Source organism: uncultured Ruegeria sp. (assembly GCF_947500045.1).
GTDB lineage: Bacteria > Pseudomonadota > Alphaproteobacteria > Rhodobacterales > Rhodobacteraceae > Ruegeria.
This window is the reverse complement of record NZ_CANMQQ010000002.1, coordinates 113,807-338,772: the sequence shown is the minus strand read 5'-3', so window position 1 is coordinate 338,772 and position 224,966 is coordinate 113,807. Positions and strand designations below refer to the sequence as shown.

General features: G+C 56.8%; 242 protein-coding genes and 5 tRNA genes (1 of these 247 cut by a window edge). 91 read left to right on the top strand and 156 right to left on the bottom strand.

What is annotated here, in order from left to right; genetic code table 11:
* The first annotated feature begins 160 nt into the window (after window positions 1-160).
* The gene (gene prpE / locus Q1B46_RS05200; RefSeq protein WP_299945489.1) at window positions 161-2,050 is read left to right on the top strand and encodes a propionate-CoA ligase PrpE; all 1,890 of its coding nucleotides are present in this window, start codon (window positions 161-163) and stop codon (window positions 2,048-2,050) included.
* Between the two features lie 179 nt (window positions 2,051-2,229).
* Window positions 2,230-3,669 (top strand): amidase family protein, encoded by a 1,440-nt coding sequence (locus Q1B46_RS05195; RefSeq protein ID WP_299945486.1) that lies wholly within the window; start codon window positions 2,230-2,232, stop codon window positions 3,667-3,669.
* Between the two features lie 270 nt (window positions 3,670-3,939).
* Here the strand turns inward: Q1B46_RS05195 and Q1B46_RS05190 are convergent, their stop codons facing one another.
* Window positions 3,940-4,701 carry an NAD kinase gene (locus tag Q1B46_RS05190; protein ID WP_299945483.1) on the bottom strand — a complete coding sequence of 254 codons (762 nt, stop codon included), beginning with the start codon at window positions 4,699-4,701 and terminating at the stop codon, window positions 3,940-3,942.
* Between the two features lie 168 nt (window positions 4,702-4,869).
* Between Q1B46_RS05190 and glyA the strand changes: the two genes are divergently transcribed.
* Window positions 4,870-6,165: a serine hydroxymethyltransferase gene (glyA, locus tag Q1B46_RS05185; RefSeq protein WP_299945480.1), complete on the top strand. Its 1,296-nt coding sequence runs from the start codon at window positions 4,870-4,872 to the stop codon at window positions 6,163-6,165.
* A gap of 68 nt (window positions 6,166-6,233) precedes the next feature.
* Here glyA and Q1B46_RS05180 read toward each other — a convergent pair whose 3' ends face one another.
* The gene (locus tag Q1B46_RS05180; protein WP_299945477.1) at window positions 6,234-6,608 is read right to left on the bottom strand and encodes a hypothetical protein; all 375 of its coding nucleotides are present in this window, start codon (window positions 6,606-6,608) and stop codon (window positions 6,234-6,236) included.
* Window positions 6,609-6,655: 47 nt separating this feature from the next.
* On the opposite strand from Q1B46_RS05180, the gene Q1B46_RS05175 reads away from it, so the two are divergent.
* On the top strand, window positions 6,656-7,456 hold the full coding sequence (locus Q1B46_RS05175) for an alpha/beta fold hydrolase (protein WP_299945474.1): 801 nt from the start codon (window positions 6,656-6,658) through the stop codon (window positions 7,454-7,456).
* Between the two features lie 9 nt (window positions 7,457-7,465).
* Here the strand turns inward: Q1B46_RS05175 and Q1B46_RS05170 are convergent, their stop codons facing one another.
* From Q1B46_RS05170 to Q1B46_RS05145, 6 genes are all read right to left on the bottom strand, one after another.
* Window positions 7,466-7,642 carry a hypothetical protein gene (locus Q1B46_RS05170; RefSeq protein ID WP_299945471.1) on the bottom strand — a complete coding sequence of 59 codons (177 nt, stop codon included), beginning with the start codon at window positions 7,640-7,642 and terminating at the stop codon, window positions 7,466-7,468.
* An 85-nt stretch (window positions 7,643-7,727) separates the two neighbouring features.
* Window positions 7,728-8,120, bottom strand: a complete 393-nt coding sequence (locus Q1B46_RS05165; protein WP_299945468.1) for a rhodanese-like domain-containing protein — start codon at window positions 8,118-8,120, stop codon at window positions 7,728-7,730.
* Between the two features lie 72 nt (window positions 8,121-8,192).
* Window positions 8,193-9,533, bottom strand: a complete 1,341-nt coding sequence (locus Q1B46_RS05160; protein ID WP_299945466.1) for an HlyD family type I secretion periplasmic adaptor subunit — start codon at window positions 9,531-9,533, stop codon at window positions 8,193-8,195.
* A gap of 3 nt (window positions 9,534-9,536) precedes the next feature.
* Window positions 9,537-11,822 carry a type I secretion system permease/ATPase gene (locus tag Q1B46_RS05155; RefSeq protein ID WP_299945463.1) on the bottom strand — a complete coding sequence of 762 codons (2,286 nt, stop codon included), beginning with the start codon at window positions 11,820-11,822 and terminating at the stop codon, window positions 9,537-9,539.
* A 36-nt stretch (window positions 11,823-11,858) separates the two neighbouring features.
* Window positions 11,859-13,805 (bottom strand): type I secretion protein, encoded by a 1,947-nt coding sequence (locus Q1B46_RS05150; RefSeq protein ID WP_299945430.1) that lies wholly within the window; start codon window positions 13,803-13,805, stop codon window positions 11,859-11,861.
* 129 nt (window positions 13,806-13,934) lie between these two features.
* Complete coding sequence (locus Q1B46_RS05145; RefSeq protein ID WP_299945427.1) at window positions 13,935-16,355, bottom strand: hypothetical protein; 2,421 nt, start codon at window positions 16,353-16,355, stop codon at window positions 13,935-13,937.
* Between the two features lie 632 nt (window positions 16,356-16,987).
* On the opposite strand from Q1B46_RS05145, the gene Q1B46_RS05140 reads away from it, so the two are divergent.
* The 5 genes from Q1B46_RS05140 (at window position 16,988) to Q1B46_RS05120 (ending at window position 20,996) form a co-directional block, all read left to right on the top strand.
* Window positions 16,988-17,749, top strand: coding sequence for a response regulator transcription factor (locus tag Q1B46_RS05140; RefSeq protein ID WP_299945424.1), 762 nt, complete (start codon window positions 16,988-16,990; stop codon window positions 17,747-17,749).
* Window positions 17,750-17,804: 55 nt separating this feature from the next.
* On the top strand, window positions 17,805-18,239 hold the full coding sequence (locus Q1B46_RS05135) for a hypothetical protein (RefSeq protein WP_299945421.1): 435 nt from the start codon (window positions 17,805-17,807) through the stop codon (window positions 18,237-18,239).
* A 167-nt stretch (window positions 18,240-18,406) separates the two neighbouring features.
* On the top strand, window positions 18,407-19,603 hold the full coding sequence (locus tag Q1B46_RS05130) for an integrase arm-type DNA-binding domain-containing protein (RefSeq protein ID WP_299945418.1): 1,197 nt from the start codon (window positions 18,407-18,409) through the stop codon (window positions 19,601-19,603).
* A 383-nt stretch (window positions 19,604-19,986) separates the two neighbouring features.
* Window positions 19,987-20,652: an SOS response-associated peptidase gene (locus Q1B46_RS05125; RefSeq protein WP_299945415.1), complete on the top strand. Its 666-nt coding sequence runs from the start codon at window positions 19,987-19,989 to the stop codon at window positions 20,650-20,652.
* Between the two features lie 5 nt (window positions 20,653-20,657).
* The gene (locus Q1B46_RS05120) at window positions 20,658-20,996 is read left to right on the top strand and encodes a hypothetical protein (RefSeq protein WP_299945412.1); all 339 of its coding nucleotides are present in this window, start codon (window positions 20,658-20,660) and stop codon (window positions 20,994-20,996) included.
* An 874-nt stretch (window positions 20,997-21,870) separates the two neighbouring features.
* Here Q1B46_RS05120 and Q1B46_RS05115 read toward each other — a convergent pair.
* The 44 genes from Q1B46_RS05115 to Q1B46_RS04900 all read right to left on the bottom strand — a co-directional run bounded on the left by Q1B46_RS05115 (window position 21,871) and on the right by Q1B46_RS04900 (window position 52,402).
* Complete coding sequence (locus Q1B46_RS05115; protein WP_299945409.1) at window positions 21,871-22,110, bottom strand: hypothetical protein; 240 nt, start codon at window positions 22,108-22,110, stop codon at window positions 21,871-21,873.
* 221 nt (window positions 22,111-22,331) lie between these two features.
* Complete coding sequence (locus tag Q1B46_RS05110; RefSeq protein ID WP_299945407.1) at window positions 22,332-22,652, bottom strand: hypothetical protein; 321 nt, start codon at window positions 22,650-22,652, stop codon at window positions 22,332-22,334.
* 7 nt (window positions 22,653-22,659) lie between these two features.
* Window positions 22,660-24,276, bottom strand: coding sequence for a glycine-rich domain-containing protein (locus tag Q1B46_RS05105; protein ID WP_299945404.1), 1,617 nt, complete (start codon window positions 24,274-24,276; stop codon window positions 22,660-22,662).
* A 64-nt stretch (window positions 24,277-24,340) separates the two neighbouring features.
* The gene (locus Q1B46_RS05100; RefSeq protein ID WP_299945401.1) at window positions 24,341-24,835 is read right to left on the bottom strand and encodes a hypothetical protein; all 495 of its coding nucleotides are present in this window, start codon (window positions 24,833-24,835) and stop codon (window positions 24,341-24,343) included.
* Between the two features lie 58 nt (window positions 24,836-24,893).
* Window positions 24,894-25,358 carry a hypothetical protein gene (locus Q1B46_RS05095; protein WP_299945398.1) on the bottom strand — a complete coding sequence of 155 codons (465 nt, stop codon included), beginning with the start codon at window positions 25,356-25,358 and terminating at the stop codon, window positions 24,894-24,896.
* A gap of 48 nt (window positions 25,359-25,406) precedes the next feature.
* Window positions 25,407-25,703: a hypothetical protein gene (locus Q1B46_RS05090; RefSeq protein ID WP_299945395.1), complete on the bottom strand. Its 297-nt coding sequence runs from the start codon at window positions 25,701-25,703 to the stop codon at window positions 25,407-25,409.
* Window positions 25,704-25,770: 67 nt separating this feature from the next.
* A complete protein-coding gene (locus tag Q1B46_RS05085; protein ID WP_299945392.1) occupies window positions 25,771-26,145 on the bottom strand; it encodes a hypothetical protein in 375 nt (124 codons plus the stop codon).
* A complete protein-coding gene (locus Q1B46_RS05080; RefSeq protein ID WP_299945389.1) occupies window positions 26,145-26,336 on the bottom strand; it encodes a hypothetical protein in 192 nt (63 codons plus the stop codon). The genes Q1B46_RS05085 and Q1B46_RS05080 overlap by 1 nt, the downstream gene beginning before the upstream one ends.
* Complete coding sequence (locus Q1B46_RS05075; protein ID WP_299945386.1) at window positions 26,329-26,874, bottom strand: lysozyme; 546 nt, start codon at window positions 26,872-26,874, stop codon at window positions 26,329-26,331. The genes Q1B46_RS05080 and Q1B46_RS05075 overlap by 8 nt, the downstream gene beginning before the upstream one ends.
* A 7-nt stretch (window positions 26,875-26,881) precedes the next feature.
* A complete protein-coding gene (locus tag Q1B46_RS05070) occupies window positions 26,882-27,433 on the bottom strand; it encodes a hypothetical protein (protein ID WP_299945383.1) in 552 nt (183 codons plus the stop codon).
* The gene (locus Q1B46_RS05065; protein WP_299663824.1) at window positions 27,430-27,642 is read right to left on the bottom strand and encodes a hypothetical protein; all 213 of its coding nucleotides are present in this window, start codon (window positions 27,640-27,642) and stop codon (window positions 27,430-27,432) included. The genes Q1B46_RS05070 and Q1B46_RS05065 overlap by 4 nt, the downstream gene beginning before the upstream one ends.
* Window positions 27,643-27,652: 10 nt before the next feature.
* Entirely contained in the window at window positions 27,653-28,006 is a 354-nt protein-coding gene (locus Q1B46_RS05060) for a thermonuclease family protein (protein WP_299945378.1), read from the bottom strand.
* Between the two features lie 8 nt (window positions 28,007-28,014).
* On the bottom strand, window positions 28,015-28,356 hold the full coding sequence (locus tag Q1B46_RS05055; protein ID WP_299945376.1) for a DUF1353 domain-containing protein: 342 nt from the start codon (window positions 28,354-28,356) through the stop codon (window positions 28,015-28,017).
* A gap of 4 nt (window positions 28,357-28,360) precedes the next feature.
* The gene (locus Q1B46_RS05050) at window positions 28,361-28,819 is read right to left on the bottom strand and encodes a hypothetical protein (protein WP_299945375.1); all 459 of its coding nucleotides are present in this window, start codon (window positions 28,817-28,819) and stop codon (window positions 28,361-28,363) included.
* Entirely contained in the window at window positions 28,819-29,766 is a 948-nt protein-coding gene (locus Q1B46_RS05045; RefSeq protein WP_299945372.1) for a hypothetical protein, read from the bottom strand. The genes Q1B46_RS05050 and Q1B46_RS05045 overlap by 1 nt, the downstream gene beginning before the upstream one ends.
* Window positions 29,766-32,351 carry a phage tail protein gene (locus Q1B46_RS05040; RefSeq protein WP_299945370.1) on the bottom strand — a complete coding sequence of 862 codons (2,586 nt, stop codon included), beginning with the start codon at window positions 32,349-32,351 and terminating at the stop codon, window positions 29,766-29,768. Before Q1B46_RS05040 ends, Q1B46_RS05045 begins: the two co-directional genes overlap by 1 nt.
* A 1-nt stretch (window position 32,352) precedes the next feature.
* Complete coding sequence (locus Q1B46_RS05035) at window positions 32,353-32,748, bottom strand: hypothetical protein (protein WP_299945368.1); 396 nt, start codon at window positions 32,746-32,748, stop codon at window positions 32,353-32,355.
* Window positions 32,745-33,302, bottom strand: a complete 558-nt coding sequence (locus Q1B46_RS05030; protein WP_299945366.1) for a hypothetical protein — start codon at window positions 33,300-33,302, stop codon at window positions 32,745-32,747. Before Q1B46_RS05030 ends, Q1B46_RS05035 begins: the two co-directional genes overlap by 4 nt.
* Complete coding sequence (locus tag Q1B46_RS05025; RefSeq protein WP_299945364.1) at window positions 33,299-33,886, bottom strand: hypothetical protein; 588 nt, start codon at window positions 33,884-33,886, stop codon at window positions 33,299-33,301. Before Q1B46_RS05025 ends, Q1B46_RS05030 begins: the two co-directional genes overlap by 4 nt.
* On the bottom strand, window positions 33,886-35,637 hold the full coding sequence (locus tag Q1B46_RS05020; RefSeq protein ID WP_299945362.1) for a hypothetical protein: 1,752 nt from the start codon (window positions 35,635-35,637) through the stop codon (window positions 33,886-33,888). Before Q1B46_RS05020 ends, Q1B46_RS05025 begins: the two co-directional genes overlap by 1 nt.
* A 342-nt stretch (window positions 35,638-35,979) precedes the next feature.
* A complete protein-coding gene (locus Q1B46_RS05015) occupies window positions 35,980-36,378 on the bottom strand; it encodes a hypothetical protein (protein ID WP_299945360.1) in 399 nt (132 codons plus the stop codon).
* The gene (locus Q1B46_RS05010; RefSeq protein WP_299945358.1) at window positions 36,378-36,839 is read right to left on the bottom strand and encodes a hypothetical protein; all 462 of its coding nucleotides are present in this window, start codon (window positions 36,837-36,839) and stop codon (window positions 36,378-36,380) included. The genes Q1B46_RS05015 and Q1B46_RS05010 overlap by 1 nt, the downstream gene beginning before the upstream one ends.
* Before the next feature lie 371 nt (window positions 36,840-37,210).
* Window positions 37,211-37,606, bottom strand: a complete 396-nt coding sequence (locus tag Q1B46_RS05005; protein ID WP_299945356.1) for a phage tail terminator-like protein — start codon at window positions 37,604-37,606, stop codon at window positions 37,211-37,213.
* A complete protein-coding gene (locus Q1B46_RS05000) occupies window positions 37,593-38,006 on the bottom strand; it encodes a hypothetical protein (RefSeq protein ID WP_299945354.1) in 414 nt (137 codons plus the stop codon). Before Q1B46_RS05000 ends, Q1B46_RS05005 begins: the two co-directional genes overlap by 14 nt.
* Window positions 37,999-38,343 carry a hypothetical protein gene (locus tag Q1B46_RS04995; protein WP_299945352.1) on the bottom strand — a complete coding sequence of 115 codons (345 nt, stop codon included), beginning with the start codon at window positions 38,341-38,343 and terminating at the stop codon, window positions 37,999-38,001. Before Q1B46_RS04995 ends, Q1B46_RS05000 begins: the two co-directional genes overlap by 8 nt.
* Before the next feature lie 10 nt (window positions 38,344-38,353).
* The gene (locus tag Q1B46_RS04990) at window positions 38,354-38,602 is read right to left on the bottom strand and encodes a hypothetical protein (RefSeq protein WP_299945350.1); all 249 of its coding nucleotides are present in this window, start codon (window positions 38,600-38,602) and stop codon (window positions 38,354-38,356) included.
* The gene (locus tag Q1B46_RS04985) at window positions 38,599-39,108 is read right to left on the bottom strand and encodes a DnaT-like ssDNA-binding protein (protein WP_299945347.1); all 510 of its coding nucleotides are present in this window, start codon (window positions 39,106-39,108) and stop codon (window positions 38,599-38,601) included. The genes Q1B46_RS04990 and Q1B46_RS04985 overlap by 4 nt, the downstream gene beginning before the upstream one ends.
* 1 nt (window position 39,109) lies before the next feature.
* Window positions 39,110-39,397, bottom strand: coding sequence for a hypothetical protein (locus tag Q1B46_RS04980; protein WP_299945344.1), 288 nt, complete (start codon window positions 39,395-39,397; stop codon window positions 39,110-39,112).
* Between the two features lie 61 nt (window positions 39,398-39,458).
* A complete protein-coding gene (locus Q1B46_RS04975) occupies window positions 39,459-40,427 on the bottom strand; it encodes a major capsid protein (protein ID WP_299945342.1) in 969 nt (322 codons plus the stop codon).
* Between the two features lie 36 nt (window positions 40,428-40,463).
* Window positions 40,464-41,156: a hypothetical protein gene (locus Q1B46_RS04970; RefSeq protein WP_299945339.1), complete on the bottom strand. Its 693-nt coding sequence runs from the start codon at window positions 41,154-41,156 to the stop codon at window positions 40,464-40,466.
* A gap of 42 nt (window positions 41,157-41,198) precedes the next feature.
* Entirely contained in the window at window positions 41,199-42,281 is a 1,083-nt protein-coding gene (locus Q1B46_RS04965) for a minor capsid protein (protein WP_299945336.1), read from the bottom strand.
* On the bottom strand, window positions 42,265-43,662 hold the full coding sequence (locus Q1B46_RS04960; RefSeq protein WP_299945333.1) for a DUF4055 domain-containing protein: 1,398 nt from the start codon (window positions 43,660-43,662) through the stop codon (window positions 42,265-42,267). Before Q1B46_RS04960 ends, Q1B46_RS04965 begins: the two co-directional genes overlap by 17 nt.
* A 2-nt stretch (window positions 43,663-43,664) precedes the next feature.
* Window positions 43,665-44,918: a phage terminase large subunit gene (locus Q1B46_RS04955; protein ID WP_299945330.1), complete on the bottom strand. Its 1,254-nt coding sequence runs from the start codon at window positions 44,916-44,918 to the stop codon at window positions 43,665-43,667.
* A complete protein-coding gene (locus Q1B46_RS04950; RefSeq protein ID WP_299945327.1) occupies window positions 44,896-45,222 on the bottom strand; it encodes a hypothetical protein in 327 nt (108 codons plus the stop codon). The genes Q1B46_RS04955 and Q1B46_RS04950 overlap by 23 nt, the downstream gene beginning before the upstream one ends.
* A gap of 199 nt (window positions 45,223-45,421) precedes the next feature.
* Window positions 45,422-46,033 (bottom strand): transcription termination/antitermination NusG family protein, encoded by a 612-nt coding sequence (locus tag Q1B46_RS04945; RefSeq protein WP_299945324.1) that lies wholly within the window; start codon window positions 46,031-46,033, stop codon window positions 45,422-45,424.
* A 15-nt stretch (window positions 46,034-46,048) separates the two neighbouring features.
* On the bottom strand, window positions 46,049-46,654 hold the full coding sequence (locus tag Q1B46_RS04940) for a hypothetical protein (protein WP_299945321.1): 606 nt from the start codon (window positions 46,652-46,654) through the stop codon (window positions 46,049-46,051).
* A complete protein-coding gene (locus tag Q1B46_RS04935) occupies window positions 46,644-46,979 on the bottom strand; it encodes a hypothetical protein (RefSeq protein WP_299945319.1) in 336 nt (111 codons plus the stop codon). Before Q1B46_RS04935 ends, Q1B46_RS04940 begins: the two co-directional genes overlap by 11 nt.
* Window positions 46,980-47,184: 205 nt before the next feature.
* A complete protein-coding gene (locus Q1B46_RS04930; protein WP_299945317.1) occupies window positions 47,185-49,650 on the bottom strand; it encodes a primase-helicase family protein in 2,466 nt (821 codons plus the stop codon).
* 119 nt (window positions 49,651-49,769) lie between these two features.
* Complete coding sequence (locus tag Q1B46_RS04925; RefSeq protein WP_299945314.1) at window positions 49,770-50,807, bottom strand: hypothetical protein; 1,038 nt, start codon at window positions 50,805-50,807, stop codon at window positions 49,770-49,772.
* On the bottom strand, window positions 50,804-51,253 hold the full coding sequence (locus Q1B46_RS04920; RefSeq protein ID WP_299945312.1) for a hypothetical protein: 450 nt from the start codon (window positions 51,251-51,253) through the stop codon (window positions 50,804-50,806). Before Q1B46_RS04920 ends, Q1B46_RS04925 begins: the two co-directional genes overlap by 4 nt.
* Window positions 51,253-51,456 carry a hypothetical protein gene (locus Q1B46_RS04915; RefSeq protein ID WP_299945310.1) on the bottom strand — a complete coding sequence of 68 codons (204 nt, stop codon included), beginning with the start codon at window positions 51,454-51,456 and terminating at the stop codon, window positions 51,253-51,255. The genes Q1B46_RS04920 and Q1B46_RS04915 overlap by 1 nt, the downstream gene beginning before the upstream one ends.
* 5 nt (window positions 51,457-51,461) lie before the next feature.
* Entirely contained in the window at window positions 51,462-51,623 is a 162-nt protein-coding gene (locus Q1B46_RS04910) for a hypothetical protein (protein ID WP_299945306.1), read from the bottom strand.
* On the bottom strand, window positions 51,620-52,063 hold the full coding sequence (locus Q1B46_RS04905) for a hypothetical protein (protein ID WP_299945302.1): 444 nt from the start codon (window positions 52,061-52,063) through the stop codon (window positions 51,620-51,622). Before Q1B46_RS04905 ends, Q1B46_RS04910 begins: the two co-directional genes overlap by 4 nt.
* Window positions 52,064-52,168: 105 nt before the next feature.
* On the bottom strand, window positions 52,169-52,402 hold the full coding sequence (locus Q1B46_RS04900) for a helix-turn-helix transcriptional regulator (protein ID WP_299945299.1): 234 nt from the start codon (window positions 52,400-52,402) through the stop codon (window positions 52,169-52,171).
* Here Q1B46_RS04900 and Q1B46_RS04895 point away from each other — a divergent pair.
* Window positions 52,401-52,832 (top strand): helix-turn-helix transcriptional regulator, encoded by a 432-nt coding sequence (locus tag Q1B46_RS04895; protein WP_299945297.1) that lies wholly within the window; start codon window positions 52,401-52,403, stop codon window positions 52,830-52,832. The genes Q1B46_RS04900 and Q1B46_RS04895 overlap by 2 nt on opposite strands.
* Before the next feature lie 301 nt (window positions 52,833-53,133).
* Here Q1B46_RS04895 and Q1B46_RS04890 read toward each other — a convergent pair whose 3' ends face one another.
* Window positions 53,134-53,799 carry an Arc family DNA-binding protein gene (locus tag Q1B46_RS04890; protein ID WP_299945295.1) on the bottom strand — a complete coding sequence of 222 codons (666 nt, stop codon included), beginning with the start codon at window positions 53,797-53,799 and terminating at the stop codon, window positions 53,134-53,136.
* Window positions 53,800-53,885: 86 nt separating this feature from the next.
* Here Q1B46_RS04890 and Q1B46_RS04885 point away from each other — a divergent pair, with 86 nt between their 5' ends.
* The 27 genes from Q1B46_RS04885 to Q1B46_RS04755 all read left to right on the top strand — a co-directional run bounded on the left by Q1B46_RS04885 (window position 53,886) and on the right by Q1B46_RS04755 (window position 71,613).
* Window positions 53,886-54,050 carry an Arc family DNA-binding protein gene (locus tag Q1B46_RS04885; protein ID WP_299945293.1) on the top strand — a complete coding sequence of 55 codons (165 nt, stop codon included), beginning with the start codon at window positions 53,886-53,888 and terminating at the stop codon, window positions 54,048-54,050.
* Window positions 54,051-54,118: 68 nt separating this feature from the next.
* A complete protein-coding gene (locus Q1B46_RS04880) occupies window positions 54,119-54,856 on the top strand; it encodes a phage antirepressor KilAC domain-containing protein (protein WP_299945290.1) in 738 nt (245 codons plus the stop codon).
* A complete protein-coding gene (locus tag Q1B46_RS04875) occupies window positions 54,853-55,149 on the top strand; it encodes a hypothetical protein (RefSeq protein ID WP_299945288.1) in 297 nt (98 codons plus the stop codon). Before Q1B46_RS04880 ends, Q1B46_RS04875 begins: the two co-directional genes overlap by 4 nt.
* A 183-nt stretch (window positions 55,150-55,332) precedes the next feature.
* Window positions 55,333-55,632, top strand: a complete 300-nt coding sequence (locus Q1B46_RS04870; protein ID WP_299945286.1) for a hypothetical protein — start codon at window positions 55,333-55,335, stop codon at window positions 55,630-55,632.
* A gap of 217 nt (window positions 55,633-55,849) precedes the next feature.
* Window positions 55,850-56,005, top strand: a complete 156-nt coding sequence (locus Q1B46_RS04865; RefSeq protein WP_299945284.1) for a hypothetical protein — start codon at window positions 55,850-55,852, stop codon at window positions 56,003-56,005.
* Window positions 56,002-56,748: a phosphoadenosine phosphosulfate reductase family protein gene (locus Q1B46_RS04860; RefSeq protein WP_299945282.1), complete on the top strand. Its 747-nt coding sequence runs from the start codon at window positions 56,002-56,004 to the stop codon at window positions 56,746-56,748. The genes Q1B46_RS04865 and Q1B46_RS04860 overlap by 4 nt, the downstream gene beginning before the upstream one ends.
* The gene (locus Q1B46_RS04855; protein ID WP_299945280.1) at window positions 56,745-57,062 is read left to right on the top strand and encodes a hypothetical protein; all 318 of its coding nucleotides are present in this window, start codon (window positions 56,745-56,747) and stop codon (window positions 57,060-57,062) included. Before Q1B46_RS04860 ends, Q1B46_RS04855 begins: the two co-directional genes overlap by 4 nt.
* The gene (locus Q1B46_RS04850) at window positions 57,059-57,283 is read left to right on the top strand and encodes a hypothetical protein (protein WP_299945278.1); all 225 of its coding nucleotides are present in this window, start codon (window positions 57,059-57,061) and stop codon (window positions 57,281-57,283) included. Before Q1B46_RS04855 ends, Q1B46_RS04850 begins: the two co-directional genes overlap by 4 nt.
* A gap of 130 nt (window positions 57,284-57,413) precedes the next feature.
* Window positions 57,414-57,836: a hypothetical protein gene (locus Q1B46_RS04845; protein WP_299945275.1), complete on the top strand. Its 423-nt coding sequence runs from the start codon at window positions 57,414-57,416 to the stop codon at window positions 57,834-57,836.
* Between the two features lie 14 nt (window positions 57,837-57,850).
* Window positions 57,851-58,159: a hypothetical protein gene (locus Q1B46_RS04840; RefSeq protein ID WP_299945272.1), complete on the top strand. Its 309-nt coding sequence runs from the start codon at window positions 57,851-57,853 to the stop codon at window positions 58,157-58,159.
* Window positions 58,152-58,286 carry a hypothetical protein gene (locus Q1B46_RS04835; protein ID WP_299945270.1) on the top strand — a complete coding sequence of 45 codons (135 nt, stop codon included), beginning with the start codon at window positions 58,152-58,154 and terminating at the stop codon, window positions 58,284-58,286. The genes Q1B46_RS04840 and Q1B46_RS04835 overlap by 8 nt, the downstream gene beginning before the upstream one ends.
* Window positions 58,287-58,672: 386 nt before the next feature.
* Entirely contained in the window at window positions 58,673-59,332 is a 660-nt protein-coding gene (locus Q1B46_RS04830; protein ID WP_299945268.1) for a helix-turn-helix transcriptional regulator, read from the top strand.
* A 197-nt stretch (window positions 59,333-59,529) separates the two neighbouring features.
* Window positions 59,530-59,895 (top strand): hypothetical protein, encoded by a 366-nt coding sequence (locus tag Q1B46_RS04825; protein ID WP_299945266.1) that lies wholly within the window; start codon window positions 59,530-59,532, stop codon window positions 59,893-59,895.
* 220 nt (window positions 59,896-60,115) lie between these two features.
* Window positions 60,116-60,559 carry a hypothetical protein gene (locus Q1B46_RS04820; protein ID WP_299945264.1) on the top strand — a complete coding sequence of 148 codons (444 nt, stop codon included), beginning with the start codon at window positions 60,116-60,118 and terminating at the stop codon, window positions 60,557-60,559.
* Window positions 60,560-60,760 (top strand): hypothetical protein, encoded by a 201-nt coding sequence (locus tag Q1B46_RS04815; protein WP_299945262.1) that lies wholly within the window; start codon window positions 60,560-60,562, stop codon window positions 60,758-60,760.
* A 40-nt stretch (window positions 60,761-60,800) separates the two neighbouring features.
* The gene (locus Q1B46_RS04810) at window positions 60,801-60,989 is read left to right on the top strand and encodes a helix-turn-helix domain-containing protein (protein ID WP_299945259.1); all 189 of its coding nucleotides are present in this window, start codon (window positions 60,801-60,803) and stop codon (window positions 60,987-60,989) included.
* A 261-nt stretch (window positions 60,990-61,250) separates the two neighbouring features.
* Window positions 61,251-62,414: a tyrosine-type recombinase/integrase gene (locus Q1B46_RS04805; RefSeq protein WP_299945257.1), complete on the top strand. Its 1,164-nt coding sequence runs from the start codon at window positions 61,251-61,253 to the stop codon at window positions 62,412-62,414.
* A 56-nt stretch (window positions 62,415-62,470) separates the two neighbouring features.
* Complete coding sequence (locus Q1B46_RS04800) at window positions 62,471-63,922, top strand: hypothetical protein (RefSeq protein WP_299945254.1); 1,452 nt, start codon at window positions 62,471-62,473, stop codon at window positions 63,920-63,922.
* Window positions 63,923-64,101: 179 nt separating this feature from the next.
* The gene (locus tag Q1B46_RS04795) at window positions 64,102-64,473 is read left to right on the top strand and encodes a hypothetical protein (protein ID WP_299945252.1); all 372 of its coding nucleotides are present in this window, start codon (window positions 64,102-64,104) and stop codon (window positions 64,471-64,473) included.
* Between the two features lie 79 nt (window positions 64,474-64,552).
* Window positions 64,553-65,179 carry a hypothetical protein gene (locus Q1B46_RS04790; protein WP_299945249.1) on the top strand — a complete coding sequence of 209 codons (627 nt, stop codon included), beginning with the start codon at window positions 64,553-64,555 and terminating at the stop codon, window positions 65,177-65,179.
* 9 nt (window positions 65,180-65,188) lie between these two features.
* Window positions 65,189-65,602, top strand: coding sequence for a hypothetical protein (locus Q1B46_RS04785; protein WP_299945246.1), 414 nt, complete (start codon window positions 65,189-65,191; stop codon window positions 65,600-65,602).
* A 335-nt stretch (window positions 65,603-65,937) separates the two neighbouring features.
* Complete coding sequence (locus tag Q1B46_RS04780) at window positions 65,938-66,189, top strand: helix-turn-helix domain-containing protein (RefSeq protein ID WP_299945244.1); 252 nt, start codon at window positions 65,938-65,940, stop codon at window positions 66,187-66,189.
* 251 nt (window positions 66,190-66,440) lie between these two features.
* The gene (locus Q1B46_RS04775) at window positions 66,441-68,801 is read left to right on the top strand and encodes a primase-helicase family protein (protein WP_299945241.1); all 2,361 of its coding nucleotides are present in this window, start codon (window positions 66,441-66,443) and stop codon (window positions 68,799-68,801) included.
* Window positions 68,802-69,357: 556 nt separating this feature from the next.
* Window positions 69,358-69,918 carry a hypothetical protein gene (locus tag Q1B46_RS04770; protein ID WP_299945238.1) on the top strand — a complete coding sequence of 187 codons (561 nt, stop codon included), beginning with the start codon at window positions 69,358-69,360 and terminating at the stop codon, window positions 69,916-69,918.
* Complete coding sequence (locus tag Q1B46_RS04765) at window positions 69,908-70,477, top strand: hypothetical protein (RefSeq protein WP_299945235.1); 570 nt, start codon at window positions 69,908-69,910, stop codon at window positions 70,475-70,477. The genes Q1B46_RS04770 and Q1B46_RS04765 overlap by 11 nt, the downstream gene beginning before the upstream one ends.
* An 88-nt stretch (window positions 70,478-70,565) precedes the next feature.
* Entirely contained in the window at window positions 70,566-71,069 is a 504-nt protein-coding gene (locus Q1B46_RS04760; protein WP_299945233.1) for a hypothetical protein, read from the top strand.
* A 109-nt stretch (window positions 71,070-71,178) separates the two neighbouring features.
* On the top strand, window positions 71,179-71,613 hold the full coding sequence (locus Q1B46_RS04755) for a hypothetical protein (protein WP_299668175.1): 435 nt from the start codon (window positions 71,179-71,181) through the stop codon (window positions 71,611-71,613).
* Window positions 71,614-71,738: 125 nt separating this feature from the next.
* Here the strand turns inward: Q1B46_RS04755 and Q1B46_RS04750 are convergent, their stop codons facing one another.
* A complete protein-coding gene (locus tag Q1B46_RS04750; RefSeq protein ID WP_299945231.1) occupies window positions 71,739-72,230 on the bottom strand; it encodes a hypothetical protein in 492 nt (163 codons plus the stop codon).
* Between the two features lie 74 nt (window positions 72,231-72,304).
* Here Q1B46_RS04750 and Q1B46_RS04745 point away from each other — a divergent pair, with 74 nt between their 5' ends.
* Together Q1B46_RS04745 and Q1B46_RS04740 are read left to right on the top strand one after the other, a co-directional pair.
* On the top strand, window positions 72,305-72,541 hold the full coding sequence (locus Q1B46_RS04745; protein WP_299668180.1) for a helix-turn-helix transcriptional regulator: 237 nt from the start codon (window positions 72,305-72,307) through the stop codon (window positions 72,539-72,541).
* Window positions 72,542-72,811: 270 nt separating this feature from the next.
* Window positions 72,812-73,996 carry a DNA cytosine methyltransferase gene (locus Q1B46_RS04740; RefSeq protein ID WP_299945228.1) on the top strand — a complete coding sequence of 395 codons (1,185 nt, stop codon included), beginning with the start codon at window positions 72,812-72,814 and terminating at the stop codon, window positions 73,994-73,996.
* Here Q1B46_RS04740 and Q1B46_RS04735 read toward each other — a convergent pair.
* The 4 genes from Q1B46_RS04735 to Q1B46_RS04720 all read right to left on the bottom strand — a co-directional run bounded on the left by Q1B46_RS04735 (window position 73,968) and on the right by Q1B46_RS04720 (window position 76,966).
* Complete coding sequence (locus Q1B46_RS04735) at window positions 73,968-74,972, bottom strand: Eco29kI family restriction endonuclease (protein ID WP_299668186.1); 1,005 nt, start codon at window positions 74,970-74,972, stop codon at window positions 73,968-73,970. The genes Q1B46_RS04740 and Q1B46_RS04735 overlap by 29 nt on opposite strands.
* An 89-nt stretch (window positions 74,973-75,061) precedes the next feature.
* The gene (locus tag Q1B46_RS04730) at window positions 75,062-76,117 is read right to left on the bottom strand and encodes a DUF262 domain-containing protein (protein WP_299668189.1); all 1,056 of its coding nucleotides are present in this window, start codon (window positions 76,115-76,117) and stop codon (window positions 75,062-75,064) included.
* Window positions 76,117-76,860, bottom strand: a complete 744-nt coding sequence (locus tag Q1B46_RS04725) for an FRG domain-containing protein (protein ID WP_299668192.1) — start codon at window positions 76,858-76,860, stop codon at window positions 76,117-76,119. The genes Q1B46_RS04730 and Q1B46_RS04725 overlap by 1 nt, the downstream gene beginning before the upstream one ends.
* Window positions 76,861-76,880: 20 nt before the next feature.
* Window positions 76,881-76,966, bottom strand: a tRNA-Leu gene (locus Q1B46_RS04720).
* A gap of 341 nt (window positions 76,967-77,307) precedes the next feature.
* On the opposite strand from Q1B46_RS04720, the gene Q1B46_RS04715 reads away from it, so the two are divergent.
* From Q1B46_RS04715 to Q1B46_RS04680, 8 genes are all read left to right on the top strand, one after another.
* On the top strand, window positions 77,308-78,351 hold the full coding sequence (locus Q1B46_RS04715; protein ID WP_299945225.1) for a pyridoxal-phosphate dependent enzyme: 1,044 nt from the start codon (window positions 77,308-77,310) through the stop codon (window positions 78,349-78,351).
* The gene (locus tag Q1B46_RS04710; RefSeq protein ID WP_299945223.1) at window positions 78,348-79,493 is read left to right on the top strand and encodes a Xaa-Pro peptidase family protein; all 1,146 of its coding nucleotides are present in this window, start codon (window positions 78,348-78,350) and stop codon (window positions 79,491-79,493) included. Before Q1B46_RS04715 ends, Q1B46_RS04710 begins: the two co-directional genes overlap by 4 nt.
* Window positions 79,490-80,203 carry an Asp/Glu racemase gene (locus Q1B46_RS04705; RefSeq protein WP_299945220.1) on the top strand — a complete coding sequence of 238 codons (714 nt, stop codon included), beginning with the start codon at window positions 79,490-79,492 and terminating at the stop codon, window positions 80,201-80,203. The genes Q1B46_RS04710 and Q1B46_RS04705 overlap by 4 nt, the downstream gene beginning before the upstream one ends.
* Window positions 80,204-80,335: 132 nt before the next feature.
* Entirely contained in the window at window positions 80,336-81,436 is a 1,101-nt protein-coding gene (locus tag Q1B46_RS04700; RefSeq protein ID WP_299668203.1) for an ABC transporter ATP-binding protein, read from the top strand.
* Window positions 81,437-81,538: 102 nt separating this feature from the next.
* Complete coding sequence (locus Q1B46_RS04695) at window positions 81,539-82,630, top strand: extracellular solute-binding protein (protein ID WP_299668205.1); 1,092 nt, start codon at window positions 81,539-81,541, stop codon at window positions 82,628-82,630.
* Window positions 82,631-82,700: 70 nt separating this feature from the next.
* Window positions 82,701-83,975 (top strand): ABC transporter permease, encoded by a 1,275-nt coding sequence (locus tag Q1B46_RS04690; protein ID WP_299668208.1) that lies wholly within the window; start codon window positions 82,701-82,703, stop codon window positions 83,973-83,975.
* A 5-nt stretch (window positions 83,976-83,980) separates the two neighbouring features.
* Window positions 83,981-85,192, top strand: a complete 1,212-nt coding sequence (locus Q1B46_RS04685) for an ABC transporter permease (RefSeq protein WP_299945216.1) — start codon at window positions 83,981-83,983, stop codon at window positions 85,190-85,192.
* Between the two features lie 161 nt (window positions 85,193-85,353).
* The gene (locus tag Q1B46_RS04680) at window positions 85,354-86,574 is read left to right on the top strand and encodes an aminopeptidase P family protein (protein ID WP_299945213.1); all 1,221 of its coding nucleotides are present in this window, start codon (window positions 85,354-85,356) and stop codon (window positions 86,572-86,574) included.
* 30 nt (window positions 86,575-86,604) lie between these two features.
* Here the strand turns inward: Q1B46_RS04680 and speB are convergent, their stop codons facing one another.
* Window positions 86,605-87,576, bottom strand: a complete 972-nt coding sequence (gene speB / locus Q1B46_RS04675; protein WP_299945211.1) for an agmatinase — start codon at window positions 87,574-87,576, stop codon at window positions 86,605-86,607.
* A 334-nt stretch (window positions 87,577-87,910) separates the two neighbouring features.
* On the opposite strand from speB, the gene Q1B46_RS04670 reads away from it, so the two are divergent.
* Complete coding sequence (locus Q1B46_RS04670; protein ID WP_299945208.1) at window positions 87,911-89,281, top strand: DUF3179 domain-containing protein; 1,371 nt, start codon at window positions 87,911-87,913, stop codon at window positions 89,279-89,281.
* On the opposite strand, the gene Q1B46_RS04665 is transcribed toward Q1B46_RS04670, so the two are convergent.
* The 18 genes from Q1B46_RS04665 to Q1B46_RS04580 all read right to left on the bottom strand — a co-directional run bounded on the left by Q1B46_RS04665 (window position 89,282) and on the right by Q1B46_RS04580 (window position 106,531).
* The gene (locus tag Q1B46_RS04665; protein ID WP_299945205.1) at window positions 89,282-90,967 is read right to left on the bottom strand and encodes a chloride channel protein; all 1,686 of its coding nucleotides are present in this window, start codon (window positions 90,965-90,967) and stop codon (window positions 89,282-89,284) included.
* Window positions 90,968-91,059: 92 nt separating this feature from the next.
* Window positions 91,060-92,709: a DNA repair protein RecN gene (gene recN, locus Q1B46_RS04660; protein ID WP_299945203.1), complete on the bottom strand. Its 1,650-nt coding sequence runs from the start codon at window positions 92,707-92,709 to the stop codon at window positions 91,060-91,062.
* Window positions 92,710-92,745: 36 nt separating this feature from the next.
* Window positions 92,746-93,606, bottom strand: coding sequence for an outer membrane protein assembly factor BamD (locus tag Q1B46_RS04655; RefSeq protein ID WP_299668228.1), 861 nt, complete (start codon window positions 93,604-93,606; stop codon window positions 92,746-92,748).
* Window positions 93,607-93,733: 127 nt separating this feature from the next.
* Window positions 93,734-94,654 carry a UDP-3-O-acyl-N-acetylglucosamine deacetylase gene (gene lpxC, locus Q1B46_RS04650; protein ID WP_299945201.1) on the bottom strand — a complete coding sequence of 307 codons (921 nt, stop codon included), beginning with the start codon at window positions 94,652-94,654 and terminating at the stop codon, window positions 93,734-93,736.
* 214 nt (window positions 94,655-94,868) lie between these two features.
* Window positions 94,869-96,473 carry a cell division protein FtsZ gene (ftsZ, locus tag Q1B46_RS04645; protein WP_299945198.1) on the bottom strand — a complete coding sequence of 535 codons (1,605 nt, stop codon included), beginning with the start codon at window positions 96,471-96,473 and terminating at the stop codon, window positions 94,869-94,871.
* Window positions 96,474-96,538: 65 nt separating this feature from the next.
* Window positions 96,539-96,829: a hypothetical protein gene (locus Q1B46_RS04640; protein ID WP_299945196.1), complete on the bottom strand. Its 291-nt coding sequence runs from the start codon at window positions 96,827-96,829 to the stop codon at window positions 96,539-96,541.
* Entirely contained in the window at window positions 96,822-97,241 is a 420-nt protein-coding gene (locus tag Q1B46_RS04635; RefSeq protein WP_299945194.1) for a hypothetical protein, read from the bottom strand. The genes Q1B46_RS04640 and Q1B46_RS04635 overlap by 8 nt, the downstream gene beginning before the upstream one ends.
* On the bottom strand, window positions 97,228-98,562 hold the full coding sequence (ftsA, locus tag Q1B46_RS04630; protein WP_010442579.1) for a cell division protein FtsA: 1,335 nt from the start codon (window positions 98,560-98,562) through the stop codon (window positions 97,228-97,230). Before ftsA ends, Q1B46_RS04635 begins: the two co-directional genes overlap by 14 nt.
* An 8-nt stretch (window positions 98,563-98,570) precedes the next feature.
* Window positions 98,571-99,575, bottom strand: a complete 1,005-nt coding sequence (locus tag Q1B46_RS04625) for a cell division protein FtsQ/DivIB (RefSeq protein ID WP_299945191.1) — start codon at window positions 99,573-99,575, stop codon at window positions 98,571-98,573.
* Complete coding sequence (locus Q1B46_RS04620) at window positions 99,563-100,480, bottom strand: D-alanine--D-alanine ligase (RefSeq protein WP_299945189.1); 918 nt, start codon at window positions 100,478-100,480, stop codon at window positions 99,563-99,565. Before Q1B46_RS04620 ends, Q1B46_RS04625 begins: the two co-directional genes overlap by 13 nt.
* Window positions 100,481-100,588: 108 nt before the next feature.
* Complete coding sequence (murB, locus tag Q1B46_RS04615) at window positions 100,589-101,515, bottom strand: UDP-N-acetylmuramate dehydrogenase (protein ID WP_299945187.1); 927 nt, start codon at window positions 101,513-101,515, stop codon at window positions 100,589-100,591.
* Window positions 101,512-101,805, bottom strand: a complete 294-nt coding sequence (locus Q1B46_RS04610; RefSeq protein WP_299945185.1) for a hypothetical protein — start codon at window positions 101,803-101,805, stop codon at window positions 101,512-101,514. The genes murB and Q1B46_RS04610 overlap by 4 nt, the downstream gene beginning before the upstream one ends.
* A gap of 22 nt (window positions 101,806-101,827) precedes the next feature.
* On the bottom strand, window positions 101,828-102,094 hold the full coding sequence (locus Q1B46_RS04605) for a DUF2484 family protein (protein WP_299945183.1): 267 nt from the start codon (window positions 102,092-102,094) through the stop codon (window positions 101,828-101,830).
* Window positions 102,091-102,339, bottom strand: a complete 249-nt coding sequence (locus tag Q1B46_RS04600; protein ID WP_299668258.1) for a DUF2484 family protein — start codon at window positions 102,337-102,339, stop codon at window positions 102,091-102,093. Before Q1B46_RS04600 ends, Q1B46_RS04605 begins: the two co-directional genes overlap by 4 nt.
* A 4-nt stretch (window positions 102,340-102,343) precedes the next feature.
* On the bottom strand, window positions 102,344-103,750 hold the full coding sequence (murC, locus tag Q1B46_RS04595; protein ID WP_299945180.1) for a UDP-N-acetylmuramate--L-alanine ligase: 1,407 nt from the start codon (window positions 103,748-103,750) through the stop codon (window positions 102,344-102,346).
* Window positions 103,747-104,844, bottom strand: coding sequence for a UDP-N-acetylglucosamine--N-acetylmuramyl-(pentapeptide) pyrophosphoryl-undecaprenol N-acetylglucosamine transferase (locus Q1B46_RS04590; RefSeq protein ID WP_299945177.1), 1,098 nt, complete (start codon window positions 104,842-104,844; stop codon window positions 103,747-103,749). Before Q1B46_RS04590 ends, murC begins: the two co-directional genes overlap by 4 nt.
* Window positions 104,844-106,007: a putative lipid II flippase FtsW gene (ftsW, locus tag Q1B46_RS04585; protein ID WP_299945174.1), complete on the bottom strand. Its 1,164-nt coding sequence runs from the start codon at window positions 106,005-106,007 to the stop codon at window positions 104,844-104,846. Before ftsW ends, Q1B46_RS04590 begins: the two co-directional genes overlap by 1 nt.
* Before the next feature lie 167 nt (window positions 106,008-106,174).
* Entirely contained in the window at window positions 106,175-106,531 is a 357-nt protein-coding gene (locus Q1B46_RS04580) for a cupin domain-containing protein (protein WP_299945173.1), read from the bottom strand.
* Between the two features lie 150 nt (window positions 106,532-106,681).
* On the opposite strand from Q1B46_RS04580, the gene Q1B46_RS04575 reads away from it, so the two are divergent.
* Complete coding sequence (locus Q1B46_RS04575) at window positions 106,682-107,860, top strand: NAD(P)/FAD-dependent oxidoreductase (protein ID WP_299945171.1); 1,179 nt, start codon at window positions 106,682-106,684, stop codon at window positions 107,858-107,860.
* Here Q1B46_RS04575 and Q1B46_RS04570 read toward each other — a convergent pair.
* From Q1B46_RS04570 to mraZ, 10 genes are all read right to left on the bottom strand, one after another.
* Window positions 107,857-108,231, bottom strand: a complete 375-nt coding sequence (locus Q1B46_RS04570; protein WP_299668274.1) for a glycine zipper family protein — start codon at window positions 108,229-108,231, stop codon at window positions 107,857-107,859. The genes Q1B46_RS04575 and Q1B46_RS04570 overlap by 4 nt on opposite strands.
* Before the next feature lie 112 nt (window positions 108,232-108,343).
* A complete protein-coding gene (gene murD, locus Q1B46_RS04565) occupies window positions 108,344-109,738 on the bottom strand; it encodes a UDP-N-acetylmuramoyl-L-alanine--D-glutamate ligase (RefSeq protein WP_299945168.1) in 1,395 nt (464 codons plus the stop codon).
* Between the two features lie 12 nt (window positions 109,739-109,750).
* Window positions 109,751-110,281, bottom strand: coding sequence for an AAA family ATPase (locus Q1B46_RS04560; RefSeq protein WP_299945166.1), 531 nt, complete (start codon window positions 110,279-110,281; stop codon window positions 109,751-109,753).
* Window positions 110,278-111,360, bottom strand: coding sequence for a phospho-N-acetylmuramoyl-pentapeptide-transferase (gene mraY, locus Q1B46_RS04555; protein WP_299668279.1), 1,083 nt, complete (start codon window positions 111,358-111,360; stop codon window positions 110,278-110,280). The genes Q1B46_RS04560 and mraY overlap by 4 nt, the downstream gene beginning before the upstream one ends.
* Window positions 111,361-111,396: 36 nt before the next feature.
* Window positions 111,397-112,791 (bottom strand): UDP-N-acetylmuramoyl-tripeptide--D-alanyl-D-alanine ligase, encoded by a 1,395-nt coding sequence (gene murF / locus Q1B46_RS04550; protein WP_299945163.1) that lies wholly within the window; start codon window positions 112,789-112,791, stop codon window positions 111,397-111,399.
* The gene (locus tag Q1B46_RS04545; RefSeq protein ID WP_299945161.1) at window positions 112,788-114,269 is read right to left on the bottom strand and encodes a UDP-N-acetylmuramoyl-L-alanyl-D-glutamate--2,6-diaminopimelate ligase; all 1,482 of its coding nucleotides are present in this window, start codon (window positions 114,267-114,269) and stop codon (window positions 112,788-112,790) included. The genes murF and Q1B46_RS04545 overlap by 4 nt, the downstream gene beginning before the upstream one ends.
* A gap of 22 nt (window positions 114,270-114,291) precedes the next feature.
* Complete coding sequence (locus tag Q1B46_RS04540) at window positions 114,292-116,079, bottom strand: penicillin-binding protein 2 (protein ID WP_299945158.1); 1,788 nt, start codon at window positions 116,077-116,079, stop codon at window positions 114,292-114,294.
* Window positions 116,076-116,444 carry a cell division protein FtsL gene (locus Q1B46_RS04535; RefSeq protein WP_299668290.1) on the bottom strand — a complete coding sequence of 123 codons (369 nt, stop codon included), beginning with the start codon at window positions 116,442-116,444 and terminating at the stop codon, window positions 116,076-116,078. Before Q1B46_RS04535 ends, Q1B46_RS04540 begins: the two co-directional genes overlap by 4 nt.
* Window positions 116,441-117,430 carry a 16S rRNA (cytosine(1402)-N(4))-methyltransferase RsmH gene (rsmH, locus tag Q1B46_RS04530; protein WP_299945771.1) on the bottom strand — a complete coding sequence of 330 codons (990 nt, stop codon included), beginning with the start codon at window positions 117,428-117,430 and terminating at the stop codon, window positions 116,441-116,443. The genes Q1B46_RS04535 and rsmH overlap by 4 nt, the downstream gene beginning before the upstream one ends.
* 4 nt (window positions 117,431-117,434) lie before the next feature.
* Complete coding sequence (mraZ, locus tag Q1B46_RS04525; protein ID WP_299945156.1) at window positions 117,435-117,938, bottom strand: division/cell wall cluster transcriptional repressor MraZ; 504 nt, start codon at window positions 117,936-117,938, stop codon at window positions 117,435-117,437.
* Between the two features lie 900 nt (window positions 117,939-118,838).
* On the opposite strand from mraZ, the gene Q1B46_RS04520 reads away from it, so the two are divergent.
* Both Q1B46_RS04520 and Q1B46_RS04515 read left to right on the top strand, forming a co-directional pair.
* A complete protein-coding gene (locus Q1B46_RS04520; RefSeq protein ID WP_299668298.1) occupies window positions 118,839-119,063 on the top strand; it encodes a DUF1127 domain-containing protein in 225 nt (74 codons plus the stop codon).
* 367 nt (window positions 119,064-119,430) lie between these two features.
* The gene (locus tag Q1B46_RS04515; RefSeq protein ID WP_299945154.1) at window positions 119,431-119,721 is read left to right on the top strand and encodes a DUF1330 domain-containing protein; all 291 of its coding nucleotides are present in this window, start codon (window positions 119,431-119,433) and stop codon (window positions 119,719-119,721) included.
* A 3-nt stretch (window positions 119,722-119,724) separates the two neighbouring features.
* On the opposite strand, the gene Q1B46_RS04510 is transcribed toward Q1B46_RS04515, so the two are convergent.
* Window positions 119,725-122,121: an ATP-dependent helicase gene (locus Q1B46_RS04510; protein WP_299945152.1), complete on the bottom strand. Its 2,397-nt coding sequence runs from the start codon at window positions 122,119-122,121 to the stop codon at window positions 119,725-119,727.
* Between the two features lie 167 nt (window positions 122,122-122,288).
* Between Q1B46_RS04510 and Q1B46_RS04505 the strand changes: the two genes are divergently transcribed.
* The 3 genes from Q1B46_RS04505 to Q1B46_RS04495 all read left to right on the top strand — a co-directional run bounded on the left by Q1B46_RS04505 (window position 122,289) and on the right by Q1B46_RS04495 (window position 128,294).
* Window positions 122,289-124,052 carry a diguanylate cyclase gene (locus tag Q1B46_RS04505; protein WP_299945149.1) on the top strand — a complete coding sequence of 588 codons (1,764 nt, stop codon included), beginning with the start codon at window positions 122,289-122,291 and terminating at the stop codon, window positions 124,050-124,052.
* 349 nt (window positions 124,053-124,401) lie between these two features.
* Window positions 124,402-127,839, top strand: a complete 3,438-nt coding sequence (locus tag Q1B46_RS04500) for a pyruvate carboxylase (RefSeq protein WP_299945146.1) — start codon at window positions 124,402-124,404, stop codon at window positions 127,837-127,839.
* Between the two features lie 71 nt (window positions 127,840-127,910).
* Entirely contained in the window at window positions 127,911-128,294 is a 384-nt protein-coding gene (locus Q1B46_RS04495; RefSeq protein ID WP_299945144.1) for an MAPEG family protein, read from the top strand.
* Window positions 128,295-128,302: 8 nt separating this feature from the next.
* On the opposite strand, the gene Q1B46_RS04490 is transcribed toward Q1B46_RS04495, so the two are convergent.
* The gene (locus Q1B46_RS04490; RefSeq protein ID WP_299945142.1) at window positions 128,303-128,455 is read right to left on the bottom strand and encodes a hypothetical protein; all 153 of its coding nucleotides are present in this window, start codon (window positions 128,453-128,455) and stop codon (window positions 128,303-128,305) included.
* A gap of 147 nt (window positions 128,456-128,602) precedes the next feature.
* On the opposite strand from Q1B46_RS04490, the gene Q1B46_RS04485 reads away from it, so the two are divergent.
* From Q1B46_RS04485 to Q1B46_RS04470, 4 genes are all read left to right on the top strand, one after another.
* Window positions 128,603-128,677, top strand: a tRNA-Gly gene (locus tag Q1B46_RS04485).
* A 33-nt stretch (window positions 128,678-128,710) separates the two neighbouring features.
* Window positions 128,711-128,785: transfer RNA gene (locus Q1B46_RS04480), tRNA-Gly, on the top strand.
* A 116-nt stretch (window positions 128,786-128,901) separates the two neighbouring features.
* On the top strand, window positions 128,902-130,149 hold the full coding sequence (locus Q1B46_RS04475) for a RidA family protein (RefSeq protein ID WP_299945140.1): 1,248 nt from the start codon (window positions 128,902-128,904) through the stop codon (window positions 130,147-130,149).
* A 2-nt stretch (window positions 130,150-130,151) separates the two neighbouring features.
* The gene (locus Q1B46_RS04470) at window positions 130,152-131,018 is read left to right on the top strand and encodes a GNAT family N-acetyltransferase (RefSeq protein ID WP_299945138.1); all 867 of its coding nucleotides are present in this window, start codon (window positions 130,152-130,154) and stop codon (window positions 131,016-131,018) included.
* Here the strand turns inward: Q1B46_RS04470 and Q1B46_RS04465 are convergent.
* Window positions 131,015-131,254 (bottom strand): Lrp/AsnC ligand binding domain-containing protein, encoded by a 240-nt coding sequence (locus tag Q1B46_RS04465; protein ID WP_299945135.1) that lies wholly within the window; start codon window positions 131,252-131,254, stop codon window positions 131,015-131,017. The two genes, Q1B46_RS04470 and Q1B46_RS04465, sit on opposite strands and share 4 nt — an antisense overlap.
* 154 nt (window positions 131,255-131,408) lie before the next feature.
* Here Q1B46_RS04465 and hisB point away from each other — a divergent pair, with 154 nt between their 5' ends.
* Window positions 131,409-131,996 carry an imidazoleglycerol-phosphate dehydratase HisB gene (gene hisB / locus Q1B46_RS04460; protein WP_299945133.1) on the top strand — a complete coding sequence of 196 codons (588 nt, stop codon included), beginning with the start codon at window positions 131,409-131,411 and terminating at the stop codon, window positions 131,994-131,996.
* Between the two features lie 88 nt (window positions 131,997-132,084).
* Entirely contained in the window at window positions 132,085-132,723 is a 639-nt protein-coding gene (gene hisH, locus Q1B46_RS04455; RefSeq protein ID WP_299945769.1) for an imidazole glycerol phosphate synthase subunit HisH, read from the top strand.
* 4 nt (window positions 132,724-132,727) lie between these two features.
* On the opposite strand, the gene Q1B46_RS04450 is transcribed toward hisH, so the two are convergent.
* The gene (locus Q1B46_RS04450; protein ID WP_299945130.1) at window positions 132,728-133,129 is read right to left on the bottom strand and encodes a DUF2147 domain-containing protein; all 402 of its coding nucleotides are present in this window, start codon (window positions 133,127-133,129) and stop codon (window positions 132,728-132,730) included.
* Window positions 133,130-133,263: 134 nt separating this feature from the next.
* Here Q1B46_RS04450 and hisA point away from each other — a divergent pair, with 134 nt between their 5' ends.
* Complete coding sequence (hisA, locus tag Q1B46_RS04445; protein ID WP_299945127.1) at window positions 133,264-133,983, top strand: 1-(5-phosphoribosyl)-5-[(5-phosphoribosylamino)methylideneamino]imidazole-4-carboxamide isomerase; 720 nt, start codon at window positions 133,264-133,266, stop codon at window positions 133,981-133,983.
* Between the two features lies 1 nt (window position 133,984).
* Here the strand turns inward: hisA and Q1B46_RS04440 are convergent, their stop codons facing one another.
* Window positions 133,985-134,377, bottom strand: coding sequence for a DUF302 domain-containing protein (locus Q1B46_RS04440; protein WP_299945767.1), 393 nt, complete (start codon window positions 134,375-134,377; stop codon window positions 133,985-133,987).
* Between the two features lie 174 nt (window positions 134,378-134,551).
* Here Q1B46_RS04440 and hisF point away from each other — a divergent pair, with 174 nt between their 5' ends.
* The 3 genes from hisF (at window position 134,552) to Q1B46_RS04425 (ending at window position 136,268) form a co-directional block, all read left to right on the top strand.
* Window positions 134,552-135,313, top strand: coding sequence for an imidazole glycerol phosphate synthase subunit HisF (gene hisF / locus Q1B46_RS04435; RefSeq protein ID WP_299945125.1), 762 nt, complete (start codon window positions 134,552-134,554; stop codon window positions 135,311-135,313).
* On the top strand, window positions 135,310-135,627 hold the full coding sequence (locus Q1B46_RS04430) for a phosphoribosyl-ATP diphosphatase (protein ID WP_299945122.1): 318 nt from the start codon (window positions 135,310-135,312) through the stop codon (window positions 135,625-135,627). Before hisF ends, Q1B46_RS04430 begins: the two co-directional genes overlap by 4 nt.
* Window positions 135,628-135,701: 74 nt before the next feature.
* A complete protein-coding gene (locus tag Q1B46_RS04425) occupies window positions 135,702-136,268 on the top strand; it encodes a hypothetical protein (protein ID WP_299945120.1) in 567 nt (188 codons plus the stop codon).
* 3 nt (window positions 136,269-136,271) lie between these two features.
* Here Q1B46_RS04425 and Q1B46_RS04420 read toward each other — a convergent pair whose 3' ends face one another.
* From Q1B46_RS04420 to rlmB, 3 genes are all read right to left on the bottom strand, one after another.
* Window positions 136,272-136,742 (bottom strand): CoA-binding protein, encoded by a 471-nt coding sequence (locus Q1B46_RS04420; protein ID WP_299945118.1) that lies wholly within the window; start codon window positions 136,740-136,742, stop codon window positions 136,272-136,274.
* Between the two features lie 201 nt (window positions 136,743-136,943).
* Window positions 136,944-137,315, bottom strand: coding sequence for a YHS domain-containing (seleno)protein (locus tag Q1B46_RS04415; protein WP_299945115.1), 372 nt, complete (start codon window positions 137,313-137,315; stop codon window positions 136,944-136,946).
* 464 nt (window positions 137,316-137,779) lie between these two features.
* Window positions 137,780-138,553 carry a 23S rRNA (guanosine(2251)-2'-O)-methyltransferase RlmB gene (gene rlmB, locus Q1B46_RS04405; protein ID WP_299945113.1) on the bottom strand — a complete coding sequence of 258 codons (774 nt, stop codon included), beginning with the start codon at window positions 138,551-138,553 and terminating at the stop codon, window positions 137,780-137,782.
* A 116-nt stretch (window positions 138,554-138,669) separates the two neighbouring features.
* Here rlmB and Q1B46_RS04400 point away from each other — a divergent pair.
* A tRNA-Tyr gene (locus Q1B46_RS04400) sits at window positions 138,670-138,753 on the top strand.
* Window positions 138,754-138,988: 235 nt separating this feature from the next.
* Entirely contained in the window at window positions 138,989-141,007 is a 2,019-nt protein-coding gene (locus Q1B46_RS04395; RefSeq protein ID WP_299945110.1) for a CocE/NonD family hydrolase, read from the top strand.
* Window positions 141,008-141,160: 153 nt separating this feature from the next.
* On the opposite strand, the gene Q1B46_RS04390 is transcribed toward Q1B46_RS04395, so the two are convergent.
* Window positions 141,161-141,250, bottom strand: a tRNA-Ser gene (locus Q1B46_RS04390).
* A 205-nt stretch (window positions 141,251-141,455) separates the two neighbouring features.
* Between Q1B46_RS04390 and Q1B46_RS04385 the strand changes: the two genes are divergently transcribed.
* From Q1B46_RS04385 to Q1B46_RS04350, 8 genes are all read left to right on the top strand, one after another.
* Window positions 141,456-142,760: an SPOR domain-containing protein gene (locus Q1B46_RS04385; protein WP_299945108.1), complete on the top strand. Its 1,305-nt coding sequence runs from the start codon at window positions 141,456-141,458 to the stop codon at window positions 142,758-142,760.
* Between the two features lie 15 nt (window positions 142,761-142,775).
* Window positions 142,776-143,945: a D-alanyl-D-alanine carboxypeptidase family protein gene (locus Q1B46_RS04380; RefSeq protein WP_299945106.1), complete on the top strand. Its 1,170-nt coding sequence runs from the start codon at window positions 142,776-142,778 to the stop codon at window positions 143,943-143,945.
* Window positions 143,942-144,568, top strand: a complete 627-nt coding sequence (gene tmk / locus Q1B46_RS04375) for a dTMP kinase (protein ID WP_299945103.1) — start codon at window positions 143,942-143,944, stop codon at window positions 144,566-144,568. The genes Q1B46_RS04380 and tmk overlap by 4 nt, the downstream gene beginning before the upstream one ends.
* A gap of 7 nt (window positions 144,569-144,575) precedes the next feature.
* The gene (locus tag Q1B46_RS04370) at window positions 144,576-145,697 is read left to right on the top strand and encodes a DNA polymerase III subunit delta' (protein WP_299945100.1); all 1,122 of its coding nucleotides are present in this window, start codon (window positions 144,576-144,578) and stop codon (window positions 145,695-145,697) included.
* On the top strand, window positions 145,694-146,500 hold the full coding sequence (locus Q1B46_RS04365; protein WP_299945097.1) for a TatD family hydrolase: 807 nt from the start codon (window positions 145,694-145,696) through the stop codon (window positions 146,498-146,500). The genes Q1B46_RS04370 and Q1B46_RS04365 overlap by 4 nt, the downstream gene beginning before the upstream one ends.
* Window positions 146,497-147,294, top strand: a complete 798-nt coding sequence (locus Q1B46_RS04360) for an MBL fold metallo-hydrolase (protein WP_299945094.1) — start codon at window positions 146,497-146,499, stop codon at window positions 147,292-147,294. Before Q1B46_RS04365 ends, Q1B46_RS04360 begins: the two co-directional genes overlap by 4 nt.
* A 44-nt stretch (window positions 147,295-147,338) precedes the next feature.
* Window positions 147,339-148,271: an AEC family transporter gene (locus Q1B46_RS04355; RefSeq protein WP_299945092.1), complete on the top strand. Its 933-nt coding sequence runs from the start codon at window positions 147,339-147,341 to the stop codon at window positions 148,269-148,271.
* Window positions 148,272-148,343: 72 nt separating this feature from the next.
* Complete coding sequence (locus Q1B46_RS04350) at window positions 148,344-149,060, top strand: CbiX/SirB N-terminal domain-containing protein (RefSeq protein WP_299945089.1); 717 nt, start codon at window positions 148,344-148,346, stop codon at window positions 149,058-149,060.
* Here the strand turns inward: Q1B46_RS04350 and Q1B46_RS04345 are convergent.
* The 4 genes from Q1B46_RS04345 to Q1B46_RS04330 all read right to left on the bottom strand — a co-directional run bounded on the left by Q1B46_RS04345 (window position 149,057) and on the right by Q1B46_RS04330 (window position 151,832).
* Window positions 149,057-150,055 (bottom strand): GGDEF domain-containing protein, encoded by a 999-nt coding sequence (locus Q1B46_RS04345; protein WP_299945087.1) that lies wholly within the window; start codon window positions 150,053-150,055, stop codon window positions 149,057-149,059. The genes Q1B46_RS04350 and Q1B46_RS04345 overlap by 4 nt on opposite strands.
* Window positions 150,052-150,639, bottom strand: a complete 588-nt coding sequence (locus Q1B46_RS04340) for a heme NO-binding domain-containing protein (protein ID WP_299945085.1) — start codon at window positions 150,637-150,639, stop codon at window positions 150,052-150,054. The genes Q1B46_RS04345 and Q1B46_RS04340 overlap by 4 nt, the downstream gene beginning before the upstream one ends.
* Before the next feature lie 196 nt (window positions 150,640-150,835).
* Window positions 150,836-151,528, bottom strand: coding sequence for an HAD family hydrolase (locus tag Q1B46_RS04335; protein WP_299945083.1), 693 nt, complete (start codon window positions 151,526-151,528; stop codon window positions 150,836-150,838).
* 19 nt (window positions 151,529-151,547) lie between these two features.
* Window positions 151,548-151,832, bottom strand: coding sequence for a DUF3572 domain-containing protein (locus Q1B46_RS04330; RefSeq protein WP_299945081.1), 285 nt, complete (start codon window positions 151,830-151,832; stop codon window positions 151,548-151,550).
* 89 nt (window positions 151,833-151,921) lie between these two features.
* On the opposite strand from Q1B46_RS04330, the gene Q1B46_RS04325 reads away from it, so the two are divergent.
* Window positions 151,922-153,322 (top strand): diguanylate cyclase, encoded by a 1,401-nt coding sequence (locus Q1B46_RS04325; protein ID WP_299945079.1) that lies wholly within the window; start codon window positions 151,922-151,924, stop codon window positions 153,320-153,322.
* Between the two features lie 4 nt (window positions 153,323-153,326).
* Here the strand turns inward: Q1B46_RS04325 and Q1B46_RS04320 are convergent, their stop codons facing one another.
* From Q1B46_RS04320 to Q1B46_RS04305, 4 genes are read right to left on the bottom strand one after another with little or no spacing between them, the layout of a single operon-like run.
* Entirely contained in the window at window positions 153,327-153,800 is a 474-nt protein-coding gene (locus Q1B46_RS04320; protein ID WP_299945077.1) for a periplasmic heavy metal sensor, read from the bottom strand.
* A complete protein-coding gene (locus Q1B46_RS04315; RefSeq protein ID WP_299945075.1) occupies window positions 153,797-154,141 on the bottom strand; it encodes a hypothetical protein in 345 nt (114 codons plus the stop codon). The genes Q1B46_RS04320 and Q1B46_RS04315 overlap by 4 nt, the downstream gene beginning before the upstream one ends.
* On the bottom strand, window positions 154,134-154,748 hold the full coding sequence (locus tag Q1B46_RS04310) for an RNA polymerase sigma factor (protein WP_299945072.1): 615 nt from the start codon (window positions 154,746-154,748) through the stop codon (window positions 154,134-154,136). Before Q1B46_RS04310 ends, Q1B46_RS04315 begins: the two co-directional genes overlap by 8 nt.
* Window positions 154,749-154,754: 6 nt before the next feature.
* A complete protein-coding gene (locus tag Q1B46_RS04305; RefSeq protein WP_299945069.1) occupies window positions 154,755-155,210 on the bottom strand; it encodes an EF-hand domain-containing protein in 456 nt (151 codons plus the stop codon).
* Between the two features lie 221 nt (window positions 155,211-155,431).
* Here Q1B46_RS04305 and Q1B46_RS04300 point away from each other — a divergent pair, with 221 nt between their 5' ends.
* The gene (locus Q1B46_RS04300) at window positions 155,432-155,830 is read left to right on the top strand and encodes a DUF983 domain-containing protein (RefSeq protein ID WP_299945067.1); all 399 of its coding nucleotides are present in this window, start codon (window positions 155,432-155,434) and stop codon (window positions 155,828-155,830) included.
* Window positions 155,827-156,528, top strand: a complete 702-nt coding sequence (locus tag Q1B46_RS04295; protein ID WP_299945064.1) for an NUDIX domain-containing protein — start codon at window positions 155,827-155,829, stop codon at window positions 156,526-156,528. Before Q1B46_RS04300 ends, Q1B46_RS04295 begins: the two co-directional genes overlap by 4 nt.
* On the opposite strand, the gene Q1B46_RS04290 is transcribed toward Q1B46_RS04295, so the two are convergent.
* From Q1B46_RS04290 to Q1B46_RS04135, 32 genes are all read right to left on the bottom strand, one after another.
* Window positions 156,525-158,192, bottom strand: a complete 1,668-nt coding sequence (locus tag Q1B46_RS04290) for a ribonuclease J (RefSeq protein WP_299945061.1) — start codon at window positions 158,190-158,192, stop codon at window positions 156,525-156,527. The genes Q1B46_RS04295 and Q1B46_RS04290 overlap by 4 nt on opposite strands.
* Complete coding sequence (locus Q1B46_RS04285; protein ID WP_299945058.1) at window positions 158,189-158,968, bottom strand: type III pantothenate kinase; 780 nt, start codon at window positions 158,966-158,968, stop codon at window positions 158,189-158,191. The genes Q1B46_RS04290 and Q1B46_RS04285 overlap by 4 nt, the downstream gene beginning before the upstream one ends.
* 11 nt (window positions 158,969-158,979) lie before the next feature.
* Window positions 158,980-159,729 (bottom strand): biotin--[acetyl-CoA-carboxylase] ligase, encoded by a 750-nt coding sequence (locus Q1B46_RS04280; RefSeq protein WP_299945055.1) that lies wholly within the window; start codon window positions 159,727-159,729, stop codon window positions 158,980-158,982.
* Window positions 159,730-159,782: 53 nt separating this feature from the next.
* On the bottom strand, window positions 159,783-161,225 hold the full coding sequence (nuoN, locus tag Q1B46_RS04275; RefSeq protein ID WP_299945053.1) for an NADH-quinone oxidoreductase subunit NuoN: 1,443 nt from the start codon (window positions 161,223-161,225) through the stop codon (window positions 159,783-159,785).
* Between the two features lie 15 nt (window positions 161,226-161,240).
* A complete protein-coding gene (locus Q1B46_RS04270) occupies window positions 161,241-162,785 on the bottom strand; it encodes an NADH-quinone oxidoreductase subunit M (RefSeq protein WP_299945050.1) in 1,545 nt (514 codons plus the stop codon).
* Window positions 162,785-164,908, bottom strand: a complete 2,124-nt coding sequence (nuoL, locus tag Q1B46_RS04265; RefSeq protein ID WP_299945047.1) for an NADH-quinone oxidoreductase subunit L — start codon at window positions 164,906-164,908, stop codon at window positions 162,785-162,787. The genes Q1B46_RS04270 and nuoL overlap by 1 nt, the downstream gene beginning before the upstream one ends.
* Before the next feature lie 6 nt (window positions 164,909-164,914).
* Entirely contained in the window at window positions 164,915-165,220 is a 306-nt protein-coding gene (gene nuoK / locus Q1B46_RS04260; protein ID WP_005984024.1) for an NADH-quinone oxidoreductase subunit NuoK, read from the bottom strand.
* A 123-nt stretch (window positions 165,221-165,343) separates the two neighbouring features.
* Window positions 165,344-165,946 (bottom strand): NADH-quinone oxidoreductase subunit J, encoded by a 603-nt coding sequence (locus tag Q1B46_RS04255; protein WP_299945045.1) that lies wholly within the window; start codon window positions 165,944-165,946, stop codon window positions 165,344-165,346.
* Window positions 165,943-166,353 (bottom strand): carboxymuconolactone decarboxylase family protein, encoded by a 411-nt coding sequence (locus Q1B46_RS04250; protein ID WP_299945043.1) that lies wholly within the window; start codon window positions 166,351-166,353, stop codon window positions 165,943-165,945. The genes Q1B46_RS04255 and Q1B46_RS04250 overlap by 4 nt, the downstream gene beginning before the upstream one ends.
* A complete protein-coding gene (nuoI, locus tag Q1B46_RS04245; protein WP_282154012.1) occupies window positions 166,350-166,844 on the bottom strand; it encodes an NADH-quinone oxidoreductase subunit NuoI in 495 nt (164 codons plus the stop codon). The genes Q1B46_RS04250 and nuoI overlap by 4 nt, the downstream gene beginning before the upstream one ends.
* A gap of 1 nt (window position 166,845) precedes the next feature.
* A complete protein-coding gene (gene nuoH, locus Q1B46_RS04240) occupies window positions 166,846-167,883 on the bottom strand; it encodes an NADH-quinone oxidoreductase subunit NuoH (RefSeq protein ID WP_299945040.1) in 1,038 nt (345 codons plus the stop codon).
* Window positions 167,876-168,091, bottom strand: coding sequence for a hypothetical protein (locus Q1B46_RS04235; protein ID WP_299945037.1), 216 nt, complete (start codon window positions 168,089-168,091; stop codon window positions 167,876-167,878). The genes nuoH and Q1B46_RS04235 overlap by 8 nt, the downstream gene beginning before the upstream one ends.
* Complete coding sequence (gene nuoG, locus Q1B46_RS04230) at window positions 168,088-170,109, bottom strand: NADH-quinone oxidoreductase subunit NuoG (RefSeq protein WP_299945035.1); 2,022 nt, start codon at window positions 170,107-170,109, stop codon at window positions 168,088-168,090. The genes Q1B46_RS04235 and nuoG overlap by 4 nt, the downstream gene beginning before the upstream one ends.
* Window positions 170,110-170,112: 3 nt before the next feature.
* Entirely contained in the window at window positions 170,113-170,517 is a 405-nt protein-coding gene (locus Q1B46_RS04225; RefSeq protein WP_299945032.1) for a DUF5333 domain-containing protein, read from the bottom strand.
* A 98-nt stretch (window positions 170,518-170,615) separates the two neighbouring features.
* On the bottom strand, window positions 170,616-170,975 hold the full coding sequence (locus tag Q1B46_RS04220) for a hypothetical protein (RefSeq protein WP_299945030.1): 360 nt from the start codon (window positions 170,973-170,975) through the stop codon (window positions 170,616-170,618).
* A gap of 145 nt (window positions 170,976-171,120) precedes the next feature.
* On the bottom strand, window positions 171,121-171,537 hold the full coding sequence (locus tag Q1B46_RS04215) for an MAPEG family protein (protein ID WP_299945027.1): 417 nt from the start codon (window positions 171,535-171,537) through the stop codon (window positions 171,121-171,123).
* 5 nt (window positions 171,538-171,542) lie between these two features.
* Window positions 171,543-172,841, bottom strand: coding sequence for an NADH-quinone oxidoreductase subunit NuoF (gene nuoF / locus Q1B46_RS04210; protein WP_299666000.1), 1,299 nt, complete (start codon window positions 172,839-172,841; stop codon window positions 171,543-171,545).
* A 7-nt stretch (window positions 172,842-172,848) separates the two neighbouring features.
* On the bottom strand, window positions 172,849-173,076 hold the full coding sequence (locus tag Q1B46_RS04205; RefSeq protein ID WP_299945024.1) for a DUF5337 domain-containing protein: 228 nt from the start codon (window positions 173,074-173,076) through the stop codon (window positions 172,849-172,851).
* Between the two features lie 30 nt (window positions 173,077-173,106).
* Window positions 173,107-174,207 (bottom strand): NADH-quinone oxidoreductase subunit NuoE, encoded by a 1,101-nt coding sequence (nuoE, locus tag Q1B46_RS04200; RefSeq protein WP_299945022.1) that lies wholly within the window; start codon window positions 174,205-174,207, stop codon window positions 173,107-173,109.
* The gene (locus Q1B46_RS04195; RefSeq protein ID WP_299945019.1) at window positions 174,207-175,430 is read right to left on the bottom strand and encodes an NADH-quinone oxidoreductase subunit D; all 1,224 of its coding nucleotides are present in this window, start codon (window positions 175,428-175,430) and stop codon (window positions 174,207-174,209) included. Before Q1B46_RS04195 ends, nuoE begins: the two co-directional genes overlap by 1 nt.
* Window positions 175,430-175,552: a hypothetical protein gene (locus tag Q1B46_RS04190; protein ID WP_257599041.1), complete on the bottom strand. Its 123-nt coding sequence runs from the start codon at window positions 175,550-175,552 to the stop codon at window positions 175,430-175,432. Before Q1B46_RS04190 ends, Q1B46_RS04195 begins: the two co-directional genes overlap by 1 nt.
* A gap of 1 nt (window position 175,553) precedes the next feature.
* Window positions 175,554-175,727, bottom strand: coding sequence for a hypothetical protein (locus Q1B46_RS04185; protein WP_176797642.1), 174 nt, complete (start codon window positions 175,725-175,727; stop codon window positions 175,554-175,556).
* On the bottom strand, window positions 175,727-176,332 hold the full coding sequence (locus tag Q1B46_RS04180; protein ID WP_299666021.1) for an NADH-quinone oxidoreductase subunit C: 606 nt from the start codon (window positions 176,330-176,332) through the stop codon (window positions 175,727-175,729). The genes Q1B46_RS04185 and Q1B46_RS04180 overlap by 1 nt, the downstream gene beginning before the upstream one ends.
* 11 nt (window positions 176,333-176,343) lie before the next feature.
* On the bottom strand, window positions 176,344-176,877 hold the full coding sequence (locus tag Q1B46_RS04175; protein WP_037307875.1) for an NADH-quinone oxidoreductase subunit B family protein: 534 nt from the start codon (window positions 176,875-176,877) through the stop codon (window positions 176,344-176,346).
* Window positions 176,868-177,233, bottom strand: a complete 366-nt coding sequence (locus Q1B46_RS04170) for an NADH-quinone oxidoreductase subunit A (RefSeq protein WP_120635912.1) — start codon at window positions 177,231-177,233, stop codon at window positions 176,868-176,870. Before Q1B46_RS04170 ends, Q1B46_RS04175 begins: the two co-directional genes overlap by 10 nt.
* Window positions 177,234-177,409: 176 nt before the next feature.
* Window positions 177,410-178,198 carry a crotonase/enoyl-CoA hydratase family protein gene (locus Q1B46_RS04165; RefSeq protein WP_299945010.1) on the bottom strand — a complete coding sequence of 263 codons (789 nt, stop codon included), beginning with the start codon at window positions 178,196-178,198 and terminating at the stop codon, window positions 177,410-177,412.
* A 3-nt stretch (window positions 178,199-178,201) separates the two neighbouring features.
* On the bottom strand, window positions 178,202-179,056 hold the full coding sequence (locus Q1B46_RS04160) for a hydroxymethylglutaryl-CoA lyase (RefSeq protein ID WP_299945007.1): 855 nt from the start codon (window positions 179,054-179,056) through the stop codon (window positions 178,202-178,204).
* A 79-nt stretch (window positions 179,057-179,135) separates the two neighbouring features.
* Window positions 179,136-181,064, bottom strand: coding sequence for an acetyl/propionyl/methylcrotonyl-CoA carboxylase subunit alpha (locus tag Q1B46_RS04155; protein ID WP_299945004.1), 1,929 nt, complete (start codon window positions 181,062-181,064; stop codon window positions 179,136-179,138).
* Between the two features lie 3 nt (window positions 181,065-181,067).
* Window positions 181,068-181,493, bottom strand: a complete 426-nt coding sequence (locus Q1B46_RS04150) for an ASCH domain-containing protein (RefSeq protein ID WP_299945002.1) — start codon at window positions 181,491-181,493, stop codon at window positions 181,068-181,070.
* A 1-nt stretch (window position 181,494) separates the two neighbouring features.
* Window positions 181,495-183,102, bottom strand: a complete 1,608-nt coding sequence (locus Q1B46_RS04145) for a carboxyl transferase domain-containing protein (RefSeq protein ID WP_299945000.1) — start codon at window positions 183,100-183,102, stop codon at window positions 181,495-181,497.
* Window positions 183,099-183,608, bottom strand: coding sequence for a hypothetical protein (locus Q1B46_RS04140; RefSeq protein ID WP_299944998.1), 510 nt, complete (start codon window positions 183,606-183,608; stop codon window positions 183,099-183,101). Before Q1B46_RS04140 ends, Q1B46_RS04145 begins: the two co-directional genes overlap by 4 nt.
* Window positions 183,605-185,146, bottom strand: a complete 1,542-nt coding sequence (locus Q1B46_RS04135) for an AMP-binding protein (protein WP_299944995.1) — start codon at window positions 185,144-185,146, stop codon at window positions 183,605-183,607. The genes Q1B46_RS04140 and Q1B46_RS04135 overlap by 4 nt, the downstream gene beginning before the upstream one ends.
* 136 nt (window positions 185,147-185,282) lie before the next feature.
* Between Q1B46_RS04135 and Q1B46_RS04130 the strand changes: the two genes are divergently transcribed.
* Window positions 185,283-185,888, top strand: coding sequence for an OmpW family outer membrane protein (locus tag Q1B46_RS04130; RefSeq protein ID WP_299945763.1), 606 nt, complete (start codon window positions 185,283-185,285; stop codon window positions 185,886-185,888).
* Between the two features lie 47 nt (window positions 185,889-185,935).
* On the opposite strand, the gene Q1B46_RS04125 is transcribed toward Q1B46_RS04130, so the two are convergent.
* The 4 genes from Q1B46_RS04125 to Q1B46_RS04110 form a co-directional block, all read right to left on the bottom strand.
* Window positions 185,936-187,099, bottom strand: a complete 1,164-nt coding sequence (locus Q1B46_RS04125) for an isovaleryl-CoA dehydrogenase (protein ID WP_299944993.1) — start codon at window positions 187,097-187,099, stop codon at window positions 185,936-185,938.
* Window positions 187,100-187,264: 165 nt separating this feature from the next.
* Window positions 187,265-188,455, bottom strand: coding sequence for an aminotransferase class I/II-fold pyridoxal phosphate-dependent enzyme (locus Q1B46_RS04120; protein ID WP_299944991.1), 1,191 nt, complete (start codon window positions 188,453-188,455; stop codon window positions 187,265-187,267).
* Window positions 188,456-188,494: 39 nt separating this feature from the next.
* Window positions 188,495-189,166, bottom strand: coding sequence for an HAD-IA family hydrolase (locus Q1B46_RS04115; protein ID WP_299944989.1), 672 nt, complete (start codon window positions 189,164-189,166; stop codon window positions 188,495-188,497).
* A 13-nt stretch (window positions 189,167-189,179) separates the two neighbouring features.
* The gene (locus Q1B46_RS04110) at window positions 189,180-189,359 is read right to left on the bottom strand and encodes a hypothetical protein (protein ID WP_299945780.1); all 180 of its coding nucleotides are present in this window, start codon (window positions 189,357-189,359) and stop codon (window positions 189,180-189,182) included.
* Between Q1B46_RS04110 and glmU the strand changes: the two genes are divergently transcribed.
* Genes glmU through Q1B46_RS04095 form a run of 3 tightly spaced genes read left to right on the top strand, consistent with a single transcriptional unit; the run spans window position 189,301 to window position 193,170 of the window.
* The gene (glmU, locus tag Q1B46_RS04105) at window positions 189,301-190,653 is read left to right on the top strand and encodes a bifunctional UDP-N-acetylglucosamine diphosphorylase/glucosamine-1-phosphate N-acetyltransferase GlmU (protein ID WP_299944987.1); all 1,353 of its coding nucleotides are present in this window, start codon (window positions 189,301-189,303) and stop codon (window positions 190,651-190,653) included. The genes Q1B46_RS04110 and glmU overlap by 59 nt on opposite strands.
* Window positions 190,654-190,656: 3 nt before the next feature.
* The gene (gene glmS / locus Q1B46_RS04100) at window positions 190,657-192,480 is read left to right on the top strand and encodes a glutamine--fructose-6-phosphate transaminase (isomerizing) (RefSeq protein ID WP_299944983.1); all 1,824 of its coding nucleotides are present in this window, start codon (window positions 190,657-190,659) and stop codon (window positions 192,478-192,480) included.
* Between the two features lie 6 nt (window positions 192,481-192,486).
* Window positions 192,487-193,170 carry a DNA alkylation repair protein gene (locus Q1B46_RS04095; protein ID WP_299944980.1) on the top strand — a complete coding sequence of 228 codons (684 nt, stop codon included), beginning with the start codon at window positions 192,487-192,489 and terminating at the stop codon, window positions 193,168-193,170.
* On the opposite strand, the gene Q1B46_RS04090 is transcribed toward Q1B46_RS04095, so the two are convergent.
* Window positions 193,158-193,574 (bottom strand): hypothetical protein, encoded by a 417-nt coding sequence (locus tag Q1B46_RS04090; RefSeq protein WP_299944977.1) that lies wholly within the window; start codon window positions 193,572-193,574, stop codon window positions 193,158-193,160. The two genes, Q1B46_RS04095 and Q1B46_RS04090, sit on opposite strands and share 13 nt — an antisense overlap.
* A gap of 91 nt (window positions 193,575-193,665) precedes the next feature.
* Between Q1B46_RS04090 and moaA the strand changes: the two genes are divergently transcribed.
* Entirely contained in the window at window positions 193,666-194,673 is a 1,008-nt protein-coding gene (gene moaA / locus Q1B46_RS04085) for a GTP 3',8-cyclase MoaA (protein ID WP_299945761.1), read from the top strand.
* Window position 194,674: 1 nt separating this feature from the next.
* Window positions 194,675-195,997 carry a 3-deoxy-D-manno-octulosonic acid transferase gene (locus Q1B46_RS04080; protein WP_299944974.1) on the top strand — a complete coding sequence of 441 codons (1,323 nt, stop codon included), beginning with the start codon at window positions 194,675-194,677 and terminating at the stop codon, window positions 195,995-195,997.
* A gap of 46 nt (window positions 195,998-196,043) precedes the next feature.
* Here the strand turns inward: Q1B46_RS04080 and Q1B46_RS04075 are convergent, their stop codons facing one another.
* The 5 genes from Q1B46_RS04075 to Q1B46_RS04055 are packed head-to-tail and all read right to left on the bottom strand — an operon-like array spanning window position 196,044 to window position 202,583.
* On the bottom strand, window positions 196,044-197,207 hold the full coding sequence (locus Q1B46_RS04075) for a M20 aminoacylase family protein (protein ID WP_299944971.1): 1,164 nt from the start codon (window positions 197,205-197,207) through the stop codon (window positions 196,044-196,046).
* 17 nt (window positions 197,208-197,224) lie between these two features.
* The gene (locus Q1B46_RS04070; RefSeq protein WP_299944968.1) at window positions 197,225-198,388 is read right to left on the bottom strand and encodes a M20 aminoacylase family protein; all 1,164 of its coding nucleotides are present in this window, start codon (window positions 198,386-198,388) and stop codon (window positions 197,225-197,227) included.
* A gap of 14 nt (window positions 198,389-198,402) precedes the next feature.
* Window positions 198,403-199,569: a M20 aminoacylase family protein gene (locus tag Q1B46_RS04065; RefSeq protein WP_299944965.1), complete on the bottom strand. Its 1,167-nt coding sequence runs from the start codon at window positions 199,567-199,569 to the stop codon at window positions 198,403-198,405.
* A gap of 21 nt (window positions 199,570-199,590) precedes the next feature.
* Window positions 199,591-200,757, bottom strand: a complete 1,167-nt coding sequence (gene argE, locus Q1B46_RS04060) for an acetylornithine deacetylase (RefSeq protein WP_299944962.1) — start codon at window positions 200,755-200,757, stop codon at window positions 199,591-199,593.
* Window positions 200,758-200,762: 5 nt separating this feature from the next.
* Window positions 200,763-202,583: an ABC transporter ATP-binding protein gene (locus Q1B46_RS04055; protein WP_299944960.1), complete on the bottom strand. Its 1,821-nt coding sequence runs from the start codon at window positions 202,581-202,583 to the stop codon at window positions 200,763-200,765.
* Between the two features lie 285 nt (window positions 202,584-202,868).
* On the opposite strand from Q1B46_RS04055, the gene Q1B46_RS04050 reads away from it, so the two are divergent.
* From Q1B46_RS04050 to Q1B46_RS04040, 3 genes are all read left to right on the top strand, one after another.
* Window positions 202,869-204,575, top strand: a complete 1,707-nt coding sequence (locus tag Q1B46_RS04050) for a peptide ABC transporter substrate-binding protein (RefSeq protein ID WP_299944957.1) — start codon at window positions 202,869-202,871, stop codon at window positions 204,573-204,575.
* Window positions 204,576-204,669: 94 nt separating this feature from the next.
* The gene (locus tag Q1B46_RS04045; RefSeq protein ID WP_299666083.1) at window positions 204,670-205,677 is read left to right on the top strand and encodes an ABC transporter permease; all 1,008 of its coding nucleotides are present in this window, start codon (window positions 204,670-204,672) and stop codon (window positions 205,675-205,677) included.
* Window positions 205,670-206,650: an ABC transporter permease gene (locus Q1B46_RS04040; RefSeq protein ID WP_299666086.1), complete on the top strand. Its 981-nt coding sequence runs from the start codon at window positions 205,670-205,672 to the stop codon at window positions 206,648-206,650. The genes Q1B46_RS04045 and Q1B46_RS04040 overlap by 8 nt, the downstream gene beginning before the upstream one ends.
* A gap of 6 nt (window positions 206,651-206,656) precedes the next feature.
* Here the strand turns inward: Q1B46_RS04040 and Q1B46_RS04035 are convergent, their stop codons facing one another.
* The 6 genes from Q1B46_RS04035 to Q1B46_RS04010 all read right to left on the bottom strand — a co-directional run bounded on the left by Q1B46_RS04035 (window position 206,657) and on the right by Q1B46_RS04010 (window position 213,386).
* Window positions 206,657-207,793: an MFS transporter gene (locus Q1B46_RS04035; protein WP_299944953.1), complete on the bottom strand. Its 1,137-nt coding sequence runs from the start codon at window positions 207,791-207,793 to the stop codon at window positions 206,657-206,659.
* A gap of 71 nt (window positions 207,794-207,864) precedes the next feature.
* Window positions 207,865-209,142, bottom strand: coding sequence for a DUF3422 family protein (locus Q1B46_RS04030; RefSeq protein WP_299944951.1), 1,278 nt, complete (start codon window positions 209,140-209,142; stop codon window positions 207,865-207,867).
* A gap of 106 nt (window positions 209,143-209,248) precedes the next feature.
* Entirely contained in the window at window positions 209,249-209,605 is a 357-nt protein-coding gene (locus Q1B46_RS04025; protein WP_299944948.1) for a VOC family protein, read from the bottom strand.
* Window positions 209,606-209,764: 159 nt separating this feature from the next.
* Entirely contained in the window at window positions 209,765-211,219 is a 1,455-nt protein-coding gene (locus tag Q1B46_RS04020; protein ID WP_299944945.1) for an NAD(P)(+) transhydrogenase (Re/Si-specific) subunit beta, read from the bottom strand.
* Between the two features lie 13 nt (window positions 211,220-211,232).
* Window positions 211,233-212,804: a Re/Si-specific NAD(P)(+) transhydrogenase subunit alpha gene (locus tag Q1B46_RS04015; RefSeq protein WP_299666098.1), complete on the bottom strand. Its 1,572-nt coding sequence runs from the start codon at window positions 212,802-212,804 to the stop codon at window positions 211,233-211,235.
* Between the two features lie 132 nt (window positions 212,805-212,936).
* Window positions 212,937-213,386, bottom strand: coding sequence for an isoprenylcysteine carboxylmethyltransferase family protein (locus tag Q1B46_RS04010; protein WP_299944942.1), 450 nt, complete (start codon window positions 213,384-213,386; stop codon window positions 212,937-212,939).
* A 220-nt stretch (window positions 213,387-213,606) separates the two neighbouring features.
* On the opposite strand from Q1B46_RS04010, the gene kynU reads away from it, so the two are divergent.
* Window positions 213,607-214,800 carry a kynureninase gene (kynU, locus tag Q1B46_RS04005; RefSeq protein WP_299944939.1) on the top strand — a complete coding sequence of 398 codons (1,194 nt, stop codon included), beginning with the start codon at window positions 213,607-213,609 and terminating at the stop codon, window positions 214,798-214,800.
* Here kynU and Q1B46_RS04000 read toward each other — a convergent pair.
* Window positions 214,793-215,371, bottom strand: coding sequence for a TetR/AcrR family transcriptional regulator (locus Q1B46_RS04000; RefSeq protein ID WP_299944937.1), 579 nt, complete (start codon window positions 215,369-215,371; stop codon window positions 214,793-214,795). The two genes, kynU and Q1B46_RS04000, sit on opposite strands and share 8 nt — an antisense overlap.
* Before the next feature lie 99 nt (window positions 215,372-215,470).
* On the opposite strand from Q1B46_RS04000, the gene Q1B46_RS03995 reads away from it, so the two are divergent.
* A complete protein-coding gene (locus Q1B46_RS03995) occupies window positions 215,471-215,935 on the top strand; it encodes a (2Fe-2S)-binding protein (protein WP_299944934.1) in 465 nt (154 codons plus the stop codon).
* 3 nt (window positions 215,936-215,938) lie between these two features.
* Entirely contained in the window at window positions 215,939-218,179 is a 2,241-nt protein-coding gene (locus Q1B46_RS03990) for a molybdopterin cofactor-binding domain-containing protein (protein WP_299944932.1), read from the top strand.
* A gap of 39 nt (window positions 218,180-218,218) precedes the next feature.
* Here the strand turns inward: Q1B46_RS03990 and Q1B46_RS03985 are convergent, their stop codons facing one another.
* The 3 genes from Q1B46_RS03985 to Q1B46_RS03975 form a co-directional block, all read right to left on the bottom strand.
* Window positions 218,219-218,998, bottom strand: a complete 780-nt coding sequence (locus tag Q1B46_RS03985) for a gamma-glutamyl-gamma-aminobutyrate hydrolase family protein (RefSeq protein ID WP_299666115.1) — start codon at window positions 218,996-218,998, stop codon at window positions 218,219-218,221.
* 148 nt (window positions 218,999-219,146) lie between these two features.
* The gene (locus Q1B46_RS03980) at window positions 219,147-219,572 is read right to left on the bottom strand and encodes a heme-binding protein (protein ID WP_299944929.1); all 426 of its coding nucleotides are present in this window, start codon (window positions 219,570-219,572) and stop codon (window positions 219,147-219,149) included.
* An 81-nt stretch (window positions 219,573-219,653) separates the two neighbouring features.
* Entirely contained in the window at window positions 219,654-221,789 is a 2,136-nt protein-coding gene (locus tag Q1B46_RS03975; RefSeq protein WP_299944927.1) for a malate synthase G, read from the bottom strand.
* A 206-nt stretch (window positions 221,790-221,995) separates the two neighbouring features.
* Between Q1B46_RS03975 and pepN the strand changes: the two genes are divergently transcribed.
* Window positions 221,996-224,548 carry an aminopeptidase N gene (gene pepN / locus Q1B46_RS03970; protein WP_299944925.1) on the top strand — a complete coding sequence of 851 codons (2,553 nt, stop codon included), beginning with the start codon at window positions 221,996-221,998 and terminating at the stop codon, window positions 224,546-224,548.
* A protein-coding gene (locus Q1B46_RS03965) for a hypothetical protein (protein WP_299944923.1) crosses the window boundary here: on the top strand, window positions 224,545-224,966 show its 5' portion. The gene runs 7 nt beyond the window's last position; only the first 422 of its 429 coding nucleotides appear in the window; the start codon lies at window positions 224,545-224,547; its stop codon lies beyond the right edge, outside the window. Before pepN ends, Q1B46_RS03965 begins: the two co-directional genes overlap by 4 nt.

Here is a 224,966-nt window from a genome sequence, read left to right as displayed (position 1 = left end):
TAAAGATCAGCTCCACCGATGAATTTGCAAAAATTTGCAAGCCATTTTGAAAGGTTTTGCAAAGATTTCGCGATAAACTGACGCGCCGTAATTCGCATCGCTTGCTCGAACTCCATACGATGCCTAACACATATTGCGAGAGATATGTGAGGAGGCCATCATGGCATATCAGGACGTCTACGAGAGCTGGAAGAACGACCCCGAAGCATTCTGGATGGAGGCCGCCAAAGGGATCGATTGGGTCAAGGCACCCAGCAAAGCGCTCTTTGACGACAATGCGCCTCTATACGAATGGTACCGCGATGCCAAGGTCAACACCTGCTGGAACGCAGTTGATCGGCATGTGGAAAACGGACGCGGTGAGCAGACCGCGATCATCTATGACAGCCCCATAACCCACACCAAACGCGAAATCTCATATGTCGAACTGCGCAACCGGGTCGCCAATCTGGCCGGCGCGCTTAGGGAGAAGGGCGTCGAAAAAGGGGACCGGGTCATCATCTATATGCCGATGATCCCCGAAGCGCTGGAGGCAATGCTGGCCTGTGCCCGGTTAGGTGCTGTGCATTCAGTTGTATTTGGCGGTTTTGCCAGCAATGAACTGGCGGTGCGGATCGATGACGCAAAACCCAAGGCGATTATCGCCGCCTCTTGCGGGATGGAGCCCGGTCGTGTTGTCCATTACAAGCCCTTGCTTGACGGGGCCATCGATCTTGCAAGCCACAAGCCCGAGTTTTGCGTGATCTTCCAACGCGAACAAGAGGTCGCACAACTGATCGAGGGGCGCGACGTCAACTGGCATGGTTTCCAGTATGGAACAAAGCCTGCCGAATGTGTGCCAGTCAGCGGCAATGATCCGGCCTATATCCTCTATACTTCCGGCACCACCGGTGCCCCTAAGGGCGTTGTGCGACCCACAGCAGGCCATTTGGTCGCGCTGAACTGGACGATGAAAAACATCTACAACGTCGATCCGGGCGATGTTTTCTGGGCCGCCTCGGATGTCGGTTGGGTCGTGGGACATTCCTATATCTGCTACGCTCCGTTGATCCACGGGAACACGACGATTGTGTTTGAGGGCAAGCCCGTTGGCACCCCCGATGCCGGAACCTTCTGGCGCGTAATTTCCGAGCACAAGGTCAAGAGCTTCTTCACTGCCCCGACTGCCATCCGTGCCGTGAAACGCGAAGACCCTAAGGCCGAGTTGATGGCAGAATACGACCTGTCCTGCCTGAAGGCGCTGTATCTTGCAGGTGAACGGGCCGACCCTGATACAATTGTCTGGGCTCAAGATGCACTGAACGTCCCGGTTATCGATCATTGGTGGCAAACCGAAACAGGCTGGACCATCGCTGGCAACCCGCTTGGGATCGAGGAATTGCCAGTGAAACTGGGATCTCCGGCAAAACCCATGCCGGGCTATGACGTTCAGATTCTGGATGAAGGTGGCCATCCGATGAAACCCGGTGAATTGGGGGCTATCGCAGTTAAACTTCCTTTGCCGCCGGGCACATTACCGACACTTTGGAATGCCGAATCTCGGTTCAAAAAATCGTATCTGGAACATTTCCCCGGTTATTACGAAACCGGCGATGCAGGCATGATTGATGAGGATGGATACCTTTACATCATGGCCCGCACCGATGATGTGATCAATGTCGCAGGTCATCGCTTGTCAACCGGCGGGATGGAAGAGGTGCTGGCCGCCCATCCCGATGTGGCAGAATGTGCCGTGATCGGCGTATCGGATCAGCTCAAAGGTCAGATGCCGGTTGGGTTCCTATGCCTGAATGCCGGTTCCGATTGCAGCCACGAGGATGTTGTGACGGATGTGGTCAAGATGGTCCGTGACAAGATCGGCCCTGTTGCTGCGTTTAAGAAGGCGGTTGTTGTGGATCGGCTACCCAAGACCCGTTCGGGCAAAATCCTGCGCGGGACGATGGTGTCGATTGCTGATGGCAAGGAATACAAAATGCCCGCCACGATCGATGATCCGATCATCTTGGACGAGATTACTCTGGCCCTGCAGAGCATCGGTTACGCGCAGTAATTTCAACGTACAAATCAAAGGCGCGCCTTACGGCGCCCTCGATTTGCGCTGACGCGCTGGTGCGAGGCTCTGCCTCTCGCTCCGAGGTATTTTTGGCCAGATGAAGGGCGGACCCATTTGCTGTGTCGGGGCTTGTCATTGGCCTTCCCTCGCCTCAGGTTGAAACAAGGAGGACGAGCATGGCAAATGGCGACATCTGGCGTCTTGGCGCAACAGAACTGGCCGCGTTGACACGCACAGGCGATCTGAGCGCGGAGGAGGTTATTCAAGACACTTTGGAGCGGATGCATCAGGTAAATCCCAACCTGAACGCGGTGGTGGAAGATCTGGGAGCAGACGCGTTAGAGCGCGCAAGTGCGCTTGATCAAGCGCGCCGTGATGGAGCGCCCATTGGCCCGCTGCACGGTGTTCCGGTGACGATCAAGGTTAACGTCGATCAGAAAGGGCATGCCACCACCAACGGGGTGACCGCCCTGAAGCACATGATCGCCCCTGACGATGCGCCGGTGGTTGCAAACCTTCAAAACGCTGGGGCCATCGTGATCGGGCGCACGAACACGCCCGAATTTTCGTTTCGCGCCGACACGGATAACCCGCTTTATGGGCGCACGCATAACCCGTGGGGCCGCCATATCTCGCCTGGTGGCTCGTCAGGAGGTGCGGGGGCTGCCGTTATGGCAGGCATTGGTGCGCTGGGTCATGGCAACGACATCGGCGGCAGCCTGCGTTTTCCGGCTGCAGCCAACGGTGCAGTTACGGTAAAACCTGGGCTCGGCCGCGTGCCAGCCTGGAACCCCAGCCAAAAGGTTGAGCGTGGAATGCTGGCGCAATCGATGTCTGTACAAGGGCTTATTTCGCGGACGGCGAAAGACCTGCACTTGTCGATGCCCTGCCTAATCGCGCCGGACCTACGTGACCCGTTCCACGTACCGATGCCGTGGCGTGGCGCAGAACCGGATGGTCCCATCAAGGTTGCTTTCACCAAAAATACGTTCGGCTATGCCTTGCACCCTGAAGTGAACAAAGCGCTTGATACTGCACGGGACGCGCTGATTGATGCGGGATACCACGTTGAAGAGATCGATCCACCGGATGTCTTTGAATGCGGACGCGTCGGTTACCGCGCGCTAATGGGTGAAGTACTAACCCTGATGAAGGGTGATATCGAAGCCGCCGGATCGCAAACAATCCGAGATATTTTCGAGATCTATTTTCAGGAATTCTCACCCATCGTCGGCGACGATCTGATCAGGGCGCTGGCGCAACGAAGCCAATATGCGCGCGAATGGTCGCTGTTCATGCAGGACTATCCGCTGGTCCTGTCCCCCTTCCTGCCGCAACCGTTCTTCAAACCCGATCGCGACACCGAAGGCGCGGAAGGCGTTCATGAGGTGTTGGGTTGTGCAGTGTATTCCTATGCAATGAATTTTCTGGGACTGCCAGCTGCCAGCATTCCCGCGCGCCTTGCCGAATTGCCCAATGGGCCGCAACCTATCAACATTCAGATCGCCGCCCGACGTTGGCGCGAAGACATGGCTGTGGACGCCGCTGCCGCTGTCGAGGAACGCGTTGGACAGATGGCACCGATTCTGTGGGATCGTATGGGAGTTTTGGCCTGAGATACCTGTTACTAAGCCTGACAAAAATAGACCCCGGGGTTTTGTGCCCGGGGTCCGCATACTAAAATATGCCCGGATTTCAGAAGACGAGCGTAGCACCACCCACACTCGCCAGCGCGTAAACTGCGCAATCAATCGAAAACACCGTTAAGTGGCCACTCACTTCCACTTTGGCGTGATCTCCGGGTAAGCTGAAGTTAACAAACCGTTATCTCAGCGCCTGTGAACTGGTTCACACAAGCGACAGGAATTTCGGAAAATCGCTCACATTTACGTGAACTGTTCTGAGATCAGTCGCTCTTCCAGCCCATGCCCAGGGTCAAACAATATACGGTGCTGGATTGTTGCTTCGGACCCAATTTCGACCCAGTCGATATCCGGGAATGAGATGGAATCGGCGGCAACGATGACTGGTCGTTTATCAGCTTCGATCACATCGAACCTGACCTTCGCCATTTTCGGCAGTAAGGCACCGCGCCACCGTCGCGGCCGAAACGCCGCGATGGGCGTCAGCGCCAGCACGTCAGCGCCAATGGGAACAATCGGTCCGTGAGCGGAATAGTTATAAGCCGTGGAACCTGCGGGGGTGGCGAGCAATGCGCCATCACACACCAGTTCGCCCATGCGGACCCGCCCATCCACGCTGATCCGAAGCCGTGCGGCTTGCGGCCCTGCACGCAGCAGCGAAACCTCGTTGATCGCCAGCGCGTTGTGCGTTTGGCCGGACCGGTCCATCGCCATCATTGCTAGCGGATTGACGACTTCTTCCTCGGCTTCTTCCAATCTCGCAATAAGATCGGTCTCAGCATAAGCGTTCATCAGAAAGCCGATGGTCCCGCGGTTCATTCCATATACGGGTGTATTCAGATGTTGGATGCCCTGCAGCGTTTGCAGCATGAATCCATCCCCACCCAAAGCTACGACAACATCTGCATCCCTTGGTGCCGCATTTCCATAACTTGCCACAAGCGTATCACGAGCGCTTTGCGCCACTTCGGCATCGCTGGCCAGAAAGGCGATTCTCTTGGTCATGATTTGTGGTTTCCAGTGCTGCACATTTGGTTCCGAAACAAACATACCTTTCCGCAATAGGCCAGAGTTGACGCCATAGCGGGCCAATTCGTCGCTTTACAGTCTTTCTTCGCGACGTGGTTTCCGATAGGAAATTCGCCAGATTTACCCCAGCCCTGCGGAGCCATTATGAACGCCAACCTTCGTGATACCGGATTCTTCACCCAGTACCTTGCGGATCGTGACCCCGAGCTTTTTGGCTCGATCACATCCGAACTGGGTCGCCAGCGCGACGAGATCGAGCTGATCGCGTCCGAGAACATCGTCTCTGCCGCCGTGATGGAGGCGCAGGGCTCGGTCATGACCAACAAATACGCCGAAGGTTACCCCGGCCGCCGCTACTATGGCGGGTGCCAATACGTGGACATCGCCGAGAACCTGGCCATCGACCGTGCCAAGCAGCTGTTCGGGTGCGGATTTGCCAACGTGCAACCGAACTCGGGCTCTCAGGCGAATCAGGGTGTTTTTCAGGCGCTGATCAAGCCCGGCGACACCATTTTGGGCATGAGCCTTGACGCCGGTGGCCACCTGACGCACGGGGCGGCCCCGAACCAGTCGGGCAAGTGGTTCAATGCGGTACATTACGGTGTTCGCAAGCAGGATAACCTGATCGATTATGACCAGATCGAAACACTTGCGAAAGAACATCAGCCCAAGCTGATCATCGCCGGTGGCTCGGCCATCCCGCGCGTCATTGATTTTGCCCGCATGCGCGAGATTGCTGACATGGTTGGCGCTTACCTACATGTTGACATGGCCCATATCGCGGGGTTGATCGCCGCAGGCGAACACCCCAGCCCCTTCCCGCATGCGCATGTGGTCACAACAACCACACACAAGACGTTGCGTGGCCCGCGTGGCGGCATGATCCTGACCAATGACGAGGCGATCGCCAAAAAAGTGAACTCGGCGATTTTCCCCGGCATTCAGGGCGGCCCGCTGATGCATGTGATCGCTGGTAAGGCGGTCGCCTTTGGCGAGGCGCTGCAACCCGCATTCAAAGATTACATCAAGCAGGTTGTGATCAACGCGCAGGCACTTTCAGATCAGTTGATCAAAGGCGGTCTGGATACCGTTACCCACGGCACCGACACCCATGTGGTTCTGGTCGACCTACGCCCCAAAGGGGTCAAAGGCAACGCGACCGAGAAAGCCTTGGGTCGCGCACATATCACCTGCAACAAGAACGGCGTTCCATTCGATCCAGAGAAACCGACCATCACCAGCGGTATTCGTCTGGGCTCACCCGCCGGCACTACGCGCGGCTTTGGCGAGACCGAGTTCCGCCAAATCGCGGATTGGATCATCGAGGTTGTCGACGGCCTGGCGGCCAATGGCGAGGATGGAAACGGCGCGGTCGAAGCCAAGGTCAAGGCCGAGGTCGCTGAACTCTGCGCGCGCTTTCCACTCTACCCAAATCTTTGATCTAAATCGGATCGTGAAACAGAAAACGGCGCCGCAAAGGCGCCGTTTTTCTTTGGGGCCAGATTGGGTCAGATAAAACCGCGCCACCGCAGGATAACAATCGATAGCGCCGCCAGCACGATCAGACCCAAGGCCAGCGAACCCAGAAAGCTCAGAAACCACCCCCAGCGCCGGTCGGCCAGATTGATTGCGTTCAGATGGCTCTGCACCTCGCCCGAGGCTTTTTCGAGCTTTGGCATGTCCAAAACCATCCGCAACTTGGGGTGCTCTGCCATCTTCTCGGCCTGCGCCAAGACCATGGCTTGTTTGTAGACCTTGCGCGGCAAACGCCGCTTTGCGCGCCGGACCGAATCGATCAGGGTCTTGTCTTTCACCCCAAGCTTTTTGCGCAGCAAAACTATGGTCTGTGCGATCCGAGTCTGGATATCGATTTCCTGCGTCATTTGGGCCTCCTGACGGATCAATTTACCCCCGCGCCACGCTGACGACAATGGGGCTGGTTGTTCTGCGCGGTGACGCGTATCACAAGAGCATGCTGAATACGATCATCCATGGCGACCCGACCGATCAACCGCCCCTGCTGATAGCGCATGGCCTTTATGGCTCGGCGCGCAATTGGGGCGTTATTGCGCGACGGTTGTCGGATGAGCGTCAGGTGATCGCAGTCGATATGCGCAATCACGCCTACAGCTTTTGGAACGACCAGCATGGCTATCCGCAATTGGCACAGGATCTGGCCGAAGTGATCGGCAATGTCGGTGAAATCGTGGATGTAGTCGGGCATTCGATGGGCGGAAAGGCCGCGATGACGCTGGCATTGGAACACGCGGATCTGGTGCGCAAGCTGGTGGTAGCCGACATCGCGCCCGTTCCCTACAACCACAGCCAGATCAAGTATATCGAAGCGATGCGCGCGGTTGATATGTCCCGCATTGAACGTCGTTCGGATGCGGAGGTTCAATTGGAAGATCAGGGTGTTGAAAAAGCTCTCCAGAGCTTTTTTACGCAGTCACTGGATGTTGAGAACAAGAAATGGCGCCTGAATCTGGACGTGCTGGCCAAGGAAATGCCCAAAATCATGGGCTTTCCCGAGGTTTCAAGCAGTTGCGACGGCCCGGCCCTGTTCTTGTCCGGCGCCGCTTCCGACTATGTTTTACCCGAACACCGGGATCGGATTCGCGCCCTGTTTCCAGCTGCACGATTCGCCAAAATCCCCAGCGCAGGTCATTGGCTGCACGCCGAGAAGCCGCGCGAGTTCGAAGCCGCGGTCAGAACATTCCTGAACGCCTGATCACGCGTCTTAGTAAAGACGCTTTGCCACCAGCCATGAAACCGGGACGGCAACCACCGCACCGGTGGCTGCGGCGTATATGATGGCCGCAGAACTGATCATCCCAGCAGCCAGAACCGCGATCACGGCACTGCCAGCGATGGCGGTCGCGATCAAAGAATAAAGCATGGCTGCAAGACGTATCATGGCCGGTCATCCTATTGGTTGGCTTCTGGCCAATACATTACAGCGATGGAATGTGTATGGCTTTGATTTGGGTCAGTTTGCGACGCTACATGCCGCTGTCCATCGGCCCCGTGGACTCTCCGCCGCCATCGACCCAATCCTTGAACCCGCCCAGATTGTAGACATGCTGATACCCCATATCCTTTAGCAATTTGCCAGCAAGCGCCGCCCTGCCGCCTGATGCACAATGCAGGATAATCACACGATCCTTGCGCAGCTCCGGATCATGAGACGGCAATTCCGGATCGGCCCGGAACTCCAGCATTCCGCGCGGGATATGATGCGAGCCCACGGCGCGGCCGGTACGTTCCAGTTCGGGCGCGTCGCGTAAATCCAAAAGCAACGCCCCCTGCCCCAGCAATTCCTTCGCTCTGCTGGCATTGATGCGCTCGACCACTGCGTTTGCAGCTTGCATCATGTCTTTTACCGTCAATGACATCTTCGCCTCTCCTGCGCGTGAAACTGCCGTAGGCTAACATGCAGGATTCTGAAGGTGTAGTCATTCAGGTGATCAATGTTCCCGGAAAGCACGCGACATACTGTCGACAATCGGCTTTGCGATATAGGCCGCAAATGTGCGTTCTTCGGTCTGAATCATGATCTCGGCAGGCATCCCGGGTGTAGGAATGAACCCCCGCACACGGCTCATCTCAACGGGGGTCAGGGAGATACGTGCCAAATACACCTCTTGTGGCATCCCGGCGGAATCTTCGACAACAGAATCCGCGGATACATAGAAAACCTCCCCCTCCAGAACCGGTGTCGTACGCTGATTAAGAGCCACCAGCCGTACAGTCGCAATCTGTCCGGTTATGACGCTATCAATCTCGGTGCGCGGGATCTGCGCTTCAATAATCAACGGCGCGTCAGCGGGCAGAATCTCTGCGATCTGTTCGCCAGTTTCGATCACCCCACCGGGCGTGTGATGGTGCAGCCGAACCACGGTTCCCGTAACCGGTGCCCGGACCACTGCGCGATCCAGAACACTGCGGGCCTGACGCGCCTTTTCGCGTACACTTTCCAGATCGGCCTCGATCACGCTCAGTTCGTCCAATGCGGCCTCGCGATACGCCGAACGCGTTCGCAGTATTTGTTCGTCATATTTCAGCAACATCTGATTGACCTCAGCCGTTTCGGCCCGCAGACGCGCCAACTGGCCTTCGGCTTCGGCCTGCACCCGCCGGATCGTGTTCAGATCACCTTTGCGCACAAGCCCTTTCTCAAACAGCGAAAGCTTGGTGTCATATTCTTCTTGCAATATGTCCGAGCGGCGCTCCATGCTGATCAACTGCGCCTCAAACCCCGAAGCGCGAATTTTCAGCGCTTCCATGTTGCGCTGAAGCAAAGCAATGTCGTTCAACAATGTCTTACGCGAAACATCGAAGCTTAGCTTCTGGTTGTCGAGGATCGTCATGACCTCAACGTCATCTGACGCCTCGACCAATGCTGATGAGAACGCAAGATTCTCCTGTTCGCTATGTTCAGCTAAAAGCCTCTCGGTCATAGCCTGAAGGCGAATTTTGCGGATGAACAGCTCGCGCTCATTGGCCTCGGCCGAGGTTTGGTCCAGTGTCATCATGATCTGGCCGGCCTGAACCGTTTCACCTTCCGACACCAGGATATTTTCGATAATCCCGCCTTCCAGGTGTTGTACGATCTTGTTGCGACCGGTTGCGACAAAGCTGCCTTGTGCGATAACCGCCGCCGCTAGTGGCGCGCGGAAAGACCAAATGCCGAAACCGCCGAAACACGCAATCAGCATGAAAAGCCCAATCACGATGAACTTAGTGATCGAGCGCGGAACCTCGGAATACCAAAGGACGCCGTCATCGGTACGAGCCACTTCGTTCATCGCTTAATCCCCCTTGCCCTGCAATTCGGGCGGTTGCTGGCGCGGCCCGTTGAGCTGTTCAAGCACCTGCTCGCGCTGCCCAAACAGCGCCACGCGCCCATCGGTCAGCAACATGATCTTGTCGACCACATTCAGCAGCGTCGGTTTTTGCGTGATCACAACCACGGTGATTTTGCTTTCCTTCGCCTGCTCAATCGCACGTGCCAGTGCCTTGTCGCCCGCCACATCGAGATTCGAGTTTGGCTCATCCAAAATAACCAGCCGCGGGTTTCCGAAGAAGGCGCGCGCCAGTGCGATACGCTGCTTTTGCCCGCCTGAAAGGGGTGAGCCATCTGCGGCCACCACGGTTTCATAACCCTGCGGCAGCGTTGCGATCATGTTGTGTACATCAGCCAGAACAGCAGCGTCGTGGATTTGTTCATCCGTCGCATCGGAGCGCATCCGACCAATGTTGTCCTTGATGGTGCCAGGGAACAGCTGCACGTCCTGCGGCAAATATCCGATGTTCTCGCCGAACTGGCGCGGATCCCAGTTGCGAATATCCATAAGATCCAGCCGGACACTACCCGAGGTCGGCAGGATCGAGCCGACAAGCGTTTTTCCCAATGTGGTTTTACCCGCGCCCGAGTTCCCGATGATCGCAAGCGTCTCACCCGGGTTCAACGCGAAGGTGATCCCGTTCAAAACGACCTGCTTTGTGCCACCGGGGACATACAACAGACGCTCCACATCCAACCGCCCTTCGGGTCGTGGCAGGCGCAGTTTTTCAAATTGCAGGGCTGAACTCGACAACAATGCCTTGATCCGTCCAAACGCACTACGCGTCAGCAGGAATGTATTCCAGCCTTCTATCGACCCTTCTATCGGCGCGAACGCGCGACCAGCGATGATTGAGGCTGCGATGACCATGCCGCCGGTGATCTCACCCTGCAGTGCCAGAAAGGCCCCCCACCCCAGAATGCCAATCTGTGTCAACAAACGTACAGCGCGCGAAATTGCGGCAAAAATCACATTGCGGTCCTGCGCTTTGACCTGCCAGGTCAGCGATTGCGCGGTGTCGCGGCCCCAGATGCGCACCGCCTCGGGGATCATCGCCAGAGCGTTGATGATCTGGCTGTTGCGCGACATCGAATCCAGATGCTGGTTCGCCAAGGATTGCGCCTGATTGGCCTTGGCAAACGGCTTGGCCGTCATCTTCTGATTGACTATCGCGATGACCATCAAGATCAGAGCGGTTGTGACGACGATCATCCCCAACTGCGGATGCACCAGAAAGATCATCAGAATGAACAGTGGTGCGAACGGAACGTCCAGAAATGAAATCAGCGTGCCCGAGACCAAAAATCCTCGCACCTGCTGCAGATCACCCAAGGTTTGATATTCACGCCCGTTACCATGCAGGGATGCATGCGCGGCTGCGCTCAGAACCGGGGCGCCGAGCCGGGCAGCAACTTCGACCGCGGTGCGCATCAGCATAAAACGGCGGACCGCGTCAAACGCGGATTGGAAAATGACCGCTCCGGCAACAATCGCGGTCAGCATGATCAACGTATCCAGCGACCGGCTGGTCAAAACCCGGTCACTGATCTGAAACAGGTAGATCGGTATCGCCAGGATCAGGACGTTGGTCGCACAAGTCAGCACCAGAACGAACGCCAGATTTCGCCAGATCGCACGCAGCGACGTGCGCAGTGTTTTCTGAAAATCTTCCGGTGGGGTGCGTTTGTGGAAAGTTTGGGGTGGCCCGTTACCGTCGCCGCCGCCCGTTGCCAGGCGCATCAACGGCTCGTTTGCCTTGGCCTCGATCGTGGTGCCCATGCGGTCTTTGCCGTCCGACGACACAGAGGGGGTCATGCGCGCAGTCGATTGATCGGCAGGTTCACGATCAGAAGCTTCAGCATCGGCCACCCCAACGTCGCCATCCACTGGATCCTTATCTTGACTGGATTGCGACGGTGCGCGCCGAAGGGGAGAGCCGGCGCACGATTGCGATGATGTATCTTGCTGCTCTGCCTGCTTGTACCCCGATCCATCTGCATGTGGCATCGGCTGAGACGCTTCTTTCGGCTCTCTCGAACTTGCGGCTGCCTTCGCTGCCTGCGTTCCTGGGCTGGACTCTGCCAACCGCATCTCAGAGGTCAGGCGCAGTCGGGCCGCTGAATTGCACGGGGTATTACTGCTCGGCTTTGCTGCGCCTTCACCGGATTTCGGGGTCAACGGGCCGCCGCCTCCGTGCCGATCTAACGGGCTTGCAAAACGGGTTCGGCGCGACGAAAAAACGATCGACATAAACTAACCTTCCGGTCACTCGTTAATCAGGAAAGATCAGGCCAGCATGGTCTGCAGGCCATCAGAGGAATTCGCCATTTCGTTCGGCGTGAGATCGTTTCCGCTCGGACCAATACCGTTTTCGTACCCGGGCATGCCCGCGTCTTCCATCAGCGCGGCAATCGCCTCGTTGGTCATCTCGGTGATTTCTTCGTTTGTTGGCATGTCGATCAGGCTCGCCTGATGCAACAGCAGGTCGGAAAAGACCCCGTCCTGCGCCATAACAACCGAATCCACACCTGCCTTGGTGATGTTGGCGGCGTTCAGCATCGCGTTGCTGCCTGCCAGAACTTCGGTCTCATCGGCATGTGGGCCATGCAAATGAACGTCATCCTGATCCGCGAGGATGGTCGATTGCTCAGTCACGTTGACCTGTATCAGAGATCCGTCAATCTTGAGGACGCGCATCTGTTCCATACCGGCGAACATTGGATCACTCATCAGCGCGTCTTCCAGCGCCGTCATGTCATCCTCACCCAAGGCCATTGCGTCGGCCATCGACGCTTGCATCGCCTGATGCGTGTCTTCGCCTTCGGTCAAAAGCGATACTTCATTCATGACCAGATTCTCATCCGATCCATCGATGAGGCCCGGCAAGCCGCCTGTCACCACATCGTCGTCCATCAAGACATGGGTCTGGATGAAGGCATCAACCGAAATCATATCGCCTTCGATCATGATCAGGTCATAATAGCTGCCAAGTTGCAGGATGTTTGTGACATCGATCAGTTCGTTGTCACCCAGCGCATACAGCGTGGTCGTCGCGTTGATCTCGGTATCGATATGATCGATATCCGTGGCGTCGATGCTCTGTTTGATAAAATTTGCTACGATCAGGTCGGTTGTAATCCAATCGACATGCACGAAAGCCGGCGCATCATCATCACTTGAACCCTGCTTCAGCCATGGGGCTGAATTGCCTTCGACTTCGATCGTCGAAGAATGCACCACATTGGTGCCCGACCCGCCATTCGTGCCTTTATCCATATCCGATACAACAGCGACCTGGCTGACCATGGTCAGTTCGATTGATTTACCACCAACCGCTATATAGGGCGCATCTACCCACGCCACCGTCGCGCTGACTTCGTTGATCGCAAGGTTGCCCCCAGCAATCACCGTGTGGCCATCGGCGAATTCGTCATCGTCGTCCTGATCCCACTCGGCGGGCATCGCATCGGGCGTTTCGTCTTCGTCCTCCTCGTCGGGCTGATGGTGTTGGGGCAGAAGGTCGTCCCAGACGGGCGCTTCGTCCACATGCTCACCATTGACGATCACGCCCATCGCGTCTTCACCGTGGAACTGATAAACAACCGCGCCTTCAACCTCGGCGTTGATCGGTGCCAACAATTCTTCGGCCAATGATTCCACATACTCGACAGACAGGTAATCCGAGATCGAGAATGAGGGTACGGCGAACGCATGCATTGAGGCTGCCACCTGCGCCGCGGCCTCGGTCTGCGCTATGAGTTGATCGACATCGCGGAATTCTCCTTCTCCGACGACATCGTTGTCGCGTAAGAAAATCTTCTGGAATGTATAGGTAACCGCCGAACCGATCAGTTCCGTCACGATCTCAAGTTTCTGTTCGATAACAAACGTCGCGGCGATACCTGCCGTCGCTTCAGGTAATGGTGGGCCGGATGAGACCGGTGGCGCAAGTGCGACAACCGTCTCGAACTCGGGTCCATCTGACAGCGGTGGAAGTTCAGGAGTGGCGGGGGGGGTGTCAAACCGATAGGGAAGCGGACCATATTTACCCGGATCCAACTCCAGATCTGACTTGATCCGGATCTTTGCGGGATTTTCCAGTTCGTCCAGCTCTGCCTTGCGACGCATGGCGGTGAACTCTTCGTACTGATCCCTCAGTCGGGCTTTTTCAATCGTAAGATCAAAAGTTCCAATAAAGTGTGCAATCTGTTCGGTAACACTATCGAATGACATTTCGATGATCCCTTACGCCCTTACCGGCCAGAAATTTCCGGTTCGGGATTTGCTGGGCCGAGGCCACAGAACGCGGCCCCGGCGATTTCATTGAACGGGGGCCGGTAATGCGGCCCCCGGGATTTGGCCTTAGACCTCGGTGTCGTCGCTCGAGTAAGTCGAGGTCATCGAACCGCCAACCATCGTCGTATCGACCGAGTTACCAAGCACGTTGGCACCCATGACGATCGACTGGTTGAAGGCAGATGTATCGACGACTGCGGCTGCAGATGCATAGGACTCACCGTTGACGATACCGTCGCCACCGTTGCTTGAGCCCCAGGTACCGGCGTTTCCGCCTGCACCACCAGCACCGGAATAGGCACCGGATGCTTCACCACCGGTGTTCATCGCACCCGTGGTATCACCACTTGTCGCAGTACCCATGACCGCGCCGCTGGTTCCGCCTGCTGCGGTTCCTGCGCCACCAGCACCACCTGCACCTGAATAAGCAGTGCCAGTTGCACTACCTGTACCGGTCGAGGTCGCGTCGTTGTCCGAGTTTGCTGCGCCGCCGTAACCGGCAATCGCTTCAGCCAGACTGTCGGCGGTTCCGTCGGTATCGGCTGTCGACCAGACCTGACCTTCACCGCCGTCACCGGCTGTGTTGGTCGCATCTGCCGAACCCGCTCCGCTACCGGCCGAGCTGGATGTCGGGGTGGTTGTACCACCGGCACCTGCTGTGCCATCAGCAGTTGCAGCACCGGAACCCGAACCCGTGGACATGCCATTGGTCGAGTTGCTTCCGCCATCTCCACCTGAACCGTCTGGGGTCTGGGTGTTGTTGGTTGTGCCGTCGATCTCACCCGGTGATTGGGTGATGTCGGGGCCACCGGCAGTCTGATCGCCAACACCTTGTGCATTCGCATCGGTGTCAACATAACCGCCGCCTGCGCCACCGGTTCCAGTACCGCCCGCGCCCGGGCCACCAGTACCCGTACCACCGGTACCTGTACCACCGGTACCTGTACCGCCAGTACCTGTACCACCAGTACCCGTACCACCAGTTCCAGCGCCGCCGGTACCACCGTCACCACCGGTTCCGTTCGAGTTTCCGGCTGCGGCTTCTTCTTCAGCGTCCGGCTCTTCTTCCTCTACCAATTTCAGGAACGGGAAGGCTTCTTCTATAGTGCCAGAGTTTCCACCGGTCCCGTCGCCACCGTTGGCATTACCGCCAGATCCAGATCCACCAGAACCGCTGCCGCCAGAACCGGAACCACCGGAACCGCTACCACCAGAGCCGGGTCCACCAGAACCGCTGCCACCAGAACCGGAACCACCAGATCCGCTACCGCCATCGGCATCATTGAAGCCGAGTGCGCCCGCACCTGCGAGACCCAGACCCAGGTTGCTACCTGCAGTCGCGCCGTTCGCCTGATTGCTACCAGAGCTGGCGTTGTCTGCAGAGCCACTGGTTTGCGCATTGCCGTCTCCGGCATTTGAGCCTTGTGCAGAAGCATCAGTACCGGCCAGGCCGAGACCCGCGCCTAATGCACCTGAAGCCTGATCGCCGCCGTTGGCGTTGCCACTCGCGCTCGAGCCTGACAGACCGAGACCAAGACCCAGACCAAACGATCCAGCTTCGCCACCTGCACCACCAGTACCCGTACCGCTTGCATTCGCGCTTCCGGAATTGTTCGCGCTGGATGTGCTACTGGCGTTTCCGCCGTTTCCGCCAGTGCTGGCACCGTCGGCATGCGCGCCTGACAGACCCAGCCCAAGGCTCGCATTGTGTGCACTGCCAGATGCTGCGCCATTCCCGCCTGTTGCGTTGGCGTCGGCGTTTCCTGAATGCCCGCCAAAGGCCAGTGCATTGCTACCATGGGTACCGCCTGATGCATTACCACCATAGCTCATGCCGCCCTGACCGGACGCGCCTCCGTCTGCTTCGGCGTCAATGCCTTCTTCCGCATGGGCAGAACCACCCGTGGCGTTGCCACTTTGGGTAAACGTACCACCGTTCGAAACACTGGCACCGTTCAGGGTGTCATTGTCGTTCAGTGTAGCGGCTTGGTTGTTGATCGATGAGAAATCATTGCCCGGACCATCAAGTGAGATATCCAGATTGATGTCATCGCCGGGGTCATAGTCCAGATCATCACCAGCAGTAATCACATCACGCGTCGATGCGTAATCTGAAACGTCAACGTCAACTTTATCGTCGTCACGCGGAATCCATTCACCGCCGCTAAAGTCGATATCTACAGTTGCGTTGTTGTTGTTGGTGTTGCTGTCGTTACCACCGTTGGATTGAGAGTTGCTGTCGTTACCACCATTGGTGTTGCTGTCATTACCACCATTGGTATTGCTATCGTTGCCACCATTGGTGTTGCTGTCATTGCCACCATTGGTGTTGCTGTCGTTGCCACCATTGGTATTGCTATCGTCACCCTGTTGCTGCTGTTGCTGCTGTTGGACGTTGATATCTTCGACCTCTGCAACCTCTTCTTCTACCTGAGGCTCATCTACGACAGGATCTTGGTCATCGATAACTTCTTGCACGTCAGTCATAGGAACATTTCTACGTACCATAATGAATTCCACTTTTACTGAAGCACCCGGCCGCCATTCATCTACAAAGCGGCTACTGGGGCGGTTGAAACAAATTTCGCGCACCAAGTGTCAAACTGGACACTCGCGCGGCAGTGATAGTCTTCTGTTTGGTTTGCCCCCCTTTCTCGGCTAAGCCGATTCCATGACCACGGGGATTTCGCCAAAATACGCGGACCGCAGGCACGTCAGGTTCAAGTAAACTTCGCAATTCGAAGCGCGTTCATGGTCGCAATGTTGAATGGGCATGCATAGCTGGCCGAAAGCATTGTTTTCGACAACTGTTTGTTAAAAAAAGCTTTTATCCAGAAATTCGCATTGAATTACGCCGAAATACGCAGGAAACATTCGTACTCAATCAAACGACATTATTAACGCAACTATTTCATCGGGTTACGTAGCCAGATGGGACGTCAAACCTGATCAATGGTTCTAGAACTGCGGCTTTGAAAATCGGCTTCCGGTTGCTGAAACTCGTACTTTCAGCTATGATAAGGCTCTATTTGAGATAAGATTTTGTGTTTCGCGCCGCCAAATTCTGTGCCCGATTTTTAGTTCCAGAAGGCAGCGTTAGTATTAGTGGGGGAAGATCAATGAATTTTTCATTGCAAGACGACGCCTGTGGTCATGCCGATTATCCCGAAGAGCTGTCGATCCTATTTATCGGCAAAGAACTGTTCTATTCGAACCAAACTCTGAGAAGTGTTCAAACCGAATTCGGCGTTCGTGCAGAGAGGCTCGACAGCCTCGATGATCTACCGGTCGGGTCCGAAAAACCAGGCTCGACCGAGCGCATAGTTGTCGTGGATCAGATGATGCTCGAGGACCTTCTGGCGCGGCCTTGCGATTATGCACGACTTGCCGAAAATGGCTGCTTGGCATTCGCATATCGCAAGAAAAGCCCCGCCCGGATTCTATTTGAACGCTGGGATCGCGTCCGTTTCGGTAACATCGGATATCTTCCAATGAACGTGGCCCCGGACGTGTGGCGCGCCATTTTACGTCTTCTGATGCATGAAGAACTGCACCTGCCCTGCTTTCTCGCCGATATCATGGCTGCAACGCCAAGCGCACCGGACGTACCTATCGAAAAACAGCCCGCAACCAGAACCCGCTCACCCGAAAAGCTATTGCAATACGCCAAGCTTACGCGCCGGGAAAAACAGGTTCTGCGCTTGGTTTCGCGGGGTAAAAGCAACAAGGCCATCGCATCCAAGTTGGGCATTACCGAGCATACGGTCAAATTGCACATGCACAACGTTGCGGGCAAAATCGGGGTGAGCAATCGGACCGAAGCCGCTCATTTCTATTTTGAGGTCGCGCCCAACGAAGCGCGTAGCGCGCCCGTTGGATGAGGCGTTCGAATCCCGGTTTGATCGGCTTATCCTGCTGGTGGGTCGGCTCAATTATATGTGGACGAACACCGAAAGCCTGTTGATTCACCTGATTGCCGGGCTGACCGGTGCCAACAAAGATGTGGCGGTCATTATCTTCCTGACCCTGAACACAACACGTGCCCGTATTGATCTGGTCGAGCGCCTCGCCAAGATGGAGGGTCGCGATCCCAAAATCCGCGACCCGATCCTTGAGCACACGCAGCGGTTGTCACGTCTGTCGTCCATCCGAAACAAGTACAACCACTGCATCTATTCCTTTGATCAGGAAAGCGGAAATCCGAAGACCATTCTAATGAGGATTGCGGATCGCAAGACCGACATCAAACTTGGTCGCGAAGACACGGTTGATGACAAGGCCATGAAGGAGATTGAGAACGTCGTCACCCAGCTTTCGGATGCGAACAAAGATATCTGGAAGCTGATTGCCCAGTTGGGGTTCCCGGCCTGAGGTAAATCTGGTGCGGGCGGTGGGAGCAAAACCACCGTACAGTGGCGTTGACCTACAGCCATAAAATCGCCCATCTTCCCAATAACCTATGAGTCGGCTGTCTAAGCGCGTCTAACCGAGAACAAGCGCAGCAACCGGAAAAGTGGGGGACCAATTGGGGGACTGGGATGAAAAATGCGCTGACGCAGGTCCAGATCAAGAATGCAGGCGACGGGAAATTGCAGGACGGTGGCGGTCTTATTCTTAGGAAGAAGAGCGAGTCTGGAAAGTGGATTTACCGCTACTCACACCTTGGGAAGCGGCGTGAAATGGGACTCGGAACCTGGCCGACTGTATCGTTATCGGAAGCACGAAAGACGCGAGACCAATGGGCAACGCTACTGGCAAGCGGCCAAGACCCAATCGAGACGAGGCGACAGCAGCAAGCCGAAGAAGTCGCGCAGCGGGATCAGGATGACCCGTCGTTCTCGGAATTGGTCAGCCTGGTATTCGAGGCCCGCAAAGAAAGCTTGAGGGGGCAAGGCACCCGAGGGAGATGGCGGAGTCCGCTCGATCTCTACGCCATTCCGTCATTTGGGAAGAAGGCAGGCTCAAAGGTCAGCAAGTGGGACGTTGTTGAATGCCTGCGCCCGATCTGGCGCGATAAGCACCCCACAGCAAAGAAGACCATCGAGCGGATTCGGATAGTCTTGCGCTCGGCAAAACTGATGGGGTTTCCAACTGATCCGGATGTTGTCGACGCTGCACAAGAGATGCTTGGCGTGGTGAAGCACGTAGCCCAGCCTATGCGCTCGGTTCCATGGCAGAAGATACCTGATCTCTACAAGCAGCTGGGAGACACGACCGCTGGGCGTTGCAACCAGTGGATTATTCTAACGCTTATCAGAATGGACGCAGCCAAACGCGCCTCGGTCGACGAGATCGAAGGCAATATCTGGACTGTCCCGAGCGACCACATCAAAGGCCAAGAAGGCAAGGTTTTGGACTTTCGCGTTCCCCTACCCGCTCAGGCACTCCAATTTGTTGAGGATGCTAAGACCCTCGAACAAAAATACCTGTTCCCAGGGCTTAATCCGAAAAAGCCAATTACCGACGCTGCAGTTGAGAAGTGCCTACGCGAAATGAAGGCGGGCGGAACGCCACACGGGTTTCGTGCCAGCTTTAGAACATGGGTGCAGGAAACTCAGGCTTGCTCGTGGGAAGTGTCTGAAACGATTCTAGGCCATACCATCGGTGGAAAGACGGAACGCGCCTACGCTCGATCAGACCTATTGGATTTGCGACTAGTGGCAATGCAGAAGTGGGCAGATTTTGTCACCGGATCTGCAAGTGTGGTTGTTCCATTACGCGGATCACAGGTTTAATCACCGAGCATAACCGTCTGCCAAGTCTGGATAATTCTCGCCGGACGACGAACAGGAATGCGCCCTATGTGCTCAGACCTCGGTGACCATACACGCACATCAATGAATTCTCGCCCATGTTTGTGGCACGGAAACGGGGCTTGGCTCACCGGCCAGTCGTGGCCAACGACCGAGACCAAATCAGACGCCAGGTAGTTCATACGCCGCTGGCAGAGGTTGCACCGAATCGTCACCACTTGGTTAATCTCGGCGGCGTCCCTCATTGTTCTGAGAGGCTTTCCTGGGTGTGGTCTGATCGGTGGATTCGCGGCTGGCATAATGAGAACATGTAGAGAACATTTCTCACTTGTCCAAATCGATTCTTGCCCCTAGCCTGACTCGTCATGTGCAATCTTTATTCAAATACGACCAGCCAGGAAGCGATGAGGCAACTATTTGGTGTCGCCCCGCATCGCGATCTATTGGGGAACTCGGAGCCCCTTCCCGCCATATTTCCAAAGCACTTAGCACCCGTTGTTCGTGTATCTGAGCACGGCGATCGTGAGATGGTCTCACTAAGCTGGGGCTTTCGTACAACCAAGAAGTCGAAGAAGACTGGCGCGGTCATCCAGCCTGGCGCCTGGAACAACGCCAGGGATGACAAGGTGAGATCAAGCGGGCTTTGGAAATGGAGTTTCGAGGAAAGACGCTGCCTGGTGCCCGCAAGCTCGTTCTGCGAGGCCAAGGGACGGAATCCCGCCACCTACCATTGGTTCGCACTCAAGGGCGATGAAAGCCGCCCACCCTTCGCATTTGCAGGTATGTGGCAGACATCGCGTTATGAGGGCAAAGAAGGGCCAGAGACGGCCGAGACCTATACGATCATCACCACAACAGCCAACGAGATCGTCAAGCCGATACATCCGCAAAGAATGCCGGTGATCTTACGGCCTGAGTCCTACGACCAGTGGATGAGTGGCAGCGCAAATGAGGCGTTCGATCTGCTGGAGCCGTTTGACGCTAACGAGATGCAGATCGTGCGATCCGGTGAAGGTGAAAAGTCTGACTGAACCAGATGGCGACGCGCAGAAAGTCCCCAAAGAAAACCGCAGACGAAAAGTTCTTTCCGATCCGAGTCCGCATCCAGGTGCCCGAAGAAGGCTACGGCCCGAAAATGGGTCTTATGTTTGCTTGGATGGATGAACACGCGGGCCGAGGGCGTTGGGGCTGGAATGCCGATATGGTTCTGTCGACCGCCCACAGGGACGCATCATCGCTCTATCTGATGGACGCTGAGCTAATCGCCCCGTTCCTAAGCACCTTTGGCCTGCAATTGGCTGAAGCAGATGCTGATCTATGCGGGGAAGGTTCGTTCAGGCTCACCGGATCCGTTGACCTGATTACTCCGGCTTGATGCTCACCTGTTATATTCAAGTGAGTTTGTGTACCAGATTCCCCGTTTCGTTATGGACAAGCGTCGCTTGAATTAGGTTCAGGTGCCAGGCTAGCAAGATTCAATGATTTCGCGTAATAGCTGAAAGCATTTGAACGCTCTTTTCCACTTTTGGGGTGAATTTTTGTGGAAATTTGCCAGTTGGTCGAAACCGGTCAAGTCAAAAGATTCCAAAAATGATTGAAAAGTTCGTTGTCCAACGGTGCCGACATACTGTATTTTGTGCGAGTGAGTACCCCGGAGCACAAGATCCTACTCAAACACCCCGGGGCAATTGAAACTAAAGAAAACAGCGATGCGACGCGGTCTCCCTACTCACGTTTCGCAAGATTAGAATGCTCATATTTGAGCAATCCGGTCAAGCCGCGTCGTGTCGCATACTGCCCTAGGAGGGCAATTGTTATGGCAATGCAGCTTAACTGGAAAACGTGCGGCGACAATCGGCACTGGTGCAATTTGCGAAAACTTAAGTTGGACAACAACAACGATATAGGTGTGTATATGATCTGGCACACAGGGGATCCGTCGCGGGTTGTTCGGGTTGGTCAAGGCAATATTGCCGAAAGGCTAACTGACCATAGAAACAACAACGAAATCTTAATTTATGGAGAATTGCTCGTGACTTGGGCGGTCGTACCAAGCAAATCTGATCGCGATGGAATTGAGCGTCACCTAGCTGACGAATGGAGGCCTTTGGTTGGGGATGCATTCCCAAACACTGTGCCGATCGTAGTAAACTCCCCGTTTGGATAAACGTGGACTGTCAGATCTAGATTTAGTTCGAGCGCCCATCCAATTCGGCGCTCGACACTTAAATCGCTTTAACCATCGTATCCTAGATGGGGTTCACTTCAGAAAAGTCGAAGTATACCTCGCCGAGCTTCTTTCCCTGCTTGCTCGTGATATCGTGAAATCCGTCTGTGTATTGATCAGCTTCAAGCCTGTCAGCGACCTCACGAAGCGCCTTGGCGGTCCATCCAGCAGCCACCTTATCGCTCGGTCCCTGAACCATAAGTTCCACATCACATTTGATGAGAGTGTCACCTTCTCCAACCCAATCAGGTTCATTTGCCATATCTCAAATCCATTTTTGTCTCACTGCAGCAATATGTTCCGATTCCCGCGCCGATCAAAACCCCAAAACACAAAAAAGCCCGCCAGCGCGAAGCTGACGGGCCGAGTATTCGATAGGGACTAACGCAAAACTCTCAACGAGCCCTGCCAATTTGGAAACTGACCTTAGTGGAGCCCTTTCTCTGTTTGGTGAAACGTGCCTGAGACCCCCGGCACCGGGTGTTAGTCGAGATCCGCTCCGACCTCGATCATAATGAAGCCCTCATTGGGGAAAGTCTCAATCTTGCTGTCTGCGTAAGTGACTTCAAACTCAGCCAGATACGTACCTGCAGTGTCTGTGTCCGCAGTAATCCAGCTGTATGTTAGAATGTTCTCTACGGTGTCTATGTCAGCCGACGCATCGACCTTCAGGACATCACCATTGATGTTCTTCACCTTGAATGATGCAGAAGCACCCACGAGAGTTTGACCATCAGCAAGTGACAGCTGGTAACGAATGGCCGGACTGGTATCGCCCTCTTTGATCAGAAATACGTCGCTCATATCTGCCTCAGATTAGTTTTCCGATGTTTCGTGGATTAAGAACTTGCCCCGAGTTGCGGCTTTCACTTGGAAAGGCCACGCGGCCGCGGCTGGCGTCAGCGCCAAGAATTGTAACCAATGGCGCAATACCCGTGCCAACCGCTGCACCTGCCAGTAGATCAACCGCAACAGCCGCAGATAATGCGGGAGCAAACCCTGTCAGTACGGCAGAACCCGTTGAGGGCTGCACAGTGACAGACACACCAGCCGATACATCAGGCGCAAAGCCTTCTCCGATCGCAGACCCTGTGCCGGGCTGTGTAGTCACTCCTGACGCACTGGATACCGCTGGTGCGAAGCCCAGACCAGTTACGTCGCCATTGCCTGGCGCAGTAGTCGAATTGGCTGAGACAGTGGGTGTTTGTCCCTGCCCTGTTGCGATCCCTGCGCCGGGCTGAGCGACCCAGCTTGATCCGGTCGCAACAATGGGCGCAAACCCATCGCCAGCCGCTAATCCCGCGCCTGGGGTCGCGCTGACTGATGCAGAAACAGTAGGTGCGCTGCCAAGGCCGGTTGCAGTTCCTGTCGCGGGTGCGGCCGTGCTATTCGACCCAGCCGAAACCCCGGGGGAATACCCCTGCCCTGTCGCGCTACCAGCCGCTGGAGAAGCTTCAGAGGCAGCAGACAGAGACGGATCGTATCCTTGGCCTGTTGCTGATCCAGCGGCTGGCGTAGAGTTCGTGTTTGCTGCAACAGATGGACTATTTGCAGAACCGGTCGCTGTGCCAGCAGATGGCGTTGCTGTTGAGCTAGCGGAAACTGCAGGAACATATCCTAAACCGGTTGCCTGTCCCGCGCTGGGTTCTGCAGTGGCATCCGTTCCACCCGCAGCGTCCTCAACGAAGATGATGACAGTACCGTTACCGCCGTCGCCGCCGGGGCCGTGGCTATTATCCGCGCCACCGCCACCACCGCCGCCTAGCCCGTCTGTGCCATCCTCTGCCGCTGCCGAGCTGTTGTTTTGACCAGCGCCGCCACCATCGGAAGCCGACCCGCCTGTGCCGTATCTGGATGCACCGCCACCGCCACCGCCATAGCCTACCGGTGATCCGGTAATTGACGAAGATGTTCCAGACCCGCCAGACCCGCCGCTGTTACCTGAATGGTCGCCTCCGTTCGCACCAGCGCCCGCGCCACCACCGCCTGCGCCACCAGAACCGTCGCCACCATCGTTGCCAGAGCCGGACGAAGTGCCCCCGGAGGCGCTTGCACCACCACCACCAGCGTTACCTGTGCCGTCTTGGCCCGCGTTATAGCTACCCAAGCCCGCGCCACCCTGCGCGCCGCCGTATGCGGTCGCAGCCGTTGACATGCCTGTAAGGTTGGTAATTGTCGTATTGCCGCCGACATTTGGAGTTACACCCCAATCAACCGCAGCAGCACCAGCGCCGACGCTACCTGAAACAGTGCCCGCAGGAGCTGTACCACTGCCTTCAAGGACTTCACCACCACCGCCGCCACCACCAGCGTCAAACCCATCGTCACCGCCAGCGCCTGCGCCTGCGACAAGCAGGTAATAGATAGTCCCGCCAGTGCTGAATGTGATCGAATAGGAACCAGACCACTCGTAGGTGGTGCCGGTCATACCACTGTAACTAACCCCGGTTGTTATTGTCGGGGAGCCGGTAGTACCGGAGACAACGGCCATGTTAGCCGCCTACGGCTTCGACAGCGTCAATAAGCTCCGTCAACTCCGGCAATGCGCGAATTGGCGCGGCAAGTTCGTCGGTCAAGTGGGCCCGTAGGATATGGCGAGTGTATTCTTTTCCTGGTGAGCCGACTTGCTTGAACTCATAAAGATCGGAAAAGGACAGCTTGTTCAGCTCCACCTCAAGCGCCGCATTAAACGCATCTGTTTTGGACTGGATGTTCGCAACACCGGCCTGCAGTTCGGCAACTGACTCAGGTCCACCAGAGAAATCAAGGATTTCTTCGTCTGCCTTTACCGGATCTTTGGCAACCTCAACGAAGACGTCGGTTATGGCTGCCTTTGCCGCACCCAATTTGTCATGGAGGCTCACGTTCAATCGTCGAAGGCTCAGGTGGCCACCCTGATCTTGAAGCGCCCGAAGCGTATCAGCCAACTCGCCAACCGCAACCGCAGCTACGTCATAGACTTTCGAAAACCGTGCAATTCGGGACATGGCAACCTCACATCATATTTGGGGGAATGGCTGCGCCGTCTCAGCGCAACCGAGAAGCTTAAGCCGCAACAGTAAGGCTCAGGCGATAGATGCCATCTGCATCAATAGTGACCGCCAGTGTGCCGTTTGTGGTGGATACGGTGCCGCCATCTTCGAGTTCAGAGCAGAAGCACGGAATATCAGTACCGGCCAAGGCGCCGTTGCTGTCTGCATCACGCACAATCACAGCGTAGGCGACACCTGAAAGCGTCGATGAAGCCCAGGACTGATCAGGACCATCAAACATGATGATCCGCGCAGCCGGGTTACTTGTAGAGATATCGATCGCTTGGCCGTTGGCAGTATAGCCCGTGCCACTGATCTCGTTTGCTGAAATATCGGACCATGCGTCGTCTGCTGCCTGGTCGGGTGTATATCCGGATCCAACCAGCACCATGCGGAAGGAATCTGCGGCAAAGTCAATGTTGCCATTCGCCATTTGCAGCGCGGCCTGATCGTACATGAAGAATGGATTTGCAGCCATTTTCTACTCCATAGATTTTAGGATGTACGCCGCACCCCGGCGCGTGGGTTAAAGAGGATTTCCGGGCAGGTTGATCGCCGGAATGGCCTCAAAGAAGTCGGTGCCCACGGCAACAATGCAGCTGATGCCGTTTGGCTGGGTTACTATGACGGTGTAGCTGTCAGTTTCGCGCGAGACGTAGACTTCCATGACGGATTGAACGCCGCGAGATTTCTGCAGGCCACCGAAGCGAAGTTCTTCAGAATAGCTGTTCTGCAACTTCTGAATGACGTGTTCGCGCTCCGCACAGTTGCTGGCCCATGCAAGCGAGGGGGTCATAGCAAGCAGGGCCACCAGGCGGATCATTGGATGGACAGTCCAGCAATAAGGCCGAGCGCGAACGCAAGGCAGACAGCGAACGAAAACCAGAAGGTCACTGCCGCCGCCCCCGAGACCAGACGGTTACACCGATGACGCCGAATATGCTGGCTACAATCAGCCCCGCCCATTCGTCCAAGGGTGGAGGCAACGCAGCAATCGACCAAGATTTGGGATCAGCGCAATCAGCGCACCAATGCACCGAGTAGAAGCACACAGCGGCGAACCAATAAGCCAGAGGTGCCGCAAACAGCAGCATCAGGACAAAGCCGCCCTTCTGCATCCAGTCTGCGCGAGTCCGATAATAGGTTTGGATCAGATCACCCTTGATCTTTTCCTTGTCGGTCTCGGATTTGAACTTCTGGTCGACCGTATCAAGAACACGATCCAGCGGACCTGAAGTCAGCCAAGACAGCAGGAATCGGAGCATCAGTATTGCCGCCCAGGTGCCGAGGTCGTGATCTGGCGCAGGATCAGAACGATTATCCCAATCCCTGTGATCGCGAGCCCCTGATATTCAGGGGGCACAATCGTTCCCACGACCTCAGAGCCGTAGGTTTCCAGAATGCCGACCAAGATGACCAGCAGCGCGAATAGACGTGTGCGATTTCCTTTAAGCATTTCTGCCTCCTTTGAACAAACCAAGAATTAGGTTGATAAGAGACCGGAGCAGCCATTCTGCGCCGTCCGCCTTTGGCACACGGAATGCGGGAACATCACGCAGGAACAACTCGGACTCCGCCTGCCTCCGCCGAACCAAACCGCGCAGGACCTTGCCACCCGCCTTGTTGAACCATTGCAGCGCCTGTGCTGAGCCCTCGTCGTCACCCTTGTTGAACCGCTTTAGGCAAGTCGATTTGCGAAACGCGCCGGGACCGATGTTGTAGGCTAATGACAGCATGGCCGCGTATTGGTTTTCATTCGGTTTCCGCTGAAAGCCCGGCAAGATTTGCTCGCCAAATTTGTCCAGCGCCGCCATCAGATATTGCGACGCCTGTTCCTCAGAAACTTCCATGCCCGGCGAAACCGTAACGCCAATTCCAGCGCGGCTGGTGGTGCCGTAGCCGATGGTCCAGACCCCAACGGGGTCGCGATAGGCTTTTGGCTCGAATCCCTCAAATCGCTTGATGAGGTCCAAGCCCGCGTCATTAATTCTCATGGATCACCTAGTTGTGCTGCAGCATCTCAAGACCACGTGACAGGCCCTCGACCTGGCTTTCGAGATCTTGCTGCTTCTGAATGACCTGTTCGGCTTCTTCCGGGCTGATCAGATTAATCGTAAATGGATTGCTGGTGCGGCAGACTGTCTTGTCTGGAATCAGACCCCAGAACAGATGCGTCGCCGTCCAGCAGGTTTCGGCGATGTATGTCCCCGGTTCGCGCGGCCAGCATCGATCATCGCCACCAGTCCACCAGACCAAATCAGCATCATCAGGAAAGCGTGAATCCGGGCTGTAAGTAAATGGCTCACTGGATGGATCACAGACAACAGCATTCCGCTCGATGTCCCGGATGACTACCTGATACTTCATGATGACTGGGCGGCTGATCTTGCGACTGAAGTCCACGCGAGGTGGGTTCTCGATCGAACTGTTGGATATTACAACCTGCCCCGGATCGTACCAGAACCAGCCAAGCGGGATAAGCGTCACCCCGACCCATGCGATGAAAATCAGGCTCAGGATATCTACAGACCAAACGAACCGGCGTTTTCTCATTTCCACAGCCCCTTGATTTGCGCGTAGGCTGCAAGTACCGCGGCTATCGCACCAGCAATCCAGAGTGTTGCCCGGCCGCCAAGTTTGCCCGCTCGAATAGCTGCCATGACATCATCCAATTGCTTTGCGCGGTTGTCTCTGCCTTCCATCGGTGGCTCAAAGAGCCAGTCATGGACCTTCGCAATCATCTTGTGTTCTTCGTCGGTCATGCCCTGCCCTTTAGTAATCCGCTGCTTTCGCCAGCCCGAGGTTGATCATTTCATCGTTGAGGCTGATTTCATCGCCTTCCGAACGGTAAATGTTGGCCAGCCAACGCCCGTATTTGCCTTTGCCCCGACCCGCCTTGAACGTCTGCATGATGATGTCTTTGCCGAGGATCTGTTCTTGCAGCCAATCGCGAGATACGAGGCCTTCCGGCCGCTCAGGGCCGCGCACCTCTGGGGCGTTGATGCCAAACAGCCTGACCTTCAGTTTCTCCATTGAGCTATGAAAGCCCTGATCAACGGTCACAGTGATTGTGTCCGCGTCATAGACGTCTGTCACATGCGCGCGGTAGATGTACGGGACTTTCATGATGTCTCCTATTTCCACCGCCAGACGATGACGGCCAGAACCATTGCAAGGCGCTTGATCCGGCTCACACCCTGTTGACGCAACGCATAGCCGAACGGTGCAGCCGCCCATAAGCGGGACAACTTCAATTCGTGCAGTGCGTAGTCATGCAGTGCCGAGGCTGGCAGAAACCTCTCATCGTGCGGATCAAACAACCAGCGCAGCGGGCGCGGCACCGACACGTCGAAAACAAACCCCTCGGGCACATCCATCTTGAATAAGGCCGTGCCTTGCTCGACGCGTAGATGGACCGGTTGCGCTGTGCAGTAGCGAATGCCTGTCAGATGCTCGAAGTGGTTTGAAGCGCCCATAGACTTAGGCGGTGATACCAAAAATAGCGTCGAGCCCGGCATCGTTGGTTGCAAATGCCGTCGCCAGTGCGGGCATCAGATCGCCGTTGCGCCGGATCTCTGGTCGGGCAAGAGCGTCCATCATGGCTGGACCTTGCCCCTCTGCTGGGAGCGCATCAATGATGCTCTGCACCTGTGCCGGAAGTGAGTTACCAGCTGCCCACTGTGCAGCCTCAGGCCAAGTCACATAACCAGCCTTTGCCGCAGCAGACGCAAAGTCATAACGGGAGAGGGATGCAATTGATCGAGCAGCCTCCAGATCTGGAACAGGCGCAACAAAGCTTCCATCACCTTGCTCAATCATCCCCGGTGCAACGCCGTCGTCTACCGCTTTCCATCCTGCCGCCTTTTGCGCGTCAGTCAGAGCCACCCCGGTAAGGTCAAGCTGCAATACGACGCTATCGACAATCAATGCTGAACCCATCAGTCAATCCACCCTTTTACAAAGCCAAAACGCTCAGGGTCGCCTGTTGTCGCCCCGAGCCCCTGCAGGCCACTGGAAGCGGCGTAGCATTCAATACGGTAGGTTTTTCCTGACTCCAGAAGACCCCAACCATGTGAAACATTCTCGACGTTGATACTCGCTGAGCGCGCCCAAATATTCATGCCCATCGCGTCTGCCTCGGCGACGGTTGCAGCATCCGTCACGCTGTACAGCGACGTTCTGGCTTGGTTTGAGTCATAAATCGGGAATGCCCACTCGATATAGCAATCCTCGGTGACAGTGAATTCACTGGATAACAGGGAGACTATGCCGGAAGAATCTCTGACCTCTGTATTGAGGACCAGAGTGTTCGTGCCGACGCTCAAGGAGCCGCCACCAACGCCGCTGGCCTGGCGGTTTTCGAGGATGAAGTCGGGTTTACGGCTCGTCGCTCGCGGGACCAATGTCAGGAATAGATTTGATCCGTCACTAAAGACGATACCCCATTCACCGTCTCTCAGCGTTTGTGTTGCAACACCGTTGATGGTCTCCGAACCATCAGGGTCTAAAGTGACCGTCCCACCATCTGCATACACGATGGTCGACCAATCAGAGCCAAGAGTTGCCGCCGATTGAAAGGCAAGTGTTAGGGATGCTGTACAGCGGCTTGCGGTAAACCGATCAGCCTCCGTGACCGTGTAGCCGCTTGTGCGCGTGGTAATCGTCGTTCCCGGGTTAACCTTGTTCCAGGCATTATTCGCAGAGTTCCGGCGCTTCATGACTGCTGGCGTTGAATTGGTGTCAAACCAAAACATCCCAGCATACGGCAAAGGCGGTTCAGTGTTCCCAGAATTGCTCGATGCCAAGGCAGCAAACATCGTATTTAATTGCGATAAAAGAAGAACACCGGTTCCATCATCGACAACGAAATCAGGGGATTGTGCCATCAAGCAACCTCATCTGCAGTGAGCCTGAGTCTCGAAACTACAGGCGTGAAAGTTGAATCTATCGAAGAAAGAATGGCGATGGCCTCAACGCCACGAGCGATTACGTCAGAGCGATCTACGCGACTCCACTCACTCCATGTCGGACTTCCCGCTGGATCATCCTCAGTGGTTCGCGCCTCGATGAAAACGTCGGTTTCCCCACCGCTGCCACTGGAAATCTGCTGCCAGGTTGAAACGAAACCCTGTCTTTCAGAAATTAAGTCCGTCAGAGATCCGGTAAGCGTATCGATGTCTGCGCTGAGCCGAACCGAACGAACCGACCCAAAATCCATGCCAGCCGCGAATTCGTAAGTTCCGCTCGTTTTATAACCACCTGCCGAAGAAACCCGCTCGATGTCGGATACTAAATCCCACTCGCTGACAATTCCGCTCCCTGCCAATTGGAGCGCGCTGCCAACAACGCCGCAATCTGTCTTGGTTCCGGTAAAACTGCTATCTTCAATCAGTGTTGTCAGGGCAGCAAATTCGACCGTCTCTGCATCAGCAGTGAGCACGCTTGAAACCGGCCCCAAATTACCTGAGGAATCTTGAGCACGAACCAGATACGTTCCCGCAAGCAAAGGCACTGCATCGCTGGTTTGACCGCCGCTCGTCTCGCTGTACGAACGGCTTGTTAGCCACGAAGGTGACGCTGCAGTGGAGTGCCTGATGAGGATTTGGCCTCCGATTTGAACGTCCAAGTCCGGATGCAAACCCCATGACAAGATAGCGGTTCCGCTCGCGCGTTGAATTCGCAATCCAGAAATCGCCGATGGCAGTTCCGACAATCCATAAATTGCTTGAATTGCCGTCGTGTAGTCAGAAGAAACACCAAGGTTTGAGATCGCCTTGACCCGCCACTGCCAATCTCCGGCCTGCCAGTCACGCGCATCAAAGAACGTCTGCGACGTGCGGCCGAGAACCTGCCAATTCACACCGTTGTCGCTGCTGGCCTCGACTTGATACTGCGCCACAAAAACTGATGACGCCGCTTCCCAAGCAACCGTGACTTGCGTCTTCAGGCCGCCGCTATTTCGGGTCTGGTATAGGCTTTCATCGATCGTGACGCCTGTTGGGGGCGGAATATCGGCTACGCTGGGCAGGCTCGTCTCTGGCGCTGCCTCGTAAATCTCAAACTCACTTGCCGTATGGTCATAAACGAGAGGTGAGGTTTCCTGCAGCACCAGCTCGGGAACAAGCGCGCCGTCCTGAATCGACAGTGTAACGCCCTGCACCTCGAACGGCTTTAACGCAAACCCAAACCGATCATATGTCAGGTTCACATTGCTGCCGACTGTTGCCTGCCACATGTTCAGTTTGCCGGGGACCGTAACCCGTTGCTGGCGCCGCTTACGCTCAAGGTGGATCTTGGCCAGACGCTGTGCTGCATTTCCTGAGTTGGTGAAGGGCAGTGAGATGTCGTCCCACTTTTCCTCACCTCCATCTTCCGCGAGATAAACAGACGATTGATAAGCCGGGAAGTCATCCGGTTGCCAGTTGCTGGCTGTCGAAATGAATTGACCGCGCACACCGTTGAAATTGTCTTGCTGTGAACGTCGAGTTTGCAACCTCAGATCACCAGCAAAATCGTCACTCGTGAAGGATAGCGTTGGTGTTCTGTATGCACCGGCGTAGATATGCCACTGACCGGCCTGCCACGCCGCCTGCCCTGCCATCGAGGTTAGCATTGCCTCAATGGCTGTCTTTGGCGCCTGATCGAGAGTAACGACGCCGTTGCAGCGATACCGCGCATCCGTGCTTCCGTCCGCCTCAATAACATTTTCATCACAGACATTGGCTGCGGCAATCAAAGCATCCGAATTGATACCATCCACCGCGCCGATCTCCGCACCCAGGCCGTAGGGGGAAAGCGACATGTAGTCAGCCAGGCAGAGCGCCGCGTTGTCGGTGTACCCCCGCAGCCCTGTTCTGGGATCAAGAATGTCGTTCTTACCGCCCACATTGGCGGTGATGTTCGGCAGGCCAGATGGGAAAGCTTCAGGGCTATACAGCAAGCGGAGCGCGATGTAGGCGCACCCGTATAGCCGGTGATCATCGCTCCAAAGTCCATTTGTGAAATTGCCAACCTGAGGCGCAACAGATTGGTTTTCGGTTCCGAGACGGCGATAACAAAACGCCCTGCCCTCCCAACGTCCGCGCGCCGTAGTGCTGCCAGAGTCAAAAGCGCGAACCCCGTCAAAGTAAACAGCGCCAATCCCCGAGACCTCATGCGAGGCAAGCACAATGATCACATGCAAGATGGCGTTCTCTTGACCGCCGCCATAAGTCGCATCAGTCGAATGCAAAAACACGATCGTGCCGCCTTTGCGCGACAAACCATAAACCAACTCTCGTGCCGCCACGGGTTGACGCGATGAGACCTGACGACCGCGCACCTGGTTGGATGAATAGTCCGGCTTGGGCATAAGAGCGCGTGACGCAGCAGACAGAAGCAGAGAGCCGCCAAGTTGAATAGCTGCAGCACCTACTCCGCCCGCGGCAATAGTGGTTCCGATCGCGCCGATGGCCAACCCTACTTGTGGCATCTTAAACCCTCCACACCTTCACGCATTCATTCACTGATACAGACGCCAAACCGGCTTCAGAAAGGCACATGGCCGATTGACCGACACACACGCCGAGCGCTTGCGTTTCATGCAAAACGATATCTCCACGCTGTGCGAGTAAGGGCGATTCAAGTGGTTCGCCGAGAAAATAACTGACCGCCCCGTCCATCTGGCTCGATCCGGTCTTGCGCCGCATTGCCAGCATTGATCCTCGGGCGGTGGTGTAGCCCTTGGGTAGCGGAAGCCTGACCCCGGTCAGCGTCTCGACTACGTCGGCCGCAAACGTCCCACAGTCATGCGTTCCCCACTCAAACGGCTTGTCTCTGGCCTCGCTGATCAGCCGATCAAGCCGCAGCGGCCAATCCTCCAGCCTCACTGCCCCCAACTTACTTCTTTGTCCTGCAGGGAGGTGACGAACTCAAAGCCTTTATCCGTTGGAAAAAACACCTTCTGGCTTTCATGCGTGTAGCGAAACTCGCGCGGAGTCTGCAGGTCGATCATTCGGTTTTTATAGCTGATGCTAATAACGCAGGTTTCGGCGCCGTCTACGATTTCCGGCACATCCAACCGACCGGCAAAGGATTCGACCGGATCTGCGATCACTTCTCCAACTTCATCCAGCAGACCGACATAGACCTTGCCTGGTAGTCCCTGCTGTACATCGCCAATCACGAGTGAGATCAAATCCACTGGAACTCCCGAAAGGCTGACGGTCATGCCTCTCGATACGATCTCCGAGGTTTCGACGATGTCACTGATACCGATCAAGTTGCCTGCACCCGTCCATGTCTGGCTGTTCCATTCGATGGTGCCTGCACCAGTCCACAGGTAAATGCTGCCGCTCGGGAATTCGGCCTCAAAGAACAAGTGCGGCCGCAGAACCTGCTCCTGCAGTTCAGCCTCTATGGCTGCTGTCAGATTGCGGGTCATATCGCCTCTCGCGCGGTGAAGCTGAAGCGATACATGTCACCAGCCTGTATATTGGCAGGCAGCGGGGAAGTCGCGCGAAGCAGAACCCTTGGATTGCTCACCTCAAGCGCCGCATCATCACCAGGTGATGACCGAAGTGCCGGCACAAATTCCAACGTGGCCGCGCCAGCAATCGGAACAACGTCTGCAGTAAGTTGATAAAATCTGGTCTCTTCATCGGAACCAAGCGAAAAGAAGTCGCCCGCCTTCAGTCCGGTTGCGCTCCATCCATCCGTGACAAGCGTGTTGCCCGACTGCCCCGCACCATCGACCAAAGGCGTGCCGTAGCTTTCGGTTTGGCGCAAAGATGGGTCATTGAACAGGAATGGATTGACCGGGCCACGCAGCTTGGCAAGGAACGCGGATAGTGACCGGCCCGCCTCGTCATGCTGAACCTTGATTGCGATGCTGTATTCCCACCAGGAGCCACCCCAGTCTTGAATCTGCTGAGATCCGGTAAACGGTGAAGTGACCGGCACAGCCGCCGCTGCAAGGGTTCGGCTTTCGATGCTTCGCACGATGTCGGTTGGAAGTGTGTCAGCCATCAGACTGGGAACCCATCTTGACGCGCTTGCCCAACAGCAGAAACACTCGCTCGCTGTATCTCAGGAAGCATAGAGCGAACCTTTCTCTCAACCTGCTCTGCGACACCCTCTTGTGCGCCGCGTGCGTCGATCGAGATCGTCACGCCACCACCCATGCTTTGACCTTTGGTGTGGTCCACGATCGTTTCATTGGGGTGCAGCATCCAAAGTTGACCACCCTTGCCATCGAGGCCGCCTGAGCGCGGTCCACTTCCGGTGAAGCCGCCACCGTCAGCACTTGGGATTCCAATTGCGCCTAATAGCGCTCCGGCAATACCGCCGTTACCAAAGCCCGCATTGGCCGACTGAAAAAGTAGTTGGGACATCTGATCGAGCAATCCGGCAAGAGCGCTTTTGGCAGAGTCCGAACCTTCTCCTATGCTCAGGAACATATCCGAAAAACTGTCGTTGAGCGTGTCCGTAGCGCTACTCAGGACATTCACACCCTCTTCCAGTGCACCGATGGCCCGATCCCGTACTTCAGTAGTGACAATCTCAGGAAACAACCGATGCAGTTCGTTGATGCGCTCTACTGAAATTGCGTATTCTTCAGCTTTTGTTCGAGTGCTGTCGAAAAGGCGCTCAGCCTCTCGAAGCCCTGCTGAAATACCAGATCGACCTCCGCCACGTTTGCGGGCCTTCGGGCGATTCATCTCGATGTGTTCGCCGCCCATTCCTGCCATTAAGGCATCAACAGACCCCGGAACGACATTGCCACGACCCCCGGTGATCGAGCCATCACCCCGCGCGAGGGAATCCAGCCGGTTTTGGGCGCTAATCGCGTCAAGTAGATTACCGCTCAGACGCTCGGCCTCGTCCGCCGCTACGCCGGTATTATCCGCTACATTTCCTGTCAGGGAAACGACGAGACTCAACCGCTGTTCAGTCTGCAGCAACAGCGAATAGTAGTCCCGCTGCTCATCTGTCATGTTGATGGTGTTACCGGCTGCGTCCAGTAATTGCTCTGAAAGCTCCCGCACAGCGTCAAGTTGCTCTTTCGGCCCGGTTGCGGTGCGCAATTCGTCTAGTGCGGCAGCAAATCTTTGTGCCGTTACTGCGCTTTGCTCGCCGGTATATTCGAACTCATCAAAGAACTTGATCAAATCTGCAAGCTCAGCCTGGAAGTACCCCCCAAACGAATTAGCTAGATTGTCCGTCGCCTCTCGGGCTGAGATAAGGATTTCAGCAAGTCTTAGTTGCTGCATCTTTTCGGCCAGTTGAATGCTTTCTGCGCTTACAACGCCGAACTGCTCCGCCAGATGTTTTGCGAGATCCGCGCCCTCAACTGCTGCGGCTTTATACGCCTCAAGACCGTCTGTCAGTTCGTCAAGCGATTCAGCTAGATCGTCAGCATCGCCACCAGCTTTCAGGAATGAGGAAGCGAGACCAAACAGAGCAGGTGTCGCAATACCTGCGGCAAGCCCCAGAGGCCCCAAGAACATCAGAATATCGGGTAGCTGAATTGCAAGGGCCTGCATAAAATTGCCGGTCGCCTGTGTTTGCTGTCCGACTTGGTTGAGCTGTAAGCCTATCTGTCGCCAATCTGTACGACCGCGCCGCGCCGCATCCCCCGCTATTTTGGTGGATTTGGTCAGCTTGCCGGTCTGCTGTTCTGTGCGCCGACCCGCCGATGCAAAACTGTCCAATTCGGCCTTGCCGTCTTGCAAATCGGTTGTATCAACCTGAATCGCGAGCGTTGCGACATCAACCATCATTATTCTCCATTGGGTTAATGCCGAATTCGTCTGTGCCGATCTTTCGGCCTTCCAAATACGCGGCTGACATCTGACGGATAGTTGCACACTCCCAGCGGCTTTCTATGGCACCTGTAAGCTGTGAATATGCGCTTATTTCGTTCCACGAGAGTTGCAAAAGACCAGCGGAAGAACTCTGAACCATCCCACATTCAATGAAGGCCTCTACCAAGTATTGGCTGGCCTCAATCTTGGGTAACTCGGGCGACGTCTTATTTACGGCTTCATAGATTTGCCACCGGGTCTGCTCTTTTCCTGGCAGTGCGGCGTGCCAAAATCCAAGCGTTTTCGCCCAAAGCCTTAGGTCATGTTCTGGGCGAAGTTCCGGCGGCGTAGCGAAAAAGGGGCAATTTGCTCCGCAATCCAACTGGAGCTTTCATCTGTCATCAGCTTAAGGGCGTTTTCTGGCGAGTATGGCAACGGCTTCCCATTGTATTCCATCTCGTCAGACCATCCGCAAATGGCGAGAACAACGCTGTTCTGCGCAGCCTCCTCTTTGGTCAAATCACCCTTTGCAACGCGCTCTTGCAGCGCTCGACTGCCCTCACGAACACTCTTTGCATCCGCTCCAAGAACACGGATCACAAATGGCGTTACCCCATCCTTGCAGAACAAATCCTCACCCGTAGAGGGGTGCTTTAGGTGAAGATCCGCGCCGACACCCGCAGCAGCAGACACATTGAACCGACTAAGATCCATCAGGATTCCTCTGTTCCGGTAAATCGATCGGAGTTGACGGCTAGACTGGCGCTATAGCCCTTAAAGCTGTTTGGTGTGGCTTCGCGGCGCATTACGGATTGAACGCGGCCATAGTAAAAATGCGCCTCAACACCGTCGCTGTCGACTTCTTGAAATGAGTAAACCGTGTTCGTCCCGGCAGCTGCGACAAGCGCAACCTGCCCAGCATCACCTTCGATGAATTTGATTGGCACAGACAGCACGCCACCATCTTTGGCGCCGTTGAAATGCTCGACCCGACCATCTTTTAATGTCGGCTCGGATACATCGGTGATTGTGTCGCCCCGTTCAGGGAGGCTGATCACACCCTCGATGTCTGTCCAGACAAGCGCGCCGTAGCCTGCTTGGTCTTCGGTTGCGGGACGTCCGGTTGCAATCTTAAGGCCGGTGCCCAATTCGACGTATGTATCACCTACAGCCATGATTTAGGCTCCTTCTGAAGGTCATGGCCTTGCCCAAGGGCCGGAATATGGGCTGTTGATTTTAAGTTGATTCATGCTCATCTAAAGAAAACAGGAGTTTTCATGATTAGAGTTTTGACATTATTGCTAGTTATTTCCGCCGCCCCCGCTTCAGCACTGGGTTGGGAAGAGTGTACGCTTCGGTTAGGCCCCGGCTTGGAACCAACTGAAGGGCAAGCTGTTGAATTTGTTACTCTCGCCGTTGATATAACGCGCTCCAAGAAGGGAGACGCCGAAGGTAAGGAAGAGGTTTCTAGCGCTCTAAACGAGTTCCGAAACAGTTATCAGAAGCTAGTTGGCGCCGTCGCTGACTACTGCGAAGGTCTGCGCCGTTAACGCGGCACATCCGCTTCGTATGAGACCCGGCCAATAACCTTATACCAACCGTCATCTGGATACGCCCGGAACGGATTGCGGCCTGTTATTGTCACGCGCCGCCCGGAATATGTCAGCACCCGACCGATCGGAAAGGCGTCGAATATCTCCTGACGCTTGACCTTCGCCGGAATAGCCCCGTTGCCCTCGGCGTAATACAGCGTGAACTGCATCAGGCCTGTTGTGTTGTTGGTGCTGTTCAAGTCCGCCGGCCGCTCTGCATTCGGGAAGATCTCAAGCTTCACATAAGGCGTTCCCGGTTCCGGATCATAGCCCACGTTTTCATGCGCAATCGGCAGCCCAAAGTCTTGAGTAATGAAATCGCTGATAAATGCCTGTTCAATCTCCAGCATCTGCGACCGCCTCCGCCAGTAATCGCCTTGCATCAGCGAGCGATGCGCCAACCATTGCGTCGGTCTCTTCCCATACCAGCACATAGGGGGTGTTGTTGCTCAGCCATGTGCTACTAAACGGCTCTATCTTTCCCGCCTCATCGGCTGGCAGCGCAAAACTGGTATTACGCTGGCCTTCGATGAACGTCTGAGCTGGCACATCGGTCGTAACCTGCCAGTTGCCGCGCATTGTGCCGCCCAGATAGTCTGGGTCTGGTCTCTTCCAAGTCGACGGGTCAGCAACCCTTGTGCGTCCCACAATCATGCCAAAAAGCTCTAACTTGAAGGCTCGATCGACATCCTGAAGCTTGTTGTCTGTCTTTTCGGCAAACGCCTGCAGCTGGGCACCAAAGCTAGCCACGAACCAAAGCCTTTGTCATGATGTGCGTGGAATTGTCAGGCTGAATGTGCTGCACGCGCTTGACTGCCCATTCTTCAGTTCCGTCGATTAGTTTCTCGCCCACATGCACCACTGCGCCAAACAGAAACATGCGATCACCGGTCTGAACCAGACTTTCAGGAAAGACCTTGTAATCGATACCCGTCTGCAGCGCCCTGACAGTGCGTGTCGCGCCATCTGCGGCCCCTGCCCCTGTCACGGGGTCTGACGCGGTGTCAGCGGCCCTGATTGTGGCGTCATAGCCGAATTCCAGTAGCATCTCATCGGCCACAGCCGCCATTTCGGAATAAAATGTCATGGGGGCCCCGCTATTCAGCCAGGATGCGCGCTTTCAGCTCTTCGAGGGCACCAACAAGGGCCATCTTCTGCTGACGTGTAAGCCCTGCATAGGCGTCTGAGTGGACCTGACCGCCATTGAGCAGTGAAACCACCGCCACGGCCGAGATCTCACCGCCGTATCGTTGCCCGAGCAATTCATCACAGATATCCCCGATTCTCTCCTGATCGGGGCGTTCAGCGCGGTCTCGCGCTAGTTCTATGACGGGACGGTCACTCACGCCCGCATAATAGGCACAGAACCGGCGCGTTGTCCAAGTTTTCCAGTGCTATAGGTCGAAACCAAGCGATCAACCGAAGGGTAGCTTGCTTGCGCAAAGCCCTCGGAATACTGCGTTTCCGTCTCGATCACGTCGACTTTCTTACGTTCAGATGTGATTGTGCGCCCATCAACCTTCGATACAGGATCATCGCCCTGTTGCAGAAGATAGGCCATTTCCATCTGCGCGGTTTTGATCGGCGCAGGTATTGCATCACTTGCAACCGGGAAGCCGTCAACATCCTGCGCGATATAGCGTGGCCACTGTAGCGCCTGAGTAGATGTCACACGACGCCCCAGCCACACATAAGCAGCATCGTTGATCATCGCTGCCCGACGCAAATGAGCTTCTTGCGTGGCATGCAAGGCCGGTAATTCCCAGCCCATGTTCGCCGCATAGGTCTGGTATTCCGCCAGCGTTGCATAGCTGTCAGATGCTGTGCCGCCTATAGTGGTGTCGAGCGCCATATCAATCGTCTACAAACATGACCTGCTTGAGCGCGGCCTTGAGTTCATCAACCTTACCCTTCAGGTTTTCGACGCCGTGACGCTTGAGCAATTCTTCAAGCTCGGCCTTTTTCAACCCGTCGATATCCTCGGGAGACTCAGGAATCTTGATTTCCTCTCCCTCAGATAGATCAATGATTTCAGCGCCCTCAGGCGCGAACCGGGCATCGATGATCTTGAAACCATCACCGCGCAGTGCCTTCTTCTGCTCGGTGGTGATCGGGTGCTTCACGTAAGCTAACTTAGGCATGATTTTCTCCATTGCTGAGTGATCTTGATAAAGGGGCCACCGAAGCAGCCCCTCAGAAAGATCACTGATCAGCGTCGGCCACAGCGATGACGCCAGCGGTCAGCTTGTCGAACTGAGCAACTTTGTCCCAGTTCGAGCCAGTTGCTAATTCAGCGTCAGAAGGCGATGCGCCGCCGTTGGTCTCATCCCAGGTGTAACCCTTGATCCCCAAACCAAAGCTGTAGTCAGCCTGAAACGTGGTCTCGATACGGGTTTGACCGTTGGTGGTCTCAACATTGGTGATGACGTCGGAGGCGTTCGAAACAGCCGCGGCGCCAGACACAAGGCCCAGAACCTTCGACTTGTTCGGCGAACCGGCCTCATAAAGCGCTGGCGCATCCGTCACGATCACGGCCTTGTTCAGAATGTCGATGATGTTGACATTGCCGGCCTGGAACAGCCGCGTGCCGTTGGTCAGATTATCCCCGATCAACTTGTGCGCAACAGTACCGGTCATGACATCCGCCACGATTCCACCCGACATATCGCCGAACAGCGCATGTCCGCTGTTGATGGCGCCATAGGTCATGCCAGCCGAGGCCGAAACATCGTTGGTCAGCGATGCCTGGTTTTCGATGGCAGCCACCAGAGCGGCAATCGTGACATTCAACTGATCCTGCAGAAGCAGCTCAGCAAACGCTGTCGATGCAGCAGCCACACCCTGTTGTGTCGGGCGCTGTAGCCATGTCATCTGCGAGGGCTCATAGCGAACCGGGCCAAAGCCGCCCGCGATCTTGACGCTAGAGCGCGTCAGTTCGGTCAAATCAGTCGCCGATGCGGATGCCTGAGCTGCATAACGGTCAACACGACGTTGCGCCGCAGCCAGAGACGCGAAAAACGATTCACGCATGAAATCGCCGGTCATACCTTCCGAGGAAAGTGTGATGGCGCCCGCCGAACCAGCATTGAACTTGTCAATCATCTGGGCCAGCGAAACGATGGTTGCAGGCATGATATAATCATTGAAAACCTGCATTTGAGAAAGCGACATAATTGCGCTCCTTTATGTCTCAGGCATCTGCCTGCGTTACGATTTCGGGAGGCTTGAGAAACCCGGCACTTTGGCCGCGATATCCCCTGCCAATCCATTCGATTTACCGGCCCCGCCGTTCGCATTGGGCGCTCCGCCCCCAGATGCCTTACTTGCCGCAATGAGAGGCTTTAGGGCCTCGTCATTGGATAATTCCGTTTTCAGATCCTCAAGGTTCGCCGCCGATGGCTGCCCCTGTGAATCGTTGACCCGAATAAGAGGGCCGTTATCCGTCATTTCAACACTCAGGCGATCGCGAACAATGCGCTCAAGCACCGATGCCGAACCCTGAACTGCCAACTCAGCAGCAACGTCCTTTGCCGCCGCTCCGACCGTCAGATTGTCCACCGTCTTACGCAATTCCGCGTTTTCCGCGTCCTTACCTTCAACGGCCTTGGTCAGCTTTTCACCCCATGACTTTTCGAGTGCTTCGACATCACCGGATTTCTTCGCGGCCTCTTCTTCTGCCTTGGCTTTTGCCTCGGCTTCCTCTTTGGCCTTGGCCTTCGCTGCCTTGCTTTCGCCCAGCAGCTCATCAACCTTGCCCTTCAAGCCCTTGGTTGCCTCATCGACCTGGGCAGCACTGTATTTCGCTACATCCAAAACAAATTTGCCGTCATCTTCCGCGTAAAACGCCTTTGTCGCCTCGTCCACGCCGTCAAGCGTGTCGAGAATTGCCTTGATAGCCATCTTTGAACCTCTGGTTTGATGGTGACCGGCTCTGCCAGTCCGTTAGATGCCCGCAGCCTCAAATGCCGCTGGCTCAAGTTCCCGCATCGCCTCAAGCGTTAGCGGTCGAAAATTCTTATCCAGTTGCAGCGCGCGGAACCGCTCAGGTGAAAGCCCACCACTGCGAAGAAGTTTGCCCCGCTCTGATCCGATCACACTGTCCTGAAACTCTGCTGGCTGCGTTTTCAGCCATTGGTAGTAGTCCTGATTTGCGGCCACTTGCTTGATGCCATCAGCTCCGCGTGCCGTCTGTTGGCCTTTCTTACCAAGGATCGACAGCCCGTCGCGAACCTGCGGCACCGTCACCGATCGGCATGCAATGTGCGCCGGTGGCCTCGGGCCCTCATCAACAGGGAAAACCTGACCATCCAGAGACCGGCAGATTGTGCTTGTGCGACCATCCAGAACGGCCGCCCACTCAACGCCCTTGATGATGTCCCGATTGCGATCCCATACCGCCTCTTTGGCCTGAACCGCGACGTGCTGCATGGAAGTGCGTACCAGCATCGCCATATCGCGCCGTGTGGCGTGAAACAGGCCGTCTCGGTAGTTGCGCGCCCTCGTACCTCTTAGGCGCCGTATGGCCTGCGTCAGGCTCTCCCCTTGAGCTGCTGAAAGCCTGATGGACCCTTCAACGCGGCGAAACGTCTTGTCCGACCATCCATCGAAGAACGATTGCAGTAACTGCCCCTGATCTATCCCTTGCACTGATAGGGGCTTGGCGAATGCCGCTGTGACCATCTGGGAAGGCGATGGCAGGGTGAAATCCACACCAAAGACCCGCTGTAATGTACGGGCTTCAAACCCGCCCTCGTATTCCGCCAGATCCGCCAACTGTTGGCGCCAAACAGCCTCATAGTTACCGAACCCCGTTTTCAGTGTATTGCGCACCGCCTTGAGCAGTCGATTCAGACGACGCCCTTTCAGGCTGTCCATATCTTCGACTTCTGCGATCTGGGCTACGATGTCGCGCTGCATTTCTCGCAGGAAGCTATCGAATTCGCCTTGTGCACCCGATTTTAGCCGCTCCAAGTGGACCTGATGCCGGGTTGCTATCTCGATCAGGATGTTAGGCGTCGACGGCATCAGTCACACCGCCGCTGCGCGCACCAACCTCTTCGCTGAACTCTTCACCGGTTTTCTCAGCATCAACCAGCTTGTCACGCTTCAGGATTGGCAGCATGTCCTCATCGCCAATCAGACCACGGTCATAGAGGCCCAGAATGTAGTTTCGCGCCGCGTCGTTAAGCTCTGGCTGCATGAACTCACGAGATAAGGAAACCTCAACATCGCCATCCGCGTTCATGTAGTTTGCCGCCCACTCGCAAGCCTGCTGATAGGCATCTTCGACGTTCACCGAGATCAAAGACAGGATTGAGTGTTGCACCTTGCGCTCACCCGCATCCTGCTGAGCCGTCTTGTTGGCGCTGCCTGGTTCAATGAACCGCGCACCGATGGTGGCCATATCGTCTTTCAGGCGGTCCAGCTCATCCCGGTTTGCGGTGTTTGGATCCGATTGGCCAAAGCCGAATTGCCCGCCCTCTGGCAAACACAGCATATTGCGAGAACCGACATAGATCCCCGCCTTTTGCCAAGTCTCCAACGTCGATTCATCAACGCCAGAGGCCCATGGCTGAACCTGTCCAGCAAACCACAAGCTTTCCCGGTGATCTGCACTTGTACGCCAATGATCGCGATTCAACTTTGCCAGCGAATACAACGGTGGCGTCGTGATGCGCTCTGAATTGTCCTCGGCACCCACAAATGAAAACGGGATAGTGTCCCAGCGCTCACCGTTGCCCTGCAAGGGCTCAGAGGCTTCAAACACCTCCCAACCCTTTCCCTGGGGCTTATGCCATTTGCGGTCCACGAACAGGCCGTCTTCAAGCGCCAATTCGCGAATAATGTCCTCAGTCTTGACCTCGTAATCATCGAACGTCTCGATGGTATCGGTGAACACCAGAAGTGAAAGCTTCACCTCGGCGCCGAATGCGGTATAGCCCCAATTGATGATGCGGCTAGCGTCGACAACATGGATTGTTGCGACAGACCGATTACTTTCCTGATCGGCTCGTGACGTATCACCCTCGGTTGCTGGATACGTCACAAACAGCCCTGATCTGGCGTTCTTAAGCACATTGGCCGTGGTGTTCTGCATCTGCTGATAAAGATCCAGCCCCTGCCCGTTTGCGTTCGTCAGCAAGTAATCCAGGGCGCCTGGCAGCGACACAGAGGGGTCATCCTCAAATGCAACTCCATTCAGGCCCTTAAGTGTGAACTCGGTTGCGCCGAGAAAGCTTGCTCGCTCCGCATATGCTTCATTTCGCGCCTTGTTCTCTGGTGATTTGTCGGTCGGGTTCAGCTCAACCAGATAGGCGGCAAGGTTGTCCTCTGCGGCCATGTCATTGACCAACTGCCATTTCGGCAGAGCAACGGTGTATTCGTCGCGGTGATAGTCAATCGCCATGCTTAAACCGCCGTTCTCAGCCCAGACACCAGCACAGGCTTTTTGATCGGCATCTCGAAGGCTGGCATGTATGTGCCTGCATCGTTGATGTGATCATGCCCGGTGGTTTTATCTGGTTCGCCGTTTTTGTCATAAGCCTGCTGCTCCAATGCCTCTGCAAAGGTCGGACAGGCCTTATCATTCACCCATAGGTCACGACGCTCAAACGCGCCGTTGGTCGCCAAGATGCGATCCTTGACCCTTGGGTTCGTGTTCTTCGCCTTAACTATGAATCCAGCCTGCTTCAGCAGCGCAATATCGGAAGTTGAGGCGTTGATTGTCTTGCGGCTGGTCCCGCTGGCATCCGGATAAACCGTTATGCGCCGCTCTGGCCAACGGCCTTTGATGGTTTCAATCACTCTGGGAGTATCAACCCCGCCCGTCAGCTCATCCACTGCATGCCAGCCCGTCGAGCGCTTCACGTAGACAACTGATGCCATGTTATTGACGTTGAAGTCCTGCCCAATGAAAAGCGGCTCGCCGTCGTGAATCGCCTCAGCCGATCTATTTCCGGGCCGGTCATAAGACCGATACACTGTGCCGCTCGTGAGGTTGACAAACTCGCCCATCAAATAGGCTTTGATCAATTCCTCTGGATAGTCCTCAAGCAGTGATGGAATGTAGTCTTCTGGCAGGAATTCAGCGTTTTCGTATGTGCTGGCCTGCACCATGGAGTAGTTAGACTTGGGCTCTCGCTTGAACGTGTCATAGACGAACCGAAAGCCCTCCGGTGTTGTGGTTACCCCTATGCCGTTGACGACACCGGGAATGACCAGTCGCATCCGAGCGATGATCTTACGCCACGCCTGCTGAGCCTTGTCTTTGGAAAGAATGTCGATTTCATCGACAAGAGCGCGTGCAATCTTGAAGCCGACAATGTTCGTCGGATCGTCCATCGACCGGCAAACTGTGGTCCCATAATAGATTTTGCCGCGGTAGAATTCGATTTCCTTGTCGCTGCTTTTGACCTTAGTTCGGAAGCCAAGCGAATAGGCTGCCTCATCCATTGTTGGCCAAAACGTATCTCTGATATCCCGGTATGTCGGCGCGAAATAGCCCTGAACTGTCCTTGGATTGGCGCCCGCGAACAATCCCTGATCCAAGCATCCAACGTAGGTCTTGCCCGATCCAAAACCGCCGACATAGGCGCGAAACTTTGTATCCAGATCATTCAGGAAAACACCCTGCGGCGCGCTAACCTCCAGATCGTGTGACACGAATATCCCCTACAGGGGCTTTGCTTGTGATGCTGATGCTGAGCGCGGGGGCTTCATCGTCATCTGGGGCATCAGCTAATCCGACCTTCCCGTAGGCACGATCCAAAATGCTATTCGCCGCGCTCACCCGCGCAGCAGCCGGAGCTATCGCGCTTTTCATTATGTCGACCAAGGTTGCCAGTGCGGCTTCAGTGTGCTGGCCTGCAAGCTCCGATATGGTCGCTTTCTTGGCCTTGCTGAGCTTATTCTTTGACCCTTTCGGGCGGCCTGCACCGGACCTGGCCCCGCCACGTCCGTTTGCCATACATTGATTTCCTTTGATTGTTCTATCAGCGCGACCCAGTCGTGATGAATGAGGAAATTCCGAACATACTTCGGGCTTGTGGATCGAGCGTATAACTCAACCCTCGCCTCGCAGGTCTTACGTTTCCCAGTGTCCTGCACAGGATACGGCCCGGTAGTCCAATTAGTGTTCGGACGCCTGCAAGCTACCAAACCTTGATTCACTCTGCAACCCTTCGCAGAATTCCAGATGTATCCTCACCCTTCATCGGGAAGTCGCTACTGACGAAGTGATAGAATACCTTGCCCAATTCGACCTTTGTCACATCGACAAAAAAACCGGCAAACGGCCCCTCTGTCAGCATGGCCCTGTCACCGACCTTGAAGTTGAGGCGCAATAGCCGCTCTTTCTCTGCTGCCTCGTGTGCTGCCTGGCGCTCCTGCTCGACCGCAGACGGCAAACCCATAATGGCGTTGACCTTGTCCTCTGATATCTCCAGCGGCAAATCACCGACACTGAACACACCGACAACAACCTTACGATCTTTCATTACGTCCCACTGAGGCGTGTATTTGAACTTGGCATAGATGATCCTGGGAATGATCGGAACCGTGTGAACATGCTTCTTGCCGCGAATGTGTCGGGTTTTGTCGATCGTTGGATATCTCACAACACAACCCGCGTTCTGCAGCTTGTGTCGCGTTTCCCGCTCTTTCTGCGGTCGAGTGATGAGCGCATACCATACGGGGTCGCAAGGTGTCCCAACGATCCCCCTTGCGGATTCGAAAGGCCACGGGTCACCGACTTGGAGTGGATTATATCGCTTAGTCACTGTCTGCCTCCGGGGTTAGATCGGAATTGGGTCGCCGCCCGCATCCCAGTCAACGGGTGGTTTTGACGGTTCATTGATTTTTGTGATTTGGGCGCCAGGGAAGAGATCCTTGACCTCACCAACGGGATGGCGACTGCAGTAGTGATGCAGCGCAAGCGCAACCTCCCGCATGCTGAAGAACCGCAGATCGGGACGACAGGCTTTTGACGTCTGCCATTCGGCGTCATCGCGCATCACGGCAAACCGGAAGGCTTCCATGGCGTCGTGCGGCATGAACTCATATTCCCAGAACTCTCCTGTGGCCGGTTGGTGCCCGGCTGCAGTTGCTTCGGCATCCATGACGCCAAGACCTTTGATGCAGTTCTGCACGCAGGCTGTAACAGCCGCCGGTTCGCTCTTGGCAATGGCCGCATTCAGGTCCGCGATCGCGTGACCGTATCTGGTGGACGTCTCTGGGCTGACCAGGGCGGGTAGCTGGTCGATGCCCCACTTGCGCTCCATTTCGATCGCCAGCCTATCGAACGGTGCCAGAGAATGGTCGCAGGCGATTTCTTCCTTGCGGGCGTCGGGGCTCAGCAGGCGATCGCCTTTGCGTTGGCGGCGTGGTCGTTTAGGAGGCATGCCCGTGTCTCCGATCAATCCAGTCACGCAGGTGTTGATCATCCTCGAAGAATTCCCAAGAGCCCTTTGGACGGCCCATCTGCCACTTCATTTCGGTGATATGGAAAATGGCCAATGTTGAGGGCATTCCGAATGCAGCCTCAAAAAACTGAATCAGGTAGTGTCCACCATCAAGTGCACCGACAATATGACCCTGATAATTCCAGATGCCTTCATTACCAAAGATCACAAAGCATCTGCCAACGAGAGGGTCAGTTGAGGTCGACTGAACCACTGAACCAATCTTTTCTATTTCCCCAGATATTTCTGTTTTCTTGTTTTCCATTTTTACACATCCTTTATTTTCAATCACTTAGCCTTTTTCACTATTTTGTGGTGATACCCCCCTTTCTATTGGTTCAATGGTTCAGTTTTAGAAGAAAGAATAGTAGAATCAGTAACTTGCGACTGAACCAATGTGTGAACCAATAGGTTTTGCATTGGTTCATTGGTGCCCCGACTGAACCGATGTTGAAATGCTATTGGTTCAGTCATGTTTCGATGCTCAATTCAGTTGCGGTTTGGTCTAGAATGTCTCTGATTTCAGCGTTGGATTTGCTGGCGATCCCTGCCCCTTTTCGGCGCCAGAGTTTGCGGTTTTTTGAGCGCCAATAGAGAACTCCGGGGATCTTCACCCAACCAGCCAGATCAAGTGCCGTCGCCAATCGGCGGGTGTTCATCTTGACACCACACGCGTCGATCATGGCGGCATTCAGACAGTCAGTTGCCAGAACATCCGGATGCACACCCATCCATCCCAACTCGATGGCTTGCTCGACGTCCTGGACATCAGCGGGCTTAGTGAGGTCAATCATCACCTTCTTGTGGCTGTTGGTCTGGGGTCCTGCGACACGATTGAAGCTGCTGATATCGTAGTCCAGCAGCCACGAGCGGATGACGCCTGGGTTGTGATCGATAGCATCATGCAGTGCCTGCCAGTAGGCGTCATCCAACTCACTGAGCATATGCTGGCGGTGCTCAAAACGGGTCTTGAAAACACCCCAACGACGATCGCCTTCATCCAGCGCAAGAGCGTCCATGTGATTGGTCAGAGCAAGGTAGTTTGTGACGTTGATGACCTGTTTGCCATCTTTGCCTTTACGCACCACTTCGACGGTGTCATTGGTGATCAGAGGTTTTAGCTTATTCATCGCATCATGGCGATTGTTGCCAAGAACCCGGATTTCTTCGAGTACTTTCACGCAGGCACCTTCTGCCCATGACGTGAAGTCCGAGAACATGGCCTCAGGGCTGACGGGGCTAACATTGCGGACGCCCATAGCGGCTGTAAGCATCTTGGCGATGGTGGTCTTGCCGTCGCCCTGCACTCCGACAATCACTGGCGCCCAGAGTATCTTCTTTCCGGGCTTTTGAACGTTGTGCGCCATCCACTGGCAGATGATGTTGGCATCGTTACCAAGGATGTTTTCAATGTGTGCTTTACAGACCTGCCAGGAGGGGTTTTCGCGCCATTCCTGCTCAGGCTTCGGCACTGATGCTGGCATGTACGAGTTGATGTATTTTATACCATCTACAAAGAACGAGCCCGGCTCCTGATCGGGTCGATACATGGTGCCGTAAACAACTTCCCCGCTTTCATATTCGATTAGCGTTTTGGACGGCTGGAATTTTTTGTAGACCGGATCACCGTCCTTATTGTTCCCGACCTGCACCTCTGGTGTGATCGGAAGCTTGGCCAGGTTGAAGGCCGACACACCCAGTATCTCGCCAGTGGTTGGGTTGTAGAATTCATTGTCGCCAGACAGAAAGGTCCAATCCGTTAAAGCCTCATCCTTGATAGCAGGAAGACTTGGCGGTTGTTCATTCGGAGCCTCAGGTGCGGCCGTAGGTAAGTTTAGCGTGCCGCTGAAGGGAACCACGTTTTGCGTCGGGTTTATGACTTTGCCATAGGCGCGTACAGCGGCTCTTTCATCGCCATCGTGCTCGTAGTGCTTAAAGAGGTCAAAGGCATCACCACAGCAACTGATTTCGCGCTGCATTCCGAGACCTGCGGCCATGTCGGATTCGGACAGGGAAACCCAGATTTTTCCTTCAAAGACCTTAGTGGCGTAGCTGCCGCTGGTCTGGTTGGGGCTACGCCAATGGCTGCTGCGCCCATCTCGGTCGTAACCGTAGCGTTCAAGCATTTCCTCGATTGAGTGGTTTTTGTTGAACTCGGATATGGGCTGCAATCCGTCTGAATCGGTTGCTATGGCCAACGTCTTTTCGCGTTTTTCGGCAGCTTCCTCTGCCGCCTTGACCACATCAGCACGGATTGCTTCGCGGCGTTGGATAATTGGGCTTGCCGCATCAAGGTTCAGCAGCACACCACGGTGTAGCTCGTGCTTGTAGAATGCCGGCGTCCCGTTTTCGTTGCGTTTTTCGGGTGGCACGTTCGGCAGGTAAATCAATTGGCCGGGCCGATTAAGCGCCTGATCGCATTGAATGCCCTGGTATCGCAAAAGCGCGAAAAGCGCGTCCTGCGTGTCCTTGTAGTCAACACCATCCAGAGCATCGGACAGAAACAGCAGGTAGCGCCATTTCTGATTGTCGGATGTGGCGCTGCTGGTGCTGTAGATAATGCGGGATACATCGGGGCCGATGACCGCATCTAATGCTGCCCCAACCTCGTCCAGGCTTTTGTTGCCCTTGTCGATATCACCGGGCAAAACCCGGAATTTTCCGTTTTCCTTCTGCGCGCTATGACTGCGTGCGTCGTGTTCGCAGTAGGTCGAAGGAATAAACCACGGCGCATCACTTTTTGGCTGCGCCGCCGGGTTCTGAGCCAATGAGGCGATCCCGGGCCCGGTGATTTGCCCGTAGGGCTGCCCGGCGCGTGAATGTGGATTTAATCGTGTGCCACCATTCTGGCGGTCGTCGATCTCAACCGCGTGGGTGTCGTTCTGGCCATTCCCGGTCGCAAAAGCCGGAGTTTGGTTGTCTGCTACTTCAGGCACCACGGTCTAACCTCTTGCGCTCGGGTAGTGCCGTACCCCAAAAAAGGGATACGGCTTGGACTTGCGTCTTTGCTCAGTCTCGGGCGGAGCGAGTGTGCAAACCAAACCGCCCGAGGCGTCTAGAAGCCGCCAGCCGCGCTGACAGCGCTGTTATCCGGCTGCGTGGTCGGAGGTGGGGTCTGAGCTGCTGCAGGCGCTGGTGTTGTTGATGCAGCAGCTTGCGCGGGCTGTGCAGCGATCTGAGGCGCGTCGTCCTTCAGAATGTCCGGACGTGGCACCCACTTCACAATCTCAAGGATCGGAATGTTGGTAGTGCCACTTGTCAGGCTGCGCTCTTCGACACCAGTCATCTGAACCACCGGCAGCAACGCGCCATTCTGGCTATGCTCTGACCACTGGGCCTCGATCAACTTGGAAAGTTTAACAAACGCCTGATAGGCCCCGAAGCTGCCCTGCTCCCATGTAACGGCTTGCGTCTGGGATGTGGCAACGCGGACCTGCAGGCAGCAGGACCAGGTGAAAGCACCATTGGGTTTCTTGCTTTCATCCGGACGCGGCATAGCCTGCGAGTAATGGCTGGAATAGCGGCGCTCCGGTGCCTGCCCCTGCGCCCCGTCTTTTTCCCAGCCTAGTTTCAGGCTGTCGAGGTCGAATACGCAAGGATTGGCGAAGCCTTCGAACACCTGCTCGAATTTGTTGTCATTGGCGTCTTTGCCGCGCATGACCCATGACTTCGGCGCAAAGCCTTTAGCGGCGCTGCCATTACTGGACCATGTCATCCACGGGCCTTGCGACCCTTCGGTTTGATTTGTTGCGAACATAACGATTTTCTCCTGTTTCGCTGTGGTTGAAGATTGCGCTGTGTCGGGCGCACCCGATTGACCGCTTGCGCGGATCAATGCCGTGACCTCGCTCACCGTTTCTTCAACGGCGGCGTGGTATTCGGGATAATCCAGATAGAGGGCGTCGATTTCGAGACTGTGGACCCTCAGAACGTCATCAATGTCTTGTTGTTTATCGCAGGCCCACAAGGCCTCAATGATCTGGCGATGCTTGCGCTCGGCGTTTTCGCCGCGGCCAGAGAAGCACACCACACCGTCCAGCTGCTGGAAACCAGCGCCATAGGCCTGTGAGGTATCACCTGTTGCGATTTTCATCCCATCGCCTCCGTCACAGCGCGCGGCTTCGCCAGTGCCCGCCGTGCCATAATTTCTCGAGCAATAAGTGCGAAGTCCTGCAGTGAAACATCGACCTTTAGGCCGCAATTCAGCGGTGTTGTGTCGAAAGCTTCTGCGAGAGCATCTTCCCAGATGCGAACACGGATCGGGCGCGAGTTAAACTTGTAGATAACAGCGGGAAACTTCCCGGTTTTCTCGGCAGCCGTGAAAGCTTGTGCTTCCCAACCAGACTTACAATCGGCACCGCTGGCATACGCCTTGCATTCCATCTCAAATGGGAATCCCGGATCTTCTGGTGTGAGGTCGCCGTGATCTTTCTCCTGATACTGATCCAAGTTTCGTTTGAAGCGAATGCCGGTGTAGGTCAGAAGCTCACCCGCCACCTGCCGTTCGAAGGCTGCGCCTTTGCGTCGGGAATTGGTCATCAGCCCGCCCACACATAGCTCTGCGGCTCAGCGTCAGACAGCAGACCTGTGTCCTCGGGGGTGAGGAACGCTCGGATCGCCGCAAACTGATCGTGACCAACCTCGGTTCCGTCCGTGAGTGTGTACTGATTGTGCTTGCCGCGACCACTTGGGAGGGTAACCATGACCTTTTCGCCGCGCTTGATACGCTTCAATACATTCATGACTCTCATCCCCTGCCCCTTCGCTTGCGTTTGGGCGTGAGCTTCTGGCGCATCTCATGGATTGCGCGCAGTTCGTCGCCAGTAATGCCGCGCTGTTTGGCTTGGGCCTCATACCCATCCAGCTCAGCCAGGCTTTTGATTGATCGGATTAGGTCTGACTTGGTCATTGCGGCGCCCCCAAACTCTTGAGAGCCGCGTCAACAACCTCTTTCATGTCCAGTAGCTCGGAGACGGCTTTTTCTTTGCATCCGCCCTCCTCCAATTCCATCATGGCAGACGCGCCCTCACTGCTTTCTTTAAGCAGCGATTTGCAGAGTTGCAGGTTTGAAATCGTGTCGACCGGAGCATCTGCCTGCCGCGCGGCTTCCATCACATCAGTGACCCGGCGACTTCCCGCGATCGCTTGGACGGCCATTACATCGCAGGCGGTCCACTGCCGGGAACCGTTCATCTTTCGCGATAAATCGGCGGTGTCATAGGAGTCACCGCAATCCCCCGTTGGATGCCAGAAATCGGCAATCTCTTTCGCCGCGCTCTGCTGTGTGGGGAAATGCCTGTTGATCAGTCCACGCATAAGCGCATGGATCTGAGCCCGAGGGTCAGCCATGTTCGACAACCTCATTGTTTTGCCATGAAGAATTGGGCGCGCCATGTTCAGCGCATGTTGATGAGTGATTTGAGTACGAATGCATTTGAGCGGAGGCTGACCGGGTCATTCGGCGGCCTCCGCGGCCTTCACTTCAACCCAATGGCTTGCGGGCACAGCGCCATTCGTGGCGCGCTCAATCGCGAACGCCATTTCGAGGCTTGGCCGCAGCCTTCCGTTGATAATACGGGAGATGATGCTCTGGTGGCTTTCGACCAACACCGCAAAATCCCGCTGGCTGATATTCTCAGCCGCGAGGTGGTTGGCCAGTACATTGGGTGAGGTTGGTTCAGGTATCATGCGCAATAAGATACATATTATGTATCAGAGCGTCAACACAGATAATTCACAATGTGAATTTTCGTTTCCTGCCTATTCTTGCAAAAATCGTGTCATGAATAATCTTGCTAGATATCGAGAGCTTAAAGGCCTCAGCCAACGTGACTTGGCAGAGGTCTTGAAGGTTAGTCAGCCCACGATCCAGCGAGCTGAATCTGAAGCCCCATCTGCAAAACTTGAAACTTATAAGCTTTGCGCAAACTACTTTGGGATTACCCTGTCAGACATCTTCAGCGATCGAACCGAGGTTGAAGACAGGTTCCTTCAGATGCTTCGTGAGGTTCCCGACCAGAAGCTTGACCAGGTGATGGGTCTGATTGAGTTGGCAAAGAGCATTCCTCCCGAAGGCGCCGAAGAAGCCAATCAAACTGATGATCCTCAAGAGACCTGATGCTTTCTGCAATTGTTTTGAATTGGGTGTCATTCATAAAATCCCCTCTCTAAATTTTGGCAGCAAAACCCGCTAATACGGGAAGGGGATCGTGAGGGGCGCTCCAGGAAAAGTCCGAGCTGATCAACTCTCACATTGCAGCTTATCAATAGCAGAACATTTGGAGAACATCCAGCCGCGACATCTTGTGACTGGGGTGTTCGGGCACGACTAAAGCGCCACCCGCCATACTAGATGTGGTGATTCTTGGCGTTTTTGGGGGATGTTTCCTAGATGTAGATTGAGTGTTTCTGGAGGGGGCTTAGCCCATGCGGGGGCCGTCGTTCTCAGGGAGCTGGTCCATTTCCTCTTCAGGATCTGGTTCGAGATCAACGAGGCGCTTGCCGGTAGTCAGATGACCGGGTCGGCTATTGCTATCATTTTCTGAGTTTTTTTGACCTGAGAGAATACTGCTAGGTTTTATAGGCTCACGTCTAATTCTGGAATTCATTTTAGAGTATAGTTTACTGTCTGACCCTGGTTCATCCCACTTTCTGATGTCGAGTAGTGCTCGTTCAATATCTGTTTTATGCTCAGGGAACGCCGCAGCAAGGAAAGCGGCAGATTCCTCGAGCGTCATTTGGCGACCAAAGTGTTCCTCAATATCATGAACAGCCTCTAGGCCAATCGTCAAATCGTCGATGTAGCTTTCACCACCATGAAGATCTGGATCCTTTTTCCATTCAATAAGGTGTGATGCGACAGCCCAGACACGATCATCTGGTTTTGATTTCATTATTGTGAATAGCGATCGCCAGCTAAATTGTCGGCTAGGGCCCATTCCGTAGTTATGAATAAGTAGCGCCAAAATCTCGGAGTTCATCGAACGCCCAGTCCTATTGGCGTGTTCTTTGATCCTACTCCTGAGCCCATCAGGGAGGCGCAACAAATATTGGTCTGTCAGCTTGCGGTTTTCTTCATTCGCCATGTGCTATCCAATGGATTAGATAGGAGCTTGACACAATACTATCCGTTGGATAAAAAATATACTATCCGATGGATAAGGAGTCAAAGATGAGAGAAAATCGCACACGCAAGGATGCCTTCATGCTTCGATTAAACGATGGCCTGAGGGATACATTGAAGAAGATCGCAGAGCAAAATTGCCGGTCAATGACCAGCGAGATCAACCTGCGACTGATGAAATCATTGGAGGCAGACCAATGCCTGCAAAAGTGAAAACCGCTGCGTCCGGCCAGACAAACAGCGGTTTTCGAAACAGATAAATCCCAGAAAGGAGTTCTCTTATGGAGAATCTACCGATTAAAGTAGAAGAATTCAATGGCGAACATCGCGTTCGTGATCTGCAACTGGCGGAGGCACTGGGCTTTGCACAGCGCCGCGACATTCGGAAGTTGATCGATCGCCACAAGGCAGCGCTTTCAGAGTTCGGAGAGGTTTCGCGCCACCGTGGCACAAAACCCCCGAAGGGTAGTTCTGGCGGCAGGCCGCAGGAATATTACTATCTCAACGAAGAGCAGGCCGTTTACATCTGCACAAAGTCGGACACGCCTAAGGCCACAGAGGTGTCTATCGAGGTGGTTAAGACCTTCGTTGCCGTCACCCGCGGCCACAGCCCTGCCCCGGCATTGCCAGACTACAGCGATCCGCAAGTGGTCCTTGGTGTCATCTCCCACCTCAAAGAAGAGGCCGACACTGCCAAGGCCAAAGTGATCGAGCTGGCGCCCAAGGCGGAAGGCTTTGATCACCTGATGAACGCCGATGGCCTGTATGGCCTTCAGAACGCCGCACGGGCGCTGGGGGCGCGGCCAAACCTGTTCACACGCTGGCTAAAGCAAGTCTATCTGTTCTATCAAGGCGGCGCACTGGTCCCTCGCGTCCAATATACCCAGCGCGGCCTGTTCGAAGTGAAGACCACCATCGTTGAGGATAAAGCCAGACCGCGGACGTTCGTCACGCCCAAAGGGTTGGACTTCTTCCGCGACAAGGTACCGGCCAACTTGTTGATCGGCGGTGCTGCATGAAGCGCCGCGCCTTTATTGCAGGGGCCGCGGTTGCCCCTGTTCCGCTGATGGCTGGTGCTGCCGAGGCAGTGCCTGCAGATCTGGACGACAACCCGCCGATCGAACGATTGCGTGCGGCCATGGCCGAAATTCGGGACATACTTCAACAGGCAGCACCTGATGGCGCCAGTCTGGAGGGGATTGTTTGGGGTGGGCCATTGTCAGCTGGGATGATCGGCGCCTGGGCAAGTAAAGACGGCAAGCAGTACAAGTTCTACGATCAAGCTGGCAAGGCAGAAATCAACTTCGGATAATCATCCTCGATTAATCAAGAATAACAGGCCCCGCACATGCGGGGTTTTTCTTTATCTGCAAGAATAGCGATTCTCAAAAGCAGGCCAATTGTAATTCTTGCCTGATACATAATGTGAATTTAGTACTTGATCTATTGATACACATTATGTATCTTCCTTCTTGTGACACGGAAGGAAGCGGACATGATTACAGCCAACGACATTACCAGCAGATGCCCGGTTTCGGAGCGTCCCGCGTATCTCGTTTTCGAGCGGATCATTCCTATCCCCGGCATGATGGATCAAACACCGTTTTGGTCTGTGACTGCCCTGACGAACGATGAGGAAGGCGCAATCGATTGGGCCAACGCTGAGAACGAACGCGACGTGTTTGTTTGCGCGATGAGCTACGCCGAGGCGTCCAACATCAAACACAACCATCTGACCTTCACCGACGCAGAGGTTGCGATTTACCGCAGCCCCTACGCGACAGCGGCGGAGTGATTGCGATGACCGAGGCAACCAAAAATCATTGGCGCTTTGAGCGTGTGAATTCGCAGCAATGCCGGGTTCGAGACACGAGTAACACTGTCTATCTCTCTGCGTTTGGAGATCTGGCAGCGCACAAATGCCAAGACTTCATACGCTGGACCGAGGTTCCGAAACAACCCGGCGGGCAGCCCAACGAACCCTGGGCGCTAAAGCCAGCGGAGGCCACCTCATGATCCGCTGCATCCAGATATCCCCGTATATCTTCGCGCAGGGTCGTTTGATCGCGCGTCACCCGCACACCAACGAGGCCACCATTCGATGCTCGGGCGCGCTCCTGAGGGGCGTTCTGATCCCGACCTATCGTTATGGCGAGGTGGAACAATGATCGAGCTCGGCCAAATCTCAGACCTAATCACACGCGGCGCATTGTTTGTCGTGAACCACAGCGCAGGCAAAGACAGCCAAGCAATGCTGATTGCCATGAAGGATTTTGGCATACCGGAAGAGCAGATGCTCGTTGTTCACGCTGATCTGGGCGACGTTGAATGGCCCGGCAATATGGACCACATCCGTGCCACCGTTGGCAACCTGCCCATCATCACGGCCATTGCAAAGACTAGCTTCTGGGACATGGTTATGCGGCGCGGAATGTTCCCCAGCCCGTCGCAGCGTCAATGCACGTCCGACCTCAAGCGCGGGCCCATTGAGCGGGAAGTAAGGCGCTATTTGAAGTCGAACCAGCACTTCGGCGGACTGGTCGTAAACTGTATGGGGATGCGCGCTCAAGAAAGTGCAAGCCGCGCAAAGAAAACAGTTTTTAACTTCAACAAGCGCAACTCCAAGGCTGGTCGCGAATGGTATGATTGGCTTCCCATTCATCACCTGAGTGAAACCGAAGTATTCCAGATGATCGAAGATGCCGGGCAAGAGCCTCACTGGGCCTATGTCGCTGGTATGTCGCGCCTCAGCTGCGTGTTCTGCATCATGGCCAGCGCTGCCGATCTGACAACTGCCGCCAAGCTTATGCCTGCCCTCTATCGCCGGTATGTCGCACTTGAAAAGCGTCTTGGCTTCACTTTGTCGATGAGCCGCAAGTATCTCGAAGAAATCACGGGGATTGTTGCATGACCCGCATCGCCTTCACTCCATCCCCCGCGCCGACTCCCCCTCGGCATGCGGAAACCCCGGCAGGACCTACCAAAGCCGATCTGCCTCACGGAACTAAGGCCAAAAGTTCCTGCCGGGGCGATTTTCGTGGTCAGTCGTATCGCTCATTCGAACGCCTGAACCGCCCGCAGATGCGCAAAGACCAACGCAGTGATTGGGCAAACGCTCTGCCGCCCGTTTGGTTCCTGTTTGTCGCTGGTGGCGCGATCCTGTTCGCCCTTCTGGCAGTGAACGCGATCAACTCTGCTTTCTTCGATTGGATGGTGACGAGATGAACGATTTCCACTTCCCCGGCTTCGACCAATTTGACGACACGGCAGTGGATTTCTGGACCATCGGATCACCTGTGATCTGGGAAGGTCTAGCCTGCGTTGCGCTGTTAGTCGCGGCCCTCACCTTCGATTTCAGTTTCGCGCCCGCAACGCCTGTCGGTTGCGAGAACGGCCCCGGCGAGTGTCACAGCCTGTCCGGCCTCTCAGCCGGGGCCAACCCATGACCGACCTCGCATTCCCCCTGCTGTCTCTTGGCTCAACGGGCGCGGCTTATGCGCTGTTGGTGTGGGTATGAGGCAGCCACACATGACCACCCACCACCAGCACGCGAATGGAAACGAGAGGAACGGATAGATGCGGCAGTCGGTGAACAGATGCCTGAAAGATAAGTCGATGGGTCGTATTGATCATGCGCTTGGGCGTCCAGTTAATCCTTTGGGCGATACCTTTAGAGACCACTTTGCTACGGATATCGATGCTCCCGAGGCTTACGATATGGCGCGGTCACCGTACTGGCATATGGGGCGCAAGATCGAAGGCGGAATGGTCTTTTTTCATGTCACCAAGCACGGACGCATAGCCCTCTCAGATCATTTACAGGTCATTGGGGACAAACATCGCCAATTCATCGTGATCTGGGACGGCTACGAAATGCCTGTCATTGCCGAGACGCCCAGCAAAGCTCGCTACAGCAAGTGGGTAGATATCAACGATGCGCTGCCTGATCTCACGTTCCAAGAATTCCTGTCCACGGCGCGCGTGCGTCTGGCGTCATAGCAAGGAAACACCCCATGAAACACACCCCACGCATAGCAGCAATCATCGCCGCCATCGTCTTTGCTCTTCCTGCCCTGGCAATCAACACCAAGCCGGAACCGCCGAAAGAAGAACCACCTGTAGAGACACCGGAGCCGCCTAAGCCGGAACCACGTCCGGAACCGAAAGCAGAACCACGGCGGGCCGAGCGCAACGAGGACGACCGCGAGTGTCCCCATGACGAGTTGAACAAGTGGCGGGCATGTTTAGCGCCGACAGTCTCTCTGCGGCCCAAAGCGCGGCCTGTAACGACGCAAGTAATGCGGGGTGAGAAGCATGACTGACATCAAGAGAAAAAACCGCAGCCCGAAAGAGCAAGCCGAGCGCAATAAGCGCGTTAACGAGCGCGTTGATGCCTTGGTGGCCAAAAAGAAAGCCAAGGAAAAGCTCAGGGCCAAATCGAAGCCCTAAAGGGGGAAGAACAATGACTGACACACTAATGCCATGCCCGTTTTGTGGATCAACTAAAATAGGGCAGGCGTCCGACGGAAAGTTTAAAGTTGCGTGGTGCAGAAGCTGTGGGGCACATGGACCAAGCAACTACTTTAGTCTTCAGGATGGAGTGAGTTGGAACATCCGCCCCGCCAACACCGACCCAATGACAATCGCCAAGTACGACGATGATCTGCGGAAGGCTGCGGGTGTGTGGCGGGATATGGAGAGCGCGCCGAAGGATAATCAGTACAATCTAGGGTACGCAGAGGGTTTTAATCTCGGAATTGAACGCGCCGCTGAGTACGTCCGACACCTATCCGTTGGGCATTCAAGGGAGATTTTGCAACTCAGGGAAAAATCTGATGACTGATGCAAGCTCTATTTTGTCTCAGCGTTATATTTCTCTGATCGAAAACGCAGGCCCTGACCCGTATGACTATAATCCGCGCATGTCTCATCCTCACCTCATCTGGATGTGTCAGCAGATCATTGATCGACAACACTCATGGCCAAAGGATAAAATTGGACGCTGGCTAGGGTTCGTGCAGGGCGTATTAGCAGCACAGCATTTGATCAATGTGGAAGAAGAACGGAACCTTTCCCGCCCACTGTTTCATGCGGAATACAAAGAGCAGGGAGAGCCCCTCCCTACCAGCCCTGCCCCTATCTGGCAGGAATTCGGTGAACGTCTGCGCAATGAAAGACTATCCGCAGGCAAGACCGTGCGCGAAGTTGGTGAGGAAATCGGCGTTAGTTTTTCGGTGATTGCGAGAATTGAGCGCGGAGAATGCGCTCAACCGACGCCGCGAGTAGTCGCCGCTCTTGAGAGCTGGCTATCCCCCACCGACCAGCCCGCCCCTCAACAGGCGGACCCGGTAAGGGATGCGGCGCGGCTACTGCGTTCTCAAGGTTTCGCAGTTCTTGAACCCGCATTTGAAGCAATGGACGTGGAAATCAACGAACACAACAGTTCGGACGGTGTGCTTGACGCCGCCCTCCGCGCATTGGCTGGGGAGGGGTGAGCGATGCCGTTCGACGAAACCCCAAAGGGCGGAAACGGAAAAGGCTGGCGGTGGTGGTATCGCGGTGAGTTGGAAGATGGATTGCAAGGCTTCCAAACCCGAGACGACCGGGATCGCTTTTCGAATGGTGACCCCGGTCCATTTCGCCGCGTGATAGCGCGCGACGGTGAAAGGACAATTTGGCAGGAGGTTCCTCAATGGCTCAAGTCCCCATGACCCAAGCACTAAAGACATTGCACGACAAGGTTGAGGCGCGAACGGCCTCCTACAGCGATTTTAGCAATTACTTCAAGCCTGTTCTGACAGACACAGAACACGTTCACTGGGGCACCATCGCGAAATCTGCAGACAGCGGCTCACTCGACGCCGCTAAGGCGCTTATGGATGCAGTACTGCCGGGGTGGGTAATAAGCATTGGAACTGAAAACAACGGTGAGTTTCACGTGATCGTCGGTTCCGTCAGCGACACCAGCAATTACGCCGAAGCCTTCAATGCAAATCTAGCCCGAGCGTGGCTCTTAGCCATTATCCGCGCCCTGCTATCTCAAGCAGAGGGGGAGTGAGGATGAGAGGAAGAATAGCCGCTTGGATATTTGACAACGTGCCGATGCCGTCATTCGCGCAGCCGTATGTGTTTGGATTGATTATAGGGCGCTGGCCCAGAAAAGCGAAAGGCGATCCCGAAGGACCGCCCAGAGGATCGCGCCTCGAATGTGGTGTATTAAAACGCTACAAAATATGGGGCGTTTTGTCAAGGATGGCCGCTAGATTTGGGAGGCAGCCATGACACAAGAGCAGGAACTGATGGAGCGATGCTCACATGTCGCCAGCGATGCAAGATTAGCGGCAGCAGCACTTGAAAAAGGGGGCGACTTCCCCACAGGGCAATCCATTTTGAAAGATTGCGCCGACATGATCGAAGCGCTCCAATCCCAGCTTGCAAAGGCGCGGGAGGTGAAGCCTCTGAGGTGGGAATGCACAGATTGGAGCGCAGGCGATGGCGTAAAAGGGGAAAACGATTGCGAATGGCAAGCTATGCCACATATCCACGACGACGGCCTTCCCTACGAAATAGTTTGGAATGGAGCGGATAGCTTCTCCGTTTATACGCCGTACGGACAGGACTTTAAGGCATCCTCTCTCGCCGAAGCCAAAGCCGCAGCGCAGGCCGACTATCAGCGCCGATACACCGCCATGTCATCCCTCACACAACAAGGAGATGGGTAGATGGAACCGGAAGAAAAAGGATGGCTTGCAGGCATAGTTGGCGGGACCGTTTTTCCCTCCGTCTTTGTAGGCTTTTTCCATCTTATGTGCCGAATTGCGGATGTGAGCCCGGACAACGGCCTCATTTTGTTTTTCAGTATCTCTTTTGGTTGGTTAGCGGCATCGTTCTTTGGCCTTTGGGTCTGTGAGCGCAACTCATGACCCACTCCAACTATGACCCGGTAAGGGGGGAGGAAAGCCAATGACCACGAACACAGAGTACTTCCGCCCGTCTGAGGCAAAATCCGTTGTCGGTGTGTCTCGGGCCACGATCTATAATTGGGCCAAGGAGGGCAAAATCACCATCCTGAAACACGGAAGCATGTCGTTTGTGCGCATGTCTGAGATCCGTAAAATCATTGACCCCCTGGGGGACCATCTGGGGGACTGAAACAAGTCCTTCAGGTTTTATTGTTATTTATCAGTTTATTAAATGCTGAAACTGGTGCGGGCGGTGGGACTCGAACCCACACGGCACTAAGGCCTTCGGATTTTAAGTTACTGAGTCCGAGATATTTTATGGCCCAATAGCACCTATTGAGGGTCCGCGAAGCCAAGAAAACAAGACATCATCGTCTCGTAGCACGTCCTGAGACCTCTCGGGACCTAACCGAAACATGGCCTGAAACATGGCCTACGGAGGCGATCAAAGATGACCACGAAACTCACGCAGACGACAGTGTCGCGGCTATCGGAAGAACATCCAGCCGGCACACAGATCTATGACAGCGAGGCGAAGGGTCTGCGCCTAGTCGTGGGCAAGCACGGCATCTCCTACAAGCACGTCGGGCGCATCAACGACGGTACCGACCGCTACGTGTCCGTTATGATTGGCAGGACGGACGAGTTATCGCTGCGCAGCGCCAGAGAGCGCTCTGCTGAGCTACGGCTGGCGCTGCGACGCGGCACTGACCCGAGGACCAAGAAGGTGGCTGTGCCGACCATTCAGGAGGCCCTTGAGCGGTACTTAGAAGGACGGCCCGACCTGAGTGAACGAACGGCCGCATGGTACCGTCAGAAGGTCGACGGTCCACTCGGCGGTCTCCGCAAGCTGCCAGCAGATCGAATCGACCGTGAAGCCGTTAGGTCTCTTCACGAGCGGTTGACCAAGAATTCCGGCCCCTACTGCGCGAACGGTGCCATGCGAGTGCTCAAGCTGCTGTTGAACGACGTCGCCCGGACCCATGATCTTCCACCGAACCCAGTCACGCGCGGCGTGCGAATGAACAAGGAGCAAGCGCGTGACTGGGCAGTTGGCCCTGATGAGTTGCCTCAGCTCTGGCGCGGATTGGATGCGATGGAAGACCGTGTTCGTCGCGCCTGCTGGCTACTGATGTTGACCACGGGTCTTCGCTCTACGAACGCACGCTCGGTGAGGTGGGAACACCTAGAGGACGAAGGGGTGTTGTTCATTCCCCGAGCCAAGTCAGGACGTAGATTTCACCTACCCTTGCCGAGATTCATGATCCAAGAGCTCGGTGAGGTGCGCGAACTGACGAAGCCGCTTGAGAGCCAATTCATTTTTCCCTCAGCAACCTCTAAGTCGGGTCACATCGAGCAGATGGTTCGGTTAAAGTCATTTCCCTATGCGCCGCACCAGATGCGCCATACTTATCGAACACATGCGCTGGAGGCTGGCGTGGACTTTCAGTCAGTAACGATGCTGATGGACCATGCCAACACCCATATCTCCTTCAACTACGTGACACGAGCCCATTTGAGTAGTCATTTGCGCGAGTGTCAGGAGCGAATCTGCGCGCGTTTTCTAACTTATCGAGGAACCAATCAAAATCCTCCTCTAAACTCGGAGCTTTGAACGGTTGACCACTCCGCTCTCTGTCTTAAGCTAGACGCATTCAAAAGGAATTGTCAGTGCCGAGCACCGAGCCATCATCCGATCTTAGAGAGCTTATTCGAACAATAGGCCGAGATATTGTAATCCTATGGATTGCATGCCTTGCGATTTTTACAGTTTATTTGGAAGTCAAAGACGCATTCAAAGAGCGGGTCGCTATACAAGCGTCATTTAATACTATGAGCATCATTCGCGCATTTAATCGTTTAAAAGAAGAAGACGTGGCGACTGAAGCTGATTTCAGAGAGTGGTACTTTGGCAGTACAATGAAATTAGAGCTATTTGATGAGTACTTTGATCGCGACATATCCGATCTTGCTCCCCAACATGGATATTTCTTCATTATAAGTGTAGCCGATTTTCCAACTGGAAACATTTGCAATCTACTGATGCATCCGCGTACTGGAATTGAAAGTAGAATGCACGATAAAATCGAGTGGATAGTCGAGCCCAATTCAGACTGCTTGGGCAATCCAGTTTATCGCGTTTTTCCCTCTACATTGGTTTATGCGCCAGAAAACAATACTGATAGGCTTACGGTCAAAGAGGTGTATTTTAACAAAATTTGGTTCACTGAACTGGATAACTTCGTCCCGTCTTTTCCTGATTTATTCGGTAAACCATTCAATTACTGTGATCTAACCGAATACTGTCGAAATGACTCTTTCGAATTAACTCCCGCAGACTCAAACTTAGCCTACTATTCAGATGAACGGATGCATGACGAATTCAAGATTGATATTGTTTCACTTCTTACGCCAGTATTCAAAGCAAGAGTAGGTAAAGAAGTTATCGATGCCCATAATAACGCCGAACCTCTTTCACAACAAGAATTCGCTGACGCTTGGGATCGAGAACAAGCAAAACTCACATACTTTAATTCCAGAAGTAGTTCCAAGTTTCTGGAACAGGATGTTCGAACACTAGCTATTCCATTCATAGCCATTTTGGTGGTGCTATACCTCGTTAACAGCATTACAGTGCGCGCGTATCAAGTCAAATTTTCGGAACCTGCGTATGTTGCCTCTAAGGGTCTGCTACTGGGTCCAGTTGCAATTTGGAACATCCCACACATGACCCTCAAAGTTGCAATGATATTCTCTCCTCTATTCGCAACCGTTTTGGTCGGATTGATTTTTCAAGATATTTTTCGGCTACCCTTGAATTCTAATGTCTTCGTCAACCCTTTAGACGGTATGACTTTGGAAACAACTCCCAGAGTCGAAGCAGGGCGATCAATACTTTTTCATAACCTACCGTTAGTTTTCTTTAATGTGACACTCTTACTTTGGGCACTGACACTGTTTTCCTCGCTTGCGGCCACGATCCTTCTAGCGCGTGCTGCGTTTGATTTACCAAAAATCCGGTGTTCATTTTCCGGTGGCCTTCTGAAGCTACGCAGCCTTTTTTCAGGCATGATCTCTGAGGTCTTAAAAATGTTCAGTGGCTCCAAAAAACGAAAACGTTGAGCCTCACGGCACATGATTTGCCCAACACTTAGGCTATTTCAAAAAAGCACCCACGCTAATGAGCGGCTTCGAAGTAGTGGTAGTTCGCGTACAAGATGCTTTGATCGCAACGAAAGTATACCCCGACCGCTGGATTTGTGCTACGTGTTCCTAGACTGCTTAATGTTTGCGAGGTTGTCATGAGCGACCCCAGATTGACCATTGCATTTAGTTTCATTGAAGAAATTATGCAAAACCTCTCCGCGAAAGATAAGGTGCGGCTTTTGATAGGGTTGCTCAATGCAGGCGACCCCGGCAGTTCGTCTCTAATAATGGTACCCAGTAGCCGCTCGCAGTCACTTTACTACTCAAAGTTTTGGGTTTCCCAAGGATATGATAAACTTTTTGCGAACCATCCAAACGAAGTGAATGAAAAATTTGCGAAAACTTTGGAAAAGTTACTGGTAGATGCACAAAGTAGACGCGAGAGTGAGAGTAAGACTAGCGAAAATCCTGATCGCGAAAAGGAGGCCAGAAAATCAGCTTATGATCGGTTGGTGATATACATTTAGTTCTACATAATATGTTGAATTTCGATCTAGTTAATTCGCAGCTAACAAAATTAGCAAAAAATCCTAGTAAGGCTTTTGAATGACCCAAAATGAAGAAAGTGGCGGCAGGAAAGATCTGCCTTCCGAAATTCTGGATTTGGTTAAATATATACTCATTGGAAATCCATTGAGGCGGTTTTTTACTGTGGTATTTCTTGGTGGAGTCTCATTGATTGGTGGCGATTATCTCTGGCCACTAATAATCCAAGCAGTGACCGACGCCTCTGATCAAGTGATTAATAGCTCAGATTCAAAAGGCGAGGAGGGAACCGATTGGTTGACGGTTCGCAATTCGGGACTAATCATTTGTGCGACCGGTGTTTTTCTTCATATTATTTACTTCTTCTACGAACAGCGAGCGAAGAAGAGGCTGGAAGAAAACGAGAGAAGAAATAAGAAAGCGCAATTGGTAGGCGTACTGAGAGAGATTGCGAATGGGTTTCACGATTCAAATATATCTCGAGGCCCTGGCTTCATGGCAGACGACATTAGAGCCGCCAAAGTCCTTGCAAAAGCCTTAAAGCCTTGCTTGCCCGATGAGATTGTCTCAGATCGAATTTTTGCAGTAATACTTGATCCAAAAATTGATGCGGATGCAATATTTCCGTATGAGGGTGTAGAGGTCAATAACCTCGGAAAATTTGCAGAGAAACTGGCTGCCATTTAGGAAATTACAATGAAGTTGAACGATTTCGAAGAGTCGATCATCCATGACTTTATAATGGGTGAAACCGATGCGATCCCAGAGGAGTATAACGAAATACTCACAAAAGCTGAGCTCGGTGTTCAGATAACTGAAAGGATTGATTTTGAAGTTGACGCCAGGCGTCTTGGTTTAGAAAGCGGCCCATCTCCTGCGTTCACTATCGCGCCAAAGGGAATAGCGCTCCTCATTTTTGCTCAAAATGCAGAATTAGCGAGAGAAGTGCTTGTCGCATTCAAAAAAAGTGTATTTTCAACGCTAACCCTGCGCGTCGAAAGGTCCTGGCGGTGTTACATACACTGTTCGGACCGCATTATCGAAAAAACATGTGAAGAGGATAAGGAGTCTACCGAGGCGTGTTGCATTGAGCTGCGGGACAGTTGTTAGATTGCTTTCTCGTGGGGTCATGATTTCCAAGCTACAGACCTTCGTTTACACGCTGGCTCCAACCGTTTAGGTCAGCATGTTCTGGGCCGGCCGGCCGCCTTCTCTTGTGTTAGGCAAATGTCAAGCTCATCGCGCCCACACTGGAATCTGATCACGAGCAAGAAACAGAAGTGGGTTCCGCATCAATATGTCTAGGATCACTAATCTGTATCAACTACCCTCATACTTGGTACTTATTGGTGTTCGATATGCTTTATTGGGTCGAACTGATGGTCAACAACTAATGACGAAAGTTCCATATTGATCCCGTTTACAGCTGGTACGGAGTGAGCAGAATGGAACAGATAGTCGAGCGCCTCGGGCGCATTGAAGAACTCATATCGACCAGCGACGTGATCGCGCCACGGCGCGAATACCTCAACGTTGACGAGGCCGCGGAATTCATCGGGGTCAGTCGGCAGACTGTGGACAGGTGGCGGATGGAAGCCAAAGGGCCTGCAGTCCACCGCGTCGGTCGCCGAGTGCTTTACTCAATCGCCGATCTCCGCTCCTTCATGGATACACACCGCCAAAAACCTCTGGATTAACGGCCTGTGAGCAATCGAAGCGATCGGAAATCGACCGGAGAACGTTTGCCCGGAGCCTTAGTTCTCAGCATTAATTCCATGCCAGTTGCCCTCCAACTAATAGTTTACTGGGGGGTTGACACGGTTGATCATTCCTCAAACCGGAACCGTTTCGGACATAGCTGACCCGCAAAGACTTTCGCGAACGATGCGGGTCAGACACTTGCCTAGATCTACATCAAGGGAAAAGTCGATGCTTGAGTTACAGACCCATGAATGCTGAGAAGCTTAACAAGAAAAGCCAAGTAAGTGAGCCAGTATTCGAAGGGCGCCTCACAAACGCAGTCTCTTCAACGTGCGAAGTGACTGAATCAACGGTCGATCTCTTGGGGTGCCTTGTCGCGGCAGCGATGCGCCAAGGCTACTACCCAGCCTTAGTGCTGCTTCACAACAAGAAGGCCTTTCAGGCTAACTGGCCCAATTTGCGACCAACTGTTTCTGAAGCACGAGAACATATTCTCAAGGACCCAAAGCAGAATGCGATTGGTGTGCAACCAGCGTCGCTAGGGTGCGTCGTACTCGACTGCGACGAAGGCGACGGCCCCGCGATTGCCGCCGAGATAATGGAAGAACAGAATGGTGATGTCGTCGCATGCGTGACCCCATCGTCGAGTCGTCGTACGGACCGCGGCCATGTCTGGATGCGTTGCGACGATCCAGAATCCGTAGGCAATTGGCCCTTCAGAATTGATGATCCTATCTATGAAGTGCGGGGGGATTTGCGATCATCGGGTGGAAACGTTCGATTGACCGACGCAGCAATGAGGATCCTAACCAGGATGCTCGACATAATCGACGGTTTTGAAAACGAAGCAGCGTTTTCGGACTTCAGCAAGATGCGTACTTCCGAAGTCTCTGAGATCGACCCTGACTTCGATCGAGAAGACGGCTACGACGAGGTGACAAAAGAGACAATAGCCGCTCTAGGTAACAGGCTTGACGGACCCGATGGGACGTCGCGCTATACGCATCTCCTCGGTCTCGTCGGTGACATTAAGCGCTCTGGCGCCTCCTTCAATGCCACTCTAGACCTGTTTTCAAACCATGTCCCTCTGTGGCCTGACGAAAACGGGGAGCGCGACGGTAAGTTTGATGGTACCGAATTGCAACGTCATTTGGTTTTGGCATGGAAAAAGACCGCTCCATATGTCTCGGCGGAAGATGATTTCGACGATGAGATAGAGAACCTCTCTCTGGTGGATACACCGCCAGGGCCACTGGAGCGGATGAACCAACGATACACCGTAGTCGATGTTGAGGGAAAGACTCGCGTGGCGTACAAGTTAACGGAGGAAGATCCCTACGACGGGACGTCTGCGACGCGGTGGATTTTCGCCACTAAAGTAAGCTTCTTTGACTATCACGAAAACAAGCGGATGGAGGTTACCAACGCCAAAGGCGTGTTGGCAACTGCTCCGGTTGCTCGCGAGTGGCTGAAGTGGGGCCAACGTAACACTGCAAAGGGCATCGTGTTTTCACCGAACCGCGATGTCGATGGTATGCTAAACCTCTGGACCGGCTTCGGTTGTGAACCGCGAGAAGGGGCAACAGACATGATCCATTGGATCATTCGCGACAGCCTTTGCGGTGGCGACCCAGAAGCCTACAACTACGTACTCGATTGGCTAGCCTACGGTGTCCAAAATCCGGAGGAGCTAATCGGCGTGGCGCTCGCGTTCTATGGGGCGAAAGGTACTGGCAAGACGACACTTGGCGAGCTGATGGTCTCGATCTATGGGATGCACGGGCTGGCTCTATCATCGAGAGAGCAATTGACAGGCCAGTTCAACGGCCACATGGGCACGTGTTGCCTGGCCTTCTGCGACGAGATCGACTTTCACTTCTCTAGCGGCAAAGAGGATAGCAGGCTCAAGAAGATCGTGACTGACCGCAAGGGGATGATGGAAAAGAAGGGCATTGATGCCAGGGCGATGAATAACCGGTCTAACGTTCTCATCTCAGGCAATTCGGACCACAGTGTCCCAGCTACGGCGGACGAAAGACGCTACGCCGTCATCAAAGTTCCGAACACCTGGGGCACAGGCAGTGCTGCACCGAACCGCAATGAGGCACAGAGGCTCCACGGCAAGGTCCACGAGCAGATAAGGAACGGAGGGCGGGAAGCGTTCCTCGCCGAGCTCCTTGCGCGCAAGATTGATCGGCACCCGAGAGAATCGATTCCCCAAAACGCCGCTCTAGTCGAACAGAAGATTCATGGCCTGAGCCTCGTGCAGCGGTGGTTTTTTGATGCCTGTGAGGAAGGCAAGCTGCCGACACCGGACGACTGGACAGAAGACTTCGCCGACATGGACGACGTCGATGGCTGGGAGGCCATCGATCAGTTCACGACACCCACTGCGGTCTTGAATGCAATCGAACTCTGGAAGCGCGGCTCCGAAAAGTTTCGTCGGTCGCAGATGCCTTCCCGCCGCGCGGTCCTCGTAGAGCTTCGCCAGTTCGGCGTGATCAATGGTATCAAGCACAACCAGCAACGTGCCTGGAAAATCCCCTCGCTGCCTGAGGTGCGGCGTGCTTGGATCAAGCTCCTAGGCGGCGATCCCTTCGCAGACTGAGCGTTGTATGCGAAGCGTCCTACTCGGCAGCAATGCGCCTTAGTCTAAGCCTTTGTTTTTGTTGCAACTAGGACGTAAAGGACAGAAAGGACATAATCTTTAACATTAATAGATTATCTTCCATCTGGTACCCGAAGAGCGTATCGCACCGCATTGTTTCGATACCATACGTACAAAAAACAAAACGCTCTCAAAAAGCGTCCTAAGCGTTCTTCTGAACTTTTTGCATGGATAACAATCGTTTAGGCCAGTACGTTTTGATCTGAAAAAGCGTCATAATTAGGTGCCCTTCGTGGATTGGGTGCCGTCGCTGAAACATTCCCCACGTCGCGAATTGACAAGCACCTCTCATCCCTTGTGCAATGTTGGCATCATCGGCCCGAAACACTTGGCATATCTGTTTTAGGCGGTTGAGACAGACCGGTTATATTTTTTGCCGAGGACCTAAGGACACCGGATCCCCCGTCCCGTCTGGGGCTCCGAAAAGCCCAACCGAAACAAGGCCCTGCATGTGGTCAATTTCCAGGCCCTGCCATGGGCCCGAAACAGGTGAACTATGGGTAATGCTGCAATACAGATCAGGCCCGCGGCAAAGGCCGATGCGCCGAGCCGGTACCGGACGCGGTCCGAGATACCTTCGGACGTGGACGAGCGGTTCCTGTCGGCGCTGTCCGAGTTCGGCCAGGTCACCTATGCTGCGAACGTCTCCGGCATGGCGCGGCGCTCCCTATATGAGCGGCGGCGACGTGACCCCGAATTTGCAGCCAAATGGGACGAGGCGATCGACACCTTCGAGGAGACGCTGACGCAGAGGGTGATCGCCACGGCGCTTCACATGGGCACAGGCCGTTGGGTCCCCGCCATAGACTCCGACACGGGCGAAGCGGAACTTGACGAGGACTTCGAGCCGGTGATGCGCTTCGACTGTTCGAACGTGGACCCTAGGATTGCGGTGCGCCTCATCGGCCTGAGGATCAGCGGCGTGAACGAGGCAGCGACAGTCGCCATCCAGAACAACGTCGTGGCCCCGTCCGCGCCCAAGCTGGTCTCGGGTGCCCCGATAGACGTGGATGCGATACTCGCCGAATACGAGGACCTGGGCACCGATGACGAATAGAGTCGCAGAACAGGGACCTGCGGTATCGGTCGAGGTGCTGTTCGACGACGGCACGGTGCTGCTTACCGACGAAGGTCTTGCCTGCAGGGCTGCTGCGGACGCTCAGCACCTGTTCGAAGAGATCGACGGATCCGAACCCAGGTTGCCCTACCGTGATGCGGCGGCGCGACTGTGTCAGGCCCGTCGCCTTGCCGCCGATGGCTCGCTTACCGTAGCTGATCGCCGCCGCCTGCTGGAACACGTGACGGACACGCCAGTGCTCACGTCCCCCGAGGTCTACCAGGTCATCTCCGTCGAGTTTGTCGAGCCACCGGATTGGCAGGTCGTCGAGGCACTGGCCGACGACGCCTGGCTTGACAGCGCGCCCTCTCCGCTACTGACCACCACGACGACTCGGACCGACGACGGCGCTGCCGTTGGATGCTGTGCCGTTCGGTTCGCAGATGACACCCAGCGTGAACAGGCCGTTCGAAGCATAGCCAGCGATCATCGCCTCTCGTCTAGCCAGCGGCGCGCCATCTGCGAGCGTATTGCCAGGACACCTGTTGTCGCTTCCTGAAGCAATTGGCTGCTCGGGTCGAACTGCTGGTCTACATCCCGCGACGACACCCAGCACAGTGAGTGCATGCTAAGAGGAGGCAATCGGGATGTTCGAACGGACCAGAGGCTTAATTCTGCGTGATAGGAACGCGGCGCGAGAAGCGCTGCTTAAGGAGATGGCAGAGGACGAGCGCCGCTCAGTCGAGGCAGAGCTCGACGTCATAGAACGTGAGGAGGCCGACCGGGTCGAGCGCGAAAAAGCGCGGGCGCGAGAGGCAGAGGCACTCACGGACGCCCGGAAAAAACTCACGGACGCCAGACTTAGCCAGCACAAGTGGGCCGATTCATTCGACCAGGCGCTGTCGGATGCCTGCAAAGCATTTGAGGCGCTCGAGGAACTTTCGGTGGAGGTCGCAAGGCTCGAGAAGCTCACCGGCGACGGCAGCGGCAAGAGACCGGTGATCGTCGGTCACGCGAGAACCGGAGCGTTGGTCGCGGCTTTCTGGGATCGCGCGCGCCCACTCGCGAAACGGATCGGCCTTCGTCCGGTGGCGGGTACGAACAAAAGCATAAAACCCCTCGCATCGATTTACCCCGCGGTTAGGCGTTGAGCGCCGGTTCGAAAAGCGCGGCGGCGCGTTTGCGTTTGGGCGCCGATGGCCACTTTTTTGGCTATGCACTCCAAAAAACCCCGAAACCATACGAAATGGAGGAGAGAACGTGACTAAGGACATCCACCTACAGACCAGAGGACAGGTCATCGAGTGCCTGAACAAAGCGGCGCAGACGGTCGCCGTCGATGCTAATCGCGAACTGGATCGCCTCGCAGCGGCCCGCTCGGATAAGACAGGAGAGCCCTATCTGAAAGCTTACGAGGCCGTCTGCGAGGCGCATCCGGAGCTCACGGAACATGCGCTAGGCGGCACCGCTGGCTTCCAGCCCGAAAAGCTGCCACTGAGCCACGAGGATATTGAGTTCGATCTGGCCGTCAGGAACAGCGATGAGACGAGAGCCCTAAAGGTGGGGCTCGACACTAAGACAGCGGACCGTGAGACGATGCGACGGGCACAGGAGGAGCAAGTTCGCAGCGCGCGGAGCGGGAGGCTGCTGAGCCTTCCGGATGCGATCGAAGTCGTTCGAGGTAGACGAACCTAGAGACGTTATCGCGGGATGCAGGGCACCCTCTGCTGCGGCCTCCTCCCGCATCTTAACCGACCCGCGACGACGTGGCCCCGGCGTTTTAACCGTGCGCCGGGGCTATTCCCTCCAATGGGATGATATCAGCAGTCGTTCTGGAGTTCGGCTTCTACCGCCTCAGTCAAAGATGCGATGGTCAAGTGCCTGTAGGGTACGTACTTGTCTCTCGAACCTTCGGCGATGCTCGGAGCCAGGGCAAACTTATTGGGCTTGTCGGTCGCAATGGACGGTATCTCCGCCATACGTATGAGCCAGGACATGGCTATCTCCAACGTTTCCTTCTTCACCACGACGCAGATCAGCACGCCCGGCTTGCCCTTGCCGAAAGTGGTTTTCTGTACATCGAATTGGACGGTCCTGACCGGCTTCTCGGGATCTAGGAGCCATGCCTTAACCTGAATGGGAAGCGCGCGGCCGCTCTCCTTGTCGAGGACGACAAGATCGATGCCGTGGTCGTCCGAGAGCGGCTCGAACGGTGATAGGCGCCCTGAGGATTGTGACATCAGCGCCGTCGCCACGTGCAGTTCCGCGATCTTGCCCCTCTGGGTCGAGGTCAGCCCGCCGTTCCGTCCCATAATTTATCCTATTTTGGGATAATTCTGTTTCGGGATTACCGCGACCTGTACAGGCAGTCAAATGGAACGTGCGGGTGGCCAAGAGCATCTACGACGACGAGTACAGGTCGCTCATCAGGCGACTGCGCGATCAGCGCGTTTCGGTCGGCATGACCCAGCAGGCCCTCGCCGACGCCTTGGGTAAGCCGCAGTCCTTCGTTGCTAAGGTCGAGGGTTGTGAACGGCGTCTTGACGTCATTGAGTTTAAGCACTGGTGCGAAGCACTCGGCGTCGACGCCGGGCTCTACTTGAACGCCTATATTGACGACTAAGGACATTCAACGAGTACCATAACCTCTTAACTCCTCGCGGGCGAAACCGGCCTTAAACCCATGTTGAGTGGAATTTCCATCGAGCTAGGCCTGTGTCTCCGGGCCGGATAGGAATTTTTACCAATAGACTGAATCGCACAATTTCTATGTACGGGTCGAAGGAAATTCCCTACATATTGACGTGAATGATTTGGAAAACGAAAGAGTATTCGGCGTGAGGACGACCTTGACTAGCCCGAATACCTAAGAACAAACAAGCAAAGGTACGGCATGAGATCAGTCGAACTATTTGTTGGCGCGGGTGGACTTGGACTCGGGGTTAGCCAAGCAGGTTTTCAACCTGCAGCCGTAATGGACTGGGACAAATGGGCGTGTGACACGATACGAGAGAACCAGAAGCTAGGAATTGACCTAGTTTCCGATTGGCCACTACACGAGGTTGACGTTCGCGAATTCAATTTTGAAGACATCACAGGTGATGTGGATCTTGTTACAGGCGGCCCTCCGTGTCAGCCGTTCTCGTTGGGCGGAAGACACAAGGCCCACCTAGACTCGCGCGACATGTTTCCACAAGCAATTCGAGCCGTCCGAAATTTGAAACCGAGAGCATTTGTCTTCGAAAACGTGAAGGGTCTCACGCGCACTACTTTTGCTAACTACCTTGAGTACATTCGGCTGCAGCTAAGACATCCTGAGATGGTCGAAAAGAAAGACGAGCCATGGCTGGACCATCTAGCCCGATTGGAAGACTATGAGACAAGAGGACGATACCGTGGGTTAGAGTATCGTGTCGCTTTGAGGGTGCTCAATTCAGCGAACTATGGTGTTCCGCAAAAACGTGAGCGAGTGTTCATCGTCGGCTTTAGGTCGGACACCGCTATCGAATGGCATTTCCCCGAGGCCTCACATTCGCAAGAGGCCCTGCTTTGGGACAAATGGCGTTCCGGTGAGTATTGGGACGTTCAGAGGGTCCGGAAGAAAGACCGGCCCGTCGACGAAAAGCAAATGCAACGCGCTTCGCGCTTGGAGGCTCGCCCCTCGCAAGCGGCCTGGCAGACTGTCAGAGAAGCGATCTCAGATTTACCCGACCCTGAAAAGGAACCGAGGAAAAGTGCGGGTATCCGCGACCATAAGTTCCAAGCCGGTGCCAGAACATACCCCGGACACACCGGCAGTCCGCTAGACGAACCTGCGAAGACTTTGAAGGCTGGCGTCCACGGCGTACCAGGCGGCGAGAACATGCTACGTCGGCCAGATGGAAGCGTAAGGTACTTTACTGTTCGGGAGTCAGCCCGCTTGCAAACATTCCCCGACGACATGATCTTTCATGGATCTTGGTCAGAGACGATGCGCCAGCTTGGCAATGCCGTTCCGGTAAAACTCGGCCGAGTGGTCGCGGAGAGCGTTCGCGACAAGCTCGCCGTCATCAAGCCTCGCCGAGCAAAAGGGACTTAAAGTCGATCGCGTCGATAGGTGGGAATGCGTCCAGGTGGTCAGATATGTCCGCCGCAATTTCTTCCGGCGTTTTAAGCTCCTCACTTGCCAGCGCCCATTTCCGCCCCGGGTGAAGCGTATCCCAAGGTGACTTCTTGTTCTTTCGGGTGTTCGCATCGTCGCCGTGCTTACCGATGCCGAAGCAGATTTTGGTCTCCTTGTTCCAGATCGGCTTGAAGTAGCTGATCAGGAAATTCTCAGCGGTCACCTGAAACCCGCTTGCCGTCACCAGATATCGGACTTCAAAATCTTCGAGACTTATGCCGCCTTGGCCCGAAACCAGCTCAATGCTCTTCCTGTGCTCGTTGATACGTCGGCTTAGGGAGTCGCCCTGTTCTGTGGGATTTTCAGCGTGGGCGAATTTTGGATCGGCTTTGCCGGTGTAGAGCGGAGTTTCCTTTCCAGATATCTTCTCGTACGCTGCAAATTCACCCTTATAGTACAGCGCATAGACCCCAGCGCCGTAGAATTTCTCCACTTCTTCCAAGGGATGCCGCGGTTGGATCAATAGGGCCGCCGCTGTGAACCGTCCCATGTAGTTTGGGTTTGAAGGGTCAAAAATATGCTCTGGTTGCTTTATCGCGTCCAGCTCTGCTTCCAGTTCTTGAAGCACCCGGATTTGATCCATCAGTTCCTGTCGCAGTTTTTTCTTCTTGACCGCACTCAGCCCTTCGATCACGGCCCGCGTGCTCTTTGGATCTGCTGTGAGCAGGTCTGTGGCGACGGAGTTGCTGCCTTTAAGCGCTCCGCCGACGGTCTTGCCGTCCTGTTCCAACCATGCGGTGAACTCGGCGACACTGTAGACGGGGCCGTTAGGTCCTTCGCTCACGGCTGCCGGAAAATCGGCCTTGCGCTTCGACCAGTTCCAGACCGCCTGTCGCGAGACGTTCGCAATACCTGCAAGCTCAGTGAGTGATGCTAACGGTGTGCTCCCCATTGATAATGCCCCCTGTGTACATTAAGTTTGTACACAAGATGGGAGACGCAGCCAAAGACGTCAAGTGTGTACATAAATATTGTACACAACTACGTAAGATGCTCCCTTAACAGCTCGTAGCGCCGTTGAATCGCAGAGCCGTCGTTTGAGGATTGAGCCAGTTCATCGAATTCGATCAACTTAAAGTCGACGTCTTCGTTTTCGTTTTCATCAGACGCAAAGAGCTCGCGATTTCTTCGCCTCAATTCTTCAAAACCAATCAGCTCGGATCGTCCGAAGTTGATTGCTCGCCCTTCCTCGAGAAGCTTGGAGACAAGCAGGAAGTACACAACAATCATACCGGTCGAGCGTACAAGGTCGTCATTGTCGACAAACATTGCTTCCAACTCGGCGAGAGCCGCCAATACCTGGTCAACAGAACTCGCCAGTAGGTTATGATCAAAATCATCAGCCCGCCCACTCTTAACAAAGTGGTCCAGCGACGCCTTCTTAGTGTCAACAAAGTCCGACCTAAACTGAAGATAAATAAGTTTCGCGACCAGGTCATGATGTCGATACCTTGTGGGCGATACCTTAATCTTGTTTGTAAAGAAGGGATGCTGAGAGACTTCTCGAAAAATGGTAGGCAGCGGTCCACCAAAAGCATTTCGCTTTTCGGCCGCAGCCAGCGGAACAGCCTCGTTCAAGCGAGAAAACATATCTTCAATGAAATCGAGATCTTCAGCCAAAACAGTTTGCACGGAAAGCGTCCTGGCATGCAGCTTCATAATCAACCTTGGAAACTTATCTGCGATCTGATTGTATTTCATGTTTTTTGCGTCAATGGACGGATCATCGGAATACACAAAGTCACGTGACAGTGCGAATTCACCATCAAAGAAATCCCAAATCGCTTGAAGACGCTGCTTACCATCAATAATCGCATAGCGCATGCCTTCTTCAGCATGAGCGCCGATAAGATGATGAAAGTAAAACTTCGGGATATCGTATCGGTTGATCAGCGAGTCTATGAACAGCTGTTTCTTGGCTAGAGACCACACCCCGCCAGGCCGTTGATATTCAGGGTCAATCTGAATGGACTCACGCATATCGACCAAACCCAAAACCGATGAGTCGGACATGGCACTTATTTCAAAATTGGACATCAGACCAAGCTCCTGGCATGTTCGGCTGCGTTACTGAGTTCCGGGAAAAGAGACAGCTTGCTTAGGTTTAGAGCTTTAAGCTGGCTCCGAAACACCGCCTTCTGCCCTGCAGGAATAATCAACTTCCAGATCGGGCTCGTATCCGGAAGCTCATCTAGACCAGACAAATCCTTGTGCGAAACCGTGAAGACGCCTTGCTGCATCTGGATGCGCGGATTGTTCCTTACGGCAGTCGCCGCAAGAGGTTGAAACGTCTGGACCTGAGCCCCGATCTTGCTCGGCAGGTAATCGTCAAAATGCTTGTCGTCACCGAGACCAAGTACCGATTTAGCATTGTCATCGCGCAAGGAAATTGCATTCAACTCATGTGGCAGCAACGCCCAAATACAACCATCTTCATCCTCGTGATCAGAGCCGTCATCGTTAACCGCAAAATACAATGCGACTAAGACGCTTTCCGACCAGTCCAATAAGCGTGTGGGGAGACCGTGGTGCTGCATTAGGAACAACCATTCCCATTCGTCACCAGGTCTATTGGTGATCAAAGGAAGAGCGTTTTGTTTAAAGCGTCTAATCAATGGGAACTCGTTCTGCATTCCACCATTTCTGGCAAGAGTGCATGTGAGGCCCCATTCCGTATCTGCATGACCTCGAAACCAGACTTGCTCATTTTCCGGGATTTGGTCCGCTAAGCAATCTAGCAACTCACCGATGTTAGAGATGTTTCTATCGTCGTACTTCATAAAAATATCTACTCAAATTGTGGTACCCGCGGCCGGACTCGAACCGGCACGGCCTTCCGGCCCAGAGATTTTAAGTCTCTTGTGTCTACCATTCCACCACGCGGGCGAGCGTGTCGGGCCTATTTCGGGCCTGGAAATCTCCATACGACCACAAGGCTATGAATACAATGCGCATTACGGGCGGAAGCGCAGGATTTTAAGTCCGATATGTCTACCATTCCATCACGCCCGCACATCACAGCAGAGGTATTTTCAAACCTCGCAGGTGACGTTCGCAAACTCTTACAACCAACCAAATCGATTGAAAAGATGCTCATTCATCTCATCGAACCTTTCGTGGGCAGCATTGATCACAACCCAGACACGGGTCCTGCGATCTAAACCTGAACTTGACAGCGTTCGGCCAATTCGTTCACGTCAGCGCAACCACAGTTCACGGAGCAAAAGATGAAGATAGTCAGCAACCCGTTTCGAAATGGGTCAAAGCTTGCGGATCAGGCACCCTATCCATCCGTAGAAACCATTCGCCTGGGACGGCATCGCTCTTTTTGCCCGGATTTCGAACAGACTCCGTTGATTGACGCGTCGGCGATTGCACCTGTTGCAAATCTCTGGGTCAAGGATGAACGGCCCCGCATGGGCCTTGGGTCGTTCAAAGCCTTGGGTGCCGCATATGTAATCGCCTGCCAAGCGAATGAAGCCTCGGACAACCCGGATACCAGCACTCTAAAAGGGCGCACCTACATCACGGCGAGCGCTGGCAATCACGGGCTGAGCATGGCCGCAGGTGCGCGGACCTTCGGAGCGGAGGCAGTGGTTTATATTGCAGAAACCGTTCCAGAAAGTTTTGCCGAACGACTGCGCGCGCAAGATGCTCAAGTGGTTCGGGCTGGTGTAGATTACGCGGCCAGTATGGATGCTGCGAGCAGGGCAGCGCAGGAAAACGGGTGGACCCTGCTCTCGGACAGTTCATGGGAGGGGTATACCGAACTCCCACACCTCTTGATGGAAGGCTATCTGCAGATGGCAGTCGAAACGGCAGAACAATGCCCAGAGGTGCCAACCCACATTCTTCTGCAAGCTGGTGTTGGTGGCATGGCGGGGGCAGTTGCAGCCTACGCGCGCGTAGCTTGGGGTGACGCGCCCCAGATCATTGTTGTGGAGCCGTCATCGGCCCCCGCGCTTCAGGCCAGTATTGAGGCCGGCCACAGTGTATTTGCCGATGGCCCCGACAGCATCATGGGACGGTTGGACTGCAAGGAGCCTTCGCTGATCGCATTGAATGGGCTTGCCCGTGATGCTGATTTGTTTCTGACAATAGACGACTCTGATGTCGCGGAGCAGCTTCCGATCATGGCTGAGACAGATTTGGAGACCAGCGCGTCGGGAGGGGCCGGAATTGCCGCTGTACTGAACGACGCTGCCCGTACCGGGTTGGGAATCGGCGAAGATGCCAAGGTTCTATGCATGCTGACGGAACAACCCGCATGATCGGCTTCGCGCCGTCAGAGTTCCAAGTGCGGGTAACATGCGCGCAAGATCAGATGCAGCAAGCCGGTCTATCTGCCCTACTGCTGACCACCGAGCCCGAATTGCGCTATTTCACGGGCTATCTCACGCGTTTCTGGGAAAGCCCGACCCGGCCATGGTTTCTGATCGTGCCCGCCTCGGGCAAACCGGTTGCTGTCATTCCGTCAATCGGTGCGGCGCTCATGGCGCAAACATGGATTGATGATATTCGGAGCTGGAGTGCGCCGGACCTCAACGACGACGGTGTGTCCCTGTTGGCTGATGCGCTGACCGAGTTGACTCCGGAAGGTGCCCAAATCGGTTGCCCCGATGGGCATGAGACCCATGTGCGGATGCCGCTGGCCGACCTGAGACGCCTCCAATTGGCAATCGGAGCGCGTCAGATTACCGGCGACCGAGGCATCCTGCGCACGCTGAGGATGGTAAAGTCTGATGCCGAAGTGGCTAAGATTCGTGCCGCGTGCCAAATCGGTGCGCGGGCCTTTGCGCGGGTGCCTGAAATTGCTTCGGTCGGTACCCCCCTTGATCAGGTGTTCCGGCGCTTTCAGATGCTCTGCCTTGAGGAAGGGGCCGACTGGGTCCCCTATCTGGCCGGAGGGGCCGAGCAAGGCGGGTATACGGATGTGATCTCACCCGCCACGCAAACGCCGTTGGAGCCGGGCGATGTTTTGATGCTGGATACCGGTCTCGTTCGCGATGGGTATTTCTGCGACTACGACCGCAACTGGTCGGTCGGCCCGCCAAGCGCGTCGGTTCGCGCGGCCCATGCGCGGTTGATTGAGGCCTCGGATGCTGCATTTGACCAGGCCCGCCCCGGTGCCACCGCGTCACAGTTGTTTCACACCATGAATGCAATTCTGACTGATGGCGGCGAAGGGACCGATGCCGGTCGTCTGGGCCACGGGCTGGGTATGTCGCTGACAGAATGGCCCTCTCTCATCCCTGATGATCATACCGAGTTACAGCCCGGCATGGTTTTGACGCTGGAACCGGGCATTGCCGTGAACGATAAGATTATCGTGCATGAGGAAAACATCCTGATAACCGAGGGTGCGCCCGAATTCCTCAGCCCCCGCATCGGACCGGAGATTGCCGAGCTATGAACACTTTGCCATATACACTCGATCCCGATGACCGCTCCGCGGTGCCGATGGGTCTGATCGTTCTGCAAACAGATGAAACAATCGAGCCAGAATTCAGCGCGCTCTTTGCCAATGATAAAAGCCCACTCTATGTGAGCCGCATCCCAAGTGCGGCCGAGGTCAATACCGACACACTGGCGCAGATGGAAACCGACCTGCCTGCAGCCGCTGATCTACTGCCAAAGGCGCGGCCATATCGGGTCGTCGGCTATGGTTGTACGTCCGCCAGTTCGGTCATCGGATCCGAGCAGGTTGAGAAAATGGTAAAACAAACCTGCGATGTCGACATTGTGACCAACCCTTTGCGCGCGGCGACGGCCTGCGCCAAGGATCGAGGAGTATCGAAACTTGCCCTCCTCTCACCCTATATCGAAGAGGTGAACACCCCGCTGCGACGCGCCTTTGCGGACCAGGGGATCACGATGGATGTGTTTGGCACATTCGGTGAGGCGGAAGAGGCCAAAGTTGTACGTATTTCAACCGAGTCCGTCGTCGAAGCCGCAGTCCGTCTGGGCACTGATTCGACCGTCGATGCAGTGTTCCTCAGCTGTACAAACCTGCGAACCCTTGCAGCAATTCCCCAGATCGAAGCACGAATCCGTAAGCCGGTTTTGTCAAGTAACCAAAGCCTAGCATGGCATATGAAACACATGAACATGTCGCAAAACTAGGTAAAAGCGACGCTATGGGTAACTCAATTGCTTTACGGGCTTGCGACCATTTGTTAGCCTCGGCTTCAATGCACGAGAGGATCAATGAAATCCGGACCAACCGGGTAATCATTTGACGCAACAGGGGGTCTTGTGACCGACACAAACACCGACGCCGCGTTTGTCGAATTTCAACGCGTTCAAAAGTCTTATGATGGCGAGAATCTCGTCGTCAAAGATCTTAACCTGGCAATGCCAAAGGGCGAATTCCTGACCATGCTCGGGCCGTCCGGATCAGGTAAAACCACCTGTCTGATGATGCTTGCCGGATTCGAAACAGCCACTCATGGCGAGATTCTGTTGGATGGGAAGCCCATCAACAACATCCCACCGCATAAACGCGGTATCGGGATGGTGTTCCAGAACTACGCTTTGTTTCCGCATATGACCGTGGCCGAGAACCTTGCGTTCCCGCTGGAAGTCCGCAAGCTGGACAAATCCACGCGTGAGGCCAAAGTCAAACGGGCGTTGGACATGGTCCAGATGGGTGAGTTCGGCAATCGCCGCCCCGCGCAACTGTCAGGTGGACAGCAACAGCGGATCGCCCTCGCGCGCGCTCTGGTGTTTGAGCCTGAACTTGTTCTGATGGATGAACCGCTGGGCGCACTGGACAAGCAGCTGCGCGAACATATGCAGTTCGAGATTACCCGTCTCGCGCATGAGCTGGGCATCACCACCGTCTACGTGACCCATGACCAGACCGAGGCATTGACCATGTCCGACCGTGTCGCGGTGTTCGACGATGGCCGCATTCAGCAACTGGCCCCGCCGGATCAGCTGTATGAAGAGCCCGAAAACAGCTTTGTTGCGCAATTCATCGGTGAAAACAACACGATGGAAGGTGTGGTGAAATCGATCGATGGTGACACCTGCCTTGTGCAGTTGGATGACGGATCGGAAATCGACGCCGTGCCGATCAACGTGCACAAAGCGGGCGAACGGACCAAAGTCTCTATCCGGCCCGAACGCGTGGAATTCAACAAGGACCGCCTGCACGCCGATGCGCATACGCTGAAGGCGACGGTCAAGGAATTCATCTATATGGGCGACGTGTTCCGCTTCCGCATGTCGGTGGCAGGCAATGACGAGTTCATTGTCAAGACACGGAACGCCCCCGATGCCATCCGCCTGAAACCCGGTCAAGAGATCGAAATCGGCTGGCTAGCCAAGGATTGTCGTGCGCTCGACGCATAGACCAAGCCGCGTGGGGACAAACGCGGCTTCACTGAGGGACCGGCTGGCGAATCCCGTGCGCTAGCTGACCATACAATCAACGGGATGTACTGGGAGTAACACATGAAACCAACAAAGACACTGCTGACCGCAGCGGCTCTGATGACAGCGGCCGGTGGCGTTTCCGCGCAAGAGATGACCATCGTCTCTTGGGGTGGCGCCTATTCCAAATCGCAGCTCAAGGCGTATCACGAGCCCTATTCGGAAAAGACCGGCGTCACCATTCTGAATGATGACAGCTCGGCTGAAGCTGTGGCTAAGCTGCGCGCGATGAACGAAGCCGGCAACATCACCTGGGACGTGGTTGACGTTGTTGCAGCGGATGCGATCCGTCTGTGCGACGAGGGTCTGGCGATGGAAATCGATCCTGACACCATGCTGGCTCCGGCGCCCGATGGCACCTCGGCCGCGGATGATTTCGGTGACCTGCTGGTCAGCGACTGCTTTATCCCGCAAATCGTGTATTCGACCACTTTCGGCTATCGCACCGATCTGGTGGGTGACACTCCGCCCAGCGATATCTGCGCCGTGTTCGATCTGGAAAACTATCCCGGCAAGCGTTCGCTGGAAAAGCGCCCAATCAACAACATGGAATGGGCCCTGCTCTGTGACGGTGTTGCAAAGGACGACGTCTATGACGTTTTGGCAACTCCGGAAGGTCAGGAACAAGCGTTGGCCAAGCTAGGCACCATCAAAGACAACGTTGTCTGGTGGTCTGCCGGTGCAGATACGCCGCAGCTACTGGCCGATGGCGAAGTTGTCATGGGTTCGACCTATAATGGCCGCCTGTTCAGCGTGATTGAAGAACAGAAGCAACCCGTCGCCATGCTTTGGGACGCGCAGGTATTCGATCTGGACGGTTGGATCATCCCGGCTGGCCTAAGCGATGAGCGCAAGCAGCGCGCGCTGGACTACATCATGTTCGCAACCGACACCCAGCGTCTGGCGGATCAGGCCAAGTACATCTCGTACGGTCCGGCCCGCGCCTCGTCTGCACCGCTGGTAGGTCAGCACGCAGATCTGGGCATCGACATGGCGCCGCATATGCCAACCGACCCGGCAAACGCCGAGAACACGTTCCTGTATAACTACGAGTTCTGGGCTGACTACCGCGACGACATCGACGCCAAATTCCAGGCGTGGCTGGCACAGTAAGTATCTGATTACCTGACAATTTCGGGGGCGGTGCGCCGCCCCCGGATCAAAGAAAACCCAAGGGGCACCAATGACTGACGCAAGCCAAAACGCCGGACCTATGCTGGCAGCGGATGGAACGCCGCTCAAGCAATCGCTGGCACGTTCGTTGCGGCGGCAGAAGCTGCGCGCGTTGATGCTGGTGGCCCCTCTGCTACTGTTCGTCCTGTTCTCATTCATCGTACCGATCGCTTCAATGCTGTTCCGGTCGGTCGAAAACAACATCGTGCAGGAAACACTGCCCTTGACCGTCGAGGCGTTGCAAAGCTGGGATGAGCACAGTGGCGAATTACCCGGTGAGGCCGTCTATGACGCCTTTGTCCGCGATATGGTCATCGCTGTCGACAGCAAGACACATACCCGCCTGGGGTCGCGTCTGAACTACGAAGAGACTGGTATGTCTTCGATGTTCCGCCGCTCGGGTCGGAAAATGGGCAAGATGGACCCCGAAACCGATGGGCCGTTCAAGGAACAGATCATCGAGATTCACGAAGGCTGGGGAGAGCCAAATACCTGGGCAGTGATCAAGACCCACTCGCCCGCCATCACCAATGGTTATTTCCTGAATGCGGTCGACATGCGCCGCACGCCCGAAGGCGCGCAGTCGCAGCCCGAAGATAAGCAAATTCTGATCAAGCTGTTTGGCCGCACACTATTCATGTCTCTGGTAATCACCGGGGCCTGTATCTTGCTGGCCTATCCGGTTAGCTACCTGCTGGCGACATTGCCGATGCGGGTGTCGAACCTGCTGATGATCCTTGTCCTCCTGCCATTCTGGACCTCACTTCTGGTGCGTACCTCGGCGTGGAAAGTGATGTTGCAACAACAGGGCGTAATTAATGAAACATTGGTCTGGCTTGGACTTGTGGCCGACGACGCGCGATTGGTGATCATCAACAACCAGATAGGCACGATCATTGCGATGACGCATATCCTACTGCCGTTCATGATCTTGCCGATGTATTCAGTGATGCAGACGATCCCGGTGACTTATACCCGGGCGGCGAAATCCATGGGCGCGACCAACTGGACGACCTTCTGGCGTATTTACTTCCCGCAATCCATTCCAGGTATCGGAGCGGGCTCGATCCTCGTGTTCATTCTGTCGATCGGTTACTACATCACGCCTGAAATTGTGGGCGGCACCAAAGGTGTCTTCATCTCGAACCGGATCGCCTATCACATCTCGTCCTCGCTGAATTGGGGTCTGGCCGCGGCTCTGGGCACGATCCTGCTGGGTGTCGTCATGCTGCTCTACTGGGTCTACGACAAGATCGTGGGCATTGATAACGTGAAGTTGGGATAATCGACATGGCTGCACTTACACCGATATCCCGCAAACCTCTCTCCATGGTTCTGCCCAGTGTCGCCTTGGCGGGCGCCTTCGCCGGCGTCTTTGTCGGCGCGGGCAACGGCTCGATCCTTTTGGGCATCCTGGGCGGTGCGGCGCTAATCGCGGCGCTAGCCTGGGTCTACATCAACGTTCTGAAGAACGAAAAACTGGCGCGCTGGATCAATATCTTGGGTTTCGGCGTCGTCGGTTTCCTGATGTCAGGTCCGATGGGTGGCATTCTGGGCCTGTTGGGCGGCTGGTTCTTCATCTTCTTTATCTATTGGCTTTATGAAGGCCGTTATCGCCGCAAACTACTCAGCTATCTGACGCCAAAACAGGTGTTCTATCACTATCTGTTCCGGGTGACCTGCGGCGCAATCTTCGTGTTCCTGATCACCCCAATCCTTGTGGTTCTGCCGCTGTCGTTCAACGCGCAAGACTTCTTTACCTTCACGCCTGAGATGCTGAGTCTCGACCCCGAAGGGTATTCGCTGAAGCATTATCGCGACTTCTTTACCAACAATGAATGGCAGCGCAGCTTTAAGAACTCACTGATCATTGCGCCGATTGCGACAGTCATCTCGGTCTCTCTCGGCACGCTGGCGGCCATCGGCCTCAGCCAAAGCCACGTTCCCGGCCGCCGTGCGATCATGGGCATCCTGATCTCACCGATGATCGTACCGCTGATTATCTCGGCCACCGGCATGTTCTTCTTCTACAGCGATATCGGTCGCTTCATGGAAGGTACGCTGGGCATGAACAAGAACTTCGTGGGTTATGTGAAAGTGATCCTTGCCCATGCGGTCTTGGGTATCCCGTTTGTTATCATTACCGTCACTGCAACACTTGTGGGCTTTGATCGCTCATTGACCCGGGCAGCGGCGAATATGGGCGCGGGACCGGTGCGGACGTTCTTCAAGATTCAGATGCCCCTGATCCTGCCGGGCGTGATCTCGGGTGGCCTATTTGCCTTCATCACCTCGTTCGACGAAGTCGTCGTGGTGCTGTTCGTCGGCTCGGCCAGCCAGAAAACCTTGCCATGGCAGATGTTCACCGGCCTGCGGGAACAGATCAGCCCGACCATTCTGGCTGTTGCGACAATCCTCGTTGTCCTGTCGATCGCACTATTGACCACGGTCGAATTGCTGCGCCGCCGGTCTGAACGTCTGCGAGGGCTTTCTCCGGCTTGACGCAGACGCGCACCTGATCTAACGATTCACCCGTTCACCTCAGCCGCGATGGCGTCGCGGTATCATCGGGGGTGATCGGCTCTCGGACCCCGAGACCGCCTGTCCTGAACGCCGGGACAAGTGGCCGGGTTTGCCGCCCGGCATAGATGAGAGAACCAGTGATGACAGACACAACCAGACGCCCCGAATATTTCACCTGCCACAATGGTGAAAAAGCCCCCCTGCCGTTCAGCAAGGGCGAATATAACCGCCGCCTTGGTGCGCTGCGTGCGATTATGGCCAAGCATGACATCCCGGCGGTGCTGCTGACGTCAATGCAGAACATCGCCTATTATTCAGGCTTTCTGTATTGCTCCTTCGGTCGCCCTTACGGCTGCGTGGTGACACAGGATGCCTGTACAACCGTATCTGCCAACATTGATGCCGGTCAGCCGTGGCGCCGCTCGGTCGAGGACAACGTGATCTACACCGACTGGAAGCGCGACAATTACTGGCGCGCCGTGTCCAACCTGACCGGTGGTGCCAAACGAATTGGTATCGAAGGCGACCATATTACTCTGGCTGCACGCAATACGGCGCTGGAGATGTTGGGCGGGCCGGAACTGATCGACATTGCACCTGACACAATGTTCGCCCGCATGGTGAAATCGGCAGAAGAGATCGAGCTGATCAAAGGCGGAGCCCGTACAGCAGACGTGGGTGGAGCAGCCATCCACGCGGCCATCCGCGAAGGCGCGACCGAGATCGAGATCGCCATGGCCGGTCGCGACGCGATGGAAGCCGAGATTGCCCGCGCTTATCCAGAAGCTGAATACCGTGATACGTGGGTTTGGTTCCAGTCGGGTCTCAATACAGACGGCGCGCATAACCCGGTCACCAAACGTGCACTGCAAAAAGGCGATATCCTGTCGCTGAACACTTTCCCGATGATCTCGGGCTATTACACAGCGCTGGAACGCACCCTGTTTCTGGGCGAGCCTGATGCTGATAGCCTGCGTCTGTGGAAGGCAAACGTGGCTGCGCACGAACTGGGTCTGAGCCTGATCAAACCCGGTGCAACATGCTCGGGCATCACCGCCGAGATCAACCGCTTGTTCGCTGATGAAGGTCTGCTGCAATACCGCTCATTCGGCTATGGCCATTCCTTTGGCATCCTCAGCCACTACTACGGGCGCGAGGCTGGTCTGGAATTGCGCGAGGATATCGACACGGTGCTGGAACCCGGCATGGTTGTCTCGATCGAGCCGATGCTGTGGATTCCCGAAGGCCAGCCCGGCGCAGGAGGTTATCGCGAGCACGATATCCTCGTGGTGGGCGAAGACGGCGCCGAGAACATCACCGGCTTCCCTTACGGTCCCGGACACAACATTATCGACGCATAAGAAAACGGGTGGGGCTGATCGCCCCACCTACTACCGCTGGGCGCGTTCGTGAAAGATAAAGCCCAGAAAGTTCAGCAGCAGCTGAGCCGCCAGGATTTGCGTGCTTTCGGTCGGATCATACGCCGGGGCAACTTCGACCAGATCGATGCCGACGACATCGCCGCGTTTGGCCAATCCCTGCAGAATCTCCAGCACATCGTAATACTGAAATCCCCCGTGGCTGGGCGTCCCGGTGCCCGAAGCAATCGAGGGGCAAAAGGCATCGATATCGATCGTCACATAATAGCGCGCGCCTTCCGGGATGCGTGCCAACACCGCCTCGGATCCCAACTTGCGCACCTGCCGCACCGACAAGATATCCGACCCGCGCGCGCGGGCATCCTCGTAGCCTTCCTTTGCAGTGGATGAAACATTTCTGATACCCAATTGCGTCATGCCCGAGACATAGTCTTTCTCGATTGCCCGCCGCATCGGGTTGCCGTGTCCGACGGTCACCCCATGTCGTTCGTCGACAAAATCCAAATGCGCGTCAATTTGGACCACATGGATTGGCCCGTTCTGCGCGCACTCTTCGGCAAAGGCATTGATGCAGGGGATGTTGATTGAATGATCGCCACCAATGGTCACCGGCAAAGCACCCGCCTGCAGGATCTTGCCCACAGCATGCGCGATATTCGCGTGGCTTTCTTCAGTCTTGGTGTGGATGATATCCGCATCCCCCAGATCGACCATCCGCACCGAACCATCCAGATAGGTCGCGTCATCTTCATGGTCATATGCCCCGGCGTGGCCGAAACTGAACAAGGTCGAAGCTTCGCGCACAGCCCGCGGCCCAAATCGTGCGCCCGGGCGCCATTGAGTGCCGAAATCAAACGGTGCCCCCACTATCGCGACGTCAGCATCGATTTCGTTCCAATTCTCGACGTATGGAGATTTGGCGAAGGTCGAGATACCGACAAACGGCAGGTTCAACCTGCCCGCTTCATAACCATGATCCTGCATAGAGTGCTTCCCTTCTTCGTATTCCTTTACATTTGCCATCGTGACAAATGAGTCATCAACCGTAGCCTCGCCGGTTATCATGTGGGTTGATACACGCGTTGTCGAGGCACCGGAATATGCCTGCGAACTAATTCTGTTTGGCCATTTATCAGAGCAAGCACTTACGCGAATGTCAGGTTGCCAAAGGCATGCATCACGTCCCGATCACACTGGTTTGCTCGTGTTTATGCCGGATGCACGAAGCTTCGGGATGTTACGAACGGTTCACGCGGGTGTTGCGTGAATGTGATGCGCTTTACAGGCAGACTGGAGATGGACGAAATCGGAGGATGCCATGTCGATCACACGTCGAGGCTTGGCCGGATTGCTGGGTGCAGGGATGTTCGTGCCCGCGACATTGTGGGCGCAGGACGACCCTGTTCATAGCGCCGTACGCTCAACCGTGTTCGGAGGGAATGCAGAATTCAAAACAAGTATGGAGTTTCTGATCAAGCGCGGCGATCCCGATGTTGTATCAGCACTTCTGACATCGATGCGGTTCAGCGGGCGACGTGTGGGAGACATTACGAAGGTCATGGAAACACTGACCGGAGAATCCCTCGGCGCAAGTTGGTTCGAATGGATGCTATGGCAAGAAAGGAACCCTCAGATTGTTCCCCATCCGTCGCTGGTTCCGTTCAAACGCGAGCTTTTGTTGGGCGTAGATCAGAACTTCGATGTATTTCTGCGCCCTGAATATCTAAAGCGCAGCAAAATGAAGATCCGGCTGGAAGAGATCGCCTGGGGCGGCGTGGTCAAGGATGGCATCCCATCGCTGGACAATCCCAAGCTAATTCCGGCGGCACAGGCGGACTATCTGAAAGATGACGATCTTGTCTTTGGCGTCTCGATTAACGGAGATGAGCGCGCCTATCCGCTGCGGATCATGGGTTGGCACGAGATGTTCAATGACGTGATCGGAGGCGTTTCGGTTGCGCTGGCCTATTGCACGCTCTGCGGCTCGGGGATTTTGTTCGAAACGCAGGTGGCGGGGCGCCGGAAACCACTTGTATTTGGCTCGTCCGGGTTTCTCTATCGGTCAAACAAACTGATGTTTGATCGCGAGACACATTCACTGTGGAACCAGTACACCGGCAAGCCGGTCGTTGGCCCTCTGGTCGACAGCGGGATCGAATTAAAGCAACGCCCGGTGGTAATTACGCGGTGGGATAGCTGGAAGGCCTCGCACCCCGGCACCCGCGTGCTGTCGGAGACCACCGGGTATCGGCGAAACTATGGCTCTGGCGTCGTTTACCGAGAATATTTCGCCTCGCCCGATTTGATGTTCCCGGCTCTGGTAGATCAGTCCGCGCACCGACAAAAGGATTATGTGTTTGCAGTGCGCCAGTTCGGTGCGGCCCGAGCCTGGCCTTTGGATGCTTTCACGGGCAGACCCGTGATCAATGATGCCATCGGTGGGCGGGCTTTGATGCTGATGGGTGACCCCAAAAAGCGCAGCGTGCGCGCTTATGAACGTGGCGTGCATCAGTTCCGCGCAACCACCGGTGGCGGGCTGCTGGACGAGGCAGGCAACAGGTGGACGGTCACCGAAGAGGCGCTGGTTGCCCCGGACGGCACGCAGTTGCCCCGTGTGGCAGGGCACATCTCGTACTGGTTTGCCTGGGACAACTATCTGGGCGACGCGGCCAGCGTTTATAGCGACTGATCACGAGTGTTCTTCGGCGGCAGTCGCAGCCAGCGCGCGGTTATAGGCCTTAAGCGCATCAACGTGATACAGAGCACCAACCGGCTGTTCACAGCCGTCCGTGTCGACGATCACCACCGGAATACAAGGGATGTCATCGCGGTCGAAATAGGGCATGGCGGCTTCAAGCGTGGCACTGGCCTTGACGCAGAGACCCTGTTCGACCAACTCCAGCGCCTCGTCCTTGGTGATCGAGCGCGGATCGCCAATCGGTCGCATAACGGCACCTGCACGCAACATGGCCAGCAGATAGGCCTGCGGTCCTGCTGCCAGATGCACGTTGCGGCGCTCTAGCTGGGTCAAGAAGAACGAACGGTCCACAAGGCGCGAGGCCAACGCCGTGGACATCGAGACCGAAACCATCACCGCGAGGCCGATCTGCCAGTCTCCGGTCAGCTCAAATACGATCAGCGTGGTCGAGATCGGCGCACCCAGCACCGCCGCCGCCACTGCCCCCATTCCGGCAAAGGCATAGAGCGTGTGGGTGCCCGACACGTCCGGCAGCAAACCGGTGGCAATCAGGCCAAAGGCCAGCCCGGTCAGTGCTCCGATCATCAATGACGGTGAAAACACGCCGCCCCCCATGCGTCCGCCCATGGTGATTGCCACCGCGACGGTTTTCATGACCGCAAACAAAATGGCTGTGGTCAGCACGAGGTCTCCGGTTAAGGCGCGGATCGTGGTCTCGTACCCGACGCCTATGATATGAGGGAACCAGATCGCCAGCAGGCCTAGCATTGCGCCTGAAACTCCGGGCCGTAGCCAGCGTGGCAGGGACAGGCGGTTCTGGATATGTGTGCCGATATCTTCGGCAAAGAAAATCGACCGCATCAGCAGCAGCGACACTAGTCCGCAGATCAGGCCGAGGATCAGGAAGGCGGGCAATTCCACGTAGAATTGCAGCGAACCGGGCGTATCCAAGGTGAACTCGGTCACGTCGCCATAAGCGAGCCGGTTGATCACCGTGCCCGCGACCGAAGCGATAACGATAGGCGCAAAAGCGTGGACGGCGAAGTGGCGCAGCACCACTTCAAGAGCGAACAATGCCCCGGCGATGGGGGCGTTAAAACTGGCCGAAACGGCGGCGGCCACGGCGCAGCCCAGCAGGTCGCGCCCGGTGATACCATCGGCATGAATGCGATCGCTGACCCAGGTTGAGATAACCCCCGCCATGTGCACGACCGGGCCTTCCCGCCCCGTGGATCCGCCAGAGCTGAGCGTAATCAGCGAGGCAAAGAACGAGGCGATCCCGGCTTTCTTTTCAACCCGTCCATCTGTGATGGCCGATCCTTCGATCACGTCCGCAACCGAACGCACGCGGCCATCATCCGTGAATTTGTGCAGGATTATCCCGACAACCAGCCCCCCGATCACGGGGGTCAGGAAAATCCAAAGCCAATGCAGTTTCTCGGCGTGGCTGTGGAGAAAGAGAATATTGTCGGTGCCATAGAGATAGGCCTGCAAGGACGAAATCGCCATGCGGAACCCAAGGGCCATAAAACCTGCAGCGATCCCGATGACCAGCGCGATAAACCAGAATTGAATTTGGCTGGGGCCACGATGGCGCAACACCCGCCAGGCATCCCGCAGCGCCGCGAGGGCTTGGTTGAGCTGATTGCGCAGCACGGTGCGGGTCGATTGAGTCATTGGCCCTCGTGGAGGTGGTCGCCTGCCCCTTAGTAAGCCACTCAGAGGCCTGAGAAAAGTCGGATTACAACAAGATGTTCACAGAAGGCACGTTATGCATCCAACAAGGCACGGGCGGCGGCGCGCGCCTCGTCGGTGATTGTGTCGCCTGCGACCATTCGGGCGATTTCATCGACCCGGTCGGGATCAGCCAACGGGATCACGGTGGACAAGGTTTGATCACCGATCACCTGTTTCTGGACCCGCCAGTGATGTGCTGCGCGGGCCGCTACTTGCGGCGAATGAGTCACCACCAGAATCTGCCCGCCCTGCGCCAACGCGGCCAGACGGCGGCCGACGGCATCGGCAGTTGCGCCACCGACTCCGCGGTCGATCTCGTCAAAAATCATAGTGCGGGCGCTGTCATCTCCGGTCAGACAAACCTTGAGCGCCAGTAGGAAGCGGCTGAGTTCACCGCCTGACGCAATCTTGTTCAGCGGTCCTGACGGCGCGCCCGGGTTGGTGGCGACCGTGAAGGCAACCGCGTCGGAGCCCTCTGGGCCCGGATCCGTCGCAGTGATCTCGGTTTGGAACATGGCGCGTTCCATTTTCAGCGGCGCAAGTTCGGCCATCACTGCCGTATCCAGCGCGTCGGCCGCCTTGCGGCGCGCATCACTGAGCATTCTGGCCGCTTTGTCGTAGGCAGCCTGTGCCTCCTCGACCATGGCGCGTTTATCGATTAGGTCGGCATCACCTGCATCAAGCCGATTCAGCCGGTCGCGCAGCACGTCGGCGAAAGGGGCTAGATCGTCCGGTGCCACGTCATGCTTACGTGCCAAAGCGCGGATGGCAAACAGGCGTTCTTCGGTTTGTTCCAGTTCCGCCGGGTTGAAATCAAGCGCCTGCAGGCAGGTATGCACACCGTCTTGCGCCTCACCCAGTTCGATCAGGGCGCGGCCAAGTGCAGCGATGGGTTCTTCCAACTGACCGCCTGCATTGTCCGACACGCCATCTAACCAACGCACGGCATCAGCCATCGCGCCTTCTGCCCCATCGCCTCCGAGAAGCGCAAAGGCACGCGCCACATCATCGCGAATACGTTCAGCCCCCTGCATCATGCGGCGGCGTGCGTCGAGATCGGCATCCTCGCCCGGTTGGGGATCAAGCTGATCCAGTTCGGCAACGGAATGGCGCAGAAATTCTTCTTCTGCGCGCATAGCCTCTAGCGCGGCCTCGGTTTGAGCCAATGCCTTGCGGGCCGTGGACATCGCAGACCAAGCAGCCCGTACCGAAGCCAATTGTTTCCCCACCCCGGCATAAGCATCCAGCATCGCCCGGTGGCCGCGCGGATTCAGCAGGCCACGGTCATCATGCTGTCCGTGCAATTCGACCAAGGTTTCCGACAAAGCACGCAGCACCTCGCCCGAGCAGCGGCGATCATTGACCCAGGCGGTTTTGCGCCCCTCAGCCGTGTTGACGCGACGCAGGATCAGTTCCTCGCCACCGGGCAAACCGGCCTCGGCCAATATCACATGGGCGGGGTGATTTTCTTGCAACTCGAACTCGGCCACGACTTCACCCTGCGCAGCACCTTGACGCACCAGTTCGGCCCGCCCGCGCCAGCCCAGTACAAAGCCCAACGAATCCAGAAGGATCGATTTGCCCGCCCCGGTTTCGCCGGTCAAAGCGTTCAAACCCGGCTGGAAGTTTAGTTCCAACCGGTCAATGATCAGCATGTCGCGGATATCAAGGGCGCGCAGCATCGGGTCTTTAGCGTCCCTCGCCTTTGGTCATGGCCGTTACAACCACTGACCCTTGATGGTCTGGCGATAGATGGTGCTGAGCCAGTTGTTCCCACGGCTCTTGAGATCAAGACCGCGCGAAGTCAGCAGCGTATAGCCTGCATCGTACCATTCAGACGATTGATAGTTGTAACCCAGAATCGCACCCGCAGTCTGCGCTTCATCAACCAAACCCAGTGCCAGATAGGCTTCGATCAGACGATACAGCGCCTCGGCCGTGTGCGATGTGGTCTGGAAATCTTCGACCACGACGCGGAATCGATTGATGGCGGCCGTGAAGTGATCCTGACGCAAGTAATAGCGCCCGATCTCCATCTCTTTACCCGCCAGATGGTCGAACGCCAGATCAAACTTCAAAACAGCAGAGGTTGCGTATTCGCTGTCAGGATAGACTTCGATCACCGTCCGCAAGGCCTGCAGCGCCTGGAAGGTCAGGCCCTGATCACGGCCAACTTCGTCGATCTGGTCATAATAGCTGAGCGCCAGAAGATATTGCGCATATGCCGCGTCTTCATCGGTTGGGTAAAAATCGATGTAACGCTGCGCCGCCGCACGGCTTTCTTCGTAGTTTTGGTCCGCATGGAATGAAAACGCCTGCATGATCAGCGCGCGTTTGGCCCAATCGGAATAGGGATATAGACGCTCGACCTCAGAAAAATACCAAGCGGCATCGTCCGAACGGCTTTGCGACAGTTCGTATTCACCACGGGTATAAATCTGCTCTGGTGTGAAACCTTCGAGGTTCTGGTTGCGGTTAGCGCCCTTTTTGCTGAAAAGGCCCCCGTCCCCGCATGCCGTCAAAGATGCTGCCAGAAGAATCGCCACTGCGAATCTGACTGCCGCTTTGGTGCCAACCATTCCGCCTATCCTTGTCGCTTTGCCCAACGGGTTTTACCCCTGATCGGGCCTTGGTCTAGCACATAAAATTCCGAGGCAAAACGTCTTATCCATGCTCGTGACGCAAATGTCGTCAGAGTTGATCAGTTCACGCAACCTGTGGGATTTCACTGCGCACCAGGCCCTGACCGGGCAAGCGCGCCGTCTGTTCAGCAGTGCACAAGATCGGGCGTACCGCACCGGGCGTTTCGAACAGCTTGCGCAGCAGGGTGTTCGTCATGGAATGACCAGACTTGTCACCGGTAAAGCGCCCCAGAATCGGGCCGCCCGCAAGGTAGAGATCGCCCAAGGCGTCCAGCATCTTATGACGCACGGCCTCATCCGCGTGACGGAAGCCACCCGGCGTCAAAACTTCTTCGCCTTGCACCACTACAGCGTTTTCCAATGTACCGCCCAAAGCCAGCCCATTCTCGCGCATCGCTTCAACATCGGTACGGCGGCAGAACGTGCGGCTGTCGCAAAGTTCCCGCGCGAACGATCCATTGCACATATCCAGAACCTTGGTCTGGCTGCCGATGGCGTCATCTTCGAAATCGATGTGGAATTCAATCTCAAGCCCGTCGGCAGGGGCAATCGTCGCGCTTGCACCCTCGCGCGATACGGTGATCGGCCTGAGCACTTCATAGGCCAGAACCGGGCTCGCCTGACGGCGCACGCCCTTGGCCATGAGGCCGCGTACGAATTCAACGGACGAGCCATCCATGATCGGAACCTCGGGGCCGTCGATCTCGATCAGAGCGTTGTGGATACCGCATCCGGCCAAAGCAGCCATGATATGTTCAACAGTCGAGACAGATACATTCGCGTCGTTCACCAAACGGGTACAAAGCGGCGTACGTTCGACAACATCGTAAATCGCAGGGATCAATGCATTGCCCAGCTCAATATCAGTCCGTTTGAACCAGATCCCGTGCCCAGCTGCAGCTGGCTTCAGGACCATCGTCGCAGGCTTGCCGCTGTGCAGCCCGGTGCCTTTGAACGTGACTGAAGATTTGAGCGTATGTTGCAATGTAAGCCTCAGATAGTTGTGTCCAGCCTAGCGGGGGCTGTCTTGCACCTTCAACTAAGGAAGGGGGCGTCAAGGCTCAACTCACTCTTTGCAACCGAATGAAACATGATTGTGACACATCGGCAAATCCCTGCTTACACGGGTCCAATGCCCTGTAATTCAATAAGAAAGGGCCGCCAAATGGCGACCCTTTGGGATGATTTTGTTACCGTGGTCAGTTGGCCTGACGCCGTAAGAAGGCAGGAATTTCGATGCGTTCCTGATCTGGGTCAGCCTCATCCTGCGCCGGTGCCGTTGCGTCAACCGACCGCATCGCGGGCTGTTGGCGTACCGGTTGCGTTGGCGTATCGGCAGCGTGACCAGTCATGCGATCGATCAACCGGTTAAACCCAAAACGCGGACGATCCTCAGCCGATGGCTGTGATTGAGGGGCCGGTTCGCGCGGGGCTTCAGCCGCCGGGCGCAGCCGGTTCTGTGGTACTTTCTGCACTGCTGCCTGCAAACGCTGCATCGCCTCAGGTGATGGTGTACCGGGTGTGTGCGCATGCGGAGCGACGTAGGATTCAGCCGCCTCTTCGACTTCAGGCTGCGGTTCGAACTGCGCCACCTGTGGCTGATAAGCGGGCAAAGGCAGCCCGTCATCACCCTGCCCGGCTGCAGGCCGTTCGTCCTGCCAACCGTCGTTGAACTCAACATCTTCGATGGACTCAAACAGCGACGGGGCGATGTTCTCCTCCTCAGCAGCCGGAGCCTCTTCGCCAATCTGTTCTTCCGCCAACTCTTCCGCCGAGACCGTACGGGTCAATGGGGCCGACATCGAACGGCGGGCCACAGGCACATCGTCCGTCTTCTCGCTGGCATCGATGCCGGTGGCGACGACCGAAACGCGCATTCCACCTTCCATGTCGGTATCCAAGGTCGAACCGACGATGATATTCGCCTCGGGGTCCACTTCCTCGCGGATGCGGTTGGCGGCCTCGTCCAGCTCGAACAGAGTCAGGTCGTGCGATCCGGTGATGTTGATCAGAACGCCCTTGGCCCCTTTGAGGCTGATTTCATCCAGCAGCGGGTTGGCAATGGCTTTCTCTGCCGCTTGAACCGCGCGGTCTTCGCCGGTTGCTTCACCGGTACCCATCATCGCCTTGCCCATCTCGTCCATCACCGCGCGAACGTCGGCAAAGTCGAGGTTGATCAGACCGGGGCGCACCATCAAATCGGTTACACCTTTGACGCCCTGATAGAGCACGTCATCAGCCATTGAGAACGCCTCGGTGAACGTGGTTTTTTCATTGGCCAGACGGAACAGATTCTGGTTCGGAATGATGATCAGCGTGTCGACAACCCTTTGCAGGGCATCCACCCCATCTTCGGCCTGACGCATCCGCTTGGCACCTTCGAACTGGAAAGGCTTGGTGACGACGCCGACGGTCAGCACGCCCAACTCACGCGCGGCTTGCGCGATGATTGGGGCTGCACCGGTGCCGGTACCGCCACCCATACCGGCAGTGATAAAGCACATATGCGCGCCAGCCAGATGATCCACAATCTGTTCGATGCTTTCTTCGGCAGCCGCGGCACCCACAGTTGGGCGTGCCCCTGCGCCCAGTCCTTCTGTGACCTTGACACCCAGCTGCACCCGAGATGACGAACGGCTTTGCTGCAGCGCTTGCGCGTCGGTGTTGGCGACGACAAATTCAACGCCGTCCAGCTGCTTTTCGATCATGTTGTCGACTGCGTTGCCGCCTGCCCCGCCAACGCCAAATACGGTAATCCGAGGCTTGAGTTCGTCGTGCCCGGGCATCGAAAGATTCAATGTCATGCTCTGTCCGCCTGTTTATATGTTGCCGCAAAATGCGGTTTTTTCTGACCTATCCACAGTTGATTTTACTGTGTCATTTCGGAAACGTCACCAGAAAAATCGTCAGAATCCACAAAATGTGGAGGAAATAAGGCAGTAAACAGCGGCATTTCGCTGTGACCGCCATATGTTGCGGCAAACGGCTCATGTGACACTACGTACGGAAAAAACCCACCCACCTTACGGGTGCGCGGAAACTGATGGATCACGTGTTTGGTCGCGGAAAACTGCTCAATGTCCTGCCGCTGGGCCTCTGTCGGGCCTTGTGGATATCTTGCGGGATTCTCGTGCGGGCCGCAACCAATTTCTTTAGCCAATCGGGGCACTTGGGCAATTCAGGCCCTCATCCGAAATGCTACGAACCTCTTGCGTTTCACTACCAACGAACTGGGCCAGTCGCACCATCAAGCGATCATTGTGTAGGAACGGCCACCAGCAGACTGGCAAACCATCGGGCGCATCGTCGTAGAGAAAGCAAATCTGGCCGTTGGGCGTGGTGATCTGACCATAGACGCAGCCGCGCCCTTCCATCCGCCAGACCGAGTGAGTCGGGCTGAGAAACTCCTCGGTCCCGACCAGCAAACCGCTGCGAATCTCATGGAAAGTGATGGTTTTACCGACCACCGCGTCCAGAAACGCCTCGGGTGCGATCAAGGTTTGGGCCGGGGCCATGACGGGCCAGAGGATCGCGCCAAGCGCTGTCCGGAGCAGAATCTTACCAGTTGTCACGGAACCAGCGCACCGCGCGTTTGAACGGGCGCGCGGCGTAGGTATCGACGGGGATTTCGAAATCCCACCATTCGTCCTGCGGGTGCGCTGCAAACAAGCTGAGCCCAACGGCCGAGGAAAAGCCCGGCCCGGTCGCTGATTGCGGCAGGCCATGGACGCGCAGTGGGCGGCCAAGGCGCACGCGTTGACCCAAGATGCGGCTGGCCAGCCCGTCGAGCCCCATGATCTGACTTCCACCTCCGGTCAACACGATCTGTTGGCTGGGCAAATGGTCAAAGCCTGCAGCGTCCAGTCGTGTGCGGACCTCTTCCAGGATTTCCTCAACACGCGGACGCATGATACCAATCAGCTCGGCGCGGCTGACCGTGCGGCGATCATGCTCCCAATCACCGGTGTCACCGCCGATATCGATCAGGTCGCGATCGTCGGCCCCGGTGGCATGAACACCGCCATTGAATGTCTTGATCCGTTCGGCCACTGCTGCGGGTACACCAAGGCCCATCGAGATATCGCTGGTTACGTGATCGCCACCCATGCGTACGCAGTCGGCATAGATCATATGCTTTTTCATGAAGATCGAGATGCTGGTTGTACCGCCGCCCATGTCGATACAGGCCGCGCCCAGCTCTTGCTCATCTTCGACCAGCGCGGAGATGCCTGAGACATAGGCCGAGTTTGCAATCCCGGCCAACTCCAGATCGCAGCGTTTGATACAGCGCACAATGTTCTGGATTGCCACCGCATCAACGGTGAGCATATGCATATCCACCGCCAGCGACTGGCCCAACTGGCCGCGCGGGTCGATCAGGCCGGAACGGTTGTCGAGCGCGAAATTCACCGGCTGGGCGTGCAGGACCTCGCGGCCCTCACCGTAATCCGGCACATCGCAGGCGTTCAGGACGCGGCCCACTTCGGCCTCAGTGACAAGCTGACCCTCCAGATCAACCTGCGCGTCCAGCCCGTAAGAGCGCGGATTGGCCCCCGAGAAGGACGCGATGACATGATCAACGCGAATGTCGGCCATCTTTTGCGCCGCCTGCAGGGCAGTGCGGATGGCACGTTCGGTTTCCTGCATCGCGGTGACTTCGCCGAACTGAACCCCGCGCGAGCGTGTTGTGGCTGCGCCGATGACCCGGAAACCAGTCTGACCGGCCATAGAACCGATCGAATTATCCTCGGACAGCCGTCCGGTGCCGTCGAACCGCAGCACAAGGCAGGCAATTTTGGAACTGCCCACATCCAGAATGGCGACTACGCCGCGCTGCATCGCTTGTCTGCGCATCTGCCGCATGGCTCGTTGGGACTGATAAAGATCGGTCATCATGGTTGTTACTGCCCGCTACTCACGTCTACTTTTGTGTTCCACCAGTCTTCGCTGGCCGTCTTATTCATTCGGATGGTTGGTCGCTGGCCAAGGCGCATGTCGACTGCCGCTACATCCCGTTCCAGCAGGTCCTGCACCTCGTTCACCGCCAGTACGCGTTCCAGCGCACGCGCAGGGCGTTCGGTTGGCAGCATGATGCGCTGGTTACGATCCAGAACCAGATCCCAGCGGCGTTCACCCACGCGCACAAGGCCCCGAACCCTCTCGCCCAGACTGCGGGCGGTGGTCAGGATCTGCAGCGCCTCGGGGACATGTTTGTCTGCCCCCTTCCCTGCGATCAGCGGCAGGGCTGCATGATCGGCCCGCGCCGCCACCATGTCGATATGGGCACCGGTTTCATCCAGCAACTCAACCCCATCGCGGGTGCGCCAAACAATGACCGGCTGACGTTCAACCACATCAACTTGCAGGATGCCGCCGGGGCGAATACGCACTGTGGCGGACTTCACCGGATCCAGCCCGGTGATGGTGTCACGGATCTGTTCGACATCCAGATCCCAGGAACTGAGCGGGAAATCGAGTGGTACGACCTCGCGAATATCTTCGGACAGGGCTGTCCCTGCCCCATCGATAGCCATCAGGTTGACCATGAATTCGGGGCGTTCCTGAATTGAGGTCTTGATATCCATTACAAAAGTACTGACGGCCTCGCGCCGGTCTTGCGAGGCGAAGAAACCGCCGACCATACCAGCAACCGCCAGAACCGGCAGGCCAATCTTCAACCCGCGCCGGATGCCAGGGGTGAGCATCCAGCGCTGAAAGCGGTAGCTTAGGCGCGAGGGGGCAGGATCAGACAGGCGCGCGCGACCGAATATCCGAGTGCCGCGTAGGCGCAGTTTGGGTTCGGTCCTGGGTTCAGGTTTTGGCCCCGTTGCAAAATCCGCATCCGGACTGGCCAGGGCCTTGGTCCGGTGGATTACCGGCGCACGAGTGGCGGTCAGCGGTCGCATGAGGCGTCCTCCACCATCCAAGCACAGAGCTGGCCGAAACTCATGCCAATATGCGCCGCCTGTTCAGGTACCAGCGAGGTCGGCGTCATGCCGGGCTGCGTATTGGTCTCCAACAGGAACAACCCATCCGTGCCCAAGCTGTCATCCCAGCGATAGTCGGTGCGGGACACGCCGCGACAGCCCAGTATCTTATGAGCTTTCAACGCGTATTCCATGCAGCGATCAAAAATATCCTGAGGGATATCTGCGGGCAGCACGTGCCACGATCCGCCGGGTTTGTATTTGGCATCATAGTCGTACCAACCGCCATCAGTCATGATCTCGGTCACGGTCAAGGCGCGGTCGCCCATCACGGTCACGGTCAGTTCGCGGCCCGCGACATATTTCTCGACCATCACCTGATCAGGCATCGCCTCGTCCAGCTGCGGTGGCCCGTTGGCGTTTTCGTGCACGATATATATGCCGACACTGGAGCCCTCATTGTTGGGCTTTGCCACATAGGGGGGGTCCATCACGTGGGCCTCTACCACCTCGACCTTGGGGACGATCACGCTGGGCACGATGGGCAGGCCTTCGGTCTGGTAAATCTCTTTGCTGCGCTGCTTGTCCATCGCAAGCGCCGACGCCAGCACGCCTGAATGCGTATACGGAATACGCATCCATTCCAGCAAACCCTGCACGCAGCCATCTTCGCCCCAGCGGCCATGCAGAGCATTGAAAGCAACATCCGGCTTGATGTCCAAAAGGCGCGCATAGAGGTCGGGACCTGCGTCCAGTTCGACCACTTCAAAGCCTTCTCCCACAAGGGCGGCTGCGCATTCGCGCCCGCTGCTGAGTGACACCTCGCGTTCCGCTGAGGGGCCGCCCATCAATACCGCCACTTTGGGGTTTGTCCTGCTCGACATACCCAACGTGCGCCTCAATGTCCCCGGACCTTATGTGGTGGTCCGTACTTCGTTTATGCCTTTGATCCGTCGCCTGAATTTGCCTGTTTTGGTCTGACGGGTCGGGCTTTAATCTGTCAGCGGATCGCCGATCCGCATGATTTCCCACTCTAGCGTGATGCCGCTTGTTTCGTAAACCTTTTTTCGCACCTCTTCACCCAGACCTTCGAGGTCTGCGGCGGTTGCGTCACCGGTATTGATCAGGAAATTCGAGTGCTTGAGGCTCATCTGCGCGCCACCCAAGGTCGCGCCGCGCATACCTGCATCTTCGATCACCTTCCACGCTTTCAGGTCATGCACATCATCCTCTCGCCCGGTCGAGGAAAACCCGGCCGGATTGCGAAAGGTCGACCCGGCGCTGCGATCCTTTGTGGGTTGGGTCTCGTCGCGCTTTCTTAACTGCGCCTCCATTCGGGCGTGCAACTCGGCGGGGTCGCCCGTCGGGGCTTGGAACGTGGCCGAGACCAGCACTGCGCCGTCGGGCAATTCGGATTGACGATAGCGAAAGTTGAGGTCTTCGGGGGTCAGGTCGATAAGGTCGCCCTGTCGCGTCACGATGGTGGCTTTTTGCAGCACATCCGCGGTGTAGCTGCCATAACAGCCCGCATTCATGCGAACGGCGCCGCCGATGGAACCGGGGATGGTACGCAGAAACGTCAGATCAACGCCTGCGTCCGCTGCTTTGCGCGCCACATGGGCGTCCAGTGCTGCGGCCCCTGCAGTGACCGTGTCGTCCTGCACTGAAATGCTGTTGAACCCACGCCCAAGCCGGATCACCACCGCCCGCAGCCCACCATCCCGCACGATGAGGTTCGAGCCGACACCCATGGGAAAGACCGGAACATCGGCTGGCAAGTCGCGCAAAAACGCCTGCAGGTCTTCAGTATCTGCGGGTTGGAACAGGTAATCAGCGGGCCCACCAACCCGGAGCCACGTCAGATCATTCAGCGGACGGGTCTGCGACAGGCGACCCCGAACCTCGGGCAAATTGATCATGCGTTGGCCCTTGCTGCCAAGCTACGCCCGCCGATGCCTCCCATAATGACCGCGAACAGGAAAGGCAGGACACTTCCTGTCAGCCAGACGAAGGGGCCAAAGGCCTGTTCCTCTTCGCCGGTTTGAACGCCTGCGAGCAATATGATCAACGCCAGCGCCACCGCTGACGTCAGGCCAATAAGCCAAAGCAGCGCCCTGACGCTGATCCAGCGCCCAGCAACAAAGCCCGCAACGATGCCGAGCATTAGTGAGATCAGTGGCAGATAGGCGAAGGTGGCGATGTCGACCATTAGGGCCTCCTGATATGGTCGGTTACTTGTTGGCCGCCTTCATGCCCTGCATTTTCGCCTTTGTCCAACGGGTCAGATAAATCACCGGCCAACGCAGCATCGACATACCCGCCGCCAAAACGATCAACCCTATCCACGGGCCGTTCTGATAGGTGACATAGCCCAGAATTGGTACGCCCACGGCAATCAGGATATAGGCGCGGGTCCAATGGTTATCCTTGCTCGGGATCATCGCCAGAACATTGGCCGTCAAACCCCATAAACCGGCAAGAGCGATCGACCAGTTCATTCCGATACCTCTCTGCCCGTCCATTTGCGCCAGTAATAACGGATCGGGTTGCGGAACATCGAGACGAAGGCGGCAAAGGCCAACACCCCAATGAACCAGCCATAATCATATCCCAGCCACAGGATCAGAACAGGCGCGCTGGCCAATAACACCACGCCCGGCGGGAACTGCAAACGCATGGGCAGCATCGCCACGATTGTCGAGGCAAAGACCCAGCCGCAGGCAATTATGAGGGATGGCGTCACTGGATTAACTCGCTTTGGCAATCAATCGCTCGGGCAACCCGTTGGCCCATGCGCTGATCGTACCTGCGCCGAGACAGACGACCATATCGCCCGGACGGGCCTGTTCACGAACGAGACGTTCGAGATCGCTTTCATCCAATATGGCGCGTGCATGACGGTGACCGTGACGGATCAACCCCTCGACCAGAGCATCCCGGTCAGCACCTTCTATCGGGTCTTCGCCAGCGGCAAAAACTTCGGCGATGGCAACCACATCGGCATCGTTGAAGCAGGTGCAGAAATCGTCAAACAGGCCGGACAGGCGAGAATAGCGATGCGGCTGATGCACAGCGATAACCCGGCCTTCGGTGGCCTGACGTGCGGCCTTGAGAACCGCGGCAATCTCGACCGGATGGTGGCCGTAATCATCGATGATGGTGACACCGTTGATTTCTCCGACCTTGGTAAAGCGCCGGTTGACGCCGCCGAAATTGGCCAGCGCGTCGCGGATTTCCGAAGCTTTCATTCCCAGATGACGAGCCACCGCTACAGCGGACAACGCGTTCGAGACATTGTGATCGCCAGGCATCGGTAGGGTACAGCCCTCGATCACCTTGTCTTCATATTGCAGGTGAATGTCGAAATGGGCGACGCCGCCCTTATAGGTCAGGTTCTCTGCCCGCACATCGGCTTGCGTGTTGAACCCATAGGTGCGTACGCGGCGGTCGGTGATGCGACCGACCAGCGCCTGCACCTCAGTATGATCCGTGCAGCAGACAGCCAGACCGTAGAAAGGTAGGTTCGAAACGAATTCGTGAAAGCCATCGCGCAACTGATCAAAATCGCCCCAATGCTCCATATGCTCGGGGTCGATATTGGTGACGATGGCGATGGTCGCGGGCAGCCGGTTAAACGAGCCGTCACTCTCATCCGCTTCAACTACCATCCATTCGCCCTGCCCCATACGCGCGTTCGAGCCGTAGGCGTGGATGATGCCGCCATTGATGACAGTGGGGTCGAAATCCCCGGCCACCATCAGTTCAGCCATCATTGTGGTCGTTGTGGTTTTGCCGTGGGTTCCGGCGATGGCGATGTTGGATCGCAGGCGCATCAACTCAGCCAGCATGTCGGCGCGGCGCACCACCGGAAGGCCTTGCGCGCGTGCCTCGTCCAGTTCAGGGTTGCCTGGCTTGATCGCGGTCGAGACCACCACAACAGCGGCGTTTTGCAAGTTCTCGGCGCGCTGGCCTTCAAATATCTCAGCACCCAGCCCGGCCAGCCGGTCAGTAATCTTGGACGATTTCAGATCCGACCCCTGCACCCGGTAGCCAAGGTTCAGAAGCACCTCGGCAATGCCCGACATCCCGATCCCACCGATGCCCACGAAATGGATCGGCCCAACGTCTTGCGGTAGTTTGGTTGCTGGATTCATGTGGTCTCCTTCTGCGCCAGTTGCTCGACAAGGGCTGTCAGACGCTCGGTCGCGTCCGGAGCCCCGACCGATAGCGCGGCATGGGCCATTTTTTGTGCGGCTTCTGGGTTTGTCAAAACCGTGGTCATTTGCTGTGTCAACGCAGGAACGTCAAGTGCGTTTTCGGGGATCATGATTGCCCCGTCCGCCTGAACCAGCCCGCGTGCGTTGGCGGTTTGGTGATCGCCTGCAGCCGCAGCGAAGGGGATCAGGATCGAGGGCCGCCCAATGACCGAGATATCGGCAACGCTAGAAGCGCCCGAACGGCTGATCACCAACTGCGCATCGGACATGCGGCGGGGGACATCGTCAAAGAAGGGCTGCACGTCTGCGCGGATATCGTGTTCAGCGTAGAAAGCCTTGACCCGCTCACCATCTTCATCGCGGGCCTGATGCGAGACGCGGATGTGACCCCGCAGCGCCTCGGGCAGTGCCGCAATTGCGTCAGGCACCACGTCGCTAAGGATACGGGCACCCTGACTGCCTCCCATCACAAGGACTGACATCGGATAGTCACCGGGCGGAATAAAGGGCGCCCCGGCACGTTCCAACACGGCAGCGCGCACCGGGTTGCCGGTGTGAACGCCCTTGGCACCGTCGGGCAGGTCGGTGGGCCATACACCGCAGGCGACCTGAGCCACGCGGGTGGCAAACATCTGGTTCACTCGGCCCAGAACGCCGTTCTGTTCATGGATCATACGCGGGATTTTCAGCAGCGTCGCTGCACCCAGTGCTGGGATCGACGGATAGCCACCAAAGCCCACCACCACGTTCGGTTTATCCCGCATCATCTGCGCCGCCATGCCGGTCACTCCCGCTGCAATCTTCGGCCCCACCATCACCTTGGCGGCCAGACCGCCGCGGGCAAAGGTGGCCGAAGAGACTTGAGCAATCTCGACACCTTCCGGAAAAGCATCAGTATAACGCGCACCGCGGGGATCGGTAGATAGGCGCACGCGCCAGCCCCTGAGCAGCATCGCCTCGGCCAGCGCCTGTGCGGGGAACATGTGCCCCCCGGTGCCACCTGCCGCGATCAGAAGGTAAGGTGTGCCCATCAGCCCCGTCCGCGCAGAATATCGCCAAGCTCACCCTGCGGGCGCGAGCGGGTGAAGGCCATCAACATGCCCACCGCAATGCCACCTGCGATCAGGGATGAGCCGCCGTAGCTGACGAATGGTAATGTCATACCCTTGGCAGGCAGCAGACGTACCGCAACGCCCATATTAATCATCGCTTGCACGCCGAACATGCAAGCCAGACCGGTCCCAGCCAGACGGATGAACATATCGCGTTCCCGCATCAACCGCAGCAATGAGCGCACGACAATCAGTGAATAAAGCGCGATGATGATAAGGACGAGGATCAACCCGTATTCCTCGGCCGCGACCGCAATGATGAAATCGGTATGTGCATCGGGCAGAGACCATTTCACCTGCCCCTCGCCGACGCCTACGCCGAACAGCCCGCCCTCACGGATCGCGTTGGTGGCATAGCCCAGTTGGGTGGTCGGATCGACCTCTTGATTTAGAAACCCATCGATGCGGCGGGCGAAGTGTTCGGAATTGGAATAGGCAAACATGCCACCCAAAATCACCGCTCCGGCCATGCCGACCAGCAGCAGCATCGGTGCGCCGGCTACAAAATACATCACGCCCCAGCCAAATAGGATCAGGCAGGCCTGACCGAAATCAGGCTGCATCACCAGCATTGCGACAATCGCCATGCATAGCGCAAAAGACCACAACCGCCCCGGCGGGCCATTGATTTCTTGCGAGGCCGCCAACAGCCACGCGGCCACGACGACAAAACCGGGTTTGAGGAACTCTGATGGCTGCAGCGAGGCAAAGCCCAGCGAATACCAGCGCACGGCACCTTTGCCGAAATCTGTGCCGAAGATCGGCAGGAACGCAAGCGCCACGAATGCACCAAGAAAACCTAAAACCGCCAGCCGCCGCACCAATGTGGGCGACATCATCGAGGTCAGCAACATCGCAACCAACGCTAGCCCACCAAACAGCGCCTGCCGTTCGACATAATGAAACGGGTCGAACCCGTTACGCCCCGCCAGTGGCGGCGATGAGGCCAGCCCCAGCAGAAGCCCAATTACAAACAGGATCAGAACGCAGGACATCGTCCAGCGATCAATCGTCCGCCACCACTTTGGAAGAATCGGTTCACCGCGCTGGTCCTGAACCGCGCCATACACCATCTCAGTCATGAGATACCGCCACTATCTGCCTCGTTAACGCCCCGTTTTTCGGGATCTGGGTCAGAGTCTACAGGTATTTTTACGTTTGGGCCAGCCTGTTGAGGCGGATGCGGAATTTTCTGCCCACCCTTTGGTGTTTACCAACAAATCCCGCACTGAGACGTGTCATTGGCCAGTCACAAACGCGGCTTCGTGGCCGGAGGCCGATCTGAATCTCCGGAATTGGGCTCGCCCTTGGGTTCAATCAGCAGAACCTTCACTTCCTGTTCGGCGCGGGGACGGTGCACGACACCCTTAGGCACCACAAACAACTCACCGGCTTTGACTGTTTTTGAGGGCTCGCCCTCGATGTCCATGATCATCTCGCCTTCGAGAACCAGAAAGAAATCGTCGGTCGTTTCGTGCTTGTGAAAGGGATATTCACCAATGAATTTCACAACCATCACGTCATTCTGGTTGTAGTCGGCAATCACCTGAGGTTCCCAATGCGCCGAGAACTGCCCCAGTTTGTCCTGCAGATTTATTGATTTCATTTCGGCTCTCCAACTGGCGTTCAAAGACCTGAGGTCTGCTTAGTCATAAACCACAGTCCCAGATACTGTGCCGCTGTAGGGCGATGGCAAGAGAAAAGCTGCAACATTCTGCCCCTTGCCATCGCCCCCGATCCACGCCATGCGCAGCGCATGACCTTTGATACGATCATCCTTGGTGCCGGTGCCGCCGGTTTGATGTGCGCAGCCCATTGCGGTGGGCGCGTGCTGGTGATCGATCATGCAAAGGCGCCGGGTGAGAAGATCCGCATCTCAGGCGGCGGGCGCTGCAATTTCACCAATATGTATGCCGGGCCAGGCAATTTCCTGTCGCAGAATCCGCATTTCTGTAAATCCGCGTTGGCGCGGTATACTCAGTGGGATTTCATCGATCTAGTTGGGCGCCACGGTATCGCTTGGCATGAAAAAACACTGGGGCAGCTGTTCTGCGACGGATCGTCGAAGCAGATCATCCAGATGCTACTGGACGAATTGGCGCGCGCCGGGGCCAAGCTTTGGGTGCAGACCTCGGTCAAAGAGTTGCGCAAGACCGAGAGTGGATTTACCTTGGAGGTTGAGCGCGAGGCCAAGCGGTTCCCCCTGACCTGCCGTAATCTGGTTCTGGCGACCGGTGGCAAGTCGATCCCCAAGATGGGCGCTACCGGGCTCGCCTATGACATCGCGCATCAATTCGGAATGCAGGTGACCGAGACTCGGGCTGCGCTGGTGCCGTTCACCTTTTCGGACGGACGATTCAAGGAACTGTCGGGCGTCTCATTGCCCGCGTGTCTGAGTAATGAGCGCACCAGTTTTGACGAAGCTCTGCTGTTCACCCATCGCGGGCTGAGCGGCCCATCGGTGCTGCAACTTTCATCCTACTGGCGTGAGGGCGAGGCGATCCGGGTCAACCTGATCCCTGATCTGCCGCTGTTTGACCTGCTGCGCGAGCAACGGCAGGCCGGAGGGCGCAAGGCGCTGACCACCGAGTTGGCGCGCCATTTGCCTGCACGTCTGGTGGACGACCTCAAGCACCATATCCCGATGCAAGGCAATCTGGCGGATCAGTCCGACGCAGCGCTATCCGATTTGATAGCTGCGCTGTCCAACTGGCGCCTTACGCCTTCAGGCACCGAAGGTTATCGCACAGCAGAGGTCACATTGGGCGGGATCGATACCGACGAGTTGTCGTCCAAAACAATGGAGGCCAGGGATGTCCCCGGCCTCTATGCGATTGGTGAAGCGGTGGATGTCACCGGTTGGTTGGGTGGCTATAACTTCCAGTGGGCGTGGTCCTCGGGCCACGCCGCCGGAAGCGCCATCGCAAGCCGTTAGCCTACGACGTTATACCCACGCCCGCGCATACAGTTGCGCACCAGCACTTCTTTGTTCTGGTTCTTGTTGATCACGTCTGCACCGGCTCCGACCAGAGCACCGGCAACAGCCGCGCGACCCAGATTGTCGCTGCTGTCCTGAACGATGCCGGTAACGGCGGCTGCGCCCACGGCACCAATGGCGGCGTTGCCTGCAGTCGACCCGTCAACACTGGCCTGCGACGCCGCCAATTGCTGACATTGCTGCAGATCCACATTGTAGTTAGGGCCCACAGGACCATCGATCACAGGCTGATAGTTAGCCCCGGTATTGGTGCAAGCCCCGGCTGCCAGCAGAGCGGGAACGATCAATAGAAGTTTACGGTTTGGCATATTCATGACCTCGTGTTGAATTTCCTGAAGGCAAAAACCAATGCAGATTGCGCGTCAAGCAGATAGGCCCACAGCTTCGCCGAACCGGCAAACAATTGCAAACACCATGCTTTCAGAGGCGCTTTTTCACCTCAGCCGCGAAATCATCGCCGCGTTGTTCGAAGTTATCATACTGATCAAAGCTGGCCGCTGCAGGGGCCAGCAGAACAACTTCGCCGGGCTGCGCGTCGGCGATGGCCTGTTCCACGGCCTCAGCCATGGTGGTGCAAACCTGCGCTTCGGTCTCAAGCTGCATGGCAAAGCCTGCTGCTTCGCGCCCAATGACATAGGCCTTGATCACATGACCCCCTGCCGCGTTCAGCGCCCCAAGCCCGCCCTCTTTCTCAAGCCCGCCACAGATCCAACGGATATTCTTGAACGCGCTCAACGCTTTCAGTGCGCTGTCCACGTTGGTGGCTTTCGAGTCGTTCACATAAGTCACCCCATCCGCCTCGGCGATAATCTGGCTGCGATGCGGCAGTCCGGGGAAACTGTGCAGCGCATCCTCGATCACGCGGGGGGCAAGGCCCAATGAACGACACGCAGCATAGGCCGCGCAGGCGTTCTGATGGTTATGCGCACCGGGCAAGCCCTTGATGCCGCGCAGGTCGATCGAACCGGCCTGACGACCCTTGCGGTATTCCGCGAGATATCCCTTACGAGCAAAGACCTGCCAGCCCGGCCCGGTCAGCTTGCGCGCAACCGAGATGCGGATCACCCGATCATCCGACGGCCCCTCAGACAGTTGACCGGCCAGAAACGCGCCCTCAGCCTCATCGATGCCGATCACAGCGCGGTCTGGCCCGCCTTCGGCAAAAAGGCGACGTTTGGCGGCGAAGTATCCGCCCATGCCGCCATGCCGGTCCAGATGATCGGGTGAGAGATTGGTGAACACCGCAACATCAGGGGTAAGCGAGCGGGCCAGTTCGGTCTGATAGCTGGAAAGTTCCAGCACCACCACCGAGCCGTCACCGCCCGGATCGATATCCAACACGCCCCGCCCAATATTGCCGGCCAGTTGCGAGTCGCGCCCGGCCTCAGACAGGATATGATGGATCAGCGCAGCGGTGGTTGACTTTCCGTTCGATCCGGTTACCGCGATCACCCTAGGCGGCGTGTCATAGTTATGCCATTCAGGCCCCGCGAAAGAGCGAAAGAACAGGCCGATATCGTTGTCGACCGGAACCCCTGCCTCCAGCGCGGCGGCTACCACCGGGTTTGGTGTCGGGTAGAGATGTGGGATGCCCGGCGAGACGATTAGCGAAGCAATCTCATCAAACGCCCCGTGACGGCGCAGATCGACGCAGGCGAACCCTTCACCTTCGGCCGCCTCGCGCGCGGCCGGATTGTCATCCCAGCACACCGGCTCAGCCCCGCCTGCGCGCAATGCCCGCGCGGTGGTCAGGCCCGACCGACCCAGCCCCAGAACCGCAACTTTCTGCCCTGAAAACCCTTTGACCGGGATCATGTTGCCTACCTTCTATTCCAGTTGCTCTTCCAGCCAGCCCGCCCGAAAAGCGACAGACCCTTTTGGAACAAGAGTTGTTTCAAACCCATAGCTTGGTAACCGGTCGCATAATGCTTCGAATTCCGCAATAGCTGCGGCCCAGTTGTGCCGCCGGTCCTCATCCTGTTTGAATATCTCAGGCCAAGGAGGAAAAAGAAATACGCGCGGGTCGTAGCCTAGGTGTAGTATCTGTTCGCGTACTGAAGGCTCCAGTGGCGTATCAGTTCGGTCGTACCAACTCATCGCATCCAACGCAGAACGATCAAAGATCACCAAATTATCCGTGACACTACGGATGTCTGACACCGCAATTTCAATGATCCGGCGGCAGAAAACCTCTGGATCGACCCATGGTAGAGCGCTGCCACCGCATTGTCTTTCCTCGGCAATGACACGGCGACCCGGCTCGGGAACTGTTGAATAGCCACGCCTGGACATCTCCGCCAGCAGGGTTGATTTACCTCCGCCGGAACATCCCGAAAGTACGACTAAGCGCGGGGTCACCGCACTTTCAGCGTCGCCAGCCCGATCATCGCGAGGATCAGTGAAATGATCCAGAAGCGGATCACGATGGTCGATTCAGCCCAGCCCTTCTTCTCGTAATGATGATGGATCGGAGCCATTAGGAACACGCGCTTTCCAGTGCGCTTGAAATAGAGAACCTGAATGATCACGCTCAGCGCTTCGATCACGAACAGACCACCCACGATGGCCAGCACCAATTCGTGCTTGGTGGCCACCGCAATTGCGCCCAGCGCACCGCCAAGAGCCAAAGATCCGGTGTCACCCATGAATACCGCAGCCGGAGGAGCGTTGTACCACAAGAACCCAAGACCTGCGCCAAAAAGTGCCGAGGTAAAGATAAATATCTCCCCTGTTCCTGGCACGTAGTGCACGTCGAGATATTCTGTAAAGTCGACCCGCCCCACCGCATAAGCGATCACGCCAAGCGTCGAGGCCGCAATCATAGCAGGCATGATGGCCAGTCCGTCCAAGCCATCGGTCAAGTTCACTGCATTGGCGGCACCTACGATCACGATCACAGCGAACGGGATATACAACAGGCCAAGATTGATCAGCGTATCCTTGAACACCGGTAGGGCAAGTTGGTTCTGCAGATCACCGGGATGGTGCAGCGTTGCCCACAACGAGGCCAGCACGGCAATCAATATCCCCAACGCCAGACGCATCTTGCCGGAAACACCCTTGGTGTTCTGCTTCGAAACCTTTGCATAGTCATCGGCAAACCCGATGGCCGCATAGCCCAGCGTCACAAACAGAACCATCCAAACATACGGATTGTCCCAGCGCGCCCAGACCAGGGTCGATGTCACCAACGCACCCACAATCAGCAAACCGCCCATGGTAGGGGTTCCAGCCTTGGACAAATGCCCCTCGGGGCCGTCATCGCGGATCGGCTGGCCTTTGCCCTGTTTGCGGCGCAGCACATTGATCAAGGGCTTGCCAAACAGAAAACCGAAGATCAATGCGGTCAGAAAGGCGCCACCAGCCCGGAACGTAATATAACGGAAGAGGTTCCAGAAATCCCCTCCGTCCGACAGGGCGGTCAGCCAATATAACATACCAATACCTTTCTCACACGGGCGTCGGCGCCACGCTTATGACTCAAGCGCGCCCCCTTGCCCCATTTTCCGCAGACCGTCAACAATCTGCGCCAATGCCATGCTGAGCGAACCCTTGGCCAGCACCGCATCGCAATCGCGGATCAATTCGGGCAGTTGTGCGGCCATTTCGGCGCTCGTCGCGGCCCAGAGCCCGCGCTTGCCTTCCGGCAGCGCCTGATGCAGCGCCTGCATCAGAGGACCGATGCAATGGACCTGATCGACCTGCTTCATCGCCGCAACGTCTGCCATCGCTGCATGCATCGCCTGTTCCTGCGCTCCGAGTTCTTTCATATCGCCCAGAAACGCGATCTTGCGCTTACCTGCCGACGCAGCCAGCACGTCGAGAGCAGCCTCCATCGAGGTTGGATTGGCGTTATAGCTGTCATCGAGCAGTTCGATCTGCCCGCCATCCCGCAGCGCGATCATCTCGCGTACACCGCGCCCTTTGACGGGGGACCAGCGGCGCAGGCCAGCAATGGCCTGATCCAAATCAACGCCCAGTTCGACACAAGATGCCAGAGCACCCAGTGCGTTCATGGCAAAATGTGTACCCGCAGACTGCACTTCGAATGAAATTGCCTGTCCGCGCGCGCTGCCTTGTGCATGAAGGCTGTCTGAGCCTTGTTCAATTTTTGTCAACGCATAGTCTCGAGCCGAGCGACCGAACTCAACAATCTTTGCATCCTGGGCCTGCGCGCAGTGGCGCAGGATGTCGGCGTGTTCTATGTCGGCGTTGACGATGGCTGCTCCACCTTCGGTGAGTCCATCAAAGATCGCAGCCTTTTCATGGGCAATACCTGCGACCGAGTCGAAGGCTTCGAGATGCACCGCTGCCACCGTGGTCACCAGCCCCAAATGCGGTTGCGTCTGACGCGCCAACGGGGCGATTTCGCCCGGGTGGTTCATGCCGATCTCGATGACGGCAAATTCGGTGTCACGCGGCATTCGTGCCAGCGTCAGCGGCACGCCCCAATGGTTGTTGTAGCTGGCGACGCTGGCATGGGTTTTGCCTTGCGTTTCCAGAATGCTGGCCAACATTTCCTTAGTGGAGGTCTTGCCGACGCTGCCGGTCACCCCCACAACACGCGCTGCCGTGCGGGCGCGGGCCGCCTGCCCCAACGCCTCGAGCCCAGACTGCACGTCATCGACGATCAACAGCGGCGCATCCTTGGGCACGCCTTCGGGGATATGGGACACCAACGCTGCACCGGCTCCTTTCTCCAGCGCCTGAGCGACGAAATCATGGCCGTCACGGACGGCTTTGAGGGCTACAAACAGATCGCCCGGTTGCAGGGTGCGGGTGTCGATCGAGACGCCGTTCACCTTCCAATCGGTGGCGGTACGGCCCTTAGTGGCCTCTGCGGCCTCAGTTGCAGTCCAGAGCGTCATGCGACCCTCCCGTCCAAGGCTGCGACCGAGATGCTGGCCTGTTCCACGTCATCGAAGGGCAGAACCTGATCGCCGACAATCTGACCGGTCTCATGGCCCTTGCCTGCGATCAGCAAGGCGTCGCCGGGTTGCAGGGCGTCGATGCCACGCAGAATGGCCTCGGCCCGGTCGCCGACTTCGGTGGCTTCGGGCGCGCCCAGCATGACAGCGGCGCGGATGGTGGCGGGGTCTTCACTGCGCGGGTTGTCATCGGTGACGAAAACCAGATCGGCGTTTTCCGTCGCCGCCTGTCCCATGAGCGGGCGTTTGGTGGCGTCACGGTCGCCCCCTGCACCAACGATGGCGATCAGACGGCCCATGACATGGGGGCGCATCGCTTTCAGCGCAGTGGCGACAGCGTCCGGCGTATGGGCGTAGTCGACGAATACCGCAGCACCATTGTCTCGCGTGGCCGCCAGTTGCATCCGTCCCCGAACCGTTGTGAGATGCGGAAGGGTTTCAAACACGCGGTCGGGGTCCTCGCCCGCCGCGATGACAAGTCCGCAGGCGAGCAAAACGTTTTCGGCCTGAAACCCGCCGATCAGGTTCAGACGTGTCTGGTAGGTTTTTCCCTTCCATGAAAAGCGCAAGTCCTGCCCGGTCGCGTCAAAGCGTTGATTCAGCAGGCAAAGGTCGGCTCCTTCTGGTCCGACGGTAATAATGTTCTGACCACGCGCCTCGGCAATCTTGCGTATTTCAGCGCCTTTCTGGTCGCCGAGATTAATCACCGCGACCCCATCTTCGGGCAGCACCCGATCAAACAGACCCGCCTTGGCAGCGAAGTAAGCCTCAAACGTGTCGTGATAATCCAGATGGTCCTGCGTGAAGTTCGAGAACCCGGCCGCGCTCAGATGCACGCCGTCCAGACGGCGCTGTTCGAGGCCATGGGACGAGGCCTCCATCGCCGCGTGTGTCACACCGTTCTCGGTTGCCTCGGCCAAACAGCGGTGCAGTGTGATCGGTTCAGGCGTCGTGTGCGCCAGTGGCGCGGTCCATGCACCTTCGACCCCGGTGGTGCCGAGGTTGACGGCGGCAAGATCCAGTTCGGTCCAAATCTGGCGCACGAAACTGGCAACTGAAGTTTTGCCATTGGTGCCGGTGACAGCCACGATTGTTTCCGGCTGCGCGCCGAACCACAGCGCGGCGGCACCTGCCAGCGCCTGACGTGGGTCTTCGGTCACGATCAACGCAGCGTCGGAGGCGGTCAGCTCTTGGACCGCAATCTCGGCCCCTTTGGCGTCAGTCAGGACGGCGGCGGCCCCCATGCGCAGGGCATATTGGATGAACTCACCGCCATGGACCCGCGTGCCGGGAAGGGCTGCGAAAAGAAAACCGTCTTTAACCTCGCGGCTATCGACGGCCAATCCGGTGATGTCAGGATTCGCCCCGCCCCGCGCGGTCAGGGCCAGTTGGCTGAGTTTCTTTGACCGATTGCCCATGACCCACCTCTTGTCGGACAGCCTAATTTGAGGTCAGCGTTATAGCAGCGCGCGCCTCAGGCTCAAGCCGGGGTCTGAGGCCAAGCAATGGCGCGATGCGCGCGATCAATTCGGCAGCAACAGGTACGGCAGTCCAACCCGCTGTGCGGCGCTTTTCGCCATACGCTACGATCGACGGTTCATCCAAAGTGACGATCAACACATATTTCGGATCGTAGGCCGGGAAGATCGTGGCAAAAGTCGCGATCACCTTGTCATCATAATAGCCACCGCGCGGCTTGGGTTTGTCGGCTGTGCCGGTCTTGCCCGCCACATCATAACCCTCCACATCGCCAAAGCTGGCCGTGCCTTCGGTGACCACCTTGCGCAGCATCGCTTGTGCCTGCTTGGCGGTGTTCTCGGACATCACCCGAGGCCCGTATTGCGAACCATTACGGCGCAGGATGGTTGGGCTGACATAGTGCCCGCCATTGGCGATCGCCGCATATCCTGCCGCCAAATGCATCGGGCTGGTTGATAAGCCGTGACCGTACGAGATGGTCACTGTGCTCAGCTCACCCCATTTCTTCGGCTTGAGGGGTTCACCGCCCTTGGCTTCGACAATCTCGAAAGGGGTCGGATCAAACATGCCCAGCGAACGCAAAAACTCCTGCTGCCGCTTACCGCCGATCTGCAGCGCCAACCGCCCGGTGCCCCGATTCGAGCTGTGGACGATCACATCCGCCACACTGATCTCGCCATAGTTCTTGCCGTTGAATTCCCCAATCGGGAAGCGCCCGATTTTCATCGGGCCGGACGTGTCGATGATCGTGTTGGAATTCACCAAACCCAGCTGCACCGCCTGCGCGGCCGTGAAGATTTTGAACACTGAACCGAGTTCATATACGCCCTGCACATAGCGGTTGAACAGCGGGCTGTCCGATGGATCAATTCCCGAGGTTGGCGGGCGTGGGCGGTCGTTGGGATCGAATGACGGCAGCGACGAGGCGGATACCACCTCACCCGTATGCGCATTCATCAGCACAGCCGACGCGCCCTTGGCGTTCATGATCTTCATGCCACCAAAAAGCACCTGTTCAACGGCCGCCTGAACGGTCAGGTCCAACGATAGTTGCAAAGGCTTGTTGCCGTTGGCCGGGTCGCGCAAATAGTCGTCGAATTGTTTTTCCACGCCCGCCACGCCGATGACTTCAGCAGCGCTGACACCTTCACGACCAAAACCGGAACCGCCCAGAATATGCGCAGCCAGACGACCATTCGGATATAGCCGCATTTCGCGCGGACCGAACAGGATGCCCGGATCACCGATGTCATGCACAGCCTGTTTCTGCTCAGGCGAGATGCGTTTCTTGATCCACAGGAACTTGCGTCCTCCGGTGAAGTCCTTGACCAGACGCTCTTTTTCCAAATCAGGGAAGATCGCAACCAGTTGATCGGCAGCCGCAATCGGATCAATCATCAGGGGCGGCTGCGCGTAGACGGAATAGGTATCCAGATTGGTCGCCAGAATACGGCCTTCACGGTCGACGATATTGGCGCGCTGCATGGCGATGGAGGCTCCGGGTGCGCTGGCAAGCGGTTCCTGTGCCTCCGACGTTGCCAGAACGCCCATGCGGAAGCCCACGACCGAGAATGCGCAGAAGAAGAACAGGCCCAGCACCAGCAGGCGGCCTTCGGCCCGCGCGCGGGCGGTGTCCTTCATGTCTTCGTGACGCTTGCGGATATTCTCGCGCTCAATCACCTTGGGGTTCTCACCCTTGGCGCGAGCGTCGAGGATACGGGCCAGAGGGCGGAGCGGTGTGCGGGTCATGGGAATTGCACCTCACCCAGCGCCTGAACATCCTTGATTTCCTGCAGCTCAAGCGGATCAACGATAGGCAGGTCCGGGTCTTCGCCATAAGAAATCTGATCGGCACGACCGAATTGCTCAGCCCGCAGCGGCAACAGGCCGAGGCGTTCGAAGTTCAGATCGGCCAGCTCGCGCAACCGGTCAGGCCGGTTCAGATAAGCCCACTCGGCGTTCAGCACCGCCAGCCGGACCTGCGCCATGCCGATTTCCTGCTGCAGCGATTGCGTTTCTTTCAGCACCTGCTGTGTGCGATAGTTTTCCTGATAGGCCCACAGCGCCAGTCCAAAGACGGAAAGGGCCGTCAACACATACAAAATACTCTTCATCTTGCCCGTCCCCCCAGTTGCGGCGTGCCGATGGCGCGCGCCTCAATTTCCCCCGCCGGTGCATCTGTTCGTATTGCAACACGCAGCTTGGCCGAGCGCGAGCGCGGGTTCTCGAGTAGTTCCTCATCATCCGGGCCCACGGCCTTGCGGGTTTTCAGCGTGAATTGCGGCTGGTCTTCCTGCATCTCTGGCGCATAGCGGTTGGCGCGACCTGTCTTGCCTGCACGCGATTGCAAGAACCGCTTAACCATCCGGTCTTCGATAGAATGGAATGTGACAACGGCCAGTTTCCCGCCAGGCTTTAACGCCCGCTCGGCAGCCATAAGGCCCTGAAACAGCTCTTCATATTCCGCGTTCACCGCGATCCGCAGTCCTTGAAAGCTGCGCGTTGCCGGGTGCGATTGACCGGGTTTCGGGCGCGGCAGGCAGGATTCGACGATCTCGGCCAGACGAAGTGTCGTCGTAATCGGCTCCTCAGCCCGCGCCTTGACAATAGATTTCGCAATACGTCGGCTGGCGCGCTCTTCTCCGAAATGGAACAGGATATCAGCCAGTTGTGCTTCGGTCGCGGTGTTGACCAGATCGGCCGCGCTTTCTCCATCCTGGCTCATGCGCATGTCCAGCGGGCCGTCTTTCATGAAGGAAAAGCCGCGTTCAGCCTGATCCAATTGCATTGACGAGACGCCTAGATCCAGCACCACGCCGTCTAAATCCTGTGCGTATTCATCCATGCGCGAGAACACGCCCTGCTGCATCACCAACCGGTCACCATATTCCCCAGCCCAACCTGCGGCCATTTCAAAGGCCAGTGGATCGCGATCGACGCCAATGACCTTATCGGCCCCAGCATCAAGCAAGCCGCGCGTATATCCGCCTGCACCAAAGGTGCCATCTAGCCAGACACCGGATACCGGCGCGACGGCAGCCAACAAAGGACGCAACAGAACAGGGATGTGTGGTTTCGAAGAGGTCTGAGCGCCGGCCATGCCGTCACCCATCCCCAATGCCATCGAGATACTGCATCGGATCGAAATCCTCGGGCAGATCGTCAAGCCATTCCTCGGTCGTGGCCAGTTCCTCGGCCTCGTATGTTTCGGGCTTCCAGATTTGGAACGTGTCACCGGCGGCGATAAAGAACGCCTCATTCTCAAGGTCGATCTTGTTGCGCAGCTTGGCGGGCATCACCAACCGTCCGGTTTCATCCACATTGGTCGGGAAGGACTGACCATGGAACATCCGTTGCAACATCCGACGCTGCATCGAGCCGCGCGGCAACGCATCGATCTTGGCGTCGACCTCATCAATCGCCTGCATCGTATAGCATTCAAGGTATTTGCGGCGGTGGTCGCCATAGACAATCACAAGCTCTGGATTGTCACCGGGCTGCCAGTTGGGATCGGACGATTCAAGCACACGGCGAAACGAGGCCGGGATCGAGACCCTGCCCTTCGTGTCCACCTTATGGTGGCTTTCACCTCTAAACCTGCGCGCCAAGACGACTGTCCCTTTCGCTTGCGCCCCACCAGAAATTCACGTTCCCCCGGAAGGAAAAACGGCGGGTTGATCTGCTGCCACTGATCAACCCGCCGCATTGACCCGCTAAGCGGGATGTCCAGCTGCGCGCGCCACCTGGGGGGATGTCTGCTCGCCCGCGCGCCGGATCTGTAGTTTGATGAAAGCGAGATGCCTGTATGAAACCTGTTTTTATATTTTTGGTTCGGGGTCGTTTGGTGCCCCTTAACTGTCCTCGCCCTCATCGGGTAAGTAAGGGATGCCATGGGAAATCATGGAAATCAACCAAAATATTACATGGCGACAGCAGGTTTAGGCACCAAAACTGTCGTAAAGAAAACAAATTGAGCGAGTGAGATACTATAAATTGTAGCATACTGGATGCCAGCTACCACATGTCCACAAATTGGTCATGAGAAATTTTCTCCCATCATTTCCCAATAATTTATCAGTTTTGCGAAAAGTCACCGGAAAAGACAGTCAAATCCAGTTTCATTATTCGATTCGTAAACCGATGACAGGCTATTCCCATGCCTGGCCCATGCTTTCCCATTGCGTCGCCGAAACGCTGATTGGACCCACTACAAGGGCGCCTTCCCCAAATAGGCGCGGGCAAAACACGCCCAAGAAAGTGGCTATCTTGTTCAAAGGACAAGCACCCATACTCAGAACCTCTGACGAGGCAAAATGCCAACCACGCGCGAGAACCTATGTTTTCAAAGCGATTATCAGGTTGGGTTGGAAAGTCACAACAATCCATGCATTTGCTGCATAGCGGCATTGATGGCGTGGGCTATTGTGCAATTGCAGCATTTGCCTATTTTCAATCTCAAGCAAACGCCGGACATCACCGGTGACAGCAAGAATGAACGGATGAAGACGATGGCAGTAGCAAGCGCACATACAACTCTAAAAGGCACCCCCTCATTTGGGATCGCCACCCTGATCGAAGCCGCAGTAGCACGTTTCGTACGTTACCGCCTGTACCGCCAGACCGTAAAACAATTGTCGGGGCTATCGGACCGCGAACTGGCCGATCTTGGCTTGCATCGCTCGATGATCCGCCAGCTTGCCATGCAGGCCACCGTCGAACACACCGCGCAGTAAGCGCGACACGAAACACCGAGATCAGGTCCGTCCTCCTCCCTTTCGGATCTGTATTTCTGCGGCAGCGTCTCTCCTCCTCCCTGACGTTGCCGCACCTTATACCGGCCCTAAGCGCCGGAACCTGATACATCGGGGCTCTCCTCCTCCCTGCCTCGATGTTGAAAGCGCGCGGCGACGCCTCCTCCCTGACGTCGCCGCGTCTTCCTCATACCGGGATCAGACCCGGGTTCGGATACATCGGGGCTCTCCTCCTCCCTGTCCTGATGTAGAAAAGAACGGCGGTTTCCCTCCTCCCTGGGAACCGCCGTTTTTCGTTTTGATACGCAAGATGTAAGCTGAGGCCGTAAACTATTTTCAGGAGTATCCCATGGCCGCCAATTTCATCGCCCAGATTTCCATTCATGACCCCGAGGGCTATCAGAAATACCTCGAAGGCTTCATGCCGATCTTTGACCGGCATGGCGGGCGCCTATTGACCATTTCCTCAAAACCCGTCGAGATCGTCGAAGGCAGTTGGGCAGAAGACGGTATCGTCTTGATGGAGTTCCCGGACATGGCTGCCGCAAAGGCCTGGAAAGACGACCCAGACTATCTTGAACTGGCCAGGATCAGGCAAAAAACGGCGACGGCGAATCTTGTGCTGGTCGAAGGGTTGTAAGCTTCAAAACGGCACGTCGTCCTTAGCGCTCAGAAAGCGCGAAACCACTTTCTTCGTCCCCGCCTTGTCGAAATCAACCTCGACTTTGTCACCCTCAATACCGATTACCGCACCATAGCCGAATTTCTGGTGAAACACTCGTTCGCCCAGCGTGAAGCTTGCCACCGCTGTGGCATCGATCACCGTGTTCCGGCTTTCTTTGGGTTGAGACATGCCATATTGCCCCTGCCGCGCCTGTAACCGCTTCCATCCCGGAGAGTTATAGACATTCGCCTCGGCCGCACGGGTTTCGATCCCCGCGCTCTGCTGACCACCACCATAGAGCCCCGGAGGCGTCAGGACCTCTACATGGTCCTCGGGAAGCTCATCAATAAATCGGGACGGCATAGAGTTCTGCCACTGTCCAAAGACCCTCCGGTTCGCGGCAAAGGAAATCGTACAGACCTCTTCGGCGCGGGTAATGCCGACATAGGCCAATCGTCTTTCCTCTTCGAGACCTTTGAGGCCCGTTTCGTCCATCGAGCGCTGCGAGGGGAATAACCCATCCTCCCACCCCGGTAGGAATACGGCAGGAAATTCCAATCCCTTGGCCGCGTGCAGGGTCATGATCGAAACCTTGGCCCCGTCGCTATCCTGCTCATTGTCCATCACCAGGCTGACATGCTCCAAAAACCCCTGCAGGTTCTCGAAATTGTCCAACTGGTTGACCAGTTCCTTAAGGTTTTCCAGCCGTCCCGGCGCCTCGGGTGTCTTCTCGTTCTGCCAATGGTCGGTATAGCCGGATTCGTCGAGGATGATCTGCGCCAGCTCGATATGTGTATGCTCGGGCGCGCCATAACGGATCGGCGATACGCCATCATCGATCACTGTGTCATCATCCACTTCGATCCGAGGCCCGCGCGTCATCGCGTTCCACCGCGCCAGCCCGTCGATCAGTTCGCGCAGCGCCTTGCTGCCCTTGCCCTTGATCAAACCGTTGTCGACGGCGATCCTTGCCCCTTGGACCAGAGACACCCCGTTCTCACGCGCCACCACTTGAATTGTCTGCTGCGCCTTGTCGCCAAGGCCGCGTTTGGGTGTGTTCACGATCCGCTCAAACGCCAGATCGTCCTCGGGGCTGACCACCAGCCGGAAATAGGCCATGGCATCGCGAATCTCCATCCGCTCATAGAACCGAGGGCCTCCGATGACCCTGTAGGGCAGGCCAATGGTCAGAAACCGATCCTCAAACGCCCGCATCTGGTGCGAAGCGCGCACAAGAATGGCCATCTCGTCGAGGTTCATCGGCCGCGCGCCGCGTGTACCGCCCTGCATCGCGTCGATCTCCTCTCCGATCCAGCGCGCCTCTTCCTCGCCATCCCAATGGCCAATCAGGCGAACCTTCTCGCCCTCTTCCCGATCAGTCCAAAGCTCTTTGCCCAAACGGCTCTCGTTGCCACGAATGACGTTGGAGGCAGCAGCCAGAATATGCGGGGTTGAGCGGTAGTTCTGTTCCAGCCGCACCACGAATGCGCCGGGGAAATCCTTTTCGAACCGCAGAATGTTACCGACCTCGGCCCCACGCCAGCCATAGATCGACTGATCATCATCGCCGACGCAGCAGATGTTCTTGTGTCTAGCAGCCAGCAGCCGCAGCCAGAGGTACTGGGCGACATTGGTATCCTGATACTCGTCCACAAGGATGTAGCGGAACCAACGCTGGTATTGTTCCAATACATCCGGGTGGGTCTGAAAAATCGTGACCATGTGCAGCAGCAGGTCTCCGAAATCTACCGCGTTCAGCTCGCGCAGACGGGTCTGGTACTGGGCGTAAAGTTCAATACCCTTATGATTATAAGCCCCCGCGTCAGCAGCAGGCACTTTGTCGGGCGTCAGCGCGCGGTTTTTCCAGTCATCAATAATCCCGGCCAGCATCCGCGCGGGCCAGCGTTTGTCATCAATGTTTGCGGCCTGAGTTAGCTGTTTGAGCAAACGTTTCTGATCATCTGTATCCAGAATAGTGAAGTTTGACTTCAACCCGACCAGTTCCGCATGGCGACGCAACAGCTTGACGCAGATCGCGTGAAATGTACCCAGCCAGGGCATCCCCTCGGCGGGTCGACCCAGCATACGCCCGACCCGCACCTTCATCTCGCGCGCGGCCTTGTTGGTGAAAGTCACCGCCAGAATTTCATTCTCGCGCACGCGGTGGGACCTGAGCAGGTGAGTGATCCGCGCGGTCAGCGCCTTGGTCTTGCCCGTTCCCGCACCCGCCAACATCAGCACCGGACCGTCCAGCCGTTCAACCGCTTCGCGCTGCGCCGGGTTGAGATCGTTGAGGTACTCTGCCGAGGTCGCAGGCATCGCCCGCGCCGACAGCGATGCGCCTTCGAAGGCGTCCATTTCGTCAAAACTGCTCATAGCTCCAAACTACGCCGGATGTGTACGAAGGGAAAGGGTTTGTTCACGGCTTGTTCACAAGAAATTTGCAGTGCTTTCCACTCAATTCTAAACAAAGACCCGCTGCCATTAACCCGTTGTCAAACCTTGCCAATGATGCTGACCACATTGCTGTGGGAGCGCGGGTTATGAAACAGATAGACAAAACGGGCCGGACCTCTGGCCTGAAGGTTGCAGGCATTTCGCTAATGCTAATCGTGCTGACGGCGCTGGCTGGCTGGGGGATATACGCAATTCCCGCCCCAGTGGTCGACCGCATGCTGGAATCGGATCTGCGACACCGCGCGGCACAGTTAAATCAGCAAGTTTCCTCGCATCTGCATGATGTCGAGGCCACGTTCAAACGCGGCATCCTGGATGAACACGATCAAGAGTTTTTAGAGCTTCTGCCCGAAACATCGGATATTTACCGCTTCAAACTGTTTGATAGCGAAGGTCGTGTGTTCTGGTCAACGCGCTCGGCGGATATCGGGTCACTGAACTCAAAGCCTTACTTTCAGGAGATCCTCGCAACCGGCGGATCCTTTTACAAACATGAGGAAAAGCCCATTGCCGAGGTCAGCGGATTGAATCACGAATTGATGGCCGGGTCCGGCAAGAAAACCTGCCACGTCGCCGAGATTTATACGCCCGTTATCAAGGACGGGCAGTTTCTGGGCGCGATCGAGTTCTATTCGGACATCACGCAGCAGCGGGATTTGTTCATCACGCGCGTCCGGTGGTCATTGGCTGTGCTATGCGGCGTGGCCTTGCTGGCGTTGACAGTGGTGATTTTGGTGATTTACCGCTCCAATCGTCGGCAGGTGCGTGATTTAAGGGTGCGCGCGGCCAAGGAACGTGAGTTGATGGACGATCAGTTGCGTCTGGCACGCGAGGTCCGGCTGTTGGGTGAACTGAACGAGTGGCTGCAATCCAGCCGCTCGCTCGATGAGCTTTTTGACATGGTATCGCGCTTTATGACCCATATTCTGCCCGAGGCCGAGGGCAGCGTGTATGTCTATTCCAACTCACGCGATGTTCTGGACGGGTGTGCCAGTTGGAATGGTGGCTCGCACAAGGCGCATATCCACCCCGAGGGCTGCTGGGGCCTACGGCGCGGCAGAACCTATGAATTTGGTGCATCCGAGATCGATTTCGTTTGCGAACATGCCGAACCGCATGACGGGCGGCCATATTTCTGCTTTCCCATTCTTGCCCATGGCGAGACGGTGGGATTGCTGCATCTGCGTGCGCATGAGGGCAGAAATGACGCCTTTCACGACAGTAAGAAACTGGCGCAGCTCTGTGCGGAACAGATCAGCATGGCCATCGCAAACGTCAGGATGCGGGATCAGTTGCATGACCAGTCCGTCCGCGACCCGCTGACCGGACTATTCAACCGTCGCCACATGACCGAAACACTGCGCAAATCCATCGGCCGCAGCCAGCAGACCGGCGCGCCGTTAAGCCTGATCGCAGTAGATGTGGATCATTTCAAGAAGTTCAACGACACCCATGGGCATGACGCAGGCGACATGGTGTTGCGCGCAGTGGGGGCGGCCCTTGAACAAGGATGTGATCGTGATGAAATCGCCTGCCGGATCGGTGGCGAAGAATTCACGCTGATCCTGCCAGACAACACCCCGGACGAGGCCATGACACGGGCTGAACAGCTGCGACAGGCGGTCGAGGCAATCTCGGTCCGGTACGGTGAGAAATCGTTACCGCGCATCACGATCTCGGTTGGGGTTGCACATTATCCGACACATGGCGTGATGCCACAGGATTTGATGCGCGTGGCCGACGACGCGCTTTATGCCGCAAAGGACAAGGGCCGGAATCAAGTGCAGGTCGGAAAAACTGGCAATGCCGCCTCGGGCATTGTCGACCGAAAGAAGGCGGCAGCGTCCTGAACCCCAACTCAGATCCCAGCGTCTTGGTGTCTTGCGATAGGTGATCTTATCCGAAAGGAACGCCGACAGGTTATCGATGGCTTGGATGCTTCGAGTTTCCAATAACTCCGAATCAGGCCGATCAAAGCTGGTTCATGCGGTGATTTTCAAAACATCAGCCGCGTGGTGCATAAAAAAATTGCAACATAGATACAGCAATTGATGCTGCGATGCAGCATGTGCGCGGAAAAGTGGCGATGAGCTGCGCTTGAGAGCGTTAACATGCTGGCTCTACCCGGAACTACATGTGTACGTGGTCGCATTGTCCGCCTATTCACAAGGCCACACCAAGTAATGACCGGGACCTGAAATGACAGACTTCAAGAAAATCCTGATCGCCAACCGCGGCGAAATTGCCATCCGCGTCATGCGGGCAGCCAACGAGATGGGTAAGCGCACCGTCGCGGTTTTTGCCGAGGAAGACAAATTAGGCCTGCATCGTTTCAAGGCGGATGAGGCTTATCGCATTGGTGAAGGGATGGGGCCGGTTGCGGCTTATCTGTCGATTGATGAAATAATACGCGTTGCCAAGGAAAGCGGCGCGGACGCGATCCACCCGGGCTATGGCCTTCTGTCCGAGAACCCGGATTTTGTAGATGCCTGCGTTCAGAACGGTATCACGTTCATCGGCCCCAAGGCCGAAACCATGCGCGCGCTGGGAGATAAGGCAAGCGCCCGGAAAGTGGCGGTCGCCGCCGACGTCCCTGTTATCCCAGCGACCGAAGTTCTGGGAGATGACATGGCGGCGATCAAGGCCGAAGCGGCCGAGATCGGATATCCGCTTATGCTCAAGGCCAGCTGGGGCGGCGGCGGACGCGGTATGCGTCCGATTCTGTCCGAGGATGAGCTGGAAGAGAAAGTGCTGGAAGGCCGCCGTGAGGCCGAAGCAGCGTTCGGCAATGGTGAAGGCTATCTGGAGAAGATGATCATCCGTGCGCGCCACGTCGAAGTGCAGATCTTGGGCGACAAGCATGGTGAGATCTATCACCTCTATGAACGGGACTGCTCGGTTCAGCGCCGGAACCAGAAAGTCGTCGAACGGGCCCCTGCCCCATACCTGACGGACGAACAACGCGTCGAGATTTGCGAGTTGGGGCGCCGTATCTGCGCCCACGTAAACTATGAATGCGCCGGTACGGTTGAATTCCTGATGGATATGAACACCGGCAAGTTTTACTTTATCGAGGTCAACCCCCGGGTACAGGTGGAACACACCGTCACCGAAGAAGTCACCGGCATCGACATCGTGCAGGCTCAGATCCTGATCGCCGAAGGCAAAACTTTGGCCGAAGCCACCGGTAAAGATAGTCAGGAAGATATCCGTCTGAACGGTCACGCCCTGCAGACACGGGTCACGACCGAAGATCCGCTGAACAACTTTATCCCCGATTATGGCCGCATCACCGCCTATCGCTCGGCCACTGGCATGGGCATCCGTCTGGATGGCGGCACCGCGTATGCGGGCGGGGTGATCACACGGTATTACGACTCGCTGCTGACCAAGGTCACCGCATGGGCGCCTACGCCCGAAAAGGCCATTGCCCGGATGGACCGCGCCCTGCGTGAGTTCCGCGTGCGCGGCGTCAGTACCAACATAGCCTTTGTCGAAAACCTGCTGAAGCACCCGATCTTCCTGTCGAATGAATACACGACCAAGTTCATCGACGACACGCCGGACCTGTTCCAGTTCAAGAAACGTCGCGACCGGGGCACGAAGGTTCTGACCTATATTGCAGACATCTCGGTCAACGGGCACCCCGAAACCAAGGATCGCCCGGAACCGCGCGCCGACCTGAAAGAAGCCAAGCCTCCTGCACCCAAGGCCGAGCCGCAGATGGGCACCCGCAACTTGTTGGAGCAGAAGGGCCCGCAGGCCGTTGCCGACTGGATGAAAGCCCAACGTCAGCTGCTGATCACCGACACCACTATGCGGGACGGGCATCAGTCGCTGCTGGCAACGCGGATGCGATCGATCGACATGATCAAGGTTGCCCCGACCTATGCGGCGAACATGCCGCAGTTGTTCTCGGTGGAATGCTGGGGCGGCGCGACCTTCGATGTAGCCTATCGCTTCCTGCAGGAGTGCCCGTGGCAGCGTCTGCGCGACCTGCGCGAAGCGATGCCGAACCTGATGACCCAGATGCTGCTGCGTGGGGCGAACGGGGTTGGCTACACCAACTATCCCGACAATGTGGTGCAGGAGTTTGTACGTCAGGCCGCAAATGGTATCGACGTGTTCCGCGTGTTCGATTCACTCAACTGGGTCGAGAATATGCGTGTTGCAATGGATGCCGTCATTGACAACGGCAAAATCTGTGAAGGCACCGTCTGCTATACCGGTGACATTCTAGACCCCGACCGATCGAAGTACGATCTGAAATACTACGTCGGCATGGCGAAAGAGCTGCGCGACGCAGGCGCGCATGTGCTGGGTCTGAAAGATATGGCGGGTCTGCTGAAACCAGCCTCGGCTCGTATCCTGATCCGCGCGCTGAAGGAAGAGGTTGGTCTGCCAATCCATTTCCACACCCATGACACAGCCGGTATCGCCAGCGCCACCATTCTGGCGGCTTCCGAGGCCGGTGTGGATGCAGTGGATTGCGCGATGGACAGCTTCAGCGGCAACACCTCGCAGGCAACACTGGGCACGGTGGTCGAGGCCCTGCGCCATACCGAGCGCGACACCGGACTGGACATCAAAGCGATCCGCGAGATCAGCGATTATTTTGAGGCGGTGCGCGGCCAGTACGCGGCCTTTGAATCCAGTCTTCAGGCCCCGGCGTCCGAGGTGTATCTGCACGAGATGCCCGGCGGTCAGTTCACCAATCTCAAAGCCCAAGCGCGTTCGCTTGGACTGGAAGAACGCTGGCACGAGGTCGCTCAGATGTATGCCGACGTGAACCAGATGTTTGGTGATATCGTCAAGGTAACGCCGTCTTCGAAAGTCGTTGGCGACATGGCGCTGATGATGGTCAGCCAGAATCTGACGCGCGAGCAAGTCGAAGACCCAAGCACTGACGTGGCCTTTCCCGACTCGGTCGTGGACATGATGCGCGGCAATCTGGGTCAGCCTCCGGGCGGGTTCCCTGATACGATCATCAACAAAGTTCTCAAAGATGAGGCCCCAAACACAGAACGCCCGGGTAAAGGTGTCGAAGCCGTCGATCTGGAGGCCACCCGCGCCGATCTGTCCAAGCAATTGGATGGCAAAGAAATCGATGACGAGGACCTGAACGGGTACCTGATGTATCCCAAGGTGTTCCTGGATTACATGGGTCGCCACCGCACCTATGGCCCGGTTCGCACCCTGCCTACGCGCACATTCTTCTACGGTATGGAGCCGGGCGAAGAGATCACGGCCGAGATCGACCCCGGCAAGACCCTGGAAATCCGCTGTCAGGCCATGAGTGAGACCGATGAAAAAGGCGAGGTCAAAGTGTTCTTTGAACTCAACGGCCAGCCGCGCGTGATCCGGGTACCGAACCGGTTGGTGAAGGCCACGACAGCGCAACGCCCCAAAGCCGAGGTGGGCAACCCGAACCATATCGGCGCGCCAATGCCAGGTGTTGTTGCAACCGTAGCCGCAGTCGCTGGCCAGGAGGTTAAGGAAGGCGATCTGCTGTTGACCATCGAGGCGATGAAGATGGAAACCGGCATCCATGCCGAGCGTGACGCGGTGGTTAAGGCCGTCCATGTCCAGCCAGGCGGTCAGATTGACGCTAAGGACCTGCTGGTCGAACTGGAATAACCGGTCTAGCCTTCTAATCTGATATGGGCCGTTCGGGGAACCGGGCGGCCCTTTCAACATCAGGAGGCACCATGCTGACCATCACCCCGATCTACGCCGCGCTGATCGCCCTGCTGTTTGTTGCGCTTAGCATAAACGTCATCCTACAACGCCGGAGGGGCAAGATCTCGGTCGGGGATCACGGCGACAAAGCGATGATCAAAGCGATGCGAACGCAAGCGAACTGCGCCGAATACGCCCCTTTTGCATTGCTGCTGATCGCGATTGTCGAATTGCAGGGCGCTGGCGGGTGGCTTGTGAATCTGCTGGGCCTGTCGCTGTTGGCAGGACGTCTTTTGCACGCCTATGGATTTGGCAAGACGCCCCAGATTATCGTCCTGCGTCAGATCGGTATGGGGCTGACGTTCGCTTCTATTCTGGTGGCCGCAATCGCGAATCTTGTGCTGACTGTGTAAGCGCGAGGCTAACCCGTCAGGACCTGCGTCTCGATCAAGGGTGCTTGGGGGAAGACAGGTTGCGCATCCGCCAGCTTATCGTTGGTCTGACCGCAGATAACTGCGGTCAACACGATCAGCGCAGCCAGCACTGCCATTTTCATATCTGCAAAACTTGTCATTTCGACTACTTATCCCTCGTTTCGCTGAATCCTATATCTCTTAAACACGCCAACCCCGCTTTTCCGTCGAAAGATTTTTGCGGTTTATTGTGTTTTTCCGCTTGCAGCATCGTGCGGGAATTAATACATCCCTCCTCACTCAACGGCGCGGGCGTAGCTCAGGGGTAGAGCATAACCTTGCCAAGGTTAGGGTCGGGCGTTCGAATCGCCTCGCCCGCTCCATTGAGAGGTCTTGGGACCACATATGTATCTGATGCGGGCGTAGCTCAGGGGTAGAGCATAACCTTGCCAAGGTTAGGGTCGGGCGTTCGAATCGCCTCGCCCGCTCCAGATACGAGACGTCCCAGACTGCAAACTCTTTCTCCAACTCTCTCCCGTAGTGCGTTGCGCTTTGGTATTGATTTCGCTTTAGTCCCCGTGCGTTGTTGCATGCAGGGAGGACCGATTTGGCCAGGCAATACAGTTTCCCCGACGGGCATTGGGATTGGCCCGTCAAGCTGACCCACCACCATGCGGTGCGTGCAGGCGAGCTGATCTTTACCGGTGGTCAAGTCGATCTGGATGCGCAGGGAAACGTGCGCAATATTGGCGATTTACCAACTCAATGCGCCAACGCAATGGCCTACATGGCGACATTGCTTCAAGATTTGGACGTCGATTTCGACGATCTGGTGCGCTTGGTGGTCTACTATGTGGGCGATGCCGCAGATGAATCCGGCCTGATGGATCAATTGGCGCAAATCATCGGTGTGAAGGCACAGCCGGTGATTAGCATGATCAATATGCCCGAACTTTGTTATCCGGATATGTTGATCGAAATCGAAGGCGTGGCCATGCGCGGCTCTGACGGCACACGCACTCAACGTCAATGCCTGCGCCTTGACGATATGCCGCCTGTCCCGCCTGCGTTTTCACATGTCGTGCGCGCAGGGAATATGGTGTTCACCGGCGAAGTCTCGGCCCTGACCCCACAGGGAACGGTTGCAAGCCCCGAGGATGTCCCGACGCAAACCGCCCAAACGATGGAGCGTTTAGGTCGAGCGTTGGCCGCAGTCGGGGCGGATTTCGCGGACGTGGTCAAACTGAACACCTTCTATAAGGACGATTTGCTGGGCAGCGACTGGGATCGCTCCGCCCGCCTACGCGCCGAATATTTTGCAGATCCCGGCCCGGCTGCCACAGGCATACCCGTGCCGTGGTTTGCCCAAGATGGGTTGACCGTCAAAATCGCAGCGACAGCAATCTGTTCAACCGAAACAAAGCGATTTTCCTGGCCCGAAGGTCATTGGACCTGGACTGCGCCCTTGCCCTATAAACACGGAAATTTGTGCGATAACGTCATCCATATCGGCGGGCAGGTTGCCTTGGATAGCGGGGCGAATGTGGTCCACCCGGGTGATATGGTTGCCCAGACCCGCGTCGCGATGGACAATCTCTCACGAGTGCTGGCCGAGTTCGGAGCAACGCTCGACAATATTGTCAAGGTCACGACCTTCTACCAGGGCAACGCTTCGGCTGAGGCCTTGCACGAGAATCTACTGATCCGGTCAGGTTCATATTCTGCGCCTGGCCCGGCCACCACAGGTATTCCCGTGCCCGCGCTGATTTACAAAGACATGGTGATCGAGATCGAGGCGATCGCGATACTGGACAATGCGAGCCGGTCCAGGGTCACAGCGCAAACAGGAGTTTGAAGATGCCCCGCTATGATATACGCCCGCTCACCGCAGCCGAGCTGCAGCACGCCGTGGATTGGGCCGGGCGCGAGGGGTGGAACCCGGGGGTACATGATGCCGAGTGCTTTCGCCCAACGGACCCGGATGGTTTTCTGGGCGGGTTTCTAGATGGCGAGATGATCGCATCGGTTTCAGCGGTAAACTATGACGATGCGTTTTCGTTCCTGGGATTCTACATCGTGCGGCCCGAGTTTCGCGGATCGGGTCACGGGCTAGAAATCGCCCAACACGCGCTGGCCCATTGCAAGGGGCGTAATATGGGGCTGGATGGTGTGGTCGAGCAACAGGACAACTATCGCAAGTCCGGCTTTAGCTTTGCCTACAACAATTATCGCTTTGTCGGAACGAAAAACGGAATCCTGGCGGCGCTCGGGCCGCAACCCGTGGCAAATATCGCTTCGCTGACCAGCGCTTCAAATGATTTGGCGGCCTATGACCTTGCCCTTTTCCCTGCCGTGCGCGGTGTATTCCTGCATGACTGGCTGAGCGCGCCCAGCCATGCGTCGCGCGTGTTCACTGAAAATGGTGCGATCAGGGGCTATGTGACGCTTCGCCCGTGTCAGACCGGTTACAAGATCGGGCCGCTTTTTGCGGATAGCTCTGAGATTGCGCAGGCGCTGCTGGCCTCGGTGCTGAGCGCCATACCAGAGGATCACGCAGAGCAAGAGATATTCATCGACATGCCTCAACCCAACGCCGCCGCCTTCGCACTGGCCGATGCGCTGGGGTTGGAGAAGGTCTTTGAAACCGCGCGGATGTATTCGGATCACGAACCAGAGATCGATCTGAACCGGATCTTCGGCGTGACGACGTTCGAGCTGGGTTAAAACACCTTGAACGTCATCGTGGTCAGCGAACGTTCGATATTTGGAATCACCAGCAGATTTTCGTTGATGAAATGGCCGACATCCTCGGTTTCGGGGATATAGAGTTTCAGCATTAGATCGTATTCGCCGCTTGTGGAGTACAGCTCGGAATGGATTTCGCGCAGGGCGATTTCCTCGGCCACTTTGTAGGTGCTACCGGGTTTGCAGCGGATCTGGATGAAAACGCAGGTGGACATGGGCCGTGCCTTGTTGGTTCGTGTTGTGCGCAGGCTGGCACGGGCGGCGCGTGGGTGCAATCCCCCGCAACAGTTTGCATCGAACGCGTCAAGCGGTCTGGATAGGCCGCCCATCCGCGTCTATAAGCGCCCCTGTAGCAAAAGGAATTCGCCCATGCGCAGCGCTAAGATCAGCCGTCAGACCGCCGAGACCGAGATCTCTGTCGAGGTCAATCTGGACGGCACCGGCCAGTATGACAACCAGACTGGTGTAGGGTTCTTTGACCATATGCTGGACCAGTTGGCGCGCCATTCGCTGATCGACATGACGATCCGCGCCAAAGGCGATTACCACATCGATGATCACCACACGGTTGAAGATACCGGGATTGCTTTGGGTCAGGCGCTTACACAGGCTCTGGGCGACAAAAAAGGCATCCGTCGCTATGGCGAGTGCCACCTGCCGATGGATGATGCACAGGTGCGCTGCGCGCTGGATCTGTCGGGGCGTCCGTTCTTGATCTGGAATGTCGATCTGCCGACACACAAGATTGGTACATTCGACACCGAACTGGTGCGCGAGTTTTTTCAAGCGCTCAGCACCCATGGCGGCATCACGTTGCACATCGACCAGTTGCACGGCTTCAACAGCCACCACATTGCCGAGGCGGCTTTCAAGGCAGTTGCACGGGCGTTGCGGCTGGCGGTTGATACAGACCCGCGCAAGGCGGATGCGATTCCGTCCACCAAGGGCGCGTTATAGGGTGCCGGTGTGAGGGGCGCTGCCCCTCTTGGCTTGCAGCCAATTCACCCCGCCGTATTTGGAACAAGAAGAAGAACTGGGCCGTATCATGTTGACTGCGATCATTGATTATGAGTCGGGCAATCTGCATTCTGCGGAAAAGGCGTTTCAGCGTATGGCGCGTGAAATGAATGCAGGTGAGGTTGTCGTGACCTCGGATGCAGAGGTTGTCGCGCGTGCAGATCGTCTTGTGCTGCCAGGAGATGGGGCTTTCCCGGCTTGTGCTGCCGAGTTGCGAGGGCACAAGGGCATTTATGACGCTATGGTGGAGGCGGTTGAACAGAATGGTCGCCCGTTTCTGGGTATTTGCGTTGGCATGCAGCTGATGGCCTCGAAGGGACACGAATATCGCGAGACCGATGGTCTAGGCTGGGTGGCCGGGGAAGTTGTGAAGATCAAGCCATCAGACAACGCCCTGAAGGTTCCGCATATGGGCTGGAATGATCTGGTATTGGAAAGCGATCACCCGGTCTTTGCCGGTGTGACATCGGGCGATCACGCCTATTTCGTCCACTCCTATCACTTCCGAGTGACGGACCCACAGCAACGATTAGCCTATGTGGACTATGGTCAAGAGGTCACGGCCGTGATCGGCCGCGACACGATGGTCGGGATGCAGTTCCATCCCGAGAAAAGCCAGGGTGTGGGCCTGCGGATTATCGGGAACTTCCTGACCTGGACGCCCTGAGAGGTTACTCGACGCGGGTCCAGACCTGCCCGCGGCACACCAGACCACCGACAGCGCATCCTTTGACGGTCAACTTGTTCTGGCCGTCCAGTGTCATCTTCGAGCTGTATGTTTTGTCCCGATCCGGTGCCCAGATTTTTCCGTCGTCATAGCTGCCACCACCTTCGGGAATCATGTCCCAAATGATCTGCTTGCCCAGATTCTCATATTCCAGCTGCTCGTTTCCATCCGCGTCAAAGGCGGTATCGATCGTTCCACAGATGGCGCTGCCGCACTCGGCAATCGACACATGCAGATATCCGCCCGTATCCCCCGGAGCGGTCTTCCAAAGACCGTCCACAGGATCGGCGGCAAAGGCAGTGGTTGCTATCGCGGCAAAACCCGCTGCGAGTGTAAATGTCTTCATAGTTGTCTCCCTGTCTTTCCGGCCAGTCTGACCTGCCCTTCGGCACCGGGCAAGACTGACTTTGCGTCGCGTTGCGCCTCTGCCCGGCCTGTGCGATATCCCGCGCGTGTAACAGTGATATAGGGCCGCCCGACATGATCCTCTACCCCGCCATCGACCTTAAAGACGGCAATGCCGTTCGCCTTCTGCGCGGTGAAATGGACAAGGCAACGGTATTCAACGAAGATCCCGCAGCTCAGGCCCGCACCTTTGTCGAAGCCGGCTGCGAATGGCTGCATCTGGTCGACCTGAACGGAGCCTTTGCCGGGGAACCGGTAAACGCCGCCCCGGTCGAAGCGATCCTGAAGGCCTGTAACGTACCCGCCCAGCTTGGCGGTGGCATCCGCGACATGGCGACGATTGAGACCTGGATCGACAAAGGGCTGGCGCGGGTGATTCTAGGTACCGTCGCGGTCGAGAACCCCGATCTGGTGCGCGAGGCGGCCAAAGCCTTTCCCGGCAAGGTCGCCGTGGGCATCGACGCGCGCAACGGCATGGTTGCCACCAAGGGCTGGGCCGAAGAGACCAACGTGCAAGTCACCGATCTGGCACGCAGCTTCGAAGATGCAGGCGTCGCCGCGATTATCTACACCGACATCAACCGCGACGGCGCAATGCAGGGGCCGAACATCGAAGCCACTGCAGCACTTGCATGCGCGGTCTCGATTCCGGTTATCGCCTCTGGCGGTGTCAGCTCTTTGAATGACCTGATCGCGCTGCGCGACTGTGGTGTTGAGCTGAATGGCGCGATCTCGGGCCGCGCGCTCTATGACGGCGCGATTGACCTGAATGAGGCCATTCGCGCCTTAAGCTGAGTTATTGGGCAGAGGCGGCTGTCAGTTTTGCCAGCGCGCCGCGCATTTTCTCGATGACAGGGGATTTTTCGACCTCATCAAGCTCATCCATTGTCTCTTTCGGATCTTCATAAGCCAACCAGACCTGCCCGTTCGCATCCTCATAGGCCTGAACCTTCAGCGGCAGGAACAGCCCAGCGCGCGGGTCGATCTGCATTGCAGGTGTACCCAGCGCGGGATTGCCGAAGATCAGCACCTGATTGGGCGGAATGGGCGTGCCGACCTTTTCGGCACCAGCCGCGTGGTCAACACGCGCAAAGACGGTCGCACCCGCATTGCCCACGGCGGCTTCGAGCGCGTCCAGCGCCTCGGCCACGGATTTATTGGTTTCCACTTTGATGATGTCGTCAGCCATGGCGGTCAGAGCGCCTCCGAATGTGAGTATTGAAGCCAGAATAAGATGTCGCATCTCGATAATCCTTTTCATGAATTTCACCTCTAATTTCTATGGCTTCACGCCAGATCACAATCACAAGTCTGGCATCGGCGGGGCTTTGCCGGTAAGGGTGCGGCCAACAAAGGAAGGCCGATGCTGAAAACCCGTATCATTCCCTGTCTGGACGTCGCCGATGGCCGCGTGGTCAAAGGGGTGAACTTTGTAGGCTTGCGCGATGCAGGTGATCCGGTCGAATCAGCCAAGGCTTATGACGCCGCCGGAGCGGACGAGATATGTTTTCTCGACATTCACGCCACCCACGAAAATCGGGGCACCATGTTTGATGTGGTTCGACGCACGGCAGAGCAATGTTTCGTTCCCCTGACTGTGGGCGGAGGGGTCCGCACAAAGGATGATGTGCGCGCCTTGCTATTGGCTGGGGCAGACAAGGTCAGCTTTAACTCGGCTGCCGTCGCCAATCCGGATGTGATCGCCAAGGCAGCGGACCAATTCGGCAGCCAGTGCATCGTCTGCGCCATCGACGCCAAAACCGTCAGCCCTGGCAAGTGGGAGATTTTCACTCATGGCGGGCGCAAATCCACCGGTATTGACGCAGTCGAGTTTGCCAAAACCGTAGTCGCCAAAGGTGCAGGAGAGATCCTGCTGACCTCGATGGACCGGGACGGCACCAAGGCGGGGTTCAACCTGCCCCTGACTCGCGCAATTAGTGACGCGGTGGATGTGCCGGTAATCGCCTCGGGCGGCGTTGGCAATCTTGATCATCTGGCCGAGGGCGTCACCAAAGGCGGGGCTAGCGCCGTGTTGGCAGCCTCGATCTTTCATTTCGGTGAATACACCATCCGCGAGGCCAAGGAACACATGGCCGCCGCTGGCATTCCGATGAGGTTGGCATGAGCATTCTGCACGAACTGGCCGCCACGATTGAGGCCCGAAAAGGAGCAGACCCCGACAGCAGTTGGACGGCCAAGCTGTTGGCCAAAGGCCCTGAGAAATGCGCCGAGAAATTCGGGGAAGAGGCCATCGAGGCCATCATCGAAGCGGCTAAGGGCGATAAGACAAAGCTGACCTCTGAGGCGGCGGATGTACTTTATCATCTGCTGGTTATGCTGGCCGCGCGGGATGTGGCATTGGATGACGTGCTGGCCGAACTGGCGCGCCGTCAGGGCATCAGCGGCATTGCGGAAAAGGCGGCTCGACCGAAGAACTGATCGACTGGGTTCCGCACGGTGGCACAGCCCGCTATATTCAGATTTCGGAGCGCATTGAGGCAAAGGACGCGTGAATGATCAGAGCATTGATGTTCGCAGTAGTCCTTGCCACCCTTGCCGCTTGCGCCCCGCCTCCGCCCTCTTCCGGGGATGAGGTTCAGCGTCTGGCCAACGAAATCCAACGCCTCGGCCCGGATATCGATCCAGAAGAAGCCAATCGTGCCGCCCGCATCGCCTATTCCTACACCGCACAATTGGTACAGGAATACCAGATCACCGACCCACCGCTGATCCACAATGCCAAGGTCAACAAAGGCCGGCGTCCGCGCGGTCTGTGCTGGCACTGGGCCGAAGATATCGAGCGCCGCTTGGATCAGGAACAGTTCCGCACACTTGAGATGCACCGCGCCATCGCCAATGCGGACAATCCGTTCCGGATCGACCACAGCACCGCCATCATCAGCCGCAAGGGGGAAAGCATGTATGAAGGCGTCGTGTTGGACCCTTGGCGGTATGGCGGGTTGTTGTATTGGTCGCCTTTGACCGAAGACACGCGTTATGACTGGGTCCCGCGTGAAGTGGTTCTGCAGCAGCGCCGTCAAGAGCAATACGGTACGTTGAAACCCTACGCCGGTGGCTAACCATCAGAGCTTGGACGAGATCACCCCGGTCGCGAACCCACCCAATCTCAATTCACCAAACAGGCGTTGGTATTCGATCTTCGGACAGCGGTTCATGATCACATCCACTCCTCGCGCCTGCGCCTTTGCCGCCGCCCCAGCATGTTCGACACCGATCTGCATCCAGATCGTGCGCAGATTGGGAAACGCAGCCAAGGCCTCATCAACGATCGGCGGCACGGCCTCGGACCGACGGAAGATATCCACCATGTCGACGGGATCGGAAATCTCGGATATCGACGACCTGACCGTCTGACCGAACAGTGTTTTGCCCGCGTGCCCTGGATTGATCGGAATGACCTTATAACCTTTGAGCGACAAGTAACGCGCCACGTAATAACTGGGCCGCACCGGGTTCATCGACACACCGACGACAGCCACCACCTTGGTGCGCTTTAGGATATGGGTCAGGAAGTCATCGGGATAATCAGCCATGACCACACCATAGGCAGGTGCCTAAAAAGAAAAAAGCGCTCAGGTCTTGCCTGAGCGCCAGTTGTTGGAACGAGGGACAGTGAAATGACCCGCGGCAGTTCCGTTCCGCGGTCACTGTGACATTTAAGCATGAGTTTGGTAAAAAAAAGAGGGGGCGCGCATTTTTGTGATGACAGATCACAAAAAGCGGATTTCCGCCGACTAGTGATACAAAACCTGAGGCCAATGCCCCTCGGCCTCGCGGATGTTCTGGGACACGTTCTGCTTCCAGACGCGTTCAATCGTTGCCGAGTGTGTCAGGTAAAGCTTGCCCTCCACAATCTGCCATGCGCGAGGGTCGGCACTGCTGAGCAGCCCCTGCACCATGGCATAAGCGCAATATCCGCCGAATTGAGGCGCAAAGGCCCTTGGATTTCGTTCAAACCTGTCCCGATTTTCCTCGGACGCGAACCGCCACACGGCTCCTTTCCACATCAGGGAAATGTCGGGCTTTCCCGGCATGGGCGTTCCGATCTTGAAATAGGTGACCGCATCATAGCCAGAAACTGCCAGCCCGTTTGCAGTATAGAACATGGGCTTTTCCTGCGCATTTACCGCGGGCGCGAAAGCAAGACAGGAAAGACTGGTCAAAAAGGAACGTCGGGACAGCATCACTGATTCATCGATGGAATTTGCAGAGAAGTCTAATTTGCATACTTCGTGTAGTTGCGGAAACCCCTATGACGCTGATGTGAACAGACTTGCGATTCTCAATCAAATACGTCTTCGATGACGTCCCAGGCCTCATCCAATACACGCGAAAACAGGCCTTTTTTCTTCTTTCGCTTGTTCTTTTTATAACTTTGGGAAGGCTTTGTTCTTTGGACTGGTCGCTCGGCAAGCTTGGCCTTGGGGACCATCTTGAGATTATGCAAGGGCGCGCCACAGCTTGCGCAGCTCAGCTCGTGCTGCTGTTTTCCCTTTAGGACCAGCGCTGCGCGCGTGCCACAATAGCAGCAGGTAGCGATTTTGTGCGGAGTGGAAATGGGAACCTCCTGTTATCTGGGCTGTGACGCATATAGTGCAATTGCGGCAGCATTTGAGACATTGAGTGACCCAAATCCGCCTGACGCGTCAATCTTGACCAATTGATCCACCGTCTCTTTGGTTTTTTGGCGCAAGCCCGGCCCTTCAGCTCCTAAGACCAACGCCACCGGCTGGGTGCGCTTGTCATGCAATGCGGTTTCGATTGTTTCGCCTGCCTCACCGTCCAGCCCCAGAACCAGATAGCCCATGTTCTGTAATTCAGTAATTGTATCGGCAAGGTTGCGAACGCGCAGATAGGGTTGCCTTTCCAATGCACCGCTGGCCGTTTTGGCCAATGCGCCGGTTTCAGGCGCGGAATGGTGTCGGGTACCGATCACTGCACTGGCACCCAAGACTTCGGCCGAACGGAGAATTGCCCCCACGTTATGCGGGTCCGTTACCCGATCCAGCAGCAGCACACGCGGGTTTTCCCGCCCGATGCAGTTCTCGGCAAGCCCACCCCAGTCCAGCGGCTTCACCTCAAGCGCGGCCCCTTGATGAACCGAACCGGGATCAATCGGGGCCGTGAATTTTCGCGGATCGGCCATCTCGGCCTCGATCTTTGCAAAATCAACGGCTTCCGCCAGTTTGTCACGCGCATTCCGAGTTACAATCAGGCGTATTTTTTGCCGTTTCGGGTTCATCAGCGCATCACGAACGGCGTGCAGGCCAAACAGCCAGACGGTCTCGGAAGCCGCCGCTTTTCGCGCCTGTTCCTTCTCGACGACCCACTTTGGTTTCTTCATGTAACAGACCTCCGGGCCGTGAATTCGGTTTCCTGCGTCAAAGCGATATTTTCCTGTTGACGCCCTTTAGACGCGCTAGTAATCACGCCTCCACGTCAGGTGCAACGCCTGACAGTGGGCGACAGGCCGCAAGGTGTGGCAGGGGACTGTAACTCCCTCGCGGAGACGCACGCCTGGTTCGATTCCAGGGTCGCCCACCATCTTTCCCACCTCATTGATATGTTTGATTTTGCCTAAGGCTACTCCTTGGCAAGAGATCGGTCGGCAGTGTGTCCCACCAAACCAGCGATTATCGATCGGAATATCGCGACACGCGTAATAACATCGCAGGGTTGATACTCCGAAAAGACATGTAAAAGATGGTCGCGCAGTAGCACATCGTTTTCTGTCTGCCCCAAGGGCTCGTCCACCAGCACAAAGAGAGAGGATCGTTTCATGAGCGGTATTGAAGTAATTGAAACCGTTTGGATTCCGATGCCCGATGGAACACGGTTGGCCGCACGTTTGTGGTTGCCCCATGAAGCGAAGGACACCCCGTTACCCTGTATCCTCGAATACATCCCATACCGACGTCGAGATCGCACGCGTATGCGCGATGAAGGCATGCATCCACATTTTGCAGCCGCCGGATACGCATCGATCCGCGTGGATATTCGGGGTTACGGTGACAGCGACGGGATTGCCGAAGACGAATATTCGCATCAGGAAATCCAGGATGGGCATGACCTTATTCAATGGCTCGCGTCGCAGGACTGGTGCGATGGAAATGTCGGAATGTTCGGAAAAAGCTGGGGGGCGTACAATGCGTTCCAAGTGGCCGCAACACGCCCACCTGCGCTGAAGGCCATCGCGCCGGTTATGGGAACGGATGATCGATGGCGTGAAGACATTCATTTTTACGGCGGGTGTTTGGCTAATGACAATTTCTGGTGGGGCTCAATCATGCAGCTCTATAATGCCATGCCGCCTGATCCGCAGATTGTCGGTGTCGACCGCTGGATCGATATGTGGCGCGAACGGTTAGAAGGCACCAGCTTCTGGCCCGCCATGTGGCTGGAACATCAGACCCATGACGAGATGTGGCGACGCGGCTCGATCAGTGAAAACTACGCTGATATCGAGGTGCCGGTTTACTTCTTCGGTGGCTGGATGGACCTGTATCGCGACACGCCGTTTCGTATCGCCCAGAATCTCAAAGGTCCTGTCAAAATCCTGATGGGACCTTGGGCTCATCTCTACCCCCACGAAGGGGTTCCCGGACCGAAGGTTGATTTCGTCGGCGAGGTTATTCGCTTCTGGGACCATTGGCTAAAAGGCCAGGACACCGGCCTGATGGATGAACCACCGTTGCGGTTTTTCCTGCAAGACAGCGCTGCACCGTCGGGCACACATCTGCAGAGAACCGGACGCTGGATTGAAGAACCTAGCTGGCCATCGCCCAATGTAACCGAACAGACGTTCTGGCTGAACAATCAAAGTCTGGGCAAGACGGCAGAACCCGGAGGTGTAATGTCCATCTGCTCACCCCAAACTTTCGGGGCAACCGCAGGCGACATGTGCTCGTTCGCTATTCCCGGTGATATGGCAACGGATTGCCGGACCGACGCCGGGGGCGCGTTGCAGTTCAAGGGCCCACCACTGACTGAACCGCTTGCGCTTTTGGGTCAGCCCCGGGTTGAGCTAACGGTAACTGCCGACCAGCCGCAGGGGCTTGTTGCGGCTTTGTTTGTGGATGAGGCCCCGGATGGTGCGCAAACGCTGATCGCGCGCGGATTTTGCAATCTCAATCACCGCGACAGCGACACTCGGCCCACCCCAATCACACCCGGCGAAGACATGTCTGTCAGCGTTCCACTTTATGGAACAGGCTACCGAGTACAGGCAGGCCACCGCCTCGTCCTACAGATCGCCTCGGCGTATTGGCCTGTCCTTTGGCCCTCGCCCGCGCCTGTAACGCTCACCATACGGCCCGGCACCTCCCGGCTGGTCCTGCCTGTCCGAAGCCAGCCCAAAGGCGAGACGGAGCCGCGATCGTTACCTGAACCGACCGCCCCGAAGATCGCCGCACGAAAGACCCATGTCCGGAACGGTTCAATGGAACGCTCGGTCCACACCGACCTGACCAACAATAATGTGACCCATCGCTTCTTCTTGGATGGCGGCGTGTTTGGTCCTATCGGCGACTTTCGCCTCGACGAAATCGGAACAGTGCTGAGCGACGTTTCGGACCGACGCTATACGATCCACCCGAGCGATCCGTTATCTGCAGTTGCAACCATGGAGCAAACGGCAGGTTTCGAACGCGAGGGCTGGTCGGCGAAAATCTGGACCTACTCCGAACAAAGGGCAACCGAAACTGAATTTCACCTGACATCGCGCCTTAAGGCTTGGTCGGGCGAAGACCTGATTTTTGAAGAAGAAAAGACACACGTTATTCCACGCAACGGGATGTGACAGCACTGACCATCACGACCAAACCGGGCGCCTTGTGCCCGGTTTTCCGGGTGTCAAAGCGTGCAAGTCGACTAACACATCCAACAAAACCTGCGCGTGAATTGCGGCGCAACACCGGGTTAGAAAACGCAATTGAAATGAAATCGGTATGAGTGGCGGGGAGACAGGGATTCGAACCCTGGGAACGCTCTCACGTTCAACGGTTTTCAAGACCGCCGCATTCGACCACTCTGCCACCTCCCCGCGTGCCGCAGGGTCTAAGCGGTGTTTAATGCAGAGGCAAGCCTATAAAGAGGGAAATCTTGCCGAACGGTGCGCAGCAGCCTTTTCATAGCCCCGCGCCCGCGTTATTGTTTGCGCATGAGACCGCTAGAGACTGGCACCAAGAACCAGCAATTACGCGGTGGGGCGCGGCCAATATGGCCTTGTCAGGCAAGGGATTGAGAAAATGGAGCGAGCGACGGGCACACGCTTTGGGCCACATCGGCTGGCGATTTTGGTCGTGGTTCTGGCCGCTTTGGCCGGGTGCGAGGAAGGGTTTGGCCTGCAAGAGGCCCCCGAAGAGGAAGCCGCAATCGAAGATGCGGACAATACCAATCGGTTTGAATTGTTCCCTGAGGCAGCGCCCACCAACCAGCGGGATGTTGAGGCACCGGATGTATTTCAGGTGACCGAGGCCGGTCTATGGGATGGCCGACCATCGCTGGGTGGCATCTGGGTGGCACATCCCGACGTCACACAACCCGAACGCGTACTGATCAAAAATACGGCAAACAACAAAACTGTCACCGGCGCCCTGTTCCGACGCGAACGGAGTTTGCCTGGCCCCGCGCTGCAGGTCTCGTCTTCAGCCGCCGAGCAGCTGGGCATGCTGGCCGGTGCCCCGACCAAGGTGCAGGTGGTGGCGTTGCGGCGAGAGGCGATCGAACAGCCTCCGGCCCCTGTGGAAGCGGAGCCAACTGAAGACAGTGATGTAGCTGAGGATACCGAAACCACGACGGAAACCGCTGAAGCGGACGTACCCGAACAGCCCGTAAAACGTAAGTGGTGGCAGAAAAAACCGTCGGATGAGACCAACGCCGGCGCGGCCGTCGTAGCAGGCGCGGCCGCTGGTGCCGCTGTTGCATCTTCCGAAAATGAAGCCGCCCCTGCGGAGGATCAGACCGTCGAAGTCGCCACCGCCGACCCACAAGCTGCCGAGGAAAGTTCCACCAAACGCAAATGGTGGCAGAAGAAGCCTACCGACGAGGCCAGCGCCGCTGCGGCAGGCGCAGCTGTTGCCACGACGACCGACACCGAGGTCGCTGCACCGGACGCTCAGACCGCAGCATTGGCAGACCCTGAGGTGACGCCGCCTACAGAGAAACCTGGCAAGCGCAAATGGTGGCAAAAAAAGAACCCCAACGAGATCACACAGACACCGCTGGATCCGATCGCCGGAGCCGCAGCAGCGATAGAGGCGTCTGAACCAACCGCTGCACCAGCCGTGGCGGCCACAAGCGCCTCAGCAACGGGTGGTTTGTCAAAGCCCTATGTTCAGGCTGGCACCTTTAGTGTTGAAACCAACGCCAAGAGTGCGGCGGAAAAGATTCGTCGCAATGGTATGAATGCCGAAGTGTTCGAACTGAAGAGTGAGGACAAATCGATCTGGCGCGTTTTGGTTGGACCTGTCGCAACCCGCACGGAACGTCGGGCGTTGTTGAACGACGTAAAAGACCTCGGGTTTACCGACGCCTTCACGGCCAAGAACTAACAGAAAAGGAGGCCTATGATGTTTTCCGCTTTGCGATCAACCACTCTGGCCATGGGGCTTGCGCTTTTGGCCCTGCCCGCCCAGGCGTTCGACACAACCGCGCGCGCGGCCTATGTGATCGACCAGAAAACCGGCACGGTTTTGTTGTCGAAAGACGCCGACCAACCACTGCCCCCGGCGTCGATGTCAAAGCTGATGACGCTGTATGTCGCGTTCGAAGCCCTGCGCGATGGCCGCCTGACGCTGGACGAAACACTACCCGTGTCCGAACACGCCATGAGCTATGGTGGATCAACCATGTTCCTGAACACGCAGGACCGGGTGCGGGTCGAGGATCTTTTGCGCGGGATCATCGTGCTTTCGGGCAATGATGCCTGCGTGGTGATTGCCGAAGCGCTCAGCCCCGACGGAACCGAGGCCGGGTTCGCCCGGTTCATGACCCAACGCGCACAGCAGATGGGCATGAACAACTCGAACTTTGCCAATTCCAACGGCTGGCCCGCAGCCGGGCACATGATGTCAGTGCATGATCTGGCTGTTCTGTCCGATCAACTGATCACTGATTTCCCCGAATACTACCCGCTCTTTGCCGAAGAGACGTTCGAGTTCGATGGCCGTGCCCCGTCGAACGCACGAAATCGCAATCCTCTGCTGAAACTGGATATCGGGGCCGACGGCCTCAAGACCGGCCATACGCAAGAGGCCGGGTACGGTTTGGTCGGCTCGGCCAAACAAGGGGATCGCCGGATCGTCTTTGTTCTTTCTGGTCTCGACAGCGTCGGAACCCGCGCAGAGGAGGCTGAGGCCGTGGTTAACTGGTCGTTTCGAAATTTTGTCGAGAGGTCAGTTGCCAAAGCAGAAGAACCGGTAGCCCAGGCCAAGCTATGGATGGGCGCAGAAAAAACTGTGGGATTGGTGCCCGAAGATGATCTGACACTGCTTTTCCCAGTGCTGGGGAATAAGGATATCCAAGCCGAGGTTGTCTATAAAGGCCCAATCAATGCACCTGTCAGCAAGGGCCAGAAACTGGCTGAGTTGGTAATCAAACCGGAAGGCCTGCCGGAAATCCGCCGCCCTCTGGTGGCGGATAAGGATGTGCCTCTTGGTGGTTTTGTCGTGCGCATGATGACGGTAGGCGGCATCGTTCTGAAGGACGTCATAAACAACCCGCTGGAGCAAATGTGACGGCGCGCGGCACGTTTCTGACCTTCGAAGGCATTGACGGATCGGGCAAGTCCACGCAGGCCCGCCTGCTGGCCGAACACCTGCGCCATCATGGTCGCGAAGTCGTTCTGACCCGCGAACCGGGCGGGTCTGATGGGGCCGAAGAAATCCGTAGCTTGGTCCTGCAGGGTGATCCTGATCGCTGGTCGGCAGAGACAGAGATTCTTTTGTTCACCGCTGCCCGTCGCGATCATTTGGAGCGTACGATTGAACCCGCACTTGCAGAAGGCAAAGTGGTGATCTGTGACCGTTTCGCCGACAGTACGCGGATGTATCAAGGCCTTTCGCGCGGTGATCTGCGCGGTATGGTAGATCAGTTGCACAACCTGATGATCGGGCGCGAGCCTGACCTGACTTTGTTGATCGACATGGACCCGGAGACCGGCCTGTCCCGTGCCAAAGGGCGTCAGGGGGCCGAGGAACGGTTCGAAGATTTCGGCCTCGACCTTCAACAGCGAATGCGTGGTGGATTTCTGGGATTGGCCGAAGAGTTCTCTGACCGGTTTCGAGTGATCAATGGCAATCGTGACATGGACAGCGTTGCACGGGATGTGACAGACATTGTTATGACATCCCTGCCATAGACCAGACATGAGCGACCACACCCCATCACCGGATCAAGCCCCCGGCGCACCACATCCGCGCGAAACCGTTCAGCTTATTGGGCAGGATGCTGCACAGCAGGCATTTCTTACAGCCTATAATTCTGACCGGTTGCATCACGGCTGGCTGCTGACCGGTCCGCGTGGGGTGGGCAAAGCCACTCTCGCCTGGCGAATTGCGCAATTCTTGCTGGCAACACCACCGTCAGATGACACCGGGCTGTTTGGTGCGCCGCCTCCGCCCGGCACTTTGGATATCGACCTGGATCACCCCATTACGCACCGCATTCACGCAGGGGCTGAACCCGGCCTTGCAGCAATCACCCGGTCCGTGAACGATCAGGGACGGCTGCGAAACGAAATTGTGGTCGATGATATCCGCAAGCTGGGGCGCTTTTTTGGCCTTTCCTCCGCTGACGGCGGTCGACGAGTCGTTATTGTGGATTCAGCAGATGAAATGAACGTCAGCGCAGCCAATGCGCTGTTGAAAATGCTTGAAGAGCCACCCGCACGCACGACGCTGCTGCTGATTTCGCACCAACCCTCCCGGTTGTTGCCGACCATCCGGTCACGTTGTCGAACATTGCGGCTTGCCCCTCTTGATCCTGACGACATGCAGGCTGCGCTGGCTCAGACCAACACTGAAGTGTTCGGTCAGACCGATCATCTGGCCGCCCTCGCTGCTGGATCCGTGGGTAATGCCGTTCGGTTGATCAACCTCGGTGGGCTAGAGCTTTATGCCGAGTTGATTGCCATTCTGGGCACCCTGCCCCGGCTCGACCGGCAGCGCGCACTGAAGCTGGCTGAGACCGCCGCCCAACGCGGCGCAGCCGAAAAATTCGACCTGCTGCTGTCCCTAATCGACATAGCCCTGTCCCGTCTGGCTTTGACCGGAGCAACAGGTGCCGCACCGATGCCCGAGGCGGCCCTGAACGAGGCCGAAACCTTGACCCGCCTGTCTGGTTCGCCGCGTCAGGCACGCCACTGGGCTGAGGTCGCAGCCCTCATCACCGCGCGTACGCGGCACGGGCAGGCTGTGAACCTTGACCCTGCCTCGCTTGTCCTAGATACGGTGTTCAAGATACAGGAAATCGCCGGTCATAGCAGATGAGCCTAACCCCCGAAATTACCGACAGTCACTGCCATCTGGATTTCCCGGATTTCGACGGTCAGTTGGATGATATCATTGCCCGCGCCACTGACGCTGGTGTGACCCGCATGGTGACCATCTGCACTAGGCTGCGCAACGAACCCACCGTGCGCGCCATTGCCGAAGCCCACGCCCCGGTTTTCTACGCGGCAGGCACACATCCGATGAGCGCTGCAGAAGAACCGATGGCCACGGTCGACCAACTTGTTGCTCTGGCTCAGCATCCGAAATTCGTAGGCATTGGGGAAAGCGGGCTCGACTACCACTACACGTCAGACTCGGCCGAAGTGCAAAAGCAATCGCTGCGCATCCATATCCATGCCGCTCAGCGAACTGGCTTGCCCCTGATCATCCATGCCCGCGCCGCCGATGACGACATGGCCCGCATTCTGACGGAAGAGCATCGCAACGCGCCCTATTCCTGTGTGATGCACTGCTTTTCCTCGTCGGCTGAACTGGCCCGGGCGGCGCTTGATCTGGGATTCTATCTGTCTATGTCCGGCATCGCGGCGTTCCCCAAAAGTCAGGAGTTGCGCGATATCTTCGCCACCGCACCAATCGATCGCATACTGGTTGAAACCGACGCACCGTATCTGGCGCCTCCACCCCATCGCGGCAAACGGAACGAACCTTCCTACACCGCGCATACAGCACGAAAAGGGGCCGAAGTATTCGGGGCCGACTATGCCGAATTTGCCGCGCAAACACAGGCCAATTTTGATCGTCTCTTCACCAAAGCCGCCAGCTACAAGGCTGCTGCATGAACGAGTTGCGCCTCACAATTCTTGGCTGCGGGTCTTCCGGAGGCGTTCCCCGTCTGGGCGGGCACTGGGGGTCTTGCGACCCTGAAAACCCCAAAAACAACCGACGACGCTGTTCTCTATTGGTTGAACGCGACGGGCCGGATGGCACAACTTCGGTTCTGATCGACACATCGCCCGATATGCGTAGTCAACTGCTGGACACAGGTACCGGGCGTCTGGATGGTGTAATCTTTACTCATTCCCATGCCGATCACACAAACGGTATCGACGACCTGCGGATGATCGTTTTCAACATGAAAACCCGCGTGCCCGTGTGGGCCGACGGCGACACACAGAACGATCTTCTAGGCCGATTTGGCTATGCCTTCGTCCAACCAGAAGGCTCACCTTATCCGCCAATTCTCGATCTGAAGACAATCAATGGATCGTTTGAGATTTCTGGCCCCGGCGGCGCAATCCCTTTTCGACCATTTCGCGTGAGCCATGGGTCGATTGACGCGCTTGGTTTCAGGATGGGCAACGCCGTATACCTACCTGATGTCGCAGATCTGTACGATGAGAGCATGGCTGAACTGGCAAATCTTGATTGCCTGATCATCGACGCCTTGCGCCGATCCCCGCACCCCACCCACGCGCATCTGGAAAAGACGCTGGGCTGGATTGATCAGCTGAAACCGAAACGCGCTGTGTTGACCAACATGCACATTGATTTGGACTATGCCACAGTCGACGCGGAAACCCCGGATCACATAACACCCGCCTTTGACGGCATGGTGATCCGGCAGATTTTGTAGGGCAAGCCGCTGTCCGCGCGCGCGATACCCCCTATGGCTCGGCCATGTTCCAAAACCTGATCGATGTCATCCTGCCGGTGTTTCTGGTCATCGGCGCCGGGTATACGGCAACGCGACTTGGCTACTTCCGCGAAGTCCATATCGACGGGTTGATGAAGTTTACGCAGGGTTTCGCCATTCCTTGCCTGCTGTTTCTGGCCATCGCCAATCTCGACCTCAGCGCCAGCTTCGACCCCCGGCTTCTGATCAGCTTCTATTCCGCGGCTGGTCTGTGTTTCATCGCCGGAATGATCGGGGCACGCATCATTTTCGGGCGCGATTGGGAGGATGCGATCGCAATCGGCTTTTGCTGCCTGTTCTCTAACTCGGTCCTGTTGGGGCTGCCCATCACTGAACGCGCCTACGGACCCGATAACCTGACCGGCAATTTCGCAATCATCGCGTTCCACTCGCCCTTCTGTTATTGCGTCGGCATCACGGTGATGGAAGTTTTTCGCAACCGCGGACATGGTGGGGCGCGGATGATGAAATCCGTACTGTCGGCGATGTTCAAAAACGCGCTCATTCTTGGCATTTCCTTGGGGTTTGTCGTGAACCTTGCCGGGCTTGTCATACCTGCTGTCGTGGATGAGGCTCTAAACCTGATCACCCGCGCCGCGCTGCCGGGGGCGTTGTTCGCACTCGGAGGTGTGCTCGTCAAATACCGACCCGAAGGCGATTTGCGCGCCATCGTGTTCGTCTGTTGCATCTCACTGTTGCTACACCCAAGTCTGGTATGGCTGTTTGGAACATCGCTGGAATTGCCGCAGGACCTGTTCCGCTCGGGTGTTCTGACGGCGGCGATGGCACCAGGTTTCAACGCGTATATCTTTGCAAACATGTATGGCCGTGCCAAACGTGTCGCTGCATCCTCGGTTCTGATCGGAACAGCCGCTTCTATTCTAACCGTCGGGATGTGGCTGACCTTTTTGGCGTAGCGAAATTGCCAATCCTGCATTGACTCTGCCGGCAAGCAAGACATCTATCTCAGAACCCACCCGGAGCCCTACATGTCACACGCCGTTATCGTAGCCCATGGCCAACCCTCAGACCCAGAGCCTGCCGAGGCCGCGCTGGCATCCTTTGCGCAAGAAATCGATGCTTTATGTCGGTTTGTTACCGTGCAATCGGCGACACTGGCGGCCCCTCAAGCCCTTGAGGATTGCCTTGACAATCTGCCCGGTGGCACAGCGATTTACCCTTTGTTCATGGCGCGTGGCTGGTTCGTTACCAGCGCGTTGCCCAAGCGGATCGGCTCTCGGTCTGTCAGGATTTTAGACCCAATAGGGATCGACCCTGAGTTGCCTACTCTGGCTACTGCTGCATTGCATCAGGAACTGGCGGGCAGAGAGTGGTCTGCTGCGGAAACAGATCTTGTGATCGCCGCGCATGGATCGGGCCGCAGCGCCAACCCTGCAACTGTTGCCAAAGATTTCGCAGAAAAACTGGGCCACCTCACGACATTCAAGAGCATTCGCATCGGGTTTGTGGAACAACCCCCTTCCATCGCTGCAGCGGCTGCAGACTGCGGGGACAGGGCGCTCTGCCTGCCATTCTTTGCCTGTCCCGGAGGCCATGTACTGGAAGATGTGCCACAAGAACTGGCGCGCGCCAATTTCTCCGGACACGTCATGCCGGTCATTTCAGAGTTACCGCAAGTTGAACAGCATATTGCTGCAATGCTGGACGCCATGGGCTCAAACGGCACCGTATCCGCCAGCGTTTAACCAGATTGCCGGGTATCGGACATTTCACAATAGAACCGATGACACGACCGCCCGTTTCGTTTTGCGGCATATAGCGCCAGGTCGGCAGCATGTAGAATATCCTGAGCTTTGGGAGATTCGAATTGGGTCGACAATGCTGTGCCAACACTCGCCGAAATTCCACAGGCCGACCCGTCGAATTTCATCGGCAGGCAAAGTTGCGAGATCAGGCGCCCAGCAATACTATTGAGTTTCCGGCGGTCGGTCATCCCTTTGAAGATCAAAACAAACTCATCCCCACCGACGCGAGCAACCGTATCGTCACTGCGCGTCTCTTGCAGCATGATCTTCGCGGCTTGCTGCAGCACATAATCCCCTGCGGCATGGCCCAAGCGGTCATTAACCGATTTGAAAAAATCAAGATCAAGATGCATCAATGCAAAGCTCGATTTGGTCGAAATCAAGTGCCCGAGAATATGATCCATTGCGCGCCGATTTTTCAGCCCAGTCAGGGTGTCGGTATAGGCCTGCTCTTCTGCCGCCAGCATTGCGCCCTGCAAACGCAGGTTCAGCGATCTTGATGCCTCCATCGCAGCGGACTTCGCTTCGACCAGATACAGCAACTCGATCGCCAGATCCGTGCCCGAAAAATCTGCGCTTGTCAGCGCGTAGTCCCGCACAGCGTCCAATACCGAAATTCCGAACGACAGGTTAATCACCGTAACGCCCTGTCCGGGAAGTGGGACAACCAGCCCCTTGAAAGTCGTTTGTGGTGAATCATGAAATCGAAGACGCAACCTAGCGCCTGATGTCGACAGCAATGCCGGAAATTCTGTAGCTGATCGTGGGCGAAGCAATTCGAAGATATCGAGGAAACGTCGACCGGCCATAGGATGATCCGGACGCAACTTCTGTAATGTTGGTCCGACTTGCCCAACCCGCTCGGCATCATCAACAAGCACGAACATGGGACACAAAGTATCCAGAAGTGTACCCAGTTCCTCGGTTGCCATCATGATTTGCGGGCCCCAAGCTCGAACTGGCGCCCTTCTGCGAAGGCACTTTCGACAAGCGTGATCGAGATAATGTCTGCCTCGTTTTGGCGCCCTTCATTCGATAGAATAACAAGCGCGCCGTAATCATCCGCCATTGCCCGCAAAATACCGGTCATGACGCTGGAATATCCCGGCAGTCCAGGAAAGCAATACAGCAGATACTCTGCTGGTGATTGTTCCCGCAATTCAAGATTCGGGAGCGTCAGGTCCGACACGGCAAGACGCACTTGATCGGATAAATCATCAAGAGAATGCAAAAACTCAACATAAGTCACACCCCCGAAACGCAACAATCGCCGCAGATCTTCCATGTTGGGATGTGAAACAAGGTATGTGCCCAAATCCTCAAGAAACTCAGGCTTTCGGCGCTTCAACTCGGTGCAAAGCACATCAAGAAGGCGGTTTGAAATCTCTGCATCGTAGATCAGCATCGCCTCAAACTCGTTGAAATCCAATTCAGCAGCTTGGGTCGCATGCAGCCAGCATTGGCGCCCATAAGTCGCGCAAACGAAGGATTGAATCGCCCTGTTGATCAGCCCATGCATGAGTCGCCTCGGATTGGATGCCTGCATCAGGTGATCGCAGAAAGCTTAATAAACACTCAATTCCTGAAACAAGATCATGAGAATGCCGAGGAAACCTCCCAACCCTTTTTTAGTGTCAACATCCAGACCAACTGACTGGGCGCAGCATCGCCGCGCCGATCGGTCAGCCGAACTGGCATTTCACAGCACCCGGCAATCAGTTTTGTGACAACCAACCTGGAATATAGCCGATATTCGGCAATACAACGTCTGCAAAGGGTTCCAGTGTTTCGATCGCGGCCATCCCCGTTAGAACACCGATGGTCACCATACCTGCGGCACGACCTGCCTCAAGATCATGAAGACTGTCACCCACCATCGCAATACGAGCGGGTTCGACATCAACATGTTTGGCAAACGCCAATAGCTGCCCCGGACCGGGTTTGAAGCCGTGCCCACTGTCATATCCTGCGACAAAATCAAAATGATCCCGGATTCCGACAGATTCGAGATGTTGCAGCGCCGGCGCCTCGGCATCGTTGGTCGCCACACCCAATTTCAGGCCGGCTTTCCGCATTTCTTCGAGAAAGGGTGCCAGGGGAACAGCAGGCATCTGTATCGCTGCTGCGGACGCGTGGTTAAGGGTTTCGACGATTTGTTTCTGTGCAATCCCAGGCAGATGTGGCGTCAGAGCATGCGCTATTTCATCAACAGTTCCAGCGATAACAACGCTATCAGGCCTATACCTTTCCTCAGCAAAATCGAAGCCGATAACATGGCCAAGTTCGGCCGCACGCTGAGTGTCACCTTCGGACAAGCGTTCCAGCGCAATACGCCCGAACGCGCCCCAAGTTGAGGCAAAATCAAAAAGGGTCCCGTCCTTGTCGAAGACGAGGGCGTCAATGATCATGAAACAAAGCTCCAGTTAATTAGGTCCAGTGCATTTCAGAACTGCCGGACAATACAGCGCGGGCTTGGCCCGGCTCTTCGTAGGGTACGGAATGGGCGTCACAAAAGGCGATCACCCACGAATCGTCAAGCACCAAAAAGTCCAGAACTGACCCCAAAAAGTCGCGCTCACCCGCCCGATCGCGAACATCCTCAACCGCTGCACCGGTTGCACCCAAAAAAACAGGCAACAACTCGTCATTTCCGACCAACCAGCTCAGCACATTCAGAGCCAGAGTTTCAGCTGAATTGGCAGAGATTGGCATTATCTGGCCCCGGTGACTGACTTGGAAAGGGTTTGTTAACCAGAGTCATAAACACTTTGGTAGCGCATGCAATCTAACGGTGAACGGCAATGTCTGTACAGGGTACCATACTGGTCCTCGACGGTGTTTCGACCAATCGCATAATGCTCAAGGTCCAACTGACGGCGGCCTGGTATCATGTTGTGCAAGGGGAAAAGCTTGCCGGGCTGGGTGCATTGCTTCGGCGAACGCGCCCGGATCTGGTTTTGACGGCTCAGACCCTGCCCGATGGCACAGCATCAGATGTCAAAAAGGTTTTGGCTGCCGACCCCGCCTTGGCCGATGTACCGGTTGTTGCCATCACGCCACAAAATGATCGGGCTGCGCGATTGCAGGCGCTGTCAGATGGGTTAGATGACGTGTTGGGCTATCCATTCAAGGATACTCTGCTTTTGGCACGTGTGCGTAGCCTTCTACGCTCGCGTGCCGACCGGCAAGAGTTGAGCATACGGGATAGTTCTCAGACCATGGGCTTTGGCGAAGCGGCGCAAACGCCGATTGCGCCACCGGTGATCGCCCAGATCGCCCTTCTAACGCAAACACCCCGCACTGGGGCATTGTGGCGCAAAGCGCTGACACCGCAAACACGACACCAACTGAGCAACTTTACCCTACCCGATCTACAAGGCGTTCTGTCTGGGCCAGCCCCGGATGCAATTGTTATCGAACTTGAGCCCAGCGAGGCAGGAGGGAATATTCTGGCCGATTTACGATCACGCGGCGCCACCCGGAACACCGTACTGATCGGCGTGCTTCCCCATGATGACGCCAACCGAGCAGCCGAAGCGCTGGACAAAGGGGCTGATGCAATTTGTTTGGGCGGGTTCCATCCCGATGAAATTTCGCTCCGCCTTGAAACGCTGATCGCACGCAAGACCCGTGATGACAGATTGCGCGCCTCCATTCGCAAGGATCTGTCTGAATCTCTGACCGATCCGCTGACAGGGTTGCACAATCGTCGCTTCGCAATGCGAGCGCTGGATCAGATCGCACATCATGCCTTGGAAACTGGATACGGGTTTGCCGTGATGTTGGCCGATCTGGATCACTTCAAAGCGATCAATGATCGCTTCGGTCACGCGGGCGGCGATATTGTCCTGACCGAAGCCGCGCTTAGGCTTCAATCGGCAATCGGAAACGCCGGGTTCGTCGCACGTATCGGAGGTGAGGAGTTCATGATCGGCCTCCCGCGCTGTTCGGCAGCGCAGGCGCTTAAACAGGCGGACATAATTTGCGAAAGCATATGTGAAAAGCCGTTCTGCCTGCCCGACGATTCCACATTGACGTCGGTCACGATCAGCATTGGCGTGAAATGGTGTGCTCCACCTGATCTGAGGACGAACGACAACAGAAGTGCCGTCAGTCAACTGATCCGCTCGGCCGATCAAGCTTTGTATGCGGCAAAAAATGCAGGGAGAAACCAAGTGCATCTCCGAAATTCAGCGGCCTGAAAGCTCAGTTCCGCTTCTTATGTTTGCGCGGGCCGCGTTTTACGATCTCCTCCAGGCGATCCGCATAATCAGCCCTCTCTTCTTCACTCATTGCCGAGACCTGTGCCAGCCATTGCTGGTGAAGAGCCGATTGAATCTCTGCGGTAGCCTGAGCCTGCTTTTCCAGTAAATCTTCAACTGCAGAAGGATCAAAGGGCATGGCCCTCAGCGCCTGACTAAGCGCGCTAAAGTCCTGCTTGCGCATATGTGATCCCTTACCGCGCAGACCCGATAGTTCCCCCCTAAGCGCTTTTCGATCTGTTTTGGGCAAAGCATAATACAATGCAGGACCAAATCCGGGTGGAGCCACTGCACGATCGCTGCCCTTGAAACGCAATGCTGTGCCCAGGGCAACGCCGGCGATCAGCAGGTTCACTGCAAGCGAGACGACCAGCAATATCGGCATCCATTTGCGTTTGAGTGCGGGGCTATCGCTCATTCTGTTTCCTCCAGATAGGTCTCGTCCAAATTCAGATCGGCCATCAGATAGGTCACCTCTTGTGAGACGAAATAGTCCGCGGGATCCGGCAAAAAGGTCGGCGCGGAAAACCCGATCCAAACGCCCGCCGCACTTGCGGCCACCAGGCCACTTACCCCGTGCCAGCCACCGATGGCCATCATTTTGTCCCGCCAGGTCCGACGCCCTTTGCGCGCAGATCGCGCTAGCCGAACCGCCTCTGCATCTGTTTCAATTCGGACGGCAAGATCGTCTGGGAACACATCCCGTGCTGCGCGTGCCTGCGCAAACAGATGGTCGAGTTCTTTGTCTTGATCAGCCATGTTCGTACCCCAATTCCTCTCGGCGTGCCGCCAACATCGCGGTCAAGGACCGTTTGCCGCGCGCGGTCAGGCTTTCAACTGCCTCGACCGAAATGTCCATGATCCCCGCGATTTCGGGATTGGACAACTCTTCTATATGCCGCAGAATGACGGCTTGCCGCTGACGATCAGGCAGTTGATCCAATGCGGCCTGCAGCGCGTCCTTGCGTGCACTTTCCTGTATCTGGTCGACCACACTGGCGGCTTGATCCTCGGGCTCGGCCACATTTTCCAGCGCGTCGGGCCGTTTCTTGCGGCGCAGATCGACACACAGGTTCAACGTCACCCGATAAAGCCAGGTCGAAAGCTGCGCCTGCCCTGGCACCCAGTTAGGGGACATTTTCCATAGACGCATCATAGCCTCTTGTGTCACGTCCTCGGCTTCAGCTCGGTTTCCCAGCATACGCAGGGCCACGGAATAACATCGCGGTCCCAACCGCCCGGTCAGCAGGCGGGCCGCTGCTGTATCCCCATCGGCAAACTGGCCCAGCAACTCTTCATCGCTGGGGTCAGGCGCGGCAGATGAACCGCCGTGCGCCGTGTTCGGGTAAGAGGTCAGATCCTCCATCCCGTATTAATTGTCGTCGGTATCCGACTTCTGATGCCGCTTGTGTTTCCGGCCCATTTTATCTTTCGCATCCGCATATTCCTGCTCTGAGATCGACCCGTTCCCATCGGCGTCGATACGCTCGAACATCTTGGAGGCACGGCGCGGTTTCGGCAATTCATCTTCGCTGAGGAAACCATCGGCGTTTGCATCGTGCTTTTCGAACATTTTGGTTACACGCTCGTTGGCTTTCGTCTGTGCAGCGGTCTGCATTTCCTCGACGCTCAGTTGTCCATCACCATCCGTGTCGGCTGTTGTGAATTTCTGGTTGCGATGCGCGGTGATCTCGGCCTGAGTGACCTGCCCGTTCCCATCGACATCCAGATCCTGAAATGTCGGGCGCGGCCCTTTCGCCAATGCTGAGCTGCCAGTAATGGCAACTGCTGCAAGAACTGTAGCCGAGATGATGGTTGTGGTTTTCATTGCAAAGTTCCTTGAACTACGCGGCCCACTGCCGCCGTTGATACCTATTCAAACGCAGCCCGGGCGGGTTTCCGTCGCAGCGGGATCAACTTTTTTCACCTTGTTTGAAAAGAGTTCGGAAGCTGTTACGTTACCAGGCATCGCCACAAAGCGACGCACCCCCCTTTTCCGAAAGGCTTAATACAGCCTATATCGCCAAAGGATGAACGCGCGAGATTCAAATGACTGATCAGACTATCGAAACTTCGATCGACGAAGACCGCCCGACAAAGCCCGCAATGATCCGTGGGTTCCGTTGCAAATGCCCAAAATGCGGCGAGGGCAAGCTGTTGCACAGCTATCTCAAGGTGAATGATACCTGCACGAATTGCGGGCAGGAACTGTTTCACCATCGCGCCGACGATGGCCCCGCCTACCTGACCATTCTGATCGTGGGGCATCTTCTGGCCCCTGCGCTGCATGTGTCCTATGTCCATTGGCGGCCTGATCCATGGACGATGGCGATTGGCTTTTCAATTGGATGCGTCGCACTCTCCTTGTTCCTTCTGCCTCGCCTGAAAGGTGCCGTGGTCGCCTATCAATGGGCGCGCCGGATGCATGGGTTCGGCAAAACCGCATGAGCGCGGACAAAGCGGCCATCCGCAATGCCGCAACCGTGATCGTCTTGCGCGACCGGTTCAGTGACCCTGCAATCCTGATGGGCCAGCGCGGTGCAAAAGCGGCATTCATGCCCAACAAAGTTGTCTTTCCCGGCGGTGCAGTCGATCCCGAGGATGCGAATATTCCACTGCACAGCTCGCTGCCCGATCTCTGCGCCGAGCGCTTGTCGCAACAATCCGCGCCGGACCTGCAGAATGCTCTGGCTGCCGCTGCAATCAGGGAGTTGTGGGAAGAGACCGGGCTCATCCTCGGACAACGGGGCGAATGGCAGGGGGCAATCCCGCCCGACTGGCAGAGTTTTGCGGCGATGGGCTACGTGCCTTCCGCCGAAGCGCTGCAATTCGTTTTCCGGGCCGTCACTCCGCCGGGTCGCCCCCGCCGCTTTGACGCCCGGTTCTTTCTGGTCGATGCAGATGCGATTCAGGGGGATCTGGATGACTTCACCCATGCATCAGACGAGTTATCGCACCTGCAATGGGTAAAGATCAGTCAGGCGCGCGCGTTCGACCTGCCCTTCATAACCGAAGTCGTATTGGCAGAAATCGCAGCCCGCACTTCGGACCCGAACCCGCCGGAAACAGTACCCTTCTTCCTTAACAACGAAGAAGCCAGCCTGTTTCTGCAGCTTCGGGGCTATCCAATGCCTTACGCGGATTAACGCATCCGACTGACAACCACAGTGACTTCGGGTTTCTTTCCGATCTCAGCCTGTGCCGTCTGTCGAGCGATCCGGCGCAGCCCTTCTTCCAACTTGTCGTCATCACGCAGAGTTTTGGCACCGGCACGCATCAGGAACTGGTTCAAATCCTCTTCCAACACCTCGATCAGCCCCGCACGCGATGATCCCATCTCGGGCAGGCCCATCGTGTCACACCAAGGCTCTCCCAACGGCTCATCTTCTTCGTCCAGAATGACCGTAATCGTTATGTGGCCGTTCAGCGCCATACGGATACGATCACGCACCACACCGTCCAAGGCGCCGATCTTGACTGAACCATCCAAGTAGGTGCGCCCGGTTTCAATGTAGTCGGTCACTTTCGGTGCATTGCCCGTCAGATCCAACATAGTGCCATTCACTGCCAGAATACCGGTGCGCCCGCCCGCTTCGGCCAATTTAGCGTGTTCGCGCAGGTGGCGATGTTCGCCGTGCATCGGGATGACCATCTGCGGGTCGACCAGACCATGAACCTTTTCAAGATCAGGCCGGTTCGCATGGCCCGAGACGTGATAAAGCCCCGAGCTGTCGTCAACCACATCCACGCCCTTTTCACTGAGCTGGTTCATGATGCGGATCACCCCGCGCTCATTCCCCGGGATGGTCTTAGAGGAGAACAAGAACAGATCGCCCTCTTTAGCCTCAAGCCCGCGATACTTTCCTCGGGCCAGCTGCGCGCTTGCAGCACGACGCTCGCCCTGGCTGCCAGTGACGATTAGCATCAGGTTCTGGCGTGGTACATCCAGCGCCTCTTCTGCGCTGATGACCTTCGGGAAATCGCTGAGAATTCCCGTTTCGGTCGCAGCCTCGATCATCCGCCGCATCGCACGGCCCAGCAACACAACCGAGCGACCGGCCCGTTGCCCAGCTTCGGCCAGCGTTTTCACCCGCGCCACGTTCGAGGCGAAGGTCGTCGCAATGACCATTCCACTGGCATCTTGCACCAAACGGGTAATCTCAGGGCCCACCTCGGATTCTGAACGTCCAGGGTGAGAGGAGAACACATTGGTGCTGTCGCAGACCAGTGCCTTTACACCTGACTTGGCAACATCAGCCCACAGATCAGGATCAAACGGCTCACCCACAATTGGGTTGGCATCCAGTTTGAAATCGCCTGTATGCACCACGCGTCCAGCCGGAGAATCGATGACCAGTCCCGCACTTTCGGGGATCGAGTGTGAAACCGGTAGGAATCCGATTGTAAACGGCCCTGCCTTGATCTGCTCGGGCCACGGCGACGCGGTTTGCACCGCCTCGGTCGGATGACCGTGTTCTTCCATCTTGCGGCGTGCGATGTTTGCCGTGAATGCGCGTGCGTAGATAGGTGCGCCCAGTGCCTCATAGCAATGCGCCACCGCGCCAACATGATCCTCATGCGCATGGGTGACAAAAACCGCCTCAAGCCGGTCGGCGCGTTCTTTCAGCCAGCTGATATCGGCAAAGATCAGATCGACTCCGGGCGAGGTATCCATATCCGGAAACGCCACACCCAGATCGACGAGGATGAACCTTTCTTTTCCCGGCTCACCATAGCCGTAGACATAGGCATTCATGCCGATTTCGCCTGCACCGCCCAGCGGTAAATAAATTAGTCTTTCACTGCTCATGTTGAGCCATTTTCCTTGTTATAGCGATGGATCACGGTCAACCCGTGCATCGTCAAATCGTCCTCGATCACGTCGAAGCCTACGTCGGCCTGATCAAACAAAGGTGCAAGCCCTCCGGTGGCGACGACCTTCATCGCCATCCCGAATTCAACCTTCACGCGTGAGATCAGCCCTTCAATCAGACCGGAATACCCCCAATACACTCCGGATTGGATACAGCCAACTGTGTTTGTACCAATCACCTTTTCCGGTCTGGTGATATCAATATGCGGAAGCGCCGCCGCACCTTGATGCAACGCCTCAAGGCTCAGGTTCACGCCCGGCGCGATGATGCCGCCGACATAAGCGCCGTCCGCTGCGACCACATCGAAATTCGTTGCCGTGCCAAAGTCGACCACCACTACGTTGCCACCATGGCGATCAAAGGCTGCGGCGGCATTGGCCAAACGATCCGGTCCAGGTACGGTCCCTTCGTCTACACGCGGGTAAACAGGCAACTGGCAGTCCGGCTTACCCACGACCAAAGGCCGGCAGCCAAAAAACCGATCTGCAAAAACACGCAGGTTGAACACCACGCGTGGCACGGTCGAAGCGATAATGACGTCCGTGATGTCCGCCTCGATCCCGTAATGCTTCACCAGTGTCGAGTACCACGTAAAATAGGCATCCGCAGTGCGCGCATGGTGGGTCGAGGTGCGTAGAGTGCACAGAAAGTTCTCGCCATCCCAGATCGAGAAAACGGTGTTGGTATTGCCGCAATCAATCGCCAGAAGCATGTGCGCCTCCTTTAGAAATAGACATCCGCGGCAGGAATGCTGACACGGCCCTTGGCGGTGTTTATGACAAGGCTGCCGCCCGCGTCTACCGTTTCAAATGTTCCGACCGTCTCTGCCGCAGCGGTACGGGCGGTTATAACCTCACCAAGCCGCGCTGCGCGCGCAAGCCAGGCGGTGCGGATCGGTTCGAACCCGTAGGTCATGAACTGGGTTTCATAATGCGCATAGGCAGAGGCCAGTTCAGTCAGAAAATCCTCGGGCGTGACATCCGCACCAGTTTCAGAAAGCAGAGAAACCGGTCGCACTGCACCAGGCTCGACGCTTTCGATACCGGGTGCCTCGGACAGATTTACGCCAACCCCGATCGCCAGATGGGAAATACCCCGGCCCTGCCCTGTACTTTCCAACAAAATCCCGGCCAGTTTGCCACCGTTCAGCAGCACATCATTGGGCCATTTCAGCGACAAGCCGGTCGCGCGACCGGATACCGCAACGCATGAATCATAAAGCGCTAGCGCCGCAACAAAACTGCGAAGTGCAGCCTGTTCCGGATCTCCGGGCGGTCGCATCAGCAGGGTGGCGGCCAGATTGCCTTTGGGGTTGGTCCAGGCCCTCCCGCGTCGTCCGCGTGCCGCAGTCTGACGATGCGCCATGATCCAGACCGGACCCGCAGCGGTTGGCGCAAGCCGCGCGGCTTCGTTCAGGGTGCTGTCGACCTCCTGCAACACATGCAGGCCGTATCCTTGAGGCCAGTCGCTCATGTCAAAAAGGCCCGGTGCAACGACCGAGCCCCTTGCTGTTCATGGGTATGGGATCAATTGACAAGCGTTGTCGCCGCCGCAGCCGCAGCGCCTTCGATACCAAACTGATAGAACACTCCGATCAGCATCAGCGCCGCAGATCCCATCAGCGCGCCCCACAGAACGGGTGACGAACGGGTTTCAATCGGGTCTTCATTCTCGGCGCCGAAATACATGTAGAACACGATCCGCAGGTAATAGAACGCACCGATGACCGAGGCGATGGCCGACACGATTACCAATCCAATCAAACCGGCATCCACACCCGCCTGCCAAACGCCGAATTTGGCGAAAAAACCCAGCATCGGCGGCACCCCGGCAAGGCTGAACATCAGAATCAGAACAGCCAGTGCTTTCCCCGGGTCGCGTTTGGAATACTGCCTTAGGGCATCGATATCCGTCACCGGCTTGCCGTCACGCTCCATCATCAGAATGAAGGCGAAGGTGCCGATATTCATCGTCACATAGATCGCCAGATACATCAGCATGGCCTTGACGCCCAACTCGGTCCCGGCGGCCAAACCGATCAGCGCGTATCCCATATGCGCAATCGACGAAAACGCCATCAGGCGCTTGATGTCGCGCTGACCAATGGCGGCAACCGCACCGAGCAGCATCGATAGAACCGAAAGCAGGACAATCACCTGCTGCCAGTCTTTGACAACGCCGCCAAACGCATCGTGCAATACGCGCGCAAACAGTGCCATTGCGGCCACTTTGGGTGCTGTGGCAAAGAATGCGGTGATAGGGGTCGGCGATCCTTCATACACATCAGGCGTCCACATGTGGAACGGCACGGCAGAGACTTTGAATGCAAGACCCGAGATCAGCAAAACCAGCCCGAACAGCAGGCCAAGTGATACATCATCGTGGTGGACCGTCTGGATGATGCCCGAGAACAAGGTGGTTCCGGTAAATCCATAAACCAGCGAGGCACCATACAGCAACAAGCCAGAACTGAGCGCGCCCAGAACAAAATACTTCAATCCAGCCTCAGTCGATTTGGCACTGTCCCGGCGCAGCGCGGCAACGACGTAGAGCGATAGGGATTGAAGCTCCAACCCCATGTAAAGCGACATCAGATCGCCCGCGCTGACCATCATCATCATGCCAACAGCAGCCAACGCCACCAAAAGCGGATATTCAAAACGCAATAGGCCACGACGGGCCATATAGTCCTGACTCATCAGCAGCACCGCAGCCGCAGAGAGCAGAATGGCAACTTTGGCGAAACGCGCGAAACTGTCATCCACGAACATTCCGTTGAATGCCACATTCGTGCCGTCGCCGTTGGTCGCGATCCAGATCGCCAACAGGGCCATCAGCCCAGCCGTCGACCAAACCAGCAACGGGGCCAGCCCATCCTTGCTCGTGTAGACAGCTCCAATCAGTGCCGCCATCGCATAGAGTGCCAGAACGATTTCCGGCAGAATGATTGTCAGATCAGCCTGGATCATGTCTCCAAAGCCTCCTTAATGCGATGCGGCTGACTGAGCCACGGCCTCAGCCGCGGCCAGAGCCGTGTCATAGTTCGAAATCAACGCGGCCGTCGAATTGCCGATCACATCGGTGACAAGCGACGGGTAAACGCCCAACAAGATCGTCATGATGATCAAAGGTGCAAAGATCAGCCGCTCGCGCGAGCTCATGTCGACCATCGCCTTCAGGCTTTCCTTGATCAGGTCGCCAAACACGACCCGACGGTACAGCCACAGCGCATACCCCGCCGAAAAGATCACACCCGTGGCGGCAACTGCCGTTACCCAGGTGTTGACTTGGAAAGCACCCATCAACGTCAGGAATTCCCCGATGAAGCCAGATGTGCCAGGCAGCCCGACATTGGCCATGGTGAACAGCATGAAGACCAACGCATAAGCAGGCATCCGTATGACCAGACCGCCATAAGCTTCGATATCGCGGGTGTGCATCCGGTCGTAGATCACGCCGACACAAAGGAACAGCGCTGCCGAGATGAACCCGTGGCTGAGCATCTGGAAAATCGCGCCATCAATCCCCTGCTGGTTCGCCGCAAAGATACCCATGGTCACAAAACCCATATGCGCGACCGAGGAATATGCGATCAGCTTCTTCATATCTTCCTGCACCAGCGCAACAAGCGAGGTGTAGACAACCGCAATCGCCGACATCCACAGCACAACGTCCGTCATGACAGCCGAGCCTACAGGGAACATCGGCAAGCTGAACCGCAGGAAGCCATAGCCGCCCATCTTAAGCAGGATCGCCGCCAGCACGACCGAACCCGCCGTCGGAGCCTGAACGTGCGCGTCCGGCAACCAGGTGTGGACCGGCCACATCGGCATCTTCACAGCAAAGGACGCAAAAAAGGCCAGGAACATCAGTGTCTGCATTCCGCCGACGATATAGACACCCAGAACACTGAACCCTTCGGACGAGAACTGATGGCTCATCAGCGCCTCGATATCCGTGGTTCCTGCGTCCGCGTACATCGCAACCATTGCCACCAGCATCAGCACCGAGCCGAGGAAGGTGTAAAGGAAGAATTTGAAGCTGGCATAAATCCGGTTCGCACCGCCCCAAATGCCAATGATCAGGAACATCGGGATCAGGCCTGCCTCAAAGAACAGATAGAACAGTACCAGATCCAGCGCCATGAACACGCCCAGCATCAGCGTTTCAAGCAGCAGGAAGGCGATCATGTATTCCTTAACCCGGTCAGTCACATTCCAACTGGCCAGAATGGTCAACGGCATGATGAAGGTGGTCAGCAATACGAACAGAACGCTGATCCCGTCGACACCCATCTTGTATTTCAGGCCCATTAGCCACTCACCCTCTTCCACCATCTGGAAGCCAGTGTTGGAGGGGTCAAAGCCCGTATAGATACCGATCGAGACCAAAAAGGTCACGGTCGTCGCAACCAGTGCAACCCATTTGGCATTGCGCTGCGCAGCTACGTCTTCACCATGCAGGAACAGGGCCAAAATGCCTGCTGCGATGGCGGGGATGAAGGTGACAATAGATAGGATATTGTCCATTAGTGTGCGCCTCCGCCGATCGACATCCAGGTGACAAGGGCGGCCAGCCCCAAAACCATCCAGAAAGCGTAAGTAAAGATGTAGCCCGTCTGGGCTTTCCCTGCGAGGCGGGTAAAGAAGGGCACAACACCCATGGAAACGCCATTCAGGAAGCCGTCAATCGTGTTGCCGTCACCGCGTTTCCACAGGAACCGACCAAGCGCGAGTGTGGGTTTGACAAAGATCGCATCGTAGATTTCGTCAAAGTACCATTTGTTCAGTAAGAACAGGTACAGCGGACGCTGGTTTGCGGCCAGACGGGCGGGCAGCGACGTGTTCACGATGTAGAACCAATAGGCCACGACAAAACCAAGCAGCATGGCCACAAAAGGCGAAACCTTGACCCATTTTGGAGCCGCATGCGCATCGTCCAGAACATGGTTGTCAGGCGCGATATAGAGCGCGCCTTCGCCCGGTTCGCCCGCAAAGACATAGTGATGATCTCCGCCATCCGCATTGTTTTCGCCGTGTGCACCATCGTCGGCATGGCTATCCTCACCATGCGAAGTATCCGCCACAGCATGATCGTCAACCTCGGCATGTTCCGAAGCTTCGGCCATCGGTATACCGTAGAACTTTCCGACTTTGTCCGCATGACCAAAGAAGTTCCCGTACCAGATCATCCCGGCGAACACCGCGCCCAAGGACAGAACACCCAGCGGCACCAGCATGGTCATCGGACTTTCATGCGCGTGTTCATGTGTGTGCTTGTCGCCACGTTCTTCGCCATAGAAGGTTAAGAAGATCAGGCGCCAGCTGTAGAACGAAGTGAACGCAGCCGCGATGACCAGCATCCAGAAGGCATAACCAGTGCCACCGGCATAAGCGCTCTCGATAATGGCGTCTTTCGACAGGAAACCGGCAAAACCGAAGGTGGTCAGCGGGATACCCACTCCTGTGATGGCCAACGTACCGATCATCATCGCCCAGAACGTATAGGGGATCTTTTTCCGCAGCCCGCCGTATTCGGTCATCTCCTGCTCGTGATGCATCGCGTGGATCACCGAACCTGCGCCAAGGAACAACAGCGCCTTGAAGAACGCATGTGTCAGCAGGTGGAACATCGCGGCTGAATACATGCCGACGCCTGCAGCAACGAACATGTAACCCAACTGGGAGCAGGTCGAATAGGCAATGACACGTTTGATATCGGTCTGAACCAGACCCACGGTTGCGGCAAAGAACGCGGTCGAGGCCCCAAGGAAGGTGATGAACCCGGTGGCACCCGGCGCGAACTCCATCAACGGTGACATGCGGCAGATCAGGAATACACCCGCGGTCACCATGGTCGCAGCGTGGATTAGCGCCGACACCGGCGTCGGGCCTTCCATCGCGTCCGGCAACCAGGTGTGCAGGATCAACTGCGCCGATTTACCCATCGCGCCGATGAACAGCAGCACGCAAATCACTTCGATTGCAGTCCACTCACCCCAGAGGAAATGCAATTTCTCTTCTGCCAGCGCCGGGGCGGAGGCAAAGATGTCAGAGAAATTGATGCTGTCCGTCAGGAAGAACAGCGCGAAGATTCCAAGCGCAAAGCCAAAGTCACCGACCCGGTTGACGATAAACGCTTTCATCGCGGCGGCGTTGGCCGTGGGCTTACGATAATAGAACCCGATCAACAGGTATGAGGCAACGCCCACGCCTTCCCAGCCAAAGAACATCTGAACCAGATTGTCCGCCGTCACCAGCATCAGCATCGCGAAGGTAAAGAAGGACAGATAGGCAAAGAAACGTGGCTTATAGCTCTCGCCCTCGCGCCATTGCGGATCGTTGTCCATATAGCCGAAGGAATACAGGTGCACGAGCGCCGAGACGGTTGTCACCACAATAAGCATGATCGCGGTCAACCGGTCTAGTCGCACTGCCCAGCTTGTCGACAGCGATCCGCTCTCGATCCAGCGCATGATCTCGATCTGCTGTGTCTGGCCGTCGAAAGTCAGGAAGACGATCCACGACAGCAGACAGGCCAAAAACAGCAGGCCCGTCGCGGTCCACATGGCGGCCTTCTCGCCGATAAATCGCCAGCCAAACCCGCAAAGCAACGCGCCCACCAGAGGGGCAAAGAGGATGGTGGTTTCCATGTTCTCTTACCCCTTCATCATATTGACGTCTTCAACCGCGATGGTGCCACGGTTGCGGAAGAAGCAGACCAGAATGGCCAGACCAATCGCCGCCTCGGCTGCCGCCACGGTCAGGACGAACAGCGTAAAGACCTGCCCGACCAAATCGCCGAGGAAACTGGAGAACGCCACAAGGTTGATATTCACCGCCAGCAGCATCAGTTCGATGCTCATCAGCAGGATGATGACGTTCTTGCGGTTCAGGAAGAGACCGAAGATGCCGATGACGAACAGCGTCGCCGCGACCGTAAGATAGTGTTCAAGTCCGATCATTTTCTTTCGGTCCCATTCGTTTCCTGTTCTTCGCTGCCCTATACCCGATCCAAGCAAGTACAAAAGGCACCGCAATTAGTATTTTCAGCAGCCAGTACTCCATCGGAAGTACTAGCGGCAAAGTCAAAGCCCCTGCCCCGGTTTCACGTCCTTTAGCTCCATCGCCTTGGCCGGGTCGCGCATCATCTGGCCGATGATGTCCTGACGCTTGATGTCCTTACGGTGGCGCAGCGTCAGAACGATGGCGCCGATCATAGCCACCAGCAAGATCAGGCCCGCGAGTTGGAACAGAAGGAAGTATTGATCATAAAGGATGACACCCAGCGCCTCGGTGTTGTGGCGATCCGCTGGTACCGGCTGCGCCAGATTGCCCGCTACCCCCTCTGCGCTGTCCCATGCCCCGAAGGCCATGACAAGCTGCATCAGGATGACCAGACCGATCAGCAGCGCCAACGGCATATAGCGCGCCATCTCGGCCTTCAGCTCGGCAAAGTCCACGTCCAGCATCATCACCACGAACAGGAACAGTACCGCAACCGCGCCCACGTAGACGATGATCAACAACATCGCCACGAACTCGGCCCCCAGCAGCACGAACAGCCCCGCCGCAGACAGGAAGGACAGGATCAGCCACAGCACCGAGTGCACCGGCTGACGGCTGATCACAGTGAACAGCCCGCCGGTGATGGCGCTGATGGCGAACAGGTAGAAGGCAAAGACGGTCATTGATCCTCATCCTCGTTATCGCCCATGACCTCTTGCGCCAAATCCAGCGCGCGGGTCATGGCCGGGATGCCGGCGAACACCGACATCTGACCGATCGTTTCCACGATCTCTTGTTTCTTGGCACCCGCCTCAAGCGCATGGCGCACGGTCTGGCGCACGGCGGCATCGGCTTGCGCGCCCTGACAAGTCAGCCCGGCCAGCGTTAGCAACAGGCGGGTCTTGGCATCCAGACCGTCTTTGTTGACGGTGTTGCCGAACATCATTTCCATGACCTCTTTGGGCATGGTCGGCCACAGCGCTTCGAACCCCTTGGGCGAGAAATTCTCCATCGCCGGGTTCATCGCCTTGGCCATGTCCTGCGCCTGCTTCATCATCAGCTCGAACGGATTTGTCGGCGTGTCACTCATCTGTACGGCGCGTCCATTTCCAGATTGCGGGCGATCTCGGCTTCCCAGCGTTCGCCGTTGTCGAGCAGTTTTTGCTTGTCGTAGAACAGCTCTTCGCGGGTTTCCGTGGCAAATTCGAAGTTCGGGCCTTCGACGATAGCATCGACCGGGCAGGCTTCTTGGCAGAAGCCGCAATAGATGCACTTGGTCATGTCGATGTCATAGCGCGTCGTCCGACGGCTGCCATCCTCACGAGGTTCGGCGTCGATGGTGATTGCTTGCGCGGGGCAGATCGCCTCGCACAGTTTACAGGCGATGCAGCGTTCTTCGCCGTTCGGATAGCGGCGCAGCGCGTGCTCACCGCGAAAGCGTGGGGACAGAGGGCCTTTTTCGTGTGGGTAGTTTATGGTGGCCTTGGGGGCGAAGAAATACTTCAGCCCCAATTTCATACCAACCCAAAAGTCCTGAAGCAAAAAATATTTGGCGGCGCGGGTGTAGTCGATTTGGGTCATATCAGCCTCCTACGCTCCAACGGGCAAAGACGCCCCAGAACCAGTCGAATTTTGCCGCGAAGGCTACGAAGACCACCCAAGCCAGCGAGAATGGCAGAAACACTTTCCAGCCCAGTCGCATCAGCTGGTCATAGCGGTAGCGGGGTGTGATTGCCTTGACCATCGCAAAGAGGAAGAAAAAGAACGCCATCTTCGCGACCATCCACAACACGCCATCGGGTAGACCGGGGATCGGTGACAGCCAGCCACCAAAGAACAGCAGCGTGGTCAGGGCGCACATCAGGAAGATTGCGATGTATTCACCGGCCATGAACAGCAGGAAGGGCGTGGCCGAGTATTCGACCTGATAGCCCGCCACCAGCTCCGATTCGGCTTCCGGCAGATCGAACGGGGGACGGTTGGTTTCGGCCAGAGCCGAGATGAAGAACAGGAACACCATCGGGAAATGCGGCAGCCAATACCAGTTGAACAGGCCAAGATTGCCGTCTTGCGCCTGAACGATTGCTCCGAAATTCATCGAACCGGTCGAAATGATCACGCCGATGATGATCAGGCCGATAGAAACCTCATAAGAAATCATCTGTGCCGCCGAGCGCAGTGATCCTAGGAACGGGTACTTTGAGTTCGACGCCCAACCACCCATGATCACTCCATAAACCTCCAGCGACGACACCGCGAAGACATAGAGGATTGCGACGTTGATATCCGACAGAACCCAGCCGTCATTGAACGGGATCACCGCCCAGGCGATCATCGCCAGCACGAAGGATGTGAGCGGAGCCAGTATAAAGACCGCACGGTCAGCACCGGCAGGGATCACAACTTCTTTGACGACATATTTAAGTGCGTCTGCCACCGATTGCAGCAGGCCGTAGACGCCCACCACATTGGGGCCACGGCGCATCTGGACAGCGGCCCAGATCTTGCGATCACCATAAACGAGGAACAACAGTGAGATCATCACGAAGGCAACAACCGCAAGGACTTGCGCCAGAATGATGATGGCTATTCCGCCTGGGGTGTTAAAGAATTCAGCCATTGGTCCTCACACCGTGGGTATTCCGTTTTCCGCGCGCGATGCAAAGGCCAGATGCCTGCGCAATCTGCGGCTGGGTCGGCGCGTTGGTGTAAACAGCATCTGCCGCCATTGCGCCACCCTTAATCTTCGATTTCACACGCAACGCGCGCGCGGCCATCTGCCATCCGGCAACCAAGCTTGTCTGCGATATGTGACAGGTCTGGTTCATTCCGCCGCGATCTTCCCGGACTTGCGGGCCTGGGCCTGCGCTGACAATTCAGCCATCAATTGCGAAGCACGAGCAATCGGATTGGTTAGATAGAAATCCTTGATGGCATCACGGAAGGTCGCCTTGCCCAACGGGCCAGCGTCCAAAGCCTGAATCTCGTTTTCGATCACTTCGCCGATACGAGCCAGATGTGGAACCGCTTCGATCAGAGCGGTCCGCAGTTGCGCCAGCGAGTCATAAGGAAGCGTTGTGCCCAGTTCGGCTGACAAGGCCCGCAGAATCGCCCAGTTTTCCTTGGCCTCACCCGGGGCAAAGCCTGCGCGCATGGCAAGCTGCGGGCGGCCTTCAGTGTTCACGAACAGACCGTTTTCTTCCGTATAGGCCGCTCCCGGAAGGATCACGTCAGCACGATGCGCACCCCGGTCACCATGGCTGCCCTGATAGATCACAAAGGCACCTTCGCCAATTTCGACCTCATCCGCGCCGAGGTTGTAGATCACATCCGCTGTGCCGACCGCGTCCATGCCACCTTCGTTGGTGGCGTCCACGTCCATCGCGCCAACGCGCGAGGCGGCAGTATGCAGGATGATCAGGCCACTTTCGGTATTCGTTGCAATGGCTTGGGCAGCGGCAAGAACGGCGGCGCCATCTGCCTCTTGCAGTGCGCCTTGCCCGACGATGACCAAGGATGCCTTGCCCTTGATTTCATCGTCGCCGCCCATGTCGACGACCTTTTGCAGCGCTGCGCGATCATCGCCCATATGGTGATACTGATATGTCAGATCGGTGGCAGGCCCAACCAGAGCCACCTCGGCCCCGTGTGCCCACGCCTTGCGGAGACGTGCGTTCAGAACCGGCGCTTCATCACGCGGATTGGTGCCGATCAGTAGGATCCGCTCGGCACTGTCAATATCATCAATCGCGGCAGTCCCGGCATAAGCCCCACGATTGCCCGCAGGCAGCTTCGCGCCATCCGTGCGGCATTCGACGACACCGCCCTGCCCTTCAATCATTTGCTTCAGCGCAAAGGCCGCTTCAACCGGGGCCAGATCGCCGACGATCCCCGCCGGTTTCTTCGCCCCCTTCAGCGCCTCAGCCGCTTTGGTCAGCGCCTCGGGCCAGCTTGCGGCACGCAGTTTGCCATTCTCGCGGATGTAAGGCTTGTCCAGCCGCTGGCGGCGCAGACCGTCCCAGACAAATCGGGTTTTGTCGCTGATCCACTCTTCGTTTACCCCATCATGGTTGCGCGGCAGGAAACGCATCACTTCACGCCCTTTAGTGTCCACGCGGATGTTCGAGCCCAAAGCATCCATCACGTCGATGCTTTCGGTCTTGCTCAGCTCCCACGGGCGGGCAGTGAAGGCATAAGGTTTCGAGGTCAGCGCGCCAACTGGGCACAGATCAATGATGTTACCCTGCAGGTTCGATTCCAGTGTCTGGTTCAGATACGAAGTGATCTCGGCATCTTCGCCACGCCCGGTTTGACCCATCTGAGTGATTCCGGCCACCTCGGTGGTGAAACGCACACAGCGGGTGCAGCTGATGCAGCGGGTCATCGCAGTGCCGACCAGCGGCCCTAGGTCCAGATCATCCACTGCGCGCTTGGCTTCCTTGAAGCGCGAACCGGACACGCCATAGGCCATCGCCTGATCCTGAAGATCACACTCGCCGCCTTGGTCGCAGATCGGGCAATCCAAAGGGTGGTTGATCAGCAAGAACTCCATCACCCCTTCACGGGCCTTCTTGACCATGGGCGAGTTCGTCTTGACCACCGGCGCCTGCCCTTCCGGACCCGGACGCAGGTCGCGGACCTGCATCGCGCAGGACGCGGCGGGTTTCGGCGGGCCGCCCACGACCTCGACCAGACACATCCGGCAGTTCCCGGCAATCGACAGACGCTCGTGATAGCAGAAACGCGGCACCTCGACCCCAGCCTGTTCACAAGCCTGGATCAGGGTCATCGCGCCATCGACTTCGATTTCCTGCCCGTCGATATTGACTTTGCGGAGGTCAGACATAGCCTAGTTCGCCCTCAAATACACGCCGATGGCGCTGTTTCTTTCGATTTCCTTCTTGCCCAACGTGCAGAAGGTTTTGGGATTGTCATACGACACACCGTTCTGGGTCAGATAGGTCTCACCCTTGGCGCGCATACGGTCTTTTTCGGCATCCGATTCCACGTAGGCCCGGATTTCAGTGTCCGAATACCCCAGCTTGTTTGCTTTGGACTTCAATCCCCACAGCACACCGATCGCCTTCAACCGACGCCCACTGATCGATGAGCAATAGTCCGAAATCTCATTTGCGATGGCGATGTAATAGAGTTCGTTGTCAATCTCTTTGACTTCGCGCAAGGGTGGCTTGGCCTCGGCCAGAATGGGCACAGAGATCACACAAATCGTGGCAATCAGTCTAACGACAGACATGACATTTCCTTTCGTCTTGGGTATCCCAAGACGATGGTCCCCCCGCGTGCTATGCAATAACAACCCGCGGGTCTTAACGTGATATGCGTTGCGGAAGCTCATGGTCGTTGGCAGCGTCCGGCATAGGTCAGCTTGTCTTTTTCAATGCGCAGGTTCTGCGGTTCCGTGTCCGGTCCAACTTTCCACACGATTCTGGACGAACCAAAGTTCTGGATGCAGAATTTTGTTCCTTCATAACGGGCAGCCTCGCGCGCGCCGTCGAAAGATTGTGATACACCGTTCACTGTCACAGTAAACTCGGAAGGCGTGGCCTTCTTGTTTACATGCTTTGCGCTAGCCCGGAAATAAATGCCGTCAAACGCCACCCGGGTGGCACGTGAAGGCGCCGTTCCGCAGGCGGAGACAAGCAAAGTTCCCGTCAAGACCATCATCACTACGAAGCCTCGTTTCGCTATCATGGCCACTCCTGTTTGATGACTGGAGCTTGTCGCATCCACTTGCCCAGCTGATTGATGTGATCGAGATCGCCCAACCGTGGACCGTTTGCCAAAGCAAGGAACCGACCGACATTCGATCCGGCCAAATGATATCCGTCAAGCTGGATCAAAACGCAGCAACCAATGCAATAAGGCCAAGAATGACCATGCAGGCCCATCCAACCACATAAGTCACAGATCGCAGACCACTATGCGGCTGGCCGATCCCGCGCAGATGGATCACCAGCATCACGATACGCGCCAGCAGCGCCAAGCTTGCCAGCAGGTTAACCCAGAACGGGCTTCCCCCCAGCAGGATCGCTGCAACCGTCACGGTCAAAAAGGCGGGCAGTGTTTCTGTTCCGTTCAGATAGGCGCGGTTCAGACGATAGGCCTTGTCAGCATAGTCTTGCTCCGGAGTAGCGCCCGGTGCTAGCCCCTTGCCCGCTTTTGCAAGTGCCGAAAACGGCGACATAAACAAAATGATCAGGGTAAAGATCACCAGTGAGGCAATCGCGTGGGAATATTCGGCATAGACTTCCATCTGACTTACTCCGCTGCCATCGCACCCATACGGCCCGATTTCTGGGCCTTGATGCGGTCTTCGATCTCCTCACGAAAATTGCGGATCAGGCCCTGGATTGGCCAGGCTGCCGCATCGCCAAGGGCACAGATTGTGTGGCCCTCGACCTGTTTGGTGACGTCGAACAGCATGTCGATCTCTTCCAGCTCAGCCTCACCCCGCACCAGACGATCCATTACCCGCATCATCCAGCCGGTGCCTTCGCGGCACGGCGTACACTGGCCACAACTTTCATGCTTGTAGAACTTCGACAGGCGCCAGATCGCCTTGATGATGTCGGTGGATTTATCCATCACGATCACGGCGGCTGTACCCAGCCCCGAGCCCAGCTCACCGCGCAGATAATCAAAATCCATGATTGCGTCGCGCATGTTTTCTCCGCGCACGCAAGGCACCGAAGATCCGCCCGGGATCACCGCCAGTAGATTATCCCACCCGCCGCGAATGCCGCCACAGTGGGTCTCAATCAGGTCCTCAAAGGAAATCGACATCGCCTCTTCGACGACGCAAGGATTGTTCACATGGCCCGAGATCGCAAACAGCTTGGTGCCCGCGTTGTTCTGACGGCCAAAGCCCGCGAACCAGTCCGCACCCCGGCGCAGGATGGTCGGCACAACAGCGATGGATTCCACATTGTTCACCGTGGTCGGGCAGCCATAAAGCCCCGCCCCCGCCGGGAACGGTGGTTTCATCCGCGGCATGCCCTTTTTGCCCTCAAGGCTTTCGATCAGGGCTGTTTCTTCACCGCAGATGTAGGCCCCAGCGCCGTGATGGAGGAACAGATCGAAATCCCAACCCGAGCCAGCAGCGTTTTTACCCAGCAGGCCTGCGTCATAGGCTTCGTCAATCGCGGCCTGCAGCGCCTCGCGCTCGCGGATATATTCTCCACGCAGGTAGATATAGCAGGTATGCGCATTCATCGCGAAGGACGCGATCAGGCAGCCCTCAATCAGCGTATGCGGATCGTGGCGCATGATTTCGCGGTCTTTACAGGTGCCTGGCTCGGATTCGTCCGCGTTCACGACCAGATAGGACGGGCGACCATCGCTTTCCTTGGGCATGAACGACCATTTCAGACCGGTTGGAAAACCCGCGCCACCACGACCACGAAGCCCTGAGTCTTTCATCGTCTGGATGACCCAGTCGCGACCCTTGTCGATCAGGCCAGCCGTGCCGTCCCAATGCCCCCGGGCCTGCGCGCCGCGTAGGGTGCGTTCGTGCATCCCGTAGATGTTGGTAAAGATCCTGTCCTGATCCTTCAGCATCGCTCAGTTACCCTTGGCTATCCTGACGCATGCGCCAGAGTTGAAATATGTTGACGCCGGCATAGATGAATCCTGCCAGAGCGGCGAAATCAAACAGCAGCGCATAACGCCCCGGCAATCCCAGCGCGGGGCCGATGAACAGGGTCATGCCAAGCCAAATCACCATCGTCACGGCAATGACGATGCTGATATGTCGGCCCTTGCGGGCTATGGCCTGTTCCTTGTCGATGTCCATCTCATCCCGATGCCCCGGACGGGCACCTTCTTAGTCCTCGTAAGTGCCGTCTTTCTTGGCACGTTTGGCGAATTCGGTTTCCTCACCCGCCGCCAGTTTCGCGGCCTGTTCGATCCATCCGTCCCGCTCGATCCGGCCTTTGAACTTCAGACGCGCGTCAACCCAAGCCACATGCTCTGGCGTCCAAGCTGCGATCTGGTCGTAGTGGTAGAAACCCAACTCATTCAGGGTCCCTTCCAGCTTTGGCCCAACACCTTTCAGCATCTTCAGATCATCCGGCTTGCCTTCCCGCGCACCGGTCAGCGTTTCAGGTTGATCTTCCTTGGCCGCTTTCGCCTCTTCCACCTGTTTCACTGCAGGTTTCGCTGCAGCCGGAGCCTTGGGCGGTTTTGGCGCGGATTTGGTCGCGGTTGCTTTGCCATCCTTACCCAGCCAGGGCGTCAGGATCGGAACCTCGGTCCCGTCGATCCGCTTGACCGTATCTCCCAGATCACTGGCAAGCTGAACGCTGGCATTGTACTGCGTCCGACCGCTGTCGTACTTCGTCAGACTGGTCAGCCCTTTGAGCGGTTCCGCTGCGTAGCGCCCGTTTTGCGGACCCGGAGTTGGCACTTTGCCAGCCGCCAAGTCATCAAGAATATTTCCAAAGCTCTCGGCGGTCAGATCTTCGTAATAGTCTTTGCCAATCTGCGCCATCGGCGCGTTGGTGCAAGAGCCGAGACATTCGACCTCTTCCCAGCTCAGCTTGCCATCGGCGGACAGCTCATGCGGTTTTGCAGCAATCTTTTCCTTGCAAACCGCGATCAGATCTTCCGCCCCGCAGATCATGCACGACGTCGTACCGCAGACCTGAATATGCGCAACAGAGCCAACCGGTTGCAGCTGAAACATGAAATAGAACGAGGCGACCTCAAGCACACGGATATAGGCCATGCCTAGCATATCCGCGACAGATTCAATTGCCGGACGGCTCAGCCAGCCCTCCTGCTCCTGCGCACGCCACAGCAGCGGGATCACCGCGCTGGCCTGACGCCCCTCAGGGAATTTCGTAACCTGCGCTTCGGCCCATTGCTGGTTAGCGGCAGTGAAAGCAAAGCTATCGGGTTGTTCGGGATGCAAACGGCGGAGCATTAGCGGTCAATCTCTCCAAATACGACGTCCATGGTGCCGATGATCGCGGCGACGTCGGCCAGTTGGTGCCCTCCTGCGACGTAGTCCATGGCTTGCAGGTGCAGGAACCCTGGAGCGCGCAGTTTGGCGCGGTAGGGTTTGTTGGTGCCGTCGGCGACCAGATAGACGCCGAACTCACCCTTGGGGGCCTCGACGGCGGCGTAAACTTCGCCTGCAGGGACGTGGAAGCCCTCGGTGTACAGTTTGAAGTGATGGATCAGGCTTTCCATCGAAGTCTTCATGTCCGAGCGATTCGGCGGGGTGATCTTGCCACGTGCCAGAACGTCACCGGGGCATTCGCGGATTTTTCCGATGGCCTGACGGATGATCAGCAGCGACTGGCGCATCTCTTCCATTCGGACGAGGTAGCGGTCATAGCAGTCGCCGTTCTTGCCAACGGGGATTTGGAATTCGAATTCGTCATAGCATTCATAGGGCTGCGCGCGCCGCAGGTCCCATGCCAGACCCGATCCGCGTACCATCACGCCAGAGAAGCCGTATTTCTGAATGTCATCCTCGGTCACGACGCCAATATCGGCGTTTCGCTGTTTGAAGATGCGGTTTTCAGTCAGCAGACCGTCAATATCATCCAGTATGGCGGGGAATTCGTGGCTCCACGTCTCGATATCGTCCAACAGTTCCGGCGGCAGGTCCTGATGGACACCACCGGGGCGGAAATATGCTGCGTGCAGGCGCGCACCGCAGGCACGCTCGTAGAACACCATCAGCTTTTCGCGCTCTTCAAAGCCCCAGAGCGGCGGGGTCAGCGCGCCAACGTCCATCGCCTGCGTGGTCACGTTCAGCAGGTGGTTCAGGATGCGCCCGATCTCGGAATAAAGAACCCGGATCAGAGAGCCGCGGCGTGGCACCTCGACCCCAGTCAGTTTTTCGATGGCCAAACACCAGGCGTGTTCCTGGTTCATCGGCGCCACATAATCCAGACGGTCGAAATACGGCAGGTTCTGCAGGTACGTCCGGCTTTCCATCAGCTTTTCGGTACCGCGGTGCAGCAGACCAATATGCGGGTCACAGCGTTCGACAATCTCACCGTCCAGCTCAAGCACAAGGCGCAGAACTCCGTGCGCCGCAGGGTGTTGCGGGCCGAAGTTAATGTTGAAGTTGCGGATCTTTTGTTCTCCGCTCAGCGCGTCCGTGCTGCCGTCATCGTATCTTGAGCCGTCCATCAACGCCCTCGTTTCTTCTTTGCTTCGGCCCGAACCCGGACCTTTTCCGCCTCAGCCGCTTTCGCTGCAGCTCCGGCCAGCAGAACACCTAACGCGCCCAGAATGATCAACTCACCCATCATATCAGCGACGCTCCAACTCTTGCAGTTTGATCCCGACCCACCACAGCAAGGCAATTGTGCCAAAGGGGATCAGACAGAGCAGACACCAGTATTTGTTGATCCCGAAAAACGGTAAAATCTTTACCATCGGAATGATGGTCAGCGCAGAAAGGATCAGCCACCAGATGCCACCCATTATTCGGTCTCCTGTTTCTCATCCCCCGGAAGAATGTAGTTCGCACCTTCCCACGGGGACATGAAATCAAACTGACGATATTCCTGCACCAATGACACGGGCTCATAGACCACGCGCTTTTGCGCCTCGTCATAGCGAACCTCGGTATAGCCGGTTGTTGGAAAATCCTTACGCAGCGGATAGCCGCGGAACCCATAATCGGTGAGGATGCGCCGCAAATCCGGATGACCCGAGAACAGGATGCCGAACATGTCAAACACCTCACGCTCGAACCAGTTGGCCGAGGGGTGAACGTCGACGATCGAGGGCACCATGTCATCCTCGCGGATCGAGACCCTCAGTCGGATGCGCTGGTTCTGATACATCGACAGGAAGTGATAGACCACATCGAACCGCTTGGCACGTTCGGGGTAGTCGACACCGGTAATGTCGACCAGCGAGGAAAACTGGCAATTTCGGTCGGATTTCAGGAATTCGATAAATTCGACCAGATTGGACGGCGCCACATCTACATTCAATTCGCCATGGGTCACATCCCAGGACAGAACGCAATCAGCCCGTTTCAATTCCAGCTGCGCGCCGAGTTCTTTGAGTGCTTCGCTCATCTACCCTCTCCTCAGCGTACAATGGTGCCAGTGCGGCGGATTTTGCGCTGCAGCTGCATCAGGCCGTACAACAGGGCCTCGGCGGTCGGAGGGCAGCCGGGGACGTAGATATCCACGGGAACAATGCGGTCACAGCCGCGAACGACTGAATAGGAATAGTGGTAATACCCACCGCCATTTGCGCAAGATCCCATCGAGATCACATAGCGCGGCTCGGGCATCTGGTCGTAGACTTTACGCAGTGCGGGGGCCATTTTGTTGGTCAAAGTGCCGGCCACGATCATTACGTCGGACTGACGTGGAGAAGCGCGAGGGGCGATGCCAAACCGTTCCGCATCGTAGCGTGGCATCGAGGTATGCATCATCTCAACCGCGCAGCAGGCCAGACCAAATGTCATCCAGTGCAGCGAGCCGGTGCGGGCCCAGTTGATGATGTCCTCGGTCGAGGTCAGCAGAAATCCTTTGTCCTGAAGCTCGGCATTCAGGGCCTGGGTGGCGACTTCTTTGTCGACGCCCGCGGTGTTTGCACCCGTCATCACTCCCATTCCAGCGCCCCTTTCTTCCATTCATAGGCAAAGCCAATGGTCAGAACGCCCAGGAACACCATCATGGACCAGAAGCCGACATCACTGATGTCCTTGAAACCGACGGCCCAGGGGAACAGGAAGGCGATTTCCAGATCGAAGATGATGAAGAGAATCGCAACCAGATAGAATCGGACATCGAATTTCATCCGCGCGTCGTCGAATGCGTTGAAGCCACATTCATATGCGCTGACTTTTTCAGGATCTGGATTGCGGACGGCAAGCACTACAGCAGCAAGAATCAAGACGATTCCAAGGCCTACAGCGACGGCCAGAAACACCAGGATCGGGAGGTACTCCCGCAACAGGTCTTCCACGTATAGCTCCTTTCCTGCGCATGTCCCGAAAGGGTGCGCCGTCAATTGGCGAGTTGACTGGACATTCTCTATCTCTGTGGGGTCAGAGGGTCAACCGAACAGAAACGCGCACACGGGCATTATTACAATCACCCAGTGGGTTATAGCAGCGAAAACCTTCGGCACTGCGTGATCGGCTAAACCTGCCTATTCCAAATAGGTTTTCGTTTGTCGAAAAATGCACTGATTCCCTCTTGAGCCTCGTCGGTTTCCCAACGGGCGACAAGCTGTTGAATGGTGTGGTCGATCACAGCATCGTCAATGCGTGGACCAAACGACTGGACCAATTGCTTCGCTGATGAGACCGCACCGGGCGCGCAGGACAGATAGGGTTGCACCTCGGCCTCGACGGCATCCGCCAAGGCCTCGGCGGGCACAGCGCGGGCCAGCAAACCCAGTTCAACCGCTTCGGCCGCATCGAAAAGGCGCGCCGACATGAAGACACGTCGCGCCCGCGCCTCTCCCATGCGGGCAATGACATATGGACCAATCGTGGCTGGGATCAGGCCCAAACGGGTTTCCGTCAGGCCCATCTTCAGGCTTTCAACTCCAATCGCCAGATCGCAGACGGATGCCATCCCAACACCGCCGCCGAACGCATTACCCTGCAGGGCGCCAATCAGAGGTTTGGGTAACGTGTTGAGAGCATTCAGCATCTCAGCCAGTTTGCGCGCCTCAACAAAGCGCGTCTCTGGGTCGGCGGCCATCTGTGCCTGCATCCATCCCAGATCACCACCGGCGCAGAAGCTTTTGCCTGATGCGTTCAGAACGACCACCCGTACCGCCTCATCTCTGGCCAGTTGCCCGGCGGCCTGGGTCAGCTCAATTATCATCTGCGCCGAAAGCGCGTTGTGCTTTTCAGGACGGTTCAGTGTCAGTGTCGCGACACCGCGCTCATCAGTCTTCAGTGCAATAGTCTCGAACATGCCCTATTCCGCCCGCATCGCCCGCGCCATTTCGGCCGCCTGTTCCAAAACAGACGCGTCCAGACCGGTCTCATACCCCAGCCGTTCCAAATGCGCGGCAACTGCTTCGGTCGCGACATTGCCTGCCGCCCCAGGGGCATAAGGACAACCGCCCAGCCCGCCTACGGCTGCATCAAATACACGCACGCCCAGCGCCAGCGAGGCATCGATATTGTCGATCGCCCGCCCATTGGTGTCGTGGAAATGACCCGCAAGCCGGGTAACCGGTACGCGTTCGCGCACGGCCAACAGCATATGGGCAATCTTGTCCGGGGCCCCCTGCCCGATCGTATCACCCAGCGAAATCTCATAGCAGCCATGGGCAAACAGAGCGTCCGCCACCTCGGCCACCCTCTCGGGCGGGATCGGTCCATCATAAGGGCAATCGGTCACGCAAGAGACATAACCCCGAACCGGCAGATCGATATGCCGCGCGGCCTCAAGGATCGGGACAAACCGCTCAATGGATTCGGCAATGGTCGCGTTGATATTTGCTTTCGAAAATCCTTCGGACGCCGATGCAAATACAGCGATCTCATCCGCCTTTGCGGTAAGCGCGTCCTCATAGCCACGCATGTTCGGCGTCAGCGCCCCATAGCGCACGCCCGCTGCCCGCGTGATCCCCCCCAGAACCGCACCGCTGCCGGACATCTGAGGCACCCATTTCGGAGACACAAAACTCGCCACTTCGATACGGCTGAATCCTGCTTTGCTGAGACAATCAACAAGCGCTACCTTCTCGGCCACCGGAATTTCGCGCTGTTCATTCTGCAAACCGTCCCGCGGCCCGACCTCAAAAATCTCGACCCGTTCTTTCATATGCGCATCCCTTCCCGGCTTCTTCTCGTTTCAAATACGGATGACCCGACTGTGCCACGCAATGCACGGGCCGAACAGATCAATCCTCAGCCAACCGAACCAAGGCGGCGCCGGCCTCAACCTGCGCACCCGCATCGGTCAGAACTTCGGCCACCACCCCATCCCGCGCGGCCAGCAGTGAATGCTCCATCTTCATGGCTTCAAGAATGGCCAATCGGTCGCCCTCTTTCACCGCCTGCCCTGCTGTGGCAAAGACGGCCTTGACCAAACCGGGCATCGGCGCTTCGATCACATTTGTGTCGCCTCCCGCGCTGGCATCGCGGTCCAGCGGGTCGACGACCTCAAACACCTGCCCATAGTTATCAAACACAGTGACCTGAGGCCCCGCGACGGCGACATTGGGCATGGGCTTTCCATCGACGGCCCAGCTACCGCTGCGCTGCGCGATCAACTGTGTGCCATCCACTTCCCAAATCTGCCTATCCGGACCTTCGACTTGCACATCCAGATCAACAACCTCTCCCTCTCGCATCAATTGAACTGCCCGGTGCAACGCCCCCCAAAGGGTAAAGCCCGTTTCCGAACCCGTATCGACCAGACCCAGCGCGGTCATCGCTGCAGCCACCATTGAAGCTTTACCTGTTCCGGTCTCCTGCACCAGATCATCAAGGTCCCGCCCAATCAGCCCGGTATCCACGTCCCCGGACGCAAACCCGCTGTGACGTGTCAGAGCCCCTAGGAACGCAAGGTTGGTTACCGTCCCGGCAACTTCGGTCCGGCGCAAAACACGATGCAGGCTTTCCAAAGCAACGGCACGCGTCGCCCCATTCACCACGACCTTTGCAATCATCGGATCATACCAAGGGCTGATCGTATCTCCGGCCCGAACGCCGCTATCGGCGCGGCACTCGGGTGGAAATTGCAAATGGGTCAGAGTACCAGTTGCAGGCAAGAAACCCTTAGGCACGTCCTCAGCATAAAGACGCGCCTCAAAGGCATGTCCGTTAATCGACAGATCGTTCTGCTGTCTCGGCAAGCTTTCACCTGCGGCCACACGCAGTTGCCATTCGACCAGATCGACGCCCGTGATCGCCTCGGTCACCGGGTGCTCGACCTGCAGGCGCGTGTTCATCTCCATGAACCAAAACCGATCAGACCGCAGCCCGTCTGAGGCATCGACGATGAATTCAACCGTTCCCGCGCCTTTGTAGCCAATCGCCTCAGCCGCGCGCACGCCCGCCTGACCCATCGCTTCACGCATTTCAGCGGTCATACCCGGTGCCGGGGCCTCTTCGATCACTTTCTGGTGCCGCCGTTGCAACGAGCAATCGCGCTCAAACAGATGCACCGCATGGGTTCCATCACCAAACACCTGCACTTCGATATGCCGGGGCTTAGAGACAAATTTCTCAACCAGAACAGCATCATTGCCGAAGGCTGTTTTCGCCTCACCGCGCGCACTGTCCAAAGCCTCCGAGAAATCCTCGGGCTTTTCAACTAGACGCATCCCTTTGCCACCGCCGCCTGCGACGGCTTTGATCAGGACGGGATAGCCGATGGTTTCCGCTGCCCCGGCCAGATGCTCGGGGTCCTGATTGTCACCGTGATAGCCGGGCACGACGGGAACACCTGCCCGCTCCATCAAGACCTTGGCCGCATCCTTTAGACCCATCTTGCGGATCGCATCTGCAGACGGCCCGATGAAGGTCAGACCCGCAGCCTCGACCGCATCCACAAAATCAGGGTTTTCCGAGAGAAACCCATAGCCCGGATGAATCGCCTGCGCACCGACATCCAACGCCGCCTGAATGATGACACCACCCTTCAGGTAGCTTTCAGCCGGGGGCGCGCCGCCAATATGCACCGCCTCATCCGCCATCTGCACATGCTTGGCCGAGGCATCCACATCCGAATACACCGCCACACAGGACACGCCCATCTTCTGGGCGGTTTCCATCACCCGGCAAGCAATCTCACCCCGGTTGGCTATCAGGATTTTATTGAACATGGCTTACCCCTCAACCGCAAGATCTTCGACTAGTCGGAAGCGCTCACACAGCAATTCCATCTCGGGATCAAATCCGCCATTACGTTCGAAATACCGGCGATGGTCTTCGCGCCATCCCTCAAACGTCTTGTTTTCACCCTCGGCCAAGGCGAAATCTTCGGTCACATCGCAGTATCGGCAGGTCGAAACCGCGACCGTTTCTATAACCAACGCCGGACGATCATCCCATTCCAAAGCGATATCCCGCCGCCCGACAACTGGGGTGTCAGGGCTACCTTCGGGATAATCGCGTAATGCACCGCAGGTTGCCGTTTTCCGGCCCGCACGCACTAAGGCCAAAAGCTCCGCGCTCAACGTTGCGTTGTCCCCAAACTTGAAAGTCTGAGCGCCCGGGTAGCGGGCCATGACATCATTCAAAGAAACGTTCATCTTACATCCTGAACACGCCGAAACGTGTCTCCTCGATCGGGGCGTTCAGCGCGGCGCTCAGGGACAGGGCCAAAACATCACGACTTTTACGCGGGTCGATGATGCCGTCATCCCAGAGACGGGCCGAGGCATACAGCGGATGCGATTGCTCTTCGAACATCTCCAGCGTCGGGCGTTTGAATTCGGCCTCTTCCTGGTCGGACCATGAGCCCCCCTGCCGCTCAATCCCGTCGCGTTTCACGGTGGCCAGGACGCCTGCGGCCTGTTCGCCTCCCATCACGGAAATACGGGAATTTGGCCATGACCACAGGAAACGTGGCTGATAGGCCCGCCCTGCCATGCCGTAGTTTCCAGCCCCGAAAGACCCCCCGACCAACATGGTGATTTTGGGGACGCTCGTCGTCGCAACTGCCGTGACCATCTTGGCCCCATGCCGCGCGATGCCCTCGTTTTCGTATTTCCGACCGACCATGAAACCGGTGATATTCTGCAGGAACACCAGCGGAGTTTTGCGCTGAGAACACAGCTCGACAAAATGCGCACCCTTCTGCGCGGCCTCGGAAAACAACACGCCATTGTTGGCAATTATCCCAACCGGGCAGCCTTTGACATGGGCGAACCCGGTTACCAACGTCTCACCAAACCGAGGCTTGAACTCATCGAACCGAGAGCCATCGACCAGACGCGCAATCACCTCGCGGATATCGTAGGGCGTACGCAGATCTGCGGGGACAACCCCCAGTATTTCATCTGGATCATAGGCTGGGTCTTCAGGCGCCTCGAACCGTAGGCCAGGCTTCAGCCCTGCACCCCCCAATGACACAACCGCGCGTCGGGCCAAGGCCAGCGCGTGTGCATCATCTTCGGCCAGATAATCTGCCACACCGGACAGGCGCGTATGCACGTCCCCGCCGCCCAGATCTTCGGCCGTGACCACCTCACCCGTCGCAGCCTTGACCAACGGTGGTCCGGCCAGAAAGATCGTCCCCTGATCTTTCACGATGATCGTCACATCGGACATCGCAGGCACATAAGCGCCGCCTGCGGTGCACGAGCCCATCACAACGGCGATTTGCGCAATCCCCTTCGCGCTCATCCGCGCTTGGTTATAGAAGATACGGCCAAAGTGATCCCGGTCGGGAAAGACTTCATCCTGATTGGGCAGGTTCGCACCGCCGCTATCGACCAGATAGATGCAGGGCAGATGGTTCTCTTCAGCAATCTCCTGCGCGCGAAGGTGTTTCTTGACGGTCATCGGATAATAAGTGCCGCCCTTCACGGTGGCATCGTTGCACACCACCATGACCTCACGCCCCTGCACCCGACCGATGCCTGCGATCACCCCGGCGCAAGGCGCGGCATCGCCATACATCCCATGCGCCGCCGTCGCGCCGATTTCCAGAAACGGAGACCCCGGGTCCAGCAGGTTCGCCACCCGGCGACGAGGGAGCATCTTACCCCGGGATTCATGCCGCGCGCGGGATTTTTCACCACCACCCATTCGGGCCGCCTCTGCCGCGGCAGAGATTTGTGCGAGCGCGTCGAGATGGGCGGTACGGTTTGCCTTGAAACCCTCAGAGGCGGGCATGGCATTGGATGTGAGTTTCATTCACCTTTGTCCTTCAGCAACCTTTGAGCGTATCTTAAGTCAAGCCACCTCAAAGTTGTGACCAGCAACTGGCAGCGCAGTTCCGGCATAGTTTCATCGCAAGCTTCTGAGTCTGATCTTGATGTACGTTCCACGGCGCTTTCATAAGACTTCAAATTGAAGCCTGTGAGACTGACTTGCGCAGGCAGAGAACTCAATATTTCACTGCTTTTGTGCTGTAGATGATCAACAAAGACCGTGTGACACAACTCCTCCAAGTTCGACGAGATGTTGCCGATACAATAGTCTAGCGCTTGAGCAACACAGTCAGCATCAAGTGTCATTTTTGAGATGGTAACCTTCGTTGAATTGCTTAACGCCGCGCAACCATCAAACCATTCTTCAATCCAAATGATAGGCTCTTCTGGTTCGGAGATGGAGTAATTCTTCTCATTTTCCGCCAGGCTGAAGCCTGTCGAGACAACAAGCGTGATTAGAGAAGATACAAGTGTACTGGGCTTCATCATGGAGCATCCACGTTCTTAATATTCACTTCGCTCGCTAAACGCTTCAATTCCTTCCGGATCACCTTCCCCGTCACTGTCATCGGCAGTTCCTCCAGAAACGCCACCTCGCGCGGGTAGGAATACTGCGCCAGACGGTCTTTGACCCAGTCCTGCAACTCTGGCCCTGAGGCCTCGGCCCCCGGTTTCAACACCACATAGGCCTTTACGATCTCGGTCCGCAGCGGGTCGGGCTTGCCGACCACTCCGACCGTTGCAACCGCCGGGTGGGTCAGCAGGCAATCCTCAATCTCTGCGGGGCCAATGCGATACCCGGAGGATGTAATCACATCATCATCGCGCCCGACGAAACGCAGATAGTCGCCTTCCCACACGCCTCGGTCACCGGTGATCAGCCAATCGCCTCGGAACTTGCCCTCTGTTTCCTCTGGACGATTCCAGTATCCCAGCAGCATCGAGGCCGAGCCGCGCCGGATGGCGACATCGCCTTCTGCATTCGTAGGCTGGCCGTGTTCATCGATCACCGCAACCTCGTGCCCCGGCACTGGCTTGCCGATACAACCGGGCTGCGCCGGGAAATCGTCGGTGCAGGAGGACACGACCATGTTGCACTCGGTCTGGCCATAGAATTCGTTGATCGTCAGACCAAAGGCCTTCTGCCCCCAGGCCAGCATTTCGGCCCCCAGCGGCTCCCCTCCAGAAGCGACCGAGCGTAACCCGGTAATCGACTGATCTGCGGCCTTGAGCATCCGCAGCGCTGTCGGCGGAAAGAACACGTTCCGCACGTCCCCTCGCGCAATGACATCAGCGCAGGCCTCGGGCGAGAATTTCTCAAGCCGCGCCGCGACCACCGGAATGCCCAGCGCAAGACCGGGCATCAACACGTCAAACAAACCGCCAATCCATGCCCAGTCAGCCGGCGTCCACAAACAATCACCGTCACGCAGATGGTTGTGGCTGATCGAGACACCCGGCAGGTGGCCTGTCAACACGCGGTGTCCATGCAATGCGCCCTTGGGACTGCCGGTGGTGCCCGATGTGTAGATCAAAACCGCAGGGTCTTCGGGGCCGGTTTCGGTGAACGGCACCGGCGCACCTTGGCGCTCGATCTGATCAACCAGCAAAGGTTGTGCCAGATCGCCCAGCAACGCTGCACCCTCAGCATCTGTCAGAACAAGGCGCGCCCCCGCATCCCCAACGCGCGATGCCAACGCGTCGCGCTTGAACAGCTTGAACAACGGCACCGAAATGGCACCGATCTTCCAAATCGCCAGATGTGCCGCTGCGCACCACGGCGACTGGCTGAGCAACACGCCGACCCGCTCGCCCGGCTCGACTTGGTCCAGAAGTGCCCGTGCAAGGCGATCAACCATGTCATTCAAATCGGCGAAATTGATCGTTCGGATTTCGCCATCCGAAAGGTCCAGAATTGCAGTTTGCCCTGCAGGATGCGCCAAGCATTGGCGCGCCATATTCAGCCGATCTGGAATCGCCCAACTGCGATCAGAACGCAAACCCGGTATGACCTCAGAGGGACGCATGCGAATTATCCCTTAAACTACTAGCACTTAACGCCGTTTCAGGGGCAACATCCGGCAAGGAAACTTGATACAGATCAGGGCTATGTCCTCGTGCTGCAGACACAACGCTCGCATCAACAGAAGCAAAGGCATGAATATGATGAACAAACTCGCCTCTTTGACCCTGTCTGCTGCGCTTGTAGCTGTGGCTGCCCCGGTTTTTGCCCAGTCGCAGGGCGATTGGACCGTTGGCGTCGGTGTCGGCTATCTGGACCCCAAGTCGGACAATGGCTCGCTTGCTGGGTTTGACGCCGACGTTGACTCGGACACTCGCCCGATCTTCACCGTCGAATACTTTGTTCAAGACAATCTCGGGATCGAACTGCTGGCGTCGACCCCCTACAAGCATGACGTCACCCTTGGCGGCAGCGTTGATGCGGGCAGCGTCAAGCATCTGCCGCCCACTCTGTCGCTGAACTATCACTTTCCGACGAGCAGTGCATGGAAACCTTATGTCGGAGCCGGTCTGAACTACACAATCTTCTTCGACGAAGATTCTCCGCTGGGTGATCTGGAATTGGACAACTCGTTCGGCGTTTCGCTGCAGGCCGGTCTGGACTACATGGTCTCCGAGAAAGGCGCGGTGCGTCTGAACGTGCGTTGGTTCGACATCGACTCGGACGTCAAACTCGACGGCAACGACATCGGCACCGCCGAGATTGACCCCTTCCTGATCGGGCTGTCCTACGTTCATCGTTTCTGATCCAATCGCCTAAAGCCCCGTGGTTCACCGAATTGCGGGGATTTACGTCACAGCATCTCGTTCATCATTTCCCGGCCGATCAGCATACGGCGGATCTCACTGGTTCCTGCACCAATCTCCATCAGCTTTGCGTCGCGGAATATCCGGCTGACCGGCGAATCCGACAGGAACCCGGCCCCGCCCAGCGCCTGCACGGCCTGATGCGCCTGCAACATGGCCTGCTCTGAAGCATAAAGGCAGCACGCCGCCGCGTCCTGACGGGTTACATCCCCCCGGTCGCAGGCCTTGGCGACCTCATAGACATAGGCCCGTGCCGAGTTCATCGCGGTGTACATATCCGCGATCTTGCCCTGCATCAGCTGGAACGACCCTATCGGTTTGCCAAACTGCTTGCGCTCGGCCAGATACGGCATGACCTCATCCAGACAGGCCGCCATGATGCCGGTGCCGATCCCAGCCAGTACGACACGCTCGTAGTCGAGGCCGGACATCAGGACGGCAACGCCTTTGCCCTCTTCACCCAGAACATTCTCGAACGGCACTTCGACATCTTCAAAGATCAGTTCAGCCGTGTTCGACCCGCGCATTCCAAGCTTGTCGAAATGGGACGATGTTGAAAATCCTTTCATCTCTTTCTCGATCAGAAAGGCCGTGATCCCTTTTGATCCAGCTTCAGGATCGGTTTTGGCGTAGACGACCAGAGTATCCGCATCCGGCCCATTGGTGATCCAGTACTTGTTTCCATTCAGCCGATAATGATCGTTTCGCTTTTCAGCCCGCAGCTTCATCGACACCACATCCGAGCCCGCCGAGGCCTCGGACATGGCAAGCGCGCCCACATGATCCCCCGAGATCAGGCGCGGCAAATACTTCTGTTTCTGCTCATCTGATCCGTTCAGCTTAATCTGGTTCACACACAGGTTCGAATGCGCCCCGTAAGACAAAGAGACCGAGGCCGAAGCCCGCGCCACCTCTTCCACAGCGATGGTATGCGCCAGATAGGACATGCCCGCGCCGCCGTACTCTTCAGGCACAGTGACGCCCAGCAAGCCAAGCTCGCCCATCTCTTTCCACAGCTCATTCGGGAATGCGTTCGATGTGTCGACCTCTGCCGCCATTGGTTTCACGCGTTCCTGCGCCCAGCGATGTACCATCTCACGCAGGGCATTCACGTCTTCGCCCAGATCGAATTGCATAGTGGCCATGAACATGCGGGGCTCCTCCGACTGCATTAATGAACAAGCGTTCATTAATCAGATAACAGCGAATCCGTCCCCGGTCAACGACACCGCGCAGATCAACGCAAAACGCCGCCCATTATGATGGGCGGCGCTTCGCAAACAATCGAGCGTGCGCTGCAAGCGCACTCTGCTGGATTACGACTGATAAACCGCGCTGACTTCGGCCCGAACTATGCGCGCGATTTGGCGACAATCGTCCAGCGAGAAAGTCAACGGAACCCGCATATCCATAATCCCGGCCAATATCCGGTCACTTGCAGGCATAGGTGCACTGTCCGCATAACGCCAACTGTCATAGCGCGACGTAAAGCCAGACGGCTCGGCCCCGCCAAACCATTTCAGTTCAACCCCGCGTGCAGCGCAGCGTTTAATCACCTCGGCAATACGCTCGGGTGTCCAGTCCAGCAGCAGGAACTGGATGGACGAGCCGACATAACTCTCATCGTCGGGTCGCTCTACGATCGTCAAACCCGGCGTCTCTCGCAAGCCACGCTCGATTTCATCATAGCGCTCATTCCAGCGTTGAACCTGCTGGTCCAGATCCCGAAGTTGGGGGCGCAGAATCGCAGCGCGCAGATTGTCCATCCGGCCCGAGACGTTGGGGGTGGTATATTTAATCTGTTCGAACACCTCGGGATCGGGTGCCGCCAGATGGCGTTCATACAGCATATAGGATCCGGACAGCATGGTGGCCTTTGCCGCCAGCTCAGGGCTGTCGGTGATCAGCAACCCACCCTCACCCGAATTGACATGTTTATAAGTCTGACACGAATAGCACCCGATCGCGCCCTGCCGCCCAGACAACTGCCCGCGCCAGGCCGCTCCCATTGTATGGGCGCAATCTTCGATCACGATCACACCAGCGGCATCGCACATCTGCATCAGTCGATCCATATCGCACAGATGGCCGCGCATATGGCTGAGCATCAGCACCTTCGCCTGATCCAGCTTGGCTTCCAGATCATCCAGATCAATGGTCAGCGCTTCGGTCACGCCAACAAAAACCGGCTTCGCGCCAACCGACGCAATCGACCCGGGAACCGGGGCAAGTGTGAATGCATTGGTCAGAACCGGATCACCCGGCTTTACGTCAACAGCCCGCAGTGCCGTGGCCAAAGCATAACCTCCCGAAGACACAGCCAAGCAGTATTTCGCGCCCATCTGAGCGGCGAATTCCTGCTCTAACACAGCCGTTTCGCTCAACTCTCCGGGCAGGACGTTGTAGCGATGCAGACGGCCATGACGCAGGACGTTCAGTGCTGCCTCAATCGCATCTTCAGGGATGGGTTCTTGCTGGGTGAAACTGCCAGTAAATATCTCGTTCATGCGTCGTTTCTGGGGCCGAAATGCTCAAGGGTCAAGCGATCACGCTGCCGCTCCGATCAAATCGGAAACCAGTTTCGGTAAATCATTAAAATGATGCAGCAAAGCCTCAGGCTCCAGCGCTGCCATATCATCACCCGATGGGCCGAAAGTAACCAGAACCGAAGGCACACCCGCCGCTCGCGCTGTATTCCTGTCGGTGTCTGAATCGCCGATCAGAATGCAGTGCTCTGGATGTCCCCCGGCGCGCCGCGCCGCCTCACGCAAAGGCTCAGGGTCGGGTTTGCGCACGGGCAGCGTGTCCGCGCCCACCAGCGAGGCGAATTTGTCGCGCACCCCCAAACGGGTGAGCAGCAACTCCGCTAGTGCCTCGGGCTTGTTGGTGCAGATACCGACGCCATAGCCCGCTTGCGCAAGGCGCTCCACTGCATCCATAGCGCCAGGATAGAACCGTGTGTGCGTGTCGATAGCCCCGGCATAGGCCTCAAGCAGGACCGGGTAGTAGTCCGAAACTGTATCTTCGGCAAAGGCCCCAACGCGTTTCAGACCATGAGTCAGCATCATCCGCCCACCGCGCAATGCGACCCCGGCATCGTGTTCGTGCACCAGCACATCCCCATGCCCCATCTGCCGAAAACAATGGTTGGCCGCAGCCAGCAAATCACCGGATGTATCCGCCAAAGTTCCATCCAGATCAAAGATCACCGTACGCATGTTGCCTCCTGCCTCAGCGGTTTTTCGCCGCCCCATGTTGCAAACGGCAATCTTGTTTGATGGCCGAACCGCTTGCGCCTTTGACCTCAGCGGATAAAACGGGGCGCAACAAAACACAAAGAGAAAACGATTTCATGACCACCGCCCTTGTCATTCTTGCTGCCGGAAAAGGCACAAGAATGAATTCAGACATTCCCAAAGTCCTGCATCCGATTGCACAAGCCCCCATGCTGGTGCACGCCATGCGCGCAGGTGCGATCCTGTCCCCTGAACGCACCGTGATTGTCACGGGCCATGGGGCCGAAGCTGTCTCAAAGGTCGCTCAAGCCGAAGATGAGACCGCCAGGATCGTGGTTCAGCAGGAACAGCTTGGCACGGCGCATGCCGTCGCGCATGCCCGCGAGGCGCTGGCTGGGTTCGAAGGTGATGCGGTTGTCCTGTACGGTGATACACCATTTCTGCAGCCCGATACGCTGAAGCGCATGATTGCAGCGCGGGCCGAGAATGATCTGGTTATCCTTGGGTTCGAGGCCGCCGATCCCGCGCGCTACGGCCGCCTAGTGATGAACGGCAACACGCTTGAACGGATCGTCGAGTTTAAAGATGCCACAGATGAAGAACGTGCCATAACTTTCTGTAACTCAGGCCTTCTGGCCTGTAATACGCAAACGCTGTTCGCGCTGATCGATGCGGTCGGGAATGACAATGCTTCGGGTGAGTACTACCTTACCGATGTCGTTGAGATCGCCCGCACCCGCGGCTTGCGCGTGACGGCTGTAGCTTGTGATGAGGCGCAGACACTGGGTGTGAACTCGCGCACCGACTTGGCGGTGGCGGATGCGATCTTTCAGACGCGCGCGCGCACCGAACTGATGGAGCTGGGCGTAACACTGATGGCCCCCGAGACGGTCTATCTGGCCGCAGATACTGTTATTGGCCGTGATACGGTCATCGAACCAAATGTGGTTTTCGGCCCCGGTGTGACCGTCGAAAGCGGCGCCACGATCCGGGCGTTCTCGCATCTGGAGGGTTGCCATGTCAGCCGGGGTGCCACCGTGGGTCCCTACGCGCGGCTGCGCCCGGGAACTGAGCTGGCCGAAAACACCCGTGTCGGAAACTTTGTCGAGATCAAGAATGCCGAGATTGCCGAAGGTGCGAAGGTCAACCACCTCAGCTATATCGGTGATGCTTCGGTCGGGGCTGCGTCGAATATCGGGGCGGGCACCATCACCTGCAATTATGATGGCGTGATGAAACACAAAACCACGATTGGTGAGAATGTGTTCGTCGGGTCCAACACGATGCTGGTTGCTCCGGTCTCACTGGGCGATGGCGCGATGACGGCAACCGGAACAGTGGTGACCAAAGATGTTGAGCCGGATGCGTTGGCCGTTGCGCGGGCCAAGCAGGAAAACAAGCCCGGCTATGCGCGAAAATTGTTTGAGATGTTGAAGGCGAAGAAGGCTCGCCGCGACAAAGGAGCCTAATTTATGTGTGGAATTGTTGGTGTTCTGGGCAGCCACGAGGCGGCCCCCATTTTGGTGGAAGCGCTGAAGCGGTTGGAGTATCGCGGCTATGACAGCGCCGGTATTGCTACGGTGAATGGCGGCGCATTGGACCGTCGCCGGGCCATGGGCAAGCTCGTGAACCTGAGTGACCTTTTGGTGCACGAGCCTTTGCCGGGGAAATCTGGCATCGGTCACACCCGCTGGGCTACGCATGGTGTGCCATCGGTTAACAATGCGCATCCGCACAAAGCTGGACCTGTCGCAGTTGTACATAATGGCATTGTCGAGAACTATCGCGAACTGCGCGCCGAACTGGGCGAACTGGGCGTCGGGTTCGTTACGGACACCGATACCGAAACCGTTGCTCTGTTGACAGAGCAATACATGAAAGACGGTCTGGCACCGGTCGACGCGGCCTTCAAAACCATCGATCGGCTCAAGGGTGCGTTCGCGCTTGCCTTCTTGTTCGATGGCCAAGAAGACTTGATCGTTGCAGCACGCAAAGGCTCGCCCCTCGCGATTGGTCACGGTGAAGGTGAGATGTATGTCGGATCCGACGCAATTGCTTTGGCCCCTCTGACCGATCGCATCACCTATCTTGAGGAAGGCGACCGGGCCGTTCTAACGCGCACCTCTCTGGAAATCCGAACCGAAGCCGGGGAACTCGCCAACCGCGAAGTGAGACAAATCCAACTGGACCAAACCCGCGCAGATAAAGGCGGCCATAAGCACTATATGGCCAAGGAAATCGCCGAGCAGCCCGTCGTGGTGGCCGAGGCGATCCGGTCGTACCTTCCGACTGGTGCCGATCAGGTGGTATTGCCGGGGGAAGATCTGGATTTCACCAAGCTGGACCGCCTGACCATGGTCGCCTGCGGCACCGCTTTCTATGCCTGCCTGACCGCAAAATACTGGTTCGAACAACTTGCCAAAATGCCGGTTGAGGTCGATATCGCCAGCGAATTCCGCTATCGCGAACCTCCGATCTCGGATCGCACGCTGGCCTTGTTTGTCAGCCAATCGGGCGAAACCGCTGACACACTGGCGGCCCTGCGCTACTGCGAAGGCAAAGCCGACAAGATCGTATCGGTTGTCAATGTGCCTGAAAGCTCAATTGCGCGTGAAAGCGATGTTGCGCTGCCCATTCACGCGGGCGTGGAAATCGGCGTGGCGTCGACCAAGGCGTTCACCTGTCAGCTCAGCGTGTTGTTGATGCTCGCGCTTAAGGCTGCTGCAGACCGGGGTACTCTAACGGATGAAGAGATTGCCGATCACGCGGCAGCTCTGCGCGGTTTGCCGACAGTGCTGAACGCCGCGCTGGATCAGAACGACGCTATTCGCCAGTCTGCCCAACGCCTGTCCGAGGCGCGCGATGTGTTGTTCCTTGGGCGTGGCCTCATGTATCCGCTGGCCATGGAAGGCGCGCTGAAGCTTAAGGAAATCAGCTATATCCACGCCGAAGGATACGCCTCGGGTGAGCTGAAACACGGACCAATCGCCCTGATCGACAAGCACATGCCGGTTGTCGTTATGGCACCGCGCGATGCTGTCTTCGACAAAACGGTTTCGAACATGCAGGAAGTGATGGCGCGTAAAGGCAAGGTCATTCTTGTCTCAGACGACGACGGCATCGCTGACGCCGAGGATGGGGTCTGGAGCACGATCCGGATGCCACATGTCCACACAAACCTTGCACCGATCCTTTACTCGGTACCCGCACAGTTGCTGGCTTATCATACGGCGGTCGCTAAAGGCACCGATGTCGATCAGCCCCGCAATCTGGCGAAATCCGTGACGGTCGAGTGACCGCACATGCTGGCCTACCTTGATCAGATCAAAGCGCATGCCGATCCCGAACGTGCCAAGCAGGCAGCGGCCTATCACAAGATAGACCGCCTCTATCTGGGCGTCCCGAACCCGGTTCTGAACGATCTGACAAAGACCTGGCGGCAACTACTTGAGATCGCTGAACGCATAGCCGTTGCAGATGGGCTGTGGCAGACCAACATTCACGAGGCACGGGTCGCCGCTGCAAAACTGCTCACGCAAGCACGTATCCGCCCGGATGACGCGGTGTGGGACCTGTTGCAAAGCTGGGTGCCAGATTTCGACGCCTGGGCGGTGGCCGATCATGCCTGCACATCGATGCAAAAGCGCCTGTTCGCCGATCCAACGCGCCTGGATCAGGTCGAACGCTGGACCACATCGGACCATATGTGGACCAAACGCGCCACTCTGGTTGTCACTTTGCCGTGGACCAAACAGAACCATCCAAAACCTAAAGAGCTGGAATGCCGCGACCGTATTCTCGGCTGGGCTGCAGGCTATGTCCCTGACCAGGAATGGTTCATCCAGAAAGCCATCGCGTGGTGGCTGCGCGAGTTGTCAAAGCATGACCCAGAACGTGTGGTTGCATTTCTGGATCAATACGGTGCGGAGATGAAACCCTTCGCCCGCAGAGAGGCCGGAAAATACCTGCCCGCTCAATCGGAATAAACTTCCAATTCCACCAGCTCATCGAATGGCACCAACAGGGCGCGCATGGCCTCAAGCGACAAGCGGCTGCCACCACCATCGGGACCCGGTGCGGGAACAAGTGCAACATAGACCTGCGCACCGGTGCGCGGCACCACGACACGGCCATTGATCTCGGTTTCAACCAAAGGTGTTTGCAGCCAGCGCCCCGGTGTGTTGGGGTCCCCCAACCCGGCAACTGTTGTTTTCGCACCAGCCCATCCGCTCGCGGTGGCCACCAGTTCAGGGGCTTCCTCCGGGACATCGGTGGCAACGGGTTCAGCCGTGGACTCACTGGACGAATTTCCAAAAACCCGATCCGTCGTAGACCGGACGGCATCACAACCAGCGACAAGGGCACAGGCCAAAATCAACGCATATTTCATATCAGAAAGCCTAGTGCCCTGCGCCCATCTGTTCCAGTCCAAAACGCAAGTAGCCCTTGCCGCGAACCCGCCTCCGCTTTACCTATGGGCCATGACAGCTCCGCTTATTGATCCATTTGCCCGCGCCATCACCTATCTCCGCGTCTCCGTTACGGACCGCTGCGATTTTCGCTGCGTTTATTGCATGTCCGAGGATATGAAGTTTCTGCCCAAAAAGGACCTTCTGACCCTGGAAGAGCTGGACCGCATGTGCACGACCTTCGTGAACATGGGCGTCGAAAAGCTGCGCATCACTGGGGGTGAGCCTTTGGTGCGCCGGAACATCATGTCGTTCTTCAACAGTATGACCCGGCATCTGGACAGCGGTGCCCTGAAAGAGCTGACGCTGACCACCAACGGATCACAACTGCATCGCTTTGCGGATGATCTTTATGCGGCGGGCGTGCGGCGTGTGAATGTATCCCTGGATACTCTGGACGATGACAAGTTCGCGAAAGTCACCCGCTGGGGCCGCCTGAAACAGGTGTTGAACGGCATCGATGCAGCGCAAAAGGCAGGACTGCGGATCAAGATCAACGCCGTAGCGCTGAAAGGCTTCAACGAGCCCGAGCTTCCCAAAATCACCCAATGGTGTGCCCAGCGCGATATGGACCTGACCTGGATCGAGGTCATGCCGATGGGCGATATCGGCAACGAGGACCGGCTTGATCAATATTGGTCGCTCAAGGACGTGCGTGCGGAATACGAAAACCACTATACGGTTAGCGATCTGGCTGAGCGTACCGGTGGCCCGGCACGCTATGTCCGACTTGAAGAAACAGGTCAGAAGATCGGCTTCATCACGCCCCTGTCGCATAATTTCTGCGAAAGCTGCAACCGCGTACGCCTGACCTGCACCGGCGAGCTTTATATGTGTCTCGGACAGGAAGACATGGCCGGTCTGCGCGGACCCTTGCGTGACCATCCAGATACGGAGCGTCCCCTTGAACAAGCAATACGCGCCGCGATCAACCTCAAGCCCAAGGGGCATGATTTCGACTATTCCCGGCAGGCCATCGACGGTCAAATGAGCCGCCACATGAGCCATACAGGCGGCTGAAATGCCCACCACAAGCGCACAGCCGACGCTGCTGTACAAACTGTACTGCGGTCTCACAACAATTGCCGGACCATTGGTATGGCATAAGGTGCGCGGTAAGCTGCAAGCCGCAGGCGTCCCCCAAAATCGTCAGCTGGAACGGCTAGGCCATCCCAGTTTACCGCGCCCCAAAGGGCAACTGATCTGGTTTCACGCAGCCAGCGTTGGCGAAAGCCTCTCAGTCCTGAGCCTGATCAACCGTTTAGGGCAACACTTGCCGGATACCGAGTTTCTGATCACCTCAGGAACCCCAACCTCAGCGGAAGTGATCGCCAAACGCTTGCCTGCACGCGCTCGTCATCAATATCCACCGCTGGACAGCGCTGCTCCGGTGCGTCGATTTCTGGACCACTGGCACCCCGATGCCGGGATCTTCGTCGAAAGCGAAATCTGGCCACGCCTGATCGTTGAAGCGGCCAAAGATGAAACACCGTTGGCACTGCTCAATGCGCGCCTGTCCGACAAGTCCGTAGCGGGTTGGAAAAAGCGCCCCAAAACCGCTCGTTTCATACTGGACCACTTCCAACTGTTTCTCACCCAAAACGACAAGACCGCCGCCAACCTGATCGCAATGGGTGCAGATGCTGATCGCGTTCAACCCGGCACCAATCTCAAAGCCATGTCCGATCCGCTGCCGGTGGATCATAAGACTTTGTCCAGCACACAGGCGCAGATAGCCGACCGTCCGGTTTGGATCGCCAGTTCAACCCATGCAGGCGAAGAAGAAACCGTTCTGGCAGCCCACAAGGACCTCTTGCAGCGCTGGCCCGACCTTCTGCTACTGTTGATCCCACGCCACCCCGAACGCCGGAGTGACGTCATGAAAACTGTCAACGACGCAGGCCTGACCTGCGCTCAGCGCAGTGCTGGTCAGCCGATCACCTCGGACACACAGGTCTATGTTGCCGATACATTGGGTGAAACCGGAACATGGTACGCACTTTGCCCAATCGTTTTCCTAGGGGGATCGCTGAAGAAAATCGGAGGCCATAACCCCTTTGAGCCCGCTCAGGCAGGGGCGGCTGTGATAACCGGCCCCGGTTACTTTAACTTCGCGGAAACCTTCGCACCACTGATCGAAACCGGAGGCGCAGTTCTGACCAACTCTGCACAGGATCTATCAGACGCCGTTGCTCTGTGGTTATCGGATGAGACCAAACTGGAAGCCGCACGAACAGCGGCCAAAGCCTGCGTCAACACACAGGCCAATGCCCTGACTGCGGTCATTGAAACGCTATGCACTCAGCTCAACCTGAGTGCACAGGAACCCTCTTCATCTGGCTAAAAATACCTCGGGGAGCGCGAGGGGCTGGCCCCTCGCCCTTAACCGATCAAGCTGCAGGCATACGCTGTTCAACAATTTCTGCCCACCAGCTACACCCTGCCGGAATGGCTTCATCATTAAAGTTGTATTCCGGGTGATGCACCATCGCCGTATCGCCATTGCCCACAAGAATATAAGCCCCCGGACGCTCTTCGAGCATGAAAGCGAAATCCTCACCGCCCATGACCAAAGGTGCCTCATCACAATTGCCCGAGATCGACTTCGCTACTTCGGCCGCAAAATCCGTCTGCGCATCGCTGTTCACCATCACCGGATAGCCACGGATATAGGTCACATCCGCCGTTCCGCCAAAGGTCGCCGCAATGCCCGCGCAAATCTCGTTGATCCGCTTCTCGGCCAGCTCTCGCATCTCCTTGCTCATGGTGCGCACGGTGCCTTTGATCTGCACTGTCTGCGGAATCACGTTGAATGCTTTTGATGAGGTCTCAAACGACGTCACCGACACCACAACCTGATCAATCGGGTCGGCATTGCGCGATGCGATCGTCTGCAGCGCCAGAATGGCCTGAGCGGTCATAACGGTCGTATCCACCGTCTCCTGCGGCTTCGCCGCATGTCCGCCGCGGCCTTCGAACGTGATGTCAAACTGATCAGTCGCCGCAAAGAATGAACCCGGACGGATGGCAAAACTGCCCACCGGGCGACCCGGCCAGTTGTGCATGCCGTAAACTTCCTGGATATTCCAGCGTTCCATCATGCCGTCTTCGCACATCTCGCGACCACCGCCGCCACCTTCTTCGGCGGGTTGGAAGATCACCACGACCGTACCGTCAAAATTGCGCGTCTCCGACAGGTATTTTGCGGCCCCCAACAGCATCGCCGTATGTCCGTCATGACCGCATGCATGCATGGCGCCGTCAGTTTTCGAGGCATAGTCCAGACCAGTCGCCTCGTGAATCGGCAGCGCGTCCATGTCCGCCCGCAGGCCAATGACCTTACCTTGCGAGTCGGATTTACCCTTGATCACGCCAACAACTCCAGTGCGACCGATCCCGGTTACAACCTCATCACAGCCGAATTCCTTCAGCTTTTCAGCGACCAACGCACTGGTGCGATGGGTTTCAAACAAAATTTCGGGATTTTCGTGAATATCACGTCGCCACGCGGTGATTTCATCCTGCAATTCGGCAAAGCGGTTCTTAACTGGCATCTCTTCTCTCTCCTAATTCAAGCCGCCGGCATCCGGCGCTCGACCATTTCGGCAAACCATGAACAACCCATTGGGATGATCTCATCGTTGAAATTGTATTCGGGGTGGTGCAACCCGGCGCTGTCGCCATTGCCCAGCACAATGAAGGCCCCCGGGCGCTCTTGCAGCATGAACGAGAAATCCTCGCCCCCCATCACCATCGGCACCTCGCCACAACTTCCCCCTACGGAAACGGCGGCCTCAGTTGCATATTCGGTCGGTTCCTCGGCATTGATCGTTACTGGTACACCGCGTGTGTAGGTCACTTTGATCGTGCCGCCAAAGGTAGCAGCGATCCCCTGGCTGACCTCGTTCAGGCGCTGTTCGATCAAGTCTCGCATTTCGTTGGAATGGGTCCTCACCGTACCATTCACCTGCGCCGACTGAGGGATCACGTTGAACGCCTTCGACGAAGTTTCAACCGAGGTCACAGAGAGAACTGCCTGCAATATCGGATCGGCATTCCGAGACACTATGGTCTGTAACGCAACGATTAGTTGCGACAGCATCACCGTTGTATCAATGGTCTCCTGCGGTTTCGCTGCATGTCCACCACGGCCCTCCAGGTGAATGTCAAACTCGTCCGCGGCGGCCAGAAATGGGCCTGAGCGGATGGCAAACTGACCGGTCGGCACACCCGGCACATTGTGCATGGCATAGACTTCCTGGATCCCAAACCGATCCATCAGACCATCCTTGCACATTGCCTCGGCCCCATTGCCGCCTTCTTCCGCCGGTTGGAAAATCACAATGGCTGTGCCGTCGAAATTGCGCGTCTCGGACAGGTATTTCGCCGCCCCTAGCACCATCGCCGTATGCCCGTCATGCCCACAGGCATGCATCGCGCCTTCGGTCTTCGAGGCGTATTCGAGACCTGTTTGTTCCTGCATAGGCAGCGCGTCCATATCCGCGCGCAGCCCGATGACCCGGCCCTGCGTGTCCGTCTTGCCCCTGATCACACCAACAACGCCGGTTCGGCCAATACCGGTCACAACCTCATCGCAGCCAAACTGTTTCAGCTTTTCGGCCACCAAGGCGCTTGTGCGGTGGGTGTCATATAGGATCTCGGGGTGCTGGTGGATGTCCCTCCGCCAACCAGTGATTTCCTCGTGCATTTTGGCAAGTCGGTTCTTGATTGGCATCTGATCCTCCCAAATCAGGCGACAGGCAATCGTCGTTCCACCAGCTCTGCAAACCAGCTGCACCCGGCGGGGATCGCGTCATCGTCAAAATTATATTCCGGGTGATGGCACATCGCGGTGTCCCCGTTCCCGATAAAGATGTAGGCTCCGGGGCGTTCTTCAAGCATGTAGGCAAAATCTTCTGACGGCATGATCGGATCAGTGCTGTCATTGACCCTGCCTGACACCGCTTCTGCGGCGTCGGCCGCGTAGCCGGTTTCCGCCTCAGTATTCACGGTCACCGGATATCCCGGCGTCCATGTCATTTCAGCCGATGCACCAAAGGCCGAGGCCGTGTCTTCCGCGATCCGGCGCACGCGTTCCTCGGCGATTTCACGGTATTCCGGGTCCAGCGTACGCACTGTCCCGCGCAGCCGCACTGTATGGGCAATGACATTCGATGCGACACTGTCGGTTTCAAACGTCCCAACGGTCAGCACAACGCGTTTGATCGGATCAACGGTCCGCGACACAACCGATTGTAACGAAACGACAATATGTGACGCCACGAGTGTCGTATCGACCGCATCATGCGGCGCGGCAGCGTGTCCACCTTTGCCTGTTACGACGATTTCGAACTCATCTGATGAAGCCAGCAGCGCACCGGGGCGGATCGCGAATTCTCCGACCGGCAAGCCCGGCATGTTGTGCATGCCATAGACTTCCTGAATGCCCCAGCGCTCCATCAACCCGTCCTGGCACATGGCCAGACCACCTGCCCCGCCTTCCTCGGCCGGTTGGAAGATCAGCACCACGGTGCCATCAAAATTCCGGGTCTCGGCCAAGTATTGTGCTGCGCCAAGCAACATCGAGGTATGGCCATCATGCCCACAGGCATGCATCTTGCCCGAAACGGTCGAGGCGTATTCCAGTCCCGTCGCCTCGTGGATTGGCAGCGCATCCATATCAGCGCGCAGACCGACGACCCTGCCCTGCGTGTCCTGACGACCTTTGATGACAGCGACAACACCGGTTTTGCCGATTCCCGGCGTGATTTCATCCACGCCGAATTCCTTCAAACGATCGACCACGAAACCCGCCGTTTCTTCGACATCGTACATCAACTCGGGATGCATATGCAGGTGACGGCGCCATTTCGTGATCGCACCGTGCATCTCGGCAAGCCGGTTTTTGACAGGCATTTTCAATCTCCCTCCCGTTCACTAACGGGACAATATTCTAATCAGTTTCTGCATGAACGCGTGGCCTTGATTGAATTGCGCAACCTCGATGAATTCATTGGGTTGATGCGCCTGCGCAATATCCCCCGGCCCGCAGATCACAGCGGAATAACCTGCTTCCTGAAACTGACCCGCCTCGGTGCCATAGCTGACCACATGGGCCGCGTTATCTCCGGTCAACGCACGTACCAGCATCTCGGCCTCACCATCGGTTTCCGGGACCAAGGCAGGGACCGCAAAGTGATCGGAAACATCAATGCGCGCCTCAGGGTGGACCGCCTGCATTCGTGCCTCGGCCTGGCGGACCTGATCAAGATAGGCGTTGCGCCATTGATCCGCGCTTTCGCCCGGAACAACTCGGAAATCCATCATAAAGCGGCAATCCTTGGCGGTGATGTTATGCGCGGTGCCGCCCTCGATCATACCAACATGGCAGGTCGTCCATGGCGGATCGAACACGGCTGCAATGTCAGAAGGCTGTGCCGCCATACTCTCGACGTTGCGTTTGTTGGCCCAGTCGATCAGTGGTGCTGCTTCCATGATCGCATTGACGCCTGTGTGCATGATCGAACTATGAACTTCGAATCCTACGACATGTGTGTCATAGCCAAACCCGCCCTTGTGGCCGGTGACGGCCTGCATCATCGACGGCTCACCTACAATCACGGCTGAGCCCTTGGGTAGCACTTTCTGCATTGCTTGAATCATCGGCGGCGCACCGGTGCAGCCCACCTCTTCATCAAAACTCAGTGCCAGTTGCAGAGGGCGTTTGACGCTTGCGTAGTGCGCCTCGACCAAAGCCCAGATCGCAAGCGCATCAAATCCTTTCATGTCGCAGGTGCCGCGCCCGTAATACTTGCCGTCCTTTTCGGTCACGACAAAAGGATCGGTATCCCAAGGCTGACCATCAACAGGCACCACATCCGTGTGTCCCGACAGAACAATCGCGCCTTCTTCCGAAGGACCCACATGGGCGAAGATAGCCGCCTTATGCGGTTGATCCGGATCGGGCCAGCGATGAGATTCAATTCCGTGGCTTTGCAAGTAGCCCTCGACCCAATCCACCAATGGCAGGTTCGTGTCACGGCTGACCGTCGGGAACGAAATCAGCCGGGTCATGATATCAAGCGGTGACAGTCTTTCAGCCATGGGGCTTAGTACCCGCTGTCTGTTGTCAGCACGAAATGACCCGGCTCGACCTCATTGTACTGCGAAGACTCTGGCTGGTATCCGATCGGATGAATTGGCGACGGAATGGGCTTGAAGTTCAGATCTTTTTCAGACTTGCGTTTGTTCGGATCTGCAATCGGGACCGCTTTCATCAAAGCCTGCGTATAAGCATGCTGAGGATTTTCGAACACACGGGCACGCGGGCCAAGTTCGACGATCCGCCCCAGATACATTACGCCGACATGATGGCTGACGCGTTCGACCACCGCCATGTCATGGCTGATGAACAGATAGCTGAGGCCAAGCTCGGACTGCAGTTCCATCATCAGGTTCAACACCTGCGCCTGAACCGAGACGTCCAGCGCCGAAACGGCCTCATCCGCGATGATCAGCTTGGGGTTCAGTGCCAGCGCGCGCGCGATCGCAATACGTTGACGTTGACCGCCGGACATTTCGTGCGGGAAGCGGCGCATGAAGCTGCGGGGCAGTTGCACCTTGTCAAAAAGTTGCGCGACACGATCCTGAAGTTCGGACCCCGACGCAACTCCATAATTCCGCATCGGTTCGGCAACCTGGTCAATCAGTTGCATCTGCGGGTTCAGCGAGGCGAACGGATCCTGAAAGATCATCTGCATATCCAGACGCGCCTTGCGCAGGTCCGACTGATCCAGCTTCATGATGTCGACGCCATCCAGATCGACCTCACCCGCCATCGGCTCGACCAATCGCAGGATCGAGCGCCCAGCTGAAGACTTCCCGCACCCTGATTCGCCCACAAGGCTCAGGGTTTGCCCCCTGTTCAACGTGAACGAGACATCTTCCACCGCATGCACGTTCGAAATGGTCCGGCGTAGCAATCCACCTTTCACCGCAAAGCGCGTGGTCAGGTTCTTGACGGTCAACAGAACTTCGTTGGTGCCAGGGATCGGCGCGATATTCTGGCCTTCCTCTCCCAGCAGCTTCATGGGCTCAGGCGCAGCTTTACCCTGCATTTCGCCCAGTTTCGGGACCGCCGCCAGAAGGGACTTGGTGTAGTCATGCTGCGGGTTCTCAAATATCTCGTGGACCGTGCCTTCCTCGACCTTGTTACCGCGGAACATGACAACCACGCGGTCCGCCATTTGCGCCACCACCGCCATGTCATGCGTGATGAACATCACCGCTGTTCCGGTTTCGCGTTTAAGACGATCCATCAGCGCCAGAATTTCGGCCTGAATTGTCACGTCCAACGCCGTGGTCGGTTCGTCCGCGATCAGCAGGCGCGGCTCACACGCCATGGCCATGGCGATCACCACGCGTTGACGCATACCACCCGAGAGTTCATGCGGATATTGTTTCAGGCGGCGCTCTGGTTCCGGAATGCGCACTTGCCGAAGCAGCTCAAGCGCGCGTTCCTCGGCCTGTACCTTCGTCATGTCCTTGTGGATTCGCAAACCTTCGGTCAGTTGCCGACCAACGGTAAACACAGGGTTCAGGGCTGTCATCGGCTCCTGAAAGATCATTCCAATCTCGTTTCCGCGAATCTGCTTCATCAGATCCTGATCGGCATTTGACAGGTCCATTTCGTCGCCATCGCGGCGATCGAACAGCAACTGTCCCCCTGCGATCTCGCCGCCGCCGAACTCGACCAAGCGCATCAGCGACAGGGATGAGACAGACTTGCCTGACCCCGATTCGCCCACGATACAGACGGTTTCGCCAGGGTTGACCTCGAACGAGACATCCTCGACCCCAACCACAGGGCCATCCTTTGTTTGAAATTCGACCCGTAGTTTTTTGATCTGGGCAATAGGCTGATCCAGCACGCGCGCTCTCCCCTTGGCGGCAATTCGGATTGAGTGCCAAACGCTAAGGCGGGGGGATGTGAAAAGTCAAACTGATTGGTCAGATTTCGCAAGGCAAGGCTTGCAATTTTCCAAAACTCTGTTTCGATACGCCTCGTAACCGTTTTGGGGAGAGAACGGAAAACACGATATCGAAGCAATCGTTTTCGTTTGATTTCAGATTCTTAAACCCCGACATGGCAACGCTAAATCCGCGGGCATCGCGGAGATAATCGAGACACGTAAGTGTCCAACATGGAGTGTATGATGAAGATCAAAACCCTTTTGCTCGGTGCGATTGCAAGCACGGCGATGGCCCCGATGGCCATGGCCGAGCGCGGATCGGACGGCAATGTCAGCATCATCTATTGGCAAGCCCCGTCCATTCTGAACCCGTTCCTTTCGGGCGGTACCAAGGATGTGGAATCGGCGTCGCTGGTGATTGAACCGCTGGCCCGCTATAACCAAGACGGCAATATGGTTCCCTTCCTCGCGTCAGAAATCCCGACCGTCGAGAATGGCGGCGTCAGCGAAGATCTGACCTCGATCACCTGGAAAATCGCACCGGGAATCACCTGGTCAGACGGCACCCCGTTCACCTCGGCTGATGTGAAATTCACGGCCGATTACTGCATGCATCCCGAAGGCGGCTGTGCGCAGGTCACCAAGTTCGAAGGCGTAACGTCGGTCGAAGCTGTGGACGATCTGACCGTCAAGGTCACGTTCGATGCGCCGACCCCATTCCCCTACGGACCGTTTGTAGGCGGTGAGAGCCCAATCATTCAGGCCGCACAATTCGCGGATTGCGTCGGCGCAAAGGCACCTGAATGCACCGATCAGAACTTCAACCCGATCGGCACCGGCCCGTTTGTCGTCACCGAGTTCAAACCGAATGACGTGATAACCTTCAAGGCCAACGACAACTATCGCGACCCAGCGAAACCGGCCTTCGCATCTGTGACCTTCAAAGGCGGCGGCGATGCAACCGCAGCAGGCCGCGCAGTCATGGAAACAGGCGAGTTCGACTATGCCTGGAACCTGCAGCTGGCGCCCGAAGTGATCGCGCAGATGCAGGAAGGCGGCAAAGGCACCCCGGTTGCAGGCTTTGGCCCGCTGGTCGAGCGTATCATGCTGAACCAGACCAACCCATCTTCGGACCTGCCCGAGGGCGAGCGTTCGACTGCCACGCATCCGCACCCCTTCCTGCAGGACCCGGCGGTTTATAAAGCCATGTCCATGGCCATCGACCGGCCGCTGCTGGTGGAAATCGGATACGGCCAGGCTGGTAAAGTGACCTGTAACTGGGTTCCGGCACCTGCGGCGTTCAACTCGACCTCAATGACCTGTGACACACAGGACATCGAAGGCGCGAAGAAGCTGCTGGATGACGCTGGCATCGTCGACAGCGATGGCGATGGCGTCCGCGAAAAAGACGGCGTTCCGCTGAAAATCGTCTACCAGACTTCGACCAACGCCGTCCGTCAGGACTTCCAGGCGCTGATCAAGGAATGGTGGAGCCAGATCGGCATCGAATCCGAGCTGCGCAACATCAACGCATCGGTCTTCTTCGGCGGTGACCCGGGTTCGCCCGACACATTCCAGAAGTTCTATGCTGACGTTGAGATGTACGCCAACACCTTCAACGGCACGGACCCGCAGTCCTATCTGGGCAACGGGTTGTGCGACAAGGCTCCGCGTCCGGACAGCCAGTGGCAGGGTGAAAACATCAGCCGCTTCTGCAACGAAGAGTTCGACAAGCTGCATGGTCAGCTGGCCGAAACAGCAGGTCTGGAGCAGCGTGCCGAAATCGCGAAAAAGCTGAACGATATCATGGTTGAAAACGGCGGTATGATCCCGCTGGTGCACCGTGGTCGTCTGTCGGCCCACGCAAACACATTGGGTGGTGTTGTCCTGAACGTATGGGACAGCGAGCTGTGGAACATTGCGGACTGGTACCGCAAAACAGGTTCCTAAGCGTTAGCCTTGCAAAGCCGCGCCCCGATCCATTTCGGGGCGCGGACATTTGCAGACCACTCCAACAAGAAGACGCATATAAAGGCGCCTCTTAATGCTTAACTTTACCATCAGACGACTGGTGCTGGCTGTTCCTACGCTGCTGTTCATCAGCCTCGTCATTTTCCTGCTCCTCGAACTCGCCCCCGGCGACCCGATGGCGCAGGTTCCGCTTACCGTCCCACCCGAAGTCAAAGAGAAGATGCGCGAGGCACTTGGCCTCGGTCAGCCGATGCATATCCGGTTCTGGAAATGGATCGTGCAGTTCTTCTGGATCGAACCGCAGGTTCTGATCGACTCGATGTTCGGTACAACTTTTTCCGAAGGCGATCTGCGCGTAATCTCCTGGCAGACCCGTTCGCCCGTCATGGATATCGTCGTTCAGCGTATCCCGCAGACCCTGTGGGTTGTTGGCACTGCCTATGTGGTTGCCATCCTGATCGCGCTGCCGATTGGCATCTATTCGGCCTATCGCCAGTATTCATGGTTCGATCAGATGGGCACATTCGTGTCGATGATCGGCTTTTCGGTCCCACCTTTCTTTTCTGGTGTGCTGGTGATCGTGATCTTCTCAGTCCAGCTGGGCTGGTTCCCGTCGATTTATGACACCACGCTTGTTGTCAACAGTTGGGACAGCTTCATGCTGCAGCTGAAACAGATGATCATGCCGGTCATGGTTCTGGCTCTGCAGATCACTGCGCAGTTAAGCCGGTTCATGCGCGCCTCAATGCTGGACAATCTCAATCAGGATTACGTCCGCACCGCCCGTGCCAAGGGGTTAAGCGAATATACCGTCGTGATGGTCCACGTGCTGCGGAACTCGATGATCCCGGTGGTCACCGTGATCGCGCTAGGTATTCCAGCCATCTTCGGCGGTGCCATCATCACCGAGCAGGTGTTCAAGGTAAACGGCATCGGCCAATTGCTGATCGGGGCCATTCAGGCCAATGACCTGCCAATGGTGCAGACACTGACCTTCATCTTTGCCGTGCTGATCGTTCTGTTCAATCTAATCGCAGACGTTCTGTATGGCATTCTGGACCCGAGGATTCGCTATGACTGATCATGATCGTACCGATACGCTAATCCCGGATGAAGGGCTTGCACCCGCCTCGACCGCGCTGCCAACCACTGGTGTCATGGAGGAACTGGCCACACCGCCCCGCAGCCAGTGGCGCGATGTGTGGGACCAATTCAAAACCCACAAAGGCGCGATGATCGGAGCTGTGTTGTTCATCTTCATCGTCGTCGGCGTTTATCTGGGACCTTATCTCTGGAGCATTGATCCCACCCAAATCGACATCCGATCTCGCAATCAAGGCCCCAGTTGGGCACATCCCTTTGGGACTGACCAATTAGGCCGGGATATTCTGGCGCGGATGATGTCAGGGGGCCAGACCTCGGTTTCGGTGGGTATCACCGCGATGCTTCTGGCGCTGTTTCTTGGCTCACTTGTCGGGGTGGTTGCCGGGTTCTTCAAACGCCTTGACGGGCCGCTGATGCGCCTGACCGACTTGTTCCTGGCCTTGCCCTTGCTACCGCTGCTGCTGGTCATGATGTTGCTGTTCCGCGAACCTTTGTCCGCGGCATTCGGATTGGAACGAGGCATCTTCATCCTGATCGTTTGCGCCATCGGCATCACCTCATGGATGCCGACCGCGCGGATCGTGCGGGGCGACGTGCTGGCGATCAAGGAACGCGAGTTCGTTCTGGCGGCCCGGTCCATCGGCACCAGCAACAGCCAGATCATCACGCGGCATATCCTGCCGAATGTGCTGTCTCCGATCATGGTGTCTGCAACGTTGGGTATTGCGACCGCGATCATCACAGAAAGCGCATTGTCCTTCCTCGGCCTCGGCTTCCCGCCCGACTTCCCGACATGGGGCCGTCTGCTGTTTGATGGTGTCGATTATCTGCAGCAATACCCTGAACGCGTGTTCTGGCCCGGCTTGGCAATTTCGCTGACCGTGCTCAGCGTCAACTATCTGGGCGACGGCCTGCGCGATGCACTCGACCCGCGTATTCGCGGGCGCTAGGAAAACTCAGTCGGCGCGCCTTAGCGCGCCGGCCAACACGATGATCAGGGCTGCCAGTGGTAGAAGAACCGCAAAGGCCAGTCTCAAAGTCATCAACTCGGCCAAGAACCCGATCAGGGGCGGCCCGATCAGCAACCCACCGTATCCCAAAGTCGCTACGCTCGCGATCGCCTGCCCGGGCGGTACATGCGGATCATTTGCTGCCCGGCTGAACGCCAATGGCATAATTACGGCATATCCGATCCCCATCAATGCGAACCCAGCCAAGGCCAACCCCGCTTGGCCCGCCGACACCACGGCAAAAACACCCATTGCAGCGCAGACCCCGCCAAAACGTGCGGTCGCCACCGGTCCGAATCGGGTGATCACAAAGCCGCCAGCCAGCCGGAACAACACCATCGTCACCGAAAACACTGCGTAGCCAAGCGTGGCGACGCTTTCGGCAGCGCCGGTCTCGTCGCGCAGGAAAAGTGCGCTCCAATCTGCGACGGCCCCCTCGCCCAAAGCTCCGCACATCGCGGTGAAGCCCACCAACACCAAGGCGCCGGACGGCAAGGCAAAGACCGATCCTTTCTTGGGTCCTGACTGACGCGACGTCCACCGCACCCACGACAAGGACAATGCCAGCCCCACGACGACACCACCTGCCACCAGGAAATGCTGCATCACGGTCAACCCCAACTGAACCGCAGCAAATCCGCTGAGCGCACCGAGACCGGCCCCAAGGCTCCACATTGCATGAAACGAGGACATGACCGGCTTGTCATAGGCCTGCTCGACCTCTGCCGCCCAGGCGTTCATCGCCACATCCATCGAGCCGTGACAGGCACCAAATACAAACAGATATGCGGCCAGGGTCCAGAATCCACCAGCGAACGCAAGCAATATCAGCGAAGCGGTATAAAGAACCGCAATGACCCGCGTGATCCCTACGGCTCCGAACCGATCGGTCAACCACCCGGTAATCGGAAACGAGCACACCGCGCCTGCCGCCATGAACAGCAGACCATAGCCCAATGCCTCGTGGCTTAGCTCTAGCTGGTCACGGACCGCTGGGATGCGTGACGCCCAAATGCCGAACAAAGCACCGTTCAGGATGAACATGGCGGCAACCGCGCGCCATGCGGCGACTATACCAATCACGGAAAACCCTCGCACAAGACCTGCTAAATCTTGCCCGTTCTACAGACCCTGAGGCATTTGGCAAATGCCGTCTATTCCAACCGCTTGCGGATTTGGCGAATGGCAAACCAAACGCCAAGCAGAACGGGCATTGTAAGTCCCGCAGTCAGCATCCCCTTGCTGATCCCGGCCTTGGTCAACGGATAGAGCAAATAGCTTGCAAGCGACACCGCGTAGTAACTGATTGCCACCACCGAGAGCCCCTCGACCGTGTGTTGCAGTCGCAACGCCAGATCGGCACGCCGATCCATGCTTTCCAGCAATGCCTGGTTCTGAGCACTGCGTTCAACATCCACCCGAGTCCGTAGCAAGTCGCCCGCCCGGATGGCCCGGTCAGACAGGGCCTGCAGGCGGCGTTCGGTGGATTTTACCGTCCGGATCGCCGGATCATAGCGGCGCATCATGAAGTCAGCAAAGCTTTGACGACCCTCGAACCGTTCCTCACGCAGTACAGCTATCCTCTGGTTCACGATCGCCTCATAGGCTTCGGTCGCCCCGAAACGGAACGAACTGCGCGCGGAAAGGGTTTCCAACTCGGTCGAGGTCGACAGCAGTTGCGGTAACAGATCGTCAGGTGACGCGGAATCGTCCGTCATCTCGACCATCAGATCGGACAATGTCTTATCAAGCTCACCGATGCGCGGCATCAGGTCTTTGACACGCGCGAAGCCAAGCATCGACATTGCCTTGTAGGTTTCTATCTCGCACAGGCGCTGAATGATCCGCCCAGTCCTGCGTCGGCCGGTCTCTTTCGACACAAACAGAGCAAACCGCATGTGCCCGGCCGGATCGATGCGGAAATCGCTTGCGCAAATGGCCGAGTCGTCCAATACACGCGCCACCGCCAGGCTCTCGGGCTCGAACCAATCCGACAGCGCTTGCGTGACCGGAGCATCCTTTGACCGCTTTACCACGCGCATCATGATCGAAGTGATCCGCCGGCCCGGACTGGCCATCAGCCAGTCGGGCGGAAACACCTCGAAATCTGCAGGATCAAAGGCCCGGTCGCTGACATTCTGCGTAATGGCTGTGTAAGCCACAAACTCGGTGTGCTGTTCCCATTTCAGCCAATGTCGCCCGATCTGCCCGGCATAGTGCGTTGCGCCCGGTTGCGGATGCTGCGCTCCGTGGCGATCCAACAGGTTGATCAAATGCATCGAATCCAGATTGCGATCTCGCGCTGCAGCGGCGTCGGTTTTCTTGATCGCCAGAAACACCACGGTGCAGGGTGCCGCCGCCACCGGAAAAGGCCGCGCATGCAGTTCGTTTGTCAGCGCATAGCGCAGCGGATGGTCATCAAGTGGAGTCATGGATCATTCCCCAAGGCTTACGGCACTATACGCAGCTCGGGAAATACATCAATTATCTTTTTATTTCATATAGTTACGTGGATACGATGGTATACATCCCGCTATGTCATTGATTAGGCTCCCACAGTTCGATGGGATTGCCCTCGGGGTCGTGAATACGGGCGAATTTGCCAACCTCGCTATCCCAATCTGGATTCGTTTCCACGGGGATTCCTGCCGCTTCCAGCTGCGCAATCATGGCACCCAGATCATCTACGCGGAAATTGATCATCCATTGCTGTTCTGACCTGCCAAAATAATCCGTATCCTGCGCAAATGGGGCGAACACGGTATACCCTTCACGCTGTTTCCAGGGGACCGGGATATAGTGATTGACACCCAAATGCGTTTCATACCAGGCGCTCAACGCTTCTGGATCTTTAGCCCGGAAAAACACGCCACCTATGCCGTTTACCGTTTGCATTGCACCTCTCCTAACTGCATCCCTGTCATACCAACATAGCACAATCCGCTTGCTTCATCTGGCTCCAAATACCTTGGGGGTTCAGGGGGCAAAGCCCCCTCTACCCATAAAGAAAAGGGCGCCCGCAGGCGCCCTTTGCAATTTGGCTATGTCTCGTGGTCACTCGATCATCGGCAACAGCTTGTCGAGGCTCGCCTTCGCGTCGCCATAGAACATCCTGGTGTTCTCTTTGAAGAACAGCGGGTTTTCGATACCCGAATAACCCGTGCCTTGTCCGCGCTTGGACACAAACACCTGCTTGGCCTTCCAGCACTCCAGAACCGGCATGCCGGCGATGGGGCTGTTGGGGTCTTCCTGCGCCGCAGGGTTCACGATGTCATTCGAACCAATCACGATGGCCACGTCCGTGTCCGGGAAATCGTCGTTGATTTCGTCCATCTCCAAAACGATGTCATACGGCACCTTCGCCTCGGCCAGCAACACGTTCATGTGGCCCGGCAGACGACCCGCAACGGGGTGGATGGCAAAGCGCACGTTCTTACCCTGCGCGCGCAGCTTGCGGACCAGTTCAGACACTGACTGCTGTGCCTGCGCGACCGCCATACCGTAGCCCGGGATGATGACAACACTGTCGGCATCGTTCAGGGCGGCGGCAACACCATCGGCCTCGATAGCGATCTGCTCACCCTCAACCGCCATCTGCTCACCCTGTGGGCCGCCAAAGCCGCCCAGGATCACGCTGACAAAGTGACGGTTCATCGCCTTGCACATGATGTAGGACAAGATCGCACCTGACGAGCCCACCAGCGCTCCAACCACGATCAGCAGGTCATTCCCCAACGAGAAGCCAATGGCCGCGGCCGCCCAACCCGAATACGAGTTCAGCATCGACACAACCACCGGCATGTCAGCTCCGCCGATACCCATGATCAGGTGATAGCCAATGAAAAGCGCGGCCAGAGTCATCAGAAACAGCGGGAAGAACCCACCAGAATTGGTGTACCAGATCAGGCAAATAAACGACAAAGCCGCCGCACCCGCGTTCAACGCATGACCACCGGGCAGCTTGGTCGCCGTCGAAGTCACTTTACCCGCCAGCTTGCCATAGGCCACGACCGACCCGGTAAAGGTGATCGCACCGATGAAGATGCCCAGGAACAGCTCGACATGCAGGATCGCCAGCTCGGCCGAGGTTTTCTTGGCGATCAGCTTGGCAAAAGCACCCAGATTGGACAGGTCCGCCTGACTCGCGCTGTCTGCAATCGCCATGACCTGCGCCACGTTGCCGATCTCAAAATGCGCGTTGAAGCCCACGAACACAGCCGCCAGACCGACCAGAGAGTGCATCGCCGCCACCAGTTGCGGCATCTCGGTCATCTGGACGCGCTGCGCCACATATTGACCGATCAGGCCACCGCCCGCGATTAGTAGCAGCGACAATAGCCACAGGCCGGAACCTGGGCCAACCAGCGTGGCAAAAACCGCCAGCGCCATACCGACGATGCCATACCAAACCGCGCGCTTGGCGCTTTCCTGGTTTGACAGACCGCCGAGTGAAAGGATGAAAAGGACAGCCGCAACAACGTAAGCGGCAGTGGTGAAGCCATAATCCATGTGCCCGGCCTCCTTAAGATTTCTGGAACATGGCGAGCATGCGCCGGGTTACGAGGAAGCCGCCGAAGATGTTGATCCCGGCCATGAAGACGGACAGCGCCGCCAGCAGAATGACGAGGAACGACCCCGACCCGATCTGCATCAAGGCCCCAACAATGATGATCGATGAGATCGCGTTGGTGATCGCCATCAGCGGTGTGTGCAAGCTGTGCGAGACGTTCCAGATCACCTGGAAGCCCACAAAGATCGCCAGCACAAAGACGATGAAGTGCTGCATAAAGCTGGCCGGAGCAACCAGCCCCACCAAAAGCATCAATGCGCCACCGACACCTAACAATGTAAATTGCTGCTTGGTCTGCGCCTTGAACGCGGCAACCTCTTGCGCCCTTTTCTCCTCAGGGGTCAATTCCTTGACCTCGGCCTTGGGCTGCGCCGCAATCGCCTGCACCTTGGGCGGTGGCGGCGGGAAGGTGATCTCCCCTTCATGGGTCACCGTTGAACCGCGGATCACATCATCTTCCATGTCGTGATTGACCTGACCGTCCTTCTCGGGCGTCAGGTCGGTCATCATGTGGCGGATGTTCGTGGCATAGAGCGAAGAAGCTTGCGACGCCATACGGCTGGGGAAATCAGTGTAGCCGATGATGGTCACGCCGTTGTCGGTCACGATTTTCTCATCGGGCACAGTCAGCTTGCAGTTGCCGCCCTTTTCCGCTGCCAGATCAACAATGACCGATCCCGGCTTCATCGCTTCGACCATGTCCTTGGTCCAAAGCTCGGGCGCTTCGCGGTTGGGGATCAGCGCAGTGGTGATGACGATATCCATTTCCGGAGCAAGCTCACGGAACTTGGCCAATTGCGCCTCGCGGAACTCTTCAGACTGGACCGAGGCGTAGCCACCGGTGGCCGCCCCGTCCTGCTGTTCTTCTTCGAAGTCCAGATAGACGAACTCGGCCCCCATGGATTCGACCTGTTCGGCCACTTCCGGGCGCACGTCGAAGGCGTAAGTAATCGCACCCAGCGATGTCGATGTGCCAATGGCCGCCAAACCGGCCACGCCAGCGCCAACGATCAGCACCTTCGCAGGCGGGACCTTACCAGCCGCCGTCACCTGACCCGTGAAGAAACGACCAAAATTGTTGCCCGCTTCGATCACTGCGCGATAACCGGCGATATTGGCCATGGATGACAGCGCGTCCATCTTCTGCGCGCGCGAAATACGCGGGACCATCTCCATCGCGATCACAGTCGCGCCCTTGGACTTCGCAGCCTCCATCCCCTCTTCATTCCCGGCGGGATTAAAGAATGAGATCAGAGTTTTATCCTTGGTCAGACGCTTCAGCTCGGTCGCGTCGGGCTGACGAACCTTGGCAATGATATCTGCCGCCTTCCAAAGTGAGGCTGCAGTCTTCATGACCTCGACACCTGCAGCTTTGTAAGCAGCGTCCGAAAAACCTGCGGCCGCACCTGCGCCCTTTTCAATCAGGCACTCATAGCCCAGTTTCTGCAACTGCACAGCCGAGTCAGGGGTCATCGCGACCCGGTTCTCGCCCTTGTACGTTTCCTTTGGCGTCCCAATTTTCACCAGTCGGTTCCCCCTAATTTTAGATTCAGGCCAGGTGGGTGTTCAGCATAGAATGACACGCAGACATCTATCCCGCGCAAGATTATTTCGCAAGCGCAGCAATCGTAACGCTGTGTCATGATCACCACACCCTCATATCCATCGCCGTGTTTTACGCTCATAGCGGGCGAAATCGGCCCGAAACGTGCGGCGCAGCCGGTCTTCTTCGGGCAATATAAAGCGGCGTTCCAGAAGCCAAACGAAGACCGGGATTAGCACCAGCGACAGCACCGCATCAAAGCGCAGGATCAACCCGGCCAATATCAGTACGTCGCCCAGGTAGATCGGATTCCGGCTACGTTTGTAGATGCCCGATTGCACCATTGCCGAGGGCGTTTCATGTGGAAAAACGGTCGTGCGATGGCGGCGGAACTCGACCACTGCCATGATCGCCAGGATAATACCACCCCCTATCAAAATGCCGCTGATCAAGTCCGTCACAGCGCTGTCCAGAGACAACCCAGCAGGCAACATGCGTGCCTGCACCCAAGCCAACACGGCAAAGCCCAAAAGCCAAACAGGTGGGAGGTCGATCCGGCGCATGGCCATCCTCAATACAGCGACACACACCCACGCATGTCGTTTCTGGGCGACGTGTTATCGTTTTCTGACCTCGAAAGCAAAAGTTCAGGTTGTCGCATCTGAACAAAGCTGCCGCGCACCCGACCTTGAAAGGCACAAGGTAACAGGAATGGACAGGTTGGTTCGGATCAGATAGGCAATTTTCGAACAACTCCGACCTATCAACACGTAAAGAGATCCAATGACCGATTTTGCCGCAACCAAGTCCATGTTCCACCTGCCTGAAGGAATGTTGTATCTCGACGGCAACTCGCTTGGTCCGCTGCCCAAATCTGCCGCAAGCCGGGTGGAAGGCATGATGCAGGACGAATGGGGCGAGATGCTGATCACCGGGTGGAACAAGGCCGGGTGGATGGGCATGCCGACGGGTCTGGGCGACCGGATCGGGCGGTTGATCGGGGCCGAAACGGGCTGCGTTATGGTGGGAGATACGCTGTCGATCAAGGTCTATCAGGCAGTCGCCTCGGCCTTGGAATTGAACCCCTCCCGCAAGGTCGTTCTGTCGGACAATGGCAACTTTCCGTCTGACCTGTATATGGCCAGTGGTCTGCTGCGGTCACTGGGGTCGGATTATGAGCTGCGCGTCGTCAATCCCGAAGATGTCGCCGCGCATATCACGGACGAGATTGCGGTTCTGATGCTAACCGAGGTCGATTATCGCTCGGGCCGGATTCACGACATGAAAACCTTGACCGAATTGGCCCATGCCCATGGCGTCGTCACGGTTTGGGATCTGGCGCATTCCGCCGGAGCGATCCCAGTGGATCTGTCTGGTTGCAAGGCCGATTTCGCAGTTGGCTGCACCTACAAATACCTCAATGGCGGCCCCGGCGCGCCTGCCTTCATCTATGTAGCCCCGCATTTGTCAGATCGTGTGCGCCCGGCGCTTTCCGGCTGGTTGGGGCATGAAAGCCCGTTTGCCTTCGATCTCGACTATCGCCCCGGCGCAGGGATCGAACGGATGCGAGTTGGCACCCCTCCGGTCATTCAGATGGCAGCGCTGTCTGCGGCGATGGATATCTGGGACATGGCTGAAATGGCCGATGTGCGCGCCAAATCGATCGAGTTGACCGAGTTGTTCATCGCCCGCGTCGAAGCCACATGCCCCGGGCTGACCCTGGCCAGCCCCCGCGACCCTGCCCAGCGCGGCAGTCAGGTCTCGTTCCACTTCCACGAAGGCTACGCAGCCATGCAGGCCCTCATCGCACGCGGCGTTATCGGAGATTTCCGCGCCCCTGACATCATACGCTTTGGTTTCACACCGCTATATGTCGACGAAGGAGACGTGGAACAGGCTGCCGAGATATTGGCCGATATCATCACCAATGATCTGTGGGACAAGCCGGAATACAAAATCCGCCAGCGTGTTACCTGACTTCAAGCGCGGCGCCCAACAGCGCGGCCAGCTGAGAAACGCTCTGCTCATACTCCTCGGCGGTAGAAGCCGTCATCTTGATGCCCTTTAGTGACGCGGTGATCGTCCTTGCCGCTTCATCCGGCCCGACGGGCAGATGCGCACGGCCCGCAGCATCCTCACGCCGCAACCAATCGGCATACAGACGGGTCAGCTCGGCCTCCCCGTCCTGAATGATGTCGGTCGACATGGACTTGGTGGCATCCAGCATCTCAAGCCCATGGGGCGAGGCCAAAATCTCGGCCATGCCCCGGGATTGCACCTGAATGGCCTGTTCCAGCAGCTGTGGCAGAGTACCGTCGCCAGACAAGGCCTCTGCTACCAAAGCGGTTTTTTCGCCATAGTAGAACTGCGTCAGTTCGCGGACGATGGCCTCTTTATTCTTGAAATGCAGATACACAGCGGGTCGCGACATCCCTGCCCCTTTGGCAATGTCATCCATCGAAGTTTTTCGAAATCCATAGGTCGCAAAAGCTTGGAATGCCGAACTCAGGATCGCGGAGGTCTTGGAATCTTCACTTGCACTCGTCATGAGAAAACCTCTGACATTTTTTGTTTATTTTGTCAATTGACACACTGACACTTTTCATTAATTATGTCAGAAACCAGCCACAGCTAAGAGAGGTGAGCCATGGCGACGGCCCTTAAAGTCAACGGAAAGACCCATCAGGTTGATCTGCCTGATGATGTGCCTCTTTTGTGGGTTCTCCGTGATGAAGTTGGTCTGACCGGCACCAAGTTCGGGTGCGGTGTAGCCGCCTGCGGTGCCTGCACCGTGCATATCGATGGTGAAGCCGTACGCTCGTGCCAGGTTGCACTTTCAGATGTCTGGGGCGACGTGACCACAATCGAAGGTCTGGGCACACCAAACGCGATGGCAACGATCCAGAAAGCGTGGGTCGATCATCAGGTGGCGCAATGCGGTTATTGCCAGTCGGGTCAAATCATGCAGGCCGCAGCTTTGCTGGCCGAAAATTCTGCACCCACAGATGCAGACATAGATGACGCCATGCAGGGAAACCTCTGTCGCTGCGGCACCTATCCCCGCATCCGCGCCGCCATCCATGACGCCGCATCCAAGTTGAAGGAGGCCTGATCCATGGCAAGCATCGGAAAAATTCTGCGCCGCACCTTCCTGATCGGATCAGCTGCTATCGTTGGCGGTGTGGCCTTCGGCGCATATTATGTGACCCGCCCTGCCGCCAATCCACTGAAACCGCGTGAAGGCGAAACCGCGCTCAGCCCCTTTGTGCTGATCGATCAGGATGGCGTAACGCTCTTTGCGCCCCGCGCTGAAATGGGTCAGGGCGTGATGACGACATGGGCCGCGCTGATCGCCGAGGAACTGGATGTCGAACTCGACGATATCCGCGTTTTGCATGGTCCGGCAGCAGCGGCTTACTACAATTCGGCCATGATCGGTGAAGGCCTGCCAAACAAGGGCTACGATATCACGGATTTTCAGCACAATCTGGGCGAGGCTCTGGGTGTGCTCGGTAAGACGCTAAGCCTGCAGGTCACTGGCGGCTCGACCTCAATGAAAGACGGATTCGAACGGATGCGCATGGCCGGTGCCACCGCACGTGAAACGCTGAAACAGGCGGCGGCGGATCAGTTAGGTGTGGACAGGGCGCAGCTGAAAACCGAAGGCGGCGCGGTCGTCGCCCCGGATGGCAGCCGCATACCCTACACCGAACTGGCTGAGGCCGCAGGACAGATCGACCCGCCTGAGGTCGAGCTGCGGGACCCGGCCCAATGGCGCTTACTCGGTCAATCGCTGCCACGCGTCGACATCCCCGGAAAATCCACCGGAACCGCCGAATTTGGTATCGATGTACGTCCCGAAGGGTTGAAATTCGCCTCGGTTCGCATGAACCCAAAACTGGGCGGCGCAATGAACGGTTTTGATGCCAGCGCAGCCGAAGGCATGCCCGGCGTGGAAAAGATCGTTGATCTGGGAACCGGCGTCGCCGTGATTGCAAGTAACACATGGCTGGCCATTCAAGCGGTCGAGGCGATTGACGTGGACTGGGGCGCTGCACCCTACCCACCCGAAACCGACGCATTGTTCGATCAGATCGCCAAAGCCTTCGACGACGACCCGAACTCGACCATGCGCGATGATGGCGATGTTGAAGTCCTGCCCGAAGGCGCAACCGAGATCAGGGCGGACTACACCGTACCCTATCTGGCCCACGCCACGATGGAGCCAATGAACGCCACAGCGCTTTATACCGGCGACAAACTGGAGCTGTGGTGCGGCAATCAGGCCCCCACCCTGATCCAGATACGTGCGGCCAATACCGCCAATCTGGATAAGGACGTGGTCGAGATCCACACGACTTATTTGGGTGGCGGGTTTGGCCGCCGGGGTGAGTTGGATTTCGGTGAGATCGCAACAAAGGTTGCTATGGCAATGCCCGACACTCCGGTTCAGACCACCTGGAGCCGCGAAGAGGATATGCGCCACGACTTTTTCCGCCCCGGCGCGTTGGCCCGGATGCGCGGCGCGGTCAAGGACGGCAAGGCCGTGCTGATCGATGGCAAAGTCGCCGCCCAATCCTGCACCCATCAAGCTGTTGAGCGTGTCACAGGTTTTTCGGGCGGTGGCCCCGATAAGGTTTTGGTCGAGGGGTTCTTCAACCAACCCTACGCGGTGCCGAACTATCGAATGAGCGGCCATGTCGCCGATTTGGCCGTGCCGGTGGGCTTCTGGCGTTCGGTCGGCAACAGCCACAACGGTTTCTTCCACGAGACCTTCTTGGATGAAATGGCCCATGCCGCCGGGCGTGATCCCTTGGATTTTCGGATTGAACTGACCAGGACCGAGTTCGCTCCGGCTGCGGGATGTCTGGAAGCGGTTAAGGAAATGTCCGGCTGGACCAGCAAGACCCCCGATGGTGTTGGACGCGGCGTGGCGATGACATACAGTTTCGGTACTCCAGTCGCGCAAGTGATCGAGGTGGTGGACGAAGACGGCACCATCCGCATCAACAAGGCATGGATCGCCTGTGATGTCGGTCTCGCACTGGATCCGTCAACGGTTGAGGCGCAGATGATCGGTGGCATGATCTATGGCCTGTCTGCTGCGACTACGGGCGAAATTACCTTCTCGGACGGCGAAGTCGAACAGTACAACTTCCCGGATTATGATGCGTTAAGGATGCACAGCACGCCGATCACCGAGATGCGCGTGCTGGAAACCAACAAGCATCTTGGTGGCGTGGGTGAACCCGGCACACCACCGTCGATGCCTGCCTTGGGGAATGCGCTGTTCGATCTGACCGGGAAACGCGCGCGCAGCTTGCCGCTGAACAAACAATTCAACCTGATGGTTTGAGAACGAAATGGCCCGGCAAAACGTCGGGCCGATCTACCCTTAGGCCAATCGCTGTAAACGAGAGGTCTCATTCCTTTCGGCCCATGCGTAGACAGCCCGTCCAAATGCCTGAAACAGCGGGCGCGAGACCGGATCGTTCGCCGCATCCCATTCAGGATGCCATTGGACCGAAAGCGTAAAACCGGGCGCGTCCTTGACATAGATCGCCTCGGGCGTGCCATCGGGTGCATGACCGTCGATTACGATATTCTCACCCAGCGTTTTGATCCCCTGCCCATGCAATGTATTGGTCATCACCTCAGCCGCGCCCAACAGTCCATGGAATACACCGCCTTCAGTCAGCGTCACAACATGGCGCAGGGCGAACTTCTCCTCCAATGAGCCATCGGGGGGCATCCGGTGGTTCTGACGCCCCGGAAGATCACGAATTTCGGGATAGAGCGTGCCGCCCAAGGCGACGTTTACTTCCTGAAACCCCCGGCATATGCCAAAGAACGGCTGCCCCCGGTCGGCACAAGCCCGAACCAGCGGCAGCGTGATCGCATCGCGCGCACGGTCAAACTCTCCATGCGCCTCGGTTGCAGGTTCGCCGTATTCCTCAGGATGAACGTTGGGCCGACCACCGGTCAGCAGAAAGCCGTCGCAGACCTCGAGCAGTTCCTCGACCGCGACATAGCGCGGGTCGGCGGGGATCAGCAGCGGCAGACAATCTGAGACGTTGGATACCGCGTCAGAATTCATCGTCCCCCCCGCATGGGTCGGGTACTGATCATTCATCAAGTAAGAGTTGCCGATAATTCCAACGACGGGGCGCGCCATTCCAAGTCCCTTATTTCGCCTGTATCTCGCAAAACCTATCGGCAGCCCAAGCCGCGCGCAACGGCACAGACCCTGCATGGCAGCGCAAGCGCGTGTTCAACCGCGCACAGTCTGGCCTTTGGACGAACAGACCGAACCCTCGGCGAACTCAGATCTCGCCCGTCAGTCCTGCAGCCTCGATAGCGGCCAATGCGGCCTGAGCATCATTATCTGACGTATCGCCGGTTACACCAACCGCACCGATCACTGCGCCCTTGCGGTCGCGCAGCAAAACACCACCGGGCACCGGAACAACCTGACCGCCATAAACACCATTCACAGCCGCCATGAAATAAGCCTGCCCTTCGGCGCGCTGCATCTGCGCGGTGCCCGCCATGCCCAGCATAACCGACCCGTAGGCCTTGCCATGCGCGATCGCAAATCGTCCCGGCGCGGCCCCGTCCTCGCGTTCAAACGCGATCACGTGCCCCCCGGCATCCAATACCACGACCGAAAGGGGTTTCAGTTCCATCTCTCGCCCTTTTTCCAAAGCTTTGCGAATGATAGCACGCGCTTTGCGCAAAGAAATTACCATGCCCGATCCCTTTCATCTGGCCCAAAATATCTTCGGGGGAGCGCGAGGGGGCAGACAGCCCCCTCGTTCCTGCCGTTTCCACTAACGCACGCTGGCCTTCAATTCCAGCCGCCGGGCGTGCAAAACCGGTTCGGTATAACCAGAAGGCTGCACCCGACCCCGGAATACCAGATCGCAAGCCGCCTGAAAGGCAATCCCGTCAAAGCCGGGTGCCATTGGATTATATTCAGGGTCACCTGCGTTCTGACGATCAACGACGGCGGCCATTTTCTGCATCGCCGCCATCACCTGCTCCTGACTGATCAGATCGTGATGCAGCCAGTTGGCCAGCGCCTGTGACGAGATCCGGCAGGTCGCGCGGTCCTCCATCAGGCCGATATCGTTGATATCCGGTACTTTCGAACACCCAACACCCTGATCGACCCAGCGCACCACATAGCCCAGAATACCCTGCGCGTTGTTCTCGATCTCACGGGTGATCTCATTGGAGCCGAGGTTGCGGCCGCCCAGCAGCGGTATGGTCAGCAAATCATCCAGCGTCCCCCGGGTCCCGCCAGCGGCCAATTCGTCCTGACGCGCCAGCACATCAACCTTGTGATAATGCGTCGCGTGCAGGGTCGCTGCAGTTGGCGATGGCACCCAGGCGCAGGTCGCGCCGGATTGCGGGTGGCCGATCTTGGCCGCCAGCATGTCTTCCATCCGGTCGGGCATCGCCCACATCCCCTTGCCGATCTGTGCCCTGCCCTTAAGGCCACAGGCCAAACCGATATCGACATTGCGATCCTCATAGGAAGCGATCCATGGCGTATCCTTGATGTCGCCCTTGGGCAGCATCGGTCCCGCCTCCATCGAGGTATGAATCTCATCCCCTGTGCGGTCCAGAAAGCCGGTATTGATAAAAGCCACACGCGATTTCGCAGCGCGAATGCATTCCTTGAGGTTAACCGATGTGCGGCGTTCCTCGTCCATGATCCCCAGCTTCACGGTGTTGCGCGGCAGGCCCAGAATGTCTTCGACCATGTCGAAAATCTCGACCGAAAATGCGACCTCTTCGGGACCATGCATCTTGGGTTTCACCACATAGACCGAGCCTGTGACGGAATTCCCACCCTCGCGCTGCAGATCATGCATGGCGATCAGCGTTGTGCAAAGCGCATCCATCAGCCCCTCGCCAATCTCACGCCCTTCGGAATCCAACACGGCCGGGTTGGTCATCAGGTGACCCACATTGCGCACCAACATCAGCGACCGGCCTTTCAGCATCGCCGATGCACCATTTGGCGCTGTATAGCTCAGGTCACCCGCAAGCTTGCGGGTGAAAGTGGTGCCGCCCTTCGTGACCTCTTCGGCCAGATCACCCGCCATCAGGCCCAACCAATTTCCATAGGCCAGCACTTTGTCGGTTGCATCCACACAGGCGACCGAATCTTCGCAATCCATGATCGTGGAAAGCGCGGATTCCAGACGTACATCCGCTATCCCGGCCGGATCCGTTGCACCGATGGTGCTCGAAGCGTCAATGTCGATCCTGATATGCAGACCATTATTCTTCAACAGCACGAAATCGGGGCGCTCAGCCGAACCGCCAAAACCGACGAAACGTCCAGCATCAGACAATGCAGGCACCAATGCGCCGCCTTCAACGCGCAGCTCGGACACATCTGCCCACGATCCACTCGCCAGCGGGGCGGCGTCATCCAGGAACGCTTTGGCCCAAGCTATCACTCGTGCACCACGTGCCGCGTCATAGCCCTTGGCAGAAGGAAGATCGCCCATCGCATCGGTGCCATAAAGCGCATCATACAAACTGCCCCAACGCGCATTTGCTGCATTCAACGCAAAACGCGCATTGGTTATGGGCACAACCAGCTGCGGACCCGGCGTCAGCGCAATCTCTGGATCTACATCCGAGGTCTCGATCTCGAAATCGCCACCCTCCTCAACCAGATAGCCGATCTCGCGTAGAAAGGACCGGTATTCGCCTGCGTCAACGGGCAATCCCCGCCGCGCAGCATGCCAACCATCGATCCGCCCTTGCATGTCTGCACGCTTTTCAAGCAGAGCACGGTTTTTCGGTCCCAGTTCATTTACCAAACGTGCAAGACCCGACCAGAACTGGTTTGCTGAGACCTCGGTGCCCGGCAGCGCCTTCCGTTCGATGAAGTCTACCAAAACCGGGTCAATCTGCAGCCCGCTGTGGGTCTCTCTGCTGCTCATGTTCCGAATCTCCTCGAATTGTGTGCCATTGTATGCGCTCTTCAATTAGGGGGTTTGTTTCCGATAGGCAAATTTTGCTTTTGCCATTGCAGATTGTCGGTTTTACGTGAAACAGCTCAAACAAATGAACAAGGTGACCTGTCGGTTGCAGCTTCGCGGTGAAGACCATAACGTCGCGCCAGATTCCTAATCGATGAGTCCCCGAGATGCACGATGCCGCCCCCACCACGATCTATCTGAAAGACTACACCCCGTTCGGCTTTCTGGTGGACAACGTACATCTGACCTTTGATCTGGCCCCAAATGCGACGCGCGTGACGTCTCGTATCGCGTTTTGCCCGAACCCCGACGCCACTTCGCGCACATTCTTTCTGCACGGCGAAGGTTTGAATTTGATCAGCGCCGCAATTGATGGCGCCAAGATCACGCCTGATGTGACCCCCGAAGGGCTGACCGCCACGGTTCCCGACGCGCCCTTCGTTTGGGAGGCCGTGGTAGAGATCGATCCCGGCAACAACACCGCGCTTGAAGGTCTTTACATGTCGAACGGCATGTATTGCACCCAGTGCGAGGCCGAAGGCTTTCGCAAGATCACCTACTACCCGGACCGCCCCGATGTGATGTCGACGTTCACCGTGCGCATCAATGGTGACCTTCCAGTGCTTCTGTCCAACGGCAACCCATCGGGTCAGGGCGATGGCTGGGCCGAATGGATCGATCCCTGGCCCAAACCTGCCTATCTGTTCGCGCTGGTCGCGGGCGACCTGATCGCTCATCCCGGAAAATTCACCACAAAATCCGGTCGTAACGTCGAACTGAACCTTTGGGTCCGTCCCGGGGACGAAGGCAAATGTGCTTTCGGTATGGAGGCGCTGAAAAAGTCGATGAAATGGGACGAGGACGTCTATGGCCGTGAATACGATCTGGACGTGTTCAATATTGTGGCTGTTGACGATTTCAACATGGGCGCGATGGAGAATAAGGGGCTGAACATCTTCAACTCCTCCGCGGTGCTGGCCAGCCCCGAAACCTCGACCGATATGAATTTCGAACGGATCGAGGCGATCATCGCGCATGAGTATTTCCACAACTGGACTGGCAATCGCATCACCTGCCGCGACTGGTTCCAGCTGTGTCTGAAAGAAGGTCTGACCGTGTTCCGCGATGCGCAGTTCACATCCGACATGCGCTCGGCCCCGGTGAAGCGTATCCACGATGCCATCGACCTGCGCGCGCGGCAGTTCCCCGAGGATAATGGCCCTTTGTCTCACCCGGTGCGCCCTGAGAGTTTTCAGGAAATCAACAACTTCTACACCTCAACCGTCTACGAGAAAGGCGCTGAGGTCATCGGTATGCTGAAACGGCTGGTCGGCGATGAGGCCTATGCGCAAGCGCTGGACCTTTATTTCGAACGTCATGACGGGCAGGCCTGCACCATCGAAGACTGGCTGAAAGTGTTTGAAGACACCACGGGCCGCGATCTGAGCCAGTTCAAACGCTGGTACAGCCAATCGGGCACCCCCCGCGTCTCGGTCGCCGAGGGCTGGGCCGATGGCACCTATACCCTGACGCTCCGCCAACGGACTGAGCCGACACCAGGGCAGGAAGACAAGCAACCTCAGGTCATCCCAGTGGCCATTGGCCTGCTTGGCCCGAACGGGGATGAGGTACGCGCCACCGAGGTATTCGAACTGACCGAGGCCGAGCAAAGCTTTACCTTCACCGATCTCGCCTCCAAACCCGTGCCGTCGATCCTGCGGGATTTTTCGGCCCCCGTGATCCTGGAACACGAACCCACGAATGCAGCGCGCGCCTTCCTGTTGGCCCATGACACCGATCCGTTCAATCGCTGGCAAGCGGGGCGCTCACTGGCCGAAGATACCCTGCTGCGTATGATCACCGATGAGGCGACGCCAGATGCCGACTATCTTGACGGCTTGCAGGCGGTGCTGCGGGACAAGGCTTTGGACCCAGCCTATCGCGCGCTGATGCTGGGCCTACCGACGCAGTCGGAACTGGCAGCTGAACTGCATGACAAAGGGATCACACCTGACCCGATGGCGATCTGGAGCGCAGTTGAAACCCTGCGGCAAGCCACGGCCCAGCATGTTCAGGACCTGCTGCCCCGGCTTCACAGTGAAACGCTGGTGGATGGCCCTTACCAACCGGATGCGGAGCAATCTGGCAAACGGGCCTTGGGTGGCGCGGCACTAGCCCTGACCTCGCGGCTTGACGGCGGCCTCAAGGCGGCCGAAGGCTATGCACGTGCTGACAATATGACCCTGCAATTGACGGCCCTGTCCTGTCTGCTGCGCGCGGGCAAAGGCGAAGCGGAACTGGCGGGCTTCTACGATCAGTGGCAGCATGACCGGTTGGTCATGGACAAATGGTTCGCCCTGCAGGTCACGATGACCGGCCCCGAGAATACGGTCGAAACTGCACGCAGACTGACCGAGCACGCTGATTTCAATTGGAAAAACCCCAACCGATTCCGCGCGCTGATGGGATCACTGGCTGGCAGCCACGCGGGATTTCACCAAGCGGACGGGGCGGGATATGCGCTGCTGGCGGACTGGCTGATTCGACTTGATCCGGTGAACCCACAAACCACCGCCCGGATGTGCGGCGCCTTCCAGACATGGAAACGCTATGATGCCGATCGTCAGGCCTTGATCCGCGCTCAACTCAGCCGTATCGCCGAGACGCCGAACCTTTCGCGCGACACAACCGAGATGGTCACGCGCATCCTGGGTGCATGATTGCCTATCAGTTCACCCGGCGGAACCGCAATCCGCGCGCGGTTCTGATCCTGATCGGCATCTATACGGTGCTGATCGGGCTGATGATCCTGCTGGACGCGGTTTGGTGGCTGATGGCTCTGCTGGCCCTGACCACATTGCCCGCACTTTGGGATGTCATAAGGAACACGAGCGCCGGAATGGAACTGTCCGGCAATTCATTGCGTTGGCACACTGGCCAGCGTCAGGGGCAGCTTGACCTGTCCAAAGTGGATCGCTTTCAGTTCGACACCCGTTGGGATTTCTCGGTCCGCGTATCGGCCATGCTGAAATCCGACAAGCTTCTGCCTCTACCGACTGAGTCGTTGCCATCACATTGGAAACTAGAAGATGTCTTAAACACGGCAGGATTCGCCGTTGAGCGCCATCATTTTAGAGT

Bases quoted from the DNA above. Each gene is read 5' to 3' on its own strand.
- Q1B46_RS04195 (WP_299945019.1), bottom strand. From the start codon at position 175,430: ATGGACGGCTCAAGATACGATGACGGCAGCACGGACGCGCTGAGCGGA.
- Q1B46_RS04010 (WP_299944942.1), bottom strand. From the start codon at position 213,386: ATGCGCCGGATCGACCTCCCACCTGTTTGGCTTTTGGGCTTTGCCGTG.
- Q1B46_RS04130 (WP_299945763.1), top strand. From the start codon at position 185,283: ATGATGAACAAACTCGCCTCTTTGACCCTGTCTGCTGCGCTTGTAGCT.
- Q1B46_RS04840 (WP_299945272.1), top strand. From the start codon at position 57,851: ATGAAACACACCCCACGCATAGCAGCAATCATCGCCGCCATCGTCTTT.
- Q1B46_RS04420 (WP_299945118.1), bottom strand. From the start codon at position 136,742: ATGGCTGATTATCCCGATGACTTCCTGACCCATATCCTAAAGCGCACC.
- recN (WP_299945203.1), bottom strand. From the start codon at position 92,709: ATGCTGCGCGCCCTTGATATCCGCGACATGCTGATCATTGACCGGTTG.
- Q1B46_RS04395 (WP_299945110.1), top strand. From the start codon at position 138,989: ATGAGCGGTATTGAAGTAATTGAAACCGTTTGGATTCCGATGCCCGAT.
- Q1B46_RS04540 (WP_299945158.1), bottom strand. From the start codon at position 116,079: ATGACCCGCACACCGCTCCGCCCTCTGGCCCGTATCCTCGACGCTCGC.
- Q1B46_RS04950 (WP_299945327.1), bottom strand. From the start codon at position 45,222: ATGGCAAACGGACGTGGCGGGGCCAGGTCCGGTGCAGGCCGCCCGAAA.
- Q1B46_RS04980 (WP_299945344.1), bottom strand. From the start codon at position 39,397: ATGCCTAAGTTAGCTTACGTGAAGCACCCGATCACCACCGAGCAGAAG.
- Q1B46_RS04545 (WP_299945161.1), bottom strand. From the start codon at position 114,269: ATGGGCAATCGGTCAAAGAAACTCAGCCAACTGGCCCTGACCGCGCGG.
- Q1B46_RS04970 (WP_299945339.1), bottom strand. From the start codon at position 41,156: ATGGCTATCAAGGCAATTCTCGACACGCTTGACGGCGTGGACGAGGCG.
- Q1B46_RS04810 (WP_299945259.1), top strand. From the start codon at position 60,801: ATGACCACGAACACAGAGTACTTCCGCCCGTCTGAGGCAAAATCCGTT.
- Q1B46_RS04730 (WP_299668189.1), bottom strand. From the start codon at position 76,117: ATGTCCAATTTTGAAATAAGTGCCATGTCCGACTCATCGGTTTTGGGT.
- Q1B46_RS05030 (WP_299945366.1), bottom strand. From the start codon at position 33,302: ATGACCCGCAATCTGACAGCAGCCATAGAGGCTGAACTGCAGGAGCAG.
- Q1B46_RS04895 (WP_299945297.1), top strand. From the start codon at position 52,401: ATGCGCAATAAGATACATATTATGTATCAGAGCGTCAACACAGATAAT.
- Q1B46_RS04880 (WP_299945290.1), top strand. From the start codon at position 54,119: ATGGAGAATCTACCGATTAAAGTAGAAGAATTCAATGGCGAACATCGC.
- Q1B46_RS04185 (WP_176797642.1), bottom strand. From the start codon at position 175,727: ATGGGTGGCATCTGGTGGCTGATCCTTTCTGCGCTGACCATCATTCCG.
- Q1B46_RS04740 (WP_299945228.1), top strand. From the start codon at position 72,812: ATGAGATCAGTCGAACTATTTGTTGGCGCGGGTGGACTTGGACTCGGG.
- Q1B46_RS05070 (WP_299945383.1), bottom strand. From the start codon at position 27,433: ATGAGAAAACGCCGGTTCGTTTGGTCTGTAGATATCCTGAGCCTGATT.
- Q1B46_RS04385 (WP_299945108.1), top strand. From the start codon at position 141,456: ATGGAGCGAGCGACGGGCACACGCTTTGGGCCACATCGGCTGGCGATT.
- Q1B46_RS04050 (WP_299944957.1), top strand. From the start codon at position 202,869: ATGAAGATCAAAACCCTTTTGCTCGGTGCGATTGCAAGCACGGCGATG.
- Q1B46_RS04305 (WP_299945069.1), bottom strand. From the start codon at position 155,210: ATGAAAACCACAACCATCATCTCGGCTACAGTTCTTGCAGCAGTTGCC.
- Q1B46_RS04120 (WP_299944991.1), bottom strand. From the start codon at position 188,455: ATGAACGAGATATTTACTGGCAGTTTCACCCAGCAAGAACCCATCCCT.
- Q1B46_RS04425 (WP_299945120.1), top strand. From the start codon at position 135,702: ATGATCAGAGCATTGATGTTCGCAGTAGTCCTTGCCACCCTTGCCGCT.
- Q1B46_RS04325 (WP_299945079.1), top strand. From the start codon at position 151,922: ATGTCTGTACAGGGTACCATACTGGTCCTCGACGGTGTTTCGACCAAT.
- Q1B46_RS04090 (WP_299944977.1), bottom strand. From the start codon at position 193,574: ATGAAATATGCGTTGATTTTGGCCTGTGCCCTTGTCGCTGGTTGTGAT.
- Q1B46_RS04865 (WP_299945284.1), top strand. From the start codon at position 55,850: ATGATCCGCTGCATCCAGATATCCCCGTATATCTTCGCGCAGGGTCGT.
- Q1B46_RS04295 (WP_299945064.1), top strand. From the start codon at position 155,827: ATGAGCGCGGACAAAGCGGCCATCCGCAATGCCGCAACCGTGATCGTC.
- Q1B46_RS05190 (WP_299945483.1), bottom strand. From the start codon at position 4,701: ATGACCAAGAGAATCGCCTTTCTGGCCAGCGATGCCGAAGTGGCGCAA.
- Q1B46_RS04515 (WP_299945154.1), top strand. From the start codon at position 119,431: ATGGCCGCCAATTTCATCGCCCAGATTTCCATTCATGACCCCGAGGGC.
- Q1B46_RS04500 (WP_299945146.1), top strand. From the start codon at position 124,402: ATGACAGACTTCAAGAAAATCCTGATCGCCAACCGCGGCGAAATTGCC.
- Q1B46_RS04690 (WP_299668208.1), top strand. From the start codon at position 82,701: ATGACTGACGCAAGCCAAAACGCCGGACCTATGCTGGCAGCGGATGGA.
- Q1B46_RS04070 (WP_299944968.1), bottom strand. From the start codon at position 198,388: ATGCCAATCAAGAACCGACTTGCCAAAATGCACGAGGAAATCACTGGT.
- ftsA (WP_010442579.1), bottom strand. From the start codon at position 98,562: ATGACCGATCTTTATCAGTCCCAACGAGCCATGCGGCAGATGCGCAGA.
- Q1B46_RS05160 (WP_299945466.1), bottom strand. From the start codon at position 9,533: ATGAACGAAGTGGCTCGTACCGATGACGGCGTCCTTTGGTATTCCGAG.
- Q1B46_RS05005 (WP_299945356.1), bottom strand. From the start codon at position 37,606: ATGCTGGAGATTGAACAGGCATTTATCAGCGATTTCATTACTCAAGAC.
- Q1B46_RS04825 (WP_299945266.1), top strand. From the start codon at position 59,530: ATGGCTCAAGTCCCCATGACCCAAGCACTAAAGACATTGCACGACAAG.
- Q1B46_RS05095 (WP_299945398.1), bottom strand. From the start codon at position 25,358: ATGGCTGCAAATCCATTCTTCATGTACGATCAGGCCGCGCTGCAAATG.
- Q1B46_RS04695 (WP_299668205.1), top strand. From the start codon at position 81,539: ATGAAACCAACAAAGACACTGCTGACCGCAGCGGCTCTGATGACAGCG.
- Q1B46_RS03980 (WP_299944929.1), bottom strand. From the start codon at position 219,572: ATGGTAATTTCTTTGCGCAAAGCGCGTGCTATCATTCGCAAAGCTTTG.
- Q1B46_RS04225 (WP_299945032.1), bottom strand. From the start codon at position 170,517: ATGTCTGTCGTTAGACTGATTGCCACGATTTGTGTGATCTCTGTGCCC.
- Q1B46_RS04360 (WP_299945094.1), top strand. From the start codon at position 146,497: ATGAACGAGTTGCGCCTCACAATTCTTGGCTGCGGGTCTTCCGGAGGC.
- Q1B46_RS04180 (WP_299666021.1), bottom strand. From the start codon at position 176,332: ATGAGCGAAGCACTCAAAGAACTCGGCGCGCAGCTGGAATTGAAACGG.
- pepN (WP_299944925.1), top strand. From the start codon at position 221,996: ATGCACGATGCCGCCCCCACCACGATCTATCTGAAAGACTACACCCCG.
- ftsW (WP_299945174.1), bottom strand. From the start codon at position 106,007: ATGACTGAGATGGTGTATGGCGCGGTTCAGGACCAGCGCGGTGAACCG.
- Q1B46_RS05055 (WP_299945376.1), bottom strand. From the start codon at position 28,356: ATGGGCGCTTCAAACCACTTCGAGCATCTGACAGGCATTCGCTACTGC.
- Q1B46_RS05110 (WP_299945407.1), bottom strand. From the start codon at position 22,652: ATGAGCGACGTATTTCTGATCAAAGAGGGCGATACCAGTCCGGCCATT.
- nuoK (WP_005984024.1), bottom strand. From the start codon at position 165,220: ATGATCGGACTTGAACACTATCTTACGGTCGCGGCGACGCTGTTCGTC.
- rlmB (WP_299945113.1), bottom strand. From the start codon at position 138,553: ATGAAGAAACCAAAGTGGGTCGTCGAGAAGGAACAGGCGCGAAAAGCG.
- Q1B46_RS04315 (WP_299945075.1), bottom strand. From the start codon at position 154,141: ATGGCTGATCAAGACAAAGAACTCGACCATCTGTTTGCGCAGGCACGC.
- argE (WP_299944962.1), bottom strand. From the start codon at position 200,757: ATGGCTGAAAGACTGTCACCGCTTGATATCATGACCCGGCTGATTTCG.
- Q1B46_RS04860 (WP_299945282.1), top strand. From the start codon at position 56,002: ATGATCGAGCTCGGCCAAATCTCAGACCTAATCACACGCGGCGCATTG.
- Q1B46_RS04765 (WP_299945235.1), top strand. From the start codon at position 69,908: ATGACGAATAGAGTCGCAGAACAGGGACCTGCGGTATCGGTCGAGGTG.
- Q1B46_RS04870 (WP_299945286.1), top strand. From the start codon at position 55,333: ATGATTACAGCCAACGACATTACCAGCAGATGCCCGGTTTCGGAGCGT.
- hisH (WP_299945769.1), top strand. From the start codon at position 132,085: ATGTTGACTGCGATCATTGATTATGAGTCGGGCAATCTGCATTCTGCG.
- Q1B46_RS05150 (WP_299945430.1), bottom strand. From the start codon at position 13,805: ATGTCATTCGATAGTGTTACCGAACAGATTGCACACTTTATTGGAACT.
- Q1B46_RS04805 (WP_299945257.1), top strand. From the start codon at position 61,251: ATGACCACGAAACTCACGCAGACGACAGTGTCGCGGCTATCGGAAGAA.
- Q1B46_RS05060 (WP_299945378.1), bottom strand. From the start codon at position 28,006: ATGAAAGTCCCGTACATCTACCGCGCGCATGTGACAGACGTCTATGAC.
- Q1B46_RS04780 (WP_299945244.1), top strand. From the start codon at position 65,938: ATGGAACAGATAGTCGAGCGCCTCGGGCGCATTGAAGAACTCATATCG.
- glmS (WP_299944983.1), top strand. From the start codon at position 190,657: ATGTGTGGAATTGTTGGTGTTCTGGGCAGCCACGAGGCGGCCCCCATT.
- Q1B46_RS04020 (WP_299944945.1), bottom strand. From the start codon at position 211,219: ATGGATTATGGCTTCACCACTGCCGCTTACGTTGTTGCGGCTGTCCTT.
- Q1B46_RS04220 (WP_299945030.1), bottom strand. From the start codon at position 170,975: ATGATAGCGAAACGAGGCTTCGTAGTGATGATGGTCTTGACGGGAACT.
- mraY (WP_299668279.1), bottom strand. From the start codon at position 111,360: ATGTTATATTGGCTGACCGCCCTGTCGGACGGAGGGGATTTCTGGAAC.
- Q1B46_RS04815 (WP_299945262.1), top strand. From the start codon at position 60,560: ATGGAACCGGAAGAAAAAGGATGGCTTGCAGGCATAGTTGGCGGGACC.
- Q1B46_RS04620 (WP_299945189.1), bottom strand. From the start codon at position 100,480: ATGTCGAGCAGGACAAACCCCAAAGTGGCGGTATTGATGGGCGGCCCC.
- Q1B46_RS04095 (WP_299944980.1), top strand. From the start codon at position 192,487: ATGCTGGCCTACCTTGATCAGATCAAAGCGCATGCCGATCCCGAACGT.
- Q1B46_RS04770 (WP_299945238.1), top strand. From the start codon at position 69,358: ATGGGTAATGCTGCAATACAGATCAGGCCCGCGGCAAAGGCCGATGCG.
- Q1B46_RS04250 (WP_299945043.1), bottom strand. From the start codon at position 166,353: ATGAGTGACACGCCGACAAATCCGTTCGAGCTGATGATGAAGCAGGCG.
- Q1B46_RS04590 (WP_299945177.1), bottom strand. From the start codon at position 104,844: ATGGGCACACCTTACCTTCTGATCGCGGCAGGTGGCACCGGGGGGCAC.
- Q1B46_RS04290 (WP_299945061.1), bottom strand. From the start codon at position 158,192: ATGAGCAGTGAAAGACTAATTTATTTACCGCTGGGCGGTGCAGGCGAA.
- glmU (WP_299944987.1), top strand. From the start codon at position 189,301: ATGACCACCGCCCTTGTCATTCTTGCTGCCGGAAAAGGCACAAGAATG.
- Q1B46_RS05065 (WP_299663824.1), bottom strand. From the start codon at position 27,642: ATGACCGACGAAGAACACAAGATGATTGCGAAGGTCCATGACTGGCTC.
- Q1B46_RS04440 (WP_299945767.1), bottom strand. From the start codon at position 134,377: ATGGCTGACGACATCATCAAAGTGGAAACCAATAAATCCGTGGCCGAG.
- Q1B46_RS04155 (WP_299945004.1), bottom strand. From the start codon at position 181,064: ATGTTCAATAAAATCCTGATAGCCAACCGGGGTGAGATTGCTTGCCGG.
- Q1B46_RS05175 (WP_299945474.1), top strand. From the start codon at position 6,656: ATGGGGCTGGTTGTTCTGCGCGGTGACGCGTATCACAAGAGCATGCTG.
- Q1B46_RS04065 (WP_299944965.1), bottom strand. From the start codon at position 199,569: ATGCCTGTCAAAAACCGGCTTGCCGAGATGCACGGTGCGATCACGAAA.
- Q1B46_RS04785 (WP_299945246.1), top strand. From the start codon at position 65,189: ATGAAGTTGAACGATTTCGAAGAGTCGATCATCCATGACTTTATAATG.
- murB (WP_299945187.1), bottom strand. From the start codon at position 101,515: ATGATCAATTTGCCCGAGGTTCGGGGTCGCCTGTCGCAGACCCGTCCG.
- Q1B46_RS04625 (WP_299945191.1), bottom strand. From the start codon at position 99,575: ATGCGACCGCTGACCGCCACTCGTGCGCCGGTAATCCACCGGACCAAG.
- Q1B46_RS04075 (WP_299944971.1), bottom strand. From the start codon at position 197,207: ATGCCAGTTAAGAACCGCTTTGCCGAATTGCAGGATGAAATCACCGCG.
- Q1B46_RS04965 (WP_299945336.1), bottom strand. From the start codon at position 42,281: ATGCCGTCGACGCCTAACATCCTGATCGAGATAGCAACCCGGCATCAG.
- Q1B46_RS04505 (WP_299945149.1), top strand. From the start codon at position 122,289: ATGAAACAGATAGACAAAACGGGCCGGACCTCTGGCCTGAAGGTTGCA.
- Q1B46_RS04330 (WP_299945081.1), bottom strand. From the start codon at position 151,832: ATGCCAATCTCTGCCAATTCAGCTGAAACTCTGGCTCTGAATGTGCTG.
- Q1B46_RS04975 (WP_299945342.1), bottom strand. From the start codon at position 40,427: ATGTCGCTTTCTCAAATGCAGGTTTTCAATGATTATATCATGCCTGCA.
- Q1B46_RS04190 (WP_257599041.1), bottom strand. From the start codon at position 175,552: ATGATGGGTGAGTTGATCATTCTGGGCGCGTTAGGTGTTCTGCTGGCC.
- Q1B46_RS04735 (WP_299668186.1), bottom strand. From the start codon at position 74,972: ATGGGGAGCACACCGTTAGCATCACTCACTGAGCTTGCAGGTATTGCG.
- Q1B46_RS05090 (WP_299945395.1), bottom strand. From the start codon at position 25,703: ATGATCCGCCTGGTGGCCCTGCTTGCTATGACCCCCTCGCTTGCATGG.
- Q1B46_RS04790 (WP_299945249.1), top strand. From the start codon at position 64,553: ATGACCCAAAATGAAGAAAGTGGCGGCAGGAAAGATCTGCCTTCCGAA.
- Q1B46_RS04760 (WP_299945233.1), top strand. From the start codon at position 70,566: ATGTTCGAACGGACCAGAGGCTTAATTCTGCGTGATAGGAACGCGGCG.
- Q1B46_RS05115 (WP_299945409.1), bottom strand. From the start codon at position 22,110: ATGGCAAATGAACCTGATTGGGTTGGAGAAGGTGACACTCTCATCAAA.
- Q1B46_RS04570 (WP_299668274.1), bottom strand. From the start codon at position 108,231: ATGCCAAACCGTAAACTTCTATTGATCGTTCCCGCTCTGCTGGCAGCC.
- Q1B46_RS04235 (WP_299945037.1), bottom strand. From the start codon at position 168,091: ATGAACCAGACCTGTCACATATCGCAGACAAGCTTGGTTGCCGGATGG.
- Q1B46_RS04280 (WP_299945055.1), bottom strand. From the start codon at position 159,729: ATGAGCGACTGGCCTCAAGGATACGGCCTGCATGTGTTGCAGGAGGTC.
- Q1B46_RS04705 (WP_299945220.1), top strand. From the start codon at position 79,490: ATGAACACTTTGCCATATACACTCGATCCCGATGACCGCTCCGCGGTG.
- Q1B46_RS04125 (WP_299944993.1), bottom strand. From the start codon at position 187,099: ATGTTCATGGCCACTATGCAATTCGATCTGGGCGAAGACGTGAATGCC.
- Q1B46_RS04040 (WP_299666086.1), top strand. From the start codon at position 205,670: ATGACTGATCATGATCGTACCGATACGCTAATCCCGGATGAAGGGCTT.
- hisF (WP_299945125.1), top strand. From the start codon at position 134,552: ATGCTGAAAACCCGTATCATTCCCTGTCTGGACGTCGCCGATGGCCGC.
- Q1B46_RS04875 (WP_299945288.1), top strand. From the start codon at position 54,853: ATGAAGCGCCGCGCCTTTATTGCAGGGGCCGCGGTTGCCCCTGTTCCG.
- Q1B46_RS05020 (WP_299945362.1), bottom strand. From the start codon at position 35,637: ATGGTTGATGTCGCAACGCTCGCGATTCAGGTTGATACAACCGATTTG.
- Q1B46_RS04985 (WP_299945347.1), bottom strand. From the start codon at position 39,108: ATGGCGCTCGACACCACTATAGGCGGCACAGCATCTGACAGCTATGCA.
- Q1B46_RS03985 (WP_299666115.1), bottom strand. From the start codon at position 218,998: ATGGCGCGCCCCGTCGTTGGAATTATCGGCAACTCTTACTTGATGAAT.
- Q1B46_RS04115 (WP_299944989.1), bottom strand. From the start codon at position 189,166: ATGCGTACGGTGATCTTTGATCTGGATGGAACTTTGGCGGATACATCC.
- Q1B46_RS04140 (WP_299944998.1), bottom strand. From the start codon at position 183,608: ATGATGAAGCCCAGTACACTTGTATCTTCTCTAATCACGCTTGTTGTC.
- Q1B46_RS03975 (WP_299944927.1), bottom strand. From the start codon at position 221,789: ATGAGCAGCAGAGAGACCCACAGCGGGCTGCAGATTGACCCGGTTTTG.
- Q1B46_RS04925 (WP_299945314.1), bottom strand. From the start codon at position 50,807: ATGAAAATCGCAACAGGTGATACCTCACAGGCCTATGGCGCTGGTTTC.
- Q1B46_RS04855 (WP_299945280.1), top strand. From the start codon at position 56,745: ATGACCCGCATCGCCTTCACTCCATCCCCCGCGCCGACTCCCCCTCGG.
- Q1B46_RS05045 (WP_299945372.1), bottom strand. From the start codon at position 29,766: ATGGCACAATCCCCTGATTTCGTTGTCGATGATGGAACCGGTGTTCTT.
- Q1B46_RS04215 (WP_299945027.1), bottom strand. From the start codon at position 171,537: ATGGAAGTCTATGCCGAATATTCCCACGCGATTGCCTCACTGGTGATC.
- Q1B46_RS04905 (WP_299945302.1), bottom strand. From the start codon at position 52,063: ATGGCTGACCCTCGGGCTCAGATCCATGCGCTTATGCGTGGACTGATC.
- Q1B46_RS04255 (WP_299945045.1), bottom strand. From the start codon at position 165,946: ATGACCGTCTTTGCCTTCTACCTGTTCGCCATCAGCGCCATCACCGGC.
- murD (WP_299945168.1), bottom strand. From the start codon at position 109,738: ATGATCCCGGTCAAAGGGTTTTCAGGGCAGAAAGTTGCGGTTCTGGGG.
- kynU (WP_299944939.1), top strand. From the start codon at position 213,607: ATGACCGATTTTGCCGCAACCAAGTCCATGTTCCACCTGCCTGAAGGA.
- nuoI (WP_282154012.1), bottom strand. From the start codon at position 166,844: ATGACCCAAATCGACTACACCCGCGCCGCCAAATATTTTTTGCTTCAG.
- Q1B46_RS04850 (WP_299945278.1), top strand. From the start codon at position 57,059: ATGAACGATTTCCACTTCCCCGGCTTCGACCAATTTGACGACACGGCA.
- Q1B46_RS05165 (WP_299945468.1), bottom strand. From the start codon at position 8,120: ATGTCATTGACGGTAAAAGACATGATGCAAGCTGCAAACGCAGTGGTC.
- Q1B46_RS04300 (WP_299945067.1), top strand. From the start codon at position 155,432: ATGACTGATCAGACTATCGAAACTTCGATCGACGAAGACCGCCCGACA.
- Q1B46_RS05140 (WP_299945424.1), top strand. From the start codon at position 16,988: ATGAATTTTTCATTGCAAGACGACGCCTGTGGTCATGCCGATTATCCC.
- Q1B46_RS04320 (WP_299945077.1), bottom strand. From the start codon at position 153,800: ATGAGCGATAGCCCCGCACTCAAACGCAAATGGATGCCGATATTGCTG.
- Q1B46_RS05145 (WP_299945427.1), bottom strand. From the start codon at position 16,355: ATGACTGACGTGCAAGAAGTTATCGATGACCAAGATCCTGTCGTAGAT.
- Q1B46_RS04795 (WP_299945252.1), top strand. From the start codon at position 64,102: ATGAGCGACCCCAGATTGACCATTGCATTTAGTTTCATTGAAGAAATT.
- Q1B46_RS04470 (WP_299945138.1), top strand. From the start codon at position 130,152: ATGCCCCGCTATGATATACGCCCGCTCACCGCAGCCGAGCTGCAGCAC.
- Q1B46_RS04135 (WP_299944995.1), bottom strand. From the start codon at position 185,146: ATGCGTCCCTCTGAGGTCATACCGGGTTTGCGTTCTGATCGCAGTTGG.
- murF (WP_299945163.1), bottom strand. From the start codon at position 112,791: ATGACGCTCTGGACTGCAACTGAGGCCGCAGAGGCCACTAAGGGCCGT.
- Q1B46_RS04575 (WP_299945171.1), top strand. From the start codon at position 106,682: ATGACCTTTGATACGATCATCCTTGGTGCCGGTGCCGCCGGTTTGATG.
- Q1B46_RS04715 (WP_299945225.1), top strand. From the start codon at position 77,308: ATGAAGATAGTCAGCAACCCGTTTCGAAATGGGTCAAAGCTTGCGGAT.
- Q1B46_RS04535 (WP_299668290.1), bottom strand. From the start codon at position 116,444: ATGAAGAGTATTTTGTATGTGTTGACGGCCCTTTCCGTCTTTGGACTG.
- Q1B46_RS04145 (WP_299945000.1), bottom strand. From the start codon at position 183,102: ATGAAACTCACATCCAATGCCATGCCCGCCTCTGAGGGTTTCAAGGCA.
- Q1B46_RS04350 (WP_299945089.1), top strand. From the start codon at position 148,344: ATGTCACACGCCGTTATCGTAGCCCATGGCCAACCCTCAGACCCAGAG.
- Q1B46_RS04110 (WP_299945780.1), bottom strand. From the start codon at position 189,359: ATGTCTGAATTCATTCTTGTGCCTTTTCCGGCAGCAAGAATGACAAGG.
- Q1B46_RS05010 (WP_299945358.1), bottom strand. From the start codon at position 36,839: ATGGCTGTAGGTGATACATACGTCGAATTGGGCACCGGCCTTAAGATT.
- Q1B46_RS04960 (WP_299945333.1), bottom strand. From the start codon at position 43,662: ATGGCGATTGACTATCACCGCGACGAATACACCGTTGCTCTGCCGAAA.
- Q1B46_RS04450 (WP_299945130.1), bottom strand. From the start codon at position 133,129: ATGAAGACATTTACACTCGCAGCGGGTTTTGCCGCGATAGCAACCACT.
- Q1B46_RS04285 (WP_299945058.1), bottom strand. From the start codon at position 158,968: ATGCTTCTGGCGATTGATTGCGGCAATACCAACACCGTTTTCTCGATC.
- Q1B46_RS04670 (WP_299945208.1), top strand. From the start codon at position 87,911: ATGTCGATCACACGTCGAGGCTTGGCCGGATTGCTGGGTGCAGGGATG.
- hisB (WP_299945133.1), top strand. From the start codon at position 131,409: ATGCGCAGCGCTAAGATCAGCCGTCAGACCGCCGAGACCGAGATCTCT.
- nuoH (WP_299945040.1), bottom strand. From the start codon at position 167,883: ATGGCTGAATTCTTTAACACCCCAGGCGGAATAGCCATCATCATTCTG.
- Q1B46_RS04520 (WP_299668298.1), top strand. From the start codon at position 118,839: ATGGCAGTAGCAAGCGCACATACAACTCTAAAAGGCACCCCCTCATTT.
- Q1B46_RS04345 (WP_299945087.1), bottom strand. From the start codon at position 150,055: ATGATGGCAACCGAGGAACTGGGTACACTTCTGGATACTTTGTGTCCC.
- Q1B46_RS04820 (WP_299945264.1), top strand. From the start codon at position 60,116: ATGACACAAGAGCAGGAACTGATGGAGCGATGCTCACATGTCGCCAGC.
- Q1B46_RS04580 (WP_299945173.1), bottom strand. From the start codon at position 106,531: ATGAAATCAATAAATCTGCAGGACAAACTGGGGCAGTTCTCGGCGCAT.
- Q1B46_RS04685 (WP_299945216.1), top strand. From the start codon at position 83,981: ATGGCTGCACTTACACCGATATCCCGCAAACCTCTCTCCATGGTTCTG.
- Q1B46_RS04885 (WP_299945293.1), top strand. From the start codon at position 53,886: ATGAGAGAAAATCGCACACGCAAGGATGCCTTCATGCTTCGATTAAAC.
- Q1B46_RS04490 (WP_299945142.1), bottom strand. From the start codon at position 128,455: ATGACAAGTTTTGCAGATATGAAAATGGCAGTGCTGGCTGCGCTGATC.
- Q1B46_RS04610 (WP_299945185.1), bottom strand. From the start codon at position 101,805: ATGGTCGACATCGCCACCTTCGCCTATCTGCCACTGATCTCACTAATG.
- Q1B46_RS05075 (WP_299945386.1), bottom strand. From the start codon at position 26,874: ATGAGAATTAATGACGCGGGCTTGGACCTCATCAAGCGATTTGAGGGA.
- Q1B46_RS05130 (WP_299945418.1), top strand. From the start codon at position 18,407: ATGAAAAATGCGCTGACGCAGGTCCAGATCAAGAATGCAGGCGACGGG.
- Q1B46_RS04495 (WP_299945144.1), top strand. From the start codon at position 127,911: ATGCTGACCATCACCCCGATCTACGCCGCGCTGATCGCCCTGCTGTTT.
- Q1B46_RS05015 (WP_299945360.1), bottom strand. From the start codon at position 36,378: ATGGATCTTAGTCGGTTCAATGTGTCTGCTGCTGCGGGTGTCGGCGCG.
- Q1B46_RS04415 (WP_299945115.1), bottom strand. From the start codon at position 137,315: ATGTTCTATACTGCAAACGGGCTGGCAGTTTCTGGCTATGATGCGGTC.
- Q1B46_RS05100 (WP_299945401.1), bottom strand. From the start codon at position 24,835: ATGTCCCGAATTGCACGGTTTTCGAAAGTCTATGACGTAGCTGCGGTT.
- Q1B46_RS04160 (WP_299945007.1), bottom strand. From the start codon at position 179,056: ATGAAAGAACGGGTCGAGATTTTTGAGGTCGGGCCGCGGGACGGTTTG.
- Q1B46_RS04465 (WP_299945135.1), bottom strand. From the start codon at position 131,254: ATGTCCACCTGCGTTTTCATCCAGATCCGCTGCAAACCCGGTAGCACC.
- Q1B46_RS05135 (WP_299945421.1), top strand. From the start codon at position 17,805: ATGTGGACGAACACCGAAAGCCTGTTGATTCACCTGATTGCCGGGCTG.
- Q1B46_RS05105 (WP_299945404.1), bottom strand. From the start codon at position 24,276: ATGACCGGCACCACCTACGAGTGGTCTGGTTCCTATTCGATCACATTC.
- Q1B46_RS04270 (WP_299945050.1), bottom strand. From the start codon at position 162,785: ATGGACAATATCCTATCTATTGTCACCTTCATCCCCGCCATCGCAGCA.
- Q1B46_RS04310 (WP_299945072.1), bottom strand. From the start codon at position 154,748: ATGGAGGATCTGACCTCTTACCCGAACACGGCGCACGGCGGTTCATCT.
- Q1B46_RS04335 (WP_299945083.1), bottom strand. From the start codon at position 151,528: ATGATCATTGACGCCCTCGTCTTCGACAAGGACGGGACCCTTTTTGAT.
- Q1B46_RS04750 (WP_299945231.1), bottom strand. From the start codon at position 72,230: ATGGGACGGAACGGCGGGCTGACCTCGACCCAGAGGGGCAAGATCGCG.
- Q1B46_RS04205 (WP_299945024.1), bottom strand. From the start codon at position 173,076: ATGGACATCGACAAGGAACAGGCCATAGCCCGCAAGGGCCGACATATC.
- Q1B46_RS04940 (WP_299945321.1), bottom strand. From the start codon at position 46,654: ATGCCTCCTAAACGACCACGCCGCCAACGCAAAGGCGATCGCCTGCTG.
- Q1B46_RS04165 (WP_299945010.1), bottom strand. From the start codon at position 178,198: ATGTTCGAGACTATTGCACTGAAGACTGATGAGCGCGGTGTCGCGACA.
- Q1B46_RS04665 (WP_299945205.1), bottom strand. From the start codon at position 90,967: ATGACTCAATCGACCCGCACCGTGCTGCGCAATCAGCTCAACCAAGCC.
- Q1B46_RS05155 (WP_299945463.1), bottom strand. From the start codon at position 11,822: ATGTCGATCGTTTTTTCGTCGCGCCGAACCCGTTTTGCAAGCCCGTTA.
- Q1B46_RS04910 (WP_299945306.1), bottom strand. From the start codon at position 51,623: ATGACCAAGTCAGACCTAATCCGATCAATCAAAAGCCTGGCTGAGCTG.
- Q1B46_RS04835 (WP_299945270.1), top strand. From the start codon at position 58,152: ATGACTGACATCAAGAGAAAAAACCGCAGCCCGAAAGAGCAAGCCGAG.
- nuoN (WP_299945053.1), bottom strand. From the start codon at position 161,225: ATGATCCAGGCTGATCTGACAATCATTCTGCCGGAAATCGTTCTGGCA.
- Q1B46_RS04175 (WP_037307875.1), bottom strand. From the start codon at position 176,877: ATGGGAGTGATGACGGGTGCAAACACCGCGGGCGTCGACAAAGAAGTC.
- nuoE (WP_299945022.1), bottom strand. From the start codon at position 174,207: ATGCTCCGCCGTTTGCATCCCGAACAACCCGATAGCTTTGCTTTCACT.
- Q1B46_RS04340 (WP_299945085.1), bottom strand. From the start codon at position 150,639: ATGCATGGGCTGATCAACAGGGCGATTCAATCCTTCGTTTGCGCGACT.
- Q1B46_RS05170 (WP_299945471.1), bottom strand. From the start codon at position 7,642: ATGATACGTCTTGCAGCCATGCTTTATTCTTTGATCGCGACCGCCATC.
- Q1B46_RS05120 (WP_299945412.1), top strand. From the start codon at position 20,658: ATGGCGACGCGCAGAAAGTCCCCAAAGAAAACCGCAGACGAAAAGTTC.
- Q1B46_RS04725 (WP_299668192.1), bottom strand. From the start codon at position 76,860: ATGAAGTACGACGATAGAAACATCTCTAACATCGGTGAGTTGCTAGAT.
- Q1B46_RS05085 (WP_299945392.1), bottom strand. From the start codon at position 26,145: ATGCTCCGATTCCTGCTGTCTTGGCTGACTTCAGGTCCGCTGGATCGT.
- hisA (WP_299945127.1), top strand. From the start codon at position 133,264: ATGATCCTCTACCCCGCCATCGACCTTAAAGACGGCAATGCCGTTCGC.
- Q1B46_RS04920 (WP_299945312.1), bottom strand. From the start codon at position 51,253: ATGACCAATTCCCGACGCAAAGGCGCAGCCTTCGAACGGCAGGTGGCG.
- Q1B46_RS04030 (WP_299944951.1), bottom strand. From the start codon at position 209,142: ATGACTCCACTTGATGACCATCCGCTGCGCTATGCGCTGACAAACGAA.
- glyA (WP_299945480.1), top strand. From the start codon at position 4,870: ATGAACGCCAACCTTCGTGATACCGGATTCTTCACCCAGTACCTTGCG.
- Q1B46_RS05080 (WP_299945389.1), bottom strand. From the start codon at position 26,336: ATGCTTAAAGGAAATCGCACACGTCTATTCGCGCTGCTGGTCATCTTG.
- Q1B46_RS04830 (WP_299945268.1), top strand. From the start codon at position 58,673: ATGACTGATGCAAGCTCTATTTTGTCTCAGCGTTATATTTCTCTGATC.
- Q1B46_RS04370 (WP_299945100.1), top strand. From the start codon at position 144,576: ATGAGCGACCACACCCCATCACCGGATCAAGCCCCCGGCGCACCACAT.
- nuoF (WP_299666000.1), bottom strand. From the start codon at position 172,841: ATGCTGAAGGATCAGGACAGGATCTTTACCAACATCTACGGGATGCAC.
- Q1B46_RS04380 (WP_299945106.1), top strand. From the start codon at position 142,776: ATGATGTTTTCCGCTTTGCGATCAACCACTCTGGCCATGGGGCTTGCG.
- Q1B46_RS04365 (WP_299945097.1), top strand. From the start codon at position 145,694: ATGAGCCTAACCCCCGAAATTACCGACAGTCACTGCCATCTGGATTTC.
- Q1B46_RS03995 (WP_299944934.1), top strand. From the start codon at position 215,471: ATGGCGACGGCCCTTAAAGTCAACGGAAAGACCCATCAGGTTGATCTG.
- Q1B46_RS04935 (WP_299945319.1), bottom strand. From the start codon at position 46,979: ATGGAAAACAAGAAAACAGAAATATCTGGGGAAATAGAAAAGATTGGT.
- Q1B46_RS05195 (WP_299945486.1), top strand. From the start codon at position 2,230: ATGGCAAATGGCGACATCTGGCGTCTTGGCGCAACAGAACTGGCCGCG.
- Q1B46_RS03990 (WP_299944932.1), top strand. From the start codon at position 215,939: ATGGCAAGCATCGGAAAAATTCTGCGCCGCACCTTCCTGATCGGATCA.
- murC (WP_299945180.1), bottom strand. From the start codon at position 103,750: ATGAATCCAGCAACCAAACTACCGCAAGACGTTGGGCCGATCCATTTC.
- Q1B46_RS05040 (WP_299945370.1), bottom strand. From the start codon at position 32,351: ATGCCACAAGTAGGGTTGGCCATCGGCGCGATCGGAACCACTATTGCC.
- Q1B46_RS04845 (WP_299945275.1), top strand. From the start codon at position 57,414: ATGCGGCAGTCGGTGAACAGATGCCTGAAAGATAAGTCGATGGGTCGT.
- Q1B46_RS04915 (WP_299945310.1), bottom strand. From the start codon at position 51,456: ATGAATGTATTGAAGCGTATCAAGCGCGGCGAAAAGGTCATGGTTACC.
- Q1B46_RS04900 (WP_299945299.1), bottom strand. From the start codon at position 52,402: ATGATACCTGAACCAACCTCACCCAATGTACTGGCCAACCACCTCGCG.
- Q1B46_RS04710 (WP_299945223.1), top strand. From the start codon at position 78,348: ATGATCGGCTTCGCGCCGTCAGAGTTCCAAGTGCGGGTAACATGCGCG.
- Q1B46_RS04605 (WP_299945183.1), bottom strand. From the start codon at position 102,094: ATGAACTGGTCGATCGCTCTTGCCGGTTTATGGGGTTTGACGGCCAAT.
- rsmH (WP_299945771.1), bottom strand. From the start codon at position 117,430: ATGGCCGGCGCTCAGACCTCTTCGAAACCACACATCCCTGTTCTGTTG.
- Q1B46_RS04995 (WP_299945352.1), bottom strand. From the start codon at position 38,343: ATGACATTTTATTCCGAAATGGCGGCTGTGGCCGATGAGATGCTACTG.
- nuoG (WP_299945035.1), bottom strand. From the start codon at position 170,109: ATGTCTGACCTCCGCAAAGTCAATATCGACGGGCAGGAAATCGAAGTC.
- Q1B46_RS05050 (WP_299945375.1), bottom strand. From the start codon at position 28,819: ATGGGTTCAGCATTGATTGTCGATAGCGTCGTATTGCAGCTTGACCTT.
- Q1B46_RS04000 (WP_299944937.1), bottom strand. From the start codon at position 215,371: ATGACGAGTGCAAGTGAAGATTCCAAGACCTCCGCGATCCTGAGTTCG.
- Q1B46_RS04355 (WP_299945092.1), top strand. From the start codon at position 147,339: ATGTTCCAAAACCTGATCGATGTCATCCTGCCGGTGTTTCTGGTCATC.
- Q1B46_RS04150 (WP_299945002.1), bottom strand. From the start codon at position 181,493: ATGAACGTTTCTTTGAATGATGTCATGGCCCGCTACCCGGGCGCTCAG.
- Q1B46_RS05025 (WP_299945364.1), bottom strand. From the start codon at position 33,886: ATGGCTGACACACTTCCAACCGACATCGTGCGAAGCATCGAAAGCCGA.
- ftsZ (WP_299945198.1), bottom strand. From the start codon at position 96,473: ATGACATTGAATCTTTCGATGCCCGGGCACGACGAACTCAAGCCTCGG.
- Q1B46_RS04510 (WP_299945152.1), bottom strand. From the start codon at position 122,121: ATGAGCAGTTTTGACGAAATGGACGCCTTCGAAGGCGCATCGCTGTCG.
- nuoL (WP_299945047.1), bottom strand. From the start codon at position 164,908: ATGGAAACCACCATCCTCTTTGCCCCTCTGGTGGGCGCGTTGCTTTGC.
- Q1B46_RS04025 (WP_299944948.1), bottom strand. From the start codon at position 209,605: ATGCAAACGGTAAACGGCATAGGTGGCGTGTTTTTCCGGGCTAAAGAT.
- Q1B46_RS04045 (WP_299666083.1), top strand. From the start codon at position 204,670: ATGCTTAACTTTACCATCAGACGACTGGTGCTGGCTGTTCCTACGCTG.
- Q1B46_RS04680 (WP_299945213.1), top strand. From the start codon at position 85,354: ATGACAGACACAACCAGACGCCCCGAATATTTCACCTGCCACAATGGT.
- Q1B46_RS05125 (WP_299945415.1), top strand. From the start codon at position 19,987: ATGTGCAATCTTTATTCAAATACGACCAGCCAGGAAGCGATGAGGCAA.
- moaA (WP_299945761.1), top strand. From the start codon at position 193,666: ATGACAGCTCCGCTTATTGATCCATTTGCCCGCGCCATCACCTATCTC.
- Q1B46_RS04655 (WP_299668228.1), bottom strand. From the start codon at position 93,606: ATGGTTGGCACCAAAGCGGCAGTCAGATTCGCAGTGGCGATTCTTCTG.
- Q1B46_RS04775 (WP_299945241.1), top strand. From the start codon at position 66,441: ATGAATGCTGAGAAGCTTAACAAGAAAAGCCAAGTAAGTGAGCCAGTA.
- speB (WP_299945211.1), bottom strand. From the start codon at position 87,576: ATGCAGGATCATGGTTATGAAGCGGGCAGGTTGAACCTGCCGTTTGTC.
- prpE (WP_299945489.1), top strand. From the start codon at position 161: ATGGCATATCAGGACGTCTACGAGAGCTGGAAGAACGACCCCGAAGCA.
- Q1B46_RS04430 (WP_299945122.1), top strand. From the start codon at position 135,310: ATGAGCATTCTGCACGAACTGGCCGCCACGATTGAGGCCCGAAAAGGA.
- Q1B46_RS04890 (WP_299945295.1), bottom strand. From the start codon at position 53,799: ATGGCGAATGAAGAAAACCGCAAGCTGACAGACCAATATTTGTTGCGC.
- Q1B46_RS04080 (WP_299944974.1), top strand. From the start codon at position 194,675: ATGCCCACCACAAGCGCACAGCCGACGCTGCTGTACAAACTGTACTGC.
- Q1B46_RS05180 (WP_299945477.1), bottom strand. From the start codon at position 6,608: ATGACGCAGGAAATCGATATCCAGACTCGGATCGCACAGACCATAGTT.